Raw genomic sequence first — 227,657 nt, 5'->3', positions numbered from 1 at the left:
GTCAGCCTGCTGGCGCCTGCTGCGCTGCGCCAGCCGCTGAAAAAGCGGCTCGTCTCGCTCTGGCGGGCAGCGTTGTTGTGTAATGCTGTCAGCGCGCTGTTGATGCTGGCCGTGCAGGCCGGGCTGATGGGCGATGGCCTGAAAGACAGCCTCGACCCGCAAGTCTGGCTCGCCGTACTGGCGACGCGCTTTGGCAATAACTGGCTCTGGCAGATGGTGCTGGCGGTGGTAACGCTGGTCGCGGCCTGGCTGAAGCCCAGGGGCGGCGCCGCGCTGCTGTCGCTGCTTGTTGCCGTTCAGCTGGCGCTGCTGGCAAGTGTCGGCCATGCCGCCATGCATGAAGGCATGGCCGGCGCGTTGCATCGTCTTAATCATGCTGTTCACCTGCTCTGCGCCGCCTGGTGGCTTGGCGGACTCTGGCCGCTGTTAGTCTGCATGCGTCTTGCCAGGCGCACGCGCTGGCGGGAGGCGGCTATCGTCGCCATGATGCGCTTTTCGCGCTATGGCCATCTTGCGGTGGCGGGCGTATTGCTGACCGGCGCGCTGAACGCCGCTTTTATTCTCGGCCTGCACTGGCCGATGCAAAGCGGTTATGTACGATTACTGATCGTGAAAATAGCGTTGGTGGCGATGATGGTGGCAATCGCGCTCTGGAACCGCTATGTTCTGGTGCCACGATTTCGCAACGGTCAGGGCGAGGCGCAGCAGCGCTTTGTGCAACTGACGCAACTGGAGATGGCGCTGGGAGCGCTGGTGCTGGCAGCCGTCAGCCTGTTCGCTACCTGGGAGCCTTTCTGAATCGCTTAGGTGAAACTTCGATGAAAAAAACGTTACTCGCGTTGCTGCTCCTTTCCTGTTCCGGAATGGCGCTGGCGACGCAAATTATTACGGTCAGCCGGTTTGAAATGGGCAAGGATAAATGGGCCTTCACCCGCGAAGAGGTCATGCTGACCTGCCGTCCGGGCAATGCGCTGTTCGCCATTAACCCCAGCACGCTGATGCAATATCCGCTAAATGACATTGCCGAGCGTCAGGTAAAAGAAGGGAAGACCAGCGGTCAGCCGATTACGATTATTCAGGCTGATGATCCGGCTAAACCGGGCGAGAAGATGAGTCTGGCGCCTTTTATCGAGCGCGCGCAAAAGCTCTGCTAAGCCTTGTTCAGGCTGTATATATAAAAAAACCGCAACGGCCCTGAGGGCAGACGTTGCGGTTTTTTTATAATTAATCACGTTACGTGAGGTTTTTTTCAGGCTGCATTTGTCGCGGACTGGAAAACCTCACGCCGTAATCTATCCTTAAAGTGCAAGGCGACTTAGCCTGCATTAATGCCAACTTTTAGCGCACGGCTCTCTCCCAAGAGCCATTTCCCTGGACCGAATACAGGAATCGTATTCGGTCTTTTTTTATCCGCCTTTTAAGCAAGGCGATGCGAATCATTCCCTGGTCCCGGCGGTTTAGCGCACGACTCTCCGCGTTTTCCCCGTTCGCTTTGTTAAAGCAATCTAAACGTTTTTGCGCTCGCCTCCAACTACTTTTCCGCCTTTTTACGCTTTTATTGACGGCTTCAGGAAGCGAGAGAGCGCCGCACGCGAGGGGGAGACAGGCCCGTGCGCAAGGCAAGCCCCGCCGGAACAAACCGTGCTATCGAAAGCCAACCGTTATTTTCGGCAATCATTAACGCGCCTTTCCGACTATTTTTTGGGGCGTTGCCAGCCGCTTCGTTTATAACGGAGCGGCTGCTGAGTATTTATGTGAAATATAAGCCAACCGGTAACGAGGTGTGTCCGAATATAACAAAGCGGCGCGTTGCCGATCTATTTTCTGCTACGCTTTAGGAGAACTCACTGGATATAAGAGAGGTAAAAATGGGTCTTTTTAATTTTGTGAAAGAGGCGGGTGAAAAGCTTTGGGATACGGTATCCGGCAATCATGACAAGGAAGAGCAGGCGAAAAAAGTGCAGGATCACTTAGCCAAAACCGGCATTCCGGACGCGGATAAGGTCAACGTGCAGGTCGCCGATGGCAAGGCCACCGTGACCGGTGACGGACTGAGCCAGGAAGCGAAAGAGAAGATCCTTGTCGCGGTCGGCAATATCGCCGGCATTGCCAGCGTGGACGATCAGGTTAAAGCCGCCACGCCCACGAAAGAAAGCCAGTTTTATACGGTGAAATCGGGCGATACGCTGAGCGCTATTTCGAAGCAGGTTTACGGCGATGCGAATCAGTACAATAAGATTTTTGAAGCTAATAAACCGATGCTGACCAGCCCGGATAAAATTTATCCAGGCCAGGTGCTGCGCATTCCTGAATAACCCATCGCATTCACCGTTTTATTAAAATGCCCCGGCACTACCCTCGCCGGGGTCACTCTTTTTTATTAACGCAGCCATTTTCAGCGCAGGCTTTATTTCCCGATAACGCGGGCTGTTTTATTCCCCGGACGTGCCATCAATCCTTTTCCACAATATCGTGCAGCTATACTTGCATGACGTCATGGAGGTTATATGTATCAGCGTATTGATGGTTCGCAATGGCGGCATGTGTTTATCGTGGGCGACCTGCACGGTTGTCTGAATGCTTTCGCCGCGGCGCTGCGCGCGCACCATTTCGATCCCTGGCAGGATATGGTTATCTCGGTAGGCGATTTGATTGATCGCGGGCCGGATAGCCCTGGCTGTCTTAGGCTGCTCAACCGCCCCTGGTTTTTTGCCGTACGCGGCAACCATGAGGAGATGGCGCTTGATGCGCTGCGGGAGGGGGACCGGCAGTTATGGTGGCTAAACGGCGGCGCGTGGTTTGCGAAACTTTCCGAAACGGCTCAGGCCAACGTAAAGCCGCTGTTGCTGAGCTGCGAGAAACTGCCGCTGATTATTGAACTGCATGCGAACGGGCAGACCATCGTCATAGCCCATGCCGATTATCCCAGCGCGCAGTATCGCTGGCAGCAGCCCGTGGATGAACATCAGGTGGTGTGGAGCCGCGACCGTCTTAACCGTCATATGCACGGGCAGGGTGGGAGCATCGCCGGCGCGGATGCGTTCTATTTCGGCCATACGCCGCTGAAAACGCCGCTCGATTTCGCGAATCAGCACTATATCGATACGGGCGCGGTGTTTGGCAACCGGCTGACGCTGGTGCAGGTGCAATAATTAAAAGTCGCTATACTCTTGCGCCGGGCGCCAGAATCCGTCGATAAAATCCTCAACCGGATAGCAGCCGCCGTGACGCAGCCGCTGTTCGTCCATCGCCTGCAGGCACTGCTGTTCAGTATTAAAAACGTCAATGACGATATCGTCACATCCCCCGTCGAGATAACAAATAAACAGAACCAAAGCGAACATAGCGTCCTCAAATCAACAGCCTGGCTATTAAGTGTAGGGGAAGCGGGAGAGGGCGGGGAAAATGTCGGATTAAATAACCCGTCTGGGCGACGGGTTCTTTTGGAATCAGGCAAGACGCATGATCCAGGCATCGGCTTGTTGGTCGTAATGTACGCGGTAGAGTACGGAGTGTTCGCCATTGAGCAGGGCGGGAATGCTGGTTTCGGCGTCCCACGCATCAAGCTGCATGCAGAGATCCGGGTCAGATTTACACGGAATGCTTAACGTTCGATCGCCTTGCTGCTCGCCGTGCAGTTCGGCATCGTCAATCTCGAAAGTGCCGATTTTTACACTGGTTTTTGTCATAACGCTCTCCCTTGGGCTGTTTGCAGGTGGTATGACCAGTAAAGGCCTCCCTTTTCAGGGTAGACCTTTGTGCAAAAAGTGCCAAATTAAAGGCGTCGATTTTTTAGACGAATCCGTTCAGCTCGCTGAATAATACGCCGTCGCGCACCAGTTCGCGCGGGTAACTGTTTTTCAGGCGGGAGCCTACGCGTTTGGCGAGTCCCAACGGCTGCGCCTGAAACGTCACGATAACTTCATCCGCCGAAGGCGGGTTCGCAGGCCAGATATCGCGGCCGCGATACCATTCGCCCGCTTCTTCTAAGCTAAGCTCAAAAGCCAGTTTATTGCCAGTTCCGGCGAGCGCCACTACCGCCTCGTGCTGCCAGCGAAAACCTTTATTAAAGCGTTCGGCCAGGCGCAGACCGATGCGGGAAAAACGGACCTGGCCGATAAGCGGTTCAATATCCGCCGGGAAAAGCCAGACCTCTTTATCGCGCTGCCAGAGCTGGAGCGTCTCGTCCCACTCGAGCCCCACGCCCGCCGCGGCGTTTGCCACTTCACGCGCTTCCCGCCCCTTAAGCGGGCTAAAGGGGAACGTCCCTACCTTATATTTCGGCTTCGGCAGTGCGTCGACCGATGCGGTTTTACGCAGGCGCGCGACAAAGAAGCCTTCGCAGTCGTAAACCTGCGGGAAAACATGCAAAAAACCTTCCGGCGTCAACGCTTTACCCGCTTCGGGGAAAAGTCCATCCAGCGGCACAATTTCTACCGCCTGCGGATAGCGGGAGAGCAGCCACAGGCAGACCGCCTGGTTCTCCTCCCGGTTCAGGGTGCAGGTTGAATAGACCAGCGTGCCGCCGGGACGCAGCGCGTGAAACGCGCTGTCGATAAGCTCGCGCTGGGTAGCGGCGATTTCATGGTTGCTTTCGACCGACCAGTTGCGCAGCGCATCCGGATCTTTTCGCACCACCCCTTCACCGGAGCAGGGCGCATCCAGCAGGATGGCGTCGAAAGCTTCCGGCAGCGCCGCGCCGAAGACGCGGCCGTCGAAATGGGTGAGCGCCACATTCGCAACGCCGCACCGGCTAAGGTTGGCGTGCAGCACTTTTACGCGGCTGGCCGAGTATTCATTGGCCAGAATCGCCCCTTCGTTTTGCATTCGGGCCGCAATCTGCGTGGTCTTCGAGCCGGGCGCGGCCGCCACGTCCATGACGCGCTGCGGCGCGTTGCCGTCCGCGAAAAGCGCGGCGACAGGCAACATCGAACTCGCTTCCTGAATATAAAACAGCCCGCTCAGATGCTCCGCCGTGCTGCCAAGCGGCAGCGACGTTTCGTCACGATCTATCCAGAAGCCCTCTTCACACCAGGGAACCGGCGTGAGCTGCCAGCCATAAGGCGCGACCCGTTCAAGAAAGTCGCTAACGCTAATTTTTAAGGTATTGATGCGGATGCTGCGGCGCAGCGGGCGCTGACAGGCGGCGATAAAATCGTCGAGCGACAGCGCTTCAGGCATCGCTTCGCGGATAACAGAAAGAAAAGCCTCAGGCAGATAAGCGGAAGCGGATTGCGCCACAGTTCACCCCGTATACAGGAAAAGAGGGCGCGAAGTGTAGCACAATCGCCCCGGCGTGACACCGGGGCGAGAGGGTTAGCGGGGCAGCGCGGTGCCCCATTGACGCCACTCTTTCGGCTCGCTCTCTTCCAGCAGGAAGTGCTTACCGGATTGCGCTTTAGGCGCAAGCGGCGTGCCCGGCGGCGTGGCGAAAGCGATGCCGCCGCGGATGAACTGATTGAAGGTGCCGGTTTTCACCACGCCCCCCGTCAGGCCGAAGTCGAGGCTGTAGCCGGAAGCGAGCCAGAACACGGAGTTCTCGCGCACCAGATGCTGGTAACGCTTGCTGATACGCATTGAAACCATCACGCGATCCGAAAGGCTGCCCAGTGCAAGCCCGGTCACCGTGCCCACCTCCATGCCGCGGAACAGCACCGGCGTGCCGATATTCAGCGAGCCTGCTTCCGGCGCTTCCACCACAATGCTCAGGCCGTCAAGGTAGCGCGAATCGGTAATGGTGGTCTCCTGCAGCTCAAAGTCGCGCAGCGCCTTGCCGCGTCCCGGCTCGACGTTGATATACGGCTGCAGGATTGTGTCGAGATGCTCAACGCCTGCGGCGGAAATCTGCGGCGTCACCACGGAAAAACGGGTGCCGGCGCGGGCGAAGGTTTTTACATACTCCGGATAAAGCACGGCGGTGGCCTGCACTTCGCTGCGCTCGGTAATCAAATCCAGCGACTCAATCTGACCGATATTAATGCCGAGATAGCGAATCGGCATGCCTGCGGCGAGCTTGCCTGCATCAAAGGCGTGCAGCGTAATTTGGCTGCCCACCGCGCGCGCGGCGGTTTCCGAAGGATAGAGGATACGCTTGTCGTTTTTAGACATGCCCGCTCCCGCGCCGCTCAGGTTATCGAAACTGATAGCCCCTTTCAGCGCACGGGAGAGCGGCGAAGCCTGCACGGTCAGGCCGCTGCCGTTAAGCTGCACTTTCGCGCCTCCTTCGGCCCAGAACACACTGTTCTGCGTCAGCAGATTTTTATATTCGGGCTTGATGTGAACTTCGATGTCAAACGCGTTGGCGCGCGGGCGAACGGTAATAACTTCGCCCACTTCAAACTTCCGATAGAGCACCACAGAACCCGCCTGCACATCCGGGAGGCTGTCGGCGGTTAAGGTAAGCGTGGTCGTGGGCAGGTCGCTCAGGCTATTTTCCACCGCTTTTTCCAGATTGGCGAAAAGCGGATACGTTTCTTTCATTTCGCCTTTGCTGCCCGGCAGCACGCGAATGCCGCCGTTAATCCACTCGGCTGCGCTGGCGCCGAGGAACTCCACGCCATCAAGGCCGACTTTTACATCCACGCGGCTGTTGACCACGAATTTGCTGTCGCCTTTCACCAGGTCGCGATACTGCGGGTCGATAGCCGCAGAGAAGCTCACGCCCTTTGCGGAAAGCGAGCGCTCCAGCACCTGGCCTATCTGGATGCCGTGCAAAATGAGCGGCTGGCCGGCGTCGATGCCGTAGCTTTCCGGCGCGGTCAGCGTGAGGGTCAACACGTTCGGCTGCTGCAATGGCGTTTTGTCGGCGGGCAGCACGACAAAATGGTTGCGCGGCTTGCCTTCGCCCGGCACCAGTTCGAACGTGCTGCCGGTCAGCAGGGTGCTGACGTTTGGATTGTTAAGCGAGAGTTTAGGGCTCTTGAGTTCAATGCGCGTGCCGTCGCGCAGCAGGTTAACCACGCTTGGGTCGACGGTCATTTCCCCGGTCACCGCGCCGCCCGGGTTAAGGTTGAGTTTGGTGAGCGTACCTACCTCAAGCCCCTGATACATCAGCGGCGTGCTGTCTGCCTTAAGCCCTGCGCCACTCGGTAAATCAAGCCGGACGATAACGCCGCGCTGGCTGTGCGCGAGGTCTTCATACAGACCGAACTCATCGTTCTGCTCGGCGCGGGCGGAATCGGGCGGCGAGTCAAACGCGATAGCGCCGTTGACCAGCGCCGCCAGGCTCTCAAGCTGCACCTGCGCGCCGCTTAAGCCGACATCGGCCTTCACGCCTGAAACGTTCCAGAAGCGGCTGCCTTTTTTCACAAGGTTGGTGAAGCGCCGCTCGATAAGCACATCAATGGTGACGCCCTGCTTATTGGTGTTAATAGCATAGTCATAGACGCGGCCGACCGGAATTTTACGGTAGTAAACCAGCGAGCCGCTGTTCAGCGAACCGAGATCGGGCGCCTGCAGGTGAATCATCAGCTCGCCGTTGTTCAGCCGGTATTTGGGTTGCGTATCAAGCGCAGTGAAGTGATCCTGCGGTTCGCCTTTGCCAGGCATCATGCCGATATAGTTACCGCCCACCAGCGCATCGAGCCCGGAAATCCCGGCAAGCGACGCTTTAGGCGTAACCAGCCAGAACTGGGTTTGATCGCGCAGCGCGTCTTTCATGTCGTTTTTGATGCTGACGGTAACTTCAATTTTATTAAGATCGTCGCTTAAACGAATATCCTGCACCGTGCCGACCTCTACCCCCTGATAACGCACGGGAGTGCGGCCGGCGACGATGCCGTCGGCCGACATAAAATCGATAGTGACGGTGGTGCCGCGCTCTTCATAAGTAGTCCAGATAAGCCAGCCTGCGATCAGAAGCGCAATAACCGGCAGCAACCAGAACGGCGAAATACGGCGTTTTGTTTTAATTCGCGCTTCAGTCTGTGAAGCGGGCATTTCCTGACTCATGTGCGTCCCAAAGTAAGCGGCTGTCCAGCCATTCAACTGCAAGAATAGTCAAAATCACCGCTGCGCCGAAATAAAACGCAGCGGGTCCCATCGTAAACGCCAGCAACTGGTCACGATTCACCAGCGACATGGTGATTGAAATAACAAACAGATCCAGCATCGACCAGCGACCAATCCAGGTCACAAGACGCAGCAGAAGTATGCGGGTCCTCAGGCCCTGCTGGCATTTAAAATGGATGCTGACAAGCAGCGTCAGCAGCACGATAACTTTCGTAAACGGCACCAGAATACTGGCGATAAACACCACGCCCGCGACGGCGATGTTGCTGTCTGCGAGCGAAATAATGCCCGACATAATGGTGTCTTCCTGCCGTCCGCCGTTAATGTAAATCACTGAGATTGGCAGCAAATTGGCAGGCAATAACAGCACCAGCGCGGCGATAAGCGCAGCCCAGCTTTTTTGAATGCTGTGCCGACGACGCGCGCGCAGGGGGATATGGCAGCGCGGGCAACGGCCTCGCCGGTCCGGCACGCCGGTGTAATGACAGCCCAGGCAGACGCGGATATTTTCCTGCAGGCGAGTGGTGGGCCGCTGGGGATAAAAACGCTCCCAGAGTTGCTCGACGTTGAGATGAATTATCGTCATCACGCTTAAGATAACCAGCGCCACGAAGGCGAGCAGACCGATGCTGGGTTCAAGCCAGGCGTAATCGCGCACCTTGATTGAGGCGACGCCTATCCCCACCAGATAAATATCCAGCATCACCCACTCTTTGAGCCTGTCGAGCATCAGCAACACCGGGCGCAAATTCATGCCGAGAATATTACCGAACCAGAGCCAGGCGATAGAGGCGACAAGGGTCGCGGGCGCGCCTACGGCGCAGAACAGCACCATCGCCGCGGTGAGCGTATCGCCCTGGCGCGCCATCTGCCAGATGCCTTGCATCAGGTTAGCGTCGATGCGCGTGCCGAGCAGATAGAGGCGCAGCAGTGGCTCGCCCCAGGCGAACGGCATCAACAACAGCATGGTGGTAGCCATCGCCGCCAGGCGAGTCAGCGACCAGTCGCGTCCGTCACGGATCTTCGCGTCGCAGCGCGGACAGTGCGCCGTCTGACGGGATGACACTACCGGCAACAAAAAAAGCATGTCGCATTGCGGGCAACGTTGATAGTGTTCGTAAGGCAACGGTTCGCCGATGGCGTGAACCTTTAATTTTTTGCGAGCTGGCGCCGCGGTAGATTTAAGAGCCATCCAGGTCAATTCTTTTTATCAGGTTTCTATATATTAACGCATGAAATGATTCATCTTGAGCATGAACGCATTTAATGCTTATTTTAATAAGCCAGCAATTAAGTTAGACACTAAGTGAACAAACAATGAACAAAACAGACTTTTATGCGGATTTGAACCGCGATTTTCAGGCACTGATGGCAGGGGAAACCAGTTTCCTGGCAACGCTCGCGAACACCAGCGCGCTGCTTTTCGAACGCCTCGAAGGCGTTAACTGGGCAGGTTTCTATCTGCTGGAAGGCGATACGCTGGTGCTCGGTCCCTTTCAGGGCAAAATCGCCTGCGTGCGCATTCCGGTAGGCCGCGGCGTCTGCGGGACGGCAGTCGCCACTGGCGAAGTGCAGCGCGTTGACGATGTGCACGCTTTCGACGGCCATATCGCCTGCGATGCCGCAAGCAACGCGGAAATCGTCCTGCCGCTGCGGATTGAGAACCAGACTATCGGCGTGCTTGATATCGACAGTACCCTCTTTAACCGCTTCGATGCTGACGATGAGCAAGGGTTGCGGGAGCTGGCAGGACACCTTGAGAAGGTCATCGCCAGCACCGATTTTAAAAAATTCTTTGCGACGTTCGCATGATAAACAACGGATAACGTGGCATTTAGCGATGGCGTCATTATAATGACGCCTGTTCATGCCTGCGGCTTGTTGGCAACATCCGTTGTAATCAGGAAATTTCATGGAAAATCAACCTAAGTTGAATAGCAGTAAAGAAGTTATCGCCTTTCTGGCTGAGCGTTTTCCTCAGTGCTTCAGCGCCGAAGGTGAAGCGCGTCCTCTGAAGATTGGTATCTTTCAGGATTTGGTCGCGCGCGTTGAGGGCGAGATGAACCTCAGCAAAACGCAGCTTCGTTCCGCATTACGTCTTTACACTTCAAGCTGGCGCTATCTGCACGGCATCAAGGCGGGCGCGACTCGCGTGGATCTTGATGGCAACCCGTGCGGCGAGCTGGACGAACAGCATGTCGAGCATGCGCGTCAGCAGCTTGAAGAAGCGAAGGCGCGCGTTCAGGCCCAGCGCGCCGAACAGCAGGCCAAAAAGCGTGAAGCCGCTGCCGCCGCGGGCGAAGGCGAAGAGACGCCGCGCCGTGAGCGTAAACCGCGCCCTGCGCCTCGTCGTAAAGAGAACGCCGAGCGCAAACCTCGCGCGGCTAAACCGGCGGACAAAGCGCCGCGCGCGCCGCGTGAAGAACGCCATACTCCCGTTTCCGATATTTCTGCGCTCTCCGTCGGGCAGGCTATCAAAGTGAAGGCGGGCAATAACGCGATGGATGCCACCGTGCAGGAAATCACCAAAGATGGCGTCCGTGTACAGCTGACTTCTGGTATGTCGATGATTGTACGCGCAGAACACTTACTGTTCTGAAACGGAGGTCAACCAGGGCATGAACACTTTTTTTAAGCTCACCGCCGTCGCTGGCCTGCTGCTTATGGCAGGCCAGGCGCTGGCTGTGGACGACATTACTCGTGCTGACCAGATTCCAGTTTTAAAAGAAGAGCCTCAGCACGCAACGGTGAGCGAGCGCGTTACTTCCCGTTTTACCCGCTCTCATTACCGCCAGTTCGACCTCGATAACGCCTTTTCGGCAAAAATTTTCGACCGCTATCTGAACCTGCTGGACTATAGCCACAACGTTCTGCTGGCGAGCGACGTCGAACAGTTTTCAAAAAAGAAAAATGAAATCGGCGATGAGCTGCGCACCGGGAAACTGGAGGTTTTCTACGATCTCTATAACCTCGCGCAGAAGCGCCGTTTTGAACGTTACCAGTACGCGTTAAAGGTGCTGGAACGACCGATGGATTTCACCGGTAACGACACCTTTGAAGTAGACCGCAGCAAAGCGCCGTGGCCGAAAAGCGAAGAAGCGTTAAACCAGCTCTGGGACAGCAAAGTCAAATTCGACGAGCTGAGCCTGAAGCTCACCGGTAAAAGCGATAAAGAAATTCGCGAAACGCTGACCAAGCGTTACAAGTTCGCCATTCGTCGACTGGCGCAAACCAACAGCGAAGATGTCTTCTCCCTGGCGATGACGGCCTTCGCTCATGAGATAGATCCGCATACCAACTACCTTTCTCCGCGTAATACTGAGCAATTCAACACCGAAATGAGCCTCTCTCTGGAGGGGATCGGCGCCGTGTTGCAAATGGATGAAGATTACACCGTAATCAATTCCATGGTTGCGGGCGGCCCGGCGGCGAAAAGCAAGGCTATCAGCGTTGGCGACCGTATCGTAGGCGTTGGGCAGGTGGGTCAGCAGATGCAGGATGTGATCGGCTGGCGTCTTGATGATGTCGTTGCGCTTATTAAAGGGCCTAAGGGCAGCAAAGTGCGCCTGGAGATCCTGCCGGCGGGTAAAGGCACCAAGACCCGAATCATTACGCTTACGCGTGAGCGTATTCGTCTTGAAGACCGCGCGGTTAAAATGACGGTGAAAACGGTCGGCAAAGAGAAAATCGGCGTACTGGATATTCCTGGCTTCTATGTCGGTCTGACCGATGACGTTAAAGTGCAACTGCAGAAGCTTGAGAAGCAGAACGTCAGCGGCGTGATTATCGACCTGCGCTCTAACGGCGGCGGCGCGTTGACCGAAGCGGTTTCGCTCTCCGGCCTGTTTATACCCGGCGGCCCGGTTGTGCAGGTGCGTGATAACAACGGCAAGGTGCGTGAAGATAGCGACAACGACGGTGTGGTTTATTACAAAGGCCCGCTGGTGGTGATGGTCGACCGCTTCAGCGCTTCCGCTTCGGAAATCTTTGCGGCGGCGATGCAGGATTACGGTCGTGCGCTGATTGTCGGCGAACCGACGTTCGGCAAGGGCACCGTGCAGCAGTATCGCTCTCTGAATCGTATCTACGATCAGATGCTGCGTCCGGAATGGCCAGCGCTGGGGTCCGTGCAGTACACCATCCAGAAATTCTACCGCATCAACGGCGGCAGCACGCAGCGTAAGGGCGTGACGCCGGATATCATGATGCCGACCGGTAACGAAGAGACCGAAACCGGGGAGAAATTCGAGGATAACGCGCTGCCATGGGATAGCATTAATGCGGCGACCTTTGTGAAGTCTGGCGATCTGACGCCGTTTGGGCCGGAACTGCTTAAAGACCACAATGAGCGTATCGCTAAAGATCCGGAATTCCAGTACATCATTAAGGATATTGCGCGTTTCAATGCGCTGAAAGAGAAGCGTAACCAGGTTTCGCTCAATCTTGCCCAGCGTGAGAAAGAGAACCAGGAAGAGGACGCGACGCGTCTGGCGCGTATTAACGATCGCTACAAGCGTGCGGGCAAACCGCCTCTTTCAAAGCTTGAAGACCTGCCTAAGGATTACCAGGAGCCGGATCCGTATCTGGATGAAACCGTCCATATCGCCCTTGACCTGGCGCATCTGGAAAAGGCGAAAGCACCGGAAAAACCCGCAGCCAGTCAATAATCCTACCGCAAACAGGCACATGAAAATGTGCCTGTTTTTTTACCTTTATATGACCGCCGTCAGCAAAATGCTACAAAATGTAAAGTTACGTATTTTTAGGCACTTGCTTTGGCGCTACGCTTGAAAATGGCGCGCGGAACCCTACGATGTGTGTAACCGCATAAGGCGTATTGTTAAACCGAGGTAAAAAGAAAATTATGATGCGAATCGCGCTTTTCCTGTTGACCAACCTTGCGGTCATGGTTGTCTTCGGGCTGGTGCTCAGCCTGACAGGAATTCAGTCCAGCAGCGTGCAAGGGCTGTTAATTATGGCGCTGTTGTTTGGTTTCGGCGGATCCTTCGTTTCGCTACTGATGTCCAAATGGATGGCGCTGCGTTCGGTAGGGGGAGAGGTTATTGAGCAGCCGCGTAATGATACAGAACGCTGGCTGATGGATACCGTCGCCCAACAGTCACGTCAGGCGGGCATCGCTATGCCGCAGGTGGCCATCTACCACGCGCCCGATATCAACGCTTTTGCGACGGGCGCGCGGCGAGACGCTTCGCTGGTGGCGGTAAGCACCGGGCTGTTGCAGAACATGAGCCGTGGCGAAGCGGAAGCGGTTATTGCCCATGAGATAAGCCACATCGCGAACGGCGATATGGTGACCATGACGCTGATTCAGGGCGTGGTAAACACCTTCGTTATCTTTATCTCTCGTATTATTGCGCAGATTGCGGCCGGTTTTCTTGGCGGCAACCGCGACGAGGGTGAAGAGAGCAACGGCAACCCGCTTATCTATTTTGCTGTCGCAACCGTACTGGAACTGGTGTTCGGTATTCTTGCAAGCATCATTACCATGTGGTTCTCCCGCTACCGCGAGTTCCACGCCGATGCGGGCTCGGCGAAACTGGTGGGCCGCGAGAAGATGATTGCCGCGCTTCAGCGTCTGAAAACCAGCTATGAGCCGCAGGAAGCCAGCAGCATGATGGCGTTCTGCATTAATGGGAAGTCCAAATCCCTGAGCGAGTTGTTCATGACGCACCCGCCGTTAGATAAACGCATCGAAGCGCTGCGCAGCGGACAGTATCTGAAATAAGCGGACGGAATTGCCGCCGCTGTAAATGAAAAAGCGTGCCTCGGGCACGCTTTTTTTATGCAACGCGCGGTTGAGTAACGCGAAGCCCGCTGATTATCGCGGCGAGCGTCGCCAGCCCGCCTGCGAGCAGCAATGAAGCGTGAGTGCCCGCGCCAGCGAACTGATTGAACATCAGCGCCACCAGCGCCGCGCCGCTGCTCTGCCCAAGCAGGCGCGCCGTACCCAGCATACCGCTGGCACCGCCGCTGCGCTGGCGGGGGGCAGAAGAGATAATCGTGTGGTTGTTAGGAGACTGAAAAAGCCCGAAACCCGCGCCGCACAACACCATACGCCAGATAATGTCGGCATCGGTTGGGTTTTGCGGCAGCAGCGCCAACGCGAAAAGCCCGCAGGCCATTATCGCAAGCCCAGCGGCGCCAAGCAGGCCCGCATGCACTCGTTCAATTAAATGCCCGGCCAGCGGCGCCATCACCATCGTGGCGAGCAGCCATGGCGTCAGCAGCAATCCCGTCTCCACCTCTGAGCGCCCCAACACCGTTTGTAAAAAGAAGGGCAGCGAGACCATTGCCAGCATTTGGGCGCAAAAAGAGCACACCGAGGTGCCGATAGAGAGCGAAAAAAGCGGAATACGCAGCAGATCAATGGGTAATAGCGGTACGGGCAGACGCAACTGACGGCGTACAAAAACAACGCCGACGACCAGCAGCGCCGCCAGTTCAGCAAGCACCCAGCTTAGCGGTTGCCCCTGAGCGAAACCGCTAAGCGCGGTAATAAGCAAGCCGAAAGTCAGCGCATTCATCACGGCGCTCGGCAAATCAAAGCGTTGCTGCATGGCTTTCTGCGGATTTGGCGGCAAAAAGCGTAACGCCAGCACCAGCGCCACGAGCCCAGGCGGAACGTTGATCAAAAATAGCCATTGCCAGTTTGTTACAGAGAGGATAGCCGCAGCAATTGTTGGGCCTGCCGCAGAGGAGACTGCAACAATAAAGGAGTTGATGCCCATGCCCCGGCCCAGATGTCGTGCGGGATAAATAAGACGAATCAGCGCGGTGTTCACACTCATCAGCGCCGCGCCGCCAAAACCTTGCAACACGCGGGCGAAGGTCAGCATCTCCAGACTGTGCGACAGGGCGCAAAATAGCGAGGTCAACGTGAACACTACCAGACCCCACTGATAAACCCTCCGGTAGCCAATCATATCCCCGAGGAAAGAGAGCGAAAGTAGTGAAATGACAATGGCTATCTGGTAAGCGTTGACTATCCAGATGCTACTGGCCGCCGAAGCATACAAATCCTGCGCAATGGTTGGCAGCGCGACATTTGCAATAGCGCCGTCAAGCACTGCCATCATGATCCCGATAGCGATGGTTAAAATCGCCCCATAGCGTTGTGGCAAGGGCAGCCCCTCCGCCACCGGTTTACCCGCAGCGAGCGGTTTTGTTGACACCATAATTCGATGCGTCTCTGTAATAGTGATGGAAAAGAGGAGTTTGACATACTTTATTTCGGTTTTATGTCGCAGATTTGTAACCAACGGGCAGAGATTCATTGCGGCACAAGTAGCGCGAAATTATAATAAAAACCGGTTCTGATTTTTATAAAACAAATGCGATCTGAGGTGATCAATGGCAATCGCAGATTTGGATAAACAACCGGACTCCGTCTCTTCGGTTCTGAAGGTCTTTGGCATTCTTCAGGCTCTGGGCGAAGAACGTGAAATTGGTATCACCGAGTTGTCGCAACGCGTCATGATGTCAAAAAGCACCGTTTACCGCTTTTTGCAGACCATGAAATCGTTGGGTTATGTTGCCCAGGAAGGCGAGTCGGAAAAATATTCTCTGACGTTAAAACTGTTTGAACTGGGCGCGCGCGCTTTACAGAATGTCGATCTTATCCGCAGCGCGGATATTCAGATGCGTGAACTTTCACGTCTTACCAAAGAGACGATTCACCTGGGCGCGCTGGATGAAGACAGCATCGTTTACATCCATAAAATCGACTCTATGTATAACCTGCGCATGTATTCGCGCATTGGCCGCCGTAACCCGCTTTACAGCACGGCGATTGGTAAAGTGTTGCTCGCCTGGCGCGACCGGGATGAGGTAAAGCAGATCCTCTCCGGCGTCGAATACACCCGCAGCACGGCCCGCACTATCACCAGTACCGATGAGCTGCTGACTGTGCTGGATAAAGTGCGTGAGCAGGGGTATGGCGAAGATAATGAAGAGCAGGAAGAAGGGCTGCGCTGCATTGCCGTACCGGTATTCGACCGCTTTGGCGTGGTCATCGCAGGTCTCAGCATCTCCTTCCCGACGCTGCGTTTTTCTGAAGAGCGTCTGCACGAGTATGTAGAAATCCTGCATAACGCCGCCCGCAAAATCTCTGAGCAAATGGGCTACAATAGCTATCCGTTCTGAGAAACAAGCCGCAGCCTGTCTGCGGCTTATTTTTTTAATCCACCACTTTTTCCACTTTATGCAGCAGCGGGCAGGCGGTCACGCCGATTAAGCCGCTGTCGGTATGAATAAACTGCCGGGTCACGACATCGCGGGCAGTCAGATAGCGACACTCCAGTCCCATACCCGCTGCGTTTTCTGTACTGGAAATGATTACCCCATATCCGCTGAACAAAAGAGCCAGCCAGGCCAACGCCAGGAGGCCAGCAAGTCTTACTATTGTCCGCATCCTTTTCTCCTTATATCGTTGTTTTTTATTGAGCCTGCAGCTCTTTACGTTGCGTAACAAGTCGATGATTCCTAAATTAACCACTTAAGGATACAGTGACCTTTGGTTTAAGGTGCATGGGGTAAGCTGCCCTGGTAATGCACAAAAGCGGAGAGGGTAGTGAAAAAATTCAGGTGGGCTATTTTGCTGGCCGTGCTGGTGGCCTGTTTATTGCTATGGACGCAGATGTTGAATGTAATGTGCGATCAGGATGTTCAGTTTTTCAGCGGTATTTGCACGATTAACAAGTTTATTCCCTGGTAAGCGCATTTTTTTCGGAAATGATTTCCTTGGCTGCGGGCAGTGGTAGAATGGCCCGTCTTTCTGAGGTAGCAACATGAACGAATTAATGAACTCCGGCGCATTGAATATCGCTGCGCTTGCTCTTTCTCTGCTGGTTACGCTTGTAGGGCTGATAGTCTGGTTCTTTGTGAACCGGGCAAGCGTCAGAGCCAATGAGCAAATTGAACTGCTCGAAGCGCTGCTCGATCAGCAAAAACGGCAAAACGCCCTGCTGCGGCGTCTTTGTGAAGCCAACGAGCCGGATGCCGCGGCGGCGGAATCTGCGGAAAAACCACAGCCGCCCGCTGATGATTTTGTCCGTCTGGTGGCCGAGCGTTAAACCTACTCTGGCGGAGAAGCTATGGCCTGGCGCAATCCCTGGTTTAATCCTGCCCAACCTCATCACTCGCCTGAAGGTTTTCGTAACCTTTCGCCTGTCGGTCATCAGCCGGGCGACGTCGAGCGCTGGCAGAAAGAGCGGAAAGCCCAGGGGCTTCCGCATCCACCACAGGGCGGTTATGACGCGTTCCTGCAACAGTGGTGGCAAAGAGCGGAAATCAGGGGAGAAGAGGATGGGATGTGGTGGCTTGGCCATGCCTCTTTATTACTGCGCATTAACGGGCTCTACATTCTTACCGATCCGGTTTTTTCGAGGCGTGCGTCGCCGCTGACATTTTACGGGCCATTACGCAAAACGCCGCTGGCGCTGACACCGTCCGAGCTTCCCGCGCTCGACGCCATCTTTATTTCTCATAACCATTACGACCATCTCGATCGCGCCACGGTGCGTCAGCTTCACCGGCGGTTTCCGCAGGTCCAGTTTTTTGTGCCGTTGGGGCTGGGGCGCTGGTTCGCCCGCCTCGGCATAAAAAAAGTGACGGAGCTGGACTGGTGGCAAAGTGTTAGCTGGCAAGGGCTGACGGTAACCTGTGTGCCCGCACAGCACTGGAGCATGCGAACATTATGGGATAGGGATCGCACCTTGTGGTGCGGCTGGGTTGCGCAAAGCAGCGCGCTGCGCTTTTGGTTTAGCGGCGATACGGGCTATATGCCGGAGTTGTTGCAAATTCCTGAGCGCCTCGGCCCGTTGGATGCCGCGGCTATTCCTATCGGCGCTTATGCGCCACGCTGGTTTATGTGGCCCCACCATATGGACCCTGAAAATGCGGTGCGCCTGTGGCAGCAGTTAGGCCGCCCGCTGAGCGTTCCTATTCACTGGGGGGTATTTGAACTTACCGATGAGTCGCTTGACGCGCCGCCGCGAGAGTTGCTGGCTGAGCTGGAAAAGCAGCAAGAAAAGAGCGAAACGTTTTCCCCTCTTAAAATCGGTCAATATTTATCCTTGCCTGGCAATAAGCTTTAATTATTAAACAGGCGCTCACGCATAATAAATTCATGCTTTACTGGCGATATAACTTATATTCGAAGCGCGAAGCCGCCTCGTTTTGATGCAGCGTCATTAAATCGTCATTATTTTGGTGCACTATATTATTAAAATTGTACAACCCTTATTCCTTTGTACACCTTAATCTGCCGCTGGATACCTAATCAGCCTTGCAGGTAATAACGGGTATCAGTATTTTTTATTAAAGAAAAGATAAAAATTATAACCATATGCTTTTTTGCGTTTAAGAATGTTCTTAGTCGTCTGGACGAACCGAAGCTATTGAGCTATGGTAAAAAAGTCCTCAACGGGCATAACTCGCAGCGAAACGAAAAACGTTAAGCGGCAGAGTGTTAGCTACGATAACTGGCGCCTCAACCAGACGCTTTGTTAGCTAACTCTGAATATGTGCGTTAGATCGAGACACGTTTAAAAATGGCTTGCCATTATTTACGTTGTATGTGATAACAACTTGTGGGTCAAACGAGGTACAGTTCTGTTTATGTGTGGCATTTTCAGTAAAGAAGTCCTGAGTAAACACGTTGTCGTTGAATACCGCTTCTCTGCCGAACCTTATTTTAGTGCCTCATGCAGTAATGTCTCAGTTTTATCTCAGTAATGCCTGCGGGCGATGAAAATACTCTTAAGGAATTTGCAAAATGGCAAAGATTAAAGGTCAAGTTAAGTGGTTCAACGAGTCTAAAGGTTTTGGTTTCATTACCCCGGCAGACGGCAGCAAAGATGTATTCGTACATTTCTCTGCAATCCAGGGTAACGGCTTCAAAACCCTGGCTGAAGGTCAGAACGTTGAGTTCGAAATTCAGGACGGCCAGAAAGGTCCGGCAGCAGTTAACGTAACTGCTATCTGATCGCATAAGCGCTGACCTTGTGTTGCTTGGCGCGCACAAGTCAGAGTCTAAAGCCTCGCTTTTGCGGGGCTTTTGTTTTCCTGCCGCTGTTTATCCAGCGTTTCCCCACCTACTAAATCGCGCTACACTTTCGGCCTTTCAGTTGCGCCGGAGTCGTTATGTCTTTTATTTGCCCGCTTTGTCACGCCCCGTTGAAGGCGGAAGCGAAAAGCTATCGTTGCCCGCACGGGCATCAGTTCGACAAGGCGAAAGAAGGGTATGTCAACCTGCTGCCAGTTCAGCATAAGCGGTCCAAAGATCCAGGCGATAGCGCGGAAATGATGCTGGCGCGACGCGCTTTTCTGGAGGCTGGCCATTATGACGCGCTGCGCCAGGCGGTCGGCGAGGCGCTGAGCAAAGCACTGCCGGAGCAGGCCGAAGCGGTGCTGGATATCGGCTGTGGGGAAGGGTACTACACAGCCAGGTTTGCGGACATCGCCGCCGCCAGAGGAGCGCAGGCATTTGGCCTTGATGTCTCCAAAACGGCCATCCGCTTTGCGGCGAAACGCTATCCGCAGGCGCAGTTCTGCGTTGCCTCCAGCCATCGTTTGCCTTTTGCCGATGCCTCTCTGGATGCGGTTATTCGTATTTACGCGCCCTGCAACGCCGGGGAACTGGCGCGGGTCGTTAAGACAGGCGGAGTGGTGATAACCGTGGCGCCCGGACCGCGGCATCTGGTTCAGCTCAAGGGATTGATTTATGAGAATGTGCTGCTGCACGAGACGGATAACGAAACGCTGCCGGGTTTTCGTCGCCTTCAGCAGAGCGAACTGAGCTATCCGATGGCGCTTACGGGCAACGAGGCCGCCGCGCTATTACAGATGACGCCATTTGCCTGGCGCGCGCGTCCGGAAGTAGGGGAGCAGCTGCGTCGGCAGGACATCTTTCATTGTGAAACCGATTTTTGTCTGCGCGTCTGGGTTCGTGAGGCTTAACCGGCGAAGTGGCTCCAGAGGATCTGGCATCCGATGCCAATCAACACCAGTCCGCCTAAAATTTCGGCCCGTTTGCCAAGCAGCGGGCCGATAAAACGGCCGACCATCATGCCGAGCGTAGACATAATGAGCGTGGCGCAGCCAATAGCGAGCGCAGTATAGAGAATATTGACCTGCAGGAAAGCGAGACCTACGCCCACCGCCATGGCATCGAGGCTGGTGGCGAATGCCGTGGTGACAAGTAGCCAGAAGCTATGGCGACGCAGCGGCGCCATGTCATCTTCTCCACAGCCGCGTACCCCTTCGATAATCATTCGCGCGCCGAGGAAGACAAGCAGGACAAAGGCAACCCAGTGGTTCCATTCCATCACGAAATGCGTAGCGACTTGTCCAAGCGTCCAACCGACCAGCGGGGTGATCGCTTCTATAACGCCAAAAATAAGACCTGTGCGTAGCGCTTCAGTAAAACGGGGTTTGTGCAGCGTAGCGCCTTTACCAATGGAGGCAGCGAACGCATCCATCGACATGCCGAAGGCGAGAAGTAGGGTGGCGGAAAGATTCATCACAACGTCCTGACCGGGGTTTTCCATATACACGCGCACTGCCCCCAGTAAACAGCAGTTAGCGTGCCTATGGTCTCGCCTGACTGACGGGCTGTCAGTCCGTACGCGCCACGTTTTTCAACGAGTATGTTGACGCGTACATTTCCTTTTACAGAAATCGGCTACTCCCCAACGACGGCCGCAACCTTAACATAATTAAGCGTTGCGAGACAACAAACGAGATTATTATTTTAATTCATTAGCGATAACGCGTTTCATTTATCTCATTGTGAATGTACTGTTACGCAATGTGGATTAATTAAAGCGGGCAGCAATATAGCAATGGCTATATCGCAGTTTATTTTTTAAACGCCGAAGATAGCCGTTGCTATATATTCATCCTATTGACTTTTCAAGAGAAAATGAGAGATCCTCTCCAGGTCGTCTATATTTCTCACACGGATAAGTAACCGGCGTTGTTCTAATTCCATTACCAGTACGCCGTCTTCGGATAAATTCATAACTTTAATGCGGTTATATTTTATCCAGGCGCCGGCAAAGAAAAAGCCCTGCGCTTTAAAGCGGATTTTGGGAATGCGGATCCAGAAAAGATAAATAACGACCAGCGCCAGCGCGCACAATAACCAGAGCGTCAGCGTCGTCCCCCGTTGCGTAACATTTTGATAGATAAGAATGGCCGTCAGACCGACAAAAATCAGGCTGTCGACACGGCCACGCCTCAACAAAGGGACCGCCAGCAACGTCTTGCCGTAGCGTTTATCCATTATCCATTCATCATAAATAGCCCAGCCAAGCAGGAGGAGGATGCACAGCAGTAAAACTCCATCCGTAAGCGTCATACTTTCTCCATCAAAAAAAAGCCGGGAGCAACAAGCCCCCGGCAGCATAAATACTAATTATTGACCCAGCAAACCAACCGCGTAGCCGGCGATGCCGATAACAAAGAAGCCCACGATAATCCACAGCGGGTTAACTTTTCTGCGCAGCAGCCACATACAGGCGAAGGTCAGCAGCAGCGGTACCAGGCCCGGCATCAACTGGTCGAGGATAGTCTGCACCGTCGTGACTTTTTCAGCGCCCGTCTGGTCAGTGATGCGCGAGACAACCAGCGGAATGTTGACGTGGGTCCACTTGTTAACCAGCGCCCCCATAACAAACAGACCGAGTATTGATGCCCCTTCCGTCAACTTTTGCAGAAAGCCGCCGCCCATATCTTTAACAATATCCACCCCTTTGCGGTAGCCATAGGCCACGCCGTAATAGCGGGTGGCAAGGCGGATAAGGTTAAAGAACACAAAAAACAGCAACGGCCCAAGCAGGCTGCCGCTCATTGCAATGCCTGCGCCGAGCGCTGCGAATACCGGACGCACGGTTCCCCAGAAAATCGGGTCGCCGACGCCTGCGAGCGGTCCCATCAAACCTACTTTGATCCCGTTAATGGCGCCATCGTCAATTTCGGCGCCGTTGGCGCGCTGCTCTTCCATAGCGAGCGTCACGCCAAGCACAGGAGCGGCGACGTAAGGATGCGTGTTAAAAAACTCCAGATGGCGTTTGATAGCCTGACGTCGCGCTTCGTTGTTTTCCGGATAGAGCCGTCTGATGACCGGCACCATGGAGAAACAGAAGCCGAGCGCCTGCATGCGTTCGAAGTTCCATGAACCCTGGAAGAGGTTAGAGCGAAGGAATACGCTGCGAACATCGCCAGGAGTGAGTTTTTTCTCGCCTGTTGTTTTTGTCATATCAACCATTTCGCTCACCTGTTAATCCAGTTCGTTATCAAGATCGTTAGCACCGGCAGCCTGCGCAGGGGCCGCTGCGGAACGGTTGTATTTCGGGCTCAGCTGAATATAAAGCACCGCCATTACCGCGCCGATAACGCCCAGCGCCACCAGGTTAAAGTTAGTAAAGGCTGCAGTCACAAAGCCGAGATAGAAGAACGGCATCAGGTAGCCTGCGCGCATCATATTAATGACCATCGCATAACCGACGACGACGATCATGCCGCCCGCGATATTAAGACCGCCAGTTACCACTTCCGGAATAGCGTTTAGCATGTTCTGCACTTCACTGGTGCCGACAGAAATCGCCACAATAACCGCCGGGATAGCGATGCGCATCGCCTGTAAGAAAAGGGACGAGACGTGGATCCAGGAAAGCGCCGTAAGATTGCCTTTCTCCGCCGCACTGTCTGCCGCGTGCTGGAAGCCCACGGTAATCGTACGCACGATAATCGTCAGCACCTGACCTGCCGCTGCGAGCGGAATAGCAAGGGCGATACCTGCGCCAATGCTCTGATGGCCCGCAATAACCAGGATCGCGGAAATAATCGACGCCAGCGCCGCATCGGGCGCGACGGCGGCGCCGATGTTCATCCAGCCCAAAGCAATCATTTCCAGCGTACCGCCGATGATGATGCCGGTTTTCATATCGCCCAGCACGGCGCCGACTAACGTACAGGCTACCAGGGGACGGTGAAACTGAAATTCATCCAGCACCGATTCCATACCGGCAATACAGGCGACGATGAACACTAGCACAATCTGAAGAGTGGTAATCTCCATTGTACTTCTCCTATGCCATTAACTACTTAGAGGTGAACTGAGTAAAAAACGCCTTCAGCAAGGCGCCGCCGTCAGCGCGCTACTTTGCTGATCAAATCCATCATTTTCAGTTTGGGATCGTTAGAGACTTTACGAACTTCCAGCTCAATGCCGCGTTCGTTGAGTTTCCGGAAGGCCTCAATATCTTTTTCATCCACCGATACGGCATTGTTAACCTGGGTTTTGCCCTGGCGATAGGCCATGCCGCCGATGTTAACTGAGGTGATCTTAATGCCGCCTTCGACCACACGCTCCACGTCGGTCGGGTTAGTGAAGAGCAGCATGACGCGCTCGCGCGCATATTTAGGGTTGTTATAAACGCGGATCATTTTCGCCACGTCCACCACATGCGCGGTTACCCCCGGCGGGGCGACTTGCGTCAACAACGTCTTACGCACCGTATCAGCGGCTACTTCATCGCTGACCACAATAATGCGCGTAACGTTGGTCTCTTTGGTCCAGCGCGTCGCCACCTGACCGTGAATCAAACGGTCATCGATACGGGCAAGGCCGATGACCATATAATCGTTCGGACCCATCGGTTTGGCTGGCGCGGTGGTTTTCTGAGCGGGAGCCGCCACCGTCGCGGGAGCCGCCTTTTCCGCCGGTTTCGCTTTCAGCGCCTTCACGCCTTCGCGACCCGTCTCCACCGCCAGCGCCACCAGCTCATCAAACGTGGGGTTGTCATCACGGGCCATCAGGGTTTCAACCAGCATGGGGATGTTGACCCCAGCGACAACTTCATGATGCTCTTTATCGACGACAATACGGCTGGCGGCGTTGAAAGGGCTGCCGCCCCAGGTATCGACGAGAAACAGCACACCACTTGCGGTATCCAGCTTTTCCAGCTGGGCGTTATATTTCTCAATCAGCGTTTCGGCATTTTCGCCGGGAACAAAATCAATCCAGCCTACGTTTTCCTGCTCGCCTAACAGCATTTCGGCGGTTTTCAGCAGTTGTTCCGCAGCCCAACCGTGCGTGCCTATGACAATAGCAATAGTCACTTGCTACCTCCTTTGTGAGTCCGAACGCGCCGTTCAGGGCGCATCAAGAACGAGTTTCGGCGTACCGAACCAATGCAAAAAAAGGGGTTTGTTAATAAAAAGAATCTGTTACGCGAATTATTTTAGACAGTGAAAAAATATTTTATGTGACGAAGCTCTGTTATTGAGGCATGTCTCACACTCGCGCACGATGCGCTAAAATATGGGCGAAAGAAGTGTCAGGAAAATTGCAAATTCTGGTAAATCTTTGCCAAAGCCGTAATGGCTTTGTTAATGTAGCTTTCTGTTTAATCTTAAGGAGTAGCGGGCAGTAGCCCACCCTATGGACCGTCACCGACGCCGTAACACCTTTTGGCCCGTCGCGGCCTTGCGCCAGCCTGGCGTTTCTCCGTATTTATCCTCTGTTTATTCCCTTTTAGCGCCCACATATTTTGGGGTGCCGTTTAGTCATTCCTTTAGCAGGAGCAACGCATGGAATTCTTAATGGACCCTTCTATCTGGGCGGGCTTATTAACGCTGGTTGTGCTGGAAATCGTTCTGGGCATCGACAACCTCGTTTTTATCGCCATCCTTGCGGATAAACTGCCGCCAAAGCAGCGAGACAAAGCGCGTCTTATCGGGCTTTCGCTGGCTCTGGTTATGCGTCTGGGCCTGTTGTCGCTGATTTCGTGGATGGTAACGCTCACCCGTCCGCTGTTCACCGTCTGGGATTTCACTTTCTCGGGGCGTGATTTGATCATGCTGCTCGGGGGTATTTTCCTGCTGTTTAAAGCGACCACCGAGCTGCATGAAAGGCTGGAGAACCGCCAGCATGACGATACGCATGGCAAAGGCTACGCGAGCTTCTGGGTCGTCGTGCTGCAAATTGTGGTGCTGGACGCGGTCTTCTCTCTGGATGCGGTGATTACCGCTGTCGGCATGGTTAACCATCTGCCGGTGATGATGGCGGCTGTGGTTATTGCGATGGGCGTGATGCTGCTCGCGTCGAAACCGCTGACTAACTTTGTGAACCAGCACCCGACGGTCGTGGTGCTCTGTCTGAGCTTCCTGCTCATGATTGGTCTGAGTCTGGTAGCGGAAGGGTTTGGTTTCCATATTCCGAAGGGATACCTCTACGCGGCTATCGGCTTCTCTATTATTATCGAGCTCTTTAACCAGATCGCCCGTCGTAACTTTATCAAGCACCAGTCTCGTCTACCGCTGCGCGCCCGCACCGCAGAAGCCATTCTGCGCCTGATGGGCAACCGCCGCCAGAAGAGCGCCCAGCCGCAGGCGGAGAATACGAATGCGGTAGTGCCGGTGCATGACGAAGCCTTTGCTGAAGAAGAACGCTACATGATAAACGGCGTATTGACGCTGGCTTCTCGCTCCCTGCGCAGCATCATGACACCGCGCGGTGAAATTAGCTGGGTGGATGCCGATCGCAGCGTGGATGAAATTCGCGAACAGCTGCTCTCTTCTCCGCACAGCCTGTTCCCGGTTTGCCGTGGCGAGCTTGATGAGCTGATTGGCGTGGTTCGCGCTAAGGAGTTACTGGTTGCGCTGGAAGAGGGCGTCGACGTCGCCGCTATCGCGTCGGCCACGCCAGCTATCGTCGTGCCTGAAACGCTGGATCCTATCAACCTCCTTGGCGTGCTGCGTCGCGCCCGCGGCAGCTTCGTTATCGTTAACAACGAGTTTGGCGTTGTTCAGGGGCTGGTTACGCCGCTGGATGTGCTGGAGGCGATTGCCGGTGAATTCCCGGATGCTGACGAAACGCCGGAAATCACGCGCGACGGCGATGACGGTTGGCTGGTGAAAGGCAGCACGGACCTGCATGCACTGCAGCAGCACCTTGAAATCAACACGCTGGTGAATGACGAAGAAGATATCGCGACAGTCGCCGGTTTGGTGATCGCGGTAAACGGCCAGATCCCGCGTCCGGGCGATGAACTGGAAGTGGCGCCTTTACGCATCACCATCGTTGAAGCAAACAAATACCGCGTGGACATGGTGCGGGTAGTGAAAGAGACGCCGCACCACGATGAAGAAGAGTAACGCGAACTAACGCAACGGCGCCGCCCCCAAAGCGGCGCCGTTTTTTTTATTCTCAGCGTCAGGATGAGTCTCAAGCCAGGCCGGGAAGGCATGCAGCGGCATCGGTCTGGCGTACAGGTAACCCTGCAGCGCCGTAACGCCCCGACGGCGCAGATAGGCGGCCTGTTCCGCCGTTTCCACCCCTTCAGCCACCAGGTCGATATGCAGCCGGTTTCCCAGCGCGATAATGATATCGGTGACGGTTGAATTCACAGCGTCTGTGCCAATCGCAGCCGTAAAGGTTTTATCTATCTTCAGCACGTCGGGGTGGAGCATCTCAAGGTAAGCAAGGGAGCTTTGCCCGGTGCCGAAATCATCAATTGCCAGCTTAACGCCCAGTTGGTGCAGATCCCGCACGACACGGTGGTCCACATCCGGCAGGGCGTCCCGCTCGGTAAGCTCAAGGAAAAGCGGCTGCGAAGGCTGACGCGCAAACCAGAATTGCTGTAAATCCTCTACGATTTTTCCGCGGTGGAAATGGCTCGCCGCCACGTTAATGCCAATATGGAAGTGCGGCGAAACGGGAAAATGATGCAGTTGACTCGCCGTTTCCGCCAGCACATAGCGCGTCAGCGGCGCGATAAGGTTTTGCTGTTCGGCCAGCGGAATAAACACATCCGGAGAGATAAAGCCCTGGCGCGGATTGTTCCAGCGCAGCAGAATTTCAACGCCGGTGCACTGCTGATTACGCGCATTGACCAACGGCTGGCAATATATTTCAAATTCCCGGGCGGCGAGCCCAAGGTTGATTTCATGGGAAAAGCTCATTCTGCCCGCGGTGGCAAGCCAGGCGATATAGCCGATCAACAGGCTTAAAATCAGCGCCAGCGGCAGTTGACCCGGCAGCGCCTTCAGCGCGAGACGATCGCCAGGCGGGCCAATAACCGTGACCGAAAAAGGAAAGCGTCCGGAAACGCCTTCCCGCGTTTCAAGCCCCGGCTCGCCCGGCAGGCTTTGCACCACGCCTTTACCATATTCCAGATGCACATCGCCTACGTTCAGCACCACGTGGTCAACCCAGGGGCGGGCGGGCTCGAGCATCAGTCTGGCTAGCAGCTCGATATTCAGCGCCTGAAGAATGCCATCCTGGCCGTCTGGCGATGTCGGCGTCCAGATAATCAATACAGAACTGCCTTTCAGCAAAGAGTTGTCGCGCGTCAGCAGCATTTGCGGGTAGGGAGAGGGCAGCTTCGGTTGCAGCTGCCGCAGCATTTCGTTACGGCTGCCGAAGATGCTGGAGCAATAAACAACACCGTCCTTAACCAGCACAATGGCGCGCAACGTTTGCAATCGCGCGGTTTCCACGCGTAGTGGACCTTCGACGTTTTCACAAGGCTGACCGACCAGCGGGAACAACGCGCTGCGTGCGGCGGCCAGCGGTTCGAGCAGGCTCTCGACGGTCGCCACCGCACGGGCAGTAAACAGCGTAACGCGCTGGTCGTTACGGTTACGTTCGGTAAGGTAACGCACGCCTGTGGTTAACAGCAGCGTTGCAATTGCCAGTGCGAGACAGACAATAATTCTTTTTCGGCGATAGGTTTTGACTATGCGCTGCGCAGTGAGCATCCCTGATTAACCCTTAAAGCTACTGGCGAAAGGTGAGTAATAACATAGCAAGTGTAGCGGGGTTCGTGCAGAAGGATTTGCTGGCAGAGAAAGAAAAAGCGCCGCGGGAGCGGCGCTTCGATTGATTAGTCGCACTGGACTTTAATGGCTAAACCGCCACGCGAAGTTTCGCGGTATTTCGCGTTCATGTCTTTGCCGGTTTCGTACATGGTTTCGATTACTTTATCGAGAGAGACGCGCGGCTCGCTGGTGCGGCGCATCGCCATGCGCGCGGCGTTAATCGCCTTCACGGAGGCAATGGCGTTACGCTCGATGCACGGCACCTGCACCTGGCCGGCAACCGGGTCGCAGGTCAGGCCCAGGTTATGCTCCATGCCTATCTCCGCCGCTACGCACACCTGTTCAGGGCTTGCGCCCAGCAGCTCGGCGAGACCCGCCGCCGCCATTGAGCAGGCGACGCCCACTTCACCCTGGCAGCCCACTTCCGCGCCTGAAATAGACGCGTTCATTTTATAAAGCGCGCCGATAGCGCCCGCCGCCAGGAAATAGCGGATGTAGATATCGGGGCTAACCGATTCGATAAAGTGATCGTAATACGCCAGCACCGCCGGGACGATGCCGCATGCGCCGTTGGTCGGCGCAGTCACCACGCGACCGCCCGCCGCGTTTTCTTCGTTCACCGCCAGCGCGAACATGTTCACCCAGTCAACGACGATCATCGGGTCGTTAGAAAGCTTATCGCTGGAGACCAGCATACGGCGCAGCGCGGAGGCGCGACGCGGTACGCGCAGAGGGCCTGGCAATACGCCTTCGGTATTCATCCCGCGATCGATACAGGCGCGCATGGTCTGCCAGACGTTCGCAAAGTACTCTTCAATCTCTTTCTTGCTGTGCAGCGCCAGTTCGTTCTGCATCACCAGACCAGAGAGAGAAAGGCCGGTTTCCCGGCAGTGCGCCAGCAGCGCTTTTGCGGAATCAAACGCATACGGCACGGTCACTTCGCTGGCGGCGTCTTTACCAAAATTCTCTTCGTCAACGATAAAACCGCCGCCGATGGAGTAGTACGTTTTGCTGTAAAGCAGCGTTTCGCCCTTAAAAGCGTGGATCTGCATGCCGTTTTCGTGCAGCGAAAGGTTATCGCTGTGAAAACGCATGCCGTTGTCTTTCGGAAAATCCACTTCATGACGTCCCAGCGCCAGCAGCAGGCGGCCGCGCGCTTCTACGTCGCGGATAAATGCGGGAATGGCGTCGATATCCACCGTCGCCGGCTCGTTGCCCGCGAGGCCCATAATAATGGCGATATCGGTATGGTGTCCTTTGCCGGTCAGCGACAGTGAACCGTAAACATCCACCGCAACGCGGGTGACGTCTTCGAGTAATCCTTTTTCGACCAGATCATCGACGAACTGCTTCCCGGCCTTCATCGGCCCTACGGTATGGGAAGAGGAGGGACCAATGCCCACCTTAAACATGTCGAATATACTAATCACGCTTTAACTCCTGACAGGGTCATTGTGATATCAATGACGATGTGAAAACTGCGCATAGTGTAAGAGGTTATTGTTCTGCGCTGTTAACTATTCACATGAATTATACTAATGGCTAACGCCAATCAACCTAATAAAGTGCTGTGGATCGCAATTTTTTACACACAATACGAGTCAGGGTTTAAAGCCTATCTGGAGAGCCAGCTCACGAATAATGCCTGCGGTCATTCCCCAGACAAAATAATGCTGATACCAGGAGAGCCAGACGCGGTGGCTGTTGCCCCGGCGATGGATATCGAGCGGATGATAGCGCCCCAGCCGCAGCGCTTCGGCAAGCGGCATTTCAAACACCGCCGCCACTTCATCCTGGCTTGCGTGATAATGCAGATTGGGCGGAATGATGCCCACGACTGGCGTAACCTGAAAACCGGTTACGCTGTCTACCGGCGGCAGTACGCCGATAACGTCTACGGCTTCGGGAGGAATAGCGACCTCTTCCTGCGCTTCCCGCAATGCGGCGGCGATTAAAGAGGCGTCAGTGTCATCCACGGCGCCGCCGGGAAAGGCGACTTGGCCTGCGTGCTTGCGAAGTTGCGCTGAGCGCTGGGTCAGCAGCAACCCTGGCTCGGGGCGGCGCACTATCGGCACCAGAACCGCCGCCTGGCGCTGATTAAGCGAGGCCTTATTCACCTGCGGGCGCAGCAGTTGAAAACGCGATAAAAAAGTGTCCAGTGACAATTCCGTCGTCTGCATTATTCCTCCTCAAGAGTGCGCAGAATACGATTAACTTTATCAAAAGTTTCCTGATATTCCGCTGACGCCTCGCTGTCGGCCACGATGCCGCCGCCGGCGGAGCAATAAAGCGTGCCGTTTTGCGCGGTGAGGGTGCGAATGGTAATACTGGTGTCCATATTGCCGCAAAAGCTGATATAGCCCACGCTGCCGCACCAGGCGTTGCGTCGCTGAGGCTCAAGCTCCTCGATTATCGCCATTGCCCGCACTTTAGGCGCGCCGGTGATAGAACCGCCGGGAAACGCGGCGCGCAGCAGGTCGGTGGCATGCAGGTTTTCCGGCAGCGTGGCGGTAATGGTGCTGACCAGATGATGTACCGCCGGGAAAGGTTCTACGACAAAAAGCTCGGGCACCCGTACGCTGCCGGGCGTCGCTACGCGGCCGATGTCATTGCGCAGCAGATCGACAATCATCAGGTTTTCAGCGCGATCTTTAGGCGAGCGCGCCAGCTTTTGCGCCTGTTTTGCATCTTCCTGCGGGTCGGCGAGGCGAGGCAGCGTGCCTTTAATCGGCCGGGTCTGAATCGCGTTTTGCTCAAGCAAAATAAAACGCTCGGGCGACAGGCTCAGAATGGCGTGCTGCGGCAGGCGCAAAAAGGCGCTGAAGGGGGCGCGGTTGGCCTCGTTAAGGCGCATAAACGCCTGCCACTCATCCCCTTCATAGTTTGCCTGAAAACGCTGCGCCAGGTTGACCTGATAACAGTCGCCGCTCAGCAAATAATCCTGTACGCGGCGGAATTTTTCGCCATACTGCTCGCGCGTCATATTCGCCTGCCAGCGGCTGGTGAGGCGAAACGGCGCGGCAGTCTCAGGTTTCTGCGCCAGAAGCCAGGCGAGCCGCGCTTGCGCGTCGCCGTGACAAACCAGCGTCAGGCGTTCAAGCTTATGATCGGCGATAAGCGCCCAGTCGTAGATCCCCACCGCCATATCGGGCGCATGAACGTCCGCCTGCGCGTGTTGCGGCAGCTTCTCAAAACGACGCCCGAGATCGTAGCCAAACAGCCCCAGCGCGCCGCCCAGAAACGGCAGGTCCATGGCTGGCTGCGGCGTAATGCCGCAACGGTCAAGCTCGCGCTGAAGCAGCGTAAGCGGGTCGGCCCCAGAGGTTTCGCTGGTGGCGGCGCGGCGAATAACCGTTTCATCGCCGCGCGTTTCCAGCGTCGCCAACGGCTGGGCGACCAGGATATCGAACCGGTTATGGGGATGTCTGGCAAAGCCGGAATGCAGCAGCATCGCCCAGGGCTGAGGGCTCAGCGCGGCGAAATAGTCCAGCAGCGCGTCGCGGCGCCAGGGAAGCGTAAGCAGAGTGGGGGAGGAGTGGGTTTTCATCGACATCTACACCGCTATGCCCCGGGACGGCGTCTGGCGTCCGCGCACGGGGCGTGAAATAATTGACGGCAGCAATGTAACAGGAGTTAACGATGTTTGCAGGTTTACCTTCGCTGACACATGAGCAGCAGCAGAAAGCGGTCGAGCGTATTCAGGAGCTGATGGCCCAGGGTATGAGCAGCGGTCAGGCTATCGCTCAGGTGGCGCAAGAAATTCGCGCCAGCCATCAGGGCGACCGCATCGTCGCCCGTTTCGAGGATGAAGAAGAAGATGAATAACGCGGGGCGACCCGCGTTTTTTTATACGGCGGCGATAATTTTAATTTCCACTTTATAAGCCGGGTTCATCAGCTTCGCCTGCACGGTGCAGCGCACCGGCGCATGGCCCGCCACCACCCATTCATCCCAGGCGCGGTTCATGGCGGCGAAGTCGTCGCCATCAGCCAGAAAAATGGTCGCGTCAATCAGCTGCGTTTTATCGCTGCCCTGCGCCTTTAGTACCTCATCAATCTGCGCCAGCACATTGCCGGTTTGTTCATAGGCTTCGGCATCAAGGTTTTCCGGCACGCCAGTGTAATAAAGGGTCTGATTATGGATAACCGCGTCGGACCAGCGCGCCTCCGGATTGATTCGCTTAATCGTCATGACTTTTTCCTTTTCGTAAGTTTCGCCGCAAGCCTGGCATACTCCGCCGCCGACGTCACCTCTTCGGCTGGCGAAAGGGAGTCGGCCCTGACATAATCACTGGCAATTTAACCAGGGGGCAGTGTGACGGACGATTTTGCAGCAGATGGCCAGTTAGCCAAAGCGATACCGGGCTTTAAGCCCCGCGAGCCGCAGCGCCAGATGGCGCAGGCGGTGACTGAAGCTATCGGCGCCGCCGAACCTTTAGTGGTGGAGGCAGGCACCGGCACCGGGAAAACTTACGCTTACCTCGCGCCCGCTTTACGCTCCGGCAAAAAGGTGATTATTTCAACCGGCTCGAAAGCGCTGCAGGATCAGCTCTACAGCCGCGATCTTCCCACCGTGGCGCGGGCGCTGGAATACAAAGGCAAGCTGGCGCTGTTGAAAGGGCGCTCCAACTACCTCTGTCTTGAACGGCTGGAGCAACAGGCGCTGGCGGGAGGCGACCTGCCGGTTCAGACCTTAAGCGACGTTATTCATCTGCGCGGCTGGGCCAATGAAACGGTGGATGGCGATATCAGCACATGCGGACGCGTGGCGGAAGACGCCGCCGTCTGGCCACTCGTCACCAGTACGAACGACAACTGCCTCGGCAGCGACTGCCCGCTCTATAAAGATTGTTTCGTCGTCAAAGCGCGCAAAAAAGCGATGGAGGCGGATATCGTCGTGGTAAACCATCATCTGTTTCTTGCCGATATGGTGGTGAAAGAGAGCGGGTTCGCAGAGCTTATTCCGCAAGCGGAAGTGATGATCTTCGACGAAGCGCATCAGCTTCCCGATATCGCCAGCCAGTATTTCGGCCAGTCGCTCTCCAGCCGCCAACTGCTGGATCTCGCTAAAGATATCACCATCGCCTACCGCACCGAGGTCAAAGATACTCAACAGCTGCAAAAATGCGCCGACCGCCTGGCCCAGAGCACGCAGGATTTCCGTATGCAGCTTGGCGATCCGGGGTTTCGTGGGAATTTACGCGAGCTGTTAGCCGACGCTTCCATTCAGCGCGCGCTGCTGCTGCTGGATGACGCGCTGGAGCTTTGCTACGACGTGGCGAAGCTTTCGCTTGGCCGCTCCGCTTTGCTGGATGCCGCCTTTGAGCGCGCCACGCTTTATCGCGCCCGCCTCAAACGGCTTAAAGAGTTCAACAAGCCCGGCTACAGCTACTGGTATGAGTGCAACTCGCGCCACTTCACGCTGGCGCTGACGCCGCTTACGGTGGCCGATAAGTTTAAAGAGGTAATGGCGCAAAAAGCGGGAAGCTGGGTTTTCACCTCGGCGACGCTTTCCGTTAACGACGAATTGCACCACTTCACGGCGCGGCTGGGCATTGACGAGGCGAAAACGCTGCTGCTGCAAAGCCCCTTCGACTACGCCCGTCAGGCGCTGCTTTGCGTGCCGCGCGGCCTGCCGTTGCCTAATCAGCCCAACGCAGGCCGGGCGCTGGCCGCCATGCTAAGGCCGCTGATTGAAGCTAATAACGGCCGCTGCTTTATGCTCTGTACCTCGCACGCCATGATGCGCGAGCTGGCGGAGCAGTTCCGCGCCACGCTCTCGCTGCCGGTGCTGCTGCAGGGCGAAACCAGCAAGGGACAGCTGCTTGAGCAGTTCGTTACGGCGGGCAATGCGTTGCTGGTCGCCACCAGCAGCTTCTGGGAAGGGGTGGACGTACGCGGCGATACGCTGTCGCTGGTCATCATCGACAAACTCCCCTTTACGTCCCCGGACGATCCGCTGCTTAAGGCGCGCATGGAGGATTGTCGACTGCGCGGCGGCGATCCGTTCGATGAGGTGCAGTTGCCGGACGCTGTCATTACGCTCAAACAGGGGGTAGGGCGACTTATCCGCGACGTGGACGACCGCGGCGTGCTGGTAATTTGCGATAACCGGCTGGTGATGCGCCCCTATGGCGCCGTCTTCCTGAAAAGCCTGCCGCCCACGCCGCGAACCCGCGACATTCAGCAGGCGGCGCGCTTCCTCGCCGACGGCGGCGCGCAGTAATTTATGCCAGACTATGGTAATATGCGCGCCATTTTGAATACCACACCTCGCGAGAGTGCAATTTAGCTATGCGAATTCTGGCCATTGATACCGCCACAGAAGCCTGTTCGGCTGCGCTGTGGGACAACGGTACCGCCTATGCCCACTTTGAACTTTGTCCACGCGAACATACCCAGCGCATTCTGCCGCTGGTGCGCGAGATCCTGAACCAGAGCGGCGTTTCGCTGTCTGAGCTAAGCGCGCTGGCCTTTGGCCGTGGCCCCGGCAGTTTTACCGGCGTGCGTATCGGCATCGGCATCGCCCAGGGCCTGGCGCTTGGCGCGAACCTGCCGATGATCGGCGTTTCAACGCTTGCCACGATGGCGCAGGGCGCCTGGCGCAAAACCGGCGCGACGCGCGTACTTGCCGCCATCGACGCCCGTATGGGCGAGGTTTACTGGGGCGAATACCAGCGCGACCACGAAGGCGTGTGGCATGGCGAAGAGACGGAAGCGGTACTGAAACCCGACGCGGTTGCCGAACGGTTGAAACAGCTTGACGGCGAGTGGGCTACCGTGGGTACGGGCTGGCCCGCATGGCCCAGCCTTGCGCAGGACAGCGGCCTGTCGCTTTACGACGGCGAGATGCTGTTGCCTGCGGCGGAAGATATGCTGCCGCTGGCTTGTCAGCTTTTCATTGCCGGTCGCACCGTCGCGGTAGAAAACGCCGAGCCGGTTTATCTGCGTAACGAAGTGGCGTGGAAAAAACTGCCCGGCAGAGAATAGTTGCTCAGCGCACTGTCGCTGGGTTAAGGAGTTGCGGTATGGCGAGTCAAATGAAAAAAAGGGGCTGGCTGGCGCTGTTCGCCGTGCTGGCCCTGAGCGGTTGCGTTAGCGTGCCGGATGCCATTAAAGGCACCAGCCCAACCCCGCAGCAGGATCTGGCGCGGGTCATGAATGCTCCGCAGCTTTATGTCGGTCAGGAAGCGCGTTTCGGCGGCAAAGTGATCAACGTGAAGAATGAACAGGGCAAAACCCGTCTCGAAATTGCCACCGTGCCGCTTGATGAAGGGGCGCGGCCGCTGCTTGGTCAGCCGTCGCGCGGCCGTATTTACGCCGATGTCAGCACCTTCCTCGACCCGGTCGACTATCGCAATCAGCTTATCACCGTCGTGGGGCCGATAACCGGCACCGCTGAAGGGAAAGTTGGCGACGCTACCTACAAATATATGGTGATGCAGGTTAACGGTTTTAAGCGCTGGCGCGTTACGCAACAGGTTATGTTGCCGCCACAGCCGATAGATCCCTGGTACTGGGGGCCTTACAATCGCCCCTGGGGTTACGGTCCCGGCGTCTGGTATAGCCCTGGCCCCGCGCCAGTTCAGACAATAGTAACCGAGTAACTGGTTGATTTTTTAATAAAAATAAACAGCGGCCGGTCCGCTGTTTATTTGTTTATAACCCATAACAAAAATAATTAGTGACGCGCTTCGCAACCTGAAACCAGCTTAATTAATAAACTGGTACGCTGAGTTAAAATAATGTTAACAACATGTTTATTGCTGCGGGGTTGTGATGACGACGAATACGATTTTCAGAGGTGACGCATTGAAGAAGGTTTGGCTTAACCGTTATCCGGCCGACGTTCCGGCAGAAATCAATCCCGATCGTTATCAGTCCCTGGTAGAGCTATTCGAACACGCCTGCACGCGTTATGCCGACCAGCCGGCATTTATCAATATGGGCGAGGTGATGACGTTCCGTAAGCTCGAAGAGCGCAGCCGCGCTTTCGCCGCTTATCTGCAACAGGGCCTGGGTCTGCAGAAAGGGGACCGCGTCGCGCTGATGATGCCGAACCTGCTGCAATACCCGGTCGCGCTGTTCGGCATTCTTCGCGCCGGCATGATTGTAGTGAACGTCAACCCGCTCTATACGCCCCGCGAACTGGAGCACCAGCTAAACGACAGCGGCGCCAGCGCCATTATTATCGTTTCTAACTTTGCTCACACGCTGGAAAAGGTCGTCGATAAAACCCAGGTGAAGCACGTTATTCTTACCCGGATGGGCGATCAGCTCTCCGCCACCAAAGGCACGCTGGTTAACTTTGTCGTGAAGTATGTGAAACGGCTGGTGCCGAAATACCATCTGCCGGACGCCATTTCGTTTCGCCGCGCACTGCACGCGGGTTATCGCCTGCAGTATGTAAAGCCTGAGGTGCTGCCGGAAGATCTCGCTTTCCTGCAATACACAGGTGGCACGACCGGCGTGGCGAAAGGGGCGATGTTAACGCACCGCAATATGCTTGCAAATCTTGAGCAGGTAAACGCCACCTATGGGCCGCTGCTGCACCGGGGCAAAGAGCTGGTGGTCACCGCCTTGCCGCTCTATCACATCTTCGCGCTGACCATGAACTGCCTGCTGTTTATTGAGCTGGGCGGACAAAATCTGCTGATTACCAACCCGCGCGATATTCCGGGGCTGGTTAAAGAGCTGGCGAAATACCCCTTCACCGCCATGACGGGCGTCAATACGCTTTTCAACGCGCTGCTGAACAACAAAGAGTTCCAGCAGCTCGATTTTTCCACGCTTCATCTTTCCGCAGGCGGCGGCATGCCGGTGCAGCATGCGGTAGCAGAGCGCTGGGTAAAACTCACCGGGCAGTATCTGCTGGAAGGCTACGGCCTGACGGAGTGCGCGCCGCTGGTAAGCGTTAACCCTCACGATATCGACTATCACAGCGGCAGCATCGGCCTGCCGGTGCCTTCAACAGAAGTCAAACTTGTGGATGACGAAGGGCGGGAAGTGGAGCCTGGGCTGCCGGGCGAGCTGTGCGTGAAAGGGCCGCAGGTCATGCTGGGTTATTGGCAGCGCCCCGACGCCACCGATGAGATAATCAAGGATGGTTGGCTGCACACCGGCGATATCGCGGTCATGGACGAACAGGGCTTTATGCGCATCGTCGATCGTAAAAAAGATATGATCCTGGTCTCGGGTTTTAACGTCTATCCTAACGAAATCGAAGATGTGGTGATGCAGCACAGCGGCGTCCATGAAGTGGCGGCCGTGGGTGTGCCTTCAGGCGTGAGCGGCGAGACCGTGAAGATCTTCGTGGTGAAGAAAGATCCGAACCTTAGCGAAGAGGCGCTTATCACCTTTTGTCGTCGGCATCTCACCGGCTATAAGGTGCCGAAGCTGGTGGAGTTCCGCCAGGAGCTGCCCAAATCCAACGTCGGCAAAATTTTGCGGCGAGAACTGCGTGACGAAGCGCGCCGCACGGGTAACAATACCCCCTGAGTTGCGAAGAAGTCGTCCAGACGCCGGTTCCGCCGGCGTTTTTTATGGGCGCAAACTTAAGAGAGAGTGATTTGAATTATCAGATGATTACCACCAATGAGGCGCTCTTGCAGCTTTGCGAGGCGGCTCGTCGTTTTCCGGCGCTGGCGCTGGATACCGAATTTGTCCGAACCCGTACCTATTACCCAATGCTTGGCCTCATCCAGCTTTACGATGGCGAGACCGTAGCGCTTATCGACCCGCTCACCATCACCGACTGGGCGCCGTTTCAGGCGCTATTGCAGGATGATGCAGTCACAAAATTCCTGCACGCGGGCAGCGAAGACCTGGAAGTGTTTCAGAACGCTTTCGGCATGATGCCGCAGCCCTTTATTGATACCCAGGTGCTGGCCTCTTTCGTTGGCAATCCGCTCTCCTGCGGCTTCGCTACCCTTGTTGAGAAATATACCGGCGTGGCGCTCGACAAGAGTGAATCGCGCACCGACTGGCTGGCGCGCCCGCTGACGGATCGCCAGTGCGACTATGCCGCCGCTGACGTCTGGTATCTGTTGCCCATTGCGCGTCAGCTGATGGATGAGACTGCCGAAGTGGGCTGGCTGGAAGCGGCGCTGGAAGAGTGTCGCCTGATGGTGCTGCGCCGCAGCGAAACGCTGGACCCGGAAGAGGCCTGGCGCGAAATTGGTAACGCCTGGCAGCTTCGCCCGCGCCAGCTCGCCTGTCTGAAGTTGCTGGCGGCATGGCGGCTGCGTAAAGCGCGCGAGCGTGACCTGGCGGTAAACTTCGTGGTGCGTGAGGAACACTTGTGGCAGGTGGCGCGCTATATGCCTGGCTCCCTTGGCGAACTCGACGGTCTGGGGCTCTCCGGCAGCGAAATCCGCTTCCACGGCAAAACGCTACTGGCGATGGTGAGCGAAGCGCAGGCGCTGCCTGAAGAGGCGCTGCCTGCGCCGCTGCAAAATCTGGTTGATATGCCGGGCTATCGCAGCGCTTTCAAAGCCATCAAGGCGCTGGTGCAGGAGATAAGCAAGGCGAAAGGCGTAAGCGCGGAACTGCTTGCTTCCCGTAGGCAAATTAACCAGTTGCTTAACTGGCACTGGCAGCTCAGGACGCAAACTATGCTGCCGGAATTAATCAGCGGCTGGCGGGAAAAATTAATGGGCGATGAAATTAAGACGCTGCTGCAGGAATATGTGCGGTAAAGCTGTATATATTTCCAGTCAATGAGCGCGTTCCGAAAATTACATTTTTAGCAACGCGTAAACCCGGTCAGAAATTAAAAAGCCCTGGATAAAACCCCAGGGCTTTTTTTTATTTCGACTCTTCCGCTTCCGGCAGCGTTACGTTGAGCTCAAGCACCGAAATATCGTCGCCTTTTTGATCGAGCTGGACCGTAACCATTTCTGGATCAATCTGTACATATTTACAGATGACCTCAAGAATATCCCTTTTCAGCTGCGGTAAATAATGCGGCTCGGCGTCGCTGCGTCGACGTTCAGCCACGATTATTTGCAGTCGTTCTTTCGCGATGTTCGCGGTACTCTTTTTTCGTGAGAGAAAAAAGTCTAGTAAAGCCATGAGTTATCCTCCGAACAGGCGTTTGAGGAAACCTTTCTTCTCTTCTTCAATGAAGCGGAAAGGGCGTTCTTCTCCCAACAGACGTTCAACGGTATCGGCGTACGCTTTGCCTGCGTCCGAGGCGGTATCCAGAATCACCGGCTCGCCCTGGTTGGAGGCGCGCAGCACAGATTGATCTTCCGGAATCACCCCAACCAGCGGAATGCGCAGGATCTCCAGCACATCTTCCATGCTCAGCATATCGCCTTTGCTGACGCGGCCCGGGTTGTAACGGGTCAGCAGCAGATGTTCTTTAATCGGATCGTGGCCGTTCTCGGCGCGGCGAGATTTGGAGGCCAGAATGCCGAGAATACGGTCTGAATCGCGTACCGAGGAGACTTCCGGGTTGGTGGTAATCACAGCTTCGTCCGCGAAGTAAAGCGCCATCAACGCGCCGGTTTCGATGCCGGCCGGGGAGTCGCACACGATAAAGTCGAAATCCATCTTTTGCAGATCGTCCAGGACCTTCTCCACCCCTTCACGCGTCAGCGCGTCTTTGTCGCGCGTTTGCGACGCCGGGAGAATGTAAAGGTTGTCGGTCCTTTTGTCTTTAATCAGCGCCTGATTAAGTGTGGCATCGCCCTGGATAACGTTAACGAAATCGTATACGACACGGCGTTCACATCCCATGATCAAGTCAAGGTTACGCAGACCAATATCGAAATCGATAACAACGGTTTTTTTTCCCTTCTGGGCCAAACCCGTAGCGATGGCCGCGCTGGAGGTGGTTTTGCCAACGCCCCCTTTACCTGATGTAACTACAATAATGCGTGCCATAAAGGAATTCCTTGTGAAAAGGGCTTAAATCAAAGGTTGAACAGACAAAGCGCCCTCAGCCAGTCTAAGGCGGGCGGCTTTGTTATAAAATTCGGCCGGGATCTGCTCGCTCAGCCAGTATACCCCTGCGATAGAAACCAGTTCCGCCGCAAGGCTTGTGCAAAAAATTTGCGCTTCTCGCTCGCCGCTGGCGCCTGCCAGCGCGCGTCCTCGCATCATGCCGTAGATATGGATGTTGCCATCGGCGATGAGCTCCGCACCCGCGCTGACGTGATTAGTCACAATTAAATCAGAATGCGGGGCATAAATACGCTGACCAGATCGGACTGGCGCATCAATAATTCGCGTTTTTGTGATGGGAGTAACAACGGGTTCGACGGGGATTTCAGGCACGGCAGGCTGCGCCGCCCGGGCCTTCTCTTTACCTTCATTCAGCAAAGCGATGCCGGCGCGAGCAATCTCCGCTTTCAGCGTGTCGTCCTTACAGCCGCTGAAGCCCACCAGATGCAGCCCGCTTGCCTTCACGGCGCGATAGATTTGCTGCCAGTCCACCGGCCCTTCCAGCCCGGCGATATTCACAACCACAGGCGCGTTTTTCAAAAAAGCCGGTGCCTGAGCTATTTTGTCTTCCAGCGCTTTGCGAATAACTTCCGGGTGAGCGTCATGCAAATGAACCACTGATAACGTGAAACTGCTGCCTTTAAGCTCGATGGGCGTGTTTGACATCCTGGCCTTACTCAATTCAGTTTTAACCACCCACCGAGGTGGGATGATATTCCGTAGCACGTCAGGCATGTTATAGTCCCCGTTATATTGAGGCAAGTCACCATCTGGCTAAACAGAGTAAAAACATGTTTTGTGTGATCTATAAAAGTTCCCGTCGCGAACAGACTTATCTGTATGTTGAAAAAAAAGACGATTTTTCGAAGGTGCCGACAGAATTAATGCAAAGTTTCGGCACACCCATAATGACAATGCTATTGCCATTAGACGGACGGAAAAAATTAGCGCACGCCGATCTTGATAAAGTAAAACAAGCGCTTCAGGAGCAGGGCTATTATTTGCAATTGCCGCCGCCGCCAGAAAATTTGTTGAAAGCGCATCTCGAAGCGCAAAAAAAAGCCTGACCCGCTCCGACGCCGCGTTTTGCGGCGTCGGCCGTTTTCGCCGTTTGTTTTTTCCTCTCTCTATACTGAATCCTGTTACGCTTTGAAACATTGACTCGCGCCCGGCGGGCGGAGATAGTCATTTTTCGGACAATGAGCTCGATTCAGGGGAAAGACATGTACCAACATCATAACTGGCACGGCGCGCTGCTTGATTTTCCGGTGAGCAAAGTGGTCTGTGTAGGCAGCAACTATGCCAAACATATTAAAGAGATGGGCAGCGCCACGCCGGAAGAGCCGGTGCTGTTTCTGAAGCCGGAAACCGCGCTTTGCGATTTGCGCCAGCCGCTGGCGCTGCCGCAGGGGCTTGGCGATGTGCATCATGAAGTGGAACTGGCCGTACTTATTGGCGCGACGCTTAAGCAGGCCACGCCTGAACATGTCGCTAAAGCGATTGCCGGTTACGGCGTGGCGCTGGATCTGACCCTTCGCTCTTTGCAGAGCAAAATGAAAAAAGCGGGCCAGCCGTGGGAAAAGGCGAAAGCGTTTGATAACTCGTGCCCGGTTTCAGGGTTCATCCCGGTGGCTGAATTTCAGTCCGATCCGCAAAACACGCCGCTAAGCCTTATCGTTAACGGCGAAACGCGCCAGAACGGCACAACCGCTGACATGATCCACAAGATTGTGCCGCTGATTGCCTACATGAGCCGTTTCTTTACGCTGCGCGCAGGCGACGTTATCCTCACCGGCACGCCGGAAGGGGTAGGGCCGCTCGCCAGTGGCGATGAACTGGAAGTGCGCTTCAATGGCGAAAGCCTCAGTACTCGCGTGCTGTAATCTTCTGCCGCCCGCAGGGGCGGCAAAACTTGCATCAGGCGTCCATACTGTTTATAAGGTGCAGCTGAATTTGCTTTGCGGACACCGGTATGAACGAAACGCCTTTCTGGCAGCAAAAGAAACTGGACGAAATGAGCGACGCGGAGTGGGAATCTCTCTGCGACGGCTGCGGTCAGTGTTGCCTGCATAAACTGATGGATGAAGATACGGATGAAATTTATTTCACCAACGTCGCCTGTCGTCAGCTTAATATCAAAACCTGCCAGTGCCGTAACTATGAGCGTCGGTTCGACTTCGAGCCTGACTGCATCAAACTGACGCGGGAAAACCTGCCGACCTTTGAGTGGTTGCCGCCTACCTGTGCCTACCGCCTGTTAGCCGAAGGCAAAAATCTGCCGCTGTGGCACCCGCTGCGCACCGGTTCGAAAGCCGCTATGCACGCTGAGCGCATCTCCGTGCGCCATATCGCGGTAAAAGAGTCGGAAGTGACTGACTGGCAAGATCACATACTCAATAAGCCCGACTGGGCTGAATAACCTTTTCCCGCCTGCGCTTTCACGCTGAGAGCGCAGGAAGTACCACCCACCGCCTGCGTTCTCATCCGAACGCGCGATATCACCGCCTCCTCGGTTTCGTTATTAAAAAGAGACGGGCCAGACGGCCTTTTTTGCGCCATCGCTACCTGCAAGGTAGTGGTTTTGTCTCGTCTGAAACGACGCCAGGGCGTCATTTTCAGACCAACGCGAGTGATATCACAATGGCTAAAGCCGAAGCTCTGACTCCGCTTGAGTTCTGGAAGATCCACGAAGCGCTGCTCAGTCACAACACTACCTATTCTGACCTCTGGTATTTTCTCTACCATGCGCCGTTAAAAATTGGTGAAGTGCTGACGCTGACCTTCGATGATATTGAAAACAGCCGCATCCGGGCCGATGAGAAGCGCGGGAATCGGGCGCTGGCCTTAAATGAAGCAGCGATGAGCGTTATCACTAAACGCCAGAAGCGTTACCCGCAAGATGTTTATCTATTCCAGAGCCACTCCAACCGCGTAAAGGCGCAGCCGAAGGCGATTACCATCATCGCTTTTAACGCCGCGCTGCGCCAGGCGGCGGCAAAGGTGACGACGAAAAATGTCAGCAGCCAGAGCGCGCGCAAAACGCGAGCCATGCAGCTGTTGACCCAAGGGGCGGATCTGGAATTTATCAGCGTAATGCTTAACCACCATGACGCCGCCTATACGCGGGCGTGGCTGGGCGCTGATGAGGAAAAGACGAAGGCGGCGTGAAGTAAAAAGAAAAGGCCGCCGGAGCGACCTTTTCTCTTATTTTTTAGTCGGGGTCGGTTTTTTATCCCCGGACTCCGGCGCGTCGTTTGGGTTATCTTTTTCGACGTTAAGTTTGTAAGCTCGCATCTGTCCTCCTGTCATTATCAAGGTTCACTTCAGTGTAGGACGGCTTCGCCGCAACAAGCCAGGCGGCAATGAGCACTCCAGGAATCATCCGGCTCCATCCTGCGCAAGATGCAGACTTACCTCACGCCGCCTTAATCGCCTGAAAGACAAAAAGCTGCTGCCAGACCAGCCGGCTATCCGCCTGACGGGGATAGCCGGCGGCAAAAAGATTAGAAGCGGCCGAAAAGGTCGCGTTTTTTAGGTTTGAAAAACTGCGCGATAACCACCAGCGCCGCCACCAGCAGATAAGCGGCGAAAATAACCATCAGCCACTGCGGCATTTCAAGCGACAGGAAAGACCACTGGCGCTCTGCGCAGTCGCCGCTTGCGACAAACACCTGCGGCAGCCATTTATCCAGCGGCAGCCACGTCGGGAACCGCGCGGCGAAATCACAGGTAGCGAACGGGGAAGGGTGCAGCTGAACCATGGTGTGCTCATAGGAGAGCATCAACCCTTTCACGGCGCTGTAAAGCCAGATAAGGATAGCCACAAAACGCAGCGGCGTTTTCGGCGCGATGGCGCCCACAAGCCCGGCGCCCATTACGCCAAACAGCGCGCATCGTTCATAAATACACAAAACACAAGGCTTCAGCATCATGACATGCTGGAACCACAGCGCCACCATTTCGAGCGCAAAAGCGGTCAATGCTAACAGCAGCCAGGCGCCGCGTCCTCGTGAGCATTGGTTTAAAAATCGCAACATAGTTATTTCCCTGCAGGATGCGTTGAACGGGCAGTGTAAACCAATTCATTTTCCGCGCCACTAGCGTAGCGAAAAAATAGAGATAAGAGCCTGCCCGTAAGGGAAATTTTGGGCCCTAAAGGGCCCAAAAATTACATCGATGGGGTGGATATCCACTGATGCGCCAGCAGCCATTCGGTGAAGGGCGTCAGCGGGTAAGCCACGCACAGCAGCCCGACCAGCGTTAGCACAAGGGTATAGGGCAGCGCCATCCACACCATCCGGCCATAGGAGAGACGGATAAGCGGCGCCAGCGCTGAGGTAAGCAGGAACAGAAACGCCGCCTGGCCGTTCGGCGTGGCGACCGAAGGCAGGTTGGTGCCGGTATTAATCGCCACCGCCAGCAGCTCAAACTGCTTCACGTCGATAACCCCCTGCTGCAGCGCGTTCTTCGCTTCGTTGATATAAACGGTGCCGACAAAGACGTTATCGGAAATCGACGACAGCAGGCCGTTAAAGAGATAGAAAAGCGAAAGCTGCGCGTGAGGCGAGGCGTCCAGCACAAACTGGATAATCGGCGCAAAAAGATGCTGGTCGATAATCACCGCCACAACGGCGAAGAAGACCGTCAGCAGCGCGGTAAAAGGCAGCGCTTCGGTAAAGGCTTTGCCGATCGCGTGCTCGTCAGTCACGCCGCAAAGCGCGGTGGCGAAAATAATGACGGAAAGCCCGATAAGTCCTACCTCCGCCAGATGAAGCGCCAGCGCAACGATAAGCCATACGGCGATAACGCCCTGCACGAGAAGCCGCACGCGATCCTGCGGGCTGCGTTTGCGCGCGCTCTCCTGATCGTAGTCACGCAGAATCGTGCGCACCTCTTCAGGCAGCGTAGCGCCATAACCAAAGGTTTTGGTTTTCTCCAGCAGAACGCAGGTCAGCAGGCCGCAAAGCAGCACCGGCACGCTCACTGGCGCCATGCGCAGCAGGAAATCAACAAAGCTCCAGTCCGCCGCTTTGGCGATTATCAGGTTCTGCGGTTCCCCTACCATAGTCATAACACCGCCAAGCGCGGTGCCGACGCCAGCGTGCATCATCAGGCTGCGCAGAAAGGCGCGGAATTGTTCCAGGTCTTCCCGTTGCTGCTTGTCGATGTTGGAATCATCAAGCAGATCCTGATGCTCATCGCGTGAAGAGGCAACCCGATGATAAATGCCGTAAAAACCGACCGCGACGCTAATCACTACCGCCACAACGGTCAGCGCATCGAGGAACGCGGATAAAAACGCGGCGGCGAAGCAAAAAGAGAGCGAGAGCAACGCTTTAGAACGAATGCCAAGCAACAGCCTGGTAAAAATCAGCAGCAACAGCTGCTTCATGAAATAGATGCCCGCGACCATGAAGATAAGCAGCAGGATCACCTCTAGATTGTTGGCCAGCTCTTCACGGACATGATTGGGCGTGGTCATCCCAATCATCACCGCTTCAATGGCCAGCAGCCCGCCTGGCAGCAGCGGATAGCATTTCAGCGCCATCGCCAGCGTGAAAATAAATTCGGCCACCAGCATCCAGCCAGCGATAAAAGGGTTAACCCAGAACACCAGCGGGTTGAGTATCAAAAACAGAAGCAGCGTCAGCTTATACCAGTTCGGCGACTGGCCGAGAAAATTGCGGTAAAAGGCGCGGCTGAATGACATTTCCATGCGTAGTCCTTGCAGTAACAGCAGATCTTTTTTGAAGGGAGAAGAGTAACGGCCCACGCCTGGTCAGGCAACTGTGAAAGCCCGACGGTAATTAGCAAAAAGTAAACCAGGATCCCTTTTTTCACCAGCTGCTGCGCTATCTGTGCTAAACCTCATCTGGTATGATGAGTGAATTTTGCATAGGTGTAATGGAAATCGCATTATGGTTATAAAGGCGCAGAGCCCAGCGGGTTTCGCGGAAGAGTACATTATCGAAAGCATCTGGAATAACCGTTTTCCTCCCGGTTCTATTCTGCCTGCTGAACGCGAACTCTCTGAACTTATTGGTGTAACACGCACAACGCTGCGTGAAGTTTTACAGCGCCTTGCTCGGGATGGCTGGCTGACTATTCAGCACGGCAAGCCGACGAAGGTTAATAATTTCTGGGAAACCTCGGGGCTTAACATTCTGGAAACGCTGGCGCGTCTCGATCACGAGAGCGTGCCGCAGCTTATCGACAACCTGCTGTCGGTGCGCACCAATATCTCAACCATTTTTATTCGCACCGCGCTGCGGCTTCATCCCGATCAGGCGCAGCAGGTGCTCGCCACGGCCAGCGAGGTGGAAGACCACGCGGATGCGTTTGCAGAGCTGGATTACAACATTTTCCGCGGTCTGGCTTTTGCTTCAGGCAACCCCATTTACGGCCTCATACTGAACGGCATGAAAGGGCTGTATACCCGCATCGGGCGCCACTATTTTTCAAGCCCCGAAGCGCGCAGCCTGGCGCTCGGTTTCTACCATCATCTGGCGAAGTTGTGTGACGCAGGCGATTACGAAGCGGTTTACAATGTAGTACGCGCCTACGGTCGCGACAGCGGGGAAATCTGGCACCGCATGCAGAAAAACCTGCCGGGCGATCTGGCGATGCACAGTCGCTAAGCGCAGACAGTAAAAAGGCTTCCTTCGGGAAGCCTTTTTCGCGTTACAGGCTGTTGAGCCGTGGCGGGCAGCGCTCCAGCAGCTCGATGCTGCCGTCTTCGTTCTGCTGCTCCAGCATAACGTCAAACCCCCACAGCCGATGCACATGCTTGAGCACTTCCCGACGGCCCCGGTCCAGCGGCGCGCGGTTATGAGGAATGTAGCGCAGCGTCAGCGAACGGTCGCCGCGCAGGTCGACGTTCCACACCTGGATATTCGGCTCAAGGTTGCTCAGGTTGTACTGCGCCGAGAGCTTGTTGCGGATCTCCCGATAACCCTCTTCATTGTGAATAGCGGAAATTTCCAGGTAGTTATTACGGTCATCGTCCAGCACCGTAAACAGGCGGAAATCACGCATCACCTTCGGCGACAGGAACTGGCTGATAAAGCTCTCGTCTTTGAAATCGCGCATGGCGAAATGCAGCGTGTCGAGCCAGTCGGAGCCGGCGATGTCCGGGAACCAGTATTTATCCTCTTCCGTCGGCGACTGGCAGATGCGCTTGATGTCCTGGAACATCGCAAAGCCCAGCGCATAGGGATTAATGCCGTTGTACCACGGGCTGTTGTAAGGCGGCTGGAACACCACGTTGGTGTGGCTGTGTAAAAACTCCAGCATAAAGCGCTCGGTCACTTTGCCTTCGTCGTACAGGTGATTAAGGATGGTGTAGTGCCAGAACGTGGCCCACCCTTCGTTCATCACCTGCGTCTGTTTTTGCGGATAGAAATACTGGCTGACTTTACGCACGATGCGCAGGATCTCACGCTGCCAGGGCTCCAGAAGCGGTGCGTTTTTCTCCATAAAATAGAGCAGGTTTTCCTGCGGCTCGGAAGGATAACGGCGCGCCGCTTCTATCGTTTTCTCCTCTTCACGACGCGGCAGGGTGCGCCAGAGCATATTCACCTGGCTTTGCAGATACTCTTCGCGGCTCTTCTGCCGCGCTTTCTCCTCCTGCAAAGAGATTTTCTGCGGGCGTTTATAACGATCCACGCCGTAGTTCATCAGCGCATGACAGGAGTCGAGCAGTTTTTCCACTTCCACTACGCCGTAGCGCTCTTCGCATTCGGTAATATAGTTGCGGGCGAAGATGAGGTAATCGATTATCGAGCTGGCGTCAGTCCAGCTGCGGAACAAATAGTTGTTTTTAAAAAAGGAGTTGTGACCATAGCAGGCGTGCGCCATTACCAGCGCCTGCATGGTGATCGTGTTCTCCTCCATCAGGTAGGCGATACAGGGGTTTGAGTTAATCACAATTTCATAGGCCAGCCCCTGCTGCCCATGTTTGTAGAGTCGCTCCGTTTCAATAAACTTTTTACCAAATGACCAGTGGGGATAGTTAATCGGCATGCCGACGCTTGAATAAGCATCCATCATCTGCTCGGAGGTAATGATTTCAATCTGATGCGGATAGGTTTCCAGCCGGTAGAGTTTCGCTACGCGGTCAATCTCGGCGAGATAGGTATCCAGCAGATCAAACGTCCAGTCAGGTCCATCGCTCAGACGTCGGGTATCCTTGGTGGTGGGATCAGTTACGGTAGCCATAGCGCGCCCTCATTGTTAGCGGCCCTCGTCTGGAGAAGGGCCTCATTTCAAGCATAGAACACAGCGGAAAATTGAACGACGCGCCAAAATTTTTTCTACGCGATTTTGCGATCCCGGCTATCGGAAAAAAGCGGCGTCGGCAGCATTTTATCTTGTCGCTAATCTAACCGAAGCAGGACCTTCTGAATCTCAACCGCCTGTGCTGGTGGGAAAAGGTGTGAAATGAGTCACCATAAAAAAGCCATATGTTGAATAACATTTTCATCCAGGTTATCAATTTGTAAGCAGTTAATTATTCTTCAATCTGGAATCGGAGTGATTATGCATGTAGTCGTGCTGGGAAGTGGGGTAGTGGGCGTCACCAGCGCCTGGTATTTACGACAGGCAGGCCATGACGTAACGGTAATCGACCGCGAGCCCGGCCCGGCGCTGGAAACCAGCGCCGCCAACGCCGGACAGATCTCCCCCGGTTACGCCGCGCCCTGGGCGGCGCCTGGTGTGCCGCTGAAAGCCATTAAGTGGATGTTCCAGCGCCACGCGCCGCTGGCGATAAGCCTCGACGGCACCCGTTTCCAGCTCCAGTGGATGTGGCAAATGCTGCGCAACTGCGACACCCGCCACTACATGCAGAATAAAGGCCGCATGGTGCGCCTGGCCGAATACAGCCGCGACTGTTTAAAAGCGCTGCGTGAAAGCACCGGCATTCAGTACGAAGGACGTCAGGGCGGCACGTTACAACTTTTCCGCACCGCTCAGCAGTATGAAAACGCTTCGCGGGATATCGCAGTACTGCAAAGCGAAGGGGTGCCTTATCGTCTGCTGGAATCCGCCCAGCTGGCGGAAGTGGAGCCGGCGCTCGCGGGAGTCGCCCACAAGCTGACCGGCGGTTTACAGTTGCCTAACGACGAAACCGGCGACTGTCAGCTTTTCACCCAGCGACTGGCGAAAATGGCCGAAGAGGCGGGCGTGGTGTTTCGCTACAATACCCCCGTGGACCGCCTGCTTTATGAAGGTCAGCGCATTTACGGCGTGAAATGCGGCGAAGAGGTGGTAAAAGCGGATGGCTACGTAATGGCTTTCGGCTCGTATTCCACCGCCATGCTGAAGGGCATTGTCGATATCCCGGTTTATCCGCTCAAAGGGTATTCGCTCACCATTCCGGTGGCGGAAGAGAGCGGCTCGCCCGTCTCCACGGTGCTTGACGAAACATACAAAATTGCTATTACCCGCTTCGACAACCGGATCCGCGTGGGCGGCATGGCGGAAATCGTCGGTTTCAACACCGAACTGCTGCAACCGCGCCGCGAAACGCTGGAGATGGTGGTGCGCGATCTCTATCCGCGCGGCGGTAAAATTGAAGCGGCGCAGTTCTGGACAGGGCTGCGGCCGATGACGCCGGACGGCACGCCGGTGGTGGGCCGCACGCCGTTTAAAAATCTCTGGCTTAACACCGGTCACGGTACGCTTGGCTGGACCATGGCCTGTGGCTCCGGGCAACTGCTGAGCGACCTGATTTCCGGGCGCACCCCCGCCATTCCGTTTGACGATCTCGGCGTGGCGCGCTATCGCCCGGACTTTACGCCATCTTCTTCGCATCGCCTGCACGGCGCGCATCAGTAACCTAAGGAGCAAGCATGTCACGTCCCATCGTCGCGAGTCTCGACCTGCAGGCGCTGCGTCAAAACCTGCAGGTGGTGCGCCGCGCCGCGCCGCATTCTCGCGTCTGGTCGGTGGTGAAGGCCAACGCATACGGCCACGGACTGGATCGCGTCTGGTCCGCGCTCGGCGCCACGGACGGTTTCGCGATGCTGAATCTGGAAGAGGCTATTCTGCTGCGCGAGCGCGGCTGGAAAGGGCCTGTCCTGCTGCTGGAAGGCTTTTTCCACGCCGACGAGCTGGCGCTGTTTGATAAATATCGCCTGACCACCAGCCTGCACAGCAACTGGCAGGTGAAGGCGCTGGCGAACGCGAAGCTTAACGCGCCGCTGGATGTGTACCTGAAAATCAACAGCGGCATGAACCGACTCGGCTTTGCCCCGGAGCGGGTGCACAGCGTCTGGCAGCAGCTGCGCGACATTAAAAACGTCGGCCAGCTAACGCTAATGGCGCACTTCGCCGACGCGGATAAACCCGACGGCATCGACGAGCCGATGCGGCGCATCGGGCAGGCGGCAGAGGGCATCGACGCCCCGCGCTCGCTCGCCAATTCCGCCGCCACGCTCTGGCATCCGCAGGCCCATTTCGACTGGGTTCGCCCGGGCATCGCGCTGTATGGCGCTTCGCCGAGCGGGCAGTGGCGGGATATCGCCACCAGCGGTTTGCAGCCGGTGATGAGCTTAAAGAGCGAGATAATCGGCATTCAAAACCTGAAAGCGGGCGAGACGGTCGGATACGGCAGCCGCTACCGCGCAGACCAGGAGCGGCGCATCGGCATCGTCGCCTGCGGTTACGCCGACGGCTACCCGCGCCAGGCGCCGGACGGCGCGCCGGTGCTGGTCGATGGCGTACGCACAGGCATTGTCGGCACTGTCTCAATGGATATGCTGGCGGTAGATTTAACGCCCTGTCCGCAGGCGGGCATCGGCAGTCCGGTGGAGCTGTGGGGCAACGCCATCAAGGTTGATGACGTGGCAAGCGCGGCGGGTACGGTGGGCTATGAACTGCTGACGGCGTTAGCGCCGCGTGTGCCGGTGGTGACAGTGTAACTTTTGCTGTTCAGGCTTACAGGGAAACCTGCCGGTTTCCCTTTTTCTTTTATGGCCCTGTTAATAACGGGCCGTTCTCTCCCGCAACTCCGCCTGTAAAAAGCTTTCCAGCGCGTTCAACGCCGGCGCCAGCAGACCGATGGCGTAAAGGGAATGGCCTAAGCGCTGTTGGTTCTGCGCGCCTGCCTCTTCCACGCGGGTCGGGTTGCTGAGCGTTTCGCCCAGCAAAGCCAGGCAGTGGCAAAGCCCGGCGTGGGTCTCCTGGCAACACTGCATCAGTTGCAAACACTCCGCGTTGCTCATCTGCGCAAAGCTGATGTTCACCAGCGCCGAAGCCATGTCCGAAAAGTGGATATCGCCGCCAGCGCTTATTTCCTGATATGGGTTCGTGTTAACATCCGTCGTAGCCATAACATTAATCCTTGTAATGATGTGGTCAGAAGCCCTTTGATGCGCCTACATCTCTGGGCTTCGCTCTTTGGTGATTCATTTTTTAATACAGTGTAATTACAACGCAAAAGCGGGTCATCCGTCATCATCATGTCCACAGAAAAAACCAAAACCGACCAGTATCAGATTCGGTTGTCTCCTGCGTTCCGCGCCCAGCTGGAAGAGCAGGCGCGCAAAGAGGGGGACCATTCGCTGGCGACCTGGATCAAGCGCACCCTGCGTAAAGCGCTGCTGGCGAACGGCATCGAGCCAAAAGGCTAAGCGCTTCCCGGTCATGCCCCGTACCTTACGCGCAGACAAAAAAAGAGGGTCGTCAGACCCTCTTTGTTATTTACGGCGCGGCGCTTCTGGCGGCTGTCAGGATTCCGCTTCGTCCTCGACGATTTTCAGGCCGATGCGGCGGATCTGGTTGTTTTCCTTCTCCGCCACCGTCCAGGTGACGCCCGCGAAATCAATCTGGTCGCCCACCACGGGAGCGGCCCCAAGCTGGCGCAGCACCATCTCGCCAATCGTCTGCTCGGTGTCTACCGATTCCTCCGGCTCCAGCCCATAGATAAAGGCCACGTCGGCAAGCTTCGCATCCGCTTCCAGAATAAAGTCGCCGAAGAAGCGCTGGTCGAGCGCCACGGGCGGCGACTGGCTAAAGAGCTTGCCGAGCGCCGGCAGGTCGCGCTCGCGGCCAATCACGCACAGCACGTCGTCTTCCTGCAGCCGGGTGCTGCCGGTGGGGTGCATCAGCTGATTATCGCGAAACAGCGCCGCAATGCGCGTCTCTTTCGGCATATGCAGGTCGCGCAAGGCCGCGCCCACGCACCATTTGTCGGCGCTGAGCTGGAAGATAAACTGCTCCCACGGGTTTTCCGGGTGAATATCCAGCCCGACGCGGGAGATGGGACGACCCGCCTCCGGCACCACCACTTTGGTTTTTTTCGCCGCCCAGCCAAGCGAGGTGCCCTGAAACAGCAGCGACACCAGCACCACGAAAAAGGCGATGTTGAAAAAGAGGTTGGCGCGGTCAAGGCCCGCCATCATCGGGAACACCGCCAGAATGATTGGCACCGCACCGCGCAGCCCAACCCAGCTGATAAACACGCGCTCGCGCAGGTGAAAGCCTTTAAACGGCAGTAGCCCGGCGAACACCGAAAGCGGACGGGCGATAAAAATCATCCAGATGGAGAGCAGCAGCGCCGGAATGGCGATAGGCAGCAGATCCGACGGCGTAACCAGCAGGCCGAGCACCAGGAACATGCCAATCTGCGCAAGCCAGGCCAGCCCATCAAAGGTTTGCAGAATGCCATAACGGTTGCGAATAGGGCGGTTGCCGAGCAGAAAGCCGCAGAGGTAAACCGCCAGAATGCCGCTGCCGTCCATCGCGGTGGTCAGCGAGAAAATCAAAATGCCGCCGCTTAACGCCAGCAGGGGGTAAAGGCCGGAAGGCAGCGGGATGCGGTTAATCATCTGCTGCAGCAAGTAGCCGCCGCTCAGGCCAATCACAATGCCTAAGCCAAACTGGCGGATGATATCGACGATAAACATCCAGCTCAGGCCAGTCTCATGCTTTTGAATCATTTCAATCAGCGTGATGGTGAGAAACACCGCCATCGGATCGTTGCTGCCTGACTCCATCTCAAGCGTCGAGCTGACGCGCTCGTTAAGCCCTTTGCCGCCGAGCAGCGAGAAGACCGCGGCGGCGTCGGTTGAACCGACAATCGCCCCAATCAGCAGCCCTTCGACTAAATCGAGGTGAAACAGCCAGGCGGCGGCGACGCCGGTTAACCCGGAGGTGATAAGCACGCCGACGGTGGCGAGCGAAAGCGCCGGACCGAGCGCCACGCGCAGCGACTTTGCTTGCGTGCGGATGCCGCCGTCAAGCAGGATCACCGCCAGCGCCAGGTTACTTATCAGATACGCGAAAGGATAGTTATCAAACGGAATGCCGCCAACGCCATCCACCCCCGCCAGCATGCCGATAGCGAGGAAAATAACGAGGATAGGTATGCCAAGACGGGATGAAAAAGAACTCAATAAAATACTGCAGGTTACTAAAACGGAACCCAAGATAAACAAACTGATAATCGTCCCGGCGTCCAAAGTTGCTGGTCTCCTTCTGAGGTTCGTGGTGAATTAAAACCGTAACATAATTATGTCGGGTCAATTTGAATAATTAGCCTGCTGAATGGTTTTTTTCTACATTATTTAGTACGGGATGACCGCTCAGCGTAAGCCGCGCCTGCTTGCCGTCGTGCGCCAGCTCGCCCCAGGCGCCGAGCGGCAGCGTTACGGTTTCCTGCTCGTGGCCGAAGGCCAGTCCCGTTACTATCGGCACGCTGATGCGCTCGCGCAGCAGGGCGATGGCGGCGTCGAGATCGTAACCGCAGTCATAGTCGTTGGGCTTCGCCGCCGTAAAGCTGCCGAGGATAATCGCCCGCTGACGGGAAAGAATGCCTGCGTGATGCAACTGCAGCAGCATGCGCTCTACGCGGAACGGGTGTTCGTTGATATCTTCCACCACCAGAATGCCGTCCTGAATGTCAGGCAGCCACGGCGTGCCGATAAGCGACGCCAGCATCGCGAGGTTGCCGCCCCAGACTTTGCCCTGCGCCTCGCAAGGGGCCGCGTCGCTTTCCCATTGCAGCGTAAAGCGCGGCGCCGTCAGCGCCTGCCAGAAGTGGCGCCAGGTAAAATCGTTCATCTCCGGCGCGCCGAAGTTTCCCGCCAGCATCGGACCGCTAAAGGTAATGACATCGCCTGCGGCCAGCAGACCCAGTTGGATAACCGTGAAGTCGCTGTGGCCGCAAATCAGCAGCGGGTTGCGCTGCTGGCGCGCCGCCAGCGCGGCGAAATCCAGCCGCTCAAGCAGACGGCTCGCCCCGTATCCGCCGCGTACGGCCAGCACAATGCGTTCACTTTCAGACAATTCCGCCAGCGCCTGTAAATCAGCCAGACGGCAGTCGTCGGAACCGGCGAAGCGCTGAGCGCGACGGCGAATGACCCCCTGATTTTCCACGCGATGGCCCGCCTGTTCGAGAAACGCTACGCCGCGCGTGGCCGCCTCCTGATTAATGCAGTAACCCGACGGCGCTATCAGATGAAAAACGGACATGGCAAATCCTTGCTGAATTCAGATGTGAAACCGTTATCATGCCGCTAACCTTGTCGGTTGTCATCCGCAGCGCCGTGCCGCAGATGGCCTGTTTTTAACATGGAAAGGGAATAACGCGTGAAATTGAGATGGTTGATTATCCTTGTGCTGGTGCTGGCCGGATGCAGCAGCACTTCTGACTATAAAAACCCGCCGTGGAATGCCGAAGCGCCGACAAAGCGCGCCATGCAGTGGCTGCCGATAAGCCAGCAGGCGGGGCAGGCGTGGGGCGTCAGCCCGCGGCTTATCACGGCCATCATCGCCGTGGAGTCGGGCGGCAACCCAACGCTGGTGAGCAAATCCAACGCGGTAGGGCTGATGCAGCTTAAGGCCTCCACCGCCGGGCGCGAGGTCTACCGCTATATGGGCTGGCAAGGCCAGCCTTCCACCAGCGAGCTGAAAAACCCGGAGCGTAACATCTCCATGGGCACCGCCTACCTGAGCATTCTGGAGCACGGCGTGCTGAAGGGCATTGAGGACCCGGAAGTCATGCAATACGCGCTGGTGGTCTCTTACGTTAACGGCGCAGGCGCGCTGCTGCGCACCTTCTCCTCAGATCGTAAAGCGGCGATAGAAGAGATTAACGATCTCAGCCCGGATGAGTTTATCGAGCATGTCGCGAAACATCACCCGGCGCCGCAGGCTCCGCGCTACCTCTGGAAGATCCAGCAGGCGATGAACGCCATGTAATCAGCGCACCCGGCTCGCTTTTTCGCGGGCCGTCCGCTCAAGCGAGAAGATAATCCGCTGCAATTCCCGCTCCACCGCCGGGCTGACGTTGAGAAACCGAAAGCTCAGGCGGGGAGTGGACACCGTCTCGTTCTTACTGCCCACCACCGTGCGCTCGGAAACCGAAATCAGCTGGGCGTCGAAGCGAAACTTGCCAAACTCCAGCAGATCCATATCGATTTGCGAGAACATCGCACCCGCTTCAAGCCCTGCCGGCAACGGGCCTTCCACCAGCGCGCCCATGCCGCCAAGGGACAGATCCTGCAGGCGAAAACGCAGCAGCTTGCCGTCCGGCAGTAACGCGCGACAAAAGTAGAGCGGCTGCACCGGCGCGCTAATGCGGAAATACTCGCGGCGCTGGACAAACCAGAGCGAAGAGGGCAGCGGGGTGACGAAAGCGGGCAGCCCCTGGTAATCCTGCACAGAGAGCGGCGGCAGCGCGAACTCTACCTTGGCGCCCTGGGTCTCGGCCACAAAGACGATGGCGCTGGCTCTCTGCACCGCCTGGTTTTCCAGACTCTGGCTGCCAAAATCGAGCACCAGCTGCTCCCGCGTGACGTCCAGTATGCGGCTGATGAACTGCCCGTTAGCCCAGGAAAGACGCACCGGCACCTGGCTTTTTTGCAGGTCGCGCAGCACGCCAAGCACCGCAAGGGGATTTTGCTTCAGAAACTGCTCACTGTAATTACTCACGTCCTGTTCTTCCTCGAATTCTGACAGAGTGATATGCACGGTTATCGGCGTGCTGAGAAAAATCTTAATACACGCGCCGTTTTTTTTTCTCGCAGCGTTACGCGATCACCTAATCCACCCTTTTTTGATTTAGTGCCTATACTTGAAGTACTTGCCCGCGGCGCACTGGCTTTGCCGCAGGCGTTTTTTGCAACACAACCTAAGAGGATGGAGAAACTATGGGTATCCTGGCGTGGATTGTATTTGGTCTTATCGCAGGCATTATCGCTAAGCTGATTATGCCTGGTCGCGATGGCGGCGGTTTTATTCTCACCTGCGTACTGGGTATTGTCGGCGCCGTGGTTGGCGGCTGGCTCGCGACCCTGTTTGGCATTGGCGGCGATGTCACGGGCTTCGACCTAAGGAGCTTCCTCGTGGCCGTAGTGGGCGCCATCGTGGTGCTGGCTATCTTCCGCATGGTTCGTCGCCACTAATCATCAGCCATCAAAAAACGGCCCCTGCGGGCCGTTTTTTTTGCCTTAAAAATCGTAGCCCACGGTCGCCACCACCGAGCGCTCTGCGCCCCAGTAGCAGTTGGTGGTGTAACAGCCAGAAACGTACTCCCGGTCGGTCAGGTTAGTGGCGTTGACCTGGACGAATGCGCCTTTCAGCGCGCTGTTCCAGGCGCCTAAGTCGGCTTTCACCATTGCATCCACCAGCGTGACAGAAGGCACGCGGTTGCTGTTCTGATCGTCTGCCCATTGTTTGCCAATGTAACGCACGCCTGCGCCCGCGCTGATGCCGTAGTCGAACTGGTAATGCGCCCAGAACGAGGCGATCTGGTCCGGGGTCAGCAGCGGCGTGTTGCCGTCTTTGCCACCCAGAGAATCTTCAAAGCGCACCCGGTTCCAGCTGTAGCCTGCAATGGTGCTCAGGCGAGGCGTAATCTGATTGCGCGCTTCCAGCTCCACGCCCTGAGAATGCACGTCGCCCGCCGCCTGGTAAGTGGCGGTGGCAATGTTCTCGTCGCGCTGGGAGACATCTTTCTGCTTTAAATCGTACATGGCGACGGTGTAGAGATCCGACGTGCCCGGCGGTTGGTATTTCAGGCCGCCTTCATACTGCTCCGAGGTGCTTGGCTTAAGCAGCGCGCCGTTGGCATCGTAGAGAATGGAAGGGGTGATCGCCTGGCTGTAGCTGAGGTAAGGCGAAAGGCCGTTGTCGAAAGCATAAAGCAGCGAAGCGCGACCGCCGACATGATCGTCGGACCGACGGTAGCCGGTGCCGTAAGCATTGCTGTACTGGCGCGCCACGATGCGGTCATAGCGGCCCGAAAGGGTCGCATGCCAGCGGTTCCACGTCAGCTCATCCTGCAAATAGACGCCTGCCTGATAGTAGCGACGGTTAAAATCGTCGCTGCTGGTGACGGTATGCCCGGTCTGCGCGGTAGCGCCGGTGAAAGGGTTGAACGGCGCGGCGTCGCCGTATTCGCCCAGAATGTCATTACGAAAGCGGTGGTACTCTGCGCCAAGAATGACGTTATGGTCCACCTCGCCGGTGGCGAACTGCGCCTGCAGGCGGTTGTCGGTCGACCAGCCGTCCAGCGACTCCTGATAACCCACGTAGCCGCGGCTCAGCAGGTTGCTGTCGTCAATCCAGCCGTTCTGATAAACCTGGTCGAGCCCGACATTAGTATGGGTATAACTGCCGCTGGCGTGTACCGACCAGATCTCATCAAAGCGATGATCGAACTCGTAGCTGTAGATCTGCTCGCGACGCTGGTAACCATCGCCCGGATCCCCTTCGTTATAGTGATTGCTGACTTTGCGGCCGTTATGCGAATAAAGCGATCCTTCAATCGGCGAAGAGCCGTGATAGCCGCCGGAGGGATCTTTTTGCAAATAAGCGCGCAGCAGCAGGCTGGTGTCGCTATCAGGCTGCCAGAGCAGAGAAGGAGAGATGGCGTAACGCTCTTCACGCGTGTTGTCGTACTGCGTATCGGTATTGCGGGTAATGCCGGTGATACGGTAAGCCCACTGGTCGTTAATGGCGTCGGTATAATCAAAGGCGCCGCTTTTGGTCTCCTGCGTACCGGCAGAAAGGCGGAAATGACCTTCAGCGCTGAACTGCGGGCGTTTGGAGGTGAGGTTCACCAGGCCGCCCGGAATGCTTTGTCCGTAAAGAGCGGACGACGGGCCCTTGATGACATCCACGCGCTCGATAAACCATGGATCAATCTGCAAAATGCTGTGGCTGCCGCCGTCGCTCATCAGGCGCATGCCGTCCAGGAAAATATTATCCACGTCGCCGCCGTGGAAGCCGCGCAGGGCAAGGGCGTCAAAGCGCGTTGCGCCGCCGCCGATATTGGAGAAGACGCCAGGGGTGTAGTTCAGCGCTTCAGTAAACGTGCTTGCGCCCTGGTCTTCCATCTGCTGGCGCGTCACCACGGAAACCGACTGGCCGGTGGTGATAAGCGGCTCGTCGGTTTTGGTTGCGCCGCTGCTGGTTTTAACGGTGTATCCCTGCGTAGGTGACGTGGCGGTTTGCGCCGGCGCGGCGCTGACGGTGATGGTGTCTTCAGCCAGTGACGCATGCGGCGCGCTCAGCGCCAGCGCGCACAAACTGGCGGAGCGCGTTAAGGTTAATGCCATTCTCATAATCTTGTTCCCGGAGTTGCCAGAGGGCGACCGTGTAATAACGAATGCGAATTATTATCGTTAATGGCCTGAGGGTTCAAGTATCAAAATTGGCAGGGGAAGTGACGATAACCTTATGATGCGTGAGCGATAAGCTGGCTGACGGAGCGTGAAAAAAGCCCTCCCGCAGGAGGGCTTACAGGCGCTTACTGCGCGGCGGCGGGTTCAGGCGTGGCCGCGTTTTGCGTCTGCCCGCCAGCAGGTGTGCTGGATGTCTGCGCGCCGCTTTGCGGCTGATTGCCGGTCAACGGTTTAGCCGCATCGGTTTGTGCAGGGCCGTTTGCGAGCGGCGCCGACGCGCCAGGTTGCGGCTGGCTGCCGGAAGCGTCGTTCTGCGCGGCGTTACCCGTCAGCGGCTGGCTGGCGCTGCTCTGCGAAGGCTTCGCAGCGCTTGCGGTGTTGCTGGCGGCAGGGCGCGTTTCCGGTACGTTGTCGCATGGCGTTTTATCGCCGCACAGCAGGTCCAGCATGCGCAGCGTTACGCCGTTGCTCCAGCCGAAACCATCCTGCAGCGGATATTCGCCGCCGCCGCCGCCCGTGCCGGTGGTGCTGACGTCATATTTTTCCACCAGCTTCTGTTCGCGGTTATAGGTGTGCTGCACGTTGGTGAGGAAGCGCCAGGTAACATCCATCGCCAGATCTTTATGGCCGTAGTTATCAAGCCCCACGGTAGCGCCCCACTGCAGCGGCGCCCAGCCGTTAGGCGCATCCCACTGCTGGCCGGTTTTCTGCGTGGTGGTCAACACGCCACCCGCTTTTAGCAGCTGCGCCTGGGTGGCGGCGGCGACTTTATCGGCGCGCTCCTGCGCTGCCGCCTTCACGTAAAGCGGAAAGAGCGCGGCGGCGGTGAGTGAATCTCGCACCGCGTTGCGGCGTAGATCGTAATCGGCGTACCAGCCGCGTTTGTCGTTCCACAGGTTCGCCTCAATGGCCTGCTGGCGTTTGTTCGCCAGTTCGTCATACTGCGCCGCCTCAGCGTTGTCGCCCGCCACTTTGCTGGCGTGAGCGAGGGTTTTTTCCAGCTGATACATCAGGGCGTTCAGATCCACCGGCACGATAGAGGTCGTGCGGATCGTGCCCAGTTTTTCCGGGTTATCCATCCAGCGCGAACTGAAATCCCAGCCCGAGGCGGCCGCCGCGCGCAGGTCGCGGTAAATCTCGGTAGCCGGGCGGTCCGGGTTATTTTTGGCGGTCATCACATCGTCAAGCCAGGACTCGGTGCGTGGCGTATCGCGGTCGTCCCAGTAGCGGTTGAGCAGCGAGCCATCCTGCAGCTTCACTACGCGTTTATTGGCACCGCCGTTTGCCAGCGTGTCGCTGCCTTCCATCCAGTAGGCGTACTCCGCTTTCAGCTGCGGCAGATATTTCTTCAGCGTATCGTCGCCTTCATGCGTCGCCAGCAACTCCACCATGAAAGCGAAGAATGGCGGTTGCGAACGGCTCAGATAGTAGCTGCGGTTGCCGTTGGGAATATGGCCCCAGGTGTCGATTTCGTAGGCGAAGTTATCGACCATATCCTGCACTTTATCCCAGTGGCCGCTCTCGGCGAGCCCCAGCATGGTGAAGTAGCTATCCCAGTAATAAACTTCGCGAAAGCGCCCGCCGGGCACCACGTAAGGCTTGGGCAACGGCAGCAGGGAATCCCATTTACCCGCGGTATCGGTGGTGCGGGTCAGCACCGGCCACAGGCCGTCAATATGCGCACGCAGGCTCTGGCCCGCGGGCGGCACATATTTTTCGCCCGCAGCGGGCAGGGTGAAGTTCACATCAACGAAGTGGCGCAGATCGAAGCCGGACTGGTTACGCTGCATGCGGTAATCGGCCAGAATCATCAACGGGTCGCCTTTGGGCACCGCGTCGGCGAAGGTTTTCTGGTCGGGGAAAAGTTTGGCGCTTTGTACATCGGTGAAAAGCGGCCCGAGCAGCGCATCAGGCGGCTGCGGGAAAGTGCGGGCGGCGGGCGCCTCTTCCGCGGCGGCGGGCAGCGAGGTGAAAGCCAGCAGCGCGCCGCTAAGGCCAAGCTGGACGGCGAGCAGGAGCGTCCGTGGTCGGCGCAACAGGGGTTGGGTCATCGATTATTCTCCTTATCGAATGCGCAGCCGGGGACGCTGCGATCAAGCCTATGAAAACCTTAGACGAATATCGACGAGACGAGGACCATAAGGTGCCCTTTCTGCCGCTTTTTGCTTTTCCGTCTCACTTATTGCGCAGAAAACCGTCAGCGGAAGTTGCCTCGTGACGTCGAGAATACGCTCGCCGGGCGCTGCGCGTAAACCTGTCGACGTTTTTTATCGGGAAGTCAGCCGACCGGTAAAACTGGTGCATAGCATGCCGTCAGGTTGTCGCCTGCGCTTTAAACCACTAGCATGAGGCGAAAAAAAGAGGCCAGGAGTAATTTATGACTTCACAGGAGTATCCCTCACCGCTACGCCGTCTCGCCGACTTTTATCTACGGCTTAACCTGATGCAGCGTATGCATTTCAACGCAATAGTGGTTTTTACATTGTTTGTCGCCGCCCGGGTTGTTAGCGGTCTCAATGAGGTGACGCTCTCACTGTTGCGCGTCGCGGTCGTGCTCTGGACGCTGGCGGTCTCGCGCGATCTGCTGCAACTTTATAAACAGATGTACGCAACGCTTGCGGGGAAGGGGGTAATTCTGGTGCTGTTCAGCCTCTGCACCACGCTTGCTATTTCCATTGCCGGGCAGGTGGTCAACGACGTGACGGGCGTGGAGCCGTCAAAATTTCCAAACGCCACGGCGATACTTTCTATCTTCACCATCCCGTTTATCTTTTCGCTGATTATGGGCGTGCTTTTCTTTGTGATAATGCTCGCCGTGCCGCTGATAGGGTTTTATTACCTTGGCGTGGATGATTCGCTGAAAAAGGTGATTTTGCCGGTTAATGCGAAGGCGCCGACCATGGTCTGGCCGAAAGTTACGCGCGTGACGCAGTTTATCAGCGTCGGGTTTTATTGCGCCTTTATTTACGGTATGTCGCACCACATCATTAACGGGTACGCCAGCTTTATGACCCGTTTCGGCGCTGACTTTATTTATACCTTCGAGACTTATGCGAAATCGCCTTGCGTTATCCCGGCTGGTACCCGCGCGGTGCTGCTGGACGATGACCATATTTTGCAGGCGAAAGCGGTGGGCGAAGAGAAAATCTTCACCCTGGGCCGTTGCCATTATCGTACAGACACAGAGAAAAAGTCATAAACCGGACGCCGCCTCAGGCGGCGTTGTCCGGCCAGGCGATGGGCGGCACGCCGTTAAGCAAGGGGCGCGCGAAGAGATAACCCTGAAAGCGCTGAATGCCCGCCGCCTGCAGCCAGCACCACTCCTCCGCTTTTTCAACCCCCTCTGCGACGATGGTGATTTCCAGCGCCGAGCAGCAGTTAATGATAGCCTGCACGATGGCCTGTTTCGGGCCATTCATATGGATGTCGCTCACCAGACTGCGGTCGAGCTTGAGCTTTTCCGGCTGGAATTTTGAGAGCAGCGAAAGGCCGGCGAAGCCGGAGCCAAAATCGTCTATCGCCAGCGCAATGCCCGCTGAGCGAAGCTGTCGAATGGCGATAGCAAACTCGTCGAAGCGGGAGATAACCTCATCTTCAGTCACCTCCACCACCACCTGTTCGGGGATAAGGCCGTTGCGAACAATCTGATCAAGCAGGATCTCTACCGCGTTCGGCACCATCACCAGCGACATCGGCAGCAGGTTTACCGCAATTTTCTGGTTGCCAATGCCAATGCGTTTCGCCAGCGCGAAGGCGTAGTTCTTGGACGCCAGATCGGCCTCGTACACTTTATCGGCTGGCACAGAGGCGAAGTACTCGGCAGGCGAGCCGCCGTCCGGACCGCGGATCAGCGCCTCCAGCGAGCTAATCTGCCCGCTTAGCGGCTCTACGATAGGCTGCAGGGCGAACTGGCAGGGCTGGTCGTCGTGAAGCGATATCGGAAGCGAGAAGGCGTTATCGCGGGATGTGAAGCGCCAGTTTTGACAGTCGGGACACTCCAGCAGATGCGCGCGCCACTGGCCTTCGACAAACGAGCGGATAAATTTCAGCACCCGGTCGTCATAAGCCAGGTTATAGCGCGAGGTGCCTTTTTGCAGCACCGCTTCCAGAATGGAGCCCTGCGCGTAGCTGCGCGTGTCGAAAAGCTCCATGCCGAGATTGCCGAAGCGGCGCAGCGGGGCGTAGTCGCGCATCAGCTCGACCAGATTGTAGTGGCGCGGGTCGCGACGGATGCTGGCGTATACCAGATTTACGGCGCTGTCTGGCCCTTCAAGCACCTGCAGGAAGTAGTCGCCGTCGAAAAGCAAAATGCCCGTTATCTGCAACGCCGCGTTGCGAGTCTGCGCTTGCGCCACTATCTGGCTCAGCGCTTCAGGGCAACATCCGGGGCTCAGGCGGCTGCGGTAAATCAGGGTGGACAACATGCTTTTCATCTCGTTAAACGCCTGTTTTGCAAGTCTGGACGTCGTGCGGCGAGGCGCGCGTCGCGCAACAGGCTCCAGGCGGGATTTTTGCGTTAAGTAGTCAGACCAGAAAACATGTAAAGTCAGAACGTTCCGGTAGACAACCAATCCTTGGTGTGCGAAGTGAACGATACTAACACTCGCTGGCGATTAGGTGAACGTATCCTGGCAAATTGCAGCGATAAGCCGTGAAATGGTTCGCACAAGCGCGTGAGGATGAGCGTTTAAAGATGCCCGTTATGGCATTGGTAGGTGAGGGGAATAGCAGGTGCTGTTAAAGCAGCGCGGACAGCCTGAAGCCCGCGCTGCTGCTGTTACTGCGCCTGCCCGCCAATGGCGTTAAGCGCCGTCATCGCTTCATCAGAAAGCACCAGTTCGCTGGCGGCCAGGTTCTCCCGCAGATGCGCCACGGAAGAGGTGCCGGGGATCAACAGGATGTTAGGCGAACGACGCAGCAGCCAGGCGAGCGCCACCTGCATCGGCGTGGCGTTCAGGCTTGCCGCTACTTCCGCAAGCGCGGATGATTGCAGCGGCGTAAAGCCGCCCAGCGGGAAGAAGGGCACATACGCGATGCCATCCCGCGCGAGAGCCTCTATCAGCGCGTCATCCTGGCGATGGACAAGGTTGTAGTGGTTCTGCACGCAGACAATGTCGGTGATGTTTCGCCCCTGGCTCACCTGCGCGGCAGTGACGTTGCTCAATCCGATATGCTTCACCAGCCCCTGTCGCTGCAGTTCGGCAAGCGCCGTTAATGGCGCTTCAATGGAACCTTCCACCGGGCCTTCCACGCTAAACATAATCCGCAGGTTGACGACATCCAGCGTCTCCAGCTGAAGATTGCGCAGGTTGTCGTGTACCGCCTGCGTCAGCGCCTCGGGGGTGAAGGCGGGCAGCCAGCCGCCTTTTTCATCGCGCCGCGCGCCGATTTTGGTGACGATGGTCAGGTCGTCCGGGTAAGGGTACAGCGCTTCGCGGATTATCTGATTGGTAATGTGCGGGCCGTAAAAGTCGCTGGTGTCGATATGGTCAACGCCAAGCGCAATAGCTTCCCGCAGCACGGCCAGCGCAGCGTGGCGGTCTTTCGGCGCGCCGAAAACGCCGGGGCCGGCAAGCTGCATTGCGCCATAGCCCAGGCGCTTCACGCGACGGCTGCCTAAGGTAAAGGTGTCGGTATTATTGATGCGAGTCATACGCTTCCCTCTTGCTTTGTTGTGTTGGGAGAAGTATATGAAGGATCCTTCAGCTTTAGAATTCGCATTCTATGACCATGATGAACATCATGCTGAAGCCGCGTAAAACGCCGCTTCAGGCGCGATCGACCGCCACGGTGGAGGCGCTGCACACCGCGACTATTCAGGTTTTAACCCGCGAAGGGTTAAGCCGCTGCACCACCACGCGCGTCGCCCGGCGGGCGGGTATGTCGGTCGGCAGCCTTTATCAGTACTACCCTAACCGCGACGCGCTGCTCGCCGCCGTGCTGGAAAAACATCTGGACGGCATCGCCACGGCGGTGGAGGCGGTTTGCAGGCAACAGCATGGCGCGAAGGTAACGCAGATGGCGCGCGCGCTGGTGACCGCCTTTCTTTCCGCGAAGCTGCGCGACCCGCAGGAGTCCCGGGCGCTGTATGCGGTTGCGACGGAACGGGGAGGTGCGGAGCTTGCCGCAGAGGCCTACGGCCGGATGGCGACCGCCATCACCGCCATGCTGACAAGCGCCAGCGAGGGGAAATTCGCAGACCCGGCGCTGATAGCCACAGTCGGGTTAAGCAGCCTTGTCGGACCGGTGCGCGCGGTGCTGGAAGGGCAGGCGCCGCCCGGGTTTGAGGCGAACCTGGAGGCGCAGCTTATCGTAATGCTGAGCGCTTATTTCCAGGCGGCCTGTCAGCAGTAAAACGTAGTTCGCCGCCGCAAGGGGGCATGCCCCGGCATTCAACGCCACCGGCCAGGGTTTCGCAGATGCGAGACTGCGCCTTCGCCAGCCGGGGCAACGTGACCACGCGCCGCTTTCATTAGTTACAACATACTAATGAAAGCGATGGCGGCGCCCGCATAAGGCGCCGCGCCCATTCTTTGCTTACAGGGCGGATCGGCGCCGCCCTGTGCCTGTGTAACCCAGCGGCGCTTCGCTAACCGGCTGGACAAAATCTATCTCAAACCGCTATCAGAACAGCGTATCCAGCTCGTCGATAACGTTGTAATCGTCATCCACCAGCAGCAGCGTTTTCCATTTATCAAACGTCAGGCAAGGGTGCGACGTGCCGAAAACGAGAATATCGCCCACCTGCACATCGGTTCCGGCGCTTAACGTCACCATGCAGTGCTGGTCCATGATGCCGACGCTGGTGATGGAGTGCGGCGCTAACGCCTGCGCCCGTCCGTCGCGGTAATGCGCGATAGGTTGCGGCAGACCGGCGTCGAAGGCGCAGTCGCGCTTGCCGAAATTCACCACCGCGCGGCCCGCTTCCGGCACCGACTGCACCATCGCCACCAGTTCAAGCGCCGACGTCAGGTCGCCGCCGAGATCGCAGGCGATGCTGTCTCGCGCCATCAGCGCCTGCTGCGCGTCGGCGTAAATGCCCTGGTCGTGCGTGATGTAACAGCCCGGGCGGATAACGATGCGGCACTGCGACGGTTTTTCCACGCTTAACCAGACGTTGCACACCACGTCATACCAGACGGTGCCCGCGCCGGTGAGAATAAACTCGCCTTCGACGAAGCTTTCCATCGCGCAGGCGAGGCGGGCCGCTTCACGCAGCAGCGCTTCCACCTGCGGCTGCGGATTGTCGCCATGCAGCACCCCTTCGTACAGCTCCAGCCCGCGCAGGCGCAGCCCCGGCATGTCCGCTATCTTCTGCGCCAGCGTCAGCGCCGCCTCGCTGCTGCGACAGCCGCAACGTCCGCCCGCCACGCCCAGTTCCACCATCACATCCAGCGTCTGGTTTTGCGCGCTGAAAAAGGCGGAGAGCTGACGGGCGTTAGCCAGGCTGTCCACGCAGCAAAGGTAATCCACGTCGCGATAGTGGCGCTTGAGCTGCGAGATTACCGCCATGTTCGCCTTGCCGACGAGCTGGTTCACCATCAGCACGCGCTGTACGCCGCTCGCCATCGCCACGCTTGCCTGCCAGGCGGTGCCGACGCCAATCGCCCAGGCGCCCGCCTGCTGCTGCGCCTGAAAAATCCACGGCGTCATGGTGGTTTTGCCGTGCGGCGCAAGGGACACGCCGCGCGCCCCGGCGTAGCGCTGCATCCAGTCGATATTGCTGAGCAGGGCGGATTTTTTGATAACGGCGGCGGGCAAGCAGACCTCTTCAGCCAGCACGTTAGCCGGGGCGCGAACGGGCGCCGCTTTGTGAGGTATCAACGTCTCGGAGTGATATTTCATAACATTTCCTGTTCGGGTTATGTGGCTGGCAACAGTGCGGTAACATTATTAATTGATTGAAAATTAAAAATAAAATATGAATTTTGTGCTTTGTTTGAATAAAAGTATCAGAAAATCATCTGGATTTTGCGTAGTTTTCCACTGTTTTTTCAGCTTGTAAATGCTTAACTTGTGACCAGAGCAAAAAGGGAGCGAGAGGCTATGAAGGTTGACTGGCTATTTAAAAACGTCACTGTCATCGACGGCAGCGGCGGGCCGCAATACCACGCGGACGTGGCGGTAAGCGGCGACAAAATTGTGGAAATCGCGCCTGCCATTACGGCGCAGGCAGAGCAGGTGATAGACGCAGCAGGACGGGTGCTGGCACCCGGTTTTATCGATGTGCATACGCACGATGACATCAACGTTATCCGCATGCCCGACTACCTGCCGAAAATCAGCCAGGGGATCACCACCGTGATTGTCGGCAACTGCGGCATTAGCGCCGCTACCGCCACCATCCCGGGCGAGGTGCCGGATCCCATGAATCTGCTGGGGGAGAAAGCGCAGTTCGTGTACCCAACGGTGGATGCTTACGCCCACGCGCTGGAGGCGGCCCGTCCTGCCATTAACGTTGGCACGCTTATCGGCCACACCACGCTTCGCAACAACCACATGGACTCTCTGTTCCGCGCCGCCACGCCGCAGGAGATAGCGCAAATGCGCCAACAGCTTCGCCACGCGCTGCAACAGGGGGCGCTAGGCCTGAGCACCGGGCTGGCTTACGCCACGGCGTTTAACGCGCCCACGGAAGAGGTGATGGCGCTGGCGGAAGAGCTGGCGGCGGAAAACGGCATCTACACCACCCATCTGCGTTCGGAGTTTGAGCCGATTCTGGAGGCGCTTGACGAAGCGTTCCGCATCGGCCGCCACGGCAACGTGCCGGTTGTGGTGTCGCACCACAAATGCGCTGGCGCGAAAAACTGGGGGCGCACCCGCGAGACGCTGGCTTTCTTTGATGCGATGCGTAAGCGCCAGGAGATCGCCTGCGACTGTTATCCCTATTCCGCGAGCTCCTCAACGCTGGATTTAAAACAGGTTACGGATGAGTTCGACATCGTTATTACCTGGTCGCAACCTGAGCCGGAGCAGGCGGGCAAAACGCTCAGCCAGATAGCCGCCGCGTGGGGCGTCAGCCTGTCAGAGGCGGCGAAACGGCTGATGCCCGCCGGCGCTATCTACTACAACATGGACGAGCAGGATGTGCGCCGGGTGATGCAATACCCGGTCACGATGATAGGTTCCGACGGTTTGCCAAACGACCCGATGCCGCACCCGCGCCTGTGGGGCGCGTTTCCCCGGGTGCTCGGGCACTACTGCCGCGATGAACAGCTTTTTCCGCTGACGACGGCCATACACAAAATGACCGGCCTGTCGGCGGCGCGCTTCCAGTTGCCGCAGCGCGGGCTGATTAAAACGGGCTATTTTGCCGACCTGGTGCTCTTCGACCCGGAGACGGTGCGCGATGTCGCAAGCTTCGCTGACCCGAAGCAGCCCGCGGCGGGCATCGAGGCGGTGATGGTCAATGGCGTGATGAGTTACGGGCAGGATAAAAAAGTTATCGGACGGGCGGGGCGTTTCCTGCGTCGTCAAAACGCTAAGGAGCAAGTATGAGCATTAAACGTTATGGAACCGAAGGCGGCACCGGCACCGGCGGGCAGCATCTGCCCTTCGCGCGCGCCGTGGAGGCGGGCGGCTGGCTCTATGTCTCGGGCCAAACGCCAATGAAAAACGGCGAAGTGGTGGAAGGGGGCATCGTCGAGCAGTCCAGGCTGGCTATCCAGAACTGCGTGGAGATCATGACCGAAGCGGGCTTTACGCTTGCGGACGTGGTGCACGTGAAGGTGATCCTGACCGACGCCCGCTATTTCACCTCTTTTAATAAAGTCTTTAAAGAATTTTTCGGCGACCATCCGCCTGCCCGCATCTGCTGCGTGGCGGATCTGGTGGTGGACTGCAAAGTGGAAGTCGACGTGACCTGCTATAACGCAGCGCGCGCCAAATAACAGAACGACCCGATAAAAAATGATGCGTACGTCAGGCGGATTTTATTCCGCCTGTATCCGGCTTCCCTGCGCCGTTTTCCGGGCGGCCGTTTCCTTCAACCTATACTCTTCGCGCGGGCGAAAGTATTTATACTGTCTGGACGTGAGCAATGAATAATATGTCATTTCTGGTTTGGTTTACCGTATACGCCTGCGCCATGATAACGCTTGGCTGGTATGTTTCGCGGCATCAGAAAAATGGCGATGACTTTCTGCTGGGCGGGCGCTCATTGCCGATGATTTTAACCCTCGGCTCTACCGTCGGCACGATGGTGGGCACCGGCTCAAGCGTCGGCGCGGTGGGCTTTGGCTACACCAACGGCTGGGCGGGCATGCTTTACGGTCTTGGCGGCGCGGCGGGGATATTGCTGGTGGCGTGGTTATTTGCGCCGGTGCGTAAATTACGCTTTATGACCATGAGCGAAGAAATTTCTTATTACACCGGCGGCAGCAAAATAATTAAAAACCTCGTGGCGGTATTAATATTTATCGCCTCTATTGGCTGGCTGGGAGCGCATATTCTCGGCGGCGGTTTATATCTCGCCTGGGCAAGTGGAATAGATATTAATGTCGCCAAAATTATTATTGCGCTGGCGTTTGTGGTGTATGTCGGCATTGGCGGCTATTCCGCCGTGGTCTGGATAGATACTATCCAGTCCGTTGTCTTGTTCGTCGGCTTTATTTTAATGGCGGTGCTGGCAGTGCAGCATGTGGGCGGCTGGGCCAACATCCAGCAGGCGGTCGACCCGGCGGCGCAAAGCCTCTTCGCGGTAGACAAACTTGGGTTTTTACCGGCCTTCTCGCTCGCCATGGTGATTGGCGTGGGCGTACTGGCGACGCCTTCTTATCGCCAGCGCATCTACTCCGCCAAAACCGTCTCTTCAGTGCGCCAGTCCTTCACCATCACCGGGCTGCTCTATCTGCTGTTTTCCTTCCTGCCGGCCATTATCGGCATGGCGGTCTGGACGATGAATGACCATCTGGACAACAGCGGGTTCGCCTTCCTGTTCGCCACCCAGGTGTTGCCGCCTGCGCTGGCGATGGCGGTGCTGATTGCCGGGATGTCGGCCAACATGTCCTCCGGCAGCTCAGACGCCATCGCCGGGGTGTCGATTATTCTGCGCGACCTCTACACGATGATAACGGGCCATATGCCTGCCCCGGAGAAAGCTATTCGCCTGTCGCGTATTTTCCTCGTGCTGGTTATCGCGCTGGCGCTGCTCTTTGCAATGACCTCGAACGACATCATTAGCTACATCACGAAGATGATATCGATGATCATGTCAGGAATGTTTATCTGCTCGATTCTGGGCCGCTTCTGGACGCGCTTTAACTGGCAGGGTGCGCTGGCGGGCGGGGCAGGGGCGTCAACGGTGGTGTTGATGAACGACAGCTGGCTCGCTTTCTGGGGCAACCCGTGTCTGCCTTCCGTGCTGACGAGCCTCGTCTGCGGCGTGGTCGTCACGCTGGTGACGCCTGCGAGCGCCCTTAGCCGCGAAGAGGCGCTGGAGATGATAACCCGCGAGCGCGAAAGCCAGCCGGAGGCGACGCCGCTGCCGATTGGCAAACGCAAGGCGTCCCAGGGGTAAGCGTGAAAAACGCCTGGCGAGCGCGTATCGCCACTCCCTAGTCCCCCAGCGGCTGGCGGTCCACGCCGCCGCGGTGGCTGTCGAGGGCAAGCTTGATGCGGCGCAGGCGGTCTTTCGTTTGCGCCTTATTCGCCATCGCCAGTTCGGTGGCGAGCACATCCACCATCGCCAGCATCGCGTAGCGCGAGGTGCTGGGCTTGTAGATGTAGTCGTTCTCCCGCACCAGCAGCGGCAGCACCAGGTCCGCCTGCTCGGCAAGCGGCGTTTCAAGCGGGGTAATAGCGATGACTTTTGCGCCGTACTGGCGGGCTATCGCCGCGCTTTCGGTTATCTCCGGCGTGAACCCGCCAATGGAGAGCGCCAGCACCACATCCTTTGGCGTCACCGCCGAGCACATCATGCGCACCAGCAGGCCGTCATTCTGGCTGACCACCGGCATTCCCAGACGAAACAGGCGATGCTGTAACTCCTGAGAACAGATAGTGGAGCCGCCGCCCATACCGATGGCGAGAATTTGCCGCGCCTGGCTTAGCCAGCTGACCGCGGTGTTAAGCGACTCGCTGTTAAGCGCCCGGCGATTGGTCTCCAGCACGCTGATTATCGATTCATAAATGCCCTGCACGCCTTCCAGGTCCGGCACTTCCAGGATAAAGCGCTGCCCCACGGCGAGCGACTGCGCCAGCTTGATTTTCAGCTCGCGCACATCTTTGCAGCCCAGGGCGCGGGCGAAGCGGGTGACTGATGCCTGGCTGGTGCCGGTCAGCCGCGCCAGTTCGGCGATGGGCAGGTCCGCCGCGGCGGCGATGTCGTCAAGGATAAACTGGGCGATGCGCTTCTCGGTGGCGGTCAGTTCCACAAAGCGGTCGGTAATGCAGGAGATGATGTCAATGGAGTAGGCCATATGCAGTATCAGTCAGCGTTTGGGGGAATGATACTTTGTACCATAACTTGCATTTAAAGGCGGAAACAATCTCCGCTTCGCCCGGTCGGGAAGGGGGCGGCACCCTGTGTTGTCGCATAAACACGTATATAAAGTAGGGCTGTTAACATTTTGTTGAAAATGACTTTCAATTGTTAATTTACCTGTTAAAATAATTGCCTAATTTTTCAAATGTAGTTGATGATTTTTACGCAAATGCCACAACATAAACAGTTTGTTCCTGCTTTATCCCTTCTTGCAGTACTTGTTGCTTCAAATGCTTACGCAGAAAACACCACGGAAAAAACCGATGTGCTGTTAATCGGCGGCGGCATCATGAGCGCGTCTCTGGGCACCGTGTTACAGGAAATTCAGCCTGACTGGAAACAGATAATGGTTGAGAAACTCGACGGCGTTGCGCTGGAGTCCTCTAATGGCTGGAACAACGCCGGTACGGGCCACTCCGCCAACATGGAGCTGAACTACACGCCGGAGCGTCCGGACGGCACCATCGACGTGAGCAAAGCGCTGGAGATCAACGAAGCGTTTATGATCTCTCGCCAGTTCTGGTCCACCCAGGTGAAACGCGGCGTGCTGCATGACCCGCACTCCTTTATCAACTCCACGCCGCACATGAGCTTTGTCTGGGGCGATAACGTGGATTACCTGGCGAAGCGTTATAAAGCGCTGCAGCAGACTACGCTGTTCCAGGGGATGGAGTTCTCCACCGATCAAAACCAGATCAAAAAATGGGCGCCGCTGATTATTGAAGGCCGCGATCCGAAGCAGAAAGTCGCCGCCACCTGGACACCGGTCGGCACCGACGTCAACTACGGCGAGATAACCCGTCAGCTGGTGGGCAGCCTGAAGAAGCAGAACAACTTCAAGCTGGAAACCTCCTCTGAAGTCACGGACTTCAAACGCAACGACGACAACTCCTGGCATGTCACCATCACCGATGTGAAAAGCGGCGATGAGCGTGCGGTAGACGCGAAGTACGTGTTTATCGGCGCAGGCGGCGGGGCGCTGAAGCTGCTGCAGAAAACCGGCATTCCGGAAGCGGATAACTACGCCGGCTTCCCGGTGGGCGGTTCGTTCCTCGTGAGCGAAAACCCGGAAATCGCCCGTCAGCACGGCGAGAAAGTGTATGGCCAGGCGTCCGTAGGCGCGCCGCCGATGTCGGTACCGCACCTGGACGCCCGTTTCCTTGACGGCAAGCGCGTCGTGCTGTTTGGGCCGTTCGCGACCTTCTCCACCAAGTTCCTGAAAAACGGTTCATTCTTCGATCTGCTGAGCACCACCACCACCAAAAACGTTATCCCGATGACCGATGTCGGCCTGGATAACTTCGATCTGGTGAAATACCTGATTGGTCAGGTGATGTTAAGCGACGAAGACCGCTTCGACGCGCTGAAAGAGTACTATCCTTCTGCGCGTAAAGAAGACTGGAAACTGATCCAGGCTGGCCAGCGCGTGCAGATCATCAAGAAAGATCCCGAGAAAGGCGGCGTGCTGAAACTTGGCACCGAAATCGTGACCGATGAGCAGAAAACCGTGGCGGCGCTGTTAGGCGCTTCTCCGGGCGCATCCACCGCGGCGCCTATTTCGCTGAACGTTATCAAGCAGCTCTTCCCGGAGCAGTACAAGTCCGCCGAATGGCAGAGCAAGCTGCGTGAAATCGTACCGACCTACGGCCAGAAGCTGAACGGCAATGTGGCGCTCACTCAGCAGGTCTGGGATGAAACCGCCGCTACGCTGCAGCTGACCAAGCCGCCGGTGATTCAGATGAAAGAGGCGCAGCCGTCCATGCCGCAGGCAAAACCGGCGCAAGCCGAGCAAGCGCCTGCCCAGCATGACATGGCGCTGTAAGTAAAGCCTGACAAAAACCCCCGTCGCCCTGCGCCGGGGGTTTTTTTATGGGCTGAAGAGGGAAAGAAAGGCGGCGCGGAGCCGATGAGCTACACTGATCGCTTGCAACCCTTTGTTAGCGAACGGCCTTTACCGATTAGCGGTCTTTCAGGGAATAAAAAAGCGATGATGAACGATCCGCTGTCACTGAAGCTCAGCCCCGGCGCTATCGATATGGCTAAGCTGCTGGCGCTGCTGGCCATGATTATCGATCACGCCAACACCATTTTTCTCTCTCCCTCCAGGCCTGAGCTGTTCGCCTTCGGGCGCATGGCTTTCCCGCTGTTTGCGCTAATCTGGGCATTAAACCTTCACCGCCAGCCGTCGCGTTTGCAGGCGCGGGCGAATCGGCTGTGGCTCTGGTCGTTCATCACCCAGCCGGTTTTCTGGCTGGCGTTTCGTGAAATCCACTACGGGTATGCGCTGAATATTCTGTTTGTTTTCGCAGGCGTAACGCAGCTCTTCGCCTGGGCATACCGCTACCAGCAGCGGGGCGTGGCAGCGGGGACGGTGCTGCTGTGCCTGCTCGTCTGGCCGCTTAATTTCGCCAGCTACGGGCCACAGGGGATTATCCTGACCCTCTCGCTGGCGGTGCTCTTCTCGCCGGAACTGCAGCGCTGGCGCGCGCTGGGTCTGACTGGCGCCGTCGTCGCATTGTTGATGTTAAACGGCATGTACCGCGTTGCGCAGCAACCGCTCGACACGCTGACGTATTACATTCTGCCTACGTTAGTCTTGCCTTTCGCCGGGCTGTATCTGGCCGCGAGGCTCAGGCCGGAAGGGTCGCCGCGCTTTCTGCCGCGGCAGTTTTTCTACTATGCCTATGTCGGGCATCTGCTGATCTACGGCGTGCTGCTCACGATACTGGAGAAAGCCTGATCAGTTTCGCCCGCGCGCCTTCTCCAGCCCTTCGAAGATCAGCATGCCCGCCACCATCGCGGCGACGAACGCGATGCCTTTAACCTCGCCGAGCCCCATCAGCACCAGGCCCGGTCCAGGGCAGATCCCCGCCAGGCCCCAGCCCACGCCAAACAGCACCCCGCCGCCGAGCAACCGGCCATCAATACGCCGTGTTGCAGGGATATGCATTTCGTCGCCAAAAACCGGGCGCACGCGCTTTTTCGCCATGCGAAAGGCGAAAAAGGCCACGCTGATGGCGCCGCCCATGACAAACGCCAGCGAAGGGTCCCACAGCCGGGTGATATCAAGAAAACCGAGCACCTTAGCCGGGTTGGCCAGGCCGCTAACGAGCAGCCCAATGCCAAACAGCAAACCGGCAAGCAACGCAAAAAGCGCATTCATGGTGTTCTCCTTTAGCGCCCGCTGCCGAGCAGCCAGACGGTGAGAAACGCCACGGCGGTAAACGCCAGGGTGGCGACCAGCGAACGTGGCGAGAGCCGGGAAAGGCCGCACACGCCGTGGCCGCTGGTGCAGCCGGCGCCGTAACGCGTGCCGACGCCGACCAGCAGGCCCGCCAGAATTATCAGCGGCCAGCCCGCGTCGATGCGGGTTTCCGGCAGGGTTGTAAAGAGGCGGTAAAGCCAGGGCGAGGCCGCCAGTCCCAGCAAAAAGGCGACTCGCCAGCGCTTATCGGGCGCGGCGGTGGAAAGAAGCCCGCCGAGGATGCCGCTTATGCCGGCCACCCGGCCGCAGAAGAGAATCAGCAGCCATGCGGCGGTGCCGATGAGCATCCCGCCGAAAAAGCTCTGCAGCGGGGTAAAGTGAGTAAGATCGAGAGTCATGCTTCACGCCTTTTCCCGTGGTCGGGAGCGAAATGGAGAGTACGGACGGGCTTCAGCCTCCACAGGCTAGTGTAGTGTGCTGCAAAGGGGGAAGGTGCTGCGCGCTTCTCACTTCAGGGCGTCACAGGGCGCGAAGAGCGATTCAGGCGAGAAAGCGAGGCGGCCTCCCGCCTCTTCAGGTTTTACGGAATATAGCGTTGTTCGCGCAGCGCCTGCAGCCGGTCGATAAACATCTCTTCGCTGTCGATGCAGTCGGCGAAGCCGTGCTGGCGCGCTTTAATGGTGCTGGTGATATTGTCGAAGGTGGTTTTCAGAATGAAATCCCCGAACCGCCAGGAGACTACTTTTTCGTAAGGGTAAGGTTGTAGCCCGTGCGTCCGGGTAAGTTGCTCCCACAAAGGCCCTTTGTCCGCCATCATCTGCTCAAGGGAGAGAGGGAATGGCTCGCCGACCGGCACGTCAAAAAAGGCGGCGATGCGCGGCCAGACGTGCGACCAGCGGAAATAGTCGCCGTTGGTGATATTAAACACTTCGCCCCGGCAGGCTTCGTTCTCGCCCGCCCAGTCGATGGCGCTGGCAAGAATGCGCGTGTCGGTGACCTGGTAGAGCACATCGTATGCTTCGCGCGGGCCGGGGAAGGACATGGGTACGCCCAGCGCCTTCGCCAGCGTTCCGTAGACGGCAATCACCATCAGCAGGTTCATCGGGTTGCCCACCGCCATGCCGATGACCGCCTCCGGGCGCAGCGCGGTCCATGACCAGGCTTTGCCGACAGCGCGTTCGCGCAGAAAATCTTCCTGATCGTAATAGAAGTTCGGCGGCATATGACGCGGGTCGCTCTCTTTCGCCGGCGACGGGAAGGCGCCAATATGCGCGCCATAGGCTTTCCCGCCCTGCATCAACGTTACGTGCTTCAAATGCGGCGCTTTCGCTTCCAGCACCTCCACCAGGTTTTTCAGCATCAGCAGGTTGGTTTCCACCAGTTCGGCGGGGGTGGGTTTCTCCTGGTAAGCGGCGAAAACCAGGTGGGTGGCTTCCGGCACCTGGGCGAGCATCGCTTCGCAGGCATGTCTGTCGGTGAGATCGACCGGCAGGTGTCTTGCGCGGGTGGGGAAATCGGGCTGGCTGCGCGAAAGCGCGACCAGCTCCACATCCTGCCCTTCAAAATGGGCCAGCACGCCGCGCCCGATTACGCCTACGGCGCCGGCGACAACAACGGTTTTTTTCATAACAACTCCAGTAAACCTGACGCCCGGTGGGCGAAAAGACCAAACTGGAAGTGTTGTTGCCAGGCGCGCGGGCGTCAAATTAAGGCGCAGGAAAAGCCCTCCGGGGCGTGCTCCCCGGAGGCGAGCTGAAGGCTCAGTAAGGGCTGGCGGTAGGGCGCACGATGATTTCGCTAACGTCGACGCCATCGGGCTGCGCGATGGCCCAGCCTATCGCTTTTGCAATGGCCTCGGCAGGCAGCGCGACGCGGCGGAAATCCACCATCGCTTCCCGTGCGGAAGTATCGGTAATGTGGTCCGCCAGCTCAGATTCCACCACGCCCGGGCTTACCACCGTGACGCGAACGGTATCGGTCTCCTGGCGCAGCCCGTCCATAATGGCGCGAACGGCGAATTTACTGGCGCAATAGACGGCGCAGGAAGGCCAGACCAGGTGCGCGCCTATCGACGCGACGCTGATAATCTGCCCCTGCTTTTGCTGCTCCATGACGGGGAGCACGGCGGCGATGCCGTGCAGCACGCCGCGAACGTTGACATCCAGCGTCTGGTTCCACTCATCGGTTTTGAGGGCTGAAAGCGGCGAAAGCGGCATAATCCCGGCGTTATTAACCAGCACGTCGATGCGGCCATACTGCGTCAGCGCGTGCTGCGCCATTTTTTGCAGATCTTCAGGTCGGGTCACGTCCACTGCCAGATAGTCGATATTGCTGAACTCCTGGCTCAGCGCCTGTAAGCGATCCGTACGGCGGGCGCCGATAATTAACTGATGACCTTCGCGGGCGAGCAGGCGGGCCGTCGCTTCGCCGATACCGCTGCTGGCGCCGGTGAGCAGAATAACTTTTGACGTTTGCATCGTTTTATCTCCATAGCTGAGTGGGATAGTTCATGAACGATGCTAAAGCGTGCGCAGCGGACAAAAAAGCGCCATTCTTATCGCATGATTGCCTGATCCTGTCGGGGGGCTTCCCCTTTCGGGCGCAGAGCGGCAAAGTTGTTGCACATTCATAACTCACGCCACAGAGGAGGGTGCCGGATGAACGAAATGATCGCGTTGCTGGAAAAACTGGCGCCGCAGGAGGGGTACACACGCTCGTTGCTGGATTGCGTGCGATTTATGCGCTCAGACCGCCCGCTGGGCCGCACGCCGGTGGTTTATGAACCCTGCATCGTGATTGTCTGTCAGGGGGCGAAGCGGGGCTATCTGGCGGACAAAGTCTACCATTACAACCCGCAGCATTACCTGGTGCTCTCCGTCCCGCTGCCGTTTTCCACCGAGACGGAAGGCAGCCCTCAGGCGCCGCTGCTGGGTGTTGCGGTTTCGCTGGATATGACAGTGCTTTCAGAGCTGGTGATGTCGCTTGGCCACGCCCAGGCGAGCTACCACGAGGCGCCGGAAGGCATCATCTCCACGCCGCTGGATGAGAGCCTGACCGACACCACCCTGCGCCTGCTGCGCGTGCTTTCCTCACCGCAGGAGGCGCGCATCCTCGGGCCGCAGGTGGTGCGCGAGCTTTACTACCGGGTGCTGGTGGGGGAGCGCGGCGGCGCAATCAAAGCGGCGCTGGCAAGCCAGGGACATTTCGCCTCCATTTCCCAGGTTCTGTTGCGCATACATGACGATTACTCGCAGCCCTTTAACATCAGCGAGCTTGCAAGCGAAGCGGGGCTCAGCGTGCCGGTTTTTCACCGGCAGTTCAGGGCCGTCACGCGCACCACGCCGCTGCAGTACATTAAATCCGTGCGTCTGAACCAGGCGCGGCTGCTGATGATCCGCGACGATCTCAGCGCCGCGTCCGCCGCTTTCAAAGTCGGCTATGAAAGCCCTTCGCAGTTTAACCGCGAGTTCCGCCGTCTGTTCGGGCGAAGCCCGGGGGAAGAGGCGCGGGAGATGAAAGCGTCGCTGGCGCTGCTGCCTGCGGTGTAACTAGCGCTGCATTGCGGCGGTCAGCAACGGGGCGCAGGCGGCGGGGTTCTGCCGCGCGCGCTGCTTCTCCTCTTCGCTTAACTGCGCCCAGCGGTGAATAACGGCTTTCGCCAGCGACGGGGAAAAGTGCGTTTTTTGCAGCGCATAATCGGTATTGCCGCCTTCGATAACCTGCTCCATTTGCGAAAGGGGCGCGCCGGTGCCGGCTTTGTTAACCGAACAGAACACCGCGGCGTAGTAAGCCTTCTCCTCATCGCTGTAGTGCGGGCGCAGCCACCAGACCAGCAGCAGGGCGACAGCGACAAGCGGGATGAGAACGCGAAGCGACAAAAGTTTCATGGGATAACCCTGTTAAGCCGTAAACCCGCCATTATAAAGCCGTTACTTAAACTCTGCGTCTACAACGCGCTGACGCTGCGTTTGCGTGGCGGGCAGCAGCATCGCCAGCAGCGCGACGCCGCTGAAAATCCACAGCGCAATGACGGCGCCTGCGCTGTCCAGCAGCAGGCCGAACGCCGCCGCGCCCGCTACCTGGCCGATGGCGAGCATCAGGAACACCGCTCCCAGTCCCGCCGCCGGGTCGTCGCCCGCCGCGTTGACGCCGCTCACCAGCAGCACGCCCGAGAGCGTGATATAGGCAAAGCCGTAGAGTGCTGCCGCCAGATAAACCAGCAGCGGGTTATGCGTTGAGGCCATCAGCAGCAGAAAGGCCGCCGCCGTCAGCGCCTGCATCATCCGGTGGACGCGGTTGATGCCAAAGCGGTTAGTCAGATAACCCGTCAGCAACCCAAAGCAGCCGGTGATGCCGGTAATCAACCAGAGCAGCGTCACCGTTCGCGCTTCCATCCCGGCGAGTGACGCAAACATCACCGGGCCGAAGGTCCAGTAAGCGGCGCTGGCTATCCCGCTCAGGAAGGCCACGCGCAGCGGAGGGCGTAAGGCGGGCGAAAGAAAGGCGGCGCCCTGCGCTTTTAGCGAAAACCTCACGCCGCTGGCGCCGCCGGGAATGACTTTCAGCGCCAGCAGGGTGGGGATAAGGGTGGCGAGCGCGAAGCAAAAATAGATAACGCGCCAGTTATCGGTCAGCGCCAGCACGGCGAGCGACGAAAAGATAATGCCTCCCCCCGTGCCCGCGTTAATCAGGGTATTCACGACCGGACGCTGGCTTTCCATGACCTTCCGGTTGACCGCCTCCGCCATCGGCGGCGAGACGAGCCCGGTGCTGAGCCCGGCGCAGACAATGCCCGCCATCAGTCCGCCCGGGCTGTGAGACAGGGCAATTATCCCCATGCCCGCCATGGCGAACAGCCCGGCGAGCAGCACAGGCAGACGGGGGCCGGTGCGGGCGGTGCAGACAGAGGCGAAAACAATCGCCACGCAGTAAGCGGCAAAGGAGGCGGAGGAGAGCGTGCCCGCCAGGGAGAGCGATAAGCGAATATCCGGCATGATAGCCGGCAGCAGCAGGCCCCAGGAGAAGCGGGCCAGCCCGTATGCCGCAGCGATAAGCGCAAACCCGGTCAGGGCGAGGAGTTTGTTTCCGGCACGCAAAATGACCTCCCGACAGTCAGTCGACTACGCAAAGAGTGTAGTGCGCGTTGGCGTCTTGCGTGACGAAGGAGGCAGGCGGCGAAACAGAAGGAAGCGGCGCGGGAATGCCGCCGCTACGAATAAGACTACAGGCGGCTTGCGACGCTCTGCAACACTTCCATATCCATCTGGGTTAACTCTCTGGGTTCGCTGCGCAGCGTTTCCAGGCGGATAAACCACGGGTCGTTATTGCGGATAATCAGTTTGGTTTTGATGTTGTAATGCTGGCTGGCAAAATCTTCCTGCACCAGCTTTTCAACGGCGCTGAGATTCTGGAATACCGTTGTGTTATTCGGCCCGCGCGTAAAGCGGTTCGGGTTGGAGCTTAGCCCCGCCTGCAACTGTGTCGCCGCTTTTTCCGGATCTTTCACCACCTTATTGTTGGTCTCCTCAAAAAACTTATTCACCTTGTTGCGCGCCTTCACTATTTTCTTCACCGTTTCGATAAAGCGCTTGTTGCTGGCCACCTGGCTGTCGGCAAGGCTGTTGCGTAGCAGCACCAGCGCGCCGCCGGCTAAGGAAGCCGCGCCTCCGGTTGCGGTTAACGCGGCGCGCACCGTGGTGGTAGTGGTGGCGGCCACGGCGGCGGCGATTCCGCCCCCCATGGTGGCGAGACCGCCGACGGCGTTTAATATTTTGCTGGCGTAGTCATATTTAATTTTGGTGCTGTCTTCATAGACATTCCCGCCATACCCGCGGCCATAGGGAACCGAAGTATTAAAGCGTTCAAAGAAAGCCCGGTTATTTTGTACGGCGGTATTGGCGGGCCGGTTTAGCAAGCCCATTTCAATATCATTGCCGCGGTTATTTCGCCCGGTAAAGACCAACTGCTCATAAGCGTACATTACCGTGCGCTCATCAGAGTTTTCGAACTGATAAAGCGTTTCTTCATCAAGCTCATTCACAAACGCAACCATGCTATGCAATTGTTGCGTATTAAAATAAGAGTGATCGGCGAGAAGGGCATTTATCATCGCATTAATTTCTGCCACGGGAATGACTCCTTACGCATCAAATTTCTTTGTTTTGCTTAATATCCCATCCCGACTTCGTTTCGGCGGCTTTGGTCCCCTGGCTCGACTGTTCCCAGTAATGGAAATTCACTTTCGACGCCTGGAAGTGGTAATTCACCAGCACGGTGTCCGTATGGCCGACGCCGGTAAATTCCGTGCGGGTAACAAGCACGTCCTCAAGCACCACGCGGGAGTACTCAACCTGCTGGCCGCCTGCTTTGCAGATGGAAAGCTCAACCTTAGTCACATGCTTGCCGCTGGCGCAGAATTTCAGAATGGCTGGCGTGGCTTTATCCACCATAGATTGCACGGTTAAATCGTGAAAATTGACTTTGCCCGCGCCGCCACCACCACCCACCGCCATATTTCCCGGCTGCGAGGCGCCCCAGTTAAAAGAGAGCACGTCAAGCCAGTTCTTATGATTGGAATCTTTCGATTCGCCGGTCACGCCATCCACTTTCAGGAACATATCAATAGCCATGTAGTTCTCCTTTTTAACCGGAAGATAAGGTGAATAAGAAATGCTTAAGAATTAATTTTCCGGCTTCACTCTAATTTTATTAATTTCGCTAAACAAGACTGACCGCTAAATTAAGATAAATCGCAACACTGAGCCTTGCTATAAAAGAGAACTGTGAATTTTTTATTACGAAACGGCTGCTTTTATTACATGAGAATAAGTTATGAAAAAGCGAAAGATTTACTTTGCATTCAAATAGTATGCGTTTGATATTATATTGTCGTGGCGAAAAAATAGTTCCTGACTTTAGCTATTTAGCGGCGAAACTGGGAAATTATATTTAGGTTTATTTCATAAGAAAAAGTGCTCGCGGTTTTAAACGGCGCCGAAAGGCATAAGCCATAACGCTTCACGCTTATTGGCTGAAACAGGAACCTGGCGTGCCGGCACGGTCACGTTTTCACAACGAAAGGCGCAGGGCGGGCTGGCGCTTCACGGGCTGACGCTTTATAGTCGCTCAATCCATTCACTTAACGAATAAAAAGGAGGAATGCTATGCCGATGTGTGAATTGTTTGTTCACTCACACCTCTATGGTGATTGGTCTCGCTCGGGCATTACCGGTATCGTGCTGCGATAATCCCGCCTGAGCGAAGCTTTCCAACACTGTTCTTCTCTCCGGCTTACCGGATTGTCGTCAGCGAATTTTGACGACAGGCATCCTTATGCCTGCAAATCACGGGTAAGCATATGAGCACTCTGCTTTCTGTTCATGCTGTCGGCTATGACAACGCCTTCGGCACACTCCTGCATGACATCTCCTTCGCCATTAAAAAGGGCGATCGTATTGGGCTTATCGGCCATAACGGCAGCGGCAAAAGCACGCTGTTGAAAATCCTCAGCGGCGAGCTTGCCGCCAGCCGGGGCCGCGTGACGGCGTCTCACGCCTGCCTGCTGGCGCGGGTTGAGCAGTCCCTGCCTGACTCTCTCTATTCCTGTTCGCTGCTGGACGCCCTGCTGGCGCGCCTGCCGCCCGCGCAGCGCGAGGCGGAGCGCTGGCGCTGCGAAGCGCTGCTGGCGACTATCGGCTTTTCCCCGGCGCTCTGGTCACAGACGGCAGGGGCGCTCAGCGGCGGGCAGCACACCCGTCTGCTGCTCGCCCGCGCGCTATTACGCCAGCCGGACCTGCTGTTGCTGGATGAGCCGAGCAACCACCTCGACCTGCCCACCTTGCTCTGGCTGGAGCGCTTTCTGAAAAGCTGGGGCGGCAGCATGGTGCTGGTTTCCCACGACAGCCGCCTGCTCGACAGCGTCACCAACTGCACGCTGATCCTGCGCGATAAAACGCTGCAGTTTTTCCGCTTGCCCTGTACCGCCGCCCGACAAACGCTTAAGGCGCGGGATGAGGCGGACGCCTTGCGCCATCAGGCGGAGCAAAAGGAGATTGAACGCATCGAGAAAAGCGCCCGGCGCATGGCGCTGTGGGGGCGTGATTACGACAACGAAGGGCTGGCGCGTAAAGCCCAGCAGATGGAAAAACGGGCCGACTGGTTGAAAGAGACGCAAACCCGGTTGACGGAAGGGAGCGGCTGGCGGCTGCGATTGCAGGGAGAAGCGCTGGAAGCCGACCGGCTGCTGGATTTGCCGCGCCTTGCGGTGCGCCCGTCCGCCGACGCGCCGGTTGTTTTTACGCTTGATCCCCTGCAGGTGAAAAGCGGCGATCGCATCGCCATCGTCGGGCGTAACGGCGCCGGCAAATCGTCGCTGCTTCAATATCTGTGGCGCGCCTGGCAGGCGCAGGAACAGGCGCTGTTTCATCCGCGGCTGCGGCTGGGCTATTACGATCAGAGCCAGCGGCAGCTCGACGATGAAGAGACCCTGAGCGAAGCCCTGGCCCGTTTTTCTGCCGCTGACGACGAGCAGCGCAAGCGGGCGTTAATCAGCGCCGGTTTCCCTTATGCGCGCCACCTGCAAAAGGTGGGCGTCCTGAGCGGCGGCGAGCGCTCGCGCCTGCTGTTCATCGGGCTGACGCTTGGCCGGTATTCACTGCTGTTGCTGGATGAGCCGACCAACCATCTGGATATGGAAGGCAAGGAGGAGCTGGAGGCGACGCTTCGCGAATTCCAGGGCGCGGTGCTGCTTGTCACCCACGATCGCCGCCTGATTGAGCAAAGCTGCAACCGGTTCTGGCTTATCGACCAGCAGAGGCTTAGCGAATGCCATGCGCTGGAGGAGGTTTATGAACGGCTAGGCGGGGAGCAGGGCGGCGCTTGCGCGCGGCCTGCGCCGGTTGCAGAGCGTCATGCCGCGGCGCAGGAAGATGAAGAGTCGCTGCTGGCGGCGCTGCTTACGCTTGAGGAAAAACTTCGCGAGGATACCGCACGCAAGCCGAAGCACCAGAAACCGGCGCTTCAGGCCCGCTGGCGGGCGCAGATCGAGACGCTAAGCGCCCGGTTGAATCTGCGTTAAGGTTTACGGCCGCCGTAAGGCGGCCTTTTTTCAGGCTTTTTCAGGCGCGAAGCGGGTAACCAGCAAGGTAAGCAGACAAAGCAGCGCACCGGCGTAAAACGTCGAGGCGGAGCCCCAGATATCCCATAACAGCCCGGCGCCCAGGCTTGCCAGCAATAATCCTGCGCCGCTCAGCAGGCTGAAAATGCCAAACGCCGTGCCCCGTAAATCCGCAGGCGCCGTGCGGGCGACCATCGCATTGAACAGCCCTTGCGTCATGCCCATATGCACGCCCCACAGCGCCACGCCTGCGATAATCCCCTGCCAGCCCTGGCTCATGGCAAGGGTAATATCCGCCGCAATCAACACAAGCAGCCCCATCTGCAACAAGCGACGGTGGCTTAGCGTGTCGGACAGGCGGCCAAAAGGGTAGGCCGTCACGGAAAACACGACATACATCGCCACCATCACCAGCGGGATCAGGGCAAGCGGGATGCCCACCTCCTGCGCTCTGAGCACCAGAAAGGCTTCGCTAAAGCGGGCCAGGGTAAAGACGGCGCCAAGGCCTATCACCTGCCAGCAGTCGCGGCCCAGCCGTTTGAGATTTTCCTTTTTAATGGGGTTGCTTCTGCGGTGCTCTACAGGCTTTTGCGGCTCATGCAGCCCGAAACAGAGCAGCCCGACGGCGAGAAACGCGGGGATAACGGCCACCCAGTAGACGGAGCGGAAATCGTTATGCCACAGCAGCATCAGCCCGACCGCCAGCAAAGGGCCGAGAAACGAGCCCGTGGTATCGAGCGTCTGGCGCAGGCCGTAGGCGGCGCCCCGGATATCCGGCGGCGTGACGTCCGCCACCAGGGCGTCGCGCGGCGCGCCGCGAATGCCTTTGCCGAGCCGGTCGATAATCCTGGCGCTGAAAACCATCCCGGAGGTGGAGGCGAGCGCAAACAGGGGTTTGCTCGCCGCGCCAAGGCCGTAACCGAGCACGGCAAGCCCTTTACGCTTGCCGATATAGTCGCTAATCACGCCGGAAAAGACTTTAACGCACAGCGCCGTGGCTTCGGCGAGCCCTTCAATAAGGCCAATAACCACCACCGGCGTTCCCAGCGCGGTCGCCATAAATAACGGCAGCAGGCTGTGGATCATCTCTGAAGAGATATCCATCAGCAGGCTGACAAAGCCGATTATCCAGACGCCGCGAGGAATACGGCGCAGGGTGGCGAAGCGGGAAGACATCGCAGTTCCTTCAGGGGTAATCGCAGGGCGTAGTAAATACTATATTCCGTTACGCGCTGATAAGGTAAGCGGTGACGGTGTTATCGGTTTTGAAAGCAGGCAACCCTGATAACGAGTCCAAACGCAAAGGCCTGGCGACGCCAGGCCTTTTTCTCTCTACGCCTTAGGTTAACGCGTTGGCGCAGGCGCGGCGTTAATGCGCACGCGCAGCAGGGCGTATGGTTTCTGGCGCAGATCCTTGCCGGCGTGGAAGCCTGGCTGGCGGTTTAACTGGTTTACCGTGAAGTAAAGGTAGCCGTCCGGGCCGACGGGGAGGGTGTCGGGCCATAAAATCTGCGGGCCATGGACGATGGTGCGCCATTCGCCGCCAGGCTCGCGCTTGCGGATGCTGTTTCGCTCGTAATCGCCTGCGTAAACCGCGCCGCTGGCGTCGGCTTCCAGGCCGTCCGATGCCCCTTTCTCACCCAGGTCCTGCACGGCGGCGGAGAGCTGCGCCTCGCTGACGTTCGGGTCGCGCAGCAGCGCGGTGGAAATCGCATACAGATAGCGGCTGGAGAGCGGGCTGTAGTAGAGGGTTTTGCCATCCGGCGACAGGGCGATGCCGTCTGAGGCGACGCTGAACGGCGCGGTGGAGCCGTCGGCATGGCGCTGTAACAGCGTTTCGCCTTCCACTACCGGGACGAAGCCTTTCTCCGGCGACGTGGAGCGGTCTCCGGTCAGGCGTCGGACGGCGCTGCCGGTGGCGAGATCCACCACAATAATGCCGCCGGTGCCGGAAAGCGACGAGTCAGTAATATAAGCGACGCCCGCTTCGCCGACGCGAAAGTCAAAGCGCACGTCGTTAACATAGGTGGTGGAGCGGATAACCTCCGCCGGGAAGACAATGGTTTTTACCACCTTATTGGTTTTGAGATCGATAGCCACCAGCTTCGCGCCGCCTTTCACCGGTTCGGCGAAGCCGGGGGCGGCAGTATCCAGCACCCAAAGGCGCCCCTGACCGTCGGCCACCACGCTCTGCACGCTCAGAAAACGCTCGCCCGGTTTGGCATCGTCCGGCTGGTTAATCTCGCGGTTAGGATACGCCGTCAGCTGATTGCCTTTCACTTCAGCGACGGTAAAAGGCACGTCGTCGCCCCAGCGCGGAAAGTTAACAAAAATGCGGCCTTCTTGCGTCACCGTCACGCCGGTAGGCATGGCGCCGTGAAAGGTGGCGACCACTTCCGGCTGGCCGATGGCGCGATCGCTTGCGAGTTCGCTCAGGGTTAACGGCTGCGCCTGGGCTGTGGCGCTCAGTAAAGCGGGGCCGGCAATAGCCAGCGAAACGGCCAGCGCCAGGGCAGGCCGGGTAAAACGACGAGTACGCATGGGATAATCCTTGTGGTGATGGCCGGGCGCTGGCCGCCCCCGGCGACGTTATCAGAAACCTTCCAGCACGATTTTGCCGCGCGCTTTACCGCTTTCGATAAAGGCGTGGGCGCGGCGCAGGTTTTCGGCGGTGATCTTGCCGTAGTGCTCGCCCGTGGTGGTTTTCAGCGTGCCGTCTTCAATCAGGCGGCGTACATTTTCCAGAATGTCGCTCTGGCGGCGGATGTCCGGCGTGTTAAACAGCGAACGGGTGAACATCAGCTCCCAGTGCAGCGAGACGGCTTTGCGTTTGAGCGGCACGGCGTCGAGGCTTTCCGGGTCGTCAATCAGCGCCAGACGGCCCTGCGGCGCCAGCGCGTCCACAATCTGCGGGTAGTGTTTATCAGTATGGGTCAGGCTCGCCACATAGCGTACCTGCGTAATGCCGATGTCGCGCAGCCCGTCGGTGAGCGGGCGGGTGTGGTCGATAACGTGATGCGCGCCGAGGGATTTCACCCACTCCGCGGTTTCCGGGCGCGAGGCGGTGCCGATAACCGTAAGTCCGGTGAGTTTGCTGGCAAGCTGGGTGAGTATTGACCCGACGCCCCCGGCGGCGCCGATGATAAGCAGCGCGTCGCCTTCGCCGTCTTTCACTTCCAGGCGGTCGAACAGCAGTTCCCAGGCGGTGAGCGAGGTGAGCGGCAGCGCGGCGGCGTCGGCGTCGCTTAAGTTTGCGGGCTTATGCCCGGCGATGCGCTCGTCCACCAGACCGTACTCCGCATTGGAGCCGGGGCGGGTAATGGAGCCTGCGTAATACACGTCGTCGCCTGGCTTAAACAGGGTGACGTTTTCACCCACGGCCTCGACGGTGCCGACGGCGTCCCAGCCCAGAATGCGCGGTTTGTCGGTGGGCGAACCGGCGCGCACTTTCGTATCCACCGGGTTCACCGAAACCGCGCGGATTTTCACCAGCAGGTCATGGGCGCCAGGCTGCGGCTTCGGCAGCTCCATTTCATAAAGGGATTTCGCATCGGAGATAGGTAACCCGTTCTGGCTGTATACGATGGCTTTCATGGCGTCTCTCTTCTTATTCAAGGATGAAGGCGGCCTTTGCCGCCTGGTGATACGCAGCGTACCGCCAGGGGATACAGAGAAAAACCGGCGTAAACGAGCAGCACTTTCTCTTTTGCAGTGAAAATCAAAACGCGGCGCGCCGCGCATGCCGCCATTGAGGGGCTTACCAGAAAGCGCCATAATCCTTTCAAATAATTACCAAAAGCGGCGGGTCATCGCGGGCAGGCTGGCCCCGCTGCTGACGGCTGTAGGGCTAAAGGTTCGGGAGAAAAGATGATTCGGCTGGAAGATGTCACGCTGTTTGTCAGGTCCGCTGCGCTTGGCAGCTTTTCTAACGCCGCCCGCGAGGCGGATCTACTGCCAGGCCAGGTGAGCGCCGCGGTGCACCGGCTGGAGCGCGACCTCGACAAGCGGCTGTTTGTGCGCTCTACGCGCAGCCTGCGCCTGACCGCCGAAGGGGAAAAGTATTTGCCCTACGCCCAGGAGTTGCTGGCGGTGGTACAGGCGGGCGCGGAAAGCCTGCACAACAATGAGGATGAGCTGCAGGGGGAGCTGAAAGTGGCGGTGCCGTCCGATATTGGCCGCAACATTCTGCTGCCGCTCATCACGACGTTTTGCGAACAGCACCCGAAAATTTCGCTGCGCCTGTTTCTCTCCGACCAGCGAAGCGACGTCTTTCGCGACCCGGTGGATGTGGCTATCCGCTACGGCGCGCTGGAGAACAGCAGCTACGTGGCGCTGCCGCTGGCGGAGGATAACCGCCGGGTCATGGCCGCTTCGCCGGATTATCTCGCGAAACACGGGCGACCGGCGACGCTTGACGAGGTGGCGCAGCACCACTGTTTGCTCTTCACAATGAACGGCCACGTTTATGATAAATGGAGCTTTCCGGAAAACGGCATGCGCCGCCAGCTGCATGTGAAAAGCCGCCTGCTGTGTGACGATGCGGACGTGGCCCGCCGCTGGGCGGTGGAAGGGATGGGGATCGTTTATAAATCCTGGATTGACCTCAGCGCCGACGTGCTGGCGGGCAGGCTGGAGGTGTTGTTGCCGCAGCACCCTGGCGAAGCCGCGCCGTTGAGCCTGATATGCCCGCACCGCAAGCAGTTCTCGCCCGCTATTCGCCAGCTTCACGGCGCGTTTCGCGACCATCTGAAAGCGATTACCGGCCTGCTGCGCACCCATCCCGCTTTTCGCGTTAACGCCGTACAGGCGGCTGAAAAATAAAAACCCGGCGCAAACGCTGCGCCGGGTTTCTTCTCTCAGGCTTATTTTTGCAGTTCAGCCGTCATATGCACCTGGTTGCCGTTAAACGCTTCGGTGATTTTATAGGACGCGCCTGCCTGGCGGGCCTGTTGCGCGATTTGCGCTTCTGCGTCGTCAATGGTGGCGGCGGTAGCGCTGATGCTCTGCGCGAAGCTTACGGAAGTCATCAGAGAAAGGGCGGCGATGGCGAATTTTACGGTTTTCATCTTGTTTATCCTCAATAGTAAATATCATCAGGTGATTGATTTTTCAGGCAAGGGGTTCATACATTGCCTTGCTTGAGGGTAAGAATAGGCCGCTTGCGGCGCCGGAAACACCGGGCCGGAGCGGTAACACTTTCACTTACCGAGTGAAAATCAACACAGCGCCCGGCGCATAGCGCGCCGGGCCGCAGAAAACATTATTTCAGGTGAGTTTTCAGCTCGGTGGAGGCCTGAAGGATAGCAGTGCGTACCGCCGGCACCGTGCTCAGGGCGTTCAGCAGGCCGTAGTCGTGAATCAGGCCGTTATAGCGGGTGACGGTGACATCAACCCCCGCCGCATCCAGCTTGCGGCCAAAGGCTTCGCCTTCGTCGCGCAGCACGTCCAGCTCCGCCGTCTGGATAAGCGTCGGCGGCAGGCCTTTCAGCTGCTCCGTCGTTGCGCGCAGCGGCGAGGCGAGAATGTTATTGCGGTCGCTCTCTTTGGTGGTATAGGCATCCCAGAACCACTTCATCATGTTCCGCGTCAGGAAATACCCCTGCTCGAACTGGTTATAAGAGCCGGTAGTAAGGTTCGCGTCGGTGACCGGCCAGAACATCACTTCATAACGAATGGCGGGCGTGTGATTCTGCTTCGCCTGCAGGGCGACGGCCGCCACCATGTTGCCGCCCACGCTGTTGCCCGCCAGCGCCAGACGGGAGCCGTCCACGCCAATCTCCTCGCCATGCTCGGCAACCCAGCGGGTAGCGGCGTAGGCCTGATTAATGGCCACCGGGAAATGCGCTTCCGGCGACGGGGTATAGTTGACAAAGACCGCCGCTGCGCCTGAGCCCACCACCAGGTCGCGGACAAGGCGTTCATGAGTCGGGAAATCGCCCAGGATCCAGCCGCCGCCGTGGAAGAACATAAAGACCGGCAGGGTGCCTTTAGCGCCTTTCGGCTTAACGATGTTCAGGCGGACAGGCTGGCCGTTAACCTGAATGGTTTTTTCACTGACGTCGGCAGGGGGAAGCGCGGCGCCTTTTTGCGCGTCGACCAGCACCTGACGGGCCGCCTGCGGGGAGAGCTGTTCCATCGGTTTGCCGCCGCTGCTGTTCAGCGCGTCGAGAAACGCCTGAACGCGATGGTCGGCATACGGCTGGTCAGCAAAGCTGCTGGTGGAGACGGCGGCTAAGGTTGCGGCAAGGATAGTCTGTTTGATTTTCATGGTAGTTCCTCCTAATTATTCGCTATTAAATCGTGCGCTATTTAAATGTGTTTACGACTAACGTGTTGCTGAGTTTGTGGTGAGGAATATAAGTAGTGCGCTATTTTATTGCAAGTTATCTTTTTAGGGAAAATGCGTTTTGCAATTTACTTCATTGATAAATAGAGGTTTATTTTTTGAAAAGGGAGGCCGTTACGCCTCCCTTGTGGCGCTATGCAGCGCTTTTACGCAGGTCGTCTTCCAGCGCGCTCAGCCTGGCGTTGCCGATATAAAGCGATGAAAGCGCAGCCAGCGCGGCGGGATTTATCTTCTTTCGCGCCGCTTTGCGCACCAGCAGCGTCGCCTCGTCCTGCACGCCGAGCAGCCCTTTGGGCTCTTTCAGCGTCCGGATGGCGTAGCGGTTATGCAAAAACTGCGGGTGCCAGAGGGGAATTACCACCCATTTTTTGGCGGCGACCGCCTGCTCGTAGCGGCCAAAGCAGTCGCTCTCGGTGCCTGGCTCAAAATAATACCCGGCGCTATCCAGCCCATAGGCCTTAATCATCTGCGCCGAGAAGCGGCTGATGCCGGCGCCGGGGTTAATGCCCTGGATAAGCCTTTCCATGCGGCTCAGGGCTGGCGCTTTTAGCAGATCCTCCACCCCCGATACCGCCTCCTCAGGCACATAATCCGGCACGCCCCAGATGCAGTAAGGCTCATAAATCACCGAAAGCTTATCCACCGCATCAAGCATCGGCGCCAGGTAAACCTCATGGCTTGAAGGGAGCCACGCGGAGGCAAAGATATCGCTTTCTCCCCGGCCCAGCCGCTCAAAAGCGGCTTCATGCGGGGCGGCGTTATAGATGACCTCATGACCAAACGTTTGCAGGATGCGCCCGACTTCAAGGGCGCTTGCCTGATGAAACGACAGGTCGATATAGCCAATACGAATGGGTTCAGCCATCACGATACCTTCGTAAGCGTCGTGACGCTGAGATCGGCCAGGCCGTCGATCGCTTTCATAAAGCGTAAAAACGGCTCGCCTTTGCCGTGCTCTTCCATCGCTTCGCGGGAAGCCCAGCGCTCAAGCATCACGAACTGGTTCGGCTGCTCGTTGTTGCGGTACAGCGCGTATTGCTTACAGCCCGGCTCGCCCTGAACCTCTCTTTCCACCTGTATAAGCGCCGCTTCGACAAGATGTACGGCGCTGGCGCTGGAGGTGATGGTTGCGACTATGGTGATTTCCTGTTCCATGCTCTGTTCCTCAGTTGCTGTGTAAGGGGTGTTGCCAATCCTAAGGGTAGCAGGCGAGGGGAAATAGCCGCGGCGGAAGGTAAGAGTTTCACTCGCGGAGTGAAAGTGGGGGAAGGGAGTGATAAGGCATTGCCTGGTAAAGGGGCATTTTAATAAGTCGAAGCAGCTACCTTTGAACTGCTGGCCGATATGACGTATGGATAATGTAAACACCTGAATTTTGCGCTGCATGGGGCTGGCCTTGCCGCAAAGTACGTTAATCCAGGCGATAGCCGTTTAATCGCCGTTTACGTCGAATGAAGGATTGTTACGTTCCTTGAGGGTTACTATGCTCGCTGAAAACTATTTCAAGTGTGGGGAAGTACAGATGAAATATGTAATCTTTGGCATAATAGCCTTCTTAACGGGCTGCGCAGATAAAACTGACGTCGGCATTAACAACGATATTCAAGCCTATACAACCGGCATCCGGAACGCAATTATCAAGGTATTTGAAGACCTGGATAGTTATCACGGTCGCCGCTGCATGTTACGCCTGGCGTTAAATTCCGATGGCTCGCTTAATGATGTTCGTAGCGAAGGCGGCGATCCGGCGCTATGCGAAGCAGCCATCGCTGCGGTTAAAGAAGCCGACTTGCCGGAACCGCCAAATGAACGCGTCTATTATTTATTTCAGAATGTGCCCTTAGATTTTAAACCATGACCCGGATCGCGTGGCGGATGGCGGGGAAAAGTTTCTACTAACAAAAAGTTAAAAATACAAAAAGCTTTGCGTCAAAGACGTGTTAAGGCAACCTTTAATCAGGTTAAGGCCCCCTGGCGCCCCTCGGTCAGGCCGTCAGCGCATAACTTTCAGCAAGCAGCTCATAAACCGCTTTCGCAGGAAGCGGGCCGGAGAGCAGCACGCTTATCCAGTGCTCTTTGTTCATATGGTAAGCGGGCAGAATGCCTTCTTTCTGGCGTAGCGAACCGATGTATTCAGGGCGAGCCTTAATGACCAGCACGTCTGTTTCATCGTCTGTCTTAAGCCCCAGTTTGCGGCCAGGCACATTCATTACAATGCCAAACCATTTATTATTACTCTGGTGCCGAAGCACGGCATAAGCCGGGAATTTACGCCAGAGATATTCTGGTTCCGCATTATAAAGCTCGCGGGCATATCGTAACAATGCCTCTCTTTTCATTATTACCCCATACGGCGAATGGTTAATTTATCAGCCTGTTTGTTTTATGCATAATATATGCTCATGGTAATGAGGGATGTGTCATAAGTAAAACCTTTCATAAAAACAAATTGCCGGGGCTGGCATACGGTCGCTTTACTCTAAAATTATTCATGATGGCTGTTTTAAGATGAAATATTTTCACTTCGGAATGTAAATAAAATTCAGGATATAAAAAGAATGATGTTTTAATAGGATATATTAGCTGGTTTAAGCAATATCTTAAAAGACGCGCAGCCACTTTTTGTTAGTCTTCAGGCCCGGCGAAAACCCATTAATCGGAGGTTGTCAGTGCTGATTAAACTAAAACGAGTGCGGTCCCATCTTGAGGACAGGAAACTGGCGCTGTGGCTGGCAACGGCCGCAGGACTGCTTAACGCCATCGCGCTTGGCGCGTTTGGTTTTTTTCCTTCCCATATGACCGGCAATACTTCGCAATTATCCAGCGAAGTTTCTACGACAGATTTTAAGAATATCGCTTTTTTTGGCGCCATTATTCTCGCCTTTGTCTGCGGCGCAATACTTGCCCGTATTATCGTTATCTGGGGGATTGTCACTAATAACCGGCTGGTCTTTTGTCATATTCTGCTGGCTGAAGGGGTTATATTAACCGCAATTTCCATTTACGAGACCTATTACCACGCCTTCACCTCAAACCGTGAAATTATCGCCGTGCTTTGCGGTTTGATGGGGCTGCACAATTCAACATCCACGCAGCTTTCTAACGGCAGAGTCCGATCCACACATATCACCGGTACGCTTACCGATGCGGGTATCTCTTTCGCTTCCGTTTTTGTCGCCATGCTGCGGCGCGATTATTCAAAAGATGCGCAGGCGCAAAAAAGTCAGCTCACCACCCACCTGACCACTATCTTCTCTTTTCTAACCGGAGGGATTGCCGGGCTGTCGTTGTTTAACTATTTCGGTTTTACATCCATGACGGGCGTTGGGATAGTGCTGGCGACGGTCGCCATGCTTTCCATCATCACTATTAACCGACGCGTGGGTAAGCTGCGCAGGGCGTATTAACCCGGAGCCGCTGCTGCGGCTCTACTCCTCCTGCGCGTGCGTCGGGGCGTTGTAAAGCGCGTCCATTTCATCCAGCGCCGCCTGGTTTTCCAGCCCCCACTGGTACATCTGTTCTATTGGCTCTGCGAACGTTTTGCCAAGCGGCGTTAACCGGTAATCCACTTTCGGCGGGATAACGTCATAAACGTGACGGGCGATTAACCCGCGCTGTTCCAGCTCCTTGAGCGTCTGGAATAGCATTTTTTTGGAAATGCCCTGCAGGCTGCGCTGTAGCTCGCCAGTGCGGGCGCGCCCCTCCGGCCAGTGATAAAGCGCGTGCAGCACCATGGTGCTCCACTTGACAGAAAAAAGATCCATCAGCCTACGCGGCGGCGAATCAGCGTAAAAGAAGAGCTTGCCGTCTACCCATGCTGGCACAGTAATACCCTCGCTTATGGTCACCATTTGGTGACTACTATCTATAAAGAAGCCATTTAGTTAAAGTCTGCCGCCTTCGTTGAATTAAAGCCAGTTCATTCCAGGGCCCTATGAAAATTAATGCATTAGTCGCGCAGGACGCGACACAACCTCTTTCCACCCGCCAGATTTCGCTTCGCCCGCTGCAAAAGCAGGATGTGAAAATTGAAATCCTCTACTGCGGCGTCTGCCATTCCGACCTGCACATGGCGCGCAACGAGTGGGGCGTGAGCCGCTATCCGCTGGTGCCGGGGCATGAAATCGTCGGCCGCGTTGTGGAAACCGGCGCGCAGGCAAGCCGCTTTACAGTGGGCGATATCGTCGGCGTGGGCGTGATGGTCGATTCCTGCCGTGAATGCCATTTCTGCCGACAGCAGGAAGAGCAGTATTGCGAAGCAGGTTTTACGGCAACCTATAACGGTATCGATAAGTACACCGGCGAAAGCACCTGGGGCGGTTACGCGCAGAATGTGATTGTTGATGAGGATTTTGTGGTTTCCGTGCCGCAGCACCTGCCGCTGGCAGGCGTGGCGCCGATGCTTTGCGCCGGTGTCACCGTCTGGTCGCCGCTTCGTCATTACAACGTGAAGGCGGGCGACCGCGTCGGCGTGGTCGGCCTTGGCGGGTTAGGGCATATGGCTGTGAAGCTCGCAAGCGCGCTGGGCGCGGAGGTGACGCTCTTTACCACGTCGCCGGAAAAGGGCGCGGACGCGCGACGCCTCGGCGCAACGCAGGTTGTGGTTTCTCGCGACGGCGCGCAGATGGCGGCCTGCCGGGCTTCGCTTGATCTGATTATCGACTGCGTGGCGGCGCCTCATGACCTCGACCCCTACCTGGCCGCGCTGAAGACCAACGGGCGCCTGGTGCTGGTGGGGATCCCGGACAGCCCGCATCTGTCGCCAGACATTACGCCGATGGTGTTCCGCCGCTTAAGCATCAGCGGTTCGTCAATCGGCAGCATTAAAGAAACGCAGGAGATGCTCGACTTCTGCGGCGAGAAAAATATCACCGCGGATATTGAGCTTATTGGCGGCGAAGCGATAGAAACGGCTTACGCGCGCATGCTGAAGGGCGATGTGCGCTACCGGTTTGTTATCGATATGCAGGCCACCCGCTGGTAGCGGCGTGCAGACTACGCGCCAATAAGAAAGCGCCTGTGAAAACAGGCGCTTTTTCAATAAAACCCTCTCGATCAGCCGATTTTACTGCTCATCTTCCGGTTTTCAGAGTGCATGACTAAATCACCCTCCGTCACCATTTCCAGCAGCGTTTTAAAGTTACGTTGCGTACTGTCTATGACGCCGAAAGCGTAATTGATGTTGAAAGGCTTTTCAGAGTGCAGGTTGTAGTCATCCAGACGCGCCTGGAAATCACATAAGAACTTATCCGCGTCGGCTTTGTTTTTATGCTCAATTAATACCGCAAATTGGTTGCCGTCGAGCCTTGCGAGGGTATTGCCGGGTTCGAGACTTTTCTTCAGGCTGGCGGCAAACAATTTAATGGCCCGGTCGCCCTCGGCATGGCCCCAGAATTCATTAATCGAAGCCAGGTTATTCATCGTTATATAAAGCAATGAAAACGCTTTACCTTGCTCTCTTAGCGCGGCGAACTGTTTTTCACCGGTCTGATAAAAGCCGCGCCGGTTCGGCAAACCGGTCAGGCTGTCCGACATCGCCATGCTGATAATGTAAAGCTCATCTTCCACAACGGCGGCGAGATCAAGCAGCGTATTTACGTTTGACGGGCTAAAATCCCGCGGCAGGGTGTCGATGATGCAGATAGTGCCGGCAATCGTGCCGCCAGGTAAACGCACCGGGCAACCGGCATAAAAGCAAATTTTCGGCTCGCCAGTGACCAACGGGTTATCAAAAAAACGCGGATCGGCAGTGGCGTCAGGCACCACGAATACGCCTTGCTGAAGAATGGCGTGAGCGCAAAACGAAACATCGCGCCGGGTTTCCCGTAACTGAAAGCCGTTGGTGGAGATCATCCACTGCCTGTCTCTGTCGAGGAGGGTAATAAGGGCGGTGGGCACGCCGAAAACCGTACTGGCGAGACGCGTCAGGCGGTCAAGGCGTTCCATGTCTTTTTTGTCGAGCAGGTCGGTCATATAAAGCGCCTGCAAGCGCTCTTTTTCATTCGCGGGTTTTTGTGGAAAAAGCATATAACCCCCTCATCATGAAAATGAATCTAAAATATATTTTTGCGGTGCGCTTTGGATCACGTTTTTTTACTTCTGAATAGTTTAGCGATTCTTATAGATAACGCGCTTATTAACACTTAAGCAAGAAATTTATTGGCGACAGCTTCATATTGACTATAGCTGCAAAAAATAAATCCAGAGGGGGATAGCGAATGACGCATGTGAAAATTATCGGGGCGAAGGAAAACCCCCGGCAGAGATAATTTCCCGCCTGGCGTTCTGAAACGGTTCATGTCGGCTTATCTGAAACAGGTTATTTGGTCATCGGGATACGCCTGCTTTGTTCCGCCTCAATAATTTCTCCCTGCGCGTTGCGCACCTGCATTTTCTCCACAGGCGCGCCGGTTTCGTTGTCGACCAGAACGGAGTAAGTCTCGCCGGGCGCGAATAAGTTCGCTTCGCCCCACTGACGTAAGCAGACGATGAGCGGGAATAAAGCGCGCCCTTTGTCGGAAAGAATATATTCCTGGTAAGCACTGCCGTCAGAAGCGGGCCGGGTCATGAAAATACCGTCCTCGACGAGCTTTTTCAGGCGGGTGGTCAGAATATTTTTTGCCGCAAGCGTGCTTTTTTGAAAATCGGAAAAGCGGGTAATGCCATCGAAGGCGTCCCGCACCAGCATCAACGCCCATTTATCTCCCAGCACGGCGCAGGCGCGTGCGACAGGACATGGCGTTTTTACAAATGTCTCTTCGTAATTCATCTCTCTCCTCCGGCAACGCTCATGGGTAAAGGCGCGTGAGTGAAACGCAATGCCTTTTTATCGCCAGGCGTGTACCCGCATCATAATAAACCTTGTTGCATTTTGAAACTACGTGAGTTAAAACAAGCTTGTTTCAATTTGAAACCAAAAGGACGCCTTCTATGCCGGAAACCTCCTTCAGCGGGCAATGCGCCCGCTCGCCGCAAGCGCATGCGCCAGGCTGGCTTATTCTGTTGTTCTCGGTCGCCAGCGGGCTGGCTGTCGCGAACGTCTATTTTGCGCAACCTCTGCTGGCATCAATGGCCGCAGAGCTGCACGTGACGACCGAAGCGATTGGCTCGGTCGTGAGCGCGACGCAAGCAGGATATGGCGCCGGGCTGCTGTTGCTGGTGCCGCTTGGCGATCTGATTGAGCGTCGGCTGCTCATTACTGGAATGCTGCTGATTTCCTCTGTGGCTTTAACGGCTGTCGGCTTTGCGGCGGAGTATTACACCTTGCTGATCGCCATGACCGCTGTGGGGCTGATGGCTGTCGTGGTGCAGGTTTTTGTCGCCAGCGCATCAACGCTTTCAACGCCATGGGCGAGAGGAAGGGCGGTAGGAACCGTCACCGGCGGCATAGTCCTGGGGATCCTGTTGGCGCGTCTCGCTGCAGGCATACTGGCCGACCTGGCAGGCTGGCGGGCCATTTATCTTCTCTCCGCGGCGCTCATTGTTATGATGGCTATCCTCTTATGGCGGGTTTTTCCCTCACAACGGGCTGAACGCGCAGAGACAACCTACCGCCAGATATTGCTCTCTGTTGCGCTGTTGTTTTTCACCGAAAAGCTGCTCAGGATCAGGGCTATCCTGGCGCTGCTTATCTTTATGAGTTTCAGCATCTTATGGACGAGCCTTGTATTGCCGCTCAGCGCCGCGCCATATTTTTTTAACCATACGCAAACGGGGTTATTCGGCCTTGCGGGGGTCGCCGGAGCGCTGGCGGCTTCCAGAGCAGGGCGGTGGGCGGATCGGGGCTATGGGCAGCGGACGTCGGGGCTGGCGCTGTGCATGCTGGCCGCCTCATGGCTGCCGTTAAGCATGGCGCAATCCTCTATTTTGCTGCTTATTCTCGGCATCGTTATGCTGGATTTCGCCGTTCAGGCTGTTCATGTTACCAACCAGAGCCTGATCTTCGCCGCAAGGCCAGAGGCTGCCAGCCGCCTTGTGAGCGCTTACATGTTTTTTTATTCTGCAGGCAGCGGCGTGGGCGCGTTGCTTGCCACCCTGACGTACAGCGCCTGGGGCTGGACGGGCGTTTGCCTGACGGGTGCGCTGGTGAGCGTTACGGCGCTGATATTCTGGCGATTTACTCATCGCGGTTAATAATGCGCAGAATCCAATACAGCAGGAAGCAATCTCATGTCTTTCAAGGCCTTTTTTTTAGAAGAGTCTCAGTACACCTATAGCCAGTTGCCTGAAAAAGCGATAAACCCGTTTGCTGAGCGCGGCGTATTCAGAAAAAGAGTGCTCATCACTCACCATAACGAACCGGCGCTTATATTGCGCATTTTCGTCGGAACCGACGAGGACGGGTTTTTACTGGAGCAGTGTTTCAGCCAGTTATTACTCAACAGCGAAACGCTGGCGATTCTCTACGGCCAGCATGTACATCTCTTTAACCTGGCTTCACATGAGGTAAAGAGTCATTTTCTGGATGACTATGCAGGAGACCTTTACCCGGTGCCGGATAGTAGCTCGGCATGGCTAAGCGAGACGTTTCTGGCCACTACTTTTTGCTATACGTTCTTAATAAGTCTCGATAAAGGCATTATTTGGCGCTCTGCGCAGTGCGTCATTGACGGCGTTGTTATCAATGACATCAGGGAAGAGGTGATTTACGGCTCAGGCGAATGGGACCCACCGGGCGGCTGGCGACCGTTTATGCTGTCGATGGCGACGGGCGAGTTGATTAACATCGGGCACATGGAGCAATAAGGGCGAGCGGAGAGGGTCATTAAAAAAGAAAGCGAAGAACAATAAACCTCAGAACCCGCGATGAACGGCCTGGGTTTATTGTTCTCCACCCGGGAAACGCGTAAATCAAATATCGTCCATCGTATGGTCGACGACGATTTCCAGCGTCTTGCGGATCACATCGCCTTTCACCACATCGTTGGTTGATTCAATCGCGCTTATCAGGCGCAGGATGATGGCCTTATGGGTAAGCGATTCATCTGCGGCAAGAATTTCGCGGATAACGGCGCCAAGTATTTTCGCTTCTTCTGCCAGCATATCGCCAGCGTTGCGGAAATAGTCCGTCAGCGCTGTATCAGGCAGCTCTGCATAAATTTTTGATTTTTCAAGCATAACCTGGCTCATGTACTCATACCATTATTGATTTATTAATAATTAAATGCTGTCAGTGTTTTTTACTGGCGTCTGACTGCTGGCTATCTCCAAACAGCGAACGCACATTATCATGGCTCCATTCTTTATTTTCGCGAATGTTCTTACGCTGCCCGGATAACATGGTGTTGCTGATTTCAGCAATGACGCCGGTAATGGCTTTACGTCTCTGGCCGTCTGATTCACTCGCTTCCATAGCGCGCAGCCTTGCAATAAGGGCTTTGAAATTAATCGGACCCTTTTCTCTCAGCAGAGACAACACCGCCTCGCCGATAATCTCGTCAGTTAATTGTTCAGTTTCACTTCTGTTCATAAATGCGTCTCTGATTGCCGCGCTTCCTCGCCGGAAAAGCGGATAAAATCAGTTTTCAGGTGGACCAGTCCACTGAAAATTGCCACCTTTTTACGAGGCTGGCAATATTATCCCCGCCAGGATTGACTTGAATAACCCGACATCTGTACTGATTACATGTCCGATCTTAACGATCGAACAACAGACCTATAAGCGTGTTGTAGTGACTCTGTTCTTGCGCATCGGTGGCGAGTTCGAGTCGGCTAAGCAGCTTCATGCAAATGGTCTTGCGGTTAAGGGTGCGTCCATCGCGAAGAATTTCCACGACGATTTGCCCTAAAATCTCTTGCTGTGAAGGAAGATCCGCTTTGTTGAAGTACCGGGCAATAGCATTCGCTGTATCCGGAATGTAACCGTTCTGCTGCATATGTCCTTCCCTCTAAAACAAGTTAACCTGCTAAGTATGTCTAAAAGTATACAAATTCTCGCGAACTTGTACATCTAAATTGTACAATGAGTTAACTATTTTTATTCCATGTTAATAAAATAGTTAAAATTCATAGCGTTGAGTTTTGCATTTTTTTGTAAAGCTCCGTTCCCGACAGGTTTGTAACGCTAAATCCTGTACAGATGCGGCAAATTTGTCGTCAGCAAAGACGGGTTAACAGACGTGCGCGCAGAAGAAGCGCGAGCTCCCGGCGTCTGGTCGTCTGCGAACGCCAGGCGTCGCTGCCGCCGCTTTACGGCAATTGTGTGACGAAACGGCGCCTACAAGGGGATGCGTAATCACTACAAGACCTGATGGCAAGCATCTGATAAGGTGGCCGTTCATAAAAATCATTCACTGGGACTTTCATGCTCACAACTATCATTTACCGAAGCCATATTTGCGACGATGTTCCCGTTAAAACGCTGGAAGAGATGGTAGCCACAGCAAACCAGAAGAACGGTGAGGCGGGCGTAACGGGCATTCTGCTTTTCAACGGCACGCATTTTTTTCAGCTGCTCGAGGGGCCGGAGGAGGGGGTTTTACCGATCTACAACCATATCTGCGAAGATGGCCGCCACTATAACGTGGTGGAGTTGATGCGCGACTATGCGCCGTCACGGCGGTTTGGTAAGGCCGGCATGGAACTCTTTGACCTGCGCGAGTACGACAGCGACGAAGTTCTCCAGACCGTGCTTGATAAAGGCACGTCTAAGTATCAGTTAACTTATGACGACCGCGCGCTGCAGTTCTTCCGTACCTTCGTTGAGGCAAGGGAAAAAGAGAACTATTTTGAGATCCCACCCGGCGATAGCTGGGATTTCATCTCCGATGGCAACGCCGTAAAGCCAGAGAATCTGGTCATCGACAATGCGGCAGACTGTAGCTTCGCTTTTCAACCGATAATTGACCCGCTGGCCCAGGAGGTTGTATCGCTGGAAGCGCTTATTCGTACGCCTTCAGGCGACACGCCGCGGGCTTACTTTGAAAGTCTGTCGGGGGATGCCATTTACGAGGCCGATCTCAACAGCAAAAGGGTGGCGTTCGCGATGGCGCGCGCGCTAAACCTCGGCGAGCAGATGCTCTCGGTTAACCTGCTGCCGATGACACTGGTTAAAGTACCCGGCGCGGTCAGCGTTTTGTTGCAGGAAATCGAGGCCAACGGGCTGGTGCCGGATCAGGTTATCGTTGAATTTACGGAAAGCGAGGTCATTTCCCGCCTTGATGAGTTTACCGATGCGGTGAAGTTACTCAAAGCGGCGGGCATCCAGCTGGCTATCGACCACTTTGGCGCCGGCTTCGCCGGGCTATCGCTGCTGGCGCAGTTCCAGCCAGACCGCGTTAAGATAAACCGCGCGTTAATAAAGGATGTCCATAAAAGCGGGCCGCGGCAGGCTATTATCCAGGGCATTATCAAAAGCTGCGCCTCGCTGGAAATCTCCGTTTGCGCCGTGGGCGTCGAGAAAGCGGAGGAGTGGATGTGGCTTGAGTCGGCGGGCGTTTCCCTGTTCCAGGGGCACCTGTTCGCCGCTCCGGAATTTGGCGGCATTCCCGCCGTCGCCTGGCCGGAAAAAAAATCGGGTTTCTGAGCGACGGTTTTTTCGCTTCCTGTCGCAAGAACGCATGCTGCTGACCTGAAAAGCGGCAGCCTGCGTGGAAGCCCGTTACAATAGAATCAGAATTATCATTTCCTGGACATCCAGACCTGTACATATTTAAATCAGCACTGCTGTTTTTTATCCTTACCCCTGCCAGAAACGGCCTGTGAAGCCTCTTTTTCCTTTGTACAAGAAAAAAATATTTGTACAAGATGGACGGATTGGTTAGGTTGAGGCATGGACGTATCAGGTTTGATTATGAGTGAGTCAATGGCCTTTTACAGTATTGGCGAAGTCGCCGAACGATGCGGAATAAATCCAGTCACGCTGCGCGCATGGCAGCGTCGTTATGGATTGTTAAAACCACAGCGTAGCGAAGGCGGGCATCGTCAGTTTGATGAGGCCGATATTCAGCGGATCGAAGAGATCAAACGCTGGGTAGAGAGCGGCGTGCCCGTCGGCAAAGTGCGGGCGCTGCTGGAAGAGAACAAGCTGGTGGTCAATGACGACTGGTCATCGCTCCAGGAGGAGATGATGGCGGTGCTGCGCCATGTACGCCCGGCCAGGCTGCGCGCCGCCATTATGGCGCTGGGGCGCGAGCATTCTGCGGATGCGCTTATCGATCATATTTTTGTGCCCGTACGTCAGCGGCTAAGCCTCGACCAAAATACCGCCCGCACCATGTGCAGCATGCTGGACGGCGTGCTGATTGACTATGCCGCCTCTTGTCTGGCCGAAGCGCGCAAAAAAACCGGCAAAGAAGCGCTGCTGATTGGCTGGGATTGCGAGGACCGCACCCGACTCTGGCTGGAAGCCTGGCGACTTTCTCAGCAGGGCTGGCACATCGACGTGCTGGCGGAACCGCTGGATGCGCCGCGCCCGGAGCTTTTCCCCGGCCAGCAACTCTTTTTGTGGACCGGCAAAGCGCCCTCCCGCCGTCAGCAAGAGCAGCTTGCGCACTGGCGCGAGCAGGGCTATACGGTCGCCTTTCACGGCGCGTAGCGGTAACGCAGATGAAAAAGGATGCCCGGGCATCCTTTTTTATTTCGCAAGGTGAGTCACCGCCGCTTACCGAGCTGTGTGCATCCTTTTCCCTGGATATACCCTTCAGCCGCGCGCATGCGCGTTGTTAACCTTTTCATGTGGGGAAGTGCGCTCGACCGTCATGCGGTCTGCCCGCTAGTGCCTTAACCCTTCAGCCGCGCTCGCCGAAAGGCTGTTTAGCGTCATCGCCGACGCGTTGCTGATAAACCCCTCTGAAGAGCGCGGAGCGGCGAAACAACCGGGCGAAGAAAAGCGCAGCCGCGTCGTTAAGCAGAAAGACGCGTCGGTGTGTTTCCCGGCGCGGGGGACCGCTTCTCAGCGCGGCGGCAGCGTAATGCCCGTCGTCCGCGCCAGGCTTTCGAGCAACGCGTTCTGAAACGCCTCGTCGCGCGCTGCCGCGTGGGGCGTGCGCCGCTTCTGGTGATGCCAGTAGCCGCCGCTGGTTCGCGCTTCGCTGTCATCGCTTACCGCCAGCCATTCCTGCGTCAGGTGCCCCAGCCGTAAGTCGCCGGGCGCGTTCGCGCCGCCCATTTTTGTCGGCACCCAGCCCGGGTCGACCGCGTTGCAGAGAATGTCCGGCCAGCGCCGGGCAAGCGCCATCGTAAGCGTGGTGATAAAAAGCTTGCTGTCGGAATAGGTGGCGGATTCGCGTGCGCCCGACCAGTCCACGCCCTCAAGGCGCGGCTGGCCGTTCATATGCATGCCGCTGCTGAGATAAATCAGGCGGGCGGGTTTCGCTATCAGTGAGGTCAACACATAAGGCGCCACCACATTTACCGGCACCACTGACGGTCCGGAATAAACGCCCGCGTTATGAATCACCGCATCCATCTGACCAAGTTTATTCACCTGCGCGGCGACATCCTGCATCGCGTTCAGATGGGCGAGATCGCCCACCACCACCTGCGCGCCCTGGTCGATAAGCGGTTTCACCGCCTCAAGGCGTTGCGGGCTGCGTACGTGCGCCACCACCTCATGCCCGTCGGCAAGCAGATTCTCCGCCGCCGCGTACCCCAGACCATCTGCCGAACCGGTAATCAAAATTCGCGACATCATCACCTCGTTACTGTTCAGGGCCGCCGCCGGGCAGGCGAGCAGCCCGGTGGAGGAGGGAACGCCCCCGCCGTAAAGCGACCAAACCACCATGCAGAATCAACGCATATAAAAGACAGCGCGCCGCAAGTCGACGGGTAAAAGCGCGCCTTTGGTAGTATAGAGTGGACGAACGCCGATGCGCGCGCGCATGTGCTGACGCCGTCTCCAGGCAAGGGAACGATGGAACAGGCAATACAAAAAAAGCCGCCGCCCTCAGGCCGCGGCTTTGCGTTACGCGAAAGCTCAAAGTCCGCGTTGCGCCATCATCCGCGCCAGATCCACCAGCCGGTTTGAGAAGCCCCACTCGTTGTCATACCAGGCGAGGATCTTGACCAGGTTGCCGCCAATCACCAGCGTGGAAAGCCCATCGATAATAGACGAACGCGGGTCGCCCCGATAGTCGCTGGAAACCAGCGGCTCGTCGCTGTAGCCAAGAATATTTTTCAGCGGGCCCGCTTCTGCGGCCTGGCGGAACGCGGCATTGACCTCCTCAACGGTGACGTCGCGCTTAAGCGTGACCGTCAGGTCGACAATCGACACTACCGGCACCGGCACGCGCAGCGAATAGCCCGTCAGGCGTCCATCCAGCTCGGGGATAACCTTGCCGAGCGCCTTCGCCGCGCCGCTGGAGTAAGGCACAATCGACAACGCCGCCGCGCGTGCGCCGCGCAGATCTTTCTCCGGCTGGTCGTGCAGCGCCTGGCTGTTGGTGTAGGCGTGGGTGGTGTTCATCAGGCCGTGTTCGATGCCGAAGCTCTGGTGCAGCACCTGGGCCGCCGGCGCCAGGCCGTTGGTGGTGCAACTGCCGTTGCTGACCACGAAATGACGCTCGGGGTCGTACTGCCGGTCGTTAACGCCCATCACAATGGTAAGGTCGTCATTTTTGCCCGGCGCGGAGATAATTACCCGCTTCGCGCCGCCGCTGCTGATGTGAACGGCGGCTTTTTCGCGATCGGTGAAGAAGCCGGTCGCTTCAATCACAATCTCGACGCCCGCGTCGCGCCAGGGGATCTGCGCCGGGTCGCGTTCGCTGAAAACGCGCACCGGTTTGCCATCCACGCGCAGCTCGCCTTCGCCTGCTTCCACCGTAACTGGCAGCGTGCCGAGCAAAGAGTCATATTTGAGCAGATGCGCGAGCGTTTTGCTGTCGGTGAGATCGTTAATCGCCACGATCTGAATATCCGCATTGTCCAGCGCCGCGCGCAGAACGTTACGTCCAATCCTGCCAAAACCGTTAATACCGACCTTAACCATGATTAACTCCTTCTCTGGGATGTCTGAGTTCAGGGTAGGCCGACTGCGTCATGGCGTAAATGACAAAAAAGGATCACTTTACGCCATTTTGCTGGAATGAAAGCGCTGGCGGTATTCGCCAGGGGTGAGATGAAGCTGGCGCTCAAAGAGACGGCGCAGGTTAATGCTGTTGCCAAAGCCGGTAACCGCCGCAATGCGTTCCAGCGTTTCATGGGTCTGCTCCAGGCGGTGACGGGCGGCGGCGAGCCGCGCTTCCGCCACGTAACGCGCCGGAGGCGCGCCGGTTTCCCGGGTAAAGACGCGAGTAAAGTTACGCGGACTCATCGCCACCCGTTCCGCCAGCCTTTCCACCGATAAATCTTCCGCGAGATTGTCCAGAATCCAGTTTTGCAGCTCGCTTAGCGGGCCGTTGCTGTTGGCGGGCTTGAGCTGATAACGGGAGAACTGCAGCTGGCCGCCGGGGCGGCGCAGGTACATTACCAGGTCCTGCGCCACGTCGCGGGCGAGGGTAAAACCGTAATCTTCTTCCACCAGCGCCAGCGTTAAGTCAAAGCCGGAGGTCACGCCGCCGGAAGTCCAGACCGGGCCATCCTGGATATAAAGCGGGCCGCCTTCCACCTTCACCTGCGGAAACTGCTTTTGCAGGGTTTCCAGCAGCCGCCAGTGGGTGGTGGCGCGTCGTCCGTCAAGCAGGCCGGCTTGCGCCAGCAGCAGCGCGCCGCCGCAGACGGACACCACCCGGCGCGCATGCGGCGCGGCAAGGCGCACCCAGTCCACCACCGCGGCGCCTTCTTCTTCGCTCAGGCCGCGGCCGGTTATCATAATGGTGTCGTAAGCAACGCGCGGGTCAAGCTCCGCCAGGCGGTGATCCGCCAGCAGATTCAGCCCGGACTGGCCGTGAATAACCTGATGAGGCTGCGTGGTGGCCATGCTAATCCGGTAGCGCGGCTGCGGGCTATTCTCCGCATGATGGCGGTTGGCCTGCATCAGGATATCGGCGATACCGGCGGCTTCGAACAGCATGCCGCCGTCGGGAACAATAATCAGGAACGTTTTCATGTCCTGAAAAGTACGCTGCTTACAGAATAAGTCAAGCGGACAGGCTCGCATTTTACGGGATGCGGGCGATAACCTTAATTTCAAAATCAAACCCGGCGAGCCAGTTTACGCCCACGGCGGTCCAGTTTGGGTAGGGCGCAGCGGGGAACATCTCTTGTTTCACCGCCATGATGGTGTCGAACTGCTTTTCCGGGTCGGTATGAAAGGTGGTGACGTCGATAAGGTCGTCCAGCGTGCAGCCCGCCGCGGCGAGCGTGGCCCGAAGGTTATTAAACGCGAGCCTGACCTGCGCGGCGAAATCGGGTTCCGGCGTGCCGTCCGGGCGGCTGCCCACCTGGCCTGATACAAACAGCAAATCGCCGGAGCGGATAGCGGCGGAGTAGCCATGCTGCTCATAAAGGGCGTGGCGGTCGGCGGGGAAAATGGGTTCACGTGGAATCATGCTGCACCTCTTGTTGAGCGGAGTTAAATGTCTGGGATGTACGACGGCAGAGTAATTTTCATATACTCTGCGTATGTGGAAATCATTACACATACGGCGCGTATGTCAAATGAAATACGATGCGTATGTGAAATAGGAGAGAGACGATGGCGGCGAAACGTCGTGCGGAAACGATGGAAGAGAACCGGGGCAAGCTGATTGCCGCAGCGCGCAAGGCGTTCGCGGAAAAAGGCTTTGCCGCCGCCTCAATGGATGAGCTGACTGCAAGCGTCGGGCTGACCCGCGGCGCGCTCTACCCCAATTTTGGCGATAAAAAGGGGCTGCTGGCGGCGGTGGTCGCTCAGGTAGATGAAGAGATTGCGCAGCGAGCCAGAAGCCGGGCGAATGGGCAAAAAGATGACTGGAGCAAGCTGCTGGCGGAAGGCGTCGCTTACATCGAGATGGCGCTTGAGCCGGAGGTGCAACGCATTGTCCTGCTCGACGGCCCCGCTTTTCTTGGCGACCCTTCGCACTGGCCGAGCCAGAACGCCTGCCTTGAGGCCACGCGTCAGGCGGTAACCGCTTTGATAGCGCAGGGGATAGTCAAGCCGGTCGACGTGGAGGCGGCGGCGCGCCTGCTCAATGGCGCCGCGTTTAACGCGGCGCTCTGGGTCGCCGCAAGCGAGACGCCGCAAGCGACCCTCGCCAAAGCGACCGAGGCGTTTCAACATCTCGCGAGCGGCCTGCTCGTCAACCCCCGCTAACCAACGCCCCGCTGGCAACGCCGCGCGGGTCAGCGCGGGCTATTTCTCCACGCCCTGTGAAAGGGTCTTAAGCAGCCGCGCCCGCCGCCGTTCCAGCTCCGCTATCTGCCGCTCAATGGCGGCGAGACGCTGGTACTGAACCGGCTGGGTTTCCGGGCAAAAAGCGGCGCCCTCAATCAGGCGCATGCAGTCCGGAAAGCCGCGTATCTCTTCAATGCTGAATCCCATGGCGATCAGCCGCTGAATTTGCCTGACCTGCGTCACCGCCTGCTCGGGAAAATAGCGATAGCCGTTGCAGGCGCGCGTGGCGCTCACCAACCCGTGCCGATCGTAATGACGTATAGCCCGGACGCTAACGCCCGTCGCCTTCGCAAGCTCGCCGATAGATAACGTCATCTCCGCTCCTCATGGTGCTTGACTCTGACATTAGTGTCAGGGTTCAGGATACCCCTGAAGCATAAACCCGAGGAGATCTTTATGGCGTTATCTGTTTATCGTCACCTGTTACTTTCTTTATTGCTGATGCTGGTTAGCGTATCGGTTCTGGCGGCGGAAAAGCACTACACCGTAACGGCGCCGGATGGCGTCCGCCTGGCGGTGCAGGAGCGCGGCGACCCGCAGGGAAAGCCGATAATTTTTATTCACGGCCTGCTCGGCAGCCGCCTGAACTGGGAGCAACAGCTTAATGACCCGCAGCTCCAGCGCTTTCGTCTTATCACCTATGATCTGCGCGGCCATGGGCTTTCGGATAAGCCGGAGCAGGAAGCGGCCTACCGGGATGGTAAACGGTGGGGAGAAGACCTGGCGGCAGTGATCGACGCCAGCCGCGCCCGCAAACCGCTGCTGGTAGGCTGGTCGCTGGGCGGCGCGGTCATCACGAATTATCTTGCCCTGTATGGCGACGCCGGAATAAGCGGCGCGCTCTATGTCGATGGGGTAGTGGCGTTAACGCCCGCGCTTATCCCTGCGCACCCGGAAGTCTATCGGGATATGACCGCCGGGGATTTAAAAACCCACCTGGATGGCGAACGCGCTTTTCTGCGCCTGTGCTTCTGGCGCGAGCCGGATGCGGCAATGTTTGAGCGCCTGCTGGCGAACGCCGCGTTAGCGGCCTGGCCAATGCAGCGGGCGGTGCCCTCCCTGAGCGTGCCGCTGGAGCAGGGACTGAAAGACGTTCGCGTGCCGCTGCTGTTTATTTATGGCGAGCACGATGCACTGGTGCGCCCACAGGCCTCGCTTAAGCAGGCGGCGAGGGTTAATCCGCGCATTCAGTCACGCCTGTATGCGCATTCCGGGCATGCGCCGTTTATCGAAGAGCCTGCGCGGTTTAACCAGGATCTGGCTCGCTTTGCTGGCAGTCTGTAAGTAAAGCGCTCAGGCCCGCAGGCGTATACTGAATGGAAACCTGCGCTTTGCGCCGGCAGGCGATCACGCGTAAGCCCCGCCGCGTTAGTTTAGCGGGGCTTAAATCCAAATAAGCAGAAAAAGCGGTTTGTCGCTTTTATAAACATTTTTTGCAGCGGCAGGGTTTGCGTTTGTAGCCGGGGAAGTTTGCCAGACGCACGGCTAATGCTGAAAGCAGCCGCGTCGCGACGGGTTTCTGGAAATAGGGGGCTTAAGGATTTACTGATGTCATTAAGAATATATTCTCTCTTCCGGCTGCTCGTATATCGGTAGTGAGATTTAATAAAGTTTAGCCCGGCTAAAATTATTCATTGAGAAAATACACAAACCATAAGGGCTTTTTTCTGCGAATTTATAAGTAACCAGGCGTTATTTTTTCTGCCGATATTATTGCTAAACGCCGTTCGGTTTACATTTTCGCGTCATAGCGCCGTCGATGACACCTTTTGAAACATACTTTTAAAATGCAATTATTCGTTCTTATAAATATATTCTTAAGGGTTTTAAGGCCATTTAACTACTAATTATGGTAGTGGTGAGCATAATGACAATCCGTTAAGGCGTTAAATTATACTTTTGACAAATATTATATAAATCAATAAGTTGGTCTTTTAACGGGTTCGCTTAATAAGCGAGATTTGCAATGTGCCGGCCCTTTAAAAAAATGAACCTAAGATTAGTCTTATAATGCTTTTGCCCGCGTTAAAAACAGTCGAAAGAAAAGGGTAAATATTGAATTGAAGAAAAGGTGCTGTAGAATTGTTTCCGGTTTGTCAAAAAATGTCAGGTTACGGCTGGGCCTTATTCGCAAGGCTCGTGCGGTAGCTATGCTCTTTGCACAGGAAAGCGGAATTAAAAAATTCATCTTTCTTTAATAATAGCACTTAAGTCAAATTTCACCTCCTCATCAACCATCATCAAGAATATTGCTACGGAAAAGCATATGAAAATGCGAACGCTCCTTTCTCTTTTGTTTGTCTTTGCTGTTGTAGGTTGTAAAGCGCCGCAGAAACCGGCATTAACAGATGACACGATCGTCACAAGCCAGGTCAATGGCGTTACGTTGACTCACCGTTATGCGGTCTCTCCGCCTGCGGAATTTACCCCGGTAAATGTCTCTTACCGCGCGCTGTACCCGGCCTCGCTGATGAGCCGTCCGGATTTCGGCGGTAAAGTCATTCGCACCCTTGAAACCGGTAAAACCTATGAAGTGTTAGGGCAGGTTGAGCACTTCTGGATGGCGCTGGCTGACGAAGGCAAAGACGAGCTGATTGGCTATGTGCCGATGCGCGCCGTGGTGAAAGCCGACCAGTATGACGCGACGGTCCGCAAGCAAGCCATTCGCCCGAAAGCACGTAAAAAAGCGACCTGCGTGAACGTTGACGGCAGCGGCAAAGCCTGCAAGGACAGCAACAACGGTACCTGGATTCTGGATTAATCCCGCTTCTGCGAGCGAATCCCTATGCATAACAAAAACTTTTTTGGCCGGGTCTGCCTGGCGTTTGGTATTTTGATTTTCACGTTGGTCAGTGGTTGCGCATCGTCTTCACACAGCGAGCCCTCCCGCTACACTCTTCAGTTTCAGGCTCATCCGCAAATCAACGACTCTGCGCCGCTTAAAGTCAGGGTCTTGCTGCTGAAATCAGATGCGGACTTTATGTCCGCCGATTTCTACTCCCTGCAGAACAACGCGTCAGGCGTGCTTGGCGCGAATCTGCTGAACAGCGACGTGTTCTTCCTCATGCCAGGCCAGCTTTCGAAAACGCTGAGCGGACAAAGCTCGCCGGAAGCGCGCTACATCGGCGTGATGGCGGAGTACCAGGCGCTGGACGGCAAAAAGTGGCGCATTTCTCTTCCTCTGCCTGTACCGGGCGAAAGCCATCTCTACCAGTTCTGGAAATGGTCCGCAGACGAGCTGCAGGCCAGTCTCTTTCTTGACGTAAACGGGATCCGCGTCATTAGCCAGTAACGCGTTTCCTTACAGGAAAACACAACATCATGACGAAAGCAGAAAAGGTCGTGTGGACCGAAGGCATGTTCCTGCGCCCGCACCATTTTCAGCGTGCGGAAAGTTACCTGCAAAGCAACATCCGCGAATGGGGTTCGCTGCAACGCCCCTACCTGTGGGGTTTTCTCGATCTGGAACTGGACGAGGCGATGCTGCGCCAGGGCTGCGTGGCGCTGAGCTACGCCAGCGGGCTTCTGCCTGACGGCACCTTTTTCCATTTCCGCGACGGCCGCAACGGCCCGCCGCCGCTGCACATCCCCGATAACCTTTCCGGGGAAAAAGTGGTGCTGGCGCTGCCGGTCCGCCGGGGCGGGCGCGAAGAGGTGGTCTTTAGCGAAGAGAAGGCCTCGCTGGCGCGCTTCGTGACTTTCGAAGAGGAAGTGGAAGACGACAATGCGATGTCGGTTGGCGAAGCGACGGTGCAGTTCGGCCGCCTGCGCCTGCAACTGATGCTGGAAAAAGATCTGACGGCGGAGTGGACCGCCATCGGCGTCGCGGTTGTCGTTGAGAAGCGCAACGACAACCACGTGCGGCTGGATAACAGCTACATTCCGCCGATGCTCAACGCCAACAACAGCCAGCAAATCTACAGCATGATTAACGATCTGCACGGTCTGCTGGTGCAGCGCAGCCAGCAGATTGGCGGCCGCCTGCGCCAGCCGGGCCGTTTCAATACCTCCGAGCTGATTGAGTTTACGCTGCTGGCGCTGGTGAACCGCCACCTTGGCGACGTCTCGCACGTTAAAACGCTGCCTCTTATTCACCCGGAGACGCTCTGGCGCAGCTGGCTGCCTTTCGCCACGGAGCTTGCCACCTGGACTGCCCAGCGCGCCGCGGAAAACGTGCTGCCGGTTTATGACCATGACGATCTCGCGGGCTGCTTTAGCAAACTGATGCTGCTGCTGCGCCAGGGGCTGTCGCTGGTGATGGAAGACCACGCCATCCAGCTGCCGCTCAACGAACGCTCTCATGGACTCAACATCGCCACCGTCCCGGAAATCAGCATGGTGCGCGAATTTGGCTTTGTGCTGGCGGTGAAAGCCAACGTGCCGGGCGAGCATCTGCAAACCCATTTCCCGGCGCAGATGAAAGTGGCGCCCGTCTCTAAAATCCGCGATCTGGTCCAGCTTCAACTGCCGGGCATTGTGCTGCGCGCCATGCCGGTGGCGCCGCCGCAAATCCCCTGGCACGCCGGTTACAGCTACTTCGAACTGGAAAAGGGCGGCGAGCTGTGGGGTGAAATGGATAAGTCCGGCGCGTTCGCCCTGCATCTGGCGGGCGAATTCCCGGGACTGGATATGGAGTTTTGGGCCATCCGTAGCCCGACAGAATAATCAAGCGAGCGCTTATTATGCAGGAACGACAGGCCTCCGGCAGCGATGCCGCGTTTACCGGAGCGAGTGGCAATAACCCCCTGGTGGCGGCGGCCAATCCGCTGCTTAACGCCATCCCGCAAATCCGCCATTCCGTCTCCCATGACGACCAGGCGGGGCTGCGCCAGCGTTTAATTGATGAGATCCGTCGCTTCGAGGTGCGCTGCCAGCAGGCGGGGCTGCCTTATGAAGTGATTGTCGGCGCCCGTTACTGCCTTTGTACGGCGCTTGACGAAGCCGCCGCGCTCACGCCGTGGGGAAGCAGCGGCGTCTGGTCCGGCAGCGGGCTGCTGGTGACCTTCCATAACGAAACCTGGGGCGGCGAGAAGTTCTTCCAGCTGCTGGCGCGCCTGTCGCAAAACCCGCGCGAGCACATCCTGCTGCTGGAGATGATCAACTACTGCCTGCTGCTCGGTTTTGAAGGGCGCTACCGGGTGCTGGACAACGGCCGCACCCAGCTGGAGACCATTAAGCAGCGGTTATGGCAGATGATCCGCGGCGTGCGCGGCAGTTACCCGCCGCCGCTTTCGCCGCACCCGGAAGACCAGCCGGTGTTGCGTAAACTGTGGCGGCCGATGGTGCCGCTCTGGGCCTGCGTGGCGCTTGCAGGTTTCATCGGCTGCCTGTTTTACATCATTCTCAACTGGCGGCTCGGCGACGTCACCAACCCGGTGCTGGCGAAGATTTACCAGACGCCACTGCCCGAAGCGACCATTCAGCAACCGGCGCAGCGTCTGCCTGCGGTGCTCAACCTGCGCGGCTTCCTGCGTCCGGAAATCGAGGCGGGGCTGGTGGCGGTGAAAGATGAGGCCGACCGCAGCGTGGTTATCCTCAAAGGCGACGGGCTGTTCGCTTCCGCTTCGACCGTGGTGCGAGACCGCTACGATCCGGTTATCGACCGCATCGCCCAGGCGATGAACAACGTCAGCGGCAAGATCCTGGTGGTGGGCTACAGCGACAACGTGCCGATTCGCAGCGCACGCTTCGCCTCTAACTATGAACTTTCGCTGGAGCGCGCCCGCTCGGTGCAAAAACAGCTACAGGAAAGTCTCTCGCAACCTGAACGCGTGAAAGCGGAAGGGCGGGGAGAGATGAACCCGGTGGCGCCGAATAACACCCCGGAAAACCGCGCCCGCAACCGCCGTGTGGAAATTACGCTGCTGGTGTCGCCTGAAAACACCCGGGCTGAGCTGAACGGATTGCCGCAAGGAAACTAAGGATGCTGACTACACTTCTTTCCATTCTTACCAATCGTCTGCTGTGGGGGTTCCTCGGCGTCACGGCGCTTTCGGCAGTGATCTGGATGATTGGTCCGCTGCTCTCCATCGTCGATACCCGGCCGCTGGAATCGGAGCAGAACCGCATCATCAGCATCGTGGTGGTCTACTTTATCTGGGCCCAGAGCCATATTGTGCCGCGGCTTTATAACGCCTGGCTCAACCGCAAGCTGATGGACAAGCTTAAAGAGAACACCACCGAGCCGCAGGCGGTGGACCCGCAAAACCGCCTGAACAGCGAAGACCAGGTCCTCGCCAGCCGTTTTGACGAAGCGGCGCAAATGCTGAAAAAAGCGCATTTCAGCAAGGCGGGCAACCGCGGCGCGCAGTGGACGCAGCGCTTCGGCACCCAGTATCTCTATCAGCTGCCGTGGTATGTGATTATCGGCGCGCCCGGCTCCGGGAAAACCACCGCGCTCGCCAACTCCGGGCTGCAATTCCCGCTGGCGGATCGCTTTGGCAAAACGGCGCTGCGCGGCATTGGCGGCACCCGTAACTGCGACTGGTGGTTTACCAACGAAGCAGTGCTGCTGGATACCGCGGGACGCTATACCACGCAGGAGAGCGAGCAGGCGCAGGATGCAGGCGAATGGCTGAAGTTCATTGAACTGCTGCGCAAATATCGCCGCCGCCAGCCTGTTAACGGCGTCATTATCACCATCAGCATTTCAGACCTGCTCACGCAATCCGCCGAGGTGTCGCGCCAGCAGGCGGTGAACCTGCGCCAGCGCCTTTCGGAGCTGCATGAACAGCTGGGCATCCGTTTTCCGGTCTATGTGATGGTGACCAAGGTTGACCTGCTCAAGGGCTTTCGCGCCTGGTTTGCCGATTTCGACAAGGCGCAGCGCGACCAGATCTGGGGCTTCACGTTCCCCTGGGAGCAGACGAAACAGGCCGATTTCGACCTGCTGGGCAGCTTCGCGCAGGAATTCTCTCTGCTGCAACAGCGCCTCGACGCCGGCCTGCCGGAAACCATGCTCAAAGAGCACGACGCCAAAACCCGCGCCGAAGCGTACCTCTTCCCGCAGGAGTTCGCCGCGCTGCGTCCGCTGCTGGCCGACTACCTGAGCACGGTGTTCGCCCGCTCCAACTTTGAAACCGAGTTTTCGCCGCGCGGCATTTACTTCGCGAGCGGCACGCAGGAAGGGATGCCGTTCGACCGGGTGATGGGCGAGCTCAACCGCGCGCTTTCGCTGCCGGAAGGCAGCGCGGGCGACAACTGGGACTCGGTAAGCAAAGAAGCGCCCATCCCGGGGGCGAAAGGTCAGAGCTTCTTCATTAAAAACCTGCTGCAAAACGTCATTTTCCAGGAGGCGGGCATCGCCGGGGAGAACCGCTGGTGGGAGCTGCGCAACCGCGCGGTTATCTGGTCCGGCTATGCGGCGCTGCTGGCGTTGCTGGTGATCCTCGGCGGCCTGTGGCTTACCAGCTACGGTAAAAACAAAGCGTATCTGGAAGAGGTGCAGGCGAAAGTGCCGCAGGTGGAGCAGCAGAGCAAGGCGCTGCAAAACCTCCAGCAGCGCGACCTCTTTGCGCTGCTGCCGCTGCTTAATGGCCTGGTGGATCTGCCGAAAAGCAAGGAATTCGACGTTAACGACCCGCCGGTCACTCGCCGCATGGGGCTTTACCGCGGTTATGACGTCAGCGACGCGTCGCAGTCGCTCTATCAAAAAGCGCTGGACCAGATGTTGCTGCCCGCCGTCGCCATGCATATCACCACCTGGCTTCGCAACGACAACGGCAGCGACGTGGAGTACAGCTACGAAGCGCTGAAAGCCTACCAGATGCTTTATCAGCCGAAGCATTACGACGGGAAATTCCTGCATTCGTGGGTGATGCTGAACCTGGAGCGCAACCTGCCGCAGAACGTGACGCAGGCGCAGCTGCGCGAGCTTGAGTGGCACCTGACGCAGCTGCTGGAGCCGCAGATCCAGTCTTCGCCTTATGCGAAAGACGAGGCGCTGATAGCCCGCGAGCAGGCGCTTATCAACCGTCAGCCGCTTTCCGCCCGCGTCTACGGCCGCCTGAAACGGCTGCTTGAGCATGACGAAAACCTCAAGCCGGTATCGCTGGCCGCTCTCGGCGGGCCGCAGAGCGAGCTGGTTTTCTCCCGCAAAAGCGGCAAGCCGGTGAGCGAAGGGGTGCCGGGGCTTTATACCCCGGACGGTTACTGGAAAAGCTTCAACGGCCAGATAGACAGCGTGACCACCGCGCTGCATGAAGATGACGCCTGGGTGTTGGGCGGCGCGACGGCGCAGGAAGATAAACAGCAGACGGATAACGCCGTGCGCCAGCTCTATATGCGCGACTTTATCGCCAACTGGGACAGCTATCTCGCCGATATCCAGCTCAACAACAGCGCCGATCTCTCCCAGCGTATCAACACGGCGCGGCTGCTTTCCGGCAACAACTCGCCGCTGCGCCGGCTGGTACAGAACTTAAGCCAGGTGCTGACGCTCTCGCGCGACACGCCGTCGCCGGAAAATGCCGAACAGGCCAGCGAGCAGAGCAACCGCGCCACCCGCACGCTGGAAGCGCTGTTTAGCGACCGCGATAAAGCGCCGACCCAGGGCGCGGTGATGACGCAGACGCCGGAGCAACTGGTCACTGACCACTACGCGCCGATGATTGAGCTGGCGCAGCCGCTGGAGAAGGGCGGCAAAACCATCGTTTTTGACGACTTTCTTAAGCAGGTTGACGAACTCTACCGCTACCTGACCGCCGTACAGGACGCGGCGAACAGCGGCATGCCCGCGCCGGGCGGCGAAGCTATCAGCCGCCTGCAGGCGAGCGCGGGCCGTCTGCCGGGCGGTTTGCAAACCATGTTCAGCAATATGGCGGTGGGCGCGAGCAGCGATACGCAGCGCCGGGATCTCGAAAACGTGCGCAAGCGCATTAACGTTGAAGTGGGCGGCTTCTGCCGTCAGGCCATCGCCGGACGCTACCCGCTGGTGCGCAGCGCCAGCAGCGAAGTGACGCCGGATGACCTGGCGCGCATGTTTGCGCCGGGCACCGGGCTGATGGACACGTTTTTTCGCGACAACCTGACCAATAAAGTGGACACCACGCAGGCGAACTGGCGCTTTATGCCGGGCATTGACGGCAAAACGCTGCCGGGCAGCGAAGGGCTGCTGCGTCCTTTCCAGCAGGCGCAATCTGTTCGCGACGCTTTCTTCGCCAACGGCGCCACCACCCCTTCTTATAAGGTTACGGTGCGCACCGTACGGATGGATAACACCATTCTTAACCTGACGCTGGATGTGGACGGCCAGCTGTTGCGCTACAGCCATGGTCCGCAGGCGGTGCAGATCATGAACTGGCCGGGGCCGGGCGGCACCAATCAGGTGCGCATGCAGCTGGGACTGACCAACGGCAGCACCTCGACGCTGGTGACTAACGGCGCCTGGGCGCTGAACCGCTTTTTCGACAAGGCGCGCATCAGCCCGGGGAGCGGCAGCCTGAGCCGCCAGGCCACGTTTACCGTCGATGGCCATCAGGTCACGCTGGAGTTTGCGCCCAACAGCATTCGCAACCCGTTCCAGCTCCCCCGTTTTTCATGCCCCTAACCGCAAGGACAGCCGTATGACGAATTCTCCTGCGATGAACTGGTACAGCTGGTACGGAAAGTTACCCAGTGCCGGCGACTTCTTACAGCGTCGCTTTCCCGACTCGCTCCAGCGTCAGTGGTCGCACTGGTTTCAGGTCGGCCTGCACGCATGGCTTCAGGAAGAGCAGCGCTTCGGCGAGCGCCAGTTCGGCAGCGCGCCGGTCTGGAACTTTGTCGTGCCGCCGATGCTCGGCAGCCAGATGGTGCAGATGGGCTGCCTGCTGCCGGGACGCGACAGCGTAGGCCGCCAGTATCCCGTCTGCGCCCAGATAGCCTTTAGCCCGACAGAGTGGTCGCCGCGCCTGCTGGCCCAGGCGGAAAGCTGGTATCAGCAGCTTGGCCGCGTGCTGCTGCATGCCGTGCGCAACAGCTACTCCGCCGAGCAGCTCGACCAGACGCTGATGGCTATCCCTAAGCCGCAGCCCGCCGAACCGGAAAAGCGCTCCGACATCCTCGACGTAATTGGTTATGAAGGGGAAGAGACCTGCACCCTGGGCTGGCCGCAGGCGGCGGAGTGCTTTGACCCGCAGCGTCAGACCAGCTTCTGGTGGACCAACCGCTGCGACGGCTACCCGCTTTACACCCACGTGCACAGCGGCAACTTCACCGGACAGCTCTTTACGCTGCTGTTCGACCCGGCAGGCGGCGCCCGCCCCGGACGCCATGGCCTCTATCCGCCCATGTTTGAGTAAGCAGGTATCTGATGAGCATTGATGACTTTCTCGCCCCGATAAGCCCGGAAAAACCGTGCGGCGAAAACCTGGAGTACGACGCCGACTACCAGGCGATGGAGCAGGCGAGCCAGGGCAAGGCCGAGCAGCAGTTCGGCGACACCATTATTCCAGCGGAACCGGCGGACTGGACCACGGTAGAAAAGCTCGCCGTCAGCCTGCTTGGGCGCACTAAAGATCTGCGCGTTATGCTGGCGCTTACCCACGCCTGGACCCGCCGCCGCGGCCTTGCGGGCTATGCCGAAGGGCTGCTGCTGGTGCAGCAGGCCATCTCTCTTTACTGGGAGCCGCTCTATCCGCTGCTGGAGGAGTATGGCGAAACCGACCCGTTCTACCGCATCAACGCGCTGGCGGGGCTTGGCGATAAATCGGAGCTGACCAGCGCCGTGCGCAGCGCTTCGCTCCTGCGCTCAAACGGCGATGAGATCTCGCTGCGCGACGCCCAGGCGCTGCTGGACGGCAGCAAGACGGAGTGCCCGGACTATCCCGGCGGCCGTCCGCGTCTGCTCGATGAGCTGGCGCGCGGCGACCAGCCTGGCATCCAGGCGGTCGTGCAGATAAACGAGCGCCTGCAAACCATCCGCGAACTGCTGACCGGCTATCTGGGTGAAAGCGGCGTACCGGAAATGGAACAGCTGCAAAAAACCGTCGGGCTTGTCGCCAGCGCCTGTCAGGCCACCGATATCGGCTCGCTGCTGGCGAGCCGTGAAGCGGCGGACGTTGGTGAGGAGGACGGCTCTGCGCCTGTCGCCGCGCAAGCCGCGCCGTTTGTTGCGGACTGGCGCAGCGTGCAGGTCACCAGCCGCGCCGACGCGCAGCTGATGCTGGAGAAAGCCAAGCATTATTTCGCGCAGTACGAGCCGAGCCACCCCGCGCCGCTGATGATTGAGCGGGTGCAGCGGCTTATCGAGCTCAACTTTATGGACATCATCCGGGATCTGGCGCCGGATGGCGTGCACCAGCTGGAAAACATTTTTGGACGCCGCGACTGACGCGTCTCTTATTACGACGCCGGGCATCGCGTCTGGCGACACACCTTCACCGCGCATCTTTGATGGAGAACATCATGGCAATGAGTAACAGTGGGCAGAAATTCATCGCACGTAACCGTGCGCCCCGCGTACAGATCGAATACGACGTAGAAATTTACGGTGCGGAGCGCAAAATCCAGCTGCCGTTTGTGATGGGGGTTATGGCGGACCTGGTCGGCAAACCGGTGGAGAACCTGCCTGCCGTCGACGAGCGTAAATTCATGGAAATCGACATCGATAACTTCGATGAGCGCATGAAGGCGCTGAAGCCGCGCGTGGCGTTCCATGTGGACAACACCCTGACCGGCGAAGGCAAACTGAACGTCGACCTGACCTTTGAAAGCATGGAAGATTTCCTGCCGGACGCCGTGGCGCGCAAGGTCGAGCCGCTTAACAAGCTGCTGGAAGCGCGCACCCAGCTCTCTAACCTGCTGACCTACATGGACGGCAAAAACGGCGCGGAAGAGCTTATCGCCAAAATTCTGCAGGACCCGACGCTGCTCAAATCCCTGAGCCAGATGCCGAAAAACGAAGAGAGCGAAAAAGGTAGCGAGGAGTAATCATGAGCAACCCGACTCAACAACATGAGCAGCAGGCGGGACAGGCGTTCAGCCAGGATGAATTCAGCGCGCTGCTGAATAAAGAGTTCCGCCCGAAAACCGACCAGGCGCGTTCCGCCGTGGAAAGCGCGGTAAAAACCCTGGCGCAGCAGGCGCTGGAGAACACCGTTACCTTTTCTAACGACACCTACCGCACCATTCAGAACCTGATCGCCGGCATCGACGAGCAGCTTTCGCAGCAGGTGAACCAGATTATTCACCATGAGGAGTTTCAGAAGCTGGAGAGCGCCTGGCGCGGTCTGAGCTATCTGGTGAATAACACCGAAACCGACGAGATGCTGAAAATTCGCTTTATGAGCATCTCCAAGCAGGAGCTTGGCCGCACCCTCAAGCGTTACAAAGGGGTAGGCTGGGATCAGAGCCCTATCTTCAAAAAGATTTACGAGCAAGAGTATGGCCAGTTCGGCGGCGAGCCGTTTGGCTGCATCGTGGGCGATTACTACTTCGACCACAGCCCGCAAGATGTTGAGCTATTAGGCGAGATGGCGCGCATCGGCGCCGCCGCGCACTGCCCGTTCATCACCGGCACCGCGCCGAGCGTGATGCAGATGGAGTCCTGGCAGGAGCTGGCGAACCCGCGCGATCTCACCAAGATTTTCCAGAACACCGAGTACGCCGCCTGGCGTTCGCTGCGCGAGTCGGAAGATGCGCGCTATCTGGGAATGGTGATGCCGCGCTTCCTCTCCCGTCTGCCGTACGGCATTCGCACCAACCCGGTGGACAGCTTCGATTTTGAAGAAGAGACCGACGGCGCGAACCACAACAACTACGCCTGGGCGAACGCCGCCTATGCGATGGCGACCAACATCAACCGCTCGTTCAAAGAGTACGGCTGGTGCACCTCCATCCGCGGCGTGGAGTCGGGCGGGGCGGTGGAAAACCTGCCGTGCCACACCTTCCCGAGCGACGACGGCGGCGTGGATATGAAGTGTCCGACCGAAATCGCCATCAGCGACCGTCGCGAAGCGGAACTGGCGAAAAACGGCTTTATGCCGCTGATCCACCGTAAAAACTCCGACTTCGCCGCGTTTATCGGCGCGCAGTCGCTGCAAAAACCGGCGGAATACCACGACCCGGACGCCACCGCCAACGCGCGTCTGGCGGCGCGTCTGCCCTACCTGTTCGCCTGCTGCCGCTTCGCGCACTACCTGAAGTGCATCGTTCGCGACAAGATTGGTTCCTTCCGCGAGCGCGAAGAGATGGAACGCTGGCTGAACGACTGGGTGATGAACTACGTGGACGGCGACCCGGCGAACTCCTCCCAGGAGACCAAGTCCCGCAAACCGCTGGCCGCAGCGGAAGTGCAGGTGCAGGAGATAGAAGACAACCCGGGTTACTACGCCGCCAAGTTCTTCCTGCGTCCGCACTACCAGCTGGAAGGGCTGACCGTTTCGCTGCGTCTGGTCTCCAAGCTGCCTTCGCTTAAGAGCAACGACGCGTAATCCTGCTCTGGCCGTAAGGGCACTCCTTACGGCCTGTCATTAGCGTAAGACACACAAGGAAGCGTGATGAAAATGCGCCTTGCCCTTGCAGGCGGACTGCTGGCGCTGTCGGCTTTAGCCGCAGCAAAAAACACGATTTATACATACCCGCGAGCAGAGTCTTTGCCTGAAGACAGTACCGCCGTATTTCCGCGCGACCCGGCATTATTAACCCGTTTTGACACCTACATGACGGGGGCGCGTTTTTTCGCCGCATGGAGCAACAGGCAGAACGAGCGCGAGCGTATCAAAGCCGATATGTATTTCGCAGGTGTGCTGGATGCCACTGAAGGATCGCAGTGGTGTGCTGACCGACCCATTAAACCTGGCGCTTTGCACGAATGGACCTACGGGTACTTTGCAAAAGTATCACCCGAGCGGCTAAAAAAAGAGCGTGCCGCCGCGCTTATCGTCGAGGCGGTAAAAAAGGTGACGAACTGTCATTAAAACACCATGAAAAAAGATATTTTCGCTTTGCTGTTTATTTGCAACAGCGCTTTTGCCGGTGCGACATCCGATCCTGTCGCTTTTATTAAAGATAAGCCATACATACAGGTCGTAAAAGATATTGTGCTGGCGCGCTGCCTGGCACAAATTGCTGAGCCATATTCCACATTTTCGCTCGATGCGGCGCACACATCAAATGCCCTGCGTGAATGGGTGCCTTTTGATATTGATAACGGTGACAAGAAAATCAATGACCTGATCGACCAGTTTAAAGGCGCTGTTAATTATTCGCATAGCGACCGTAGTAAGGACAATAAAGGGTTAACGCTAAATTGTCTGCGTTTATACCACAGCCCTGAACTGGATAAGGTGGCGAAAGCGGTTTTATTAGAAAACCCTGACCGCACCTGGAATCAGGATAATCCACAGTAGTAAAAGACTTCACATTCTTTCCGTTCATTCAGGGGGAATGTAAGACTGTCAAATGACATGGGTCGTTTGATATGAGGCAGAGGTAAAATATGGACGGTTTTATTCAGCCCCATGCTTTCCTGTTTGCCATATAAGTGCTTTTTCGAAAGCAATAATTTTCATTAACGAAGAGTAGATATTATGGCTATTGATATGTTCCTGAAGGTCGACGGCGTAACCGGCGAATCTAAAGATTCTAACCACACCGGCTGGACTGATATTACCTCTTTTTCCTGGGGCGCATCCCAGCCGGGTAATATGAGCGTTGGCGGCGGCGGCGGTGCCGGTAAAGTGAACTTTAACGATCTGCACGTTAATGCGCTGATCGACAAATCGACTACAGCAATCCTGAAACACTGCTCCAGCGGTAAGCACCTGACCAAAGTGGAACTGTCTGTCTGCAAAGCAGGCGGCCAGCAGGTGGAATATGCGCGCATTACGCTGGAAGACGTGCTGGTAACATCCGTACAGTACACCGGCGCTGACAACGGCGATACCGTTGGCGTGACCTATGCATTCCAGGCTGCGAAAGTGAAACAGCAGTACTGGGAGCAGACTTCCGCTGGTGGTAAAGGCGCAGAAAGCAGCGCTGGCTGGAATATCAAAGAAAACAAAGAAGCGTAATTGCAGTGAGCCCGCAAGGGCTCACTTTATTCTCAAGGAGAAAAGAGTATGGCGTCGAGACCAAATTTTTTACAGGCGTGGCAACGCTTTTCTGAAGTTAATGTTCCTGTACCGCTGGTGGGACAAAAAATTGGCGGCAACGTTGGTGTTAATATCAAAATTGGTGAAGGCAGCGATACCGAAGGATTCAAGAATGCCTGTGCTATCCGTATGAGCTATGCGTTAAACTACTCGGGCGCAAAAGTCGAAAGAGGGGCCTGGGCTACGGTTTCTGGCGCAGATAAGAATTGGTACATCTACAGAGTCAAAGATTTAAAGCCCTATTTGAAGCATAAGTTTGGCGCGCCGGATAAAACCGTTAAAAACCCTACCGTGAATGACTTTATTAATATGACCGGGATACTCGTTTTTACTGTTGATAGCTGGAGCGATGCCAGTGGCCATGCAACATTATGGAATGGTAAGATTTGCTCTGATCATTGTTATTTCCCGCAGGCGACAGAGGCTTCAATATGGCTTTTAAAATGAAAATTGGCGTAGCGCTGGCTTTGTTTATTTCTTATCAGGCCGTTGCGCGCGTAGAGTACAGCCCCGAGGAATATCTTAAAAATTATGCATTGAGCACCTGCCTTGCGCAGGGGTATCAGGCCGACGAAGTCAAAAAAGATGCGTCTGCCGCAGCAAGGGGATACCTGGAGTTTGGCGATTATTCTCTTGAAGCGCATACGGCTGTAGAGAAACTGGGTAAAACCTTTCTTGAAAAAAAATATGGCAGTCAGGCTGGCGTACCGATGACGATGGCAAAGTGCATCGACTTTTATCACAGCAAAGAATTATCTGACCTGATTAAAAAATATAAAGGCAAAGCGGACAACTGAGATTGTTAATAGATGCTCAATCAAAATGTAAACTTAAGCTTTGCAAAAGTGGCTTTATTAACTTTTTTTCTCACAACCTCCGGCGCTTCGTATGCCAGCGCGCTAACATCAAACGTAAATCAGTTTGATGGTCAGTGGAGAGTCGTTTCAGTTCGCATAGATGCTTTCGCGACGACGCATACCGCCATAACGGTAGACGATCCTCACTATGTGGGCAGAAAAATGGTGCTTAATAAAGATGTTATCAGTGGAAATCTTGACGAGACGGTAAATTGTTCGGCTGTGCATTACGAGGCGCAGGGAAAAACGGCATTAGATAATCTGTTACAGCAAACTTCCGGCAAGCGCTATAGCGAACCTCTACTGCCAAAAGCGAAAGATTTCGGGTTAGATGCACAAACAGTTACGCCAGTGAGTGTGACCTGCCAGTCCGGGAAGTTTGGACCTGATGGTGAACATATCGGTAACTGGATTGCGTTGTTGTCATCGGATACTCTCATCACTAATTGGTATGATAATAGCTATTTAATAATGAAACGTATCAAACCGACCGACACCTTTTCACCCTCATTCCCTTGTGACGCTAATCTGAATCAGACTGAAAAAACGATATGCGATAATGACGAACTGGCTGCCTGGGATAAGAGCGTCGACAAGGCATTTAAAACGGCACTGTGGCAACAGCAAGCCATCATGCCAGACGATAAAGCAGCGCTCAGGAAAATTAAGTCAGAACAAACTGCCTGGCTGAAAAAACGTAACCAATGCCAAAACAATACAGGCTGCATTGCGCGTGCGATGAAAGATAGGGTTGATACTCTGACGCAGTGATAAACCCGATATTACGTTTAAGCGCTGTTCAAAAATAACATCATGGATTATTTTTCACGGAGAGATGAGTGAAATTCAACATTGTCGTTATGTTCTTATTAGCCTTATGCAGTCCGTCTACCTGGGCGATGAGCGACTGTGCTCAAGGAGCTAATGATACCGAAGTATTAAACTGCTCAACGGCAAATAAAGCTCAGGCCGAGGAGTCGCTTAATAAAGCGTATGCGCAGGCCAAAAAGCGTATCGCCAGCAGTTATCAAGCCGCACCGGAAACGAATAAAGCGTATCAGCAAGTGTTGCTTGACTCGCAGCGCGGATGGCTTAAATACCGCGACGGACAGTGCAAGATAGAAGCGTACCTGGCGGAAACAGGCAGCAACGTGAATCTCGATTTAGCCAACCAGTGCATTACCCGCCTTGATCTGGAACGAATTAAACAGCTTCAGGCGATCCCTTACGAGTAATAAGCCTCAATACAGGACTGACGCTATGAAGCGTTTGATGCTAATGCTGTTCATCGCTTTGCCTGCCGTCTGCGCGCAAAGCCTGCCTGAAATAAGTGCCTTCTCCCAGCAGCAAATTTTTACGCATTGGGTGCAAACCCGCTGCATAAGCAAAATTGCCGATAACGCCTCGCTTAAAAATGACGCTCAGGCCAGCGCCGCCGCCTGGCTTGAAGCCAGCAACTTGCCGGTTGCGGCTTTTGAAGAAGCGGATGCAGCAACAGCGCAGGCGCTGCAAGCCAAAACTGGCGGGTCGATCAAAAGCGACTACCGAGTGCTGAAATGCTCGCTGATTGCCGAAAGCCAGAAAATCCAGGCCCTGTATAACAAGTATCACTAAAAACGGATGCGCCGTGTCGGCCGATATGGGCCAGATACGATTTAATGCTATGTAATTACAAGGAAAAAGGAATGAAGAATACTATAAAGCAGTGTTGTCTCGCTTCGTTAATCGCGATGGCCTGTTTTACCAGCGCCGGTTGCGATGACCAGACAAACAGCGCCGGTGCCATGCCGGACCCGGCAGCGCAGCAGGAAAATACCGAGCAACAAGAGATAGCCAAATTTAACGCCTATGTGGATGCGGCGAACGGCTTTACCTACAGCGCGGCGAGCGATCTGGCGAAGCATATCGACTATATGAAGCGTCAGAAGAAAAACGGCGACTACGATGCTTACTGGGTGGCGGATGATACCTCGCTGAAGCGTATGGCGGAGCGTCTTGGCGAAGCGCGCGCCATGAAACCTGCCATGGCGGATCTCGACGCGCCAGCCGAATCATACGGCAATGCGCTCAACGCCGCGCTGCCGCTGGTGAAAGAGTTGAATGATTATCAGGATTCAAAAGGGATGCTGGCGGATGGCGGCCAGAAGGCGCGCGAGAAAGAAGAGCAGTATGTCACGCTGATGACAACCCTGGCGGGCGCCCAGCAGAACTTCAATACCGCGCTTGAAAAACGCGATGACGCCAATCTTCGACATACTTTCGAAAGTGCGAAAAAAGGCTCGCCGGACTACTACCGCAGCGGCATCGCGCTCTATGCAAAAGAGACCATGAATGCCGGGGAAACCTTCTTCAACGCCTACAACGACGAGAAGCCGAGTAAGGAGATAGACAACCAGTTCCGCCAGTCGCTGGATAAACTCGCCGAGATGAACCAGGGGTGCGAGCCGCTGAAAAGCGAAGTCAACGACCTGCTGGGCGCAGGCCGTAGCGCGCTGCGCGACGCGGAGAAAGGCAGCCTCGCGGTTAACCATTTCCTCAAATCCAATATGAGTATTCGCATGCGCAGCGATGCGGTTAATAGCGCTTATATGAATCTCATCAACAAAATGAACCGCTCCGGTTGTGAAGCGCGAGGCTAAATAACGGACCATGACGGGCAGCGCGCAAGCGCTGCTCTGTTTCTCAGCACTCAAACGCCGGGCGTCTGAACAGAAACGCGACGTTTGAGCGCTAATCATACCAGCAGGAATACGCTATGCGATTCACGATTATTTCCACAAAACCTGGCCACCAGCCGCCTCAGGGCAGCTGTGAGTTTTATGCCCCCGGCGGCACCATCGGCCGCGGCACGGATAACAACCTGGTGCTGCCCGACAACGACCGCGTCATCTCTCGCCTGCAGGCGATCGTTCATGTCGATGCCCAGGGCGAGTGCCGCATCACCAACCGCGGCAGCGTAACCCGTGTTGTGCTGAACGACATCCCGCTGGAGCGGGGGCGTCAGGTGGAGTTGCAGGACGGTGACATTCTCGGCATCGATGATTACCGCATCGAAGTGACCAGTCTGCACCAGGACACCCAACCGGTGAGCCGCATGGCCGCGACCATCACGCCGCCGCCCGCGCCAGCCGCCGCGCCTGCGCCGAAGCCTGCCAGCGCGTCAGCGCGCGCAGAGTCTGCACCAACGGCGGTGCCGACGGAGATCTGGGACAGCCTGATGCAGGAGTTCTCTATCTCCGATAGCATCTCCAGCAACCGCACGAAGCCGCAGCCCGCCGCTTCGCACGACCCGTTCGCCCAGCCGAAAGCGGCGGAGCGCAATACAGACGATCCGCTGGCGATGTTCCGGGACAGCGATCCGCAGCTTGAGCGTAAGCATGTCGATACCGACAAGCTGTTCAGCGACGACGCGCTGTTTAAGAACGACAGCATTTTTAACGACGCCACGCCCTCCACGCTGGTGGCGCCTAAAGCGAACGAACCATCGCTGCCAAAAGAAGCGCCGCAGGATGAGCTCGATCCGCTGGCGCTGTTCAGCGGCGGGGCGAGCGCGCCCGCCGCGCGCAACGACGACCCGCTTGGTCTGATGGGCGGGGCGCCGTTAACGCACCCGGACCATCTGGCGGACCAGCAGAACACGCCTGCCGACCCGCGCGAGGCGTCCGCCACGGCGCAGGAGAGCGCGCCGACAGCGGCGCCGCCGCAAGAGCCGGATCCGCTGGGTCTGCTCGGTGGCGAACCGTTAACCGCTGAAGCGCACGCCGCCGCGAAAACGGAACAGCGCGATCCGCTGGGGCTGTTTGGCGACGAGCCGCCAGCCGCCAAAGCGCAAGAGAACGACCCGCTGGGCCTGATGGGCGGCGCGCCGCTGGCGGACGCCCGGGATGCCACTTCAGACAACGCGCAGGACAGCGATCCGCTGGCCGCTTCGCCGCTGTTCGATGCCGAGCCGCCGCGTCAAGACGCTGAAACGCCAGCGGAAGAGGCGGGCCGCCAGGAGTACGCCGGGTTCACCATGCCGACGCCGCAGGCGGTGGCGCGCAGCGCCACCCAGACGCCGAAAGGCCGCCTGCGTATCGACCCGGTGCAGAACGCCGCCTCCTCGTCGGTTGCGCCTCAGCAGCCCGCTCGCGGCGACGTGCTGCAGGGCGAATTGCTGGAAGCGCTGCTGGAGGGCATGGGTCTTGGCGATATGCAGCCGGTGCCGCAGTTCGACCGGGAAAACATGCGCCAGCTCGGGCAGATCCTCAGCATGTTCTCGCAGGGTACGGTAGCGCTGCTCTCGTCGCGCTCCATTCTTAAACGCGGCGTAAAAGCGGACATGACCATGGTGCTGGACGACGCCAACAACCCGTTCAAGCTGTTGCCTTCCGGTAAAACGGTGCTGATGCAGATGTTCGGCACCCGCATGCCGGGCTTTATGCCGCCGAAAAAATCGGTACGCGACGCGCTTATCGATTTACAGGCGCACCAGCTTGGGATGATCTCCGGCATCCGCGCCATCATCGCTGCGATGCTGCAATCCTTTAACCCGGAACAGCTGGAAGAGCAGGCGAAGCTTGACGGCGTCACCTCGCGCCTGTCGCTGCCGGGCAGCCGCAAAGGGGCGCTGTGGGACTATTTTGTTCGCACCTACGGCGAGACGGCGGGTGAGATAGAAGATGACTTCCACACCCTGTTTGGCGAGGCGTTCCTGCACGCCTATGACATGGAAGTGAATCAGTACAAAGACTCACAGAGCGGATCGGAAGAAGAATGAACATCGCAACGGCTTCTCTCTCCCGCCAGGGAACGCGCGCCAGCAACCAGGATCAGACGGGAGAAACCATCGGGGAACGTTCGGCCTGCTTTGTCGTCTGCGACGGCATCGCCGGGCTGCCTGGCGGCGATGTCGCCGCCGAGCTCGCCCGCAACAGCATCCTTTCCCGCTTCGATGGCGATAAACACTTAAACGCGCAGCATATTCGCGACTACGTTCAGCAGGCGAACCGCGCCATCCTGAGCGAGCAGCAGGCGGCGCAGGATTACCGGCGCATGGGCACCACCCTGGTGAGCCTGTTTATCGACCGCGACTACCGGCTCGCCTACTGGGCGCACGCGGGCGACAGCCGCCTCTATCTGTTTCGTCGCGGCTGGCTCTATCACGTCACCACCGACCACAGTCTGGTTCAGCAGATGAAAGACGCCGGTCATCAGACCGACAACATTAACAGCAACCTGCTTTATCTGGCGCTGGGGATGGAGAACGGCGGGCCGGAGGCGAGCTACAGCGACGTGGTGCCGGTGGAAGACGGCGACGCCTTTTTACTCTGCACCGACGGCTTCTGGCATGGCGTCAGCGAAGAGCAGATGAAGCAATCGCTGCACATGGTCAACACGCCGCAGGAGTGGCTGACGTTGATGAACCAGATTATTCAAAGAAATGGCGAAAGCGAGGGCAGTGCTCAGGATAACTACACCGCCGTGGCGGTATGGATGGGCAGCCCTCAGGACACCACCTTGCTGCACACGCTTTCTGACGCAGCGCAGTTTTTTCCCCTGCGGGACTGATAAGACACACAAGGATTGATATGAAACTTTGGCTATCGGGTTTGGCGCTCCTGGCGGTGGCTACCACCGCTCAGGCTGAAAATTACCGCATCGTACAGTCGCCTTCGCAAAAGCTGGATGTCTGGATAGATGACATCAAAGACAAAACGCCGCAAAGCTGGTGTAAACCGACGCTGGCGCTGCGCATTGTGGCGAACGGCAACAAAGAGGTCTCCATCCTCGATAACTTCGTGCCGCGTCTTGGCTCGCTGCTGGAGCACCAGTGCGGCAAGCTGCAACAGCTCACCTGGAAACTGAACGATCCGCAGGGGCAGACGCTGGCGCAGGGCACGGCAAGCAAAGCCAAAACGTGGGCGGTTGAGGTTGCGTCGCAGCCGCAGCCACAGCAGCAGCCGCAGCTGGCGGTCTCTGCCGCCAGCGCGCCTGCGGGTAATGCGCTCTCGCTGCCCGAGCAGAACCCGGAAACGCTGTCGCCTGCGGCGGACCGCTCGCCCTGGCAGGAGTTTACCCTGCAGGACGGCTGTCACCTGCGCACCTTCTGGCAAGGAGGGGCAGCAGCCCCCGCGCTGTTTATCCCGGCGTCCGGCGCGGCAGGCTGTGAAAAAGGCAGCTGGCTGAGCGGTCATGCCGTGATGACGCAGGTCAACAACGGCGCGCCAGAGGAGACGCCGGTGACTTACCTCCACGGTTTCCCGGTGGTGGGGCTGAGCGACAGCGTCGACCCGGATAAAGTGCTTATCACCTCGGTTAATAAAGAGCGCATGGTCTTCAGCACCGAGAACAGCGATCAGAGCTGGATGATCCTGCCTTACGACAGCGCGCTGAACAGCTGGAAGAGCGAAGGCACGGTGGCGGTGGAGGTCTCCCGCGATCTCGCCAGCGACGACGTGCGTTTGCAGGCGCGCCTTGAGGCGGTGAAACAGCTCTGGAGCCCGTGGCTCGCCCCGAATGCCCATCTCAATATTGTGTTGATTGACGCGCTGCGCCCGCAGCTGCGCGATCCCGCCGTTGGCGCCTGGCGCGCAGCAAACTAAGGAGCCGTTATGAATACGCTTTATCAACAGCTGGGCGGCGAGTCGCTCAACGCCGCGCTGCTGCGCCTTGAAGGCGAAATCAAAACCCGCCCGGCGGACGCCGACCTGCGCGCCGCTTTCGTGCAGTTTCTCGCGCTCGATGGCAACTGGTCCAGGGCGTTGACCCAGCTGAAAAGCTGGCTTGCGTTAAAACCGCAGGCGAAGCCCACCGTTACGCTGCTTGAGCAGGCCATTGCGGGCGAGCAGCAACGCGAGCAGGTATTAGCTGGTAAGGCCCGCCCGTCGATGCCGGACGCCCAGTGGCCATGGCTTGCAACACTCGCCTCAGCGCTGGCGGAAACCGGCGAACGCGCCCAGGCGCTGCGCCTGCAGGCGCTGGAAGAGGCCGAGGCGAATCCGGGCCAGCTGACCTTTGAAAATGAAAAAACGCAGCCGTTTGCATGGCTGATGGACGGCGACGCCCGCCTGGGACCGGTGTGCGAAGCCATCGTCAATGGCCGCTACGTCTGGCTGCCGTTCAGCGCCATTGAAGAGATCCGCTTCCAGGCGCCGGCGAGCGTCACCGATTTAGTCTGGCGCCACGCGCTGGTGCGTCTTACCGACGGCGCCGAGCAGGTTTGTCAGATCCCGGCGCGCTATCCCTTTGCGCCAGAGGCGGGCGACCACATCAAGCTTGGGCGCGCCACCGAATGGCTGCCGCTTGATAACGACGAGACGCTATACCAGGGGCTGGGGCAGAAAACCTGGCTTGACGAGCAAAACGAAAGCCCGTTGCTCTCGCTAAGCCTGGTGACGTTCACGGCAGGCGACGCGCATGAATAGACCCGCAGGCGAAGGCGATCTGCTGCGCAGCGGCTGGCACGCCCGCAGCAGGCAGGAGAAAGTGGGGGCGCGCGATAAAATGCAGCCCTCGCTGCTTGACCGGCTCACGGATAACGAGCCGGATAAAGTCAAAGAGTCGGCAAACAGCAACCTGATAAGCCATTCCGCACTGCGTCGTCACGTGCTGCGCGATCTGCAATGGCTGTTTAACACCATCAACCACGATTCCTCGCACGACCTCAGCCTGCTGCCGCAGGTGCGTCGCTCGGTGGTTAACTTCGGCGTCGCGCCGCTCGCGGGCAAACGGATGTCCGATATCGAATGGCATGATATTCAGCGCAAGCTCACCGAGGCCATTATCAATTTCGAGCCGCGCATTCTGCCGCAGGGGTTGCAGGTGCGCTGCGTCTCCGACACCACGTCGCTCGACCTGCACAACGTGTTGTCGATTGAAATCAAAGGGCGCTTGTGGTGCGTGCCGTACCCGCTGGAGTTTCTGTTCCGCACCGATGTCGATCTGGAAAACGGCCATTTTGAACTCAAAGACGCGGGGTAAGCATGGAAAGTAAACTGCTTGAGTATTACAACCGTGAGCTGGCCTACCTGCGCGAGATGGGCGCGGAGTTCGCCGAGCGCTACCCGAAGGTGGCGGGGCGACTGGGGATGCGCGGCATTGAGGTGGCGGACCCCTACACTGAGCGCCTGATGGAAGGCTTCGCCTTTCTCACCTCCCGCGTGCAGCTCAAGATGGACGCCGAGTTCCCGCGCTTCTCCCAGCGTCTGCTGGAGATGCTCGCGCCGAACTATCTGGCGCCCACGCCTTCCATGGCGATTGCCGAACTGCAGCCCGACAGCGGCCGCGGCGATTTAAGCAAAGGGTTTATCGTGCCGCGCGGCACCATGATGGACAGCCTGGCGCTGAAGAAAACCGGCGTCACCTGCAGCTATACCACGGCGCACGACGTGAATCTGCTGCCGTTGAAAATCGACAAGGTGGAACTGGGCGGCGTGCCCGCCGATCTGCCGCTGGCGCAGATTGGCCTTAGCCAGCGTGGTGTCGCCAGCGCGCTGCGTATCCGCATCGCCTGCGACGGGCCGCAAAACCTCGGGCATCTTGATTTTGACCGGCTCGAGTTCTTCTTAAGCGGCCCGGATATCGAGGCGCTGAAGCTGCTGGAGCTGGTGATGGCGCATCCTGTCGGCATCGTCTGCCAGACCGTCGGCGCCGAGCCGCAGCGCCAGCTGTTGCCCGACGAGGCGCTGCGCCAGGAAGGCTTTGAGGCGGACCAGGCGCTGTTGCCGGAAGATTTGCGCAACTTCGACGGCTATCGCCTGTTGCAGGAGTACTTCGCTTTCCCGGCGCGCTTTCGTTTTATCAGCCTGAGCGGGTTAGGCAAGCTGATTCGCCGCTGCGAAACGGAAAAAGCGTTCGATATCTTCATTCTGCTGGATAAGAGCGAGGAGCAGCTGGAACGGGTGGTGGACGCCAGCCATCTGGCGCTGCACTGCACCCCGGTCATCAACCTGTTTCCGAAACTCGCCGCCCGGCAGAAGCTGAGCGAAAGCCAGCACGAATACCATCTGGTGGTTGATAACATCCGCCCGCTGGATTACGAAATCTACGCGGTGAAGAAGATCCACGGCAGCGTCGACGGCCAGCGGGACGACAAAGAATTTCGTCCCTTCTGGTCTACCTGGAGCAGCGACGCGGGCAACTACGGCGCCTACTTTTCATTGCGTCGCGAACAGCGCGTGCTTTCCGAACATGCGCTGCGCTACGGCACCCGCACCGGCTATACCGGCTCGGAGGTTTTCGTTTCGCTGGTGGATGAACAGCACGCGCCGTGGCAGGAGAACCTGCGCTATATCACCGCCGAGGTGCTCTGCACCAGCCGCGACCTGCCGCTGATGCTGCAGCAGGATCTCGGGCAGTTCATCCTGCCTGACTCAATGCCGGTGAAAACGCTGACCCTGCGCAAAGGACCGACGCCGCCGCGCCCGGCGCTGGCGGAAGGGTTCAGCACCTGGCGGCTTATCAGCCAGTTGCAAATGAACTACCTGAGCCTGATGGACAGCGAAAACGAAGACGGCGCCGCCGCGCTGCGTCAGCTGTTGGGGCTGTACGCGGGCCTTGCGGAAGCGCCGGTCGCGCGCCAGACCGAGGGGGTTCGTCACTGCGTGCTGGAGCCGGTGCACCGCCGCGTGCCGGAGCCGGGGCCGATTGTCTTCGCCCGCGGCATCGGCATCACCCTGACGGTGGATGAGCAGGCTTTCTCCGGCGCCAGCCCCTGGCTTTTCGGCAGCGTGCTGGAGCGCCTGTTCGCCCGCCTGGTCTCTATTAACAGCTTTACCGAGTTCACGCTCAAGAGCCAGCAGCGGGGCGAGATTGGCTACTGGGCGCCGCGCATGGGCAAAAGGGCGCTGATATGAGTGAAACCACCGTCACGTCGCTGCGCGTGCATCGCCTGACGCCGCTGCCGGAGAGCTTCTGGCGCGGGGTGATGGACGCGCCCTGGCGCTACGATCTGTTCCAGCTGTTACGGCGCATCGACGCCCAGGGCGGCGAGCGTTACCCGCTCGGGCGCGCGCCGCTGCCGAAGTTTGAGCCGCTGCGCCTTGGCCAGCAGCCGTCGATGAGCTTTGCGCCGTCCACGGTGGCGGCGGTGAGCAAGCGCGAGCAGAGTGGCCTGCATGAGGTTTCTATACTGAGCTTCGGCATGTTCGGCCCCAACGGCCCGCTGCCGGTGCACATGACGGAATATGCCCGCGAGCGTATTCATCATCATCAGGATCACAGCCTGACCGCGTTTGCCGACCTGTTTCATCACCGCCTGACGCTGCTTTTCTACCGCGCCTGGGCGGACGCGCAGCCCGCCGTTTCGCTCGACCGCGCCGACAACAAACGCTTTAACGGCTATCTGGCCTCGCTTATCGGCATGGGGCAGCCGGCGCAGATGAGCAACGGCAGCCTCAGCCCGCACGCGCGCTTTACTCACAGCGGCCACCTGACGCGCCACAGTCGCGATCCGGAGGGGCTTGAGAAAATCCTGCGCAACTACTTCAAGGCGCCCGTGAAGCTTGTCATGAACGTGCCGCAGTGGATGCCGCTCAGCGCCCGCGAGCAGGCGCAGCTGGGCGCGGGAAGACGCCTGCCGCGCCTGGGGCAGTCCGCTTTTCTCGGCGTGGCGGTCCGCGACGTGCAGCATAAATTTCGCATCGAAATAGGCCCGCTCAGCGCAGAAGCGTATAGCCGCTTTCTGCCGGGCGAGCCCTGGGTAACGGAGCTTCGCGACTGGGTGCGCCAGTACGCAGGGCTTGAATTTGAATGGGAAACGCGGGTTATCCTGCGCGCCGACGCCGTCCAGGGCGCAACGCTCGGTAGCGGCGGTCGGCTGGGTTACAACACCTGGCTGGGCCTTCAGCCTCAGCCAGTCCCACGTGGCGATCTGGTGTATCGCGCAGAGCGATAATTTTCCGTATACCGACTCCTTCAGGCTGCATTGAGGCGGCCTGAAGGATGAAGTGTATGCAACATTGTTATCAACGGAACCGAACATGTCTGAAATTAGCCGTGCCGTCCTTTTCGGCAAACTGGATACGCTGTTATTTACCTCGCTGGAAAGCGCCACCGCCTTTTGTAAGCTACGCGGCAACCCCTATGTCGAGCTGGTGCACTGGCTGCACCAGCTGATGCAGCAGCAGGATGGCGACCTCCAGCAGGTCATCCGTCATTTCTCTCTCGACGAGCCGCAGCTGGCCCGGGATATTGTCGCCGCGCTGGATGCGCTGCCGCGTGGGGCGAGCTCGGTTTCCGATCTCTCTGAGCATATCGACAGCGCCGTCGAGCGCGCCTGGGTTTACGGCTCGCTGAAATTTGGCGTCAGCCGCATTCGCGGCGGCCACCTGTTAATCGGCCTGCTGAAAACCTGGAACCTGGCGAACGTGCTGAAGGGCATTTCCGCCCAGTTTGGCCGCATTAACGTTGAGGCGCTGCTGGAGCAGTTCGACGCCATCTGCGCCCAGAGCAAAGAGACGCAGCAGGCCGCGGCGGCGACGGATGCTTCCGCTGGCGCGGCGCCAGTCGCCCAGGGCACGCTTTCGCAGTATGGCCAGGATCTCACCGCGCGGGCGCGCGAAGGCAAAATCGACCCGGTAGTGGGACGCGATGAAGAGATCCGCCAGATGGTGGATATCCTGATGCGCCGGCGCCAGAACAACCCCTTGCTCACCGGCGAGGCGGGCGTGGGCAAAACGGCGGTCGTGGAGGGGCTGGCGCTGCGCATCGCCGAAGGCGACGTGCCGGAGCCGTTGCAGAACATACAGCTGTGGCTGCTTGATATCGGCATGCTGCAGGCGGGCGCGGGCATGAAAGGGGAGTTCGAAGCGCGCCTTCAGGCGCTTATCAACGAGGTGCAGTCCAGCGCGACCCCCATCATCCTGTTTATTGATGAGATCCATACCCTGATTGGCGCAGGCGGCCAGCAGGGCACCGGCGATGCCGCCAACCTGCTGAAACCGGCGCTGGCGCGCGGCCAGCTGCGCACCATTGGCGCCACCACCTGGGCGGAATACAAAAAATACATTGAGAAAGATCCGGCGCTGACTCGCCGCTTCCAGACGGTGCAGGTGCATGAGCCAGACGAGGCCAAAGCCGTGCTGATGCTGCGCAGCACCGTTTCGCCGCTGGAAAAACATCACCAGGTGCTGCTGCTTGATGAGGCGGTGAGCGCGGCGGTGAAGCTTTCGCACCGCTATATTCCGGCACGCCAGCTGCCCGATAAAGCCGTGGCGCTGCTCGACACCGCCTGCGCTCGCGTGGCGGTCAGCCAGAGCGCGCCGCCGCCGCAGCTGGAAGACTGCCTGCGCCGCCTCGCCGCGCTGGAAGTGGAGATGGAGATTGCCGAACGCGAAGCGCGCGTGGGCGCGGGCGATCGCGAGCGCGTTGTTGGGCTCAAAGCGGAGCGCGCAGAGGTTGAAGCGCAGCGCGACGCGCTGATGCAACGCTGGGAAGAAGAGCGCGGCCTGGTGCGCGAGATTATCCGCCTGCGCGCTGAGTTGTTTGCCGCCGGGGAAGAAGACCAGACTGACCTGCGCCGCCAGCTTGCCGAAAAACAGCAGGCGCTGACCGCGCTGCAGGGCGACGCGCCGCTGCTTTTCGCCGCCGTGGATGAAAACGTGGTGGCGGCGGTGGTTTCCGACTGGACCGGCATCCCGCTTGGCCGGATGGTGAAAAACGAAATCGACGCGGTGCTGAAGCTCGCCGACACGCTGAACCAGCGGGTTATCGGCCAGCGTCACGGCCTTGAGCTGATTGCCCGCCGCGTACAGACCTCGCGTGCGAAGCTCGACGACCCGAACAAACCCATCGGCGTCTTTATGCTCTGCGGCCCTTCCGGCGTTGGTAAAACCGAAACTGCGCTGGCGCTGGCCGAGTCGCTTTATGGCGGCGAGCAGAACGTTATCACCATCAACATGAGCGAGTTCCAGGAAGCGCACACCGTTTCCACGCTCAAAGGCGCGCCCCCGGGCTACGTGGGCTATGGCGAGGGCGGCGTGCTGACCGAAGCGGTGCGCCGTCGTCCTTACAGCGTGGTGCTGCTGGATGAGATAGAGAAAGCGCACCCGGACGTGCATGAAATTTTCTTCCAGGTGTTCGACAAAGGTTGGATGGAGGATGGCGAAGGGCGGCATATCGATTTTCGCAACACCATTATCATCCTCACCTCTAACGTCGGCACCGATCTCATCAGCGCCATGTGCGCCGACCCTGAACTGATGCCGGAGCCAGAGGCGCTCGGCGGCGCGCTGCGCCAGCCGCTGCTGCAGGTCTTTCCGCCCGCGCTGCTGGGCCGTCTGCTGGTGGTGCCGTACTACCCGCTCAGCGATGAGATGCTGGGTGAAATTGTGCGCCTGCAGCTCAGGCGCATTCAGCGTCGCCTTGAAGAGAACCACAGCATCATTTCAGAGTTCGACGACAGCGTGGTGGAGCAGATTGTTCAGCGCTGCACCGAGGTGGAGTCGGGCGGGCGCATGGTGGACGCCATTCTCACCAATACGCTGCTTCCGCAGATGAGCCAGATTTTACTTACCGCCAGCCGCAGCGACGAGCAGTACCGACGCCTTCGCGTCACCTGCGAGCAGGGCGAGTTTCACTGTCAGTTTGCCGCGTAACGCAATCATCAAGAGAACTGTTTAACATGACGGATAATGATAACAATCGGACTGTCCCAAACGCGCTGCCGGTGGGGTACCGTTTCAACGAGTTTGAAATCAAAGAGGTGATTGGCGGCGGTGGATTCGGCATCGTTTATCGCGCCTGGGACCACCAGCTTGAGCGCACCATCGCCATCAAAGAGTTCATGCCGGGTTCCCTTGCCGTGCGCGGCGAAGACATGACGCTGGTGCTCAGAAGCGAGCGCTTCGGCAAGGCGTTTTCCGCCGGGCTGAACAGCTTTATCCAGGAGGCGCGTCTGCTGGCGCGCTTTAACCATCCGAACCTGCTGCACGTGCTGCGCTTCTGGGTGCAGAACGACACCGCCTATATGGGCACGCTGTTTTACAGCGGCACCACGCTGACGCGCCTGCGCGAGCAGAAGCCGGAGCTGATTGACGAAACCTGGATCCGCCGCGTGTTGCCGATGCTGTTTGGCGCTATCAAAACCATTCACGATGAAGGCTACCTGCACCGCGATATCTCACTGGATAACATCCAGATTCAGGATAACGGCCTGCCGGTGCTGCTGGATTTCGGCTCGGCGCGCCGCACCATCGGCAACCTTTCCGATGAAACGGAAACCATGCTGCGCCCGGGCTACGCGCCTATCGAGCAGTACACCGACGACAACGAAAGCGAGCAGGGGCCGTGGACCGATATCTACGCCCTTGGCGCAGTGCTGCACACGTTAATCGTCGGCTCGCCGCCGCCGGTAAGCGTGGTGCGCTCCATTCAGGACACCTATAAACCCCTCACAGAGCTGCAGCCGGCGGGCTACTCGCTCTCCCTGCTGCAGGCGGTGGACCGGGCGCTGGCGCTGCGGATTGAAGATCGTCCGCAGTCGATTGATGCGTTTGCCGCGCTTATCGACATGCCGGTGGCTGGCATCAACGACGTGCTGAGCGTGAAAAAGCCGGGCACCATGCTGGTGCCGGTGGAAGAGCGCGAGGAACCTGCCGCCGCGCTGGACTGGAAGCGCTATAAAGCGCCGGCGATTGGCGCGGCGGGCATCCTTGTGGGGGTTATCGCGGGCGCGCTGCTCTTTAGCGGCGGCAGCGATGACGCGCCTGAGCAAACCGCCAGCACGAACACCGAGCAAGCGCGCCCGGCTGAAGAGCCTGCGCAAACGCCATCCACCGCGCCGGCGGCGACAGAAACGGCGCAGGCGCCCGCTGCCGCGAGCACGCAAGCGCCGGTTGTGGAGGAGCCCATCGTGCTGGTTTACGTTCGCATGCGCGAAGGCGAAACGCTGGAGGTCAACGGCGAGCCGAAATCGCTGCGTCCCGCTGCTAACGGCTACGCCTCCTTTAAGCTGGCCGCAGGCCGTTACAAGGTTTTACTGCAGGGTAATGGTGAAACGCGCACCCAGACGCTGGAGATTGCCAAACCCGGCACCTGGCTTGTGAACCCGTAAGCGGGTAGGGAAGCATCGTTACTGGATAGCGCGTATGTACAATATTAAAATTGTCTCCCTTTTTTATGAAAACCTGAACCCCGAGCTCTTCTCCATGATCATCCGCCCGGTTGTCGCCGGGACGATGGTTATGTCGGTGCCGGAGAGTACAGTGCGCTCGATGTTCACGCGTTACGATCTGCTGCATGCGGAAACCGGCGCCAACCCTTATCAGACCGGCCGTAATATACGCGATCTCATCACGCTTGCGCTGGATTACGGCAAGCTGGTGGCCATTGATAATAGCCATCGCAGCTGGTCGCCCGCGACCCACCTGTTTTATATCAATAATCAGGGCCAACTGAAGGGCGGTAAAGGCGCGGGCACTTTTTATCCGTTCAACAGCGTTATTGACAGATACGAAACGATGGTGCGGGTTTATGGCGCACGGCCCCCCGCTACGGTCATGCCGGTACAGGTGGTGAAAGCTAAAGCCGCGCAGGTTGCCGGGCAACCTACGCCCGGTAAAGACACGCAGCTGCTGGCCTCCGCCGCGCAGCTTAAAGAGATGGTCATGACCAAGGCGGAACGCTGGCAGGCGCGAAAAGACCTTATCAGCAAGGGCGGCAGCAGTGTTTTTCCGGATGCGCAACTCGCCGCGAAGCGCCTTGCGGCGAATAACATTGCGGTGGAGAAGGCAAAGCTTGCGGAAAATATCTACAAAACCACTAACCCCTTGCAGGCGACGCCGGATGTGCCCGAAGGCTGGTCGGATATTAGTAATGATGATGGGTTACTGAAAAAGTTTGGCCTGGAAAAGGAACTTTTATTTGATCGTAAAGACTCCCCTGATTTTCTGGCGCGTGTTTATCAACCTGATCCCAACGTGTTTGGGAGTGAAATGAACCCAACGTTAGTTTTCAGAGGATCGAGACCGCCTGAATTTGTTTCATTATCCGAACCGGTGAAGAATATAGCTGACTGGTCTAATAATGGTGCGCAAGGTTTAGGAATGGAGTCAGATTATTATAAAAGAGCCGTGCGTATGGGAGAACGCTTGTATAAATCGGGGCAAAAAATAGACATTGCTGGTCACTCTCTTGGTGGAGGGTTAGCTTCTGCGACATCTATGGCTAGCGGCAAGGCGGGATGGACGTTTAATGCTGCCGGGTTACATTCAAGCACTGTTGAGAAGTATGGAGGTAGTTTGCTGGGAAGCACGGATAATATTCAAGCTTATCGTGTTGAAGGCGAACTGCTGACAAAGATTCAGGAGGTTAATCTTTGGGAAGACTACAAAATGATGAAAGGACACGTGCCGGCACTGATTGCTAAAGAAGAATTATCTGCAATCATGCCTGACGCTGCCGGGATACCCCACAATCTTCCCGGTGGAACAGGAGGCGCATTTGATCGACATGGAATTGGACAAGCGATAAGTTGTATAGAGCAACAAAAGGATGAGGACATTTCCATTATCAGGAGCCGCCTGTGAAATCGCTTTTAATTGGCTGGATAGCGCTGGGTTTACTGTTCATGGTTCAGGGGTGTAAGCAAGATATGGATTTAAAGGCAGAGGATTACTTCAGCGGTCAGCAACTCACCCTGGCTCGTGCAATTGAACAGGGTAAAATGGATGAAGTCCTTAAATTAGCGTCAGAAACCGATTTAAAAACACCTGGCAAAGAAGACATGACGCTATTGTTCTGGGCCGTCATGAATGCCATAAATGATAAAAAAACACCGGAGCATTTAAAGGTTATTACCGTTCTGGTTAAGGCTGGCGCCGATCCCCTACAGCCGAGGCCGCAAGGTAAAAGTAGCCCAGCTGAATTTGTGTTATTGGCGGAGAGTGGGGCCTGGATAAAGGCAATGCTGGATGGTGGGTTATCGCCAGACGCGAAAGATAAAACGTTTGGAAAACCTATTATATTCCAGACGCTTGAGGCCAAAAATACCGGGACGTTGCAAACCATGCTGGATGCAGGCGCCAACATCAACATCACTGATTCATTGGGTAACACCTTGCTGATTGATGCCCTGGACTTCCATTCTTACGATCATGTTTTGCTGCTGCTTCAGCGTGGCGCTGACCCTGAGATCCGGGCTGACAACGGCTGGACGATGGGTAACCAGCTGGAGCGTTTCCTGAACAGAGCAAAAGCAGGCAGCGACGATTATAAAAAGCTTAACGAAATTAAAGACACGCTTATTCAGCACGGCGGTAAATGGCCGCCTGGGCCGGTGAAATAAGCGAATACGCTCTTATGATTGCTAAAGAAAAGGTTTTCTATTTTTGGGGCGCAATGGATCTTATCGGGATCGTATTTTATTCCATTGACGCCCTGCGATTACTGGTAAAGCTTTGGGAGTCCAGCGCGGGCAACCCGGCAGTTATTATTTTTATGATGATAGCTAACGGGATAAACGGCATTTTGACGGGCGTCTTTTATTTTGTTTATATCCTCACTCCGCTAACGTTGTTTGTTTCTGCTTGGCTGTTTTTCAAAAAAAGTCGCTATGCCGTCCGTTTTGCGATGGCTCAGGAAGTATTTCGTGTTCTCACCTTACAATGCTCGGTTACGCTTTTCCCTGTGGTAGTGGGAGCCTCAGGGATGACAGGGGCAACAGTTAATATTTCCAAGCTCTTACTTTCTGAAATACTCAAAGTCGGCTCACTTATTTATGTGCGTAAAAAGCAGTGAGCGACGTTTCATACACCTGAAAAAGCCTGTTCAGGGTGGCGGACTTTCGTTCATTACGCCTGGACTGAATTACCTGTCTGCCTGCAAAAATACGTTCTTTCATGCATGCGCGGCTGATTAACGGCTGCGATCGCTTGCATTGCATAAACCATATGGATTAACGATTATGCTCAACCGCATCACTGTCCAGCTCCCCGTGGAGGGGCTGCTTTTCTGGAAACTCTCCGGCCGCGAGGCGATGTCGGAGTCGTTCGCCCTCACGCTGACGCTGCTCTCCACCGACGCCCGTATCGACCGCAGCGCCCTGCTGGGCCAGCCGGTGACCGTCACGCTGCCCACGCAGAGCCTGCTGAGCCCGCGCTTCATCAATGGCAAAATCACCCGCGCCGGGGTGAGCGCGGTGGAGCTCAGCGGCACGCGCTACGCGGTCTACACGCTGACGGTGGAGCCGGACCTGTGGCCGATGAAGCGCGACCGCAACCTGCGCATCTTCCAGGGGCAGACGGCGCCGCAGATAGTGAAGACGCTGCTTGGCGAGTACAAAGTGAACGTCGAGGACCGGCTCACCGGCAGCTACCGGGTGTGGGACTACTGCGTGCAGTACCAGGAGTCGAGCCTGGACTTCATCAGCCGGCTGATGGAGCTGGAGGGCATCGCCTACCACTTCCGCCACGAGGCGGACAAACACACGCTGGTCCTCACCGACGCGGCGACGCAGCACCAGCCGTTCAGCGGCTATGAGGTGATACCGTACCACGCGACGCCGTCGGGGGGCAGCACCAGCGGGGAGGGGGTGAGCCAGTGGGCGCTGGAGGACAGCGTGACGCCGGGTATCTACAGCCTCGACGACTATGACTTCCGCAAGCCCAACGCGTGGCTGTTCCAGGCGCAGCAGAACCCGGCGTCGCCGCAGCCGGGGAGCATCGACGTCTACGACTGGCCGGGCCGCTTTGTGGAGCACGGGCACGGGGAGTTCTACGCCCGCATCCGCCAGGAGCGCTGGCAGGTGGAGCACCGGCAGATACAGGCGACCGCGACGGCGGTGGGTATCGCGCCGGGGCACACCTTCATGCTGGCGAACGCGCCGTTCTTCAGCGACAACGGGGAGTACCTGGTGACGGCGGCCGCCTATCAGTACGAGGAGAACCGCTACGCCAGCGGGTCGGACGGGGCGACCATCCACCGCACGGACTTCACGGTCATCCCGTCGTCGGTGGTGTTCCGCCCGGCGCAGGCGACGCCGTGGCCGCGGACCTACGGCCCGCAGACGGCGCGGGTGGTGGGGCCGCAGGGGGAGAGTATCTGGACGGATAAATACGGGCGGGTGAAGGTGAAGTTCCACTGGGACCGTCTGGCGAAGGGCGACGACACCAGTTCGTGCTGGGTGCGGGTGTCGAGCGCGTGGGCGGGCCAGGGTTACGGCGGGGTGCAGATACCGCGGGTGGGTGACGAGGTGGTGGTGGACTTCATCAACGGCGACCCGGACCGGCCGATAATCACCGGCCGGGTGTACAACGAAGCGAGCATGCCGCCATGGGCGCTGCCGGCGGCGGCGACGCAGATGGGGTTCTACAGCCGCAGTAAGGACGGGCATAAAGATAACGCCAATATTCTTCGTTTCGAAGACAGAGCCGGTCATGAGCAAATCTGGATCCATGCCGAGAAAAACATGGATACGGAGGTTGAGCATTGTGAAACGCACGACGTAGGCGTTGATCGTAAAAAGAGCATCGGCCGCGATGAAAACATTACCATCAAGCGGAATTTAAAAGTCGATGTCGGCGTGAATGCCACCAATAATACGGGCGATAAGCACATTATTAATGTTGGCAAAAACCAGACCGTTTTAACCATGGATAAAGAGGGCAACGCCCTGCTTGAGGCCGCGACCAGTATTAAGCTCAAGGTCAATGACAACTTTATTTTAATTACCCCGACTTCCATTGAGATAAAAGTGTCTGAAGGCAACCTGAGCGCTGAAGCCGTAAAAGAGGCCTCCTTTAAAGGTGATGAGCTGACCCGCCTCGGCGACGGCATTAATACTGAAATGAAGGCCAACGATACCGTAAGCATAACCGGAACGAACCTTACGGATATCAAAGGCGCTATTGTGAAAATTAACAGCTAACCACACATTCAGGGATCGTTATTATGGGACAACCTGCTGCCAGAGCCAGAGTGGATACCAGCGCGCATACTGGCCCCATTCAGAGTGGAAGCCCGGATGTGATTATTGGCGGCTTTCCTGCCGCCAGAAAAAATGACCCGCTTTCCTGTTCTCAACATGGTCAGGGCGCCATCGTCGGCGGCTCGGCCACCGTCTTCGTTAATGGGCTGCCGCTGGCGCGCATGGGCGATAAAACGCTCTGTAATACGTCCGGCACGCCCGCCGCGCCGCAGGCAAAAGCGGCTCCGCCGCAATACTGGAGCTCAACGCTTGCAAAAAAAGCGGGCGAAGATGGCGCAATGCATGGCGATAATTACGATGCGCGGGTATTGGGCGCTTACGCAAGCATTGAGGATAAGGATGGAACAGGAAAACCGGAATCCGTGTCCGCAGGGTTTGCGCTTGAAGACATTACTGTCGGCAACATGAAAAGTCAGGACATGGTTAAAGGCGAATTGCGCACCAAAATTGCCGTCGCCAATGCCGGCGTTTCCATGATCGTTGAGAACCCTGACTATGCGACGATGAATGCCAGCGCGACGGCGACAGGCATGCAATATGGCGCCTCCGCCGAAGCCGGGAAAGAAGGGATGCTTTACGGCGGCGTCGGCGGCGATTTTACCGTGGGTACCGCCGAAGCCAAAGTGGTGAGCGAAGTCTATAAAGGCAACAAAGGGCGTTACGGATTTTCTGGCGAGGTAGGGGCGGAAGCCGCTGGCATCAAAGGGGAAGTCTCGGGTAAAAGCAACATCCTTGGCATTATCACCAGCGAAGGCAAAGTCAGCGGTACGGTTGGCGGGGTGGGCGCATCAACCGGCGGCGCGCTCATTGTCGATAAAACCGATTATTCTTTAACCGTAAAAGCCTCCGGGAAATTAGCTTTTGTGCTTGGCATTGGCGCGGATGTCAATATTAAAGTGGCGCTAAAACCTATACTTGACCTGCCTTTTAAATTATTTAAAAAAGCCATGCCAGCGCCTTCTTCAGGCGATGGCACTATTAAGACCGGGTGTGTTACAGTCCTGATTGGCGGTTAATGGCTTTATATGGAGAATTATTTGATGAGTTGGCTCGGCTTTTTTCTTTTTGTTGTTCTTGCGCTGATCCTTATCTGGAACGGGAAAGATCGTTACGCTAAAAAGGACTGGCTGCGCTGTGGCGTAATGCTGGTTTGCGTCTTAGTCGGCACCCTAATCATAGGGTTTATTTTTAGGTGGTTGTCGGAATCATGGTCGTTATTTTCTATTGAGAGAGCGCAACAGCTCGCCGCCGTCTGGTCCATGTCTTTCCTCTGTTTGTGGGGTGTCAAATTAGTTCTTACGCTGCTTGTCGCTATCTTTGGCAATATCATGAAATTCCATAAGACGCATAATGCTGAGAATTATCCTAAAATTACTTCAACCACTGACAGGTTCGGTCCGCCACTTTTAGTCGTAGCAAAAGTCTTTGTTTCGCTGGTGAGCGTGTTACTGTTTTACGGACTCTGGTTAGATTAAATCGCCACGCTGAGGTTTAAAATGAATTTAGATCCTGAATTTTCATTCCCCCTGGAAATGACTTATAAAAGTGAGGAGATCCGGGAAAAATTCTGGAAATGTCTCTATACCTCTACCGGGCAAGAAATGTTTCATTACTGGGTACTGCTTCCACAAGCGGTTAAGCCCGCAGAGGTTAAGCCTGTTCACTTTCCTGAAGTGGGGCTGACGAACATCGGTCGCTACATTACCGAAGATACCTCGCCTTATATGGAAGTGTGGGCCGCGTACGAGCGCTGTCAGTGGGAGATGAACCCATCAGACTGGTTAGAGAACAAGCTTTCGCTGATGGGTGAAAAAATCCTTCATCAGCGTCTTATCAATCATCCCTCCGGCAGCGGGAAATTTGCCGATGTATTAACCATCAAGACGCTGGCATCAGGTGATGAGGTAGTATCGCGCTATACCGTTCAGAAAGATTATAATCCGGTCGACGGCGGCGGTAATTACTTTCTGATAAAAGCCTCCTGTGCTGCTGCTATCTATAATTCACTGGCGAATGATATCCACTTTATTGCCATTAACTGGGATTTGCAGCATCGCAGTAATATGATGCTTGCCGAGTTGTTGAAAACCGTTAGCCTGAGCAGTAAAAACAGCAGCGGGTTTAAAGTGCCGGACTCCTGGCAGGTGAATGTCATTGCGGATAATCGTCTCGTTATCGAGCATACTTTTGACGGCGTTAATTACGGCGTTATTAATTTATGCTTCTACTCTCAGGAAAAGTATAAAACAGCCGAAGAGGTGTTTCAGCTTTCAACGTCCCGGTTCCATCAGCATGACAATGCTGTCTCGCTTACCGCATCCGCCATGGAAACCGTTCCGAATGATATCAACAGTGCTTTTACCGGCGATGTTTATACCTGCACCGGGGAAATAGTCAGCGCGGCTGATAAAGTCAGGGCGTTTTATCAGATGTATATCGTCAATGTAGAAGGTCTCTGGTGTTATGCGGAGTCGGTGGGTAAACATCGCAATCATCAGGATTACTACCATGAGGCCAACAAACGTTGCCTTGAGATAATTCTTTCAACGCTGCATATTGAAAATGCCTGAGTTAATTTTCCCCCGATAATATCCAGCCGCTTTTACTTCTTTCCCCAACCCGTCGCCTACAGTGACGGGTTTTTGTTTCCAGTCTTACTGCATAAACTATTACGGAATAAAGATTATGCTCAACCGCATCACTGTCCGGCTCCCCGTGGAGGGGCTGCTTTTCTGGAAACTCTCCGGCCGCGAGGCGATGTCGGAGTCGTTCGCCCTCATGCTGACGCTGCTCTCCACCGACGCCCGTATCGACCGCAGCGCCCTGCTGGGCCAGCCGGTGACCGTCACGCTGCCCACGCAGAGCCTGCTGAGCCCGCGCTTCATCAACGGCAAAATCACCCGCGCCGGGGTGAGCGCGGTGGAGCTCAGCGGCACGCGCTACGCGGTCTACACGCTGACGGTGGAGCCGGACCTGTGGCCGATGAAGCGCGACCGCAACCTGCGCATCTTCCAGGGGCAGACGGCGCCGCAGATAGTGAAGACGCTGCTTGGCGAGTACAAAGTGAACGTCGAGGACCGGCTCACCGGCAGTTACCGGGTGTGGGACTACTGCGTGCAGTACCAGGAGTCGAGCCTGGACTTCATCAGCCGGCTGATGGAGCTGGAGGGTATCGCCTACCACTTCCGCCACGAGGCGGACAAACACACGCTGGTCCTCACCGACGCGGCGACGCAGCACCAGCCGTTCAGCGGCTATGAGGTGATACCGTACCACGCGACGCCGTCGGGGGGCAGCACCAGCGAGGAGGGGGTGAGCCAGTGGGCGCTGGAGGACAGCGTGACGCCGGGTATCTACAGCCTCGACGACTATGACTTCCGCAAGCCCAACGCGTGGCTGTTCCAGGCGCAGCAGAACCCGGCCTCGCCGCAGCCGGGGAGCATCGACGTTTATGACTGGCCGGGCCGCTTTGTGGAGCACGGGCACGGGGAGTTCTACGCCCGCATCCGCCAGGAGCGCTGGCAGGTGGAGCACCGGCAGATACAGGCAACCGCGACGGCGGTAGGTATCGCGCCGGGGCACACCTTCATGCTGGCGAATGCGCCGTTCTTCAGCGACAACGGGGAGTACCTGACCACGGCGGCGGAGTACCGGTTCGAGGAGAACCGCTACGCCAGCGGGGCGGACGGGGCGACCATCCACCGCACGGACTTCACGGTCATCCCGTCGTCGGTGGTGTTCCGCCCGGCGCAGACAACGCCGTGGCCGCGGACCTACGGCCCGCAGACGGCGCGGGTGGTGGGGCCGCAGGGGGAGAGTATCTGGACGGATAAATACGGGCGGGTGAAGGTGAAGTTCCACTGGGACCGCCTGGCGAAGGGCGATGACACCAGTTCGTGCTGGGTGCGGGTGTCGAGCGCGTGGGCGGGCCAGGGTTACGGCGGGGTGCAGATACCGCGGGTGGGTGATGAGGTGGTGGTGGACTTCATCAACGGCGACCCGGACCGGCCGATAATCACCGGCCGGGTGTACAACGAGGCGAGCATGCCGCCGTGGGCGCTGCCGGCAGCGGCGACGCAGATGGGGTTTTTAAGCCGGTCAAAGGATGGCTCGGTGGACAACGCCAACGCCCTGCGCTTTGAGGACAAGGCGGGGGAAGAGCAGGTGTGGATCCAGGCGGAGCGCAATCTGGATACGCATGTTAAGAATGATGAATCACATACCGTAAACGGCGCGCGCAGCCATTACGTGCGTAAAAACGAACTGCATCGCGTGGAAACGAACCAGATCCAGGCGGTTAAAGGCGGCACAGAGATCCTGACGGGTAAGGGCAAGCTCGATGCCGTGGTGGAACAATATATTCTCGCTTCCGGCACGAAGTTGCGCCTGGTATCGGGTGAAAGCGCCATTGAGCTCAATGCCAACGGCAAGATAAACCTGATTGGCAAAGAATTTAACTTCTTTGTCGAAGGCGATGGCTATATCACCACAGGCGGCAAGCTGCACCTTAATACAGCAGGTACAAAACCAGGCACCACCGCGCCGGGAAGTAACCATAAAAAAGATATTGATGCGGCCGTGCAGGCGAAGTTTTCACCGCAACAAAAAGGCAAAGGCGTGCCAGCACCCGCTGCGGGTAAAAAATCGGCGCCTGCGGCGCCAGCAACACCAGCCGCTCCTGCAAAACCGAATCAGGATCAGGATAAATTTTCAAAAATTTCACCGGTTATTTTTAAAAACGAAGGCGGCTTTGTTAATGATCCTAACGATTCAGGCGGCGCGACCAACAAAGGCATCGCATGGAATACGTGGCAGAAATACGCAAAAGAAGATCTCGGCGTTGAACCGACGCTGGATAACCTGAAAAACATTACGACGGAACAAGCGGAAACCATCTATCGCAAGCGATACTGGGACCCTTCGGGTTTTAACAATCTCAGGGATCCGAAACTGGCCTTGATGTCCTATGACTGGACAATTACTTCAGGCGGGGCGGGTAAACAAATACAGAAATTACTTAATAACGAGTTTGGCCAGCAGTTAGTAACGGATGGAAAAATAGGACCGAAAACGATCGAGGCGATGAACAGCGTCAGCGACTCTGCTAAATTGACGTCCAGAATAGCAGATATACGCAAAGCATATTATGAAGATCTGGTAGTCAGTAACCCTAAAAACGCTAAGTTCTTAACAGGGTGGTTAAATCGGGTGGATAGATGTTCACAGGTGGTTTTAGAATGAAAACGAAAATAGCGGCATTTTTACTCGGCGCCGGCTCTGGTCTGTTTAGCTTACAGGCCATGGCTGCCGGTGAATTTACTGGCCAGTGGACTGGTGAGGAAAAAGACCAGTCAACGCTGACTCTGCAACTCAAACAGACTGACAATACGATAACAGGAAGCTATTGCTACATTACGCAAAACGGCAACCGTATCGATTGCCCAGCCGAGGGCGAGAATAACCTTAAAGGCACGGTGAATAACCACCGGGCGAGCGTTGAGTTTACCTCTTCTTTCGGTGGAACAGGGTATGCAAACCTGGATGTTGACGGTGAAAACATGGTCTGGAATAAAGCGCCATCTTCCGGGCAAGGAAAATACTACGCTCCGCAACATTATACGCTCACAAAGAAACCACAGGCGACAGCCTCTGAGCGTCGTAAATTCGAAACGAATAAGTTTACCGTAACGCTTGCTAATAAATGCGGTGAGTTCAAAACTCCCTGCAACAATATGTTTTATCTTGGCGTGCGCAAAAGTGATAACAGCGTGATTACCCTGCAAGGAAAAACAGTGCTCAACGCTTCGGGTGACGTTGTTGGTTCAGAATATAAGAATGGCGATGTGACCTATAAAGTTGACTATGAACCGGTAAAATTAACGGTCAGCCAAAAAAAGAATGTGCTGATCGAACAGCCCGGCCAGTGGCTTAAATAATCGTTGCGGGACCCGCGCACAGGCCACCTTCTATGCCCGCGGTCCCTTCCTGCTGCGTTGGAACGTAGCGAACCCTCAGGGACGTACAGATTCATGTATAAACGCCATTTCACCTCATCGCTGTTTTGCGCTGCGTTATCACTTTCAACCCTGGCTTCCGGTTCCGTGAATATTGCGCAATATCGCCAGCCAGGCCAGGTTTCCACCATTCTGAACGATCGTGAGGTTACTGCCGGGCTTCAGGCATTGCTGGGTGATGATTACGAGGCTTTTATCGGTAATTTCGATCTCTTTGGAGAACCACATCAAACAGCGGACGGTGGGCTTTTCGTTGAAGGGTGGTTAAAAGATTTATACCTTGAGAACGCCTCCGCTTTTGTTATTTACCCGGACGGTAAATTCTACGCCGCGTGGGTAATGCCTGATGAGCAGTTTATTCATTACCAGCCTGACGCTAAAAACGGTGCAGAGATCCCCCCTGATATCAAAACCTGGGCTTCACGGTTCGAAAACGCCTCTTTTCACACAATAAGCGCGGCGCCGGTTTCGCCCTTAGCCCGTGAGGATTTCTCCACGCAAATAAGTAATACGGTGCTTTCGTTAGGACAAAATTGGAACCCGCAGGTCAGTTCAGGCCTAGGCAAATCACTGCAGGATGACTTTGCAGGCGACGTACCTTTTGACGGCGCCAACTATAAGTTCTATCGCCATACCTACAACGGCTTTGATATTTACAGCGCCAATCTCTGGTGGGACAAAGCCGAAAGAGATGTTGATGACTACATTATTGCGCAAATAACCCTCCATACCCCGCAATACAAAACCCGGCGCGGTGTTAGCGTTGGTGCAACAGCCGATGAAATTGCGCGTCTTTATGGTCCCGGAAAACGCGTGGATGAAGACGGCGAACAATGGCTCTCGTACGCCATGGGGAAAAAGGTTATCTCGTTTGAGATAGACAAAGGGAAAGTCGTCTCCATTACTCTGAGCTACGATAACGGCGAATAAATAACCCTCAGCTGAAGCGATATTCAGCCGCGAAAGCGCCAGAGACTACCCCATTAAATAATGGGTATAGAGGCGAGTGCGTACCGTAAGCGGCTTGCTTTTTATCTCTGATAAGCGCCTCAGCTGGAATGAACCGCGCTTTCAGCGTTGCGGAAATAAAGCGCATCTCAGTCAGAATGAACCCTTATTTCTTATCGCATTCTAGCTATTTATTCTTTCAACATGAGTTCACACATGAAATACACCCTTCAGGAAGGTTCGTTTTCCCTTTTCCCCGCCGCCTGGCAGGACACCAGCATGACGATGTTACGCGACGATGAGAGCGGGTTATCGTTAATTGTCAGCCGCGGCGCAATTCCGGATGACAGCGATTTCGAAAAGGAATTCCAACGCCAGTGGGAGGTGCTGCGCGCACAAATGGGTGAAATCCAACAGAGCGAATTCGCACGTATCCTGGTCGGGCAGCCTTCACACCGCGCCGTTGAAGTCGAAACGGCATTTGTGCGGCAGGGGCAGCAGATCTGGCAGAAGCAGTTTGCTGTACAGGCGCCGGATGCTCCACGCCTTTTAATCTTCACCCTTTCCGCGCTGCGCCCCTTCACTGATGAAGATGCGGAACGCTGGAATACCATCAAACAAAGCCTGACGCTGCATAAATAATGGAATACATGGCATGAGCGACAAACATGCAGCCCGCCAGGGCGATAAGATTATTCACTCCAGTGTCTTTGCAGATATCACAAGCCTTGTAGCTGAAGGCATCGCGTATGCAGCCATTGGCTCAGCGGTGGCCTTTGCCGCAACGGCCGCCGCACCGCTTGTGGGTGCGGGCGCGGCGGCGGCTACCCTGACGGCGATAGGTTCCAGCTGTGCACTGAGCGGAATTATCGGTGGTATCCTGGCGAATGCCGCAGGCATCACGGATGACATCAGTAATATAGCGACGGGGATCGGCAATACGATTTTCCCGCCATCACCGGCTGGTTTCATCGCCACCGGCTCAGCGAACGTGTTGACCAACAAGCTTCCAGCCGCCCGCGCGGCAGGCGAACTCACGTCGGGCGATACGCCGCCGCCTGAGCCGCAAAAGCCCGGCAGCTTCGCCGATTACGGCGGCATGTTGCTCTCCGCTGCGGCGCAGTTTGGCAGCGAGATGTGGCAGCCTACCGTCGCCACTGCCGCACCCGGTACGTCGTCGCTGGAACTGGATAAAGTTCTTTGCGATAAACATTCTGGCCCGCAATACCTGGCCGAAGGATCAAAAAGCGTCTTTATTAACGGCCAGCCTGCCGTGCGCGCCAAAGACCGTACTACCTGCGAAGCCACTATCTCGGAGGAGGTATCGCCTAACGTAATAATCGGTGGCGAAACACTGACGGTGCGCGATATCAAAAGCGGTAAAACCGCAGGCCTTGCCGTGGCGATGATTGCGCTTTCGCTTATTCGCGGCCGGCCCGGTAAGGTCCTCAAAAACATGCCCTGCGCGCTGGTCTCGGCCGGTGCAGGCATGCTCACAGATATGGCAATAAATGCCGTTTTCTCATCATCGCATCCGGTGCATGCCGCCACGGGTGTGAAAGTCCTGAACGACAATAATGAACTGGATTTTTCGCTGCCAGGCCGTTTTCCTTTGCGCTGGCAGCGCAGCTATAACAGCTTAACCACCCGCGAAGGATTATTTGGTCTGGGTTGGGCCACGGCATTCGACAGCTACCTGACGCTGGATGATGGCGAGGTCACCTGGTTTGACGAGACCGGACGTGAGCTGCGCTTTACGCTACCGCCGCTGAATCAGGCGCTTTACAGTATCAGCGAAGGGCTTATTGTTCGCCGCAATGAGAACGGCGACGTGGCGATCGCCGACGACGATGGCGCCGTCTGGCGTCTGTTTAAACCCACCCGCGCCAACCCTGCGGTGCTGCGTCTGGCGTCGCTGAGCGACGAATATGGCAATGCGCTGGAAACCGGCTGGGATGAACATGGCCGCCTGGTGCGCATCCATGACGCCCCCTGCGCCATTGATGTCACGCTGCACTATGAGGATGCGCGTTTTCCACAGCGTGTGACTTCAGCTGCACATTTTGACGGCGACAAAACGTGGCCGCTGGTGACTTATCGCTATGACGTACGCGGGCAACTGGCCGCAGTAACTGATGCAACCGGCATCACGACACGTGAATATCGCTATAACGATGCGGGTCTGATGATCTGGCACCGGTTGCCCGGTGGGCTGGAAAGTGAATATCGCTGGGAGAAATTCGATCACTGGCGCGTGGTAGAGAACCGTACCAGTACCGGCGACGGTTGCCGTATCGCTTACGATCTGGCTGCGGGGTTGACCACGGTCACGCAATACGACGGTCAGACGCGCCAGCATTACTGGAACGCGCAGGGGCTTATCACACGTTTTGTCGATGAGCGCGGCGAAACCTGGCGCTACGAGTGGAATGAACACGATCTGCTGACCCGCCGTGTCGATCCTTTAGGCAACGCGACGACGTTCGGTTATGACGAGATGGGCAACCGCGTCCAGGAGGTGGATGCCGAGGGGAATACCCGCGCCACGCAGTGGCTGGAACATCGCGCATTGCCTGCGGCTATCACTGAGGCGGACGGCACCGCCACGCGCTTTTACTACGATGAACACCACGGGCTGGCGCGCATCGTCGATGCGCTCGGGCAAACCACACTATTACGCCGCGACGAGTTTGGTCAGATTGTCGAGGAGACAGATGCCGCCGGTAACCGCCGCCGCCAGGAATACAACGACGCGGGGCAGGTTATTCGCGCGACAGACTGTTCCGGGCGCGTTACCCGTTACCGCTATCACCCGCTCGGTTGGTTAAGTACTGCTATTACGGCGGATGGCGAAGAGACCCGCTACCATTACGACGCCGCAGGCCGTCCGATCCACATGGAGCGCCCGGAAGGCTGGGAAGAACGCCTGTTATGGAATGCGCGCGGTCTGCCAGAAGCGCATGAAGGGGCCGATGGTAAGCGCAGCGAGTTTACTTATGATGCGGCGGGCCGTCTTATTGCGACGTCAAACCCGCAGGGTGAAGCAGTACGCCGCCGATGGGACAGCCGCGGCCGCCTGATTGCGCTCGAAAACGAAAAAGGCGAGGCATACCAGTTCCGCTGGGGCGAAAACTCTCTGCTGCTTGAGGAAGAGGGTTTAGACGGCGTGATTACCCGTTACGGGTATGACGCCTGTGGACGCACCATCGCACGCACTTTCGCTGCAGGGCATCCGCAGGCGATTACCCATACCTTTGCCTGGAGTGCGGCAGGGCAGCTTCTTGCGCGCACTACGCCGGAAGGCCAGACCCGCTACGACTACACGCCTGGGGGATTAATAAGCCGTATCGCACTGCATGCTTCGCTTGCGGAAAACGTCTGGAGCCGTGAGGCGGAACAGGAACTGCGCTTTGAGTATGACGCGCTGGGTCGCGTCACCGGCGAACAGGGTGAGAACGGCGCGCTGGGCTGGACCTATGATGCGCTCGGCAACCGTACGTCCGTGCAACTGCCTGACGGACGGACGCTAAAACATCATTTCTACGGCAGCGGGCATTTGCTCTCCATCGCACTGGATAGCCTGCCGGTGACCGACTTTACGCGTGATGAACTGCACCGTGAGATAAGCCGTACACAGGGGCTGCTCACGACCCGCAGCGATTATGACCGGCTGGGCCGCCTGACGCGCCGCGACGTTTTCACCGGCGATGCCCAGCGCCCGGCGCCGCGCCGCTGGTCCCGCCGCTGGGATTACGACTATCGCAACAACCTCATCCGCGAGGAGCGCGATGACAATCCATTTAACTGGTATCGCTGGAAATACGATAACGCAGGGCGTCTGCTGACCCAGGACGGCACGCTGCCGGGCCAGGAGCAGTGGCAGTGGGACGCGGCGGGCAACCCGCTCGATAACAGTGCGACGCAGACGGTGCGCTTTAACCGCGTGACGCAGCTTAACGGTATTCAGTGGCATTATGACATTCATGGACGCACGATAGAGAAAGATAACGGGCAGACCCGCTGGCGCTACCGCTACGATGCTGAGCACCGCCTGACGGACGTTATCAGCCAGCCACGCGACCGCAACAAACCGCAGGTGGAAGTCAGCTTCCGCTACGATCCGCTGGGGCGGCGCATCAGCAAGACCCGCCGTCAGCACCTTGCCGGCCAGCCGCTCGGCAAAACTGTCACCACGCGCTTTGTCTGGGAAGGGTTCCGGCTGCTGCAGGAGATTCATGATGATGTGCCGCTGACCTACGTTTACAGCGACCAGCACAGCTACGACCCGCTGGCGCGTATTGACGGCACGCAGTCACCGGGCATTTACTGGTTCCACTGTCAGCCCAACGGCACGCCGGAGTGTCTGACCGATGTGGAAGGCCAGGTGCGCTGGGAAGGGCGAAACAGCGCGTGGGGCAAGCTGGCGCATGAATCGACGCCGTTGCCAACAGGCTATAACCAGAACCTGCGTATGCAGGGCCAGTACCTGGACCGTGAGACAGGGCTGCACTACAATTTATTCCGCTACTACGACCCGGACTGCGGCAGGTTCACGCAGCACGACCCGATAGGGCTGGCGGGGGGCATCAATCTTTACCAGTATGCGCCGAATGCGCTGGGGTGGGTGGATCCGTGGGGGTTAGCATTAAAGGGAGTTGACTTTACAGGAAGCCCAGATCTTTTCCCAATCAATGGAACTAAACAGAATATTGTATCTATTACAATGCAAGGAACTAGGGATAGAGATTTTACCGAGGCCTTCAAGGCAGCCGGTATTTCTAAAAGCGAAGCAACCGGATATACATGGCATCATGTCGATGATTTTGACCCAGCTACAGGAAGGACAACAATGCAATTAGTCAAAACTTCTGCGCATGAAGCTACTTTCCCACATAAAGGCTCAGTCTCACAATTCGAGAAATATTTTGGTGTAAAATATGGTTCCCAAGAAGCCATTGCTGTTTCTCATTCTAAAGGCTGGTTGAAGGGGCGTGTTCCGAAAAATTTGCGTGCAAACTGTCACCAGTGAGGTATATATTTATGAATCATTTCAGTAACTGTGAAAAAAAGATTGGACGTGCAGATATTGCTAAAACGGAAGAGAAATTATCTATTACTCTGCCGGATGATTTCGTTTCACATTATCTGCAATTTAACGGTGGCACTCCTGAAAAAAGTTGGTGGGACGGTGATGAAGATTTTGAGCCAGTAGAAGTGGCAGGGTTTAAACCGTTTATTTATAATAGTCAGACAAATGATGACCCTGGATCTTTAATTGACGGTTGCTATATCAGCATGTTGGATAGGGAAGTGATTCCTAAAAACCTGCTTCCTTTCGCAAATGATTGGGGAGGGAATTTCTTCTGTCTGGATTTAGATAATTACTCAATTGTATATTTTGCTACAGATTCTTTTGATGAGGATTTGACTATGCAAGAGAATCACATAAAACTTCAAAGATATCTGACAAATTCATTTGCCAATTTTGTTAACGGATTAGTAGCAGAAGAGGATCTTTCTTAAAGATTACTTAAAAACTCTATCGGTTTATTTAATTAGATTGCTATTGTTTTGATATTCGCTTTTAAATAAATCTCTGTATCACAAGTCATGCTGTTTTATTATAAGGCAGCATGGCACGCTAGGTTGAGGAATAAATAGGTTTAAACATGAAAATATCTCAGCTAGCAATAGATAGGTTAAATAAAATTAATTGCTTTGTTAATCTTGGTGTGGCGATGACACTCCCCGGGGTTATCCATGTTCAATCTCTTAGCTTATTTATAAAAGGCCTGAGTAGTGATGAATGGGAGAGTGCCACCTTGGAGGTTGGTAATTAAAAACGGGTTATCTTGCAAAAAAACACACTAACAAATGTTAATGTTGGAACTCTTTGGTCAAAGAAGCTAACAAAGTTGTGGAGAATGATATTATCCCAAAAATAACCTTCCTGGAGTCTGAGAAAGGCTTAATGACTGAGAACTTAAAAGGGACCTTGTGAATTACTTGCTTGAAGATGCGTATAGTTCTTTACTACGAGAGCCATTCTTTTTTGACTGATTAATTAAAGTTCATGAAGCCGGGTATATGCCCTGTGGATGGTCAGGTACTTGACCAGCGGGCAAACTAGTTATCTATTGATAGATTACGCACAAAAAAATCCACGCCAAAGCGTGGATTTTTTTCGATCAAAACAAATTAAACGTTAAACAAGAAGTTCATCACATCGCCATCTTTAACGATGTAATCTTTCCCTTCCGCACACATCTTGCCTGCTTCTTTCGCACCTTGCTCACCCTTGTAGGTGATAAAGTCTTCAAACGCGATAGTTGCGCAATAATGAAGCCTTTCTCGAAGTCGGTGTGGATCTTACCGGCCGCCTGAGGCACAGTCGCACCGACAGGGATGGTCCACGCGCGCACTTCTTTCACGCCAGCGGTGAAGTAAGTTGGCAAGTTGAGCATCTCATAGCCTGCGCGGATCACGCGGTTCAGACCCAGCTCAGCCATAAACTCTTCATGGTCGGCGTCGTCCAGCTCAGCGATATCGGATTCAACCGCGGCGCAAACGGCTACCACTACAGAACCTTCACCGCTCGGAGGTTCTGCAGAGAAGGTCACGCACAACCGCCTGACGCAGCTTAACGGTATTCAGTGGCGTTATGACATTCATGGACGCACCGTGGAGAAAGATAACGGGCAGACCCGCTGGCGCTACCGCTACGATGCTGAGCACCGCCTGACGGACGTTATCAGCCAGCCACGCGACCGCAACAAACCGCAGGTGGAAGTCAGCTTCCGCTACGATCCGCTGGGGCGGCGCATCAGCAAGACCCGCCGTCAGCACCTTGCCGGCCAGCCGCTCGGCAAAACCGTCACCACACGCTTTGTCTGGGAAGGGTTCCGGCTGCTGCAGGAGATTCATGATGATGTGCCGCTGACCTACGTTTACAGCGACCAGCACAGCTACGACCCGCTGGCGCGTATTGACGGCGTTGATGCGCCGGAGATTTTCTGGTTCCACAACCAGCCGAACGGCACGCCGGAGTGTCTGACCGATGTGGAAGGCCAGGTGCGCTGGGAGGGAATGAACAGCGCCTGGGGCAAACTGGCGCATGAATCGACGCCGTTGCCAACAGGCTATAACCAGAACCTGCGTATGCAGGGCCAGTACCTGGACCGTGAGACAGGGCTCCACTACAATTTATTCCGCTACTACGACCCGGACTGCGGCAGGTTCACGCAGCACGACCCGATAGGGCTGGCGGGGGGCATCAATCTCTACCAGTTTGCGCCGAATGCGCTGGGATGGGTGGATCCGTGGGGGTTGTCATGTAGACAAAATACCTGGAATGAATTCCAACGTCAGCATCGAGGTCATTTTAAATCCTCTACAGAAGCTGCCGCTGCATATAAGAAACTGGTACATGAACAATCGCCTTGGCCGCTAGATGAACCACCTTTAAATGCTACTTTAATTCCCGGTACCAAAGTAAAAATGGCTGTATCTCCGGGACAGCCAGCAACAAGACCAGGGGGATTTGCTACATTTGATGATATTACTGACGTATCTTATGTTCGAAATGAGCTTGCTGTTAAACAGGAATGGAAACCAGACATTGATCGTGTTATCACTTATGAAGTAACAGAGCCATTACCAGTTAAAATTGGTATGGTTGGCCCTCAAGTAGATAAAGGAACCAGTACTTATCTTCCTGGTGGTGGATCACAGGTTGAAATGGCTGTTCCTCCTGCTGAACGTATGAATTATTTAAAAATTATTGACGAAAAACCAATAAATCCCTGATATTAATGAGTGAAATATGATTGAAAATTTTAGTGTGGATAAGACTAATCTTTACTGGACTGTTGATGCGAAGGAAGTGAGTTTACACATAGAGGGCCTTGATCAGGCTATGCTTGATGATCATCGCCAGAAAGTTATTATGTTATGTAATGCCCAACCTCTTCCTGATAAGTTATTGGTCCTGGATGAAGATGGCAGCGAAGCTTTTTCTTTTTCTCCTCCGGATGGGGCTGCGTTTTATTATTTAACGAAGAATGAGATCCATGAAGTTTTGGTGGTATGTGTTTTCCATGAAAAATTTGAAGGGTGGCATGATTGGCATTTTTATATAGATATAAAAAATAAAAAGCTTATCAAAAATTCACCTGCTTATTAAACGGCATATATTTAGATATTAAAGGCTCGCCTCAGGCATGCGATATAGAATTGTCAGGCGACGAGAAACATTAATTAAAAAAAGCTACAATGAGTGGAGGCAAAGTCCATAAAGCTGTATTTGATATGTCCGATGCGTCAGCCGAAAAAGCCATTGAGTTCCAGAAATCGCAACCAGGAAAAAATCTTGGACCTTACGATATTTGCACCCGCAGTTGCCTTACACATGTTATGAAAGTTCTTGCGGCGGGCGATGCAGATGTTCCTGATAGTGTGATGCGTTAGTATGGGTTTATTCAAAAGAAACTGGGCTTCGGTAAATGTAAGCAAAGGGGGGATTGATGCCAGGATTATGCCCAATACACAATGAGCCTGAATACACTAACGTATCGAGAAAGGTCAAAGAAATACTGCATGAAAACAAGCCGTTATCACAGTATTCTTTTTGCCGACTGACCGTACATAAATGGGAGGACGGGGTTGAGACCGGTGCCCATCATTACTTTCTTGAAAAAGAGGACGTGCTTACATTAAGGCTTCCGTTTGACACGGTTATCCATCTGAACGACAGAGATATAGAGAGGAAATCGTTAAACGACCGCTTTGTCATTCAAAAAATGCGGCTGTTTTTATCGACCGTTTGCCTGCAGTGTATTGCACCGTTAAAAGCTTCAAATTTGTGGGATCATTAATATAAGCCGTTGAAATGCGCTGCGTTATTTTTTATATCAGCTCGCCACTCACGCTTAATATTCCTAAGCACATAAGGATATTCAGCGGCGCGCCACCCGGGAGAATACAAGGTAATGATAGCAATAAAGAACACTACCGCTGTCGTCGCCTGCATGATGGCGTTAGGCTCTGCTAATGCCGTGGCTGACATACGTCCAAATTCATTGTGGGATTTTATTACCACCATGCGTTCATCCTTAGCGGATATCAATGTCGCCACGCTTAATCGCGCGCCTTTAAAATTTCAGTTGGATTTTCAGAACGAATACATCAACTTTTATCGGGCGGATGATGTCGCGTTTTCTGCGGCGGGAAAAGTGACCGACATTGAATTACGGCTGAGCAGAGATCCGCAGGAGAAAACGTTGCTGTGGGTATCGCACTGGCAGGGGGCGTGCCTGACGCTTAACGACATTAAACAGCATTACCCCGTATTGACGATAACCGATACCCCACGCGGCCATTCGGAAAATGAAGTGACCAGCTACACCACGCCTGCCGGGGCGTCAGGCGAGGCCGTGACGTTTAGTTTTACCGCCAAAGCGCCTGATTGCCTGAGTGACCTCATTATTAGCCGGGAGTAGTAACGGCGGGGTTTCTTATCTGCTGCATCGCGGGCGATGCAGCAAGCTATTTCGGATTATGCGCAGTCACAAAGAGAATGCCACTCAGTCGGGTCTTAATATCATCGGTATAGATGAGCTATTGTTGCCCTTAATGCATTTTCTGAAGAAAAGATATCCATTACTACTATAAAAAATAAAGGTTACTTTCTGTCGTTTTATGCGAATAGCGAGGCTAATCAGTTTTTAGGCCTGGTGGTAATCAAGCTACGCAAGCAAACAAGCGATGAAATTCGGTTTTACAGAGACGTTTTAGGTATCAAAAATATACCGCCAGAGGCGCAAGAAGAGGCTCTGTAAATTGCAAACCGCTTACCGGAGTATGGTTAACGCGCTAAGCGCTTCACCGGGAACCGACCAACCGCAGCAACACATCACAGGCAAGGAGCAAGGCTGATGAGCGTAAAACGAAAACTATTCTGTTTCTGGGGCTGCATGGACGCGCTCGCGCTTGTTGTGTACGTCATTCATAGCCTGAGGCACGGGCGAGTGCCGTTTGTTACCGATGTTCAGGCTTTTTTTCTGGCGGGTGATGACAGGTTCTTCGGCATTGCGCCAGGCCTGCTGTTTCTGCTGGATGCCACGCTGCTCCTCTCTTTATTCGTCTCCGCCTGGCTTTTCCTTAACGGCAGCCGCTATGCGCTCCACTTCGCGCTGGGGCAGGAGCTGCTGCGCTTCATCGCTTTCCGCTCCTCCGTTACGCTTCTTCCGCTGTTCATCGGCGTTACCGGGCTGGCTAACCCATGGGTAAACCTGCCGCTGTTTCTGATTGGCGAGGCGGTAAAAGTCGGCTCGCTTATTCGGGTGAGCAAAAAGGCGCGGTAAGCATTTCGCTCATATCGCCTGCACGCGCCCCCATTTCAGACTCCCTTTCTTTATCTCCCGCTTCGTGATGTTAAACGAGCTCGCGCCGGGACATCGCTACCCTGATTTTCTGCACGAGGTCGCTCCGCTGGCGGCACAAGGTCGTATTAAATACGCCAAAGCGCTTGTCGACGAGTTTGAAAATATCCCGAACGCTTTTGTACAGCTGTTAAAGGCCGCAACCGCGGCCAGCCGATCGTCATAGTGGGCAGGGCGCTAAGCGCTCTTCATACAAAACGAGGTAAAGCTGATGAACGAACTGAAAGGCAAACGCGCGCTGGTGACAGGCGCATCACGCGGCATTGGCGCGGCCATCGCGCCGACGCTTGCGCAAAAAGGGGCTGACGTGGTGATTACGTATGAACGTTCAGCCGAAAAGGCGCTTGAGGTAGTGCGCGCAATTGAACAAACCGGCCAGCGCGGTTTCGCCATTCAGGCGAACAGCGCGGATGCGCAGGCAGTGCAGCGTTCGGTGGAGGAAGCGGCAGAGCGGCTTGGCGGGCTGGATATCCTCGTCAACAATGTCGGGATAGCCCGCGTGGGGTCGCTGGTGGAGATGAGCCTTGAGGATATCGACGCGCACCTTAACATTAATATTCGCTCCGCCGTGCTGGCGTCCCGGGCGGCGATTCCCCACCTGGGGCAGGGCGGGCGCATTATCACTATTGGCTCCAACGTGGCTAATCGCGTGCCGCAGCCAGGGCTTACGCTCTATGCGTTGACCAAATCGGCGCTTATCTCCTTTACCAAAGGGCTGGCGCGAGATTTAGGCCCGCAGGCGATTACCGTAAACCTGGTCCAGCCGGGGCCGGTGGATACCGACTTGAACCCGGCGGACTCCGGCGACTTTGCTGACCAGAATCGCCAGTTTACCGCGCTGGGCAGATACGGCGAGCCGGCGGAGATAGGCGCGGCGGTCGCGTTTCTGGCAAGCCCTTCGGCGGCATTTATCACCGGCTCAGCGCTGACGGTGGATGGCGGGTTTAACGCCTAATCGTCCCCCTGCGGCGGCCGAAAACAAAAAAGGCCGGAATTTTCCGGCCTTGTTACTTTCTGCGCTTAACCTCAAACGGTCTGCGGCGTGTTCGGCTGTTGCTTACGCCCATGCTGGCGGCGAAGCTTGTCGATAAGACGGTGCGCTTCCGCCCGCGACGCGACGGCCGGAGACGAGCCGCTAAGCGGTTTGCGGGCTGTTTCACGCAGCGTCAGCACGGTGAGAAGGCCAATCACGCCCGCGCCCATCATGTAGTAAGCCGGCATCATCACGTTATGCGTGGTATCCACCAGCCAGGCGGTAACCAACGGCGTGGTGCCGCCGAACAGCGAAACGGACAGGTTAAAGCCAATCGCCAGCGCGCTGTAGCGGATATCCGTCACGAACAGCGCGGGCAGGGTGGCCGGCATCGTGCCGCTAAAGCAGGTGTGCAGGAAGCCGAGCATCACCAGGCCTGCAAATACCGCCCACATGTTGCCGGAGCCAATCAGCATAAAGCACGGCACCGCCAGCACTATCAGGCCCACTGCGCCCAGGCCTATCACCGGGCGACGGCCGATGCGGTCGGTCCAGTGGCCCCACATCAGCGTCAGCGGCATCATGACGAACATCACCACCATCACCAGCAGCAGCCCGGTAAGCTCGCTCAGGCCCAGTACGCCGGTCAGGTAGCTTGGCATATAAGAGGTGAGCATGTAGTTCGAGACGTTGAAGATCAGCACCAGGCCAATGCACTTCAGCATCTGTTTTTTGTATTTCACCAGCATCTGCCACATGTTCAGACGCGGCTTGCTGTGCTCAAGCGCTTCCTGCTTATCCATGTGTTCTTTAAACGCTGGCGTCTCTTCAAGCTTCAGGCGGATATAAAGCCCGAACAGTCCCAGAGGCGCGGCCAGGAAGAACGGCACGCGCCAGCCCCAGTCCAGCATGGCTTGCGAGGGGATGGTCGCCATCATCACCGTGACAAGCGTAGCGCCGAGCAGGTAGCCGCCCAGCGTGCCGAACTCGAGGAAACTGCCCATAAACCCGCGGCGTTTGTCCGTGGAGTATTCCGCGATAAAGGTCGCCGCGCCGCCATATTCGCCACCGGTTGAAAAGCCCTGAACCAGACGGGCGATAAGCAGCAGTACGGGCGCCATAATCCCGATACTGCTGTAATCCGGAATAAGGCCGATGCAAAAGGTGCCTACCGACATCAGTATCATCGTCAGCGCGAGGATCTTCTGGCGGCCGAAGCGGTCGCCCAGCGGGCCGAAGACCATTCCGCCAATCGGACGCACCAGGAACGCGGCGGCAAAGGTGCCGAAAGAGGCGATAAGCTGCGCCGTGGCGCTGGCGTCCGGGAAAAAGACTTTACCGATTATCACGGCCAGATAGCTGTAAACGCCGAAGTCGAACCACTCCATCGCGTTGCCAAGCGCAGCGGCCCCGACGGCGCGTTTGAGCAGTTTGCTGTCGATAACGGTAATATCGTCTACGGTTAATTCAGTTGGTTTTACAGAGGTTGCGGGCGTGGTTGATTGATTAGTCGAGATCGTTCTGGTGCTCATAAACTCCCCATGAATACGAATGAAGCGATCTTATAGCTTTCGCAGCCGTAACGTTCGTATCAAAAAGGAAAAGAAAGCTATAAGAGGCTGAAGATTGTGACCGGTCGCACAAATGCGCCGGGCAATACCATAAATAAAATGCCATCCCGCTGCAACTTTGTAGCGTTAAAAACTACCTCGCAGGCTTTTTTGTTCATAAAAAACTATCCTGATGGCAAGGATGGCTGCCAAATATCTTCCTGAAGAACACGCCCCTCACCGAATAATTGTCAATTATTTGTCAATAAGCGCCAAAAAAAAGGCAAATCGACTGTTGCACCGGCGGATAAACCTGGCGTTTTTACGGGGGAGTTTTTTGTACGAAAGTGTTACTTGCAGCCGTTACCGGCTTCAGAAAGCGCGTTGCCCGACAGGAGATTTGGTGCGATTGCTTTTCAAAATCGCTGGCGACAGCCGGTTTCAGGAAATTTTTAACCGCCTCGCTTTTCTGGCACTTTGCCGGGCCGCGCAAAATTAATGCAGCAATTTCAGCCTGATAGTGGAACGCTCAACAAACGACCTATTCGCGCAATAAATAGATTACATGTGTTTAAAAAATCTACTGGATATTTAAACAGGGATTGTTTACTATTTCCTCAGTTTAACTGGTAGTAGTGTCAGTGAAGTGAGTGGTGAAACCTATGGTTATTGCTTTAGAGAATCTCAATCCTCAGGACCGGTCGGCCACCATGAGCAGCCGCGAAATCGCTAAGCTGATGGGGGTGACCCATGGCGAAGTGAAGCGTATGGTCAAAAGCCTTGAAACGGCGCAGCGCCTGTCGCAGCCCGTTACGGTCAACCTTTACGAGCGCGAAGGGGAGACGCTGCAAGAGTTTTTGCTGAACAAACGGGACTCGCTGCTGACTGTCGCGCGCATATCGCCAGGCTATACCGCTGAAATGCTGGATCGCTGGCAGGAGCGTGAAAAGCAGATAATCCTGCCAGACTTCACTAACCCGGCGGCGGCGGCCCGCGCCTGGGCGGAAGAGTACGAAAAACGTAAACAGGCGGAGGAGCAGCTTGCGCTTACCGCCCCAAAGGCGGAGTTTTTTGACGCCTACATCCAGGTGGATGAATCGTTAGGCTTCCGTCAGCTCTGCAAAATGCTGAAGGCGAAGGAGCCGGAGTTCCGCCAGTTCCTGCTCGAGCGCAATATCATGCAGCGCGCCAACGGCGCGTTGATGCCGGCTCAGCATCACGTTCAGGCGGGTTACTTCACGGTGCATGGCGGCATGGGCGAAAATCGTCATACTTACTCCCAGGCGCGCTTTACGGCGCGGGGCGTGAAGTGGATTGCCGGCCTGTGGGCGGCGCATCTCTCCTCACAACCGGCGGAGCCGCGCGTGCCGGAGCGTAAAGAACTGGCGCAGGGGCCCGGCTGGTTTTAACAGACCCGCTAACGCCTTTGCGACATCGCAAAAACAGAAAATCCACGCCATGGCGTGGATTTTTCATCTTCTGATGACGGACGGTCATGTTCTCAATAAAAATTGCTTGTCTGAGCTTCCTTTGCATCATTCTGCTTTCTCTCGCCGCCAGCCTCGCCCAGGCGATGCATCAACGGCAAGCGTCAGAGCAGGGCGGCTGGTGGTCTGCCCGGCGTGATTCGGCAGGACTGGCGCCGGATGCCCGGCAACATCCCGGGCTTGCCGTGGTGCAGGTCTACGCTGCGCCCACCTGGGGCTGGAAAGGGGCGGTGGCGGTACATCCGTGGATCATTTTTAAACGCGCCGGCGAAACGGAATATAACCGCTACGAAGTGATCAGCTGGGGGGCGGGCGAGAAAGTGCGTCGTAACCGCAACGCGCCGGATGGCTACTGGTATGGCGCAAAACCTCGCCTGCTGGCGGATCACCGGGGGCCGCAGGCGCAAGCGATGATCCCGCAAATAGAAGCGGCCATCGCCTCCTATCCGTGGCCCGATAGCTACCGCGCCTGGCCTGGCCCTAACAGCAACACCTTTATCGCCCATATCGGGCGCGAAGTGCCGGCGCTGAAACTGGATATGCCTGCCAATGCGGTGGGGAAAGATTATCGGGCGTTGCGAAACCCTGTTGGCTTGCCGCCATCGGGGCGCGGCGTGCAGGTTTCGCTGCTCGGCGTGGCGGGTGTGACGCTCGGCGTGCAGGAGGGCGTTGAACTCAACGTGCTGGGGCTGAATGTGGGCGTCGACTTCACGCCGCTGCGTTTACGCTTGCCATTTATCGGCGGGATTGGCCGCGACAACCTGCAAAAGAACAACGCGGCGAATGCCAGCGACGGCTTTCAGTAAGCGACGATTAATAAAAATCCACGCATTAGCGTGGATTTTTTTGCCGTTCTGGTTCGCGCAAATTTACCCTCGGTTGATAAACGCAGCGTGATGGCTCACTACCTGAGTATTAACATAGCCTGATACACGCAACGTCTGCTCTGAGCGTGCATGCAACGCTCCTGAGCCTGGCGCAACCTGCTTGCAGTCCATCTTGTAAAAATGAGAGCGCTGAATTACTCACTCCCGGAGTCAGCGGAACCGGTCAGTGTCGCCCTCACATGAGGAAGACACTGCGGATAGTTTTGCTGAATAAACTCGATCATTTTTTCCCGCACGTGACAGCGTAAATCCCAGGCCGTAGGAGAATTCTGCGCTGTCATCAACATTCTGATCGTCATGGTTTTTTCAGTGGTATCGGTAACCTGAAGCACCTGAGTTTCTTGATCCCAGAGCTTTGTTTCACTTAGCACTTTTTCAAAGTGCTTACGCAGGGGCTCTAAGGGCATGGAATAATCAAGGTAAAGAAAAACAGAGCCTAAAATTTGCGCATTGTTACGCGTCCAGTTTTGGAAAGGATTTTCCGTAAAATAAGTAATTGGCAAGACCAGGCGACGCAGGTCCCAGAGACGCACTACAACATACGTCAGGTTTATCTCTTCAATCCAGCCCCACTCTTTTTCGACCACGACAGCATCATCGATTTTTATCGGTTGCGTAAAGGCTATCTGAATACCGGCAAACAAGTTAACAAGCGATTTCTGCAGAGCAAAGCCAATTATTATTCCGGCAACCCCGGCGCCGGCCAGAATGGTGGTGCCGAATTTTCGCACGCCAGGGAAACTGAGCAAAATAAGGGAAAGGCAGAGCGTCACGAGTATGACAATAGCGACCTTCTTAACATACATTATCTGAGTGCGAATTTTGCGGGCACGGAGATTGTTCGAAATATTAATGTCATAGCGAATAAAAAGCATATCCTGAGCAACGTTTATCAATCGAATCAGGACTGAGCAAAATGACAATATAATAAATACATTAATTGTTGTTGTAATAAAGCCAAGCGTTCCAGGCTGGATGTGGACATAACGTACCCCTAAATTTATTAACAGTAGGGGAATGAAAAGAAACATTGATCCACGAAGGTGCTTTTCAAGTGATTTGAATAGCTTTCTGTCACGACTCTGCCAGTAACGAATGAACTGCAGGAGTATAAATCGCGTCAGAAAACCCACTATTAACGAGAGTGTGACGAGCAATACCGCAGGCACCCATACCGGCGCGCCAGATAACTCACCAAATAACCAAGGCATTATTTCCCCTTCTATTCAGCCAACAACCCTGGGTTGTCAGATTGATTAAGCAACACATATCCTTTCTCTTCCAGACCCTCTGCAGATTGCCTGATTCACGCGCATTATTATATGAAAAGTATGAAGAACCGGCCTCGCCAGCAGATAAAAAGATCGGGCGATTTGTGCCAGCGCTTCCTGCGTGTCATGACGTTACGCACTCTTTTGTCCATCGCAGGCGCTTTTTTCTGCTGCTGTCACAGGGGCTGCTGCAGCCTGATAAACTTCAACAGGCTGTTAACTTGCTCTCCCGAGCCATCTCACACGTATTAGCGTCAAGCTAAAGTCTAAGCCGGATCCGCCTGACAGGAGAGACAGCTGAAGTCCTTTTTTGGCCGATGCAGACGCACATTCTCGGTGGAGTGGGAGATGAAAGTGCGATTGTCTCCAGGGCGAACGAAGCGGAGGTTCTCTGACAGAAATAACCTTGTGCCGTTATTACATTCATTAATGTTTAGCGGCGCCGTAACGAGATTAAGCGAGGCGTGATGAAAAAAAATCCACGCCATTGCGTGGATTTTATAAGGCTGTGGTCTTCACGAGATTTGCTGAAAATCTCGTGAGACAACACATTTTATTTAGACGTTGAACAGGAAGTTCATCACATCGCCATCTTTAACGATGTAGTCTTTCCCTTCCGCACGCATTTTGCCAGCTTCTTTGGCGCCCTGTTCGCCTTTATAAGCGATGAAATCTTCATAGGCGATGGTCTGGGCGCGGATAAAACCTTTTTCAAAGTCGGTATGAATTTTACCTGCCGCCTGCGGCGCGGTGGCGCCGACCGGGATGGTCCATGCACGCACTTCTTTCACGCCAGCGGTGAAGTAGGTTTGCAGGTTCAGCAGCGCGTAGCCTGCGCGAATCACACGGTTCAGGCCCGGCTCTTCCAGACCCAGCTCCTGCATAAACTCATCGCGCTCTTCATCATCCAGCTCGGCGATGTCCGCTTCTACCGCGGCGCAGACCGGCACCACGACGGAGCCTTCCGCTTCGGCAATTTCACGCACTTTGTCCAGGTACGGGTTGTTTTCAAAACCGTCTTCGTTAACGTTGGCGATGTACATGGTCGGCTTAAGGGTCAGGAAGCTCAGGTAACGCACCAGCTCCTTCTCTTCTTTGCTCAGGTTAAGCGCGCGCAGCATGCCGGCGTTTTCCAGCTGCGGCAAACATTTTTCCAGCACTGCCAGCTCGGCTTTGGCGTCTTTGTCGCCGCCTTTCGCCTTTTTAGAAATACGGTGAATCGCGCGCTCGCAGGTATCGAGGTCCGCCAGCGCCAGTTCGGTGTTGATGGTGTCGATATCTTCAGCCGGATCCACTTTGCCGGAAACGTGAATGATATTGTCATTCTCAAAGCAGCGCACCACGTGGCCGATAGCTTCGGTTTCACGGATGTTCGTCAGGAACTGGTTGCCGAGGCCTTCGCCTTTGGAGGCGCCCTTCACCAGACCGGCGATATCGACAAACTCCATCGTGGTCGGCAGGATGCGCTGGGGCTTCACGATTTCCGCGAGCTTGTCCAGACGCGGATCGGGCATAGGAACGACGCCGGTGTTCGGCTCAATGGTACAGAACGGGAAGTTGGCTGCCTCGATTCCCGCTTTGGTCAGCGCATTGAACAGGGTGGATTTACCGACGTTCGGCAAGCCGACGATACCGCATTTGAATCCCATGGTTTAAATCACCTTAATTTCTTGATAATCAGGGGGTTAGAAATAACCCGATGATGGAAAAAAACAAACTTTGCCTATTATACACGTAACAGAGCTCCAACGGGCGGAGAAATCACCCCGCGGCGTGGTAAAACCCCTTTTATTGCGCTTTAAAGGTGTGAAGGCGGTTGGTGGCTTTAATTAACCCATCCTGCAGCCAGATTTCAGTGCAGCGCGCCGCTTCGTCAACGGCGTCATCTATCAGCTTCTGTTCGCTTACGGGCGGTTTGCCCAGCACAAAACCGACAACCTTGTTTTTATCGCCAGGATGGCCGATTCCAATCCGTAAGCGGTGAAAGTTAGGGTTATTGCCCAGTTTGCTGATGATGTCTTTCAGGCCGTTGTGGCCGCCATGACCGCCGCCGAGCTTGAACTTCGCCACGCCTGGCGGCAAATCCAGTTCGTCATGCGCGACCAGAATTTCATCCGGCGCGATGCGATAGAACGTCGCCATCGCCGCCACTGCTTTGCCGCTCAGGTTCATAAAAGTGGTCGGCACCAGCAGACGAACATCGTTGCCCGCAAGCGTCAGGCGCGAGGTGTAGCCAAAAAATTTGGCTTCCTCTTTTAGCGGCGCGCGGTGGCGTTCCGCCAGTAAGTCTACATACCATGCTCCGGCGTTATGGCGCGTTGCCGCATACTCGGCGCCCGGGTTCGCCAGGCCGACAATCAGTTTAATCGTCACGTTATTGTTCCTGAAAAGCGCTAAATTCGCGGCGTAGTTTACTGTGACCCCTGGCAAATCACAAAGCGCAACAGGGCATGCGAATGAATTTGAATAGTCGCAACGCGTAATAATTAGAATTTCAATTTGATCAGGGGCTTATTTGTAAAGTTTTGTGAGAGATATATCCAGAATTGTGACCTGACCCTCATCGGCTACCTATAAGCGTTACCTATACTTTACACACAAGGAGAGGGGGCATTCCCCATCAACCCATTTACCTGGAGGTGACCTGTGAGACGCAAAAACGCTTCATTACTTGGTAATTTTCTGATGGGGTTGGGGCTCGTTGTTATGGTTGTCGGCGTCGGCTATTCCATCCTCAACCAGCTTCCGCAGCTGCAACTGCCGCAATTCTTCGCCCACGGCGCGGTACTGAGCATCTTTGTCGGCGCGGTGTTATGGCTGGCTGGCGCGCGCGTAGGCGGCCATGAGCAGGTATGCGACCGCTACTGGTGGGTGCGACATTTCGACAAGCGCTGCCAGCGCAATCAACACCGGTAACGTTAACCCCCCATGGCGAGAAAAAACGGCTTCTGCAAAGAGGCCGTTTTTTTTATGCTTTTCGGCTTGACCCTCACGTTACGTAAGACATCACACTTCGCCGTGAAGCAGCAAAACAGGAGCTACGACAAGATGTTAATACAGGTAGGCGAACTGGCCCGGCGCGCCGGGATTACGGTTCGCGCATTACACCACTACGAGTCGCAGGGCCTGCTGTTGCCTTCGGCCCGCACCGAGGCAGGTTACCGGCTTTATAACGCCCGGGATGTAGAGCGTTTGCATACCATCCAGGCATTAAGCCATATGGGACTGACGCTTGCCGAAGTGCGCGCCTGTCTGGAGAACCATTCGGTTGCCCTGACCGATATTATCGATCAGCAAATCGCCATGCTCGACAGCCAGATTTCACGTATCACTACGCTTCGCGAAAGACTGGAGGCATTGCAGAGCGACCTGAAAGCGGGGCAGGAGCCGAATCTCTCTGAATGGCTAATCACACTGGAGTTGATGAAAATGTACGACCGTTGGTTCAGTAAAGCAGAACTGGAAGCGCTGCCCTTTGCGAAAAAAGATCCGGCGCGCGAGAACGAATGGCTGCAGCTTGTGCAGCAGGTGAAGCAGCTGATAGCCCAGAACACGCCGCCGGAAGCGCCGCAGGCGCAGCGCCTCGCCACTCGCTGGATGGAGATGCTGGAGCGCGACACCGCCGGCAAACCCGATTTCCTGACGCGCCTGAACGAAATGCACGCCAAAGAGCCGCAGATGCAGGAGCAAACCGGCATTACGCCGGAGGTGATGGAGTATGTCACGCGGGCGTTTGCGGAATCAAAGCTGGCGATTTATCAGCGCTACCTTAACCCGCAAGAGTATGCTTATACTCGCGCCCACTACTTTGACCGCATGATGGAGTGGCCGCCGCTGGTGGCGAAGCTGCATGCGGCGCAGGCGAAAGGGATTGCGCCGGGAAGCGAAGAGGGCAAGGGGCTGGCGGCGAACTGGCTTGAACTCTTTACCTCTTTTGCCGGCAACAATCCCCAGACTCACCAAAAATTCCGCGAGGCGATGAGCAAAGAGCCTGCGCTTTCCGTCGGCACATGGATGACGCCGGAGGTGCTGGGCTGGTTGCAACAGGCGGTGGGCGCGCTGATGCAAGGCGATGCAACAGCGCGCTAAGCGAAGTGAATCAGAGGTCGGCTAACGCGCTGGCCTGATCCGGGAAGAAGGCAAGACGCCCAGGGATGGGCTGTACGCCTGCGCGCGCCAGCGTGCGCAGCGGTTGAAATTCAAGCTGGCAGATACGCAGCTCGCAACCCTGCGGCAGGCGTTCAATAAAGCGCTGCAGCGCATCCAGCCCGCCGGCGTCCAGCACCGGCACGGCGTCCCATTGCATTACCACAACACGTTTGCCTTCGGCCTGTTGCAAAAGCGGGCTGAATACGCCTTCCGCCGCCGCAAAAAAGAGTGGCCCGGTGACCCGCACCGCCAGTACGTCATCCGCTAACGCGACATTCAACGGCACGGTTCGCGTCATGCGCGCTACGCGGCGCATAAACAACAACGATGCCAGCACAATGCCCACGCTTATTGCGATGACCATATCGAACAGCACGGTCAGGGACATACAGATCAGCATAACGATAATATCGTCGCGCGGCGCACGCCTTAGCAAGTTTACCACCTTGTGCGCTTCGCTCATGTTCCAGGCCACCATCAGCAGCAGCGCCGCCATGGCGGAGAGCGGCAGCCAGGAGAGCAGCGGCGCCAGTGCCAGCAGTGCGAGGAGCACCAGCAATGCGTGGATAACCGCAGAGACGGGCGAGGTGGCCCCGGCGCGCACGTTGGCGGCGGAGCGGGCGATCGCCGCCGTGGCGGTAATGCCGCCAAAGAAAGGCGCGACAAGGTTGCCAAAACCCTGGCCTATCAACTCGCTGTTGGCGTTGTGTTTAGTCCCGGTCATGCCGTCCAGCACCACGGCGCAGAGCAAGGATTCAATCGCCCCGAGCATCGCCATGGAAAAGGCGGCAGGCAGCAGCGCCTGCAGCGAATCCCAGCTTAGCGTAAAGGTCGAACCTGGCAGGTTCCAGGGCAGTACAAGCTGCGGCAGTAACGGGGGTATCCCGTTGCCCTGGGCGCCGTCGGCCAAAACATAATGGAAGCGTGAGCCGATGGTCGCCACTTCCCCGCCAAGCAGGTTCACCACGCCCATGACCGCGCACCCGGCGAGCAGAGCAGGGAGATGACCCGGCAGGCGAATGCCGAGGCGGGGCCATAAAATAAGCACTGCAAGCGTCACGATACCGATAGCCGCATCGCCGGTATTCACCGTTGGCAGCGCCATCGCCAGCGCGCCCACTTTTTGCAGGTAGTGTTCCGGCACGTGCGCCATCTCCAGGCCGAGAAAATCTTTAATCTGCATGGTGGCGATGGTAATGCCGATCCCGGAAGTAAATCCCAGCGTGACGGAAAGGGGGATGTACTCAATCAGCCTGCCGAACTGCGCCAGGCCGAAGAGCACCAGAAAAAGGCCGGAGAGTAACGTCGCCATTAACAGTCCGGCCAGGCCAAACTGCTGGGCGACCGGATAAAGAATGACAACAAACGCCGCCGTCGGCCCGGAAACGCTGAAGCGTGAGCCGCCGCTTAAGGCGATGACCATGCCGGCAATCGCTGACGTATAAAGGCCATACTGCGGCGGCACGCCGCTGCCGATGGCCAGCGCCATCGCGAGTGGAATGGCGATGATCCCGACGGTCACGCCCGCAATCACATCGCGTGAGAAACGCGAAAGGGTGTATTTTTCGCGCCAGCAGGCGTCCACCAGCGCGCGGAAGGGCATTATTTGAGCAGAGAAAAGGGTTTTCACGGTTTTCATCCCTGAGCATTTCATCTTTCAGGATTATGAAAGATGACTGAGGTATAAGTCATACAAATAAATCACAAAAACAAAAAAACCCGCCTCGGCGGGTTTTTAAGCGTTGTCCGATTAATGCTCGAACATAGCAGAGATAGATTCTTCGTTGCTGATACGACGAATCGCTTCGGCCAGCATGCCAGAGAGCGTCAGCGTACGTACGTTCGGCAGCGCCTTGATCTCTTCAGCCAGCGGAATGGTGTCGCAAACCACGACTTCGTCAATGACGGAGTTGCGCAGGTTGCTGACCGCGTTGCCGGAGAAAATCGGGTGCGTTGCATAGGCGAAAACGCGCTTCGCGCCGCGCTCTTTCAGCGCTTCCGCCGCTTTGCACAGGGTGCCGCCGGTGTCGATCATATCGTCAACCAGTACGCAATCGCGGCCTGCTACGTCGCCAATGATGTGCATTACCTGAGAAACGTTAGCGCGCGGGCGACGTTTATCGATGATAGCCATGTCGGTGTCGTTGAGCAGTTTAGCGATAGCGCGGGCGCGAACTACGCCGCCGATATCGGGAGAAACGACAATCGGGTTGTCCAGGTTCTGCTGCAGCATATCTTCCAGCAGGATAGGGCTGCCGAAGACGTTATCTACCGGCACATCAAAGAAACCCTGAATTTGTTCTGCGTGCAGGTCCACGGTGAGCACACGGTCAACCCCAACGCTCGACAGGAAATCGGCCACTACTTTCGCAGTGATCGGCACACGGGCGGAACGCACGCGACGGTCCTGACGGGCATAGCCAAAGTAGGGGATAACAGCGGTGATGCGGCCTGCGGAAGCACGGCGCAGCGCATCAACCATAACAACGAGTTCCATCAGGTTGTCGTTAGTAGGGGCACAGGTGGACTGGATGATGAAAATATCACCACCGCGTACATTTTCATTGATTTGTACGCTGACTTCACCGTCGCTAAAGCGACCGACAGCAGCGTCGCCGAGGGAAGTGTACAGGCGGTTGGCAATACGTTGTGCTAGTTCCGGGGTGGCGTTACCAGCAAAAAGCTTCATATCAGGCACGAGAAGAACCTCAGGCATGCGTCCAGTGGTGGATGGCGGTTACCGCGGCGATAACGACCATCCAGGCGGTGTATTTAAAGAGCGTGGCGCAACGTCTGGAACAAGGGTGACGTTGTCACCAGGGCTCAGCTTGCCCGGAAATGGCTTGCTGTAGCGGCGAAATATTTACGCCTTGCGCAACGAAACCGCGCAGCCATTCCGGGGCTTGCTCAAGCACCATTCGGGCAGCGGACTCGGTGTCAAATTCAGCAAACACGCAAGCGCCAGTGCCAGTCAGGCGCGACGGCGCGTATTCTAACAGCCAGGAAAGCGCGGCATCAACCTCGCGAAAACGTTTTCTTGCGATCTGCTCGCAATCATTACTGAATTCACAATTCAGTAACGTTTCTATTGACCGGACGGGCGTGTTACGCGGTAAATCAGGGTCTTTGAAGATAACCGGCGTCGCGATGCTCACGCCCGGATGCGCGACCAGATACCATTTTTCCGGCGGCGAAACGGGCGTTAAGCGTTCACCCACCCCTTCGGCGAAGGCGGCATGACCGCGCACGAAAACCGGCACATCTGCGCCAAGCTGTATGCCAAGCGCAGCAAGTTCCGCTTCGCTTAAGCCGGTTTGCCATAAATGGTTTAGCGCGACCAGAACAGTGGCGGCGTTAGAAGAGCCGCCGCCCAGCCCGCCGCCCATCGGCAACCGCTTTTCTACTCCCAGATCCGCGCCGGCCCCTGCTGGCAGACGGCCCGTCTCCCGGGCGCGGCGCATGAGCAGTCGCGCCGCGCGCAGGATAAGGTTTTCTTCATCGGGCACGCCCGCAATCGGCGTGGTTAGCCGCAGCTCGCCGTCATGACGCGGGGCGATAAGCACCGTGTCGCCGTAATTCACAAACTGAAACAGCGTCTGCAAAGTATGGTAGCCATCTTCACGACGGCCCGTGATATAGAGAAACAGGTTCAGCTTTGCCGGAGAGGGCCAACGCGTCATCATTTAACTATCCAGTTATCCATTTTCAGCTTGATGCGCTGGTCGCCTTCGGTCAGTTCCATATTCGAAGGCAGGGCAGGCTGGGTTTTACTGTCATACCCGCTATAAACTACATGCCACGTTTTGTCGTTTTGCGTGTAGTTCACTTCGCTCAGGCGATACTGGTTGTCGAGTTTATAATCGGTCGCGTCGCCCGGCAGGCCGAGGATCCACTGACGCAGGCTGTTGATGGGGATCGGCATGCCGGTCAGCTTCGCAATCATCTCTTCGGCATCGGTGGCGGTGTAGCGCTGGCCTTTGTTATCCACCAGTTGTACCACGCCCGGCTGCGCATTCAGCTCCATTTCCGTGCTGCCAAGCGGGTTGGTCAGCAGCAGTCGGTAGCGGTCCTGACCGGTTTGTTGCCAGAAGAAGCGGGCATAGACTTTCTGTTCATCGGAAAGATAAGCGAAAGCGCCGCGAGTCTGGTACTGATTCAGGCTGCGCACCTGCTGTTGGTGCTGCTGCCACTGCGGGGAGTCGGGGCTTTTGCCCGGACCTTTCGGCGTATTAACGGCGCAGGCGGTCAGAACGAGGCTCGCCAGCGGCAAAAGACGCAAAAAGCGCAGAGATGAAATAGCCATATTGACGTCAAATCCTTGATGCGTGTTGGGGTTATAACCTTTCATGCTAGCGCTCGCGTGCAAGAGCGTCTACGTTCAAGTTGTCTTAAATCATGAAATTAACTATTACTCCAAAAGAGGCGGTTCTCTTTTATTGACCTTACGCATCCTGTATGATGCGCGAAGTCAAACCTTATCAACGCTGGTACTATTCCCGCTCACATGACCCTTTTAGCACTCGGCATCAACCACAAAACGGCTCCTGTTTCGCTGCGAGAACGCGTTACGTTTTCGCCGGATACGCTCGACCAGGCGCTGGAAAGCCTGCTTGCGCAGCCAATGGTGCAGGGCGGCGTAGTGCTCTCAACGTGCAATCGCACGGAGCTCTATCTGAGCGTGGAAGAGCAGGACAATCTGCACGACCGGCTGGTGCGCTGGCTTTGCGACTACCACAACCTCAATGAAGATGAGGTGCGCAACAGCCTTTACTGGCATCACGACAACGATGCGGTAAGCCACCTGATGCGCGTCGCCAGCGGGCTGGACTCCTTAGTGCTGGGCGAGCCGCAAATCCTGGGCCAGGTGAAAAAAGCGTTCGCCGACTCCCAGCGCGGTCATGCGAAAGCGAGCGAGCTGGAACGCATGTTCCAGAAATCGTTCTCCGTCGCCAAGCGCGTGCGCACCGAAACCGACATCGGCGCCAGCGCCGTTTCCGTCGCTTTCGCCGCCTGCACGCTGGCGCGCCAGATTTTCGAATCCCTTTCCAGCGTCACGGTGCTGTTAGTCGGGGCGGGGGAAACCATCGAACTGGCCGCCCGTCATCTGCGCGAACACAACGTCAAGAAGATGATTATCGCTAACCGCACCCTGGAGCGCGCCCAGCGTCTGGCGGATGAGGTGGGCGCGGAAGTCATCAATCTTGCGGAGATAGACGAGCGTCTGAAAGAGGCCGACATTATTATCAGCTCCACCGCAAGCCCTTTGCCGATTATCGGCAAAGGCATGGTGGAGCGCGCCCTGAAGGCTCGCCGCAATCAGCCGATGCTGCTGGTGGATATCGCCGTACCGCGCGATGTCGAGCCGGAAGTGGGCAAGCTCGCCAACGCTTACCTCTACAGCGTTGACGACCTGCAATCGATCATCCAGCACAACCTCGCGCAGCGCAAAGCGGCGGCGGTTGAAGCAGAATCGATTGTCGAGCAGGAAGCGCACGAATTTATGGCCTGGCTGCGCGCGCAAAGCGCCAGCGCAACCATTCGTGAATACCGCAGCCAGGCGGAGCAGGTGAGGGAAGAACTCACCGCCAAAGCCCTGGCCGCGCTGCAACAAGGCGGCGACGCCGAATCCATTTTGCAGGATCTGGCCCGGAAACTGACCAACCGCCTGATCCACGCACCAACCAAATCTCTTCAGCAGGCCGCCCGTGACGGGGATGACGAACGCCTGCATATTCTGCGCAACAGCCTCGGGCTGGAGTAGCGCCACACATTCTTATTACAAAAAGGTGAACTACCGCCTATGAAGCCTTCTATCGTTGCCAAACTGGAAGCCTTGCAGGAGCGTCATGAAGAAGTTCAGGCGCTCCTCGGTGACGCGAGCACTATCGCCGACCAGGATCGCTTTCGCGCGCTTTCCCGTGAATACGCCCAGTTAAGCGATGTGTCTCGCTGTTTTTTACAGTGGCAACAGGTTCAGGACGATCTGCAAACCGCAGAAAGCCTGCTTGAAGACCCGGAAATGCGCGATATGGCGCAGGAAGAGCTGCGCGATGCGAAAAGCCGCAGCGAAGAGCTGGAACAGCAGCTGCAGGTATTGCTGCTACCAAAAGATCCAGACGACGAGCGCAACGCGTTTGTTGAAGTGCGTGCCGGCACCGGCGGCGACGAGGCGGCACTGTTCGCCGGCGACCTTTTCCGTATGTACAGCCGTTATGCGGAATCCCGCCGCTGGCGGGTGGAAATCATGAGCGCCAACGAAGGCGAGCATGGCGGTTATAAAGAAGTGATCGCCAAAATCAGCGGCGAAGGCGTGTACGGGCGTCTGAAGTTTGAATCGGGCGGGCATCGTGTGCAACGCGTTCCGGCGACGGAATCCCAGGGCCGTATTCACACCTCCGCCTGCACGGTAGCGGTGATGCCGGAGCTGCCGGAGGCGGAGCTGCCGGACATCAACCCAGCCGATCTGCGCATCGATACCTTCCGCTCTTCTGGCGCGGGCGGCCAGCACGTTAACACCACCGACTCCGCCATTCGCATCACCCACCTGCCGACGGGCATTGTGGTGGAGTGCCAGGATGAACGCTCGCAGCATAAAAACAAAGCCAAAGCGCTGGCGGTGCTTGGCGCGCGTATCCACGCCGCAGAAATGGCGAAACGGCAGCAGGCGGAAGCGTCCACGCGCCGCAACCTGCTTGGTAGCGGCGACCGGTCCGATCGAAACCGCACCTATAACTTCCCGCAAGGGCGCGTTACCGACCACCGCATTAACCTGACGCTCTACCGTCTGGATGAAGTAATGGAAGGGAAGCTGGATGCGCTTATTGAGCCTATCATTCAGGAACACCAGGCGGACCAGCTGGCCGCGCTGGCTGAGCAGGACTAATGGACTATCAGCACTGGCTTAAGCAGGCTATTGCGCGCTTAACGCAAAGCGAATCTCCGCGCCGGGACGCGGAGATTTTGCTTGGTCTTGTAACGGGTAAAACCCGCACGTTTATTCTCGCTTTCGGCGAAACCCTGCTTAGCGAAGATGAAGCGCAGGCGCTTGAAAACTTGCTTGAGCGCCGGGCGCAGGGCGAGCCAGTGGCGCATCTGACGGGTTTACGTGAGTTCTGGTCGTTGCCGCTGTTTGTCTCTCCCGCCACGCTTATTCCCCGTCCGGATACGGAATGTCTGGTGGAGCAGGCGCTGGCGCGTCTGCCCGCAGAACCCTGTCAAATTCTGGATTTGGGCACGGGCACGGGCGCTATTGCGCTGGCTCTCGCCAGCGAGCGGCCGGACTGCCATGTCACCGCCCTTGATGTAGTGCCGCAGGCTGTCGAGCTGGCGCGCCGCAATGCACAACACCTCGCTATTCCTAATATTACGCTTCTGCAAAGCGACTGGTTCAGCGCGTTAGACGAAGCGCGTTTCACGCTTATCGTCAGTAATCCGCCTTATATCGACGATGCCGATCCGCATCTTACTCAGGGCGACGTGCGCTTCGAGCCGCGCAGCGCGCTGGTGGCGGACGAGAACGGCCTTGCGGATCTCAGAACATTAATTTTCGAGGCGCGCCGCTTTCTTGTTAACCAGGGCTGGCTATTGTTAGAGCATGGCTGGCGTCAGGGTGAAGCGGTACGGGAGCTTTTTAGCGAAGCGGGTTATCATGCGGTGGAGACCTGCCGGGATTACGGCGGCAATGAGCGTCTGACGCTGGGTCAATTTGCAATAAAACAGGAGTAACAAGGCCATGGCGGCTTATTTTGCACTGAAGCATTTTCATATCCTGACGGTGATCATCTCCATCAGCCTGTTTGTTTTACGCTACGTCTGGCAATATCGTGGCTCGGCCATGTCGGCGAAGCGCTGGGTGCGTATCGTTCCGCATGTTAACGACACCCTTTTGCTGGCGAGCGGTGTTGCGCTAGTGCTCATAACGCACTTTTATCCCTTCACGCCGCAAGGCGCATGGCTGACGGAGAAGCTCTTTGGCGTTATCATTTATATCGCTTTAGGGTTTATCGCGCTGGGTCGACGCCCGCGAAGCCAGCAAACACGCTGGATCGCGTTTTTGCTGGGGCTGGTGGTGCTTTACATCATCATTAGACTTGCCACCACGAAGATACCGTTATTGGGGTTGATATGAAGTCGTTGGCCGATTTCGAATTTAACAAAGCACCGCTCTGCGACGGCATGGTGCTGGTTTCACAATTAATCCGCGATGATTTTCCCGATCAGGAGGTTTATCAGCAGCTTGACGCGCTGGTTAGCCTCGCCCGGGAAGAAATTTGCGAGGGGCTCCATCAGGATATGCAGCTTGAGCGCCTGCTTGAGCTGTTTTATGGCGAATGGGGTTTTTCCGACGCGCGCGGCGTATACCGCCTTTCCGATGCGCTCTGGCTGGATAAGGTATTAAAAAATCGCCAGGGCAGCGCCGTATCGCTGGGCGCGATACTGCTGTGGATAGCCGACAGGCTGGAGATCCCGCTGACGCCGGTGATTTTCCCGACGCAGCTGATTCTGCGCGCTGACTGGATGGATGGCGAAATGTGGTTGATTAATCCGTTCAATGGCGAAACGCTGGATGAGCATACGCTTGAGGTGTGGCTCAAGGGCAACGTTAACCCGGTGGCGGAACTCTATGTCGACGACCTTGAAGAATCGGAAAACGCCGAGGTTATTCGCAAGCTGCTGGATACGCTGAAATCCGCGCTGATGGAGGAGAGCCAGATGGAGCTTGCTCTGCGCACCAGTGAAGCGCTGCTGCAGTTCAACCCGGAAGATCCGTATGAGATCCGCGACCGTGGGCTTATCTATGCGCAGCTGGATTGCGAACATGTCGCGCTGAACGACCTGAGCTATTTTGTCGAGCAGTGCCCGGAAGATCCGATTAGCGAAATGATCCGCGCGCAAATCAATTCGATTTCGCACAAGCAGATTACGCTGCACTGATTAGCAAACCGTATACCGATTTACCGCTGACAAGGGCGAACTTATGAAGCAAAAAGTGGTTAGTATTGGCAATATCAACGTGGCGAACGATCTGCCGTTCGTTCTCTTTGGCGGCATGAATGTGCTTGAGTCGCGCGATCTCGCGATGCAAATCTGCGAGCACTACGTCAACGTGACCGACAAACTCGGCATTCCTTACGTTTTTAAAGCCTCCTTTGATAAAGCCAACCGCTCCTCCATTCACTCCTATCGCGGACCGGGTCTGGAAGAAGGGATGAAAATCTTCCAGGAGCTGAAGCAGGCCTTCGGCGTTAAAATTATCACTGACGTGCATACCGCCGAACAGGCGCAGCCGGTTTCTGAAGTGGTGGACGTTATCCAGCTGCCGGCCTTCCTGGCGCGTCAAACCGATCTGGTGGAAGCGATGGCGAAAACCGGCGCGGTTATCAACATCAAAAAGCCGCAGTTCATCAGCCCGGGGCAGGTTGGCAACATCGTGGATAAATTCCACGAGGGCGGCAACGACAAAGTGATTTTGTGCGACCGCGGCACTAACTTCGGTTATGACAACCTGGTGGTCGACATGCTGGGCTTCAGCGTGATGAAGAAAGTGTCTGGCAATGCGCCGGTGATTTTCGACGTGACGCACGCGCTGCAGTGCCGCGACCCGTTCGGCGCCGCCTCCAGCGGTCGTCGCGCGCAGGTGGCTGAGCTGGCCCGCGCCGGCATGGCGACCGGCATCGCCGGCCTGTTTATTGAAGCGCATCCGGACCCGGAACATGCTAAATGCGACGGCCCGTCCGCACTGCCGCTGGCGAAGCTTGAGCCGTTCCTGAAGCAGATCAAAGCCATCGACGATCTCGTTAAAGGCTTCGAAGAGCTCGATACCAGCAACTAAGGTTCTGGCTAACAAAAAACCCCGCTCCGGCGGGGTTTTTTTATGGGGCAGGGAAGGGGAACGGGAATACGGAAGGGGAGATGCACCACCTGACATGTGAGTTTAGCGATTATGTCGTCGTTGGAATAAACTGCGCTTTTTCCCGGCATACGCTCATATCATACCGGTAGCAAAGCGGGCATGATAAACGTCGCCAGACATTCAATCCCTTGATTTATAGAGTGGAATCATGGCTTTCGTCTCGTCCCATAACAATGGCTAACCATGCAATGCTGCCTGTAATCAGCCCTGTCAGGCACGTTATTACCATACAGGTTGTAAAACTAATAATTGGTTCCTTTGCTGTAGAATACGCAATATCAGCGACCATGATCGTCACCAACATCATTATCGTTGAAAGAAACGTATGGAATATCGGTAGCGGAAGCCACGCCTGGGGCGGATCAGGCGGCGTATAATAGCTGTCGGCCAGCGACAACAGGCCAAATTCGTTGCTGCCCGACGCGGCAACCAGTTGCGGCCCCTGCGCATACAATGCCGCGTCTGCTGCCAGAGTCAGCGCCAGCCACCGATAGCTGTCTGAGCATTGACCAAAAGTTGTATCCAGATCCCGTCGTTCCGGGGCGGTTTTTTCCTGGTTCAGCACTTCATAAAGCGGGTATTTCTCTTTGCGCTCCAGTCCGGTATGCCAGAAAACTTTCGCCGACGTAATGCATTTGGTTCTGATAAACGCGGCGGCGGCAGTTTCCAGGTCCTCGCTTTGCGTCAGCGGCATGGAGATAAACAGCGGCTTTTCGGCACGGTCTGAGTAATAACCGAAAAGAAAGGCCGAGGCGCTTTCCATAAACGCTTTTTTATCCTCACCGTGAAGATCCGCTATGAGCAGCAGATGAAAGGAATGGTTACGTTGATGCAACGTGTTAATCCATTTCTCAATAAACGAATAACCGGGGCACTTCTCCAGCACATGTACCGCCGTTACATTGGCTGTTTTTATCCCAGCCGCCTTCAGCGCATTGCGTACGGAGTCATCGTAATCCGCTTCCTGACCGCGCGCCCATACAGACACGTCAAACACATAAGGTTCATTAAGCTTTTCTTTCAGCGGCTCCACCAGCTTTCGCAGTATGATCTCAAGCCGGGGCGCGTCATAGCCCTCTTCGCTGTCAATTTCCAGCGGCGTTTCAGGCGCAAGCGGCATTGACCCTTCGAGCTTAAGCATTTTCAGCGCGATATGTTCAACAGGCGCGAGCGAATGCCAGGCTATCAGCGTCATTTGGCGCCGGGAATATGCCGTTACCCGATAGTTGTTTTCATTTCTGCGCAGCTGACGCATCTGAAAGACGTGTATCCGGCAGCACTCCCCGATATACAAAATAAACGACGCGGTTAACGCTATCGTTAAGGGAACCAGCACGCCCTGAAACGCAATCGTGACGAAGGGAGCTTTTTTCTCCAGCCAGTCAGCCAGCCCGATGCTGTTTGCCACCACCAGCGCGATGATAAACAGCACTACAAACAGGCCGCAGAAAGAGACGACTTCCGGTTCTTTTTCGGTATCTTCGAATAATTTCCATCTCATATCACTTCTCCTCTCCGGCCACGGGCAAAGTGGTGATTACCGCGCAGCCGCATTCAGCCCGGCATTTATCCAGCACCACGCCGCGCCCGTTTATCGTCCAGTCGGGCGAGCAGTCGTTTACGATATACTCCCCGTTGTGGACAGGGCATATCACCCGGTCGCCCCTGAGCATCACGGGGATGCCGTCAAATTCCGGCCCGGATGCGGAAATCACTTTCCCGCCGCTGGTCAGCGGGTCATGCAGCCTGATTACCCCACGCATCATTTCCTCCCGGCGTCCATGTCGCAGCGCATGTGATCCCATCCGGTGTAGTTTTTCACTTCCGGGATTTTCTCCGGCAGGTTCTGGTAATTGGCTTTGTACTGTTCCACAAGATGGGGAAGCGTTTGGGGATTGAAATAATCCAGCCCCCATGCCGGGCCAGGAGAACGGGGGGCGATTTTATGAATTTCGCCGTCCAGCTCATAAGTGATGCCCGGCCCGCCGGGAGCCAGGCGCGGGTCATCGAAGGGTTTTGAGGACATATAAATCCGCCCCTGTTCTGTCAGCAGAAAGCCCTGGTCGTTAACCACGGTAAAGGAAACGATATCCTCGCGTCGGGGGCTGCTTGAACCATCGTCTTCTGAGCTGGTTGGCGCGTACATAGCTCCTTGCCAGGTCTCGCCGTAATCTTTTGAAACGGCAAAGCCACTCGAATCCCACGACATAATGGCAATATACCGCTCAGAAGGATGAACATACTTTTTGGTAAACAGACGATAAAACTGCGTTGTCACTACCGAACGGATATTGCGCCGGGTATCCACATAGGTGAGCGCCCCTTCGCAGTCCCATCCTTTCAGCTCCAGATAGCGGTGGTCGTCAAAGCGGTAGACCACCTGGACGGGCGTCGGCGTTGGCGGGGGCGGCTGAACGGTGTCGAAAGCGCCGTCACAGCCCGCAAGCTGAAAAAGTATCAGCATGGTCAGCAGACATTTCCCTTTCATTTTTTGATTCCTCCCTTCAGCACCTGTTCACGCGGCATAGCCCACTGGAGGTGATGCTGTCCGGTGATGTCATCGCGCCGCGGAAACGCCATGGCAGTATTAACTCTGGGCATCATTTCCTCCCGGCGTCCATGTCGCAGCGCATGTGATCCCATCCGGTGTAGTTTTTCACTTCCGGGATTTTCTCCGGCAGGTTCTGGTAGTTGGCTTTGTGCCTGTCTACCAGATGTATTAATGTTTGCGGATTGAAGTAATCCAGTCCCCAGGCCAGGCCGGGGAACTGCGGCGTGATTTCCTGCTTCTCGCCGTCCAGCTCATAAGTGATGCCCGGCCCGCCGGGAGCCAGGCGCGGGTCGTCGAAGGGTTTTGAGGACATATAAATCCGTCCCTGTTTTGTCAGCAGAAAGCCCTGGTCGTTAACCACGGTAAAGGAAACGATATCCTCGCGTCGTGGGCTGCTTGAACCATCGTCTTCTGAGCTGGTTGGCGCGTACATAGCTCCTTGCCAGGTCTCGCCGTAATCTTTTGAAACGGCAAAGCCACTCGAATCCCACGACATAATGGCAATATACCGCTCAGAAGGATGAACATACTTTTTGGTAAACAGACGATAAAACTGCGTTGTCACTACCGAACGGATATTGCGCCGGGTATCCACATAGGTGAGCGCCCCTTCGCAGTCCCATCCTTTCAGCTCCAGGTAGCGGTGGTCGTCAAAGCGGTAGACCACCTGGACGGGCGTCGGCGGGGGCGGCTGAACGGTGTCGAAAGCGCCGTCACAGCCCGCAAGCTGCAACAGTATCAGCATGGTCAGCAGACATTTCCCTTTCATTTTTTGATTCCTTCCTTCAGCACCTGTTCACGCGGCATAGCCCACTGGAGGTGATGCTGTCCGGTGATGTCATCGCGCCGCGGAAACGCCATGGCAGTATCAACACTGGGCATCATTTCCTCCCGGCGTCCATGTCGCAGCGCATGTGATCCCATCCGGTGTAGTTTTTCACTTCCGGGATTTTCTCCGGCAGGTTCTGCCAGTTGATTTTGTGCTTCTCAACGGAAGTGATAAGAGTTTTGGGATTGAAATAAACCATCCCCCACGCCCATCCGGGAGACTGCGGCGTGATTTCCTGCTTCTCGCCGTCCAGCTCATAAGTGATGCCCGGCCCGCCGGGAGCCAGGCGCGGGTCGTCGAAGGGTTTTGAGGACATATAAATCCGCCCCTGTTTTGTCAGCAGAAAGCCCTGGTCGTTAACCACGGTAAAGGAAACGATATCCTCTCGCGTCGGACTGCTGGTGCCGTCATCTTCGGATGTGGTTGGCGCGAACATGACAGTATGCCAGGTCTGGCCATAATCTTTCGATACCGTGAACCCTCCCGCCCGCCATCCCAGGACAGCAATATACCGTTCAGAAGGATGAACATATCTGGCAGTAAATATTCGATAGAACTGTGAAGATACCACCGAACGGATATTGCGCCGGGTATCCACATAGGTGAGCGCCCCTTCGCAGTCCCATCCTTTCAGCTCCAGATAGCGGTGGTCGTCAAAGCGGTAGACCACCTGGACGGGCGTCGGCGTTGGCGGGGGCGGCTGAACGGTGTCGAAAGCGCCGTCACAGCCCGCAAGCTGAAAAAGTATCAGCATGGTCAGCAGGCGGCAATCAGCTTTATGCCGAGTTTGCGGGAGAACAGTGAGACAGCCTCGCCTGCCGCCAGCGAGAACTTTTTGAATATACTCAGGCTGGCGCCGCCGCCCGCCGTGGCGACCAGATCCTGGCCTGCGGTGAGTTGCAGGCTCCCCGGCGTGAGCTGGGCGATGCCTTTGTCGGCATAGGCCAGCAGCCCTGGCGCGGAAAGCTGGTTCAGCGCCTGGCTTAACTGCTGCTGCAACGTGGTATCCGCGCCGTCCGCCCCGGCGGTGTCGGCGCACTGTTGCAGGGTGCGGGCGAGCGCCAGGGCGCTTTCCAGCGCGGCGACGGCGGCGGACATATCAAGCTGCTTGCCCTGGGCGCGGGGCTGCGGTTCGGTGGTGAGCAGGATGCCTTTTGCGGCGCGGGCGGCGAGCCAGTTATCAGTGCGGGCTTCCACTCCTTCGCCGCGCTGCTTACGGCTGGCGTCCACCAGGTGGCCAAGGCTGAGCTGGCTTTTGCCATGCTCAGTGGCCACCTTGATGTGCTCCCGGCCGCGCTCATCATCAAGGCGAATTTTATTGTTCGCCGGGGTGCGTATGACGTTGCGCCGTTCGTTGGCGGCAGTCACCAGGTCGTGGTGTCTACCGTCATGAAGCGCATGGGCGATATAGGGCCTGTCCGGGTCGCCGTGCTCAAAGGCGACGGCCACCTCCGTGCCGTCCAGCAGGGGAAAGTGGAAACCGTAGGTATCTCCCGCATAGGGTCTGCCGAGCCGGAGCCAGGCGCTCTCGAGTCCTTTCTTTTTCTCCTCCAGATCGAAATCAAACTTAACGTGATAGCGGCCCTGTAAATCCAGGTCGCCGTACAGGGAATCGGCGCTCGAGGAGACTCGGGCGGGGACGGTGCCGCTGATAACCGGACGCGGCAGCGGTTCGGGACGAAAGCAAACGCGATCGCTGTCCGGGATGCCGCTTAGCCTGGCGCGGTAGCTTTCGCTGCGGCTGCCGCTCAGGGTGACGGCGGTGATAACCATGCCCTGGCTGAAAGCGTCAGGAGCCCCACCGACGATTTTAAACACATCGCCTGCCACCAGAGCCGGGTCGTTGGTGAGCGCTGAAAGCCGGAACTGGTTATTGAGTAGTTGCTCATGCCGTAGGCGAGCATAGAACGAGTCGGTTTCACAGGTGTCGCCGTAAAAATCTCCCGCTACCAGATGCGGGGCGGGGTAGCGGTAAACCCGGCCGGTGGTGATAGATTCAGGGATATCGGGAACATGAACGGAAAAGATGCGCTGCGGGGAATCAGGCGTGCGGTAGTTATAGTTGCGCGCCAACACCGAGGCGGGAACTACGTTTACCGTGTCCTGCAATTGCGTTACGTAAACCTTATGGCTGGTCAGTCCGCTGACACGGACATACGGGCGCGTTTTGTCGCTATAGCAAAGACGCCGCCCGGTATCGTCAAAAATCATCAGCACCTGCTCTTTCACGTCCGGGTGGTTTTCGAAGCGCCAGAAAATGCCCACCTCCGCCAGCAGCCGCTGAATAAATCGCAAATCCGTTTCGCGCCACTGAACAATCATTTCACGGCGCGGATAGTCCCGCAGCGTGCTCATATCGACCTTGAAGGCGCCGTGCGGCATATGCTCAAGTATCACGGCTTTGACCAGCTCCGGTACGCTCATATTCAGGTAAACGGCTGACTTGGTGGTGTTATTGAGCAGCGACAGTTCATGCTCCAGCACGCATTCATAGAGCGTTTCATCAGCGGAATCACTGACACGGCCAAGCGAGGTAATAATGCCGTTAACCTGCCGCTGCGGGAGCCAGGGGTTATCTTTCTCCCAGGCGTGAGGATTGCGTGCCCGCATCAGGAAAGTGGCGGGGCAATTAAGAATATCTTTAAGCGGCAGATGATTATCGGAACAGGTAAAACGAATGGTGTAGCGGTAGGGCTGGCTTAACTTTTCTTCGCCTGTAAAACTCAGTACATCGGCAACTATTGAAGGGTTCCAGTTAAAACGTAATAAATAACGGTTGATGGTATTAATTTGTTGAATACGATCTGTGGGAATATCACCAGCGCTGGGCATAATTTCCTCCATGAAAAATACGTTGCCGTTAATATAAAGTAATTTTCTGGCGGGTAATATTTATAAAGTGCTGCAAAATATAATTTATTTAATGCATTCATGTGGTTAATAATTTTTGGACTATTGAGAGCGTAAGGGAATTAATTAAAGGCATTAAAGCTTGCGGCAATAATTTCTTTCAGCGAGTTGGTAAAGTAAATCAACGAATAAAATTTGCTGGAATAAAGGCAGGGATAGCCGTAGCAGAAAAGCGGCGGGCAGCGGTTTAGCGGGTGGGCTGCGAAGCAAAGCGCGTTTTTAAGCGTTGCGGCGCCTCGCCCTCTTTCGGGGAGGCGCCGCAACGGTCAGGCAAAAATCGTCATCAGATAGGCGGCGAAAAGCGCCAGATGCGCCGCGCCGTTAAGCACGTTCGTCCGCCCTGTGGAGAAAGAGATCTGGCAGAGCACCAGCGAGGCCAGCATAACCACCATCTCCGGCGCGCCCAGACCAAACACCAGGTCGTTGCCGGTCAGGATCGCTATCAGCGTGACCGTGGGAACCGTTAATGAGATTGTCGCCAGCACGGAACCAAAGAAGAGGTTCATGGCGCGCTGCACCTGGTTATTGAGCACCGCTTTTAAGGCCCCCAGGCCTTCCGGCGAGAGGATCAGCAGCGCCACCAGAAAACCGGTGAAGGAGACCGGGGCGTTCAGGTGCGTCAGCAAGGCTTCCAGTGGGTTTGCGTTCATTTTGGTCACGGCGATAACCGCAATCAGATGAACGATCAGCCAGATGGCATGCCACAGGCTGCTGTGCGCCGAAGGTTTGCCGTGGTGCGGGTCGTCACCGTCGCCTTCATCTTCATGCTCGTAAACAAACAGGCTCTGGTGCGTTTTGGTCTGAATCAGCAAGAAAACGCCGTACATGGCGGCGGAAATCAGCGCCACCAGCAGCGACTGGGCGGTGGTGAAGTTGCCGCCGGGCAGCGCCATCGGGAAGACCAGCACAATCACCGCCAGCGGAAAGAGCGCTATCAGGTACTGCTTAATGCCGAACAGGTTCACATATTGCGTGGCGAACTTGCGCCCGCCCAGCAGCAAGGCGAAACCCACCAGCCCGCCGGTCACAATCATAATGATGGAGTAAAGCGTATCGCGCATCAGGGTTGGCGCGGCGTCGCCGGTCGCCATCAGGGCGGAAATCAGGCTGACTTCGAGGATAACGACCGAGAGGCTCAGGATAAGCGACCCATAAGGCTCGCCCAGGCGGTGCGCCAGCACATCGGCGTGTCGCACCACGCTAAACGCGCTGTAGAGAATGGCTATCAGGGAAAGGATGTTAATACCGACTACCGCTGGCAGCGACTGGCTCCCGCCCCACAGGGCCAGTACCGCCAGCGCCAGCACCGGAAAAATGAGCGTGGTCTCCTTGTGGCGGGTTTTCACCGCCTCATGCGTTGTTTTGGTCATTAATTTTCTCCAGAGTGGCGATTCTTTATCATTATAGTGAGCGAACGAGCTGCGCATAAAATAGCAAACACGCGCTTTTATCGCGGGATATTTACGAATTTTTACGGCTTAAGATAATTTTTACGCTGAAAGCGTCATAATTGACGGCTTTGTTTATATTACGTTTATCCGCCAGCGGGTTGAGCCTGATTACAAACCACAATTCACCCCGGCTGGCGAAGGCGCGCATCCTGTTCCACACTTACTTTTTCTGTGTAAAAGGAGATAGCCGATGCCATACGATTCCCGCAGCGATTTACCCGACAACGTGAAAAACGTGCTGCCTGCCCACGCGCAGGATATCTATAAAGAGGCCTTCAACAGCGCCTGGGACCAATATAAAGACAAAGATGACCGACGCGGCGACGATACCCGGGAAGAGACGGCGCATAAGGTGGCCTGGGCCGCAGTAAAAAATGAGTATGAAAAAGGCGATGATGACAAATGGCATAAGAAAAAATAAGGGTGCTTTAATGCCTTGATTACCCGATACCTTTACAGCCCGATCGCTTATTCTGGCAGGAAAAGATGACGGTTATGTGTTTTTGTGATGGCCGTCACCCTTGCCAGCGCCACGCTAATTGCATATCGTCAGCACTGTTGCTTTCTAAATAAACAGCAATAATGCCCGGAAAGCGCTTAAAAATGGCAGGGAAGAGAGCAGTAGCAGTAAGCAGTGGCGGAGGTAGAACGTGTTAACTCGTGATTTCTTAATGAAAGCGGACTGTAAAACGGCGTTTGGCGCAATTGAGGAATCCTTACTCTGGTCGCCGGAGCAGCGCGCGGCGTCGTTGGCTGCGACACTTGCCTGTCGGCCGGACGACGGCCCGGTATGGATTTTCGGCTACGGCTCGCTGATGTGGAACCCGGCACTGGAGTTCGAAGAGTGCGCGCCGGGCACGCTGGTGGGCTGGCACCGCGCTTTCTGCCTGCGTTTAACCGCCGGACGCGGCACCGCCTGCCAGCCGGGACGCATGCTGGCGCTTAAAGAGGGCGGCCGCACGACCGGCGTTGCTTACCGTCTTCCCGAGTCGCAGCTTGAAGCGGAGCTGACGCTGCTGTGGAAGCGGGAAATGATTACCGGCTGCTACCTGCCAAGCTGGTGCAAACTTGAGCTTGATGACGGTCGCACCATCAATGCGCTGGTCTTTATTATGGATCCGCGCCATCCCCTCTATGAACCTGACACCCGCGCAAGGGTTATCGCTCCGCTTATCGCCGCCGCCAGCGGGCCGCTTGGCACCAACGCGCAGTATCTCTTTTCGCTTGAGCAGGAGTTGAAAAAGCTGGGGATGCGGGACGATTGTCTGGATGAGCTGGTGAGCGAAGTGCGCGCCTGGCAACAGCGCGGTGAGCAGGGCGGGGAGCTCCAGCCCGGGTTTGCATAAAACCCTCCGCTTGCGCGGAGGGGAAACGGTCAGGCTGGTACGTAACTAATGGAGTGCTCCAGCGACTGACTGCGGCTATCAATCAGGACATTCCATAAACCGCTGTAGGGCACCGTCAGATACGCGCTGCTGCGATCCTCGACGCTCAGAATATCCGCCGCCTCTTCAGCGCGCGCTTTCGCGCTCATCAAGTGGATATGACATTTATCCGAACAGCGCACCACCACGGTGTCGCCGCCAAAAAGTTTCAACGTCGTTTTAACCAAAGCCATTTTTTACCCCTGCTATCAATGTGAAAATGTCTGCTTTCATCTCGTCAGGCGATAAAAGCAGTGAACTCGTTCACAAAACCCTTGCTGCATAACACCAAAGGGGAGGGCGGTTAATGCTGACTTTGATCAAAAAAAACGATAACCCATAAACTTTTGTGACATTTCTCCTGAAACCATTCAGCGGGCGCATTTTTATTGCCTGAAAACGCGCCCGCGCAGGGTTAAATGCGGAAATGGCCCGCCGTTTCCGCCAGCTCGCCCGCCTGGCTTTGCAGCGCGCCAGCGGCGGCGGCGGATTGCACGACCAGCTCGGCGTTCTGCTGCACCATACGGTCGAGATGCACGACGGCGTGGTTAATCTCCTGAATCCCTTTCATCTGCTCGCTGGTGGCGATGGTGATTTCCCGCATGATGCCGGAAACATTGCCGATGCTGCTGACAATGTCCTGCATCGACTCGCCCGCCTCACGCACATAGCGCGAGCCTGTCGCCACGCTGCTGGTGGTGGAGTCGATAAGCGACTTAATCTCTTTCGCCGCCTGCGCGCTGCGGCTGGCGAGGCTGCGCACTTCGCCCGCCACCACGGCGAAGCCGCGGCCCTGTTCGCCGGCACGCGCCGCTTCTACGGCGGCGTTCAGCGCCAGAATATTGGTCTGAAACGCGATGCCGTCGATAACGCTGGTAATATCGCCAATCTTCGACGAGGCGGTTTCGATAATCTGCATCGTGTCGATGGCGCGGGACACCACTTCGCCGCCGCGGCTCGCCACTTCAGAGGCGGTCTGCGCCTGGCCGCTCGCCTGGGCGGCGGCTTCGGTAGACTGCGCGACGGAGGCGGTAATCTGCTCCACGGCGCTGGCGGTTTCGCGCAGGCTCGAGGCTGCCTGCTCGGTGCGCCCGGAGAGATCCTGGTTGCCCGCCGCAATCTCATTGGCCGCGACTTTCACCGAGGCGCTGGCGTCGCGCAGATGGCCCATTACCACCGAAAGCTTGTCGCTGAAGGCGTTAAACGCATGGGCAATTTGCGCCACTTCGTCACTGCCGTTTTCAGGCAGGCGTTGAGAAAGATCGTTCGTGCCGTTGCTGATGGCGTGCATGGCGTCGCGAATGGTCAGCAGACGCTGAAGCAGTCTGGCCACCAGCAGATGCACCAGCGCGCCGGCCACCAGCACCAGAACGATAAGCGAGAGGGCGGATGCTTTGAGTTGCGCCTTCATACCAGACGTGGCGTCGCTTTCATCCAGCGCCACCACCAGATACCACTGCGTACCCGCCACCCGCGTCGCCAGCAGCTGTTTTGCCGCGCCCGCCTGTTCGCCTTTTTCGCCTTCCTGCGCCTGAATTAGCTGGCTGAACTCGACGCCGGAAACCGCCTCGCTGAAGGGTTTGAGCGTCAGCGCCGCGTCGCCTGCGGCAATCACCGAACCATCGACGTTAACCAGCATGCCGCTGCTGTGTTCGGTAGGCTGAATGCTGCGCACGTTGGCGACCACGCTCTCCATCGACAGGTCGCCCGCCACCACAGCGGCAAGTTCGCCGTTGCGCTTCACCGGCACAGCGAATGTGACCACCAGCTTACCGGTGCCGGCGTCGACGTAGGGCGCGGTGACGACTGGCGCATCGGCCTTCAGCACCTGCTGATACCAGGGGCGGATGGTCGGATCGTAGTCGGCAGGCACGCCGGTGGGATCGGAGAATTTCGCGGTTTTACTGGGGTAGCCCACGTAAACATTGGTAAACCCGCCCGCAGTGGCAATCTGGCGAAACACCGGCACCGGGTCTTCGCTCACGGCGACGGCATCCAGCGACTGGATCACCGTCATTTTGTTTTTTACCCAGTCTGCAATCGCAAGCGTATGGCTTTTGCTGGTGCTGCGCAGCGTTTCGAGGCGGGTCTGTTGATTATCGTGTTGTGAAACCAGGTAGTTAATCACCGTATTAAGCAAAAGCGCGACAACCAGACAGCCGGCGGTGGCGGCGATTATCCGTGTGCGAATAGAAGTAAACATAGTAAGTACCCTGCTGTGTTGTTATTAAAGGGCTATCGGCAACCCCAGCAGGGACTTGATGCGCAAAGTCGCAATATAAGAAAACAGTATTACCCAGGCGTGATTATTAGAAAGTCAACACCTTGTCCGCCGCCAGCGTCCACTGCGCCAGCTCCACCAGCGTGCCGATGGCGATGCCGTCCGCCAGCGGCAGGTCAGTAATGCCGCGCCCGTCGGTGCAGGTCTTACAGAGCTTTACCGGCACGCCCTGGGCGGTGAGGATCTCAAGCATTTGCTGGATGTTATACCCCTCGGCGGGGCGCTGGCCGCGCAGTCCGGCGGTGACCGCGTCGGACATCAAGAAAAGCTTCAGCGTCACGCTTTCGTCCTGCTCGCGCAGCGCAATGGCAAGCCGCAGGCTGTTGAACAACGACTCGCTGCCGTAAGCGGCGCCGCTTGCGATAATCACGATATTTTGCATGTTGGCTCCTTTGCCCTGAAGGCACAGTTATTGCTTTAAAGGAAATAAGGTAAACCTCGTTACAGGAGATGCAGGATGCGCAATGTGGCCGACCATCCGACAGATGCGCTGGGCTGGTTTCGCTTCGCCCGTCAGCAGCGGCGACGCCAGCTCGAAGCGGGGCTGCAGGTAGGGGAATGGGCCAGCCAGATAAGCCATCTGGTGCATATGCTACAGCGTGAGCGGGGCGCCTCCAACATCTGGCTCTGTTCCGGCGGCCAGCTTTTTGTTCGCGAAGTGCCGTTTTGCATCGCGCAGTCAGATGAACAAATTGCCGCGCTGCGCCAGCGGCTGGCGTTGCCCGAGCCGATTATCAACGCCGCCATCGCCGGGCGGCTGGCCTGCGCGCTCTGGTATCTCGACGCGCTACCTGCGCTGCGTAGCCGTATTCAGGCGCGCAGTATTGAGCCGGAAGCGGCGATGGCGCAGTTCAGCCAGAGCATTGGCCATTTGTTGAGCATCGTGCCGGAGGCGAACGACACGCTGGATGATGCAAACCTCGCCCGGGCGCTGACGGCGCTCTACAGTTTTATGCAGGGCAAAGAACTGGCGGGGCAGGAGCGGGCGATCGGGGCGATGGGCTTTACCCGAGGAGACTTCAGCGATCCGCTGCGCCAGATGCTGGTGGACCGCATCGACGGACAGCAGCGCTGCTTCGGCACGTTCATCGCCCTTGCCGCGCCAGAACTTGCCGCAGAGTTTCGGGAGCAGGGGGAGGCGTCGCGAGAAATGGAGCAACTGCGTCGCCTTGCCTGTACCCGTCTGCCCCCGGATGAAGAGACCGCCGGGCTGGCGGTGCGCTGGTTCGCCCTGCAAACCCAGCGTCTCGACAAACTGCGCGAAACCGAAGAGAGATTAATCGTCGTATTGCAGCAGGCGGCGCAAGCGCAACTTCATCAAGAAACTGAGATCAATGAGCCGGACGAAGCGGCCTTCTCCCGCTGGGTGCAGGATCATGCCTGCCAGGAAGAACCCGCCGCGCTGGACCGTCATCTGCTGCCGCTGGTTCGCCAGCAGGCCAGACAGCTTGAAACCCTGACGCGCCAGCTCGCCTCGCTGCAGGAGACGCTGGAAGAGCGCAAGGTGATCGATAAGGCCAAAAGCCTGTTGATTCGCCATCAGCAACTCAGCGAGGAGCAAGCGTGGCAGCAGTTGCGCAAGCTGGCGATGGACCAGAATAAACGCATGGTGGAGATTGCCCGCGCGATGCTCTCCGTGGCTGATTTATGGCCGATAACCCCAAAGGAGTAGCTGCACAGCGAGAGGGCATTTTGTGCATGGTGATGGTGCGAGGAAGGGGGCTCAGGCGCTGAGCTTTATTCTCTCAGGAGATATGCGCGGGCGGTGAAGGGTTACGTTCGCCGAAGTGTTGTTTTCATTTGTCTCCTCCCCTCACGCGAGCGTGTTAAGGGGCTCGCTGCCTGTGGGTTTCTCCCTCGCCCCTGTGGGGATAGGGCTGGGTTAAGGGGCGCAGGCGGCTCAGGCGCTGAGCCTTACTCTCTCAGGAGATATGCGCGGGCGGTGAAGAGTTACGTTCGCCGAAGTGTTGTTTTCATTTGTCTCCTCCCCTCACGCGTGCGTGTTAAGGGGCTCGCTGCCTGTGGGTTTCTCCCTCGCCCCTGTGGGGATAGGGCCGGGTTAAGGGGCGCAGGCGGCTCAGGCGGCTCAGGCGCTGAGCCTTACTCTCTCAGGAGATATGCGCGGGCGGTGAAGAGTTACGTTCGCCGAAGTGTTGTTTTCATATGTCATCTCCACTCACGCGAACGTGCCAGGGGGCTCAAAGCCAGCCCCCTGGCAACCCCGGCTCCCGGCACGCAAAATCGCCCGCTGAAGCGGGAAACCTCATCTTTTCCCCGCTGGCTTCGGGTCGGGCATGACGGCACGTCCCTGTGCCGACATGCCCTCGCACCGGGTCCAGCCGGTGCGCCCCGGCCACCGTGAAAAAGCTGAGGCGATTTTGAGGCCGGATTTGCCTCCGCTTCAGCGTTTGATTCTGTTGCAGGAATTGTTTCGCCTTAACGGCTATGCGGGGAATTTGCAGGGCCAGTCAGCAAAGCGCCACTTGCTCTGCATGTGATACGTCCATGCCGTCATTTTCCCACACTCCGGCCCTCGCCCCAAGGGAGAAAACCCCGCGAGTGGCGCGGCGCCTGCTCACCTCCCTGAACCACCAAAACGCATCCTGCCTTATAGCGACAACACTATGACTTTTTTCATCAGCCTATCAGCGGCGGTGTTTCTCCGGCCTCAAAATCGCCTTCCGGGCGGGCAGATGGCCGGGGCTGGCCGTCGGGAACGGCCAGAGGCGGGTCGGCACACGGATGTGCCGTCCTGCCGACCCGAGGCCAGATGACAGACCGGAAGGTTTGCCCCGCAGGGGTCGATTTTGCGTGCCGGGAGCCGGGATTGTTAAGGGGGCGGCGGCGAGCCCCCTTAACACGTTCGCGTGGAGGAAGGGTGCATATGAAAACAACGCTCCGGCGAACGTAACCTTCGCCGCTCGCACATACTCAACTCTGGCGAACGTAACCTTCGCCGCCCGCACATACTTAACTTCGGCGAACGTAACCCTCGCTCCGGCGAACGTAACCTTCGCCGCTCGCACATATTCAACTCTGGCGAACGTAACCTTCGCCGCTCGCACAGACTCAACTCCGGCGAACGTAACCCTCGCTCTGGCGAACGCAACCCGCCGCCTCCTCGCCCCATAAACCTGGCACACCCTTTGCTTACTATTTCCTGACTGACATTTCCCGGCAGCCTGCCAACGGCGGCAGGCCAACCGGAAAGGATAAAGGCGTCCTGCAATGTGTTCGCACATTGCCGGGCGCTTTTTTTTTGCATTTTTCCCAGGAGCCGACATGAGCGATTCGTCTTACACCTTCTCCCGCCGCCGCTTTTTACAGGCAGGCGCCGCGCTGGGCGGCGCGATGCTGCTGCCGGAACTGATGAGCAGCGCCTGGGCCGCCGGGTCGGACGCGCCGGAGCTGCCGGTCGTGAAAGTCGGGTTTATCCCGCTGACCGACTGCGCGCCGGTGGTAATGGCCGCCCTCAAAGGGTTCGACAAAAAACATGGCATCACCCTTGTGCCGAGCAAAGAAGCAAGCTGGGCGGCGGTGCGCGATAAGCTCGTCTCCGGCGAACTGGATGCCGCCCATGTGCTCTACGGCCTGCTTTATGGGCTTGAGCTGGGCATCGCTGGTAAAAAGCAGGCAATGGCTAACCTGATGACCCTTAACCGCAACGGCCAGGCGATCACGCTCTCCGCCGATCTGCAGGAAAAAGGCATTACCGACGCCGAAGGGCTGAAAACGCTCATCGCCAGCGCCGAGCCGGGCGCTTACACCTTCGCCCATACCTTTCCCACCGGTACGCACGCCATGTGGCTCTACTACTGGCTGGCGTCAGCGGGCATCCATCCCTTTAACGATGTGCGCACCGTCGTGGTGCCGCCGCCGCAAATGGTGATGAACATGCGCATCGGCAATATGGTCGGCTTCTGCGTCGGCGAGCCGTGGAACGCCCGGGCCATTAACGATCGCATCGGCTTTACCGCCGCCACGTCGCAGTCGATCTTCCCCGATCACCCGGAAAAAGTGCTCGGCACGCGACGCTTATGGGTGGAGCAAAACCCCAATACCGCCCGGGCGTTAACGGCGGCGGTGCTGGAGGCGGCGCGCTGGATTGACGCCTCTGACGATAACCGGCGCGAGACCGCCCGCGTACTGGCAAAGCGCGCTTACCTCAATACCAAAGAGCAATACCTCACGCCGCGCATGCTGGGCGAGTACGACAACGGCATCGGCAAACGCTGGCGCGACGCGCACGGCATGCGCTTTTTCGCCGATGGCGACGTGAACTATCCATGGCTTTCGGACGGCATGTGGTTTCTCACCCAGTTCCGGCGCTGGGGGCTGCTTAAAACCGACCCGGATTACCGCGCTGTCGCGCAAGGCATCAATCGCACCGATATCTACGCGCAGGCCGCCGCCGCCGCGGGCAACGTGGCGCTGCCCGCTTCACCGCTACGCGCAAGCCAGCTGATGGATGGCTCCCGCTGGGATGGCGCTAACCCGGCTGCTTATGCCGCCAGCTTCTCTCTCAATCGTCAGGGGTAAACAAGATGAAACAGGCACAACAGAGTGACATTACGCCGCAGCCGCAACCCGTCCGCGCAGAAGTGATAACCATGCCGAAACCGGCGGTGCGCAAGCGTCGCGCACCGTGGCAAACCCACGTGAACGCCGTGCTTCAGCCTGTTATTCCGGCGCTGTTGGGAATGGGGCTGCTGCTGCTGGCCTGGCAGATAGCCGCCCTGAACAGCAAAGGCTTTCCCACGCCGCTCAGCACGCTCGACTCGGCGCTGACGCTCTTCGCCGACCCCTTTTATAACGAAGGTCCGAACGACCAGGGCATCGGCTGGAACGTGCTCGCCTCGCTGATGCGCGTGGCGGTGGGCTTTGGGCTGGCGGCGCTGGTCGGCATTCCGCTCGGCTTTTTGATAGGCCGCTTCACCTTTTTCTCGCGCATGTTCACGCCGCTTATCGCGCTGCTGCGTCCGGTCAGCCCGCTCGCCTGGCTGCCAATCGGTCTGCTGCTGTTTCAAAAAGCGGAGCCCGCCTCCAGCTGGACGATTTTTATCTGCTCTATCTGGCCGATGGTGATTAACACCGCCGATGGGGTGAAGCGCATTCCCGAGGATTACCTGAACGTCGCCCGCGTGCTGCAACTCTCCGAATGGACAGTGATGCGCCGCATTCTTTTTCCGGCGGTATTGCCCGCCGTGCTCACCGGCGTGCGGCTGTCCATCGGCATCGCCTGGCTGGTGATTGTAGCCGCCGAAATGCTGACCGGCGGCCTCGGCATCGGTTTCTGGATCTGGAACGAGTGGAACAACCTCAACGTGGAAAACATTCTCATCGCCATCATCATCATCGGCGTGGTCGGGTTGCTGCTGGAGCAGGGGCTGATGCTTATCGCCCGCCGCTTTAGCTGGCAGGAAAAATAAGGAGCGCACATGAAACCGATTATTCAGGTCCAGAACGTCAGCCAGCGTTTCTCCACCGCCAGCGGCGAATTTCTGGCGTTGCAGAACGTCAGCTTCGATATCCGCGAAGGGGAAACCGTCAGCCTTATCGGCCACTCCGGCTGCGGCAAATCGACGCTGCTCAATCTTATCGCCGGGATCGCCTTGCCAAGCGAAGGCGGGCTGCTGTGCGACAACCGCGAAATCGCAGGCCCGGGGCCAGAGCGCGCCGTGGTCTTCCAGAACCATTCGCTGCTCCCCTGGCTTACCTGTTTTGACAACGTGGCGCTGGCGGTCGACCAGGTCTTTAAGAAAAGCATGAGTAAAAGCGAGCGCCGGGAGTGGATCGTCCACAACCTCGAACGCGTGCAGATGGGGCATGCCCTGAACAAGCGTCCCGGCGAGATCTCCGGCGGCATGAAGCAGCGCGTCGGCATCGCCCGGGCGCTGGCGATGAAGCCGAAGGTGCTGCTGATGGATGAACCCTTCGGCGCGCTGGATGCGCTCACCCGCGCCCATCTTCAGGACGCCGTTATGCACATCCAGCACGAGTTGAACACCACCATCGTGCTGATTACCCACGATGTGGACGAAGCGGTGCTGCTCTCCGACCGCGTGCTGATGATGACCAACGGCCCGGCGGCGACAGTAGGCGAGGTGCTGGAGGTCGATCTGCCGCGCCCGCGCAACCGCGTACAGCTTGCCGAAGAGAGCCGCTATCACCACCTGCGCCAGCAGATCCTGCATTTCCTGTACGAAAAACAGCCGAAGGCGGCGTAAGGAGGCGACATGGCGCAGCGACTGGCGATTATCGGCAACGGCATGGCGGCGGTGCGGCTGGTGGAGCAGCTTACCGACCGTGCGCCCGGGCGTTTTGCCATCACCCTGATTGGCGAAGAGCCGACGCTTGCCTACAACCGCATCCTGCTCTCCCCGGTGCTGAGCGGCGAAAAACCTGCTCGCGCCACGCAGCTGCACGACGCGGCCTGGTATGCCGCGCGCGGCGTTGAGCTGCTGACGGGCGAAAAGGTGGAAGCGGTGGACGTGGCTTCGCGCTGGCTGCGCACCACGGCGAGGATGCTCAGCTGGGACGAGCTGGTTTTCGCCACCGGCTCCACGCCGTTCATTCCGCCTGTTGCAGGCCATCAGCTGCCGCACGTGCGCGGGTTTCGCACGCTGGCGGATGTGGAGGCGATACTTGCCGCCCCCGGCCCGGCGGTGGTGCTCGGCGGCGGGCTGCTCGGCGTGGAGGCCGCCGCCGCGCTTAACCGTCAGGGCGCTGACGTCACGCTGGTGCACCGCCATCCGTGGCTGATGGAGCAGCAGCTCGACGAGCAGGCCGGGGCGATGCTGGCGGAACATCTACGCGAGCGCGGCATCGACTGCCGCCTGGCAAACAGCATTGCGGGTATCGACGCGCAGCACGTCACGCTTAATGACGGCGAGCGGTTGCCCGCCAGCCGGGTAGTGATGGCGACCGGGGTCCGCCCGAACATCGCGCTTGCGCAAGGCGCCGGGCTGCATTGCCAGCGCGCCATTGTGGTGGACGGCCAGCTTCGCGCTTCGCATCCGGGCGTGAGCGCGCTTGGTGAATGCTGTGAACACAACGGCGAGCTGTGGGGGCTGGTGGCGCCCTGTCTGCAACAGGCGGACGTGCTTGCGGCACGGCTCGCGGGCGAGCCCGCAGCCGATTTCCGCTACCAGCAGAGCGGCACGCGCCTGAAGGTGACGGGCATCGAGCTCTTCAGCCTCGGCGACATCTCGCCAACGCCGGAAAGCCGCACGCTGACCGCCTTCGACCCGCTTTCCCGTCACTATCGCCGCCTGTTTATCCGCAACGGCAGGCTGACGGGCGCGCTGCTGTTTGGCGACACCTCCGACGCCGCGCAGCTTGCCGCCCAACTGCAACAGCCGGTGGATGAACACGCCGGGCTCCTCTTTAACCACGATTCGCAGCCGCAGGCTGCTGGAAGCGATGCAATGACAAAATCAACTCTGGTGGTCGTCGGCCACGGTATGGTAGGGCACCACTTTCTTGAGCAATGCGTGAACGCGAAGCTGCATGAGCGCTACCACATCGTCGTTTTTGGCGAAGAGCGGCACCCGGCGTATGACCGGGTGCACCTGTCGGAGTATTTCAACGGCCGCAGCGCGCAGTCGCTCTCCATGGTGCAGGCGCATTTTTTCGAAACGCACGGCATTGAACTGCGCAGCGGGTGCAAGATCAGCCGGATAGACCGCAGCCGACAGGTGGTCATCGACAGCGAAGGCCACGAAACCCGCTGGGACAAACTGATGCTGGCGACCGGCTCCTTTCCTTTTGTGCCTCCCGTGCCGGGCAACAACCTGCCGGGCTGCTTTGTCTACCGCACGCTGGATGACCTTGACGCCATTCGCGCCCATGCGCAAAACGCCACGCGCGGCGTGGTGATAGGCGGCGGCCTGCTTGGGCTTGAGGCGGCGAACGCCTTAACGCAACTGGGGCTGCAAACGCATGTGGTGGAATTCGCCCCCGGCCTGATGGCGGTACAGCTGGATGCGCCCGGTGCAGCGATGCTGCGCGGGAAGATCGAGGCGCTTGGCGTTAGCGTGCATACCAGCAAAGCGACAACGGAAATCGCCGCTGCGGGGAGCGGCCTGCGCATGCAGTTCGCCGATGGCGAAAGCCTGGAGACCGATCTGATTGTCTTTTCCGCCGGCATTCGTCCGCAGGATGCGCTGGCGAAAGCCGCAGGGCTTGCGACAGGCGAGCGCGGGGGCATTGCGATTAATGACCAGTGCCAGACCAGCGATGAGAATATTTTCGCCATTGGCGAATGTGCGCTCTGGCAGAGCAAAATTTTTGGTCTGGTGGCGCCGGGCTACCAGATGGCGCGCGTGGCGGCGGCGCAGCTGTCGGGCGAGGCGGCGGCGTTTCAGGGCGCCGACATGAGCACAAAACTCAAGCTGCTGGGCGTGGAAGTGGCGTCATTCGGCGACGCGCACGGCACAACGCCGGGCTGCCAGAGCTACCAGTGGACCAACGGCCCGCAGCAGATTTATAAAAAAATCGTCGTTTCGCCAGACAACAAAACGCTGCTTGGCGGTGTGCTGGTGGGCGACAGCAGCGAATACGCCACGCTGTTGCAGATGATGCTTAACGGCATGGCGCTGCCCGCCCAGCCGGAGACGCTGATCCTGCCGGCAAGCCAGGGCGCGCCCGCGAAGGGGCTCGGCGTGGCGGCGCTGCCGGAAAGCGCGCAGATCTGCTCCTGCCACAACGTCAGCAAGGCGGATATCTGCGCGGCGGTGGCGAACGGCGCCGTTGAGATGGGGGCGATTAAAAGCTGCACCAAAGCGGCCACCGGCTGCGGCGGCTGCAGCGCGCTGGTGAAGCAGGTGATGGAATACCAGCTTGAGCAGCAGGGCGTGGCGGTGAAAAAAGATATCTGCGAACACTTCCCGTACTCGCGCCAGGAGATTTATCACCTGGTGCGCGTTAACCACATCCGCACTTTTGAACAGCTTATCAGCCGCTACGGTCAGGGCCACGGCTGTGAAATCTGCAAGCCGCTGGTGGGGTCCGTGCTCGCCTCCTGCTGGAATGAATACCTGCTTAAGCCTGCGCATCTGCCGCTGCAGGACACCAACGACCGCTACTTCGCCAATATCCAGAAAGACGGCACCTATTCCATTGTGCCGCGCATGGCGGCAGGCGAGGTGACGCCGGACGGGCTTATCGCCATCGGCCAGATAGCCAAACGCTATAACCTCTACAGCAAGATAACCGGCGGTCAGCGTATCGATCTTTTTGGCGCTCGTCTGGAAGAATTGCCCGCCATCTGGGCGGAACTGGTGGCGGCAGGTTTTGAAACCGGGCACGCCTACGGGAAATCGCTGCGCACGGTGAAATCCTGCGTCGGCTCCACCTGGTGTCGCTATGGCGTGCAGGACTCCACCGGGCTCGCGGTGGAACTGGAGAACCGCTACAAGGGGCTGCGCGCGCCGCACAAAATTAAGATGGCGGTTTCCGGCTGCACCCGCGAGTGCGCCGAAGCGCAGGGCAAAGATGTGGGCGTTATCGCCACTGAGAAGGGCTGGAACCTTTACCTTTGTGGCAACGGCGGCATGAAACCGCGCCACGCGGATCTCTTCGCAAGCGATCTCGACCACGACACGCTTATCCGCACCATCGACCGCTTTTTGATGTTTTACATCCGCACCGCCGACCGCCTGCAGCGCACCAGCGTCTGGATGGATAACCTGGAGGGCGGGGTGGCGTACCTGCGTGAGGTCATTCTCGAGGATTCGCTCGGCATCGGCGAAGAGCTTGAGCGCGAAATGGCGCAGGTTGTCGACAGCTACCAGTGTGAGTGGCAAACCACGCTGGCAAGCCCCGACCGGCTGGCGCTGTTTCGCTCTTTCGTTAACAGCGACAAGCCTGACGAAGCGGTGCAGCGCCGCACGCTGCGCGGTCAGCCGCAGCCTGTTGAGGTGGTGGAGCCGGTAAGCCTGAAGGCGAGCGAGCGTCCGTGGCAGGCCGTCTGCGACGTGACCGATATTCCGCCGCAGGCGGGGATCGGCGCGCGCCTTGGCGAGAGGCAGATCGCGCTGTTTCGCATCGGCGAGCAGGTTTACGCGCTGGATAACCTTGAGCCTGGCAGCGAGGCGAATGTGCTTTCGCGCGGCCTGCTCGGCGATGCGGCGGGGGAGCCCATCGTCATCAGCCCGCTCTATAAACAGCGCATCCGCCTGCGCGACGGCCGCGGCGTGGAGAATGACGCCGTCTGCGTGCGCGCCTGGCCGGTAAAAGTGGAAGCGGGCAAAGTGCTGGTCGGCAGCCAGGCGCTGATCGCGCGCGCGGAGGCGTCATGAACGCGGCGCGCACCACTTGCCCGTACTGCGGCGTGGGCTGCGGTGTGGTTGCGCAGCGCGACGAGCGCGGCGCGGTGACGGTGCGGGGCGATGAGCGGCACCCGGCGAACTTTGGACGGCTGTGCGTAAAAGGCGCGGCGCTTGGCGAAACCACCGGCCTTGCCGGGCGGCTGCTTTACCCCGAAGTGGAGGGCGAGCGGGTAAGCTGGGCGCGCGCGCTGGATGAAGCGGGCGGGCGCCTGCGCGCCATTATCGACCAGCACGGCCCGCAGTCCGTCGCCTTTTACGCCTCCGGCCAACTGCTGACGGAAGATTATTACGCCGCCAACAAGCTGATGAAAGGGTTTATCGGCGCGGCGAATATCGATACCAACTCCCGGCTTTGCATGTCTTCCGCTGTGGTGGGCTACAAACGCGCGTTTGGCGCGGACGCGGTGCCGTGCAGCTATGAGGATGTGGAGCAAACGGACCTGCTCATCCTGGTCGGCGCGAACGCCGCCTGGGCGCATCCGGTGCTTTATCAGCGCATTGCGGCGGCGAAACAGGCGCGCCCGGAGATGAAAATCGTGGTGATCGACCCGCGGCGCACCGCCACCTGCGATATCGCCGACACCCATCTGGCGATAAAACCGGGTAGCGACGCCGGGCTGTTTGTCGGCCTGCTGGCGCTGATGGACGAGCAGGCTTGCGATTTTGACGGCGCAAGCGACGCCTTTGCCGTTGCGCGCGAGTGGCCCCTTGAGCGGGTGGCGGACTTTTGCGGCGTAACGGCGGATGACGTCGCGCGCTTTTATGATGACTTCCTCTCTGCTCCGCGCGTTATGACGCTCTATACGATGGGCATTAACCAGTCTTCCAGCGGCAGCGACAAATGCAACGCCATCATTAACCTGCATCTGGCGAGCGGAAAAATCGGCCGCCCCGGCTGCGGTCCCTTTTCGCTGACCGGACAGCCAAACGCCATGGGCGGTCGCGAGGTGGGCGGGCTTGCCAACCAGCTTGCCTGCCACATGAACTTCGAACCGGCGGATATCGCCCGGCTCGGCCGTTTCTGGGGAAGCGAGCGCATTGCCCACACGCCAGGGCTGATGGCGGTGGAGCTGTTTGACGCCATCGGGCGCGGCGAGGTGAAAGCGGTGTGGGTGATGGGCACCAACCCGGCGGTTTCGCTGCCGGATAGCGACCGAGTGCGCGCGGCGCTCGCGGCCTGCCCGCTGGTCATTGTCTCTGAGGTGGCGGCGCAAACGGACACCGGCTGCTTTGCGCATATCCGCTTTCCGGCGCTGGCCTGGGGCGAGAAAAACGGCACCGTGACCAATTCCGAACGGCGTATCTCGCGCCAGCGGCCCTTTCTGGACGCGCCCGGCGACGCGCGGGCCGACTGGTGGATTGTGGCGCAAATGGCGCAGCGGCTCGGCTTTAGCGAGGCGTTTGGCTGGGCGCATCCGCATGAGGTTTTTTGCGAGCATGCGGCGCTCTCCGGTTTTGAAAACGACGGCGCGCGAGCGTTTGATATCAGCGGGCTTGCCGGGTTGTCGCGCGCAGAGTACGACGCGCTTGAACCCGTGCAGTGGCCGATAAACGCCGCCAACCCGCAGGGCGCGGCGCGGCTGCTGACGCAGCGGCGCGGCTGTCGAAAAGAGGGGAAACTGCAGATGGTCGCCGTCACGCCGCAACTGCCGCAGGCGCAGGTGAACGCGCAGTACCCTTTGCTGCTGAATACCGGGCGCATTCGCGACCAGTGGCACACCATGACGCGCACCGGCGAGGTGCCGCGTCTGATGCAGCACATCCCGCAGCCGCAGCTGGATGTGCATCCGGACGATGCCGCGCGCTACGGGCTTTTCCCGCAGGCGCTGGCGCGGGTGAGTTCGCCTCTGGGCTGGATGGTAGCGAAAGTCAACGTTACGGCTGCGCAGAGGCCGGGCGCGCTTTTCGCGCCGATGCACTGGAACGACCGCTTCGCCCGGCAGGGGCGGGTTAACGCGCTGGTGGCGCCGGTGGTTGACCCGCACTCCGGCCAGCCGGAAAGCAAGCAGACCGCGGTGCGCGTGGAGGCGTGGCGTGCCGCGTGGCAGGGGGAAATCTTTAGCCGCGAGGCGGTCGCGCTGTCGCCGGAGACTATCTGGTGGCGACAGGCGGCGGGGGCGTTTCACCATGTTCTTTTTGCCACTGACGGCCCGGCGCAGACATGGGTTGCGCAGCTTTGCCGCGCTCAGGGCTGGCAACTTCAGTACGCACAAGGAGAGGGGTTTTATCATTTGCTGGCGTGGCGCGAAGGCGAACTGCAACTGGCCTTTTTTGGCGCAAACAGCGCGCCATACGTTCAGCGCGAGGCGGTGCTGGCCGCGTTCACGCAGCCGCCCACCACGGCGCAGGAGCGTCACGCGCTGCTTGGCGGCAAAGCGCCCGGCGAGCAGGGTGAGGCGGGGCGGACAATCTGTAGCTGCTTTGGCGTGGGGGAAAATCGCATTCGGGCCGCTATTCTGGAGGGCTGCGCCAGCGCCGCAGCGCTGGGCGAAAAGCTGCGCTGCGGCACCAACTGCGGCTCCTGCGTGCCGGAGCTCAAAGCGTTACTGGCCGAAGCGGCCCACGAGACCCGTAGCGGCGAGCGCGTGCCCCTTAAGCTTCTGTAACAGCTCTTCACGGGTCAGCCCCGCCGGAAGGTTTGGCTCAAGGTCCGTGGCGATAAGGGTGAAATTATAGTGGTGCGCGCCGCTGCCGGTCGGCGGGCAGGGGCCGTACCAGGCGTGGGTGCCGGGGGTGGTTTTGCCGCCGGTAAACCCTTTAGCGTCGCGCAGATCGTTGGCCGCGAAGCCGGTTGCGGTAGGGGGAATGTTGTAAGCCACCAGATGCGTAACGCCAAGCCCTTTAGCGCCTTCCGGATCGAAGACAATCAGCGCATAGCTTTTCGTTCCTTGCGGCTCGTTGCTCCAGACCAGCGGCGGCGACTGGTTCTCGCCCGTGCAGTTGGGGTTATCGTTGGCGTTGCCGGCGTATTTTTTCTCCATCATGGCGTTATCGGCAATCGCCGGGGACTGCAACATAAAAATGCCTTCCGCCTGAACGGCGGTTGCAAACAGCGCGGCGGCGCAGGTAAACGCAGAAAACAGCGGCCTTTTCATCATCGGGTTCTCGCGCGGGGTGGGTGAGTTAAGCGTAGCGCAGAGGGGTAAAAGCGCCTGAGGATAATCCTGAAATCGCGTGTTGGCGGCCCGCTTTCTGGTGCAAACGGGTGAGGGCGCTTAGCGTGAGGGAGGGGTATGTTATACTGAGCCGATGTTTTGTTGTCCCGGTTAACCGGTCTGAGAGCTGTCGCCGCCTGTCGTTATGCTGTTGTTACGTAAACCTGCTGTCTCATCGTTAATGCTGCTTGCGCTCCTCACCGGGGGCGGGGCTGCTGGTGCCCCGGCGACCTTTATGCAAAAGGCGCAAAACCCCTTCGATAATGATAACGATAACCTGCCCGACCTCGGCATGGCTCCGGAAAGCGACGCCACGGCGCGCCATATCGCGACCGTCGCCAAAGCTTTTGGCGAGGCGAGCCAGACGGAAAGCGACCTGGCGCCCGGTCAGCAGGCGCGGCAGTTTGCCTTTACGCACTTGCGCGACGCCTTAAGCAAAGAGGTGACCAGCGAGGCCGAATCGCTGCTTTCGCCGCTCGGCACCGCCAGTATCGATCTGCTGGTGGACGAACATGGCAATTTCAACGGCAGCAGCGGTTCGCTCTTTACCCCCTGGCAGGATAACAACCGCTACCTGACCTGGACGCAGCTTGGCGTCAGCGAGCGCAGCGACGGGTTAGTGGGCAATGCGGGCGTCGGCCAGCGCTGGGTGGCGGGCGACTGGCTGCTTGGCTACAACACCTTTTACGACAGCCTGCTGGAAGAAAACCTTCAGCGCGCGGGCTTCGGCGCGGAAGCCTGGGGCGAGTATCTGCGGCTTTCCGCCAACTACTATCAGCCGCTCAGTGGCTGGCGCACCGGCGAGACCGAACTTCAGGAGCAGCGGCTGGCGAGAGGCTATGACGTCACGGCGCAGGCCTGGCTGCCCTTTTACCGGCACGTTAACACCAGCCTGAGCCTTGAGCAGTACTTTGGTGACAGGGTCGATCTCTTCGACAGCGGCACCGGCTACCATAATCCGATGGCCGTGAAGGTGGGGCTGAGCTACACGCCGGTGCCGCTGGTGACGCTGAGCGCGCAGCATAAGCAGGGGGAGAGCGGCGAGAGCCAGAATAACCTCGGCCTGCGGGTTAACTATCGCTTCGGCGTGCCGCTTGGCAAACAGCTCTCCGCAGCGGAAGTGGAGAACGCCCGTTCGCTGCGCGGCAGTCGCTATGACCGCGTGGAACGCAGCGGCGCGCCGGTGATGGAATTTCGCCAGCGCAAAACCCTGTCGGTGTTTCTCGCCACGCCGCCCTGGGATCTGGCGCCTGGAGAGACGGTGGCGTTGAAGCTGCAGGTGCGCAGTGTGAACGGTATTCGCCAGCTCTCCTGGCAGGGCGACACCCAGGCGCTGAGCCTGACGCCGCCGCTTAACGGTCGCAGCGCCGACGGCTGGAGCATCATTATGCCCGCCTGGGACAGTGCGGCGGGGGCGAACAACAGCTGGCGGCTTTCTGTCACGGTGGAAGATGAACGCGGCCAGCGTGTGACTTCAAACTGGATAACCCTGCGCCTGACCGAACCGGTGCAGACGCTGCCGCAGGACGACCCGCGCTATAACCTGTTGCCGGCGGATTAAAAGACGCGCTCCTGATGCACCCAGACCGCCGCTTCCACGCGGGATTTTAGCTTCATCTTTTTCAGCAAGTGCTTCACGTGCACTTTGACGGTGCTTTCGGTGATATCGAGCTTGCGGGCGATCATTTTGTTCGGCAGCCCCTGGGCGATGAGCTTTAAGATGTCGCGCTCGCGCGGGGTAAGCTGCGACACGTCGCGCTCGGAGGTGGCGCGACTGGCGCGAAGGCTCGCCGCCAGCACCGGCGTCAGCGCTTCGCTCAGCACCATTTCGCCTGCCGCCGCCTGCTGCAACGCCCGCAGCAGCTCTTCCGGCTCCATGTCTTTAAGCAGATAGCCGTCTGCGCCGCGCTTGAGCGCCGTCACCACATCTTCTTCATGGTTAGAAACGCTAAAGACCACCACGCGGCCGGACAGGGCCTTCTCGCGCAGCTTATCCAGGGTTTCCAGCCCGTTCATGCCCGGCATGTTCAGGTCGAGCAGGACCAGGTCCGGATCTAACGCCTCGGCCATTTCGATACCCTGTTCGCCATTGCCCGCCTCGCCGACAACCGTAATGCCAGGCGCCATGCTGATGAGCTGCTTCACGCCGGTGCGCAGCATAGGATGGTCATCAATCAACAGGATAGTGGCCGGTTCCGGGTTACTCATGGGATTCTCCTTGTACAGATAAAAGGGGCGCATCGGGGATAAAGGTCACCACCACTTCGGTGCCGCCTGCTTCCCGCCGCCGGATCTGACAGTCACCGCGCAAACTCTGGGCGCGGTCACGCATAATAATCAGGCCGTAATGGTTGCTGCGCTCGGCGTTGTCCGGCAGACCGCAGCCGTTATCTTCCACCGCCAGCCGCACCTGCTTGCCCTGAAGCGTTACGCAAACGCGCAGGGCGCTGGCGCCGGCATGCTTGAACGCGTTGTTGAGCGCTTCACGCGCTATCTGCACCAGATGTATCGCCTGGTGCGAAGGCACAAGGCGCGGCGGCAGCTGATAATCAAGCGTAACCGGAAAGCCCAGCCGCGCGCCGAACTCCTGGCAGCTTGCCTCAAGCGCAGCTTTCAGCCCCGGCTCTGTAAGCTTAAGACGAAACGTGGTGAGCAGCTCGCGAAGCTGCCGCCAGGAGGTGTTAAGTTCGTTGCGGATCTGCCCGAGCAGGTCGCGACTCGCCTGCGGCAGCGCGTCGCCCTGCATTTGCAGGCAACTGACTTGCATCTTCATACAGGAGAGCGACTGGGCGATGGAATCATGCAGCTCGCGGGCGATGGCCGCGCGCTCTTCCAGCAAGATAAGCTGCTGCTTGCGCTCCTGCTGACGCTCAAGCGCGAGCGTGGCGGTGAGCTGCTCGGTAAGGGTATCGATCATCTGCTGCTGATCGTGGCTTAAATGACAGCCCGGCGGCAGCTTCGCCAGCAGCAGGCCGTACTGGGTATGGCTGTCCGCCAGCCGCCATTTCAGCGTGGTCTGCGTCTCGCCCGCAGGCTCGCGGCGCGGGCAGAGCGTGCAGCCTTTTTCCGCGCAGCGCTCGTCCGGCTGCCAGAGAAACTCCTGATAGTGCTCTTCATCGTCCACTTCATAAACCCGCAGCGCGAGGTCGTGCAGCAGCGTCAGCTGTTGCAAATCGTTCAACACCGGCGCCAGCCTTTCGCACAGCGGCGCGCTGGAGTGCAGACGGCGGTTCGCCTGCCAGAGAAAGGCGAGGATCTGGTTCTTGTGCTCAAGGCCCGCGGTTTTCTCCTTCACCCGCGCTTCCAGCACCGCGTAGCTTTGCGCAAGTTCCGCCGACATGCTGTTAAGCGCCTGGCCGAGCGTCGCCATTTCATCGCGCCCGGCTATCTGCACGCGCTGGCTGAAGTCGCGCTGTCCCGCCGCCTGCGCCATGGCCAACAGCGCCCGCCAGGGGCGCAGCAGCCGCTTGCGCAGCCAGACCAGCGTGAAGATAAGCAAAAGCCCCGTCAGCAGCGCCATGGCGCGCTGGAGCCAGACCACGCGCTGAATGCGCAGCTCCGTGGTGTGATCGAAGGCGGTGACCAGGCTGTCTATCTGGCTGACGAACTGCCCAACCGCGGCGTTCACCTCCTGTGGGGAGGAGGCGGCGCGCAAGGCGGGTGACAGAAAGCGCCGCCAGTATGTCTGAATCGCCCGTAACTGCGGCTGCTGGCCGTCGCGAGCCGCGGCATGCTCAAGCTCCGGGCTCCAGGCGGTGCGCGCCATTTCGTTCAGCAGCGGCGCGTCGCGCGCATCCAGCGGCACGCTGGCGAGCAGACGATAGCTTTGCATACGCAGGGAGCCTGCCTTATTGATGGCGTGCGCATTGCCCTGAATGCCCTGCGCCAGCCAGCCCGCGACGCCCATGCCCGTTACGCCAAGCCCGGCGAGCAGAAAGACAATCAAGGCCAGCTGGTTAACCAGCGTCAACGGGGAAAAGAGGCGTTTTAGCATGCGCGGCGCGTCCTGAAAGGCAAGAAAAACCACAGGGAAACTATTGTCTGGTATCCCCTGGAGTATACCCATACCTCTAAGGGATTACTCCTTTATTGCCGCAGGGGGGAGGAAAGGGAGCAGGTTGGTCAGGAAGAAGCGCAGCGGAGTGAAAAACCACACTTTTTTTGTTTTCTTCGGCTACTCACTAAGGGGCATGGTTAAATTTCTACCGATTCAGGGCGTGAATATCCATTGATTTACATCAACTTACGTGACGCCCTAACGCCTAAGGTGGCGGGGTAAATCCCCAACATTTGAGGTGTCTATGAGTCACTCTTCCGTCCCAGAGCGTGCCTCCGGCGCGTTGATTACCGACTGGCGGCCCGAGGACAGCGCGTTCTGGCAACGCCAGGGGCATCGCACGGCGCGGCGCAATCTCTGGATTTCGGTGCCTTGCCTGCTGCTCGCTTTCTGCGTCTGGATGCTGTTCAGCGCGGTAGCGGTGAACCTGAACAAGGTCGGCTTTCAGTTTACAACCGACCAGCTCTTTATGCTGACGGCGCTGCCTTCGGTTTCCGGGGCGCTGCTACGCGTGCCATATGCGTTTATGGTGCCCGTGTTCGGCGGCCGCCGCTGGACCGCGTTCAGCACCGGTATTTTGATAATCCCCTGCGCCTGGCTTGGCGTGGTGGTGCAGGACCCGACGACGCCTTTCAGCACGTTTATTATCATCGCGCTGCTGTGCGGTTTCGCCGGCGCTAACTTCGCCTCCAGCATGGCGAACATCAGCTTTTTCTTCCCGAAGCAAAAGCAGGGCGGGGCGCTTGGCATTAACGGCGGCCTGGGCAACCTCGGCGTAAGCGTTATGCAACTGGTGGCACCGCTGGCCATTTCGCTCTCCATGTTCGCGGTCTTTGGCGGCACGGGCGTTGAGCAGGATAACGGCACGATGCTCTATCTTGAAAACGCGGCGTGGGTCTGGGTGCTGCCGCTGGCGATTTTCACCGTGGCGGCCTGGTTTGGCATGAACGATCTCGCCACGTCGAAAGCGTCCTTGCGCGAGCAGTTGCCTGTGCTTAAGCGCGGCCATTTGTGGATTATGAGTCTGCTTTATCTGGCGACGTTTGGCTCGTTTATCGGTTTCTCCGCCGGTTTCGCCATGCTCTCCAAAACGCAGTTTCCCCAGGTGGATATTCTGCATTTCGCCTTCTTCGGACCGCTGGTGGGCGCGCTTGCCCGTTCGGCGGGCGGCGCTATCTCCGATCGCCTCGGCGGCACGCGGGTGACGCTGGTGAACTTTATTCTGATGGCGATATTCAGCGCGCTGCTTTTCCTCACGCTGCCGTCTGGCGGCGAGGGGGGCAACTTTGTCGCTTTCTTCGGCGTCTTCCTGCTGCTGTTCTTAACGGCGGGGCTGGGTAGCGGTTCCACCTTCCAGATGATTTCAGTTATCTTCCGCAAGCTGACCATGGACCGCGTGAAGGCGCAGGGCGGCAGCGAAGAGCAGGCGCTGCGCGAAGCGGTCACCGACACGGCGGCGGCGCTCGGGTTTATCTCCGCCATCGGCGCGATTGGCGGCTTCTTTATCCCGAAAGCATTCGGTACCTCGCTTGCCTTAACCGGCTCGCCGGCGGGCGCGATGAAACTCTTCTTTGTCTTCTATGTCGTTTGCGTTGTGGTGACCTGGGCCATTTACGGCCGCAAGTCGGCACGCTGACAGTTAACCTTTTGGTTATCCTTTGCGCGGCTTCGGTCGCGCTTTTTTTTCTTCTCACCGGCCGCGAACGTATTTCAGCGCCGCCTCAAGCAACGCCTCATCGACTAACTCACCCGCCGCTAAACCGCACTGGTGATAAGCTTCCCACTGCTCCTCATCGAATAAAGGGTACGTTGTGCTCTGAAAAGGAAAGCCGCGCTCGCGCTCGCTCCACGCAACGGTATCTGGCGTGGCGTTTTTCAGACGACGAGGTTTGACCACGATAAGCGCGCCCGTTTCGCCCTGCGGATAGCGCAGGCGCGCCAGCAGCAGCGGCGAACCCGGCTCCCGGGAGAAATGCGCAGGCGTAACGAAGGGCGCGGGCGGATCGCCGTCAAACGTTATCTCCGTGTGAAGTTCGATTCGCGCCTTACGCACCAGGTTTTCCAGATCGTCCCACAAAAAGTCCGGGTCCGCGCCGCATTCCGCCAGCACAATCAGGGGCAAACGGCGCTTTAAGAGCGCATAGACGCCCGTATTTTCCACATGACCGCCGTCTGAGAGAAAAACGTAGCGCTTATCAGGACCCGGAAAGCGCGCCAGCATCTCGCCCGCCAGATAGCCAGGCGGCGCGGTGAGCGTGCGAAACACCCGACAGAGCGCGTTTTCGCGGCTCTCGCGATGTGCAGACGCGTTACGTTGCCAGTAGCCAAGCCTGGCGCCGAAGAGAAAAATCAAGAACGCCGCGCCTGGCGCGGTGCGTGAACCTGTCCCAGCGCTGACCGCCGCGCCGGATACCGCTAGCCAGTGAGAAAGCGCACCCGGTGGCACATTCCCTTCAGGCGCTGCGCCGCTGCACTCCAGACCGAGGCTGCTGACCGTCAGCACCCTGCCTTTACGATCCGCCACATAGCCGCCGGTCCGGTCGTCTGTGGTCTGGTTCAGACAGCAGTTGATAAGATGGATAGGGCCGCCGTGGCGATGCGGCTGATAGTCCTGAAGCGCGATATCGTCTCCCTCAAGCGCGCGGGTAACTTTCTTCACCTTAAGCGCCTTTTCCTCAGCGTAGCTATCCAGCGGGTCGCTTTCGAAACGCTGCCGGTTGCCAGGCGAAAGCCAGGCCCGCTCAAGCCGCGCGCGATAAAAATGATGCAACGAGGCGAGGTTAAGCAGTTCCGGCATGGCGCGCAGGCAGCACAGGGTGAGCAAGGCGCAGCACCAGACTAAAAACATCCAGGCTTCGTTGGCAAGCGACCCGAGAACGGGCGGCAGCGCACGGAGCACTGGGGTGAGAAGCCCGCTTTCCCCCAGGGCCAGCAGCCAGTTGGCGACCAGCGCCAGCAGCGTCGCCAGTATGAAAACGCCTGCGAGATTAAGCCAGGAGCGCCGGTTGACGCTAAGGCGAATCAACAGCCCTTTTTTTACCGGCAGCTTCGCGAGCAGCCCGGCCAACAGAAGAAGCTTGCCGCCTGCGAGCAGCGCTAACAGCCAGACCGTGCTCTGCCAGAGCGTTGGCAGATAGCCATGCGCCTTGCGAGCGATGGCGCCGAGCGCCCAGAGTAGCGCCAGCAACAGCGCGCACATCAGCCAGAACCGCAAATGTAAGGTCAGTCCCAGCCGCCAGCGGGAGGGCGAACCCCGACAACGTGCGGCGTAAGCCATCAGCAGCAGGCTGTAAAGCATCATCGCCGCAAGCAGCCCCATGCCCGGCGACGACGTGATAGTGGCCGGAAAACCGGGATGGTATAACCCGTATCCGCCAGCCATCAGCAGCGCCGCGCCTGCTAAAAAATAGCCGCGCAGGCTTACCGACATCCAGTAATGCAGCGACGCAACGCCTGCGGCGCTCAGGCAGATGTAGATAACATCATGAAAAAGCGTCGTGCCGCCGCCTTTTTGCGTCACCATCAGCGCGGGCAGGGCGACCAGCAGCGCAAGCCAGATGACCAGCAGCGCGTTAAGCACAAACGCGCGCACCATGCTCGCGCCCGCGATTTGCAGCTCCCGCGAACCGACGGGTATCAGGTAACGCCCGTGGTTACGAAGCCACCACAACAGGATGGAGTCCTCCGCCGCCAGCCTCTCTTCAACCCTTTTCGCGTTATTTTCGTTGTAGAGCCGTCCCAGCATGCCGCCGACATAGCCGCCGCCCGAGACGGTGGAGAGATAATCAACGCGCGTCAGGAGACGGTGTTTGGCCAGGGCGCGAATCAGCCCCAGCGAGAAAGTGGCGCTGCGCAGGCCGCCGCCCGACAGGGCGAGCCCGCAGCGCGGAGCGGTAGGTTCAACTCCCGCTAACGCCCGTCGCGCCGCAACCCTTTGCGCCTCATTAGAAATAGCCGAATCGGGCTTGTCAGGCCCGGGTACGTTGCGGGGCATTACGACCCTCCTTCGGGCGACGTCAACGGCGAGATAGTATTACTGTAGAAAACCTGTCGCTTGCCGTCGTTCCTCATTTCAGCAGACAGGCTCGCTTATCTGCTATCTACCCCTTAATACCCGCCCCGGCGGAAAAAGGCGGTCAATTCCTGTCCTGTTGGAATAATTTTATTTAAAAACAATAGATTAAATGAAATTCGTGCCTCCTACTTTGGGGGTAGTTCGCTTTTTGCGCGTCTTCTCTGCGCCGGGTCGGCTTGATCGTCGTCAATTCTGCTTATCTGACGCGGCGTTACCGTGCCGCCATTCCAGCAATGTCGATTTACCAGAAGAGCCTTAAGGCTCCCTACAGGAGAAACGCTGATGAGCAAATTTTTGGACCGGTTTCGCTACTTCAAACAGAAGGGCGACACCTTTGCCAATGGGCACGGCCAGCTTCTTGAAACAAACCGCGACTGGGAAGAGAGTTACCGGAGCCGCTGGCAGCACGACAAAATCGTGCGTTCGACTCATGGCGTAAACTGCACTGGCTCCTGTAGCTGGAAAATCTACGTGAAAAACGGTCTGGTGACCTGGGAAACCCAGCAGACCGACTACCCGCGCACCCGCCCGGACATGCCGAACCACGAGCCCCGCGGCTGCCCGCGCGGCGCGAGCTACTCCTGGTATCTCTACAGCGCCAACCGCCTGAAATATCCGCTGATGCGCAAGCGCCTGATCAAACTCTGGCGTGAGGCAAAAGCGCGTCACAGCGACCCGGTAAACGCCTGGGCCTCCATTATTGAAGACAGCGAAAAAGCGAAAAGCTATAAGCAGGCGCGCGGGCGCGGCGGCTTCGTCCGCTCCTCCTGGCAGGAGGTGAACGAACTTATCGCGGCGGCGAACGTCTATACCGCCAAAACTTTTGGCCCGGACCGTATCGCCGGTTTTTCGCCTATTCCGGCGATGTCGATGGTCTCTTACGCCTCCGGTGCGCGCTATCTCTCGCTGATTGGCGGCACCTGCCTGAGCTTCTATGACTGGTATTGCGACCTGCCGCCCGCCTCGCCGATGACCTGGGGCGAGCAGACCGACGTGCCGGAATCCGCCGACTGGTACAACTCCAGCTACATCATCGCCTGGGGCTCCAACGTGCCGCAGACCCGCACGCCGGACGCCCACTTCTTTACCGAGGTGCGCTACAAAGGCACGAAAACGGTCGCCGTCACCCCCGACTACGCGGAAATCGCCAAGCTGTGCGACCTGTGGCTGGCGCCGAAACAGGGCACCGACAGCGCGATGGCGCTGGCGATGGGCCATGTGATGCTCAAAGAGTTCCACCTCGATAAGCCGAGCCAGTATTTCACCGACTATGTGCGCCGCTACACCGACATGCCGATGCTGGTGATGCTCGAAGCGCGCGACGGTTTCTATGCCGCAGGCCGTATGCTGCGCGCCTCCGATCTGGTCGATAATCTGGGCCAGGAAAATAACCCGGAGTGGAAAACCGTCGCGTTCGATAACCGCAATGGCGAACTGACAGCGCCGAATGGCTCCATCGGCTTCCGCTGGGGCGAAAAGGGCAAGTGGAACCTTGAACAGCGCGACGGCGCCTCCGGTGAAGAGACCGAACTGCGCCTGTCGCTGCTGGGCCATCAGGATGAGGTTGCCGACGTGGGCTTCCCGTACTTTGGCGGTGACAGCAGCGAACACTTCAACAAGGTGAAGCTGGAAAACATCCTGCTGCATAAGCTGCCGGTGAAACGCCTGACCCTGGCCGACGGCAGCCAGGCGCTGGTGGCCACGGTGTATGACCTGACCCTTGCCAACTATGGCCTCGATCGCGGCCTGGACGACGCCAACTGCGCTGCCAGCTACGACGACGTGAAAGCGTACTCCCCGGCCTGGGCGGAGCAGATTACCGGCGTGCCGCGCGCGCAGATTATTCGCACCGCCCGCGAGTTTGCCGACAACGCCGATAAAACGCATGGTCGTTCCATGATAATCGTCGGCGCTGGTCTGAACCACTGGTACCACATGGATATGAACTACCGTGGGCTTATCAATATGCTGGTGTTCTGCGGCTGCGTCGGCCAGAGCGGCGGCGGCTGGGCGCACTATGTCGGCCAGGAGAAACTGCGCCCGCAAACCGGCTGGACGCCGCTGGCCTTCGCGCTGGACTGGAACCGTCCGCCGCGCCACATGAACAGCACCTCTTTCTTCTATAACCACTCCAGCCAGTGGCGTTATGAATCCCTGACGACGGAAGACCTGCTGTCGCCGCTGGCGGATAAATCGCGCTACAGCGGCCATCTTATCGACTTCAACGTGCGCGCCGAGCGCATGGGCTGGCTGCCTTCTGCGCCGCAGCTTGGCACCAACCCGCTGCGCATCAAGGCTGCGGCGGATAAAGCGGGCATGAGCCCGGTGGATTACACCGTGAAGGCGCTGAAATCGGGCGAGATCCGCTTCGCCGCCGAAGAGCCGGAGAACGGTAAAAACCATCCGCGCAACCTGTTTGTCTGGCGCTCCAACCTGCTGGGCTCCTCCGGTAAGGGGCATGAGTACATGCTCAAATACCTGCTCGGCACCGAGAACGGCATTCAGGGCAAAGATCTCGGCCAGCAGGGCGGCGTGAAGCCTGAAGAGATTGAATGGCAGGATAACGGCCTTGACGGCAAGCTGGACCTGGTGGTCACCCTCGACTTCCGTCTCTCCAGCACCTGTCTTTACTCCGACATTGTGCTGCCGACCGCCACCTGGTATGAAAAAGACGACATGAATACCTCGGATATGCATCCGTTTATTCATCCGCTTTCCGCCGCCGTCGACCCGGCCTGGGAGTCGAAAAGCGACTGGGAAATCTACAAAGGCATCGCGAAGAAATTCTCGGAAGTTTGCTTGGGCCACCTCGGCGTGGAAACCGATGTGGTGACGCTGCCGATTCAGCATGACTCCGCCGCCGAGCTGGCGCAGCCGCTGGAGGTGAAAGAGTGGAAAAAAGGCGAATGCGAGCTGATCCCGGGCAAAACCGCGCCGCACATTATTGCCGTTGAGCGTGACTACCCGGCGACGTATGAGCGCTTCACCTCCATCGGCCCGCTGATGGAGAAAATCGGCAACGGCGGCAAGGGCATCGCCTGGAATACCCAGAGCGAAATGGATCTGCTGCGCAAGCTTAATTACACCAAGCAGGACGGTCCGGCGAAAGGTCAGCCGATGCTCAACACCGCCATTGACGCCGCCGAGATGATCTTAACGCTTGCGCCGGAAACCAACGGCCAGGTGGCGGTGAAAGCCTGGGCGGCGCTCAGCGAGTTTACCGGCCGCGACCATACGCATCTGGCGCTGAATAAAGAAGAAGAGAAGATTCGCTTTCGCGATATCCAGGCGCAGCCGCGCAAAATTATCTCCAGCCCCACCTGGTCCGGGCTTGAGGATGAGCATGTCTCTTACAATGCCGGTTACACCAACGTGCATGAGCTTATCCCGTGGCGCACGCTCTCCGGCCGCCAGCAGCTGTATCAGGATCACCCGTGGATGCGCGACTTCGGCGAGAGCCTGCTGGTCTATCGTCCGCCCATCGACACCCGTTCGGTGAAAGCGGTGATGGGCAAGAAATCTAACGGCAACCCGGAGAAGGCGCTGAATTTCCTGACGCCGCACCAGAAATGGGGCATTCACTCTACCTACAGCGACAACCTGCTGATGCTGACGCTTTCCCGCGGTGGCCCGATTGTCTGGATGAGCGAAGACGACGCCCGCGACCTCGGCATTGCGGATAACGACTGGATAGAGGTGTTTAACGCCAACGGCGCGCTGACCGCCCGAGCGGTGGTGAGCCAGCGCGTACCGGCAGGCATGACCATGATGTACCACGCCCAGGAGCGCATCGTGAATATTCCGGGGTCGGAAATCACTGGCCAGCGCGGCGGCATTCACAACTCGGTCACCCGCATCAGCCCGAAACCGACCCATATGATCGGCGGCTATGCGCAGCTGGCCTACGGCTTTAACTACTACGGCACCGTAGGCTCTAACCGCGATGAGTTTGTGGTGGTGCGTAAGATGAAGAACATTGACTGGTTGGACGGCGAAGGCAACGACCAAAAACAGGAGAGCGTAAAATGAAAATTCGTTCACAAGTCGGCATGGTGCTGAACCTTGATAAATGCATCGGCTGCCACACCTGTTCGGTGACCTGTAAAAACGTCTGGACCAGCCGCGAAGGCATGGAGTACGCCTGGTTTAACAACGTGGAAAGTAAGCCGGGCGTCGGCTTCCCGAACGACTGGGAGAACCAGGAGAAGTGGAAGGGCGGCTGGGTGCGCAAAATCAACGGCAAGCTGCAGCCCCGTATGGGCGGGCGCGGCATGCTGCTGGGTAAAATTTTCGCCAACCCGCATCTGCCGGGCATTGATGATTACTACGAACCGTTCGACTTCGACTATCAGCACCTGCACAACGCGCCGGAAGGCAAGCATCAGCCGATAGCGCGCCCGCGCTCGAAAATCACCGGCCAGCGGATGAATAAAGTCGAAGCGGGCCCGAACTGGGAAGAGATCCTGGGCGGCGAGTTTGAAAAGCGCTCGCAGGATAAAAATTTCGACAATATGCAGAAGGCGATGTACGGCCAGTTCGAAAACACCTTCATGATGTATCTGCCGCGCCTGTGCGAGCACTGCCTGAACCCGGCGTGCGTGGCCACCTGCCCGAGCGGCGCGATTTACAAGCGTGAAGAAGACGGCATCGTGCTGATTGACCAGGATAAATGCCGCGGCTGGCGCATGTGCGTGACCGGCTGTCCGTACAAAAAAATCTACTTCAACTGGAAGAGCGGCAAATCTGAGAAGTGCATCTTCTGCTATCCGCGTATTGAAGCGGGGATGCCGACTGTCTGCTCAGAAACCTGCGTGGGCCGTATCCGCTATCTCGGCGTGCTGCTGTATGACGCGGACGCCATCGAGCAGGCGGCGAGCACCGAGCATGAGACCGATCTCTATCAGCGCCAGTTGGATGTCTTCCTCGACCCGAACGACCCGAAAGTGGTTGAGCAGGCGTTGAAAGACGGCGTGCCGCAGAGCGTGATTGACGCCGCGCAGCAATCGCCGGTGTGGAAGCTGGCGATGGACTGGAAGCTGGCGCTGCCGCTGCACCCGGAATACCGCACGCTGCCGATGGTCTGGTACGTGCCGCCGCTGTCGCCGATTCAATCCGCCGCCGATGCGGGCGAGCTTGGCCGCAACGGCATTCTGCCGGATGTGGAAAGCCTGCGCATTCCGGTGCAGTACCTGGCGAACCTGCTCACCGCAGGCGACACCGCCCCGGTATTGCTGGCCCTGAAACGCATGCTGGCGATGCGCCACTACAAACGCGCGGAAACCGTTGACGGCGTGAATGATGTTCGCGCGCTGGAAGAAGTGGGGCTGAGCGAAGCGCAGGCGCAGGAGATGTACCGCTATCTGGCTATCGCGAACTACGAAGACCGCTTCGTTATTCCTTCCAGCCACCGTGAACTGGCGCGCGACGCGTTCCCGGAGCGCAACGGCTGCGGCTTTAGCTTCGGCGACGGTTGCCACGGCTCTGACAGCAAATTCAACCTGTTCAACAGCCGCCGCATCGACGCCGTCGATGTGACCGTGAAAGGGGAGCATCTGTGATGGAACTGCTTATTCTCTCGCGCCTGCTGGAGTACCCCGACGCCGCGCTCTGGCAGCATCAGCAGGAGCTGTTCGACGCGTTGGCTGAAACTGAGCATCTCTCGCTAAAGGATGCCCACCGGCTGGGCGTTTTTATCCGCGACTTGCTAAGCGAGGATTTACTGGACGCGCAGGCAAGCTACAGCGAACTGTTTGATCGCGGGCGCGCCACCTCGCTGCTGCTTTTCGAACATGTGCATGGCGAATCCCGCGACCGGGGGCAGGCGATGGTCGACCTGCTTGCCCAGTATGAGCGCGCCGGGCTTGAACTCAGCAGCCGCGAGTTGCCGGATCATTTGCCGCTTTATCTGGAATACCTTGCGCAACTGCCGCATGACGACGCGGTGAACGGGCTTAAAGACATCGCGCCGATACTGGCGCTGCTCGGCGCTCGCCTTAAGCAGCGCGAAAGCCGCTACGCCCTGATTTTCGAGCTGCTGCTGGCGCTCGCTGAAAGTCGGGTTGATGAACAAAAAGTGCAGGCGCAACTGGCTGGCGAAGCCCGTGACGATACGCCGCAGGCGCTGGACGCCGTCTGGGAAGAAGAACAGGTGAAGTTTTTCGCCGAAAAGGGGTGCGGCGAGGACGCCATCAGCGCTCATCAGCGTCGCTTTGCCGGGGCGGTGGCCCCGCAGTATCTGACTATCTCTACCGGAGGACAGCACTAATGCACTTCCTGAATATGTTCTTCTTTAGTATCTACCCGTACATCGCCGGTACGGTCTTTCTGGTCGGCAGCTGGCTGCGTTATGACTACGGCCAGTATACCTGGCGCGCCGCCTCCAGCCAGATGCTTGACCGCAAGGGGATGAACCTGGCCTCTAACCTGTTCCATATCGGCATTCTCGGGATTTTCTTCGGCCACCTGTTCGGCATGTTAACGCCGCACTGGATGTACGAGTGGTTCCTGCCGGTGGCCGTTAAGCAACAGCTGGCGATGGTCGCAGGCGGCATCTGCGGCGTGCTGACGCTGGTGGGTGGGCTGCTGCTGCTTAAGCGTCGCCTGTTTAACCCACGTGTGCGTGCGACATCGACCGGCGCTGATATCCTGATCCTGGCGCTGCTGATGGCGCAGTGTACGCTGGGACTGTTGACTATTCCGTTCTCTGCGCAGCATATGGACGGCAGTGAGATGATGAAGCTGGTGGGGTGGGCGCAACACATCGTGACCTTCCGCAGCGGCGCGGCGGAGCAGCTTGACGGCGTGGCGTTTATCTTCCGCGTTCACCTTGTGCTTGGCATGACGCTGTTCCTGCTTTTCCCGTTCACCCGCCTGGTGCATGTGTGGAGCGCGCCGGTGGAATACCTGACGCGCAGATACCAGGTGGTGCGCGCACGCCGCTGAATAGCAGGCGATATGACAAACCCGGCTGACGCCGGGTTTTTTATTGGCGAAATGGTGGAGAATTTTTCTCCCTCGGGGAGCGTACGGATTTCGTTTTTGCTGACTATCGCAGGGAGGCCGTTGGGGAAAGGGCGTTAACGACTCGCCGCTTGCGCAGGCGCTGTTGCCTTTTCTCCCCAGCCCAGATTATTCCCCGCCGCGGCAAGGAGGATCAGCGCGCCGCCTGCCAGCTGGTGCAGGCTCAGACTATGCCCGAAGACCCACTGATCCGCGGCAATCGCCACCAGCGGATAAATAAATGAAAGGGATCCGGTCACCGGCGTCGGCAGCTTTTGTATTGCGCCGTAAAGCAGTTGATACATGACCCCGGTGTGTAACACGCCAAGCAGAACCAAAATACTCCACTGAAACGGCGTTGGCGAGAGGCTGAAATGCGAGACAGGCAGCAGCATCAGCACGCTCACGCTCACTTGCACCAGCGCGATTTGCTGAGGCGGCACCCCTTTTAGCCGACGGGTGATGAGGGCGGTAAGGGCGTAAAAGAACGCAGCGCCAAGCGCCATGGCGATACCCAACAGCCAGCCGTCATGATGCGACCCCGTCAACTGGCCCGCCAGCACCAGCGCCATTCCGCCAAACGCGGCCAGCAGCCAATACCATTTCGCCCGCGTGACTTTCTCGCCCAGGAAAAGCATGCTCATCAGCACCAGCATCAGCGGCTGCGTGTTGTAAACCAGCGTGGCGAGGCCAATGGAAAGACGGGAGTAGGCGGCAAACAGCAGCAGCCAGTTAAGCACCAGCGCCACGCCGCCCAGCGCGGCGACAACGATGACCTTCAAAGTAAGATGGCTGCGCCAGTCGCCGCTAAGGCGCGTCAGGATAAAGAGGGTGAGGGTGCCGACCAGGCAGCGCCAGAACACCACATCCGTCACGGGTTGCCCGCTCAGCAGCACAAAAACGCCGATTGAGCCTGAAATCAGCATGGCGGCCGTCATTTGCCAGACGCCGGTCTTGTAGTCGTTGCTCATGTTGCCCTCCTTTTGTGTTGGTCTATTTTCGACGTTTCCTGCCAGATGCGGTATAGAATTAATCAGGAGCGATGTGTCTTTTGCCTTTTTTTATGAGGTTTATATGGAAAATTACTTTCTGGATAACACTGACCGGCAGATTCTGGCTTATCTGACAGAAGACGCCAGGTTGTCGCTGAAAGTGCTGAGCGGCAAAATCGGGCTTTCTTCGCCCAGCACGGCGGAGCGTATCCGACGGCTGGAGGAGCGCGGCATCATTGAAGGTTATGGCGCGCGGGTAAACCTTCCGGCGGTGGGTTACGGGATGCAGGCGCTGGTGCGCGTTAAGCCGCTGCCGGGCATGTTGCATAAAGTCGAAAAGATGATTCAGGCGATGCCGGAATGTATTGAGTGCGACAAGGTCACGGGTGAGGATTGTTTTGTGATGCGGCTGGCGTTTCACTCCATCGGCCAGCTTGACGACCTGCTCGATGGCCTGGCGGATTACGCGCAGTCGAACACCTCTATTGTGAAGAGTTCCCCGGTAAAGAGAAGATTGCCGCCGCTTTGAGGGGGTAAATACGGGTTAACTTAAACAGCGGGCAGCGCTTCGCGCCTCGCCCTGCGGGCCGTTGCCTGCGGCAACGTTGTCTCGCTTCGCTCGACCCGAACCTTAGTCGAAGGTTCTCATCCTTCCCCGCGCAGAAGCGATATGGGAGGCAGTCGATTTGGTTAAAGGTGATTTTTATCTGAAGAGATGGTGGTGGGGGAAGGATTACTCGGCGCTTCGCGCCTCGCCCTGCGGGCCGTTGCCTGCGGCAACGTTGTCTCGCTCTGCTCGACCCGAACCTTAGTCGAAGGTTCTCATCCTTCCCCGCGTAAATGGCGCATGGAAAGTGAAGGGTGATGGTAGAGGGAAGCTTGATATAAGAGAGGGGTATTCATATTGTCTGAATGATAAGCCAGCGGCTTATCAGGTTAACCACATCGCTGTGGTTGAACCTTACGTTATGAGAAATGTATCGTTTGCGTACTTTTTACACGTAACGCTTTAAAGCTAAGCAATTCATTTTACCCGTATTACAGGATAATCGTCCGGTTGCCATAAACGAACACGCGCTGGGCAAGAACCTGATAAAGCGCGCGGCTGAGGACATTTTTCTCAACATCGCGCCCGGCGCGCATCATATCTTCAGCGGTGTAGTTATGATCAACGTGAATCACATCCTGCATGATGATCGGGCCTTCATCCAGATTGTCGTTCACGTAATGCGCAGTCGCACCGATAATCTTTACGCCGCGCTCATAAGCCTGATGGTAAGGACGCGCGCCAATAAAGGCTGGCAGGAACGAGTGGTGAATATTAATAATTTTGTTCGGAAAACGGGCAACGAAATCAGGCGTCAGCACGCGCATATATTTCGCCAGCACAACGTAATCCGGTTCGTAATGCTCAATGGCCTGCGCCATCAGTTGATCGTGCTCTTCGCGCGTTAAACCTTCATGGCTTACCAACTGGAATGGAATATCAAAGCGCTCAACAAGCGAACGCAGCGTTTCGTGGTTGCCGATAACCGCAGCGATCTCGACATCCAGCCCGCCATAGTTGGCTTTCATCAGCAGGTCGCCCAGGCAGTGCGCTTCTTTGGTGACGAGAATGACGATACGGCGGCGTCCAGCCGGGTTGAGTTCGCGTACGGAACCTTCCGGCAGCGCGCTATCAAGATCGGCAAGCAACGTCGCATCGTTGAAGATACCTTCCAGTTCGGTACGCATAAAAAAGCGGCCGGTGCGGTGATCGACAAACTCATTGTTCTGGACGATATTCAGTTCGTGCTTGTAGCAAATATTGGTAATACGTGCGATCAGGCCTTTCTGATCGGGACAAATAGTGCGAAGTACTTTGCGTTGTAATGCTTGCATTGCAGGGAAGATCCTGTTGAGTGTTTGTCATTCAGCGTTGTCAAAAGGCGGTTTATTGCCCGCAACACTTTTTAAATTTTTTACCGGAACCACAGGGGCAGGGGTCGTTACGACCAATTACCGGACGAACGCCGTCAATATAATACCAGCGTCCGTGCTCTTTTAAGAACCGGGAACGTTCAATGATAGCGCCAGGTTTGCCCTGCTCGCTATAGCGCGCGACAAAACTCACGAAGCCTTCTTCTTCATTTTGCCCCGGCGCCTCTTCAAAAATAGTCAGCCCCAGCCATTCAGTATGGGCAAAGCCTGCCTCGATATCAGCCCGAAAGGCGTTGGCCTGACACGCTGGATGCCACGTATCGACAAGATAATTCGCGTCTTTCATCACAAAAGCGCAATAGCGAGACCGCATGAGATGTGACGGAACGGGCGCGGCCTTGTCGCCAGACAGATAAGGCTGGCAACATAGGCTATACTCCTGTGCGCTGCCACAAGGACAAAGTTGCGACAAAGTTGCTCCTTGAATAAACAGTAACGGCGTTTCGACGCCACGGCGGCATTATGTTAACCGAGCAGTGGCGATGACGCCACGGGATGTCATACCGGGGACTTCAACCGAGGCGTAATGAAAGAGCAAACAGAAGGGCTGATTCGGGAAGAAAAATCCACCATTATTAACGCCCTGCTGGACATCGTCACAATTTTAGGTTTTTTTAGAATGCTATCCATGGCCGGGGTCTTTTTGATCGTAACGGCGTTACACACAGCCAGGCACTATCGCAAAGAATATATTGATAATGTGGTTTTTATTTTGTGCAAATTATGTCCCGCTTACTGGACTTTTATCATTTATCACGCTTTTTACCGGGCGCAATGTAAACAGAGTTCCCCCAGAGCGAGCATTCTTCAGGCGATTCTGACAGGCAGCAGTCGCTTGAACATGCCACTATTAAGTTGTCATTTGTCAGGGGGAAGAAGATGACGCAACCTTTAGCCGGAAAACAGATCCTTATCGTCGAAGACGAACCCGTTTTCCGCTCAATGCTGGATGCCTGGCTCACGGGAATGGGCGCGGAAACCGCCGTTGCGTGGGATGGGATAGAAGCGCTGGAAAAAATGGCCCAACAGACACCGGATTTGCTGATTTGCGATCTGGAAATGCCCCGTATGAATGGGTTGCAACTGGTGGAGCATATCCGCAACGAAGGGGTTCAAACGCCGATTCTTGTTATTTCCGCTACGGAAAACATGGCGGATATCGCTAAGGCGCTGCGTCTTGGCGTACAGGATGTCTTGCTAAAGCCAGTTAAAGATTTAAACCGCCTGCGTGAAACCGTGTTCGCCTGCCTTTACCCGAACATGTTTAACTCGCGCGTAGAGGAAGAAGAGCGCTTGTTCCAGGACTGGGACGCGCTGGTGAACAACCCGCAGGCGGCGGCAAAGCTGCTGCAGGAGCTGCAACCCCCGGTTCAGCAGGTCATATCTCACTGTCGCATTAATTATCGCCAGCTGGTCTCTGCCGATGAGCCGGGCCTGGTGTTGGATATTGCCCCCCTTTCTGAGCAAGATCTCGCCTTTTACTGTCTCGACGTCACCCGTGCTGGCGATAACGGCGTATTGGCGGCGTTGCTTTTACGCGCGCTTTTTAACGGGTTATTACAGGAGCAGCTTTCGCAGCAGCGACAGCGCCTGCCCGAGCTGGGGAATTTACTTAAACAAGTTAACCAATTGTTACGCCAGGCAAATCTGGTAGGACAATTTCCGCTTATGGTTGGGTATTACCACAGCGGTTTAAAAAATCTTATTCTGGTTTCCGCTGGTCTTAACGCGACGTTAAATACTGGCGACCATCAAATTCAGGTAAGTAGTGGTGTGCCTTTAGGTACGCTGGGTAATACTTACTTAAATCAAATTAGTCAGCGTTGCGAATCCTGGCAGTGTCAGATTTGGGGCGCTGGCGGCCGTTTAAGGCTGATGTTGTCTGCGGAATGAGCGTTCGGCGGGGATAAAGCAAGATAGCTTTATCCGCACGCTCTTTGCTGGTGCTAATATCACGTTGGTTTTCTTCGTATTAGTCCTAAAGTGCCGGGGCACCGCGTATTCAGCCGCTTAATACAAATCTATGCTGATATACTCGAACGCGTTTTTAATTGACGAACAAGTGTCAAACTTGAACAGTCCAGGAGAATATTCAATGGCTGCCATTAATTCGAAAGTAAGAAAAGCAGTAATCCCGGTTGCGGGATTAGGGACCAGGATGTTGCCGGCCACTAAGGCGATTCCAAAAGAGATGCTGCCGCTGGTTGATAAGCCGTTAATTCAGTATGTCGTTAACGAATGTATCGCCGCTGGCATTACTGAGATTGTTCTGGTCACTCACTCCTCCAAAAACTCTATCGAAAACCATTTCGACACCAGTTTTGAACTTGAAGCCATGCTGGAAAAACGCGTCAAGCGCCAGCTGCTGGAAGAAGTGCAATCTATCTGCCCGCCGCATGTCACCATCATGCAGGTTCGTCAGGGCCTGGCGAAAGGCCTCGGCCACGCTGTGATGTGCGCGCACCCGGTTGTCGGTGACGAGCCGGTCGCCGTTATTCTGCCGGACGTCATTCTGGATGAGTTTGAATCTGATCTCTCCCAGGAAAACCTGGCTGAGATGATTAAGCGCTTCGATGAAACCGGCAACAGCCAGATCATGGTTGAGCCTGTAGAAGATGTTACCGCGTATGGCGTGGTCGATTGTAAAGGCGTTGCGCTGCAGCCTGGCGACAGCGTGCCGATGGTCGGCATCGTTGAAAAACCGAAGGCGAACGTCGCGCCGTCCAACCTGGCTGTAGTAGGCCGCTATGTGCTCAGCGCCGATATTTGGCCGCTGCTGGCCAAAACGCCTCCGGGAGCGGGTGATGAAATCCAGCTCACCGACTCCATCGCTATGCTGATGGATAAAGAGACAGTGGAAGCCTACCACATGAAAGGCAAGAGCCACGACTGCGGCAACAAACTCGGTTACATGCAGGCGTTCGTAGAATATGGGATTCGCCACAACACGCTCGGTGAGGAATTTAAAGCCTGGCTGAACGAAACTGTGGGCGATAAGAAGTAACCTATTCAGGCAGGACAAGGCAATGAAAGTAACCGTTTTTGGTATTGGCTACGTCGGTCTGGTTCAGGCCGCGGTGCTGGCGGAAGTCGGCCACGATGTCATGTGTATCGACGTTGATGAAAATAAAGTCGAGAACCTGAAAAAAGGCGTCATCCCGATTTATGAACCGGGTCTGACCCCGCTTGTGAAGAAAAATTATGAAGAGGGGCGGCTGCACTTCAGCACGAACGCGCAGGAAGGCGTTGAGCATGGCGTAATGCAGTTTATCGCAGTCGGCACCCCGCCGGATGAAGACGGCTCTGCGGATCTGAAATATGTCACCGCTGTGGCGCGGACTATCGCTCAGCATATGACCAGCCACAAAGTGGTGCTGGATAAATCAACCGTGCCGGTGGGCACGGCGGACAAAGTCCGTAAAGTGATGAGCGAAACGCTGCAGGCGCGCGGCGTGGATATCCCCTTTGATGTGGTTTCCAACCCGGAATTCCTGAAAGAAGGGGCGGCGGTATCGGATTGTATGCGTCCTGAGCGCATCGTGGTGGGGACGGATAACGACGATGTCGTTGAGCTGCTGCGTGAGCTCTATGAGCCGTTTAACCGCAATCATGACCGCATGATCCTGATGGATATCCGCAGCGCGGAGCTGACCAAGTATGCCGCCAACTGCATGTTGGCCACGAAGATAAGCTTTATGAACGAGATTTCGAACCTGGCGGAGCGTCTGGGCGCGGATATCGAAAAAGTGCGGCAGGGCATCGGTTCAGACTCGCGTATCGGCTATCACTTTATCTACCCTGGCTGTGGTTACGGCGGTTCCTGCTTCCCGAAAGATGTACAGGCGTTAATCCGTACCTCCGAACAGATTGGCTATGTGCCGCGTCTGCTTAAAGCCGTAGAAGACGTTAACCACGATCAAAAGCAGAAGCTGCCAGAGTTCATTCGTCGTCATTTCGGCGAAGATCTAAGCGGTAAAACGTTCGCGCTGTGGGGGCTTTCCTTTAAACCCAACACTGACGATATGCGTGAAGCGTCAAGCCGTGTACTGATGGAGGAACTCTGGAAGCGTGGAGCGACGGTTCAGGCCTACGATCCGGAAGCGATGGATGAAACGCAGCGCATTTATGGCCACCGTGACGACCTGCGTTTGATGGGCACCAAAGAGGCCGCGTTGCATGGGGCAGATGCGCTAGTTATCTGTACCGAGTGGCAGGCTTTCCGCGCGCCGGACTTTGACATCATTAAAAATTCCCTTAAACAGCCGGTTATCTTTGATGGTCGTAACCTGTATGATCCAGGCAGGCTCAGCAAACG

Annotated in this window: 212 protein-coding genes, 2 other RNA genes, 2 pseudogenes and 1 riboswitch (2 of these 217 only partly in view); of the genes and pseudogenes, 126 read left to right on the top strand and 90 right to left on the bottom strand. The window is 57.2% G+C overall.

The genetic code is table 11. The annotated features are described in order from the left end of the window. From copD to IEX01_RS09135, 4 genes are all read left to right on the top strand, one after another. Positions 1-798, top strand: partial view of a copper homeostasis membrane protein CopD gene (gene copD / locus IEX01_RS09150; protein ID WP_188723704.1) — the 3' portion only. It extends 78 nt beyond the left edge of the window; only the last 798 of its 876 coding nucleotides appear in the window; its start codon lies off the left edge, out of view; its stop codon occupies positions 796-798. Between the two features lie 20 nt (positions 799-818). Then, positions 819-1,154: a YebY family protein gene (locus IEX01_RS09145; RefSeq protein WP_024555757.1), complete on the top strand. Its 336-nt coding sequence runs from the start codon at positions 819-821 to the stop codon at positions 1,152-1,154. 714 nt (positions 1,155-1,868) lie between these two features. Next, entirely contained in the window at positions 1,869-2,315 is a 447-nt protein-coding gene (gene lysM / locus IEX01_RS09140; protein WP_024555756.1) for a peptidoglycan-binding protein LysM, read from the top strand. Positions 2,316-2,507: 192 nt separating this feature from the next. Next, on the top strand, positions 2,508-3,152 hold the full coding sequence (locus tag IEX01_RS09135; RefSeq protein WP_188723703.1) for a metallophosphoesterase: 645 nt from the start codon (positions 2,508-2,510) through the stop codon (positions 3,150-3,152). Here IEX01_RS09135 and IEX01_RS09130 read toward each other — a convergent pair whose 3' ends face one another. The 5 genes from IEX01_RS09130 to yebS form a co-directional block, all read right to left on the bottom strand. Continuing rightward, positions 3,153-3,344, bottom strand: a complete 192-nt coding sequence (locus IEX01_RS09130) for a YdfD/YebW family protein (RefSeq protein WP_024555754.1) — start codon at positions 3,342-3,344, stop codon at positions 3,153-3,155. 105 nt (positions 3,345-3,449) lie between these two features. Further along, positions 3,450-3,689 (bottom strand): YebV family protein, encoded by a 240-nt coding sequence (locus tag IEX01_RS09125; protein ID WP_024553311.1) that lies wholly within the window; start codon positions 3,687-3,689, stop codon positions 3,450-3,452. Positions 3,690-3,792: 103 nt separating this feature from the next. Beyond that, a complete protein-coding gene (gene rsmF, locus IEX01_RS09120) occupies positions 3,793-5,241 on the bottom strand; it encodes a 16S rRNA (cytosine(1407)-C(5))-methyltransferase RsmF (protein ID WP_024560714.1) in 1,449 nt (482 codons plus the stop codon). A 75-nt stretch (positions 5,242-5,316) separates the two neighbouring features. Beyond that, positions 5,317-7,950 (bottom strand): PqiB family protein, encoded by a 2,634-nt coding sequence (locus IEX01_RS09115; RefSeq protein ID WP_024555752.1) that lies wholly within the window; start codon positions 7,948-7,950, stop codon positions 5,317-5,319. Continuing rightward, positions 7,919-9,202, bottom strand: a complete 1,284-nt coding sequence (gene yebS / locus IEX01_RS09110; protein WP_024555751.1) for a membrane integrity lipid transport subunit YebS — start codon at positions 9,200-9,202, stop codon at positions 7,919-7,921. Before yebS ends, IEX01_RS09115 begins: the two co-directional genes overlap by 32 nt. A gap of 125 nt (positions 9,203-9,327) precedes the next feature. Here yebS and msrC point away from each other — a divergent pair, with 125 nt between their 5' ends. From msrC to htpX, 4 genes are all read left to right on the top strand, one after another. Beyond that, positions 9,328-9,822 carry a free L-methionine (R)-S-oxide reductase MsrC gene (gene msrC, locus IEX01_RS09105; protein ID WP_048888663.1) on the top strand — a complete coding sequence of 165 codons (495 nt, stop codon included), beginning with the start codon at positions 9,328-9,330 and terminating at the stop codon, positions 9,820-9,822. A 100-nt stretch (positions 9,823-9,922) separates the two neighbouring features. Further along, on the top strand, positions 9,923-10,609 hold the full coding sequence (gene proQ / locus IEX01_RS09100; RefSeq protein WP_028019878.1) for an RNA chaperone ProQ: 687 nt from the start codon (positions 9,923-9,925) through the stop codon (positions 10,607-10,609). A gap of 19 nt (positions 10,610-10,628) precedes the next feature. Next, a complete protein-coding gene (gene prc / locus IEX01_RS09095; protein ID WP_024555748.1) occupies positions 10,629-12,677 on the top strand; it encodes a carboxy terminal-processing peptidase in 2,049 nt (682 codons plus the stop codon). 197 nt (positions 12,678-12,874) lie between these two features. Then, positions 12,875-13,756, top strand: coding sequence for a protease HtpX (htpX, locus tag IEX01_RS09090; protein ID WP_188723702.1), 882 nt, complete (start codon positions 12,875-12,877; stop codon positions 13,754-13,756). 55 nt (positions 13,757-13,811) lie between these two features. Here htpX and IEX01_RS09085 read toward each other — a convergent pair whose 3' ends face one another. After that, positions 13,812-15,206: an MFS transporter gene (locus IEX01_RS09085; RefSeq protein WP_188723701.1), complete on the bottom strand. Its 1,395-nt coding sequence runs from the start codon at positions 15,204-15,206 to the stop codon at positions 13,812-13,814. Between the two features lie 175 nt (positions 15,207-15,381). Between IEX01_RS09085 and kdgR the strand changes: the two genes are divergently transcribed. Next, entirely contained in the window at positions 15,382-16,173 is a 792-nt protein-coding gene (gene kdgR / locus IEX01_RS09080) for a DNA-binding transcriptional regulator KdgR (protein WP_024555745.1), read from the top strand. Positions 16,174-16,207: 34 nt separating this feature from the next. On the opposite strand, the gene IEX01_RS09075 is transcribed toward kdgR, so the two are convergent. Then, complete coding sequence (locus tag IEX01_RS09075) at positions 16,208-16,441, bottom strand: YobH family protein (RefSeq protein WP_024555744.1); 234 nt, start codon at positions 16,439-16,441, stop codon at positions 16,208-16,210. A gap of 159 nt (positions 16,442-16,600) precedes the next feature. Between IEX01_RS09075 and mgrB the strand changes: the two genes are divergently transcribed. The 6 genes from mgrB (at position 16,601) to rlmA (ending at position 19,989) form a co-directional block, all read left to right on the top strand. Continuing rightward, complete coding sequence (gene mgrB, locus IEX01_RS09070; protein WP_024555743.1) at positions 16,601-16,744, top strand: PhoP/PhoQ regulatory lipoprotein MgrB; 144 nt, start codon at positions 16,601-16,603, stop codon at positions 16,742-16,744. 73 nt (positions 16,745-16,817) lie between these two features. Then, positions 16,818-17,102, top strand: a complete 285-nt coding sequence (locus IEX01_RS09065) for a YebO family protein (RefSeq protein WP_024561625.1) — start codon at positions 16,818-16,820, stop codon at positions 17,100-17,102. A gap of 21 nt (positions 17,103-17,123) precedes the next feature. Beyond that, the gene (locus IEX01_RS09060) at positions 17,124-18,125 is read left to right on the top strand and encodes an MBL fold metallo-hydrolase (protein ID WP_188723700.1); all 1,002 of its coding nucleotides are present in this window, start codon (positions 17,124-17,126) and stop codon (positions 18,123-18,125) included. Between the two features lie 523 nt (positions 18,126-18,648). Beyond that, positions 18,649-18,765, top strand: a complete 117-nt coding sequence (locus IEX01_RS09055; protein ID WP_049293386.1) for a DUF2627 domain-containing protein — start codon at positions 18,649-18,651, stop codon at positions 18,763-18,765. 40 nt (positions 18,766-18,805) lie between these two features. Next, the gene (cspE, locus tag IEX01_RS09050) at positions 18,806-19,015 is read left to right on the top strand and encodes a transcription antiterminator/RNA stability regulator CspE (protein WP_001062678.1); all 210 of its coding nucleotides are present in this window, start codon (positions 18,806-18,808) and stop codon (positions 19,013-19,015) included. Positions 19,016-19,173: 158 nt separating this feature from the next. Next, a complete protein-coding gene (gene rlmA / locus IEX01_RS09045) occupies positions 19,174-19,989 on the top strand; it encodes a 23S rRNA (guanine(745)-N(1))-methyltransferase (RefSeq protein ID WP_188723699.1) in 816 nt (271 codons plus the stop codon). Here rlmA and mntP read toward each other — a convergent pair. The 5 genes from mntP to manX form a co-directional block, all read right to left on the bottom strand. Then, positions 19,986-20,552, bottom strand: a complete 567-nt coding sequence (gene mntP / locus IEX01_RS09040; RefSeq protein WP_024561622.1) for a manganese efflux pump MntP — start codon at positions 20,550-20,552, stop codon at positions 19,986-19,988. The genes rlmA and mntP overlap by 4 nt on opposite strands. 81 nt (positions 20,553-20,633) lie before the next feature. Further along, positions 20,634-20,734, bottom strand: a riboswitch (yybP-ykoY riboswitch). A gap of 198 nt (positions 20,735-20,932) precedes the next feature. Next, positions 20,933-21,391 carry a DUF986 family protein gene (locus IEX01_RS09035; RefSeq protein WP_188723698.1) on the bottom strand — a complete coding sequence of 153 codons (459 nt, stop codon included), beginning with the start codon at positions 21,389-21,391 and terminating at the stop codon, positions 20,933-20,935. 57 nt (positions 21,392-21,448) lie between these two features. After that, positions 21,449-22,300: a PTS mannose transporter subunit IID gene (locus IEX01_RS09030; RefSeq protein ID WP_024555737.1), complete on the bottom strand. Its 852-nt coding sequence runs from the start codon at positions 22,298-22,300 to the stop codon at positions 21,449-21,451. A 12-nt stretch (positions 22,301-22,312) separates the two neighbouring features. Beyond that, positions 22,313-23,113, bottom strand: coding sequence for a PTS mannose/fructose/sorbose transporter subunit IIC (locus IEX01_RS09025; RefSeq protein ID WP_024555736.1), 801 nt, complete (start codon positions 23,111-23,113; stop codon positions 22,313-22,315). A 71-nt stretch (positions 23,114-23,184) separates the two neighbouring features. After that, positions 23,185-24,156 carry a PTS mannose transporter subunit IIAB gene (manX, locus tag IEX01_RS09020; protein ID WP_188723697.1) on the bottom strand — a complete coding sequence of 324 codons (972 nt, stop codon included), beginning with the start codon at positions 24,154-24,156 and terminating at the stop codon, positions 23,185-23,187. 471 nt (positions 24,157-24,627) lie between these two features. Between manX and yoaE the strand changes: the two genes are divergently transcribed. Then, positions 24,628-26,193, top strand: coding sequence for a CNNM family cation transport protein YoaE (gene yoaE, locus IEX01_RS09015; protein WP_024555734.1), 1,566 nt, complete (start codon positions 24,628-24,630; stop codon positions 26,191-26,193). A 6-nt stretch (positions 26,194-26,199) separates the two neighbouring features. On the opposite strand, the gene pdeD is transcribed toward yoaE, so the two are convergent. The 4 genes from pdeD to pabB all read right to left on the bottom strand — a co-directional run bounded on the left by pdeD (position 26,200) and on the right by pabB (position 31,405). Beyond that, positions 26,200-27,798 (bottom strand): cyclic di-3',5'-guanosine monophosphate phosphodiesterase PdeD, encoded by a 1,599-nt coding sequence (pdeD, locus tag IEX01_RS09010; RefSeq protein ID WP_024555733.1) that lies wholly within the window; start codon positions 27,796-27,798, stop codon positions 26,200-26,202. Between the two features lie 125 nt (positions 27,799-27,923). Beyond that, positions 27,924-29,288, bottom strand: coding sequence for an L-serine ammonia-lyase (gene sdaA / locus IEX01_RS09005; RefSeq protein WP_024555732.1), 1,365 nt, complete (start codon positions 29,286-29,288; stop codon positions 27,924-27,926). 171 nt (positions 29,289-29,459) lie between these two features. Beyond that, entirely contained in the window at positions 29,460-30,038 is a 579-nt protein-coding gene (locus tag IEX01_RS09000) for a CoA pyrophosphatase (protein ID WP_024555731.1), read from the bottom strand. After that, complete coding sequence (pabB, locus tag IEX01_RS08995) at positions 30,038-31,405, bottom strand: aminodeoxychorismate synthase component 1 (protein ID WP_188723746.1); 1,368 nt, start codon at positions 31,403-31,405, stop codon at positions 30,038-30,040. The genes IEX01_RS09000 and pabB overlap by 1 nt, the downstream gene beginning before the upstream one ends. A 92-nt stretch (positions 31,406-31,497) precedes the next feature. Here pabB and IEX01_RS08990 point away from each other — a divergent pair, with 92 nt between their 5' ends. After that, complete coding sequence (locus IEX01_RS08990) at positions 31,498-31,683, top strand: YoaH family protein (RefSeq protein ID WP_024555729.1); 186 nt, start codon at positions 31,498-31,500, stop codon at positions 31,681-31,683. Positions 31,684-31,704: 21 nt separating this feature from the next. On the opposite strand, the gene IEX01_RS08985 is transcribed toward IEX01_RS08990, so the two are convergent. Next, entirely contained in the window at positions 31,705-32,049 is a 345-nt protein-coding gene (locus tag IEX01_RS08985) for a RidA family protein (protein ID WP_188723696.1), read from the bottom strand. 123 nt (positions 32,050-32,172) lie between these two features. Here IEX01_RS08985 and yoaA point away from each other — a divergent pair, with 123 nt between their 5' ends. The 5 genes from yoaA (at position 32,173) to rnd (ending at position 38,554) form a co-directional block, all read left to right on the top strand. Next, entirely contained in the window at positions 32,173-34,083 is a 1,911-nt protein-coding gene (gene yoaA / locus IEX01_RS08980; protein ID WP_024561565.1) for a DNA repair helicase YoaA, read from the top strand. Positions 34,084-34,151: 68 nt separating this feature from the next. Beyond that, on the top strand, positions 34,152-34,847 hold the full coding sequence (gene tsaB, locus IEX01_RS08975) for a tRNA (adenosine(37)-N6)-threonylcarbamoyltransferase complex dimerization subunit type 1 TsaB (RefSeq protein ID WP_048888655.1): 696 nt from the start codon (positions 34,152-34,154) through the stop codon (positions 34,845-34,847). A gap of 38 nt (positions 34,848-34,885) precedes the next feature. Next, positions 34,886-35,464, top strand: a complete 579-nt coding sequence (locus tag IEX01_RS08970; RefSeq protein WP_188723695.1) for a Slp family lipoprotein — start codon at positions 34,886-34,888, stop codon at positions 35,462-35,464. Positions 35,465-35,669: 205 nt separating this feature from the next. Further along, positions 35,670-37,355 carry a long-chain-fatty-acid--CoA ligase FadD gene (gene fadD, locus IEX01_RS08965; protein ID WP_024555724.1) on the top strand — a complete coding sequence of 562 codons (1,686 nt, stop codon included), beginning with the start codon at positions 35,670-35,672 and terminating at the stop codon, positions 37,353-37,355. A gap of 83 nt (positions 37,356-37,438) precedes the next feature. Then, a complete protein-coding gene (gene rnd, locus IEX01_RS08960) occupies positions 37,439-38,554 on the top strand; it encodes a ribonuclease D (RefSeq protein ID WP_188723745.1) in 1,116 nt (371 codons plus the stop codon). Positions 38,555-38,663: 109 nt separating this feature from the next. Here the strand turns inward: rnd and minE are convergent, their stop codons facing one another. Genes minE through minC form a run of 3 tightly spaced genes read right to left on the bottom strand, consistent with a single transcriptional unit; the run spans position 38,664 to position 40,472 of the window. After that, positions 38,664-38,930, bottom strand: coding sequence for a cell division topological specificity factor MinE (gene minE / locus IEX01_RS08955; RefSeq protein ID WP_024554730.1), 267 nt, complete (start codon positions 38,928-38,930; stop codon positions 38,664-38,666). Positions 38,931-38,933: 3 nt separating this feature from the next. Beyond that, positions 38,934-39,746, bottom strand: a complete 813-nt coding sequence (gene minD, locus IEX01_RS08950) for a septum site-determining protein MinD (RefSeq protein ID WP_029591826.1) — start codon at positions 39,744-39,746, stop codon at positions 38,934-38,936. A 24-nt stretch (positions 39,747-39,770) separates the two neighbouring features. Then, positions 39,771-40,472 (bottom strand): septum site-determining protein MinC, encoded by a 702-nt coding sequence (minC, locus tag IEX01_RS08945; RefSeq protein WP_188723694.1) that lies wholly within the window; start codon positions 40,470-40,472, stop codon positions 39,771-39,773. 125 nt (positions 40,473-40,597) lie between these two features. On the opposite strand from minC, the gene IEX01_RS08940 reads away from it, so the two are divergent. From IEX01_RS08940 to IEX01_RS08925, 4 genes are all read left to right on the top strand, one after another. Further along, positions 40,598-40,873 (top strand): YcgL domain-containing protein, encoded by a 276-nt coding sequence (locus IEX01_RS08940; protein ID WP_024561563.1) that lies wholly within the window; start codon positions 40,598-40,600, stop codon positions 40,871-40,873. Between the two features lie 156 nt (positions 40,874-41,029). Then, positions 41,030-41,689, top strand: coding sequence for a fumarylacetoacetate hydrolase family protein (locus IEX01_RS08935; RefSeq protein ID WP_024555719.1), 660 nt, complete (start codon positions 41,030-41,032; stop codon positions 41,687-41,689). Between the two features lie 89 nt (positions 41,690-41,778). Continuing rightward, the gene (ycgN, locus tag IEX01_RS08930; protein WP_024555718.1) at positions 41,779-42,225 is read left to right on the top strand and encodes a cysteine cluster protein YcgN; all 447 of its coding nucleotides are present in this window, start codon (positions 41,779-41,781) and stop codon (positions 42,223-42,225) included. Between the two features lie 221 nt (positions 42,226-42,446). After that, positions 42,447-42,974, top strand: a complete 528-nt coding sequence (locus IEX01_RS08925) for a tyrosine-type recombinase/integrase (protein ID WP_024555717.1) — start codon at positions 42,447-42,449, stop codon at positions 42,972-42,974. Between the two features lie 36 nt (positions 42,975-43,010). Here the strand turns inward: IEX01_RS08925 and IEX01_RS21565 are convergent, their stop codons facing one another. The 3 genes from IEX01_RS21565 to nhaB all read right to left on the bottom strand — a co-directional run bounded on the left by IEX01_RS21565 (position 43,011) and on the right by nhaB (position 45,522). After that, the gene (locus IEX01_RS21565; RefSeq protein ID WP_229701823.1) at positions 43,011-43,100 is read right to left on the bottom strand and encodes a hypothetical protein; all 90 of its coding nucleotides are present in this window, start codon (positions 43,098-43,100) and stop codon (positions 43,011-43,013) included. A gap of 209 nt (positions 43,101-43,309) precedes the next feature. After that, positions 43,310-43,843: a disulfide bond formation protein DsbB gene (dsbB, locus tag IEX01_RS08920; RefSeq protein WP_024555716.1), complete on the bottom strand. Its 534-nt coding sequence runs from the start codon at positions 43,841-43,843 to the stop codon at positions 43,310-43,312. 131 nt (positions 43,844-43,974) lie between these two features. Continuing rightward, positions 43,975-45,522 carry a sodium/proton antiporter NhaB gene (gene nhaB / locus IEX01_RS08915; RefSeq protein WP_188723693.1) on the bottom strand — a complete coding sequence of 516 codons (1,548 nt, stop codon included), beginning with the start codon at positions 45,520-45,522 and terminating at the stop codon, positions 43,975-43,977. Between the two features lie 202 nt (positions 45,523-45,724). Here nhaB and fadR point away from each other — a divergent pair, with 202 nt between their 5' ends. Then, the gene (gene fadR, locus IEX01_RS08910; protein ID WP_024561561.1) at positions 45,725-46,444 is read left to right on the top strand and encodes a fatty acid metabolism transcriptional regulator FadR; all 720 of its coding nucleotides are present in this window, start codon (positions 45,725-45,727) and stop codon (positions 46,442-46,444) included. 43 nt (positions 46,445-46,487) lie between these two features. On the opposite strand, the gene IEX01_RS08905 is transcribed toward fadR, so the two are convergent. Further along, a complete protein-coding gene (locus tag IEX01_RS08905; RefSeq protein WP_024555713.1) occupies positions 46,488-48,023 on the bottom strand; it encodes a SpoVR family protein in 1,536 nt (511 codons plus the stop codon). A gap of 321 nt (positions 48,024-48,344) precedes the next feature. On the opposite strand from IEX01_RS08905, the gene IEX01_RS08900 reads away from it, so the two are divergent. Then, positions 48,345-49,643: a D-amino acid dehydrogenase gene (locus IEX01_RS08900; protein WP_188723744.1), complete on the top strand. Its 1,299-nt coding sequence runs from the start codon at positions 48,345-48,347 to the stop codon at positions 49,641-49,643. 14 nt (positions 49,644-49,657) lie between these two features. Further along, positions 49,658-50,728, top strand: a complete 1,071-nt coding sequence (gene dadX / locus IEX01_RS08895) for a catabolic alanine racemase DadX (protein WP_024555711.1) — start codon at positions 49,658-49,660, stop codon at positions 50,726-50,728. 60 nt (positions 50,729-50,788) lie between these two features. On the opposite strand, the gene IEX01_RS08890 is transcribed toward dadX, so the two are convergent. Next, a complete protein-coding gene (locus IEX01_RS08890; RefSeq protein ID WP_188723692.1) occupies positions 50,789-51,139 on the bottom strand; it encodes a hypothetical protein in 351 nt (116 codons plus the stop codon). 129 nt (positions 51,140-51,268) lie between these two features. Between IEX01_RS08890 and IEX01_RS08885 the strand changes: the two genes are divergently transcribed. Further along, positions 51,269-51,439 (top strand): hypothetical protein, encoded by a 171-nt coding sequence (locus tag IEX01_RS08885; protein WP_167541508.1) that lies wholly within the window; start codon positions 51,269-51,271, stop codon positions 51,437-51,439. A 96-nt stretch (positions 51,440-51,535) separates the two neighbouring features. On the opposite strand, the gene IEX01_RS08880 is transcribed toward IEX01_RS08885, so the two are convergent. After that, positions 51,536-53,269 (bottom strand): potassium/proton antiporter, encoded by a 1,734-nt coding sequence (locus IEX01_RS08880; RefSeq protein ID WP_024555709.1) that lies wholly within the window; start codon positions 53,267-53,269, stop codon positions 51,536-51,538. A gap of 73 nt (positions 53,270-53,342) precedes the next feature. After that, on the bottom strand, positions 53,343-54,281 hold the full coding sequence (gene ldcA, locus IEX01_RS08875) for a muramoyltetrapeptide carboxypeptidase (protein WP_048888650.1): 939 nt from the start codon (positions 54,279-54,281) through the stop codon (positions 53,343-53,345). 117 nt (positions 54,282-54,398) lie between these two features. Between ldcA and emtA the strand changes: the two genes are divergently transcribed. Then, the gene (gene emtA, locus IEX01_RS08870; protein ID WP_024555707.1) at positions 54,399-55,010 is read left to right on the top strand and encodes a membrane-bound lytic murein transglycosylase EmtA; all 612 of its coding nucleotides are present in this window, start codon (positions 54,399-54,401) and stop codon (positions 55,008-55,010) included. Here the strand turns inward: emtA and ycgR are convergent, their stop codons facing one another. Continuing rightward, positions 55,011-55,742, bottom strand: coding sequence for a flagellar brake protein YcgR (ycgR, locus tag IEX01_RS08865; RefSeq protein ID WP_024555706.1), 732 nt, complete (start codon positions 55,740-55,742; stop codon positions 55,011-55,013). Between the two features lie 218 nt (positions 55,743-55,960). On the opposite strand from ycgR, the gene IEX01_RS08860 reads away from it, so the two are divergent. Beyond that, on the top strand, positions 55,961-56,215 hold the full coding sequence (locus tag IEX01_RS08860; protein ID WP_024555705.1) for a GlsB/YeaQ/YmgE family stress response membrane protein: 255 nt from the start codon (positions 55,961-55,963) through the stop codon (positions 56,213-56,215). 45 nt (positions 56,216-56,260) lie between these two features. Here IEX01_RS08860 and IEX01_RS08855 read toward each other — a convergent pair whose 3' ends face one another. Both IEX01_RS08855 and treA read right to left on the bottom strand, forming a co-directional pair. Then, a complete protein-coding gene (locus IEX01_RS08855; RefSeq protein ID WP_188723691.1) occupies positions 56,261-58,378 on the bottom strand; it encodes a TonB-dependent siderophore receptor in 2,118 nt (705 codons plus the stop codon). Positions 58,379-58,563: 185 nt separating this feature from the next. Continuing rightward, positions 58,564-60,489, bottom strand: coding sequence for an alpha,alpha-trehalase TreA (gene treA, locus IEX01_RS08850; protein ID WP_188723690.1), 1,926 nt, complete (start codon positions 60,487-60,489; stop codon positions 58,564-58,566). 326 nt (positions 60,490-60,815) lie between these two features. Here treA and IEX01_RS08845 point away from each other — a divergent pair, with 326 nt between their 5' ends. After that, positions 60,816-61,637 (top strand): hypothetical protein, encoded by an 822-nt coding sequence (locus IEX01_RS08845; RefSeq protein ID WP_188723689.1) that lies wholly within the window; start codon positions 60,816-60,818, stop codon positions 61,635-61,637. A 13-nt stretch (positions 61,638-61,650) separates the two neighbouring features. Here IEX01_RS08845 and IEX01_RS08840 read toward each other — a convergent pair whose 3' ends face one another. Next, positions 61,651-62,862 (bottom strand): diguanylate phosphodiesterase, encoded by a 1,212-nt coding sequence (locus IEX01_RS08840; RefSeq protein ID WP_188723743.1) that lies wholly within the window; start codon positions 62,860-62,862, stop codon positions 61,651-61,653. A 353-nt stretch (positions 62,863-63,215) separates the two neighbouring features. Continuing rightward, a complete protein-coding gene (locus IEX01_RS08835; protein ID WP_188723688.1) occupies positions 63,216-64,091 on the bottom strand; it encodes an aldo/keto reductase family oxidoreductase in 876 nt (291 codons plus the stop codon). Positions 64,092-64,162: 71 nt separating this feature from the next. On the opposite strand from IEX01_RS08835, the gene IEX01_RS08830 reads away from it, so the two are divergent. Further along, on the top strand, positions 64,163-64,792 hold the full coding sequence (locus IEX01_RS08830) for a TetR/AcrR family transcriptional regulator (RefSeq protein WP_188723687.1): 630 nt from the start codon (positions 64,163-64,165) through the stop codon (positions 64,790-64,792). Between the two features lie 270 nt (positions 64,793-65,062). Here IEX01_RS08830 and IEX01_RS08825 read toward each other — a convergent pair whose 3' ends face one another. After that, positions 65,063-66,283 carry an amino acid deaminase gene (locus IEX01_RS08825; RefSeq protein WP_188723686.1) on the bottom strand — a complete coding sequence of 407 codons (1,221 nt, stop codon included), beginning with the start codon at positions 66,281-66,283 and terminating at the stop codon, positions 65,063-65,065. A gap of 201 nt (positions 66,284-66,484) precedes the next feature. On the opposite strand from IEX01_RS08825, the gene IEX01_RS08820 reads away from it, so the two are divergent. From IEX01_RS08820 to IEX01_RS08810, 3 genes are all read left to right on the top strand, one after another. Continuing rightward, entirely contained in the window at positions 66,485-67,936 is a 1,452-nt protein-coding gene (locus tag IEX01_RS08820; RefSeq protein WP_188723685.1) for an N-acyl-D-amino-acid deacylase family protein, read from the top strand. Continuing rightward, positions 67,933-68,328 (top strand): RidA family protein, encoded by a 396-nt coding sequence (locus IEX01_RS08815; protein ID WP_024561543.1) that lies wholly within the window; start codon positions 67,933-67,935, stop codon positions 68,326-68,328. The genes IEX01_RS08820 and IEX01_RS08815 overlap by 4 nt, the downstream gene beginning before the upstream one ends. Before the next feature lie 149 nt (positions 68,329-68,477). Then, positions 68,478-69,956, top strand: a complete 1,479-nt coding sequence (locus tag IEX01_RS08810; protein WP_188723684.1) for a sodium:solute symporter family protein — start codon at positions 68,478-68,480, stop codon at positions 69,954-69,956. A gap of 37 nt (positions 69,957-69,993) precedes the next feature. On the opposite strand, the gene IEX01_RS08805 is transcribed toward IEX01_RS08810, so the two are convergent. Next, entirely contained in the window at positions 69,994-70,857 is an 864-nt protein-coding gene (locus IEX01_RS08805; protein WP_188723683.1) for a MurR/RpiR family transcriptional regulator, read from the bottom strand. Positions 70,858-71,091: 234 nt separating this feature from the next. Between IEX01_RS08805 and mqo the strand changes: the two genes are divergently transcribed. After that, positions 71,092-72,744 (top strand): malate dehydrogenase (quinone), encoded by a 1,653-nt coding sequence (mqo, locus tag IEX01_RS08800; protein ID WP_152527567.1) that lies wholly within the window; start codon positions 71,092-71,094, stop codon positions 72,742-72,744. An 84-nt stretch (positions 72,745-72,828) separates the two neighbouring features. Next, positions 72,829-73,662 carry a TraX family protein gene (locus IEX01_RS08795; RefSeq protein ID WP_229701822.1) on the top strand — a complete coding sequence of 278 codons (834 nt, stop codon included), beginning with the start codon at positions 72,829-72,831 and terminating at the stop codon, positions 73,660-73,662. Here the strand turns inward: IEX01_RS08795 and IEX01_RS08790 are convergent, their stop codons facing one another. The 4 genes from IEX01_RS08790 to IEX01_RS08775 form a co-directional block, all read right to left on the bottom strand. After that, complete coding sequence (locus IEX01_RS08790; RefSeq protein WP_024558213.1) at positions 73,663-74,085, bottom strand: DUF6691 family protein; 423 nt, start codon at positions 74,083-74,085, stop codon at positions 73,663-73,665. Positions 74,086-74,096: 11 nt separating this feature from the next. Next, positions 74,097-74,525, bottom strand: a complete 429-nt coding sequence (locus IEX01_RS08785; RefSeq protein WP_024558214.1) for a YeeE/YedE family protein — start codon at positions 74,523-74,525, stop codon at positions 74,097-74,099. Between the two features lie 182 nt (positions 74,526-74,707). Beyond that, positions 74,708-75,754 carry an SDR family oxidoreductase gene (locus IEX01_RS08780; RefSeq protein ID WP_188723682.1) on the bottom strand — a complete coding sequence of 349 codons (1,047 nt, stop codon included), beginning with the start codon at positions 75,752-75,754 and terminating at the stop codon, positions 74,708-74,710. Positions 75,755-75,887: 133 nt separating this feature from the next. After that, positions 75,888-76,604 (bottom strand): SDR family oxidoreductase, encoded by a 717-nt coding sequence (locus tag IEX01_RS08775; RefSeq protein WP_024558216.1) that lies wholly within the window; start codon positions 76,602-76,604, stop codon positions 75,888-75,890. A 180-nt stretch (positions 76,605-76,784) separates the two neighbouring features. On the opposite strand from IEX01_RS08775, the gene IEX01_RS08770 reads away from it, so the two are divergent. Then, the gene (locus IEX01_RS08770) at positions 76,785-77,675 is read left to right on the top strand and encodes an AraC family transcriptional regulator (RefSeq protein ID WP_024558217.1); all 891 of its coding nucleotides are present in this window, start codon (positions 76,785-76,787) and stop codon (positions 77,673-77,675) included. On the opposite strand, the gene IEX01_RS08765 is transcribed toward IEX01_RS08770, so the two are convergent. From IEX01_RS08765 to IEX01_RS08750, 4 genes are all read right to left on the bottom strand, one after another. Continuing rightward, positions 77,676-78,014, bottom strand: a complete 339-nt coding sequence (locus IEX01_RS08765; RefSeq protein ID WP_024558218.1) for a hypothetical protein — start codon at positions 78,012-78,014, stop codon at positions 77,676-77,678. Positions 78,015-78,056: 42 nt separating this feature from the next. After that, the gene (locus IEX01_RS08760; protein ID WP_188723681.1) at positions 78,057-79,223 is read right to left on the bottom strand and encodes an MFS transporter; all 1,167 of its coding nucleotides are present in this window, start codon (positions 79,221-79,223) and stop codon (positions 78,057-78,059) included. 125 nt (positions 79,224-79,348) lie between these two features. Further along, a complete protein-coding gene (locus tag IEX01_RS08755; protein ID WP_188723680.1) occupies positions 79,349-80,254 on the bottom strand; it encodes a hypothetical protein in 906 nt (301 codons plus the stop codon). A 19-nt stretch (positions 80,255-80,273) separates the two neighbouring features. Then, the gene (locus IEX01_RS08750) at positions 80,274-80,756 is read right to left on the bottom strand and encodes an Hcp family type VI secretion system effector (RefSeq protein ID WP_024557940.1); all 483 of its coding nucleotides are present in this window, start codon (positions 80,754-80,756) and stop codon (positions 80,274-80,276) included. 728 nt (positions 80,757-81,484) lie between these two features. Between IEX01_RS08750 and IEX01_RS08745 the strand changes: the two genes are divergently transcribed. Beyond that, a complete protein-coding gene (locus IEX01_RS08745) occupies positions 81,485-83,203 on the top strand; it encodes an ABC-F family ATP-binding cassette domain-containing protein (RefSeq protein ID WP_188723679.1) in 1,719 nt (572 codons plus the stop codon). 30 nt (positions 83,204-83,233) lie between these two features. Here IEX01_RS08745 and IEX01_RS08740 read toward each other — a convergent pair whose 3' ends face one another. From IEX01_RS08740 to IEX01_RS08730, 3 genes are all read right to left on the bottom strand, one after another. Beyond that, entirely contained in the window at positions 83,234-84,418 is a 1,185-nt protein-coding gene (locus IEX01_RS08740; RefSeq protein ID WP_188723678.1) for an MFS transporter, read from the bottom strand. 168 nt (positions 84,419-84,586) lie between these two features. Beyond that, positions 84,587-85,783, bottom strand: coding sequence for an L-dopachrome tautomerase-related protein (locus tag IEX01_RS08735; protein WP_188723677.1), 1,197 nt, complete (start codon positions 85,781-85,783; stop codon positions 84,587-84,589). 51 nt (positions 85,784-85,834) lie between these two features. Next, positions 85,835-86,836, bottom strand: a complete 1,002-nt coding sequence (locus IEX01_RS08730) for a zinc-binding alcohol dehydrogenase family protein (RefSeq protein WP_024557944.1) — start codon at positions 86,834-86,836, stop codon at positions 85,835-85,837. A gap of 273 nt (positions 86,837-87,109) precedes the next feature. Here IEX01_RS08730 and IEX01_RS08725 point away from each other — a divergent pair, with 273 nt between their 5' ends. Beyond that, positions 87,110-88,063, top strand: a complete 954-nt coding sequence (locus IEX01_RS08725; protein WP_024557945.1) for a LysR family transcriptional regulator — start codon at positions 87,110-87,112, stop codon at positions 88,061-88,063. 41 nt (positions 88,064-88,104) lie between these two features. Here the strand turns inward: IEX01_RS08725 and IEX01_RS08720 are convergent, their stop codons facing one another. From IEX01_RS08720 to IEX01_RS08705, 4 genes are all read right to left on the bottom strand, one after another. Beyond that, positions 88,105-88,308, bottom strand: coding sequence for a YdgH/BhsA/McbA-like domain containing protein (locus IEX01_RS08720; protein WP_188723676.1), 204 nt, complete (start codon positions 88,306-88,308; stop codon positions 88,105-88,107). A gap of 194 nt (positions 88,309-88,502) precedes the next feature. After that, positions 88,503-89,510, bottom strand: a complete 1,008-nt coding sequence (locus IEX01_RS08715; protein WP_188723675.1) for an alpha/beta hydrolase — start codon at positions 89,508-89,510, stop codon at positions 88,503-88,505. 211 nt (positions 89,511-89,721) lie between these two features. After that, the gene (locus IEX01_RS08710; protein ID WP_188723674.1) at positions 89,722-90,453 is read right to left on the bottom strand and encodes a glycine betaine ABC transporter substrate-binding protein; all 732 of its coding nucleotides are present in this window, start codon (positions 90,451-90,453) and stop codon (positions 89,722-89,724) included. Continuing rightward, positions 90,453-90,743, bottom strand: a complete 291-nt coding sequence (locus tag IEX01_RS08705) for a putative quinol monooxygenase (protein ID WP_188723673.1) — start codon at positions 90,741-90,743, stop codon at positions 90,453-90,455. The genes IEX01_RS08710 and IEX01_RS08705 overlap by 1 nt, the downstream gene beginning before the upstream one ends. 367 nt (positions 90,744-91,110) lie before the next feature. Here IEX01_RS08705 and tolA point away from each other — a divergent pair, with 367 nt between their 5' ends. Further along, the gene (gene tolA, locus IEX01_RS08700; RefSeq protein WP_229701821.1) at positions 91,111-91,446 is read left to right on the top strand and encodes a cell envelope integrity protein TolA; all 336 of its coding nucleotides are present in this window, start codon (positions 91,111-91,113) and stop codon (positions 91,444-91,446) included. A gap of 127 nt (positions 91,447-91,573) precedes the next feature. On the opposite strand, the gene IEX01_RS08695 is transcribed toward tolA, so the two are convergent. Next, positions 91,574-91,927, bottom strand: a complete 354-nt coding sequence (locus IEX01_RS08695) for an MmcQ/YjbR family DNA-binding protein (RefSeq protein WP_188723672.1) — start codon at positions 91,925-91,927, stop codon at positions 91,574-91,576. A 330-nt stretch (positions 91,928-92,257) separates the two neighbouring features. Here IEX01_RS08695 and IEX01_RS08690 point away from each other — a divergent pair, with 330 nt between their 5' ends. Next, entirely contained in the window at positions 92,258-92,995 is a 738-nt protein-coding gene (locus IEX01_RS08690; protein WP_024560918.1) for a YoaK family protein, read from the top strand. Between the two features lie 21 nt (positions 92,996-93,016). Here the strand turns inward: IEX01_RS08690 and IEX01_RS08685 are convergent, their stop codons facing one another. Continuing rightward, positions 93,017-93,412 carry a winged helix-turn-helix transcriptional regulator gene (locus IEX01_RS08685; protein ID WP_024560919.1) on the bottom strand — a complete coding sequence of 132 codons (396 nt, stop codon included), beginning with the start codon at positions 93,410-93,412 and terminating at the stop codon, positions 93,017-93,019. Between the two features lie 110 nt (positions 93,413-93,522). On the opposite strand from IEX01_RS08685, the gene IEX01_RS08680 reads away from it, so the two are divergent. Continuing rightward, positions 93,523-94,572, top strand: coding sequence for an NAD(P)-dependent alcohol dehydrogenase (locus tag IEX01_RS08680; protein WP_188723671.1), 1,050 nt, complete (start codon positions 93,523-93,525; stop codon positions 94,570-94,572). 71 nt (positions 94,573-94,643) lie between these two features. Here IEX01_RS08680 and IEX01_RS08675 read toward each other — a convergent pair whose 3' ends face one another. Next, the gene (locus IEX01_RS08675) at positions 94,644-95,615 is read right to left on the bottom strand and encodes a sensor domain-containing diguanylate cyclase (protein WP_188723670.1); all 972 of its coding nucleotides are present in this window, start codon (positions 95,613-95,615) and stop codon (positions 94,644-94,646) included. A gap of 292 nt (positions 95,616-95,907) precedes the next feature. Further along, on the bottom strand, positions 95,908-96,357 hold the full coding sequence (locus IEX01_RS08670; protein ID WP_024557955.1) for a winged helix-turn-helix transcriptional regulator: 450 nt from the start codon (positions 96,355-96,357) through the stop codon (positions 95,908-95,910). Between the two features lie 161 nt (positions 96,358-96,518). Between IEX01_RS08670 and IEX01_RS08665 the strand changes: the two genes are divergently transcribed. After that, positions 96,519-97,721, top strand: coding sequence for an MFS transporter (locus IEX01_RS08665; protein WP_188723669.1), 1,203 nt, complete (start codon positions 96,519-96,521; stop codon positions 97,719-97,721). Positions 97,722-97,757: 36 nt separating this feature from the next. Further along, the gene (locus tag IEX01_RS08660; RefSeq protein WP_188723668.1) at positions 97,758-98,333 is read left to right on the top strand and encodes a hypothetical protein; all 576 of its coding nucleotides are present in this window, start codon (positions 97,758-97,760) and stop codon (positions 98,331-98,333) included. 105 nt (positions 98,334-98,438) lie between these two features. Here IEX01_RS08660 and IEX01_RS08655 read toward each other — a convergent pair whose 3' ends face one another. From IEX01_RS08655 to ycgZ, 3 genes are all read right to left on the bottom strand, one after another. Next, complete coding sequence (locus tag IEX01_RS08655) at positions 98,439-98,705, bottom strand: biofilm development regulator YmgB/AriR family protein (RefSeq protein WP_024557958.1); 267 nt, start codon at positions 98,703-98,705, stop codon at positions 98,439-98,441. A 52-nt stretch (positions 98,706-98,757) separates the two neighbouring features. Then, complete coding sequence (locus IEX01_RS08650) at positions 98,758-99,057, bottom strand: hypothetical protein (protein ID WP_024557959.1); 300 nt, start codon at positions 99,055-99,057, stop codon at positions 98,758-98,760. A gap of 166 nt (positions 99,058-99,223) precedes the next feature. Beyond that, positions 99,224-99,463: a regulatory protein YcgZ gene (ycgZ, locus tag IEX01_RS08645; RefSeq protein WP_024560924.1), complete on the bottom strand. Its 240-nt coding sequence runs from the start codon at positions 99,461-99,463 to the stop codon at positions 99,224-99,226. Positions 99,464-99,891: 428 nt separating this feature from the next. Here ycgZ and IEX01_RS08640 point away from each other — a divergent pair, with 428 nt between their 5' ends. Then, positions 99,892-101,112, top strand: coding sequence for a diguanylate phosphodiesterase (locus tag IEX01_RS08640; protein WP_024557961.1), 1,221 nt, complete (start codon positions 99,892-99,894; stop codon positions 101,110-101,112). Between the two features lie 279 nt (positions 101,113-101,391). Continuing rightward, positions 101,392-102,123 (top strand): MerR family transcriptional regulator, encoded by a 732-nt coding sequence (locus IEX01_RS08635; protein WP_024557962.1) that lies wholly within the window; start codon positions 101,392-101,394, stop codon positions 102,121-102,123. Positions 102,124-102,480: 357 nt separating this feature from the next. On the opposite strand, the gene IEX01_RS08630 is transcribed toward IEX01_RS08635, so the two are convergent. The 4 genes from IEX01_RS08630 to IEX01_RS08615 form a co-directional block, all read right to left on the bottom strand. Then, positions 102,481-103,311 carry an SDR family NAD(P)-dependent oxidoreductase gene (locus tag IEX01_RS08630; protein ID WP_229701820.1) on the bottom strand — a complete coding sequence of 277 codons (831 nt, stop codon included), beginning with the start codon at positions 103,309-103,311 and terminating at the stop codon, positions 102,481-102,483. A gap of 192 nt (positions 103,312-103,503) precedes the next feature. Next, on the bottom strand, positions 103,504-104,514 hold the full coding sequence (gap, locus tag IEX01_RS08625; protein WP_188723667.1) for a type I glyceraldehyde-3-phosphate dehydrogenase: 1,011 nt from the start codon (positions 104,512-104,514) through the stop codon (positions 103,504-103,506). Between the two features lie 78 nt (positions 104,515-104,592). Then, positions 104,593-105,573 (bottom strand): GlxA family transcriptional regulator, encoded by a 981-nt coding sequence (locus tag IEX01_RS08620; protein WP_024559623.1) that lies wholly within the window; start codon positions 105,571-105,573, stop codon positions 104,593-104,595. 52 nt (positions 105,574-105,625) lie between these two features. Then, positions 105,626-106,015, bottom strand: coding sequence for a RidA family protein (locus IEX01_RS08615; protein ID WP_024557966.1), 390 nt, complete (start codon positions 106,013-106,015; stop codon positions 105,626-105,628). Between the two features lie 146 nt (positions 106,016-106,161). On the opposite strand from IEX01_RS08615, the gene IEX01_RS08610 reads away from it, so the two are divergent. After that, entirely contained in the window at positions 106,162-106,758 is a 597-nt protein-coding gene (locus IEX01_RS08610; protein WP_024557967.1) for a TetR/AcrR family transcriptional regulator, read from the top strand. A gap of 39 nt (positions 106,759-106,797) precedes the next feature. On the opposite strand, the gene IEX01_RS08605 is transcribed toward IEX01_RS08610, so the two are convergent. Continuing rightward, on the bottom strand, positions 106,798-107,154 hold the full coding sequence (locus tag IEX01_RS08605) for a MerR family transcriptional regulator (protein ID WP_048888624.1): 357 nt from the start codon (positions 107,152-107,154) through the stop codon (positions 106,798-106,800). Positions 107,155-107,235: 81 nt separating this feature from the next. Between IEX01_RS08605 and IEX01_RS08600 the strand changes: the two genes are divergently transcribed. The 41 genes from IEX01_RS08600 (at position 107,236) to IEX01_RS08400 (ending at position 155,161) form a co-directional block, all read left to right on the top strand. Beyond that, positions 107,236-108,123: an alpha/beta fold hydrolase gene (locus IEX01_RS08600; protein WP_188723666.1), complete on the top strand. Its 888-nt coding sequence runs from the start codon at positions 107,236-107,238 to the stop codon at positions 108,121-108,123. A gap of 982 nt (positions 108,124-109,105) precedes the next feature. Beyond that, complete coding sequence (locus tag IEX01_RS08595; protein WP_024557970.1) at positions 109,106-109,600, top strand: hypothetical protein; 495 nt, start codon at positions 109,106-109,108, stop codon at positions 109,598-109,600. A 24-nt stretch (positions 109,601-109,624) separates the two neighbouring features. Further along, positions 109,625-110,131 carry a type VI secretion system lipoprotein TssJ gene (gene tssJ, locus IEX01_RS08590; protein WP_024557971.1) on the top strand — a complete coding sequence of 169 codons (507 nt, stop codon included), beginning with the start codon at positions 109,625-109,627 and terminating at the stop codon, positions 110,129-110,131. 29 nt (positions 110,132-110,160) lie between these two features. Beyond that, on the top strand, positions 110,161-111,504 hold the full coding sequence (tssK, locus tag IEX01_RS08585) for a type VI secretion system baseplate subunit TssK (protein WP_024559625.1): 1,344 nt from the start codon (positions 110,161-110,163) through the stop codon (positions 111,502-111,504). Positions 111,505-111,521: 17 nt separating this feature from the next. Continuing rightward, entirely contained in the window at positions 111,522-112,760 is a 1,239-nt protein-coding gene (locus IEX01_RS08580) for a DotU family type VI secretion system protein (RefSeq protein ID WP_024559626.1), read from the top strand. Positions 112,761-112,762: 2 nt separating this feature from the next. Further along, on the top strand, positions 112,763-116,386 hold the full coding sequence (tssM, locus tag IEX01_RS08575; protein ID WP_188723665.1) for a type VI secretion system membrane subunit TssM: 3,624 nt from the start codon (positions 112,763-112,765) through the stop codon (positions 116,384-116,386). Positions 116,387-116,402: 16 nt separating this feature from the next. Next, complete coding sequence (gene tagF / locus IEX01_RS08570) at positions 116,403-117,119, top strand: type VI secretion system-associated protein TagF (RefSeq protein WP_024557975.1); 717 nt, start codon at positions 116,403-116,405, stop codon at positions 117,117-117,119. Between the two features lie 11 nt (positions 117,120-117,130). Beyond that, positions 117,131-118,150: a type VI secretion system protein TssA gene (gene tssA / locus IEX01_RS08565; protein WP_188723664.1), complete on the top strand. Its 1,020-nt coding sequence runs from the start codon at positions 117,131-117,133 to the stop codon at positions 118,148-118,150. A gap of 74 nt (positions 118,151-118,224) precedes the next feature. After that, a complete protein-coding gene (gene tssB, locus IEX01_RS08560) occupies positions 118,225-118,749 on the top strand; it encodes a type VI secretion system contractile sheath small subunit (protein WP_024557977.1) in 525 nt (174 codons plus the stop codon). Positions 118,750-118,751: 2 nt separating this feature from the next. Then, the gene (gene tssC, locus IEX01_RS08555) at positions 118,752-120,251 is read left to right on the top strand and encodes a type VI secretion system contractile sheath large subunit (RefSeq protein ID WP_024557978.1); all 1,500 of its coding nucleotides are present in this window, start codon (positions 118,752-118,754) and stop codon (positions 120,249-120,251) included. 66 nt (positions 120,252-120,317) lie between these two features. Next, complete coding sequence (locus tag IEX01_RS08550; protein ID WP_024557979.1) at positions 120,318-120,737, top strand: Rap1a/Tai family immunity protein; 420 nt, start codon at positions 120,318-120,320, stop codon at positions 120,735-120,737. A 6-nt stretch (positions 120,738-120,743) separates the two neighbouring features. After that, positions 120,744-121,169, top strand: a complete 426-nt coding sequence (locus IEX01_RS08545) for a T6SS amidase immunity protein Tai4 family protein (protein ID WP_024557980.1) — start codon at positions 120,744-120,746, stop codon at positions 121,167-121,169. Between the two features lie 180 nt (positions 121,170-121,349). Next, positions 121,350-121,832, top strand: a complete 483-nt coding sequence (locus IEX01_RS08540; protein WP_024557981.1) for an Hcp family type VI secretion system effector — start codon at positions 121,350-121,352, stop codon at positions 121,830-121,832. 48 nt (positions 121,833-121,880) lie between these two features. Next, complete coding sequence (locus IEX01_RS08535) at positions 121,881-122,360, top strand: type VI secretion system amidase effector protein Tae4 (RefSeq protein WP_024558001.1); 480 nt, start codon at positions 121,881-121,883, stop codon at positions 122,358-122,360. Further along, positions 122,345-122,710, top strand: a complete 366-nt coding sequence (locus IEX01_RS08530) for a T6SS amidase immunity protein Tai4 family protein (protein WP_188723663.1) — start codon at positions 122,345-122,347, stop codon at positions 122,708-122,710. The genes IEX01_RS08535 and IEX01_RS08530 overlap by 16 nt, the downstream gene beginning before the upstream one ends. Before the next feature lie 12 nt (positions 122,711-122,722). Then, complete coding sequence (locus IEX01_RS08525) at positions 122,723-123,541, top strand: lysozyme inhibitor LprI family protein (protein ID WP_188723662.1); 819 nt, start codon at positions 122,723-122,725, stop codon at positions 123,539-123,541. Between the two features lie 68 nt (positions 123,542-123,609). Further along, entirely contained in the window at positions 123,610-124,005 is a 396-nt protein-coding gene (locus IEX01_RS08520; RefSeq protein WP_229701819.1) for a lysozyme inhibitor LprI family protein, read from the top strand. A 25-nt stretch (positions 124,006-124,030) separates the two neighbouring features. Then, a complete protein-coding gene (locus IEX01_RS08515; protein ID WP_024559634.1) occupies positions 124,031-124,384 on the top strand; it encodes a T6SS amidase immunity protein Tai4 family protein in 354 nt (117 codons plus the stop codon). Positions 124,385-124,455: 71 nt separating this feature from the next. Next, positions 124,456-125,409, top strand: a complete 954-nt coding sequence (locus IEX01_RS08510) for a DUF3829 domain-containing protein (protein WP_188723661.1) — start codon at positions 124,456-124,458, stop codon at positions 125,407-125,409. Between the two features lie 116 nt (positions 125,410-125,525). Next, entirely contained in the window at positions 125,526-127,529 is a 2,004-nt protein-coding gene (gene tagH, locus IEX01_RS08505) for a type VI secretion system-associated FHA domain protein TagH (RefSeq protein ID WP_188723660.1), read from the top strand. Then, the gene (locus IEX01_RS08500; RefSeq protein WP_024557989.1) at positions 127,526-128,320 is read left to right on the top strand and encodes a PP2C family protein-serine/threonine phosphatase; all 795 of its coding nucleotides are present in this window, start codon (positions 127,526-127,528) and stop codon (positions 128,318-128,320) included. The genes tagH and IEX01_RS08500 overlap by 4 nt, the downstream gene beginning before the upstream one ends. Before the next feature lie 20 nt (positions 128,321-128,340). After that, positions 128,341-129,354 (top strand): hypothetical protein, encoded by a 1,014-nt coding sequence (locus IEX01_RS08495; RefSeq protein WP_024557990.1) that lies wholly within the window; start codon positions 128,341-128,343, stop codon positions 129,352-129,354. Between the two features lie 9 nt (positions 129,355-129,363). Continuing rightward, complete coding sequence (locus IEX01_RS08490) at positions 129,364-130,176, top strand: type VI secretion system accessory protein TagJ (protein WP_024557991.1); 813 nt, start codon at positions 129,364-129,366, stop codon at positions 130,174-130,176. Then, complete coding sequence (gene tssE, locus IEX01_RS08485; protein ID WP_024561758.1) at positions 130,169-130,732, top strand: type VI secretion system baseplate subunit TssE; 564 nt, start codon at positions 130,169-130,171, stop codon at positions 130,730-130,732. Before IEX01_RS08490 ends, tssE begins: the two co-directional genes overlap by 8 nt. Before the next feature lie 2 nt (positions 130,733-130,734). Further along, positions 130,735-132,606, top strand: a complete 1,872-nt coding sequence (tssF, locus tag IEX01_RS08480; protein WP_024557993.1) for a type VI secretion system baseplate subunit TssF — start codon at positions 130,735-130,737, stop codon at positions 132,604-132,606. Then, entirely contained in the window at positions 132,603-133,646 is a 1,044-nt protein-coding gene (gene tssG, locus IEX01_RS08475; protein WP_024557994.1) for a type VI secretion system baseplate subunit TssG, read from the top strand. Before tssF ends, tssG begins: the two co-directional genes overlap by 4 nt. An 85-nt stretch (positions 133,647-133,731) precedes the next feature. Continuing rightward, positions 133,732-136,347: a type VI secretion system ATPase TssH gene (tssH, locus tag IEX01_RS08470; protein ID WP_048888614.1), complete on the top strand. Its 2,616-nt coding sequence runs from the start codon at positions 133,732-133,734 to the stop codon at positions 136,345-136,347. Between the two features lie 26 nt (positions 136,348-136,373). After that, entirely contained in the window at positions 136,374-137,804 is a 1,431-nt protein-coding gene (locus IEX01_RS08465) for a serine/threonine protein kinase (RefSeq protein ID WP_188723659.1), read from the top strand. A 34-nt stretch (positions 137,805-137,838) separates the two neighbouring features. After that, the gene (locus IEX01_RS08460; protein WP_024557997.1) at positions 137,839-139,278 is read left to right on the top strand and encodes a Tle-like phospholipase domain-containing protein; all 1,440 of its coding nucleotides are present in this window, start codon (positions 137,839-137,841) and stop codon (positions 139,276-139,278) included. A gap of 41 nt (positions 139,279-139,319) precedes the next feature. After that, positions 139,320-140,036, top strand: a complete 717-nt coding sequence (locus IEX01_RS08455; RefSeq protein ID WP_373289683.1) for an ankyrin repeat domain-containing protein — start codon at positions 139,320-139,322, stop codon at positions 140,034-140,036. Continuing rightward, positions 140,012-140,488, top strand: a complete 477-nt coding sequence (locus IEX01_RS08450) for a hypothetical protein (RefSeq protein WP_024557999.1) — start codon at positions 140,012-140,014, stop codon at positions 140,486-140,488. Before IEX01_RS08455 ends, IEX01_RS08450 begins: the two co-directional genes overlap by 25 nt. Before the next feature lie 166 nt (positions 140,489-140,654). After that, complete coding sequence (locus tag IEX01_RS08445) at positions 140,655-142,616, top strand: type VI secretion system Vgr family protein (protein WP_188723658.1); 1,962 nt, start codon at positions 140,655-140,657, stop codon at positions 142,614-142,616. A gap of 23 nt (positions 142,617-142,639) precedes the next feature. Further along, positions 142,640-143,692 (top strand): PAAR domain-containing protein, encoded by a 1,053-nt coding sequence (locus tag IEX01_RS08440; protein WP_024559473.1) that lies wholly within the window; start codon positions 142,640-142,642, stop codon positions 143,690-143,692. Between the two features lie 24 nt (positions 143,693-143,716). Further along, positions 143,717-144,151 carry a hypothetical protein gene (locus tag IEX01_RS08435; protein WP_024559472.1) on the top strand — a complete coding sequence of 145 codons (435 nt, stop codon included), beginning with the start codon at positions 143,717-143,719 and terminating at the stop codon, positions 144,149-144,151. A 57-nt stretch (positions 144,152-144,208) separates the two neighbouring features. Continuing rightward, on the top strand, positions 144,209-145,246 hold the full coding sequence (locus IEX01_RS08430) for a hypothetical protein (RefSeq protein WP_229701818.1): 1,038 nt from the start codon (positions 144,209-144,211) through the stop codon (positions 145,244-145,246). Positions 145,247-145,361: 115 nt separating this feature from the next. Beyond that, on the top strand, positions 145,362-147,917 hold the full coding sequence (tssI, locus tag IEX01_RS08425; RefSeq protein WP_188723656.1) for a type VI secretion system tip protein TssI/VgrG: 2,556 nt from the start codon (positions 145,362-145,364) through the stop codon (positions 147,915-147,917). After that, the gene (locus IEX01_RS08420) at positions 147,914-148,612 is read left to right on the top strand and encodes an SET domain-containing protein (RefSeq protein ID WP_188723655.1); all 699 of its coding nucleotides are present in this window, start codon (positions 147,914-147,916) and stop codon (positions 148,610-148,612) included. Before tssI ends, IEX01_RS08420 begins: the two co-directional genes overlap by 4 nt. Before the next feature lie 93 nt (positions 148,613-148,705). Then, entirely contained in the window at positions 148,706-149,620 is a 915-nt protein-coding gene (locus IEX01_RS08415; protein WP_188723654.1) for an Ivy family c-type lysozyme inhibitor, read from the top strand. A 234-nt stretch (positions 149,621-149,854) separates the two neighbouring features. Further along, on the top strand, positions 149,855-150,280 hold the full coding sequence (locus IEX01_RS08410; protein WP_024560588.1) for a DcrB-related protein: 426 nt from the start codon (positions 149,855-149,857) through the stop codon (positions 150,278-150,280). 13 nt (positions 150,281-150,293) lie between these two features. Next, entirely contained in the window at positions 150,294-154,667 is a 4,374-nt protein-coding gene (locus tag IEX01_RS08405; RefSeq protein WP_188723653.1) for an RHS repeat-associated core domain-containing protein, read from the top strand. Between the two features lie 11 nt (positions 154,668-154,678). After that, positions 154,679-155,161 carry an SMI1/KNR4 family protein gene (locus IEX01_RS08400; RefSeq protein WP_188723652.1) on the top strand — a complete coding sequence of 161 codons (483 nt, stop codon included), beginning with the start codon at positions 154,679-154,681 and terminating at the stop codon, positions 155,159-155,161. A gap of 675 nt (positions 155,162-155,836) precedes the next feature. Here IEX01_RS08400 and IEX01_RS08395 read toward each other — a convergent pair. Further along, a pseudogene (locus IEX01_RS08395) lies at positions 155,837-156,228 on the bottom strand (DUF933 domain-containing protein); the annotation flags it as partial. Between IEX01_RS08395 and IEX01_RS08390 the strand changes: the two are divergent. Together IEX01_RS08390 and IEX01_RS08385 are read left to right on the top strand one after the other, a co-directional pair. Continuing rightward, a pseudogene (locus IEX01_RS08390) lies at positions 156,227-157,444 on the top strand (RHS repeat domain-containing protein); the annotation flags it as partial. The pseudogenes IEX01_RS08395 and IEX01_RS08390 sit on opposite strands and share 2 nt — an antisense overlap. Before the next feature lie 16 nt (positions 157,445-157,460). Next, positions 157,461-157,820 (top strand): hypothetical protein, encoded by a 360-nt coding sequence (locus IEX01_RS08385; RefSeq protein ID WP_188723651.1) that lies wholly within the window; start codon positions 157,461-157,463, stop codon positions 157,818-157,820. A 687-nt stretch (positions 157,821-158,507) separates the two neighbouring features. Here the strand turns inward: IEX01_RS08385 and IEX01_RS08380 are convergent. After that, entirely contained in the window at positions 158,508-158,738 is a 231-nt protein-coding gene (locus IEX01_RS08380) for a hypothetical protein (RefSeq protein ID WP_188723750.1), read from the bottom strand. Here IEX01_RS08380 and IEX01_RS08375 point away from each other — a divergent pair. The 3 genes from IEX01_RS08375 to IEX01_RS08365 all read left to right on the top strand — a co-directional run bounded on the left by IEX01_RS08375 (position 158,626) and on the right by IEX01_RS08365 (position 161,032). Then, complete coding sequence (locus tag IEX01_RS08375) at positions 158,626-159,135, top strand: hypothetical protein (protein WP_188723650.1); 510 nt, start codon at positions 158,626-158,628, stop codon at positions 159,133-159,135. The two genes, IEX01_RS08380 and IEX01_RS08375, sit on opposite strands and share 113 nt — an antisense overlap. Positions 159,136-159,570: 435 nt before the next feature. Beyond that, complete coding sequence (locus tag IEX01_RS08370; RefSeq protein ID WP_188723649.1) at positions 159,571-159,999, top strand: hypothetical protein; 429 nt, start codon at positions 159,571-159,573, stop codon at positions 159,997-159,999. Positions 160,000-160,285: 286 nt separating this feature from the next. After that, on the top strand, positions 160,286-161,032 hold the full coding sequence (locus IEX01_RS08365) for a 3-oxoacyl-ACP reductase family protein (RefSeq protein WP_229701837.1): 747 nt from the start codon (positions 160,286-160,288) through the stop codon (positions 161,030-161,032). 71 nt (positions 161,033-161,103) lie between these two features. On the opposite strand, the gene proP is transcribed toward IEX01_RS08365, so the two are convergent. Beyond that, positions 161,104-162,582: a glycine betaine/L-proline transporter ProP gene (gene proP, locus IEX01_RS08360; RefSeq protein ID WP_188723647.1), complete on the bottom strand. Its 1,479-nt coding sequence runs from the start codon at positions 162,580-162,582 to the stop codon at positions 161,104-161,106. A gap of 220 nt (positions 162,583-162,802) precedes the next feature. Between proP and IEX01_RS08355 the strand changes: the two genes are divergently transcribed. The 3 genes from IEX01_RS08355 to IEX01_RS08345 all read left to right on the top strand — a co-directional run bounded on the left by IEX01_RS08355 (position 162,803) and on the right by IEX01_RS08345 (position 164,893). Next, positions 162,803-163,099 carry a hypothetical protein gene (locus IEX01_RS08355; protein ID WP_188723646.1) on the top strand — a complete coding sequence of 99 codons (297 nt, stop codon included), beginning with the start codon at positions 162,803-162,805 and terminating at the stop codon, positions 163,097-163,099. 163 nt (positions 163,100-163,262) lie between these two features. Then, a complete protein-coding gene (locus IEX01_RS08350; protein ID WP_024558574.1) occupies positions 163,263-164,009 on the top strand; it encodes a phage antirepressor KilAC domain-containing protein in 747 nt (248 codons plus the stop codon). An 86-nt stretch (positions 164,010-164,095) separates the two neighbouring features. Further along, positions 164,096-164,893: a DUF3750 domain-containing protein gene (locus IEX01_RS08345; RefSeq protein ID WP_024560578.1), complete on the top strand. Its 798-nt coding sequence runs from the start codon at positions 164,096-164,098 to the stop codon at positions 164,891-164,893. Between the two features lie 215 nt (positions 164,894-165,108). On the opposite strand, the gene IEX01_RS08340 is transcribed toward IEX01_RS08345, so the two are convergent. The 3 genes from IEX01_RS08340 to pth form a co-directional block, all read right to left on the bottom strand. After that, on the bottom strand, positions 165,109-166,185 hold the full coding sequence (locus tag IEX01_RS08340; RefSeq protein ID WP_024558576.1) for a mechanosensitive ion channel family protein: 1,077 nt from the start codon (positions 166,183-166,185) through the stop codon (positions 165,109-165,111). 617 nt (positions 166,186-166,802) lie between these two features. Next, a complete protein-coding gene (ychF, locus tag IEX01_RS08335; RefSeq protein WP_024558577.1) occupies positions 166,803-167,894 on the bottom strand; it encodes a redox-regulated ATPase YchF in 1,092 nt (363 codons plus the stop codon). A 139-nt stretch (positions 167,895-168,033) separates the two neighbouring features. Beyond that, positions 168,034-168,618, bottom strand: coding sequence for an aminoacyl-tRNA hydrolase (gene pth, locus IEX01_RS08330; RefSeq protein ID WP_024560577.1), 585 nt, complete (start codon positions 168,616-168,618; stop codon positions 168,034-168,036). A gap of 273 nt (positions 168,619-168,891) precedes the next feature. On the opposite strand from pth, the gene ychH reads away from it, so the two are divergent. Beyond that, positions 168,892-169,161 carry a stress-induced protein YchH gene (gene ychH, locus IEX01_RS08325; RefSeq protein WP_024558579.1) on the top strand — a complete coding sequence of 90 codons (270 nt, stop codon included), beginning with the start codon at positions 168,892-168,894 and terminating at the stop codon, positions 169,159-169,161. 132 nt (positions 169,162-169,293) lie between these two features. Beyond that, complete coding sequence (locus IEX01_RS08320) at positions 169,294-170,334, top strand: MerR family transcriptional regulator (protein WP_028019894.1); 1,041 nt, start codon at positions 169,294-169,296, stop codon at positions 170,332-170,334. Positions 170,335-170,344: 10 nt separating this feature from the next. On the opposite strand, the gene dauA is transcribed toward IEX01_RS08320, so the two are convergent. From dauA to lolB, 4 genes are all read right to left on the bottom strand, one after another. Next, positions 170,345-172,024, bottom strand: coding sequence for a C4-dicarboxylic acid transporter DauA (dauA, locus tag IEX01_RS08315; RefSeq protein ID WP_188723645.1), 1,680 nt, complete (start codon positions 172,022-172,024; stop codon positions 170,345-170,347). A 120-nt stretch (positions 172,025-172,144) separates the two neighbouring features. Next, positions 172,145-173,092: a ribose-phosphate diphosphokinase gene (prs, locus tag IEX01_RS08310; protein WP_024553864.1), complete on the bottom strand. Its 948-nt coding sequence runs from the start codon at positions 173,090-173,092 to the stop codon at positions 172,145-172,147. Between the two features lie 115 nt (positions 173,093-173,207). After that, entirely contained in the window at positions 173,208-174,077 is an 870-nt protein-coding gene (gene ispE, locus IEX01_RS08305) for a 4-(cytidine 5'-diphospho)-2-C-methyl-D-erythritol kinase (RefSeq protein WP_188723644.1), read from the bottom strand. After that, positions 174,074-174,697, bottom strand: coding sequence for a lipoprotein insertase outer membrane protein LolB (gene lolB, locus IEX01_RS08300; protein ID WP_188723643.1), 624 nt, complete (start codon positions 174,695-174,697; stop codon positions 174,074-174,076). The genes ispE and lolB overlap by 4 nt, the downstream gene beginning before the upstream one ends. A 201-nt stretch (positions 174,698-174,898) precedes the next feature. On the opposite strand from lolB, the gene hemA reads away from it, so the two are divergent. The 6 genes from hemA to kdsA are packed head-to-tail and all read left to right on the top strand — an operon-like array spanning position 174,899 to position 180,226. Then, a complete protein-coding gene (hemA, locus tag IEX01_RS08295; protein WP_028019895.1) occupies positions 174,899-176,155 on the top strand; it encodes a glutamyl-tRNA reductase in 1,257 nt (418 codons plus the stop codon). A 39-nt stretch (positions 176,156-176,194) separates the two neighbouring features. Continuing rightward, positions 176,195-177,277, top strand: a complete 1,083-nt coding sequence (prfA, locus tag IEX01_RS08290; protein WP_024558585.1) for a peptide chain release factor 1 — start codon at positions 176,195-176,197, stop codon at positions 177,275-177,277. Continuing rightward, positions 177,277-178,119 carry a peptide chain release factor N(5)-glutamine methyltransferase gene (gene prmC, locus IEX01_RS08285; protein WP_188723642.1) on the top strand — a complete coding sequence of 281 codons (843 nt, stop codon included), beginning with the start codon at positions 177,277-177,279 and terminating at the stop codon, positions 178,117-178,119. Before prfA ends, prmC begins: the two co-directional genes overlap by 1 nt. A 7-nt stretch (positions 178,120-178,126) precedes the next feature. Continuing rightward, the gene (locus tag IEX01_RS08280; protein ID WP_024558587.1) at positions 178,127-178,522 is read left to right on the top strand and encodes a SirB2 family protein; all 396 of its coding nucleotides are present in this window, start codon (positions 178,127-178,129) and stop codon (positions 178,520-178,522) included. Further along, the gene (gene sirB1 / locus IEX01_RS08275; protein ID WP_024558588.1) at positions 178,519-179,328 is read left to right on the top strand and encodes an invasion regulator SirB1; all 810 of its coding nucleotides are present in this window, start codon (positions 178,519-178,521) and stop codon (positions 179,326-179,328) included. The genes IEX01_RS08280 and sirB1 overlap by 4 nt, the downstream gene beginning before the upstream one ends. A gap of 43 nt (positions 179,329-179,371) precedes the next feature. After that, on the top strand, positions 179,372-180,226 hold the full coding sequence (kdsA, locus tag IEX01_RS08270; RefSeq protein WP_024558589.1) for a 3-deoxy-8-phosphooctulonate synthase: 855 nt from the start codon (positions 179,372-179,374) through the stop codon (positions 180,224-180,226). 214 nt (positions 180,227-180,440) lie between these two features. Here the strand turns inward: kdsA and IEX01_RS08265 are convergent, their stop codons facing one another. The 7 genes from IEX01_RS08265 to chaA form a co-directional block, all read right to left on the bottom strand. Further along, on the bottom strand, positions 180,441-181,739 hold the full coding sequence (locus IEX01_RS08265) for a hypothetical protein (protein ID WP_188723641.1): 1,299 nt from the start codon (positions 181,737-181,739) through the stop codon (positions 180,441-180,443). Between the two features lie 70 nt (positions 181,740-181,809). Next, positions 181,810-182,070, bottom strand: a complete 261-nt coding sequence (locus IEX01_RS08260) for a PAAR domain-containing protein (RefSeq protein WP_188723640.1) — start codon at positions 182,068-182,070, stop codon at positions 181,810-181,812. Beyond that, the gene (locus tag IEX01_RS08255) at positions 182,070-182,795 is read right to left on the bottom strand and encodes a T6SS immunity protein Tli3 family protein (protein WP_188723639.1); all 726 of its coding nucleotides are present in this window, start codon (positions 182,793-182,795) and stop codon (positions 182,070-182,072) included. The genes IEX01_RS08260 and IEX01_RS08255 overlap by 1 nt, the downstream gene beginning before the upstream one ends. Positions 182,796-182,907: 112 nt before the next feature. Further along, complete coding sequence (locus IEX01_RS08250; protein ID WP_024558593.1) at positions 182,908-183,627, bottom strand: T6SS immunity protein Tli3 family protein; 720 nt, start codon at positions 183,625-183,627, stop codon at positions 182,908-182,910. A gap of 112 nt (positions 183,628-183,739) precedes the next feature. Further along, positions 183,740-184,441, bottom strand: a complete 702-nt coding sequence (locus tag IEX01_RS08245; protein WP_229701816.1) for a T6SS immunity protein Tli3 family protein — start codon at positions 184,439-184,441, stop codon at positions 183,740-183,742. Positions 184,442-184,443: 2 nt separating this feature from the next. Next, entirely contained in the window at positions 184,444-186,519 is a 2,076-nt protein-coding gene (locus tag IEX01_RS08240; RefSeq protein ID WP_188723638.1) for a type VI secretion system Vgr family protein, read from the bottom strand. A 344-nt stretch (positions 186,520-186,863) separates the two neighbouring features. Beyond that, positions 186,864-187,967 (bottom strand): sodium-potassium/proton antiporter ChaA, encoded by a 1,104-nt coding sequence (gene chaA / locus IEX01_RS08235; RefSeq protein WP_024561861.1) that lies wholly within the window; start codon positions 187,965-187,967, stop codon positions 186,864-186,866. A 271-nt stretch (positions 187,968-188,238) separates the two neighbouring features. Here chaA and chaB point away from each other — a divergent pair, with 271 nt between their 5' ends. Beyond that, positions 188,239-188,469 carry a putative cation transport regulator ChaB gene (gene chaB, locus IEX01_RS08230; protein WP_024558598.1) on the top strand — a complete coding sequence of 77 codons (231 nt, stop codon included), beginning with the start codon at positions 188,239-188,241 and terminating at the stop codon, positions 188,467-188,469. Positions 188,470-188,698: 229 nt separating this feature from the next. Continuing rightward, positions 188,699-189,394, top strand: coding sequence for a gamma-glutamylcyclotransferase (locus IEX01_RS08225; RefSeq protein ID WP_024558599.1), 696 nt, complete (start codon positions 188,699-188,701; stop codon positions 189,392-189,394). Between the two features lie 29 nt (positions 189,395-189,423). On the opposite strand, the gene IEX01_RS08220 is transcribed toward IEX01_RS08225, so the two are convergent. The 3 genes from IEX01_RS08220 to IEX01_RS08210 form a co-directional block, all read right to left on the bottom strand. Continuing rightward, positions 189,424-189,666, bottom strand: coding sequence for a DUF1883 domain-containing protein (locus IEX01_RS08220; protein ID WP_024558600.1), 243 nt, complete (start codon positions 189,664-189,666; stop codon positions 189,424-189,426). A gap of 221 nt (positions 189,667-189,887) precedes the next feature. Then, on the bottom strand, positions 189,888-191,675 hold the full coding sequence (locus tag IEX01_RS08215; RefSeq protein WP_188723637.1) for a methyl-accepting chemotaxis protein: 1,788 nt from the start codon (positions 191,673-191,675) through the stop codon (positions 189,888-189,890). A 106-nt stretch (positions 191,676-191,781) separates the two neighbouring features. Further along, entirely contained in the window at positions 191,782-192,135 is a 354-nt protein-coding gene (locus IEX01_RS08210; protein ID WP_024558602.1) for a DsrE/DsrF/TusD sulfur relay family protein, read from the bottom strand. A gap of 75 nt (positions 192,136-192,210) precedes the next feature. Between IEX01_RS08210 and IEX01_RS08205 the strand changes: the two genes are divergently transcribed. The 6 genes from IEX01_RS08205 to IEX01_RS08180 all read left to right on the top strand — a co-directional run bounded on the left by IEX01_RS08205 (position 192,211) and on the right by IEX01_RS08180 (position 204,690). After that, positions 192,211-193,425: a nitrate regulatory protein gene (locus IEX01_RS08205; RefSeq protein ID WP_188723636.1), complete on the top strand. Its 1,215-nt coding sequence runs from the start codon at positions 192,211-192,213 to the stop codon at positions 193,423-193,425. Positions 193,426-195,035: 1,610 nt separating this feature from the next. Continuing rightward, on the top strand, positions 195,036-196,292 hold the full coding sequence (locus IEX01_RS08200; protein ID WP_024558605.1) for a CmpA/NrtA family ABC transporter substrate-binding protein: 1,257 nt from the start codon (positions 195,036-195,038) through the stop codon (positions 196,290-196,292). 5 nt (positions 196,293-196,297) lie between these two features. Further along, positions 196,298-197,182, top strand: a complete 885-nt coding sequence (gene ntrB / locus IEX01_RS08195) for a nitrate ABC transporter permease (RefSeq protein ID WP_188723635.1) — start codon at positions 196,298-196,300, stop codon at positions 197,180-197,182. A gap of 9 nt (positions 197,183-197,191) precedes the next feature. Continuing rightward, positions 197,192-197,980: an ABC transporter ATP-binding protein gene (locus IEX01_RS08190; RefSeq protein ID WP_024558607.1), complete on the top strand. Its 789-nt coding sequence runs from the start codon at positions 197,192-197,194 to the stop codon at positions 197,978-197,980. Between the two features lie 9 nt (positions 197,981-197,989). Beyond that, entirely contained in the window at positions 197,990-202,054 is a 4,065-nt protein-coding gene (gene nirB / locus IEX01_RS08185; protein WP_188723634.1) for a nitrite reductase large subunit NirB, read from the top strand. After that, positions 202,051-204,690: a nitrate reductase gene (locus IEX01_RS08180; RefSeq protein ID WP_188723633.1), complete on the top strand. Its 2,640-nt coding sequence runs from the start codon at positions 202,051-202,053 to the stop codon at positions 204,688-204,690. The genes nirB and IEX01_RS08180 overlap by 4 nt, the downstream gene beginning before the upstream one ends. Here IEX01_RS08180 and IEX01_RS08175 read toward each other — a convergent pair. Then, entirely contained in the window at positions 204,628-205,179 is a 552-nt protein-coding gene (locus IEX01_RS08175; RefSeq protein WP_024556070.1) for a YbhB/YbcL family Raf kinase inhibitor-like protein, read from the bottom strand. The genes IEX01_RS08180 and IEX01_RS08175 overlap by 63 nt on opposite strands. Before the next feature lie 241 nt (positions 205,180-205,420). Between IEX01_RS08175 and IEX01_RS08170 the strand changes: the two genes are divergently transcribed. Beyond that, positions 205,421-206,800 (top strand): YchO/YchP family invasin, encoded by a 1,380-nt coding sequence (locus IEX01_RS08170; RefSeq protein ID WP_229701836.1) that lies wholly within the window; start codon positions 205,421-205,423, stop codon positions 206,798-206,800. Here IEX01_RS08170 and narL read toward each other — a convergent pair. Then, positions 206,797-207,447, bottom strand: coding sequence for a two-component system response regulator NarL (gene narL, locus IEX01_RS08165; RefSeq protein WP_024559770.1), 651 nt, complete (start codon positions 207,445-207,447; stop codon positions 206,797-206,799). The genes IEX01_RS08170 and narL overlap by 4 nt on opposite strands. Then, positions 207,440-209,233 carry a nitrate/nitrite two-component system sensor histidine kinase NarX gene (narX, locus tag IEX01_RS08160; RefSeq protein WP_024559771.1) on the bottom strand — a complete coding sequence of 598 codons (1,794 nt, stop codon included), beginning with the start codon at positions 209,231-209,233 and terminating at the stop codon, positions 207,440-207,442. The genes narL and narX overlap by 8 nt, the downstream gene beginning before the upstream one ends. A 307-nt stretch (positions 209,234-209,540) precedes the next feature. Here narX and IEX01_RS08155 point away from each other — a divergent pair, with 307 nt between their 5' ends. Next, positions 209,541-210,932, top strand: a complete 1,392-nt coding sequence (locus tag IEX01_RS08155) for a NarK family nitrate/nitrite MFS transporter (protein ID WP_188723631.1) — start codon at positions 209,541-209,543, stop codon at positions 210,930-210,932. A 54-nt stretch (positions 210,933-210,986) separates the two neighbouring features. On the opposite strand, the gene IEX01_RS08150 is transcribed toward IEX01_RS08155, so the two are convergent. Further along, positions 210,987-213,290, bottom strand: coding sequence for a patatin-like phospholipase family protein (locus tag IEX01_RS08150; RefSeq protein ID WP_188723630.1), 2,304 nt, complete (start codon positions 213,288-213,290; stop codon positions 210,987-210,989). A 363-nt stretch (positions 213,291-213,653) separates the two neighbouring features. On the opposite strand from IEX01_RS08150, the gene IEX01_RS08145 reads away from it, so the two are divergent. From IEX01_RS08145 to narI, 4 genes are read left to right on the top strand one after another with little or no spacing between them, the layout of a single operon-like run. Next, the gene (locus IEX01_RS08145) at positions 213,654-217,400 is read left to right on the top strand and encodes a nitrate reductase subunit alpha (protein WP_188723629.1); all 3,747 of its coding nucleotides are present in this window, start codon (positions 213,654-213,656) and stop codon (positions 217,398-217,400) included. Then, a complete protein-coding gene (gene narH / locus IEX01_RS08140; RefSeq protein ID WP_188723628.1) occupies positions 217,397-218,929 on the top strand; it encodes a nitrate reductase subunit beta in 1,533 nt (510 codons plus the stop codon). The genes IEX01_RS08145 and narH overlap by 4 nt, the downstream gene beginning before the upstream one ends. Further along, positions 218,926-219,636: a nitrate reductase molybdenum cofactor assembly chaperone gene (gene narJ, locus IEX01_RS08135; protein ID WP_188723627.1), complete on the top strand. Its 711-nt coding sequence runs from the start codon at positions 218,926-218,928 to the stop codon at positions 219,634-219,636. Before narH ends, narJ begins: the two co-directional genes overlap by 4 nt. Next, a complete protein-coding gene (gene narI / locus IEX01_RS08130; protein ID WP_024556079.1) occupies positions 219,636-220,313 on the top strand; it encodes a respiratory nitrate reductase subunit gamma in 678 nt (225 codons plus the stop codon). The genes narJ and narI overlap by 1 nt, the downstream gene beginning before the upstream one ends. Positions 220,314-220,447: 134 nt before the next feature. Here the strand turns inward: narI and IEX01_RS08125 are convergent, their stop codons facing one another. Next, complete coding sequence (locus IEX01_RS08125) at positions 220,448-221,341, bottom strand: DMT family transporter (protein WP_188723626.1); 894 nt, start codon at positions 221,339-221,341, stop codon at positions 220,448-220,450. 103 nt (positions 221,342-221,444) lie between these two features. Here IEX01_RS08125 and IEX01_RS08120 point away from each other — a divergent pair, with 103 nt between their 5' ends. After that, on the top strand, positions 221,445-221,891 hold the full coding sequence (locus tag IEX01_RS08120; RefSeq protein ID WP_024556081.1) for an Lrp/AsnC family transcriptional regulator: 447 nt from the start codon (positions 221,445-221,447) through the stop codon (positions 221,889-221,891). Positions 221,892-221,911: 20 nt separating this feature from the next. Here IEX01_RS08120 and IEX01_RS08115 read toward each other — a convergent pair. From IEX01_RS08115 to IEX01_RS08100, 4 genes are all read right to left on the bottom strand, one after another. Beyond that, positions 221,912-222,032, bottom strand: a non-coding RNA gene (locus tag IEX01_RS08115) — RtT sRNA. Positions 222,033-222,078: 46 nt separating this feature from the next. Next, positions 222,079-222,209, bottom strand: a non-coding RNA gene (locus tag IEX01_RS08110) — RtT sRNA. A 191-nt stretch (positions 222,210-222,400) separates the two neighbouring features. Continuing rightward, positions 222,401-223,243, bottom strand: a complete 843-nt coding sequence (gene purU / locus IEX01_RS08105; RefSeq protein WP_024560937.1) for a formyltetrahydrofolate deformylase — start codon at positions 223,241-223,243, stop codon at positions 222,401-222,403. A gap of 52 nt (positions 223,244-223,295) precedes the next feature. Then, positions 223,296-223,754: a YchJ family protein gene (locus IEX01_RS08100; protein ID WP_188723625.1), complete on the bottom strand. Its 459-nt coding sequence runs from the start codon at positions 223,752-223,754 to the stop codon at positions 223,296-223,298. A 114-nt stretch (positions 223,755-223,868) separates the two neighbouring features. Between IEX01_RS08100 and IEX01_RS08095 the strand changes: the two genes are divergently transcribed. The 4 genes from IEX01_RS08095 to IEX01_RS08080 form a co-directional block, all read left to right on the top strand. Then, on the top strand, positions 223,869-224,225 hold the full coding sequence (locus tag IEX01_RS08095; protein WP_188723624.1) for a hypothetical protein: 357 nt from the start codon (positions 223,869-223,871) through the stop codon (positions 224,223-224,225). Then, positions 224,222-225,235: a two-component system response regulator RssB gene (rssB, locus tag IEX01_RS08090; protein WP_024556085.1), complete on the top strand. Its 1,014-nt coding sequence runs from the start codon at positions 224,222-224,224 to the stop codon at positions 225,233-225,235. The genes IEX01_RS08095 and rssB overlap by 4 nt, the downstream gene beginning before the upstream one ends. A gap of 202 nt (positions 225,236-225,437) precedes the next feature. After that, positions 225,438-226,346, top strand: coding sequence for a UTP--glucose-1-phosphate uridylyltransferase GalU (gene galU, locus IEX01_RS08085; protein WP_024556086.1), 909 nt, complete (start codon positions 225,438-225,440; stop codon positions 226,344-226,346). Positions 226,347-226,368: 22 nt separating this feature from the next. Further along, a protein-coding gene (locus IEX01_RS08080) for a UDP-glucose dehydrogenase family protein (protein WP_048887441.1) crosses the window boundary here: on the top strand, positions 226,369-227,657 show its 5' portion. Its footprint extends 52 nt past the window's final position; the window shows 1,289 of its 1,341 coding nt (coding positions 1-1,289); the start codon lies at positions 226,369-226,371; its stop codon lies beyond the right edge, outside the window.

It is taken from the genome of Franconibacter daqui (assembly GCF_014644275.1).
Classification (GTDB): Bacteria; Pseudomonadota; Gammaproteobacteria; order Enterobacterales; family Enterobacteriaceae; genus Franconibacter; species Franconibacter pulveris.
This window is presented reverse-complemented; position numbering and strand designations above follow the sequence as displayed.

What these genes read in the sequence shown, in the direction of transcription:
- IEX01_RS09145 (WP_024555757.1), top strand. Translation starts at nt 819, where the DNA reads ATGAAAAAAACGTTACTCGCGTTGCTGCTCCTTTCCTGTTCCGGAATG.
- lysM (WP_024555756.1), top strand. Translation starts at nt 1,869, where the DNA reads ATGGGTCTTTTTAATTTTGTGAAAGAGGCGGGTGAAAAGCTTTGGGAT.
- IEX01_RS09135 (WP_188723703.1), top strand. Translation starts at nt 2,508, where the DNA reads ATGTATCAGCGTATTGATGGTTCGCAATGGCGGCATGTGTTTATCGTG.
- IEX01_RS09130 (WP_024555754.1), bottom strand. Translation starts at nt 3,344, where the DNA reads ATGTTCGCTTTGGTTCTGTTTATTTGTTATCTCGACGGGGGATGTGAC.
- IEX01_RS09125 (WP_024553311.1), bottom strand. Translation starts at nt 3,689, where the DNA reads ATGACAAAAACCAGTGTAAAAATCGGCACTTTCGAGATTGACGATGCC.
- IEX01_RS09115 (WP_024555752.1), bottom strand. Translation starts at nt 7,950, where the DNA reads ATGAGTCAGGAAATGCCCGCTTCACAGACTGAAGCGCGAATTAAAACA.
- yebS (WP_024555751.1), bottom strand. Translation starts at nt 9,202, where the DNA reads ATGGCTCTTAAATCTACCGCGGCGCCAGCTCGCAAAAAATTAAAGGTT.
- msrC (WP_048888663.1), top strand. Translation starts at nt 9,328, where the DNA reads ATGAACAAAACAGACTTTTATGCGGATTTGAACCGCGATTTTCAGGCA.
- proQ (WP_028019878.1), top strand. Translation starts at nt 9,923, where the DNA reads ATGGAAAATCAACCTAAGTTGAATAGCAGTAAAGAAGTTATCGCCTTT.
- prc (WP_024555748.1), top strand. Translation starts at nt 10,629, where the DNA reads ATGAACACTTTTTTTAAGCTCACCGCCGTCGCTGGCCTGCTGCTTATG.
- htpX (WP_188723702.1), top strand. Translation starts at nt 12,875, where the DNA reads ATGATGCGAATCGCGCTTTTCCTGTTGACCAACCTTGCGGTCATGGTT.
- IEX01_RS09085 (WP_188723701.1), bottom strand. Translation starts at nt 15,206, where the DNA reads ATGGTGTCAACAAAACCGCTCGCTGCGGGTAAACCGGTGGCGGAGGGG.
- kdgR (WP_024555745.1), top strand. Translation starts at nt 15,382, where the DNA reads ATGGCAATCGCAGATTTGGATAAACAACCGGACTCCGTCTCTTCGGTT.
- IEX01_RS09075 (WP_024555744.1), bottom strand. Translation starts at nt 16,441, where the DNA reads ATGCGGACAATAGTAAGACTTGCTGGCCTCCTGGCGTTGGCCTGGCTG.
- IEX01_RS09065 (WP_024561625.1), top strand. Translation starts at nt 16,818, where the DNA reads ATGAACGAATTAATGAACTCCGGCGCATTGAATATCGCTGCGCTTGCT.
- IEX01_RS09060 (WP_188723700.1), top strand. Translation starts at nt 17,124, where the DNA reads ATGGCCTGGCGCAATCCCTGGTTTAATCCTGCCCAACCTCATCACTCG.
- IEX01_RS09055 (WP_049293386.1), top strand. Translation starts at nt 18,649, where the DNA reads ATGTGTGGCATTTTCAGTAAAGAAGTCCTGAGTAAACACGTTGTCGTT.
- cspE (WP_001062678.1), top strand. Translation starts at nt 18,806, where the DNA reads ATGGCAAAGATTAAAGGTCAAGTTAAGTGGTTCAACGAGTCTAAAGGT.
- rlmA (WP_188723699.1), top strand. Translation starts at nt 19,174, where the DNA reads ATGTCTTTTATTTGCCCGCTTTGTCACGCCCCGTTGAAGGCGGAAGCG.
- mntP (WP_024561622.1), bottom strand. Translation starts at nt 20,552, where the DNA reads ATGAATCTTTCCGCCACCCTACTTCTCGCCTTCGGCATGTCGATGGAT.
- IEX01_RS09035 (WP_188723698.1), bottom strand. Translation starts at nt 21,391, where the DNA reads ATGACGCTTACGGATGGAGTTTTACTGCTGTGCATCCTCCTCCTGCTT.
- IEX01_RS09030 (WP_024555737.1), bottom strand. Translation starts at nt 22,300, where the DNA reads ATGGTTGATATGACAAAAACAACAGGCGAGAAAAAACTCACTCCTGGC.
- IEX01_RS09025 (WP_024555736.1), bottom strand. Translation starts at nt 23,113, where the DNA reads ATGGAGATTACCACTCTTCAGATTGTGCTAGTGTTCATCGTCGCCTGT.
- yoaE (WP_024555734.1), top strand. Translation starts at nt 24,628, where the DNA reads ATGGAATTCTTAATGGACCCTTCTATCTGGGCGGGCTTATTAACGCTG.
- pdeD (WP_024555733.1), bottom strand. Translation starts at nt 27,798, where the DNA reads ATGCTCACTGCGCAGCGCATAGTCAAAACCTATCGCCGAAAAAGAATT.
- IEX01_RS09000 (WP_024555731.1), bottom strand. Translation starts at nt 30,038, where the DNA reads ATGCAGACGACGGAATTGTCACTGGACACTTTTTTATCGCGTTTTCAA.
- pabB (WP_188723746.1), bottom strand. Translation starts at nt 31,405, where the DNA reads ATGAAAACCCACTCCTCCCCCACTCTGCTTACGCTTCCCTGGCGCCGC.
- IEX01_RS08990 (WP_024555729.1), top strand. Translation starts at nt 31,498, where the DNA reads ATGTTTGCAGGTTTACCTTCGCTGACACATGAGCAGCAGCAGAAAGCG.
- IEX01_RS08985 (WP_188723696.1), bottom strand. Translation starts at nt 32,049, where the DNA reads ATGACGATTAAGCGAATCAATCCGGAGGCGCGCTGGTCCGACGCGGTT.
- tsaB (WP_048888655.1), top strand. Translation starts at nt 34,152, where the DNA reads ATGCGAATTCTGGCCATTGATACCGCCACAGAAGCCTGTTCGGCTGCG.
- IEX01_RS08970 (WP_188723695.1), top strand. Translation starts at nt 34,886, where the DNA reads ATGGCGAGTCAAATGAAAAAAAGGGGCTGGCTGGCGCTGTTCGCCGTG.
- rnd (WP_188723745.1), top strand. Translation starts at nt 37,439, where the DNA reads ATGATTACCACCAATGAGGCGCTCTTGCAGCTTTGCGAGGCGGCTCGT.
- minE (WP_024554730.1), bottom strand. Translation starts at nt 38,930, where the DNA reads ATGGCTTTACTAGACTTTTTTCTCTCACGAAAAAAGAGTACCGCGAAC.
- minD (WP_029591826.1), bottom strand. Translation starts at nt 39,746, where the DNA reads ATGGCACGCATTATTGTAGTTACATCAGGTAAAGGGGGCGTTGGCAAA.
- minC (WP_188723694.1), bottom strand. Translation starts at nt 40,472, where the DNA reads ATGTCAAACACGCCCATCGAGCTTAAAGGCAGCAGTTTCACGTTATCA.
- IEX01_RS08940 (WP_024561563.1), top strand. Translation starts at nt 40,598, where the DNA reads ATGTTTTGTGTGATCTATAAAAGTTCCCGTCGCGAACAGACTTATCTG.
- IEX01_RS08935 (WP_024555719.1), top strand. Translation starts at nt 41,030, where the DNA reads ATGTACCAACATCATAACTGGCACGGCGCGCTGCTTGATTTTCCGGTG.
- ycgN (WP_024555718.1), top strand. Translation starts at nt 41,779, where the DNA reads ATGAACGAAACGCCTTTCTGGCAGCAAAAGAAACTGGACGAAATGAGC.
- IEX01_RS08925 (WP_024555717.1), top strand. Translation starts at nt 42,447, where the DNA reads ATGGCTAAAGCCGAAGCTCTGACTCCGCTTGAGTTCTGGAAGATCCAC.
- IEX01_RS21565 (WP_229701823.1), bottom strand. Translation starts at nt 43,100, where the DNA reads ATGCGAGCTTACAAACTTAACGTCGAAAAAGATAACCCAAACGACGCG.
- dsbB (WP_024555716.1), bottom strand. Translation starts at nt 43,843, where the DNA reads ATGTTGCGATTTTTAAACCAATGCTCACGAGGACGCGGCGCCTGGCTG.
- nhaB (WP_188723693.1), bottom strand. Translation starts at nt 45,522, where the DNA reads ATGGAAATGTCATTCAGCCGCGCCTTTTACCGCAATTTTCTCGGCCAG.
- fadR (WP_024561561.1), top strand. Translation starts at nt 45,725, where the DNA reads ATGGTTATAAAGGCGCAGAGCCCAGCGGGTTTCGCGGAAGAGTACATT.
- IEX01_RS08905 (WP_024555713.1), bottom strand. Translation starts at nt 48,023, where the DNA reads ATGGCTACCGTAACTGATCCCACCACCAAGGATACCCGACGTCTGAGC.
- IEX01_RS08900 (WP_188723744.1), top strand. Translation starts at nt 48,345, where the DNA reads ATGCATGTAGTCGTGCTGGGAAGTGGGGTAGTGGGCGTCACCAGCGCC.
- dadX (WP_024555711.1), top strand. Translation starts at nt 49,658, where the DNA reads ATGTCACGTCCCATCGTCGCGAGTCTCGACCTGCAGGCGCTGCGTCAA.
- IEX01_RS08890 (WP_188723692.1), bottom strand. Translation starts at nt 51,139, where the DNA reads ATGGCTACGACGGATGTTAACACGAACCCATATCAGGAAATAAGCGCT.
- IEX01_RS08885 (WP_167541508.1), top strand. Translation starts at nt 51,269, where the DNA reads ATGTCCACAGAAAAAACCAAAACCGACCAGTATCAGATTCGGTTGTCT.
- ldcA (WP_048888650.1), bottom strand. Translation starts at nt 54,281, where the DNA reads ATGTCCGTTTTTCATCTGATAGCGCCGTCGGGTTACTGCATTAATCAG.
- IEX01_RS08860 (WP_024555705.1), top strand. Translation starts at nt 55,961, where the DNA reads ATGGGTATCCTGGCGTGGATTGTATTTGGTCTTATCGCAGGCATTATC.
- IEX01_RS08855 (WP_188723691.1), bottom strand. Translation starts at nt 58,378, where the DNA reads ATGAGAATGGCATTAACCTTAACGCGCTCCGCCAGTTTGTGCGCGCTG.
- treA (WP_188723690.1), bottom strand. Translation starts at nt 60,489, where the DNA reads ATGACCCAACCCCTGTTGCGCCGACCACGGACGCTCCTGCTCGCCGTC.
- IEX01_RS08845 (WP_188723689.1), top strand. Translation starts at nt 60,816, where the DNA reads ATGACTTCACAGGAGTATCCCTCACCGCTACGCCGTCTCGCCGACTTT.
- IEX01_RS08840 (WP_188723743.1), bottom strand. Translation starts at nt 62,862, where the DNA reads ATGTTGTCCACCCTGATTTACCGCAGCCGCCTGAGCCCCGGATGTTGC.
- IEX01_RS08835 (WP_188723688.1), bottom strand. Translation starts at nt 64,091, where the DNA reads ATGACTCGCATCAATAATACCGACACCTTTACCTTAGGCAGCCGTCGC.
- IEX01_RS08830 (WP_188723687.1), top strand. Translation starts at nt 64,163, where the DNA reads ATGACCATGATGAACATCATGCTGAAGCCGCGTAAAACGCCGCTTCAG.
- IEX01_RS08825 (WP_188723686.1), bottom strand. Translation starts at nt 66,283, where the DNA reads ATGAAATATCACTCCGAGACGTTGATACCTCACAAAGCGGCGCCCGTT.
- IEX01_RS08820 (WP_188723685.1), top strand. Translation starts at nt 66,485, where the DNA reads ATGAAGGTTGACTGGCTATTTAAAAACGTCACTGTCATCGACGGCAGC.
- IEX01_RS08815 (WP_024561543.1), top strand. Translation starts at nt 67,933, where the DNA reads ATGAGCATTAAACGTTATGGAACCGAAGGCGGCACCGGCACCGGCGGG.
- IEX01_RS08810 (WP_188723684.1), top strand. Translation starts at nt 68,478, where the DNA reads ATGAATAATATGTCATTTCTGGTTTGGTTTACCGTATACGCCTGCGCC.
- IEX01_RS08805 (WP_188723683.1), bottom strand. Translation starts at nt 70,857, where the DNA reads ATGGCCTACTCCATTGACATCATCTCCTGCATTACCGACCGCTTTGTG.
- mqo (WP_152527567.1), top strand. Translation starts at nt 71,092, where the DNA reads ATGCCACAACATAAACAGTTTGTTCCTGCTTTATCCCTTCTTGCAGTA.
- IEX01_RS08795 (WP_229701822.1), top strand. Translation starts at nt 72,829, where the DNA reads ATGAGCTACACTGATCGCTTGCAACCCTTTGTTAGCGAACGGCCTTTA.
- IEX01_RS08790 (WP_024558213.1), bottom strand. Translation starts at nt 74,085, where the DNA reads ATGAATGCGCTTTTTGCGTTGCTTGCCGGTTTGCTGTTTGGCATTGGG.
- IEX01_RS08785 (WP_024558214.1), bottom strand. Translation starts at nt 74,525, where the DNA reads ATGACTCTCGATCTTACTCACTTTACCCCGCTGCAGAGCTTTTTCGGC.
- IEX01_RS08780 (WP_188723682.1), bottom strand. Translation starts at nt 75,754, where the DNA reads ATGAAAAAAACCGTTGTTGTCGCCGGCGCCGTAGGCGTAATCGGGCGC.
- IEX01_RS08775 (WP_024558216.1), bottom strand. Translation starts at nt 76,604, where the DNA reads ATGCAAACGTCAAAAGTTATTCTGCTCACCGGCGCCAGCAGCGGTATC.
- IEX01_RS08770 (WP_024558217.1), top strand. Translation starts at nt 76,785, where the DNA reads ATGAACGAAATGATCGCGTTGCTGGAAAAACTGGCGCCGCAGGAGGGG.
- IEX01_RS08765 (WP_024558218.1), bottom strand. Translation starts at nt 78,014, where the DNA reads ATGAAACTTTTGTCGCTTCGCGTTCTCATCCCGCTTGTCGCTGTCGCC.
- IEX01_RS08750 (WP_024557940.1), bottom strand. Translation starts at nt 80,756, where the DNA reads ATGGCTATTGATATGTTCCTGAAAGTGGATGGCGTGACCGGCGAATCG.
- IEX01_RS08745 (WP_188723679.1), top strand. Translation starts at nt 81,485, where the DNA reads ATGAGCACTCTGCTTTCTGTTCATGCTGTCGGCTATGACAACGCCTTC.
- IEX01_RS08740 (WP_188723678.1), bottom strand. Translation starts at nt 84,418, where the DNA reads ATGTCTTCCCGCTTCGCCACCCTGCGCCGTATTCCTCGCGGCGTCTGG.
- IEX01_RS08735 (WP_188723677.1), bottom strand. Translation starts at nt 85,783, where the DNA reads ATGCGTACTCGTCGTTTTACCCGGCCTGCCCTGGCGCTGGCCGTTTCG.
- IEX01_RS08730 (WP_024557944.1), bottom strand. Translation starts at nt 86,836, where the DNA reads ATGAAAGCCATCGTATACAGCCAGAACGGGTTACCTATCTCCGATGCG.
- IEX01_RS08725 (WP_024557945.1), top strand. Translation starts at nt 87,110, where the DNA reads ATGATTCGGCTGGAAGATGTCACGCTGTTTGTCAGGTCCGCTGCGCTT.
- IEX01_RS08720 (WP_188723676.1), bottom strand. Translation starts at nt 88,308, where the DNA reads ATGAAAACCGTAAAATTCGCCATCGCCGCCCTTTCTCTGATGACTTCC.
- IEX01_RS08715 (WP_188723675.1), bottom strand. Translation starts at nt 89,510, where the DNA reads ATGAAAATCAAACAGACTATCCTTGCCGCAACCTTAGCCGCCGTCTCC.
- IEX01_RS08710 (WP_188723674.1), bottom strand. Translation starts at nt 90,453, where the DNA reads ATGGCTGAACCCATTCGTATTGGCTATATCGACCTGTCGTTTCATCAG.
- IEX01_RS08705 (WP_188723673.1), bottom strand. Translation starts at nt 90,743, where the DNA reads ATGGAACAGGAAATCACCATAGTCGCAACCATCACCTCCAGCGCCAGC.
- tolA (WP_229701821.1), top strand. Translation starts at nt 91,111, where the DNA reads ATGAAATATGTAATCTTTGGCATAATAGCCTTCTTAACGGGCTGCGCA.
- IEX01_RS08695 (WP_188723672.1), bottom strand. Translation starts at nt 91,927, where the DNA reads ATGAAAAGAGAGGCATTGTTACGATATGCCCGCGAGCTTTATAATGCG.
- IEX01_RS08680 (WP_188723671.1), top strand. Translation starts at nt 93,523, where the DNA reads ATGAAAATTAATGCATTAGTCGCGCAGGACGCGACACAACCTCTTTCC.
- IEX01_RS08675 (WP_188723670.1), bottom strand. Translation starts at nt 95,615, where the DNA reads ATGCTTTTTCCACAAAAACCCGCGAATGAAAAAGAGCGCTTGCAGGCG.
- IEX01_RS08670 (WP_024557955.1), bottom strand. Translation starts at nt 96,357, where the DNA reads ATGAATTACGAAGAGACATTTGTAAAAACGCCATGTCCTGTCGCACGC.
- IEX01_RS08665 (WP_188723669.1), top strand. Translation starts at nt 96,519, where the DNA reads ATGCCGGAAACCTCCTTCAGCGGGCAATGCGCCCGCTCGCCGCAAGCG.
- IEX01_RS08660 (WP_188723668.1), top strand. Translation starts at nt 97,758, where the DNA reads ATGTCTTTCAAGGCCTTTTTTTTAGAAGAGTCTCAGTACACCTATAGC.
- IEX01_RS08655 (WP_024557958.1), bottom strand. Translation starts at nt 98,705, where the DNA reads ATGCTTGAAAAATCAAAAATTTATGCAGAGCTGCCTGATACAGCGCTG.
- IEX01_RS08650 (WP_024557959.1), bottom strand. Translation starts at nt 99,057, where the DNA reads ATGAACAGAAGTGAAACTGAACAATTAACTGACGAGATTATCGGCGAG.
- ycgZ (WP_024560924.1), bottom strand. Translation starts at nt 99,463, where the DNA reads ATGCAGCAGAACGGTTACATTCCGGATACAGCGAATGCTATTGCCCGG.
- IEX01_RS08640 (WP_024557961.1), top strand. Translation starts at nt 99,892, where the DNA reads ATGCTCACAACTATCATTTACCGAAGCCATATTTGCGACGATGTTCCC.
- IEX01_RS08635 (WP_024557962.1), top strand. Translation starts at nt 101,392, where the DNA reads ATGGCCTTTTACAGTATTGGCGAAGTCGCCGAACGATGCGGAATAAAT.
- IEX01_RS08630 (WP_229701820.1), bottom strand. Translation starts at nt 103,311, where the DNA reads ATGGTGGTTTGGTCGCTTTACGGCGGGGGCGTTCCCTCCTCCACCGGG.
- gap (WP_188723667.1), bottom strand. Translation starts at nt 104,514, where the DNA reads ATGGTTAAGGTCGGTATTAACGGTTTTGGCAGGATTGGACGTAACGTT.
- IEX01_RS08620 (WP_024559623.1), bottom strand. Translation starts at nt 105,573, where the DNA reads ATGAAAACGTTCCTGATTATTGTTCCCGACGGCGGCATGCTGTTCGAA.
- IEX01_RS08615 (WP_024557966.1), bottom strand. Translation starts at nt 106,015, where the DNA reads ATGATTCCACGTGAACCCATTTTCCCCGCCGACCGCCACGCCCTTTAT.
- IEX01_RS08610 (WP_024557967.1), top strand. Translation starts at nt 106,162, where the DNA reads ATGGCGGCGAAACGTCGTGCGGAAACGATGGAAGAGAACCGGGGCAAG.
- IEX01_RS08605 (WP_048888624.1), bottom strand. Translation starts at nt 107,154, where the DNA reads ATGACGTTATCTATCGGCGAGCTTGCGAAGGCGACGGGCGTTAGCGTC.
- IEX01_RS08600 (WP_188723666.1), top strand. Translation starts at nt 107,236, where the DNA reads ATGGCGTTATCTGTTTATCGTCACCTGTTACTTTCTTTATTGCTGATG.
- IEX01_RS08595 (WP_024557970.1), top strand. Translation starts at nt 109,106, where the DNA reads ATGAAAATGCGAACGCTCCTTTCTCTTTTGTTTGTCTTTGCTGTTGTA.
- tssJ (WP_024557971.1), top strand. Translation starts at nt 109,625, where the DNA reads ATGCATAACAAAAACTTTTTTGGCCGGGTCTGCCTGGCGTTTGGTATT.
- tssK (WP_024559625.1), top strand. Translation starts at nt 110,161, where the DNA reads ATGACGAAAGCAGAAAAGGTCGTGTGGACCGAAGGCATGTTCCTGCGC.
- IEX01_RS08580 (WP_024559626.1), top strand. Translation starts at nt 111,522, where the DNA reads ATGCAGGAACGACAGGCCTCCGGCAGCGATGCCGCGTTTACCGGAGCG.
- tssM (WP_188723665.1), top strand. Translation starts at nt 112,763, where the DNA reads ATGCTGACTACACTTCTTTCCATTCTTACCAATCGTCTGCTGTGGGGG.
- tagF (WP_024557975.1), top strand. Translation starts at nt 116,403, where the DNA reads ATGACGAATTCTCCTGCGATGAACTGGTACAGCTGGTACGGAAAGTTA.
- tssA (WP_188723664.1), top strand. Translation starts at nt 117,131, where the DNA reads ATGAGCATTGATGACTTTCTCGCCCCGATAAGCCCGGAAAAACCGTGC.
- tssB (WP_024557977.1), top strand. Translation starts at nt 118,225, where the DNA reads ATGGCAATGAGTAACAGTGGGCAGAAATTCATCGCACGTAACCGTGCG.
- tssC (WP_024557978.1), top strand. Translation starts at nt 118,752, where the DNA reads ATGAGCAACCCGACTCAACAACATGAGCAGCAGGCGGGACAGGCGTTC.
- IEX01_RS08550 (WP_024557979.1), top strand. Translation starts at nt 120,318, where the DNA reads ATGAAAATGCGCCTTGCCCTTGCAGGCGGACTGCTGGCGCTGTCGGCT.
- IEX01_RS08545 (WP_024557980.1), top strand. Translation starts at nt 120,744, where the DNA reads ATGAAAAAAGATATTTTCGCTTTGCTGTTTATTTGCAACAGCGCTTTT.
- IEX01_RS08540 (WP_024557981.1), top strand. Translation starts at nt 121,350, where the DNA reads ATGGCTATTGATATGTTCCTGAAGGTCGACGGCGTAACCGGCGAATCT.
- IEX01_RS08535 (WP_024558001.1), top strand. Translation starts at nt 121,881, where the DNA reads ATGGCGTCGAGACCAAATTTTTTACAGGCGTGGCAACGCTTTTCTGAA.
- IEX01_RS08530 (WP_188723663.1), top strand. Translation starts at nt 122,345, where the DNA reads ATGGCTTTTAAAATGAAAATTGGCGTAGCGCTGGCTTTGTTTATTTCT.
- IEX01_RS08525 (WP_188723662.1), top strand. Translation starts at nt 122,723, where the DNA reads ATGCTCAATCAAAATGTAAACTTAAGCTTTGCAAAAGTGGCTTTATTA.
- IEX01_RS08515 (WP_024559634.1), top strand. Translation starts at nt 124,031, where the DNA reads ATGAAGCGTTTGATGCTAATGCTGTTCATCGCTTTGCCTGCCGTCTGC.
- IEX01_RS08510 (WP_188723661.1), top strand. Translation starts at nt 124,456, where the DNA reads ATGAAGAATACTATAAAGCAGTGTTGTCTCGCTTCGTTAATCGCGATG.
- tagH (WP_188723660.1), top strand. Translation starts at nt 125,526, where the DNA reads ATGCGATTCACGATTATTTCCACAAAACCTGGCCACCAGCCGCCTCAG.
- IEX01_RS08500 (WP_024557989.1), top strand. Translation starts at nt 127,526, where the DNA reads ATGAACATCGCAACGGCTTCTCTCTCCCGCCAGGGAACGCGCGCCAGC.
- IEX01_RS08495 (WP_024557990.1), top strand. Translation starts at nt 128,341, where the DNA reads ATGAAACTTTGGCTATCGGGTTTGGCGCTCCTGGCGGTGGCTACCACC.
- IEX01_RS08490 (WP_024557991.1), top strand. Translation starts at nt 129,364, where the DNA reads ATGAATACGCTTTATCAACAGCTGGGCGGCGAGTCGCTCAACGCCGCG.
- tssE (WP_024561758.1), top strand. Translation starts at nt 130,169, where the DNA reads ATGAATAGACCCGCAGGCGAAGGCGATCTGCTGCGCAGCGGCTGGCAC.
- tssF (WP_024557993.1), top strand. Translation starts at nt 130,735, where the DNA reads ATGGAAAGTAAACTGCTTGAGTATTACAACCGTGAGCTGGCCTACCTG.
- tssG (WP_024557994.1), top strand. Translation starts at nt 132,603, where the DNA reads ATGAGTGAAACCACCGTCACGTCGCTGCGCGTGCATCGCCTGACGCCG.
- tssH (WP_048888614.1), top strand. Translation starts at nt 133,732, where the DNA reads ATGTCTGAAATTAGCCGTGCCGTCCTTTTCGGCAAACTGGATACGCTG.
- IEX01_RS08465 (WP_188723659.1), top strand. Translation starts at nt 136,374, where the DNA reads ATGACGGATAATGATAACAATCGGACTGTCCCAAACGCGCTGCCGGTG.
- IEX01_RS08460 (WP_024557997.1), top strand. Translation starts at nt 137,839, where the DNA reads ATGTACAATATTAAAATTGTCTCCCTTTTTTATGAAAACCTGAACCCC.
- IEX01_RS08455 (WP_373289683.1), top strand. Translation starts at nt 139,320, where the DNA reads ATGGTTCAGGGGTGTAAGCAAGATATGGATTTAAAGGCAGAGGATTAC.
- IEX01_RS08450 (WP_024557999.1), top strand. Translation starts at nt 140,012, where the DNA reads ATGGCCGCCTGGGCCGGTGAAATAAGCGAATACGCTCTTATGATTGCT.
- IEX01_RS08445 (WP_188723658.1), top strand. Translation starts at nt 140,655, where the DNA reads ATGCTCAACCGCATCACTGTCCAGCTCCCCGTGGAGGGGCTGCTTTTC.
- IEX01_RS08440 (WP_024559473.1), top strand. Translation starts at nt 142,640, where the DNA reads ATGGGACAACCTGCTGCCAGAGCCAGAGTGGATACCAGCGCGCATACT.
- IEX01_RS08435 (WP_024559472.1), top strand. Translation starts at nt 143,717, where the DNA reads ATGAGTTGGCTCGGCTTTTTTCTTTTTGTTGTTCTTGCGCTGATCCTT.
- IEX01_RS08430 (WP_229701818.1), top strand. Translation starts at nt 144,209, where the DNA reads ATGACTTATAAAAGTGAGGAGATCCGGGAAAAATTCTGGAAATGTCTC.
- tssI (WP_188723656.1), top strand. Translation starts at nt 145,362, where the DNA reads ATGCTCAACCGCATCACTGTCCGGCTCCCCGTGGAGGGGCTGCTTTTC.
- IEX01_RS08420 (WP_188723655.1), top strand. Translation starts at nt 147,914, where the DNA reads ATGAAAACGAAAATAGCGGCATTTTTACTCGGCGCCGGCTCTGGTCTG.
- IEX01_RS08415 (WP_188723654.1), top strand. Translation starts at nt 148,706, where the DNA reads ATGTATAAACGCCATTTCACCTCATCGCTGTTTTGCGCTGCGTTATCA.
- IEX01_RS08410 (WP_024560588.1), top strand. Translation starts at nt 149,855, where the DNA reads ATGAAATACACCCTTCAGGAAGGTTCGTTTTCCCTTTTCCCCGCCGCC.
- IEX01_RS08405 (WP_188723653.1), top strand. Translation starts at nt 150,294, where the DNA reads ATGAGCGACAAACATGCAGCCCGCCAGGGCGATAAGATTATTCACTCC.
- IEX01_RS08400 (WP_188723652.1), top strand. Translation starts at nt 154,679, where the DNA reads ATGAATCATTTCAGTAACTGTGAAAAAAAGATTGGACGTGCAGATATT.
- IEX01_RS08385 (WP_188723651.1), top strand. Translation starts at nt 157,461, where the DNA reads ATGATTGAAAATTTTAGTGTGGATAAGACTAATCTTTACTGGACTGTT.
- IEX01_RS08375 (WP_188723650.1), top strand. Translation starts at nt 158,626, where the DNA reads ATGATAGCAATAAAGAACACTACCGCTGTCGTCGCCTGCATGATGGCG.
- IEX01_RS08380 (WP_188723750.1), bottom strand. Translation starts at nt 158,738, where the DNA reads ATGGTGGTAATAAAATCCCACAATGAATTTGGACGTATGTCAGCCACG.
- IEX01_RS08370 (WP_188723649.1), top strand. Translation starts at nt 159,571, where the DNA reads ATGAGCGTAAAACGAAAACTATTCTGTTTCTGGGGCTGCATGGACGCG.
- proP (WP_188723647.1), bottom strand. Translation starts at nt 162,582, where the DNA reads ATGAGCACCAGAACGATCTCGACTAATCAATCAACCACGCCCGCAACC.
- IEX01_RS08355 (WP_188723646.1), top strand. Translation starts at nt 162,803, where the DNA reads ATGGCTGCCAAATATCTTCCTGAAGAACACGCCCCTCACCGAATAATT.
- IEX01_RS08350 (WP_024558574.1), top strand. Translation starts at nt 163,263, where the DNA reads ATGGTTATTGCTTTAGAGAATCTCAATCCTCAGGACCGGTCGGCCACC.
- IEX01_RS08345 (WP_024560578.1), top strand. Translation starts at nt 164,096, where the DNA reads ATGTTCTCAATAAAAATTGCTTGTCTGAGCTTCCTTTGCATCATTCTG.
- IEX01_RS08340 (WP_024558576.1), bottom strand. Translation starts at nt 166,185, where the DNA reads ATGCCTTGGTTATTTGGTGAGTTATCTGGCGCGCCGGTATGGGTGCCT.
- ychF (WP_024558577.1), bottom strand. Translation starts at nt 167,894, where the DNA reads ATGGGATTCAAATGCGGTATCGTCGGCTTGCCGAACGTCGGTAAATCC.
- IEX01_RS08320 (WP_028019894.1), top strand. Translation starts at nt 169,294, where the DNA reads ATGTTAATACAGGTAGGCGAACTGGCCCGGCGCGCCGGGATTACGGTT.
- ispE (WP_188723644.1), bottom strand. Translation starts at nt 174,077, where the DNA reads ATGATGACGCGTTGGCCCTCTCCGGCAAAGCTGAACCTGTTTCTCTAT.
- lolB (WP_188723643.1), bottom strand. Translation starts at nt 174,697, where the DNA reads ATGGCTATTTCATCTCTGCGCTTTTTGCGTCTTTTGCCGCTGGCGAGC.
- hemA (WP_028019895.1), top strand. Translation starts at nt 174,899, where the DNA reads ATGACCCTTTTAGCACTCGGCATCAACCACAAAACGGCTCCTGTTTCG.
- prfA (WP_024558585.1), top strand. Translation starts at nt 176,195, where the DNA reads ATGAAGCCTTCTATCGTTGCCAAACTGGAAGCCTTGCAGGAGCGTCAT.
- prmC (WP_188723642.1), top strand. Translation starts at nt 177,277, where the DNA reads ATGGACTATCAGCACTGGCTTAAGCAGGCTATTGCGCGCTTAACGCAA.
- IEX01_RS08280 (WP_024558587.1), top strand. Translation starts at nt 178,127, where the DNA reads ATGGCGGCTTATTTTGCACTGAAGCATTTTCATATCCTGACGGTGATC.
- sirB1 (WP_024558588.1), top strand. Translation starts at nt 178,519, where the DNA reads ATGAAGTCGTTGGCCGATTTCGAATTTAACAAAGCACCGCTCTGCGAC.
- kdsA (WP_024558589.1), top strand. Translation starts at nt 179,372, where the DNA reads ATGAAGCAAAAAGTGGTTAGTATTGGCAATATCAACGTGGCGAACGAT.
- IEX01_RS08260 (WP_188723640.1), bottom strand. Translation starts at nt 182,070, where the DNA reads ATGCGTGGGGTAATCAGGCTGCATGACCCGCTGACCAGCGGCGGGAAA.
- IEX01_RS08255 (WP_188723639.1), bottom strand. Translation starts at nt 182,795, where the DNA reads ATGAAAGGGAAATGTCTGCTGACCATGCTGATACTTTTTCAGCTTGCG.
- IEX01_RS08250 (WP_024558593.1), bottom strand. Translation starts at nt 183,627, where the DNA reads ATGAAAGGGAAATGTCTGCTGACCATGCTGATACTGTTGCAGCTTGCG.
- IEX01_RS08245 (WP_229701816.1), bottom strand. Translation starts at nt 184,441, where the DNA reads ATGCTGATACTTTTTCAGCTTGCGGGCTGTGACGGCGCTTTCGACACC.
- IEX01_RS08240 (WP_188723638.1), bottom strand. Translation starts at nt 186,519, where the DNA reads ATGCCCAGCGCTGGTGATATTCCCACAGATCGTATTCAACAAATTAAT.
- chaA (WP_024561861.1), bottom strand. Translation starts at nt 187,967, where the DNA reads ATGACCAAAACAACGCATGAGGCGGTGAAAACCCGCCACAAGGAGACC.
- chaB (WP_024558598.1), top strand. Translation starts at nt 188,239, where the DNA reads ATGCCATACGATTCCCGCAGCGATTTACCCGACAACGTGAAAAACGTG.
- IEX01_RS08220 (WP_024558600.1), bottom strand. Translation starts at nt 189,666, where the DNA reads ATGGCTTTGGTTAAAACGACGTTGAAACTTTTTGGCGGCGACACCGTG.
- IEX01_RS08215 (WP_188723637.1), bottom strand. Translation starts at nt 191,675, where the DNA reads ATGTTTACTTCTATTCGCACACGGATAATCGCCGCCACCGCCGGCTGT.
- IEX01_RS08210 (WP_024558602.1), bottom strand. Translation starts at nt 192,135, where the DNA reads ATGCAAAATATCGTGATTATCGCAAGCGGCGCCGCTTACGGCAGCGAG.
- IEX01_RS08205 (WP_188723636.1), top strand. Translation starts at nt 192,211, where the DNA reads ATGCGCAATGTGGCCGACCATCCGACAGATGCGCTGGGCTGGTTTCGC.
- IEX01_RS08200 (WP_024558605.1), top strand. Translation starts at nt 195,036, where the DNA reads ATGAGCGATTCGTCTTACACCTTCTCCCGCCGCCGCTTTTTACAGGCA.
- ntrB (WP_188723635.1), top strand. Translation starts at nt 196,298, where the DNA reads ATGAAACAGGCACAACAGAGTGACATTACGCCGCAGCCGCAACCCGTC.
- IEX01_RS08190 (WP_024558607.1), top strand. Translation starts at nt 197,192, where the DNA reads ATGAAACCGATTATTCAGGTCCAGAACGTCAGCCAGCGTTTCTCCACC.
- nirB (WP_188723634.1), top strand. Translation starts at nt 197,990, where the DNA reads ATGGCGCAGCGACTGGCGATTATCGGCAACGGCATGGCGGCGGTGCGG.
- IEX01_RS08180 (WP_188723633.1), top strand. Translation starts at nt 202,051, where the DNA reads ATGAACGCGGCGCGCACCACTTGCCCGTACTGCGGCGTGGGCTGCGGT.
- IEX01_RS08175 (WP_024556070.1), bottom strand. Translation starts at nt 205,179, where the DNA reads ATGAAAAGGCCGCTGTTTTCTGCGTTTACCTGCGCCGCCGCGCTGTTT.
- IEX01_RS08170 (WP_229701836.1), top strand. Translation starts at nt 205,421, where the DNA reads ATGCTGCTTGCGCTCCTCACCGGGGGCGGGGCTGCTGGTGCCCCGGCG.
- narL (WP_024559770.1), bottom strand. Translation starts at nt 207,447, where the DNA reads ATGAGTAACCCGGAACCGGCCACTATCCTGTTGATTGATGACCATCCT.
- narX (WP_024559771.1), bottom strand. Translation starts at nt 209,233, where the DNA reads ATGCTAAAACGCCTCTTTTCCCCGTTGACGCTGGTTAACCAGCTGGCC.
- IEX01_RS08155 (WP_188723631.1), top strand. Translation starts at nt 209,541, where the DNA reads ATGAGTCACTCTTCCGTCCCAGAGCGTGCCTCCGGCGCGTTGATTACC.
- IEX01_RS08150 (WP_188723630.1), bottom strand. Translation starts at nt 213,290, where the DNA reads ATGCCCCGCAACGTACCCGGGCCTGACAAGCCCGATTCGGCTATTTCT.
- IEX01_RS08145 (WP_188723629.1), top strand. Translation starts at nt 213,654, where the DNA reads ATGAGCAAATTTTTGGACCGGTTTCGCTACTTCAAACAGAAGGGCGAC.
- narH (WP_188723628.1), top strand. Translation starts at nt 217,397, where the DNA reads ATGAAAATTCGTTCACAAGTCGGCATGGTGCTGAACCTTGATAAATGC.
- narI (WP_024556079.1), top strand. Translation starts at nt 219,636, where the DNA reads ATGCACTTCCTGAATATGTTCTTCTTTAGTATCTACCCGTACATCGCC.
- IEX01_RS08125 (WP_188723626.1), bottom strand. Translation starts at nt 221,341, where the DNA reads ATGAGCAACGACTACAAGACCGGCGTCTGGCAAATGACGGCCGCCATG.
- IEX01_RS08120 (WP_024556081.1), top strand. Translation starts at nt 221,445, where the DNA reads ATGGAAAATTACTTTCTGGATAACACTGACCGGCAGATTCTGGCTTAT.
- purU (WP_024560937.1), bottom strand. Translation starts at nt 223,243, where the DNA reads ATGCAAGCATTACAACGCAAAGTACTTCGCACTATTTGTCCCGATCAG.
- IEX01_RS08095 (WP_188723624.1), top strand. Translation starts at nt 223,869, where the DNA reads ATGAAAGAGCAAACAGAAGGGCTGATTCGGGAAGAAAAATCCACCATT.
- rssB (WP_024556085.1), top strand. Translation starts at nt 224,222, where the DNA reads ATGACGCAACCTTTAGCCGGAAAACAGATCCTTATCGTCGAAGACGAA.
- galU (WP_024556086.1), top strand. Translation starts at nt 225,438, where the DNA reads ATGGCTGCCATTAATTCGAAAGTAAGAAAAGCAGTAATCCCGGTTGCG.